The sequence below is a fragment of the Achromobacter sp. NCFB-sbj8-Ac1-l genome, assembly GCF_052695805.1.
This window is the reverse complement of sequence record NZ_CP199812.1, coordinates 1,587,097-1,812,937: the sequence shown is the minus strand read 5'-3', so window position 1 is coordinate 1,812,937 and position 225,841 is coordinate 1,587,097. Positions and strand designations below refer to the sequence as shown.

Genomic DNA, 225,841 nt, shown 5'->3' with positions numbered 1-225,841 from the left:
CCGGCGCTGAGTTTTTCCTGCAGGCTGGGAATGTCGGCCAGGTCAAAACGCGCCAGCAGATCATGCACGGAAGGCGGCAGCGCAGCCATGGCCTGCTGGAAATAGGCGCCGAAATTCAACTGTCCGGACTTGATCCCCTGGTAGAGGTTGGCGCCTTCGTTCACCAGCGATCCGCTGATGACGACCAGCGGCAGGATCACCAGGAACAGCACCAGCAGCAACGTGATCAGGGCGGCCAGGTTGCGACGTCCGCCGATGCGGGCCACCAGGCGGCGTTGCAGCGGCGCGAACAGGATGGCCAGGATAGCGCCCCAGAACACCGCGCCATAGAACGGCCAGAGCAGCCAGCCGAACGCGATGGAAACGACCGCCAGCAAAAGCAGGAAGGTTCTGTAGTGCAAACTGGAAGATTGACTCATGTTCCGTCCAAGGCGCGGCATGCGCCGCGAGACCCGCATTGTACAAAGGCCCGCCCTAGCCAGCCCGCGCGCCACCCGGGTTCACGGACCGTAACCGGCGCTCAGGAATTGCCGCCCGCGGCGCGCTGAATGGTGGCACGCGCCTGCTCCAAGGCGACGGAACGCGCATTCAGGGCCAGCAAGCGCTGGTTCAACGCCTGCTGCAGGGACGGGGTGGCAACCTTGGCCTGGTCGTCGTCGAGCGTGATGTCCGCGGCGTTGGCGGCAACGAAATCGGCAATGCCCAAGGCATCGCGCGCCACGCCATCCATGATGCCGGCGGCCTGCATCAGTTCGGCGGCAGGCGCAGTGACCGCCTCGTCGTAGACTCCGTCATAGACAGGCGCCAGATCCGGTGGCAGGGCCAGGCCGCTGCGGGCCCGGTCCGCCTTGGCGCGGGCCGCTTGCAGGTCGCCGGCACTGTCGGCCAGCGTCTTGCGGGCCGCCTCGAAAGCTTGCCGCCGTTGCAGGATGTCGCCCACCGAGCGGAGGGTCTCTGCCGCCAGCACCTGGCGCAGCGGCGCGGCCGCCTTGGCCATGGAGGCCTGGAAACTGGTAATCACCGCATAGGCGTCGTCGTAGCCGCCCACGGCATCTTTTTCGGTGTCGCTCAGCGCGCCGATGGGCACCAGGGTGCCCGCATCGATACGGCTTTGCAGCAGTTGGATGAAGGCTGCGCGTTGCTCGGGCTCGCGGTTGCCACACGCCGCCAACGCCAGTATCGACGCCGCCGCCATGCCCGCCAGGCACATCCGCAACAATGCCATGCCTATCCTCCTTGCGTAACACATGGGCCGGGGGCGCAAGCCCGGCCCCTCGGGCAGATTATCCCGAAGCGCTCGTCTCGCGCCGCGCTCGGGCGGAATTTGTTGCCATCGAATCGAGTTGACACAGGGGCGGGTTTCCTCGCGTCAATGCGCCGACACGGACAAACGCATCGCGCAGCGCCGTGCCGGATCGAACCCCGCATCGGCCTCATGGCGCAACTGCGCGCGCAATGACGGCCCCTGCTGTTCGACGGGCACCTCGACAAAGCCGGCGCGGCGATAGAACGGGCCATTCCAGGGCAGCTCACGGTCGGTCGTCAGCACTACGCCGTGGAAGGTGCATGCCGCCGCTGCGTGGTCGATCACCGCCTGCAGCAGCGCCCGACCCAGGCCGCGGCCCTGATGGGGCAGCGCGACCGACATTTCAGCCAGGAACAGGTCGGCGTCCAGCGGCCGGGCCAGCGCGAAACCCGCGGGCCGGCCCGTCTCGTCCAGTGCAACCCAGAGCAGGCCGTCGGCCATGGCCTGCGCCAGCACCGCGGGAGGCAACGGGTCGCCCGAACTGGCCCAGGCCATGGGCGTGCCCAGGAACCGGCCGGCGGCGGAACGTTCGATATCGGGCAAGACACCCAGGTCCGAGGATATGGCAAGTCTGATCATGGGGCGACAAGTATGCCTGACGCGGCGGACCTGCATGCCCCATCGCCTAAAATGGCGGCCTGCCGGCCAGCGCCGCTCGGCCGCCCGTCACTTTTTGCCGTTGCACTGACATGACCCAAGACACTTCCCCCACCAGCTGGGGCTTTGCGCATCCCGATTGCCACGGCGCCGCCGCGCTGCTGTTCTTCATGAACGACCTGGCGCGCGTCGCCAATCAGTACCTGGGGCCGGACAAGCTGGGCCAGGAAGCCCTGGCCGACGCACAAAAGGCCGTGGATGCCCTGCTCAATCGCTACGTGCAGATCCAGGCGGCCCCCGATGCCTTTGACGGCGAGCGCGTCGAGCTGGCGCTGGAAACCGAAACCCGCCCCGACGGCTCGACGGCCGCCCAGGTGGCCCTGCGCATGTCGCCGCGCCTGGAAGGCCTGATCATCGAAGCGCAACGCCAGGCGCGCCCTGCCACGCATTGATCCCGGACCGGCCAAGGGGAAAAGAGGGGCTATGGGGATACCGGCAGCCCCCCCTGCCCCTGCCCCCGCAAAAAAGCCTTGCAAAGTCGCAACGTCCGCGCTATAGTCGTTAGTTGAGTCGACCAAAACACCTATAAAACGTTGATTCGACTCGACCAGCCAGGGCAAATAAAAGCAACCCAGCAACCCCTGGCACCCCTTGAGGACGTACCCGAAAACCTGGGGCGCACTCAGAACATTGACTTACCCAGGCTCTGCGACAGATAACCCTAAAAGCGCAGACCTGCAAGTCAATAGACAGCAAGCCAAATACAAACCGCAGCACAGCAAACTGCTGCGACGATATGGCACTCGGCAAGCCTGACCGCATGCCAAATCGCGTTGTAAAGATTGCGCCGCCCAGTCCGGCAAGATTGCACAGCAGTTCGAATCACCCTATTTCGCGGCCGCATCCCAAAGCAGCCGCACGCCAGAACCCGGCCCGCCATCCATTCAGCCCGCCAACGTTCTGGCAGCGAGCCCCAGGCCGATGCCTGGAGCCGCAACCCGCAGCCAACCCGCGCGCACGCAAAACCATGAGAATGCGCAAAGGATCGGCAGCGGTTATGCGTTAGTGTCATGCATGACTCGGCACGCGGACAGTACGCGACGTGTTACAGCACTCTCGTCCGGTCTACGCGGCGTGCGCTGCGCAGCATTTCCCATAACAAGAACTTGAAAGAGAACACACCATGAATACTCGTTTCACTACCTCGGACCTGATCCGACGCCCGGCTCATACCAAGCTGGACCACATGCCGATCCATATCGGCGACATCGTTTACCTGCAACCGGCGAACGGCCCGGCCATCCGCGCCACCGTGATCTTCAACGCGCCGATCGATGGCACGACCACGTACACCACGGAAGTCGTGCCTTGCGGAGCGCCTGCGCAAAAGGCCCCCGGCCAGCGCATTCGCTTTCGCCACGAGCACGTGCATCGCATCGAACCGGTGCGCCGCGCCGCACGTTGATCAGGTTACCGGCTATCGGCAGCGCCCCCCCCTCGGCGCTGACCGAGCCAGCCTGACAGGGGCCCGCCCCGTCGGTCCCTATCAAATCCGCCGCGGCCCAGGCCGCGGCGGCTTCATTTGTGCATGATAAAGTCGCGAGCAACGCAGTCTTGGCGAGAGCTTCATGCAAAACAACCGGTCGGCAATCCGCATCTGGGACCTTCCCACCCGCCTCTTTCACTGGGCACTGGTCGTCTGTATCGTCGGCGCCTTCATCAGCGTCAAGATGGGCGGACTGTACATGGACTGGCATGTGCGCTTTGGCTGTACGGCGCTGGGCCTGATCATCTTTCGCGTGCTGTGGGGCTTCGTGGGCCCGCGCTATGCGCGCTTCATGCAGTTCGTGCGCGGACCACGCGCCGTGGCGCGCTACCTCCAGGGCGCCGCCGCGCCTGCCGGCCATAATCCGCTGGGCGCCCTGTCGGTACTGGCGCTGCTGCTGGTCATCGGGTTCCAGGCCGTCAGCGGCCTGTTCACGACCGACGACATCATGACGCAGGGCCCGCTGTTCGGCCATGTCAGCGAGGCCACCTCCAGCCTGCTGACCTCGTGGCACAAACTCAATGAATGGGTCATCATCGGCCTGGTCGCGCTGCATCTGCTGGCCGTGGCCTGGTACGCCCTGGTGCGCCGCAAGCGCCTGGTGCGTGCCATCGTCACCGGCAATGTCGACCCCAAGGACGTGCCGCCCGGCACGCCGCCCACGCAGGATGGATTGGCCGTATGGCTGCGCGCGTTGATCCTGGGCGCCTGCGTCACCGCGCTGGTGCTGTGGATCCGGTCGCTGGAAATCGCAGCGGACATGTCGTTCTCGTAGCCCCCACGGGAAGCCTGCCGCCGCCAGGTCGCGAGGGCCCCGCCTCCCTCCAGGTATCGCACAAAAAGAAAGCCCCTCAGCATGCCGCCGAGGGGCTGTCGCTTGCCTGCCTCCCGCAGCGCGGGGGGCCAGGCGGCTTTACTTCTTCTTGCGGTACGAATCGTGGCAGGCCTTGCAGCTGGCGCCTACGTCGCCGAAGGCGGCACGCAGCTTGTCCAGGTCGCCGGCATCAGCGGCGGCCGACAGCTTGACGATGTTGTCCTGGAAGGCCTGCTGCTTCTGCTTGAAGCCAGCGGCGTCGCTCCAGATTTCCGGGCGGGCATCGCCGCCTTCCGTGCCGGCGCCAAAGGCGGTCCAGGGCAGCGCCGACAGCGTCTTGAGCACTTCGACGTTGGCCTTGATCTGGGCGGCATCGTAAGGCGCCTGGCCCTTGATCACCGGCGTCATGCGGCCAAAGTGCGAGGCCATCAGGGTCAAGGCCGACTGGCGGTACTTGACGGCATCTTCAGGCTTGGCGAACTGCGCATGGGCGGACGTCGCCAGCAGCGGCCCGACGGTCATACAGGCCAGCGCAGCGAGCGTGGACAACTTCTTCATTGCAATCTCCCGTGAGGACAACAAGAATGCCGCGCGCCCGGGCGCGCGGCAAGGCGACTATACCGCCCGGGCCAGCTCCGCAGCCAGACCGATGTACGAACGCGGGGTCATCGCCAGCAGGCGGGCCTTGGGCTCGTCAGGCAGCGCCAGGCCCTGGATGAATTCTCGCAGGGCCTCTTCGGTAATGCCCTTGCCGCGCGTCAAGGCCTTGAGCTGTTCGTAGGGTTGCGGCAGGCCGTAGCGGCGCATGACCGTCTGCACGGGCTCAGCCAGCACTTCCCAGCAGGCGTCGATATCGGCGTCGATGGCCGCCACGTTCACTTCCAGCTTGCCCAGGCCGCGCATGCAGGCATCCCACGCCACCAGGCAATAACCCAGGCCGACGCCCAGGTTGCGCAGCACGGTGGAATCGGTCAGGTCGCGCTGCCAGCGGGAGATCGGCAGCTTGTCGGACAGGTGACGCAGCACGGCGTTGGCCAGGCCCAGGTTGCCTTCGGAGTTTTCGAAGTCGATCGGGTTGACCTTGTGCGGCATGGTGGACGAGCCCACTTCGCCGTCCTTCAGCCGCTGCTTGAAGTAGCCCAGGGCCACATAGCCCCAGATGTCGCGGTCCAGGTCGAGCACGATGATGTTGGCGCGCACCACGGCGTCGAACAGCGCCGACATCCAGTCGTGCGGTTCGATCTGGATGGTGTGGCGGTTTTGCGTCAGGCCCAGGCCGGCCAGCACGCGCTGGCTGAAGGCGGGCCAGTCGATTTCGGGGTAGGCCGACAGGTGGGCGTTGTAGTTGCCGGTGGCGCCGTTGAGCTTGGCCAGCGGTTCGACCGCTTCGACGGCAGCGATGGCGCGGTTCAGGCGCGCGGCGACGTTGGCGAATTCCTTGCCCAGCGTGGTGGGGCTGGCGGGCTGGCCGTGGGTGCGCGACAGCATGGGCTGGTCGGCCTGGGCCACCGCCATGTCGTTGAGCTTGGCGGCGATTTCACGCAGGCGCGGCAGCACCACTTCGCTGCGGGCGCGCGACAGCATCAGCGCGTGCGAGGTGTTGTTGATGTCTTCGGAGGTGCAGGCGAAATGGATGAATTCGGCCGCGCGCGCCAGTTCGGCGTCGTCGGCAACCTTTTCCTTGAGCCAGTATTCCACCGCCTTGACGTCGTGGTTCGTGACGCGTTCGATGTCCTTGATGCGGGCGGCGTCGGCTTCGGAGAAGTCGCGCACCAGTTGCTGCAGGCGGTCGCGGGCGGCTTGCGAGAAAGCGGGCAGCTCGGGCAGGCCGGCATCGGACAGCGCCACCAGCCAGGCGACCTCGACTTCGACGCGGTGGGCCATGAAACCGGCCTCGGAAAGCAGCCCGCGCAGCGCGTCGCCGCGGGAGGCGTATCGGCCATCCAGTGGCGAAAGGGCATTAAGTTGGCTAAGCTGGTCGGCGATTTGCATGGTCTGGGAAAGAAAAAGCTGCGGATGGGAAAACCCAGCGATTTTATCATTCAGGGCCGCGCAACATTGTGGCAAACTGAACGGGATTCCGTCCTGCGGACGGTTTGACCGTCATGCGGCCTGCTATACTTCGGCCGCTTTCCGACTCCGCTTGTAAATCCATGAAACTGATCGGCTCGCTTACCAGTCCATACGTGCGCAAAGTGCGTATCGTCATGGCCGAGAAAAAGCTGGATTACCGGCTTGAACTCGAAAACGTCTGGTCCGCCGACACGCAGATCCAAACGTACAACCCGCTGGGCAAGGTGCCCTGCCTGGTCATGGAAGATGGCGGCGCCCTGTTCGACTCGCGCGTCATCGTCGAGTACCTGGACACCCTGTCGCCCGTTGCCCGCCTGATTCCACAGCCGGGCCGCGACCGTGCGGCCGTCAAATGCTGGGAAGCCATCGCCGATGGCGTGCTCGACGCCTGCGTCACGATCGTCAAGGAAAAGCAGCGCCCCGAGGCGCAGCGCAGCCCTGAATGGATCGAACGCCAGTACGGCAAGATCAGCGCCAGCCTGGACGCCATGAACAAGAGCCTGGGCGACAACGCCCACTGCATGGGCATCAACTACAGCCTGGCCGATATCGCCGTGGGCTGCGCGCTGGGCTACCTGGACCTGCGCTTTGCCGAACTCGACTGGCGTGCCAGCCAGCCCAACCTGGCGCGCCTGTACGACAAGCTGTCGCAGCGCCAATCGTTCGTGGACACGGTTCCCAAGACAGCCTGACGCGGCCTTGCCGCCACTTGCCTGAACCGCTCCGGCCGCCTCGCGCGGCCGGTTTCACGTCCGGCGCCCGGGGGCGCCGGACATCCAGCAGGGCCTAGCCCGCCGCGTAGGTTTGCCAGGCCTTGGACAGCATGTATGCCGCCAGCGCGAACAGCAGGCACGCGAACACCCGCTTCAGGGTTGCAACCGGCAGCCGGTGCGCCATGCGCGCGCCCAGCGGCGCCGTCAACACGCTGGTGCACACCAGCGCCAACAGCGCCGGCCAATAGATGAAGCCCAGCATGCCCGGCCGGCTGGCGGCCTCGTTCAGCCCCGACACGATGTAGCCGGCGCTGTTGGCGAGCGCAATGGGAAACCCCAGCGCGGCCGACGTGGACACCGCGTTGTGCAGGGCCACGTTGCACCAGACCATGAAGGGCACCGACAGGAAACCCCCGCCTGCTCCCACCAGCCCCGACAGGAAGCCGATGCCGGCGCCCGCCGCGCTGGTGCCGGCGACGCCGGGCATCTGGCGGCTGGGCTTGGGCTTCTTGTTGCGCAGCATGCTCCAGCCGGAATAGCCGACGAACAGCGCAAAGAACAGCGACAGCCAGAAGGTGCTGAGCGCGGCGAACACCGCGCCGCCTGACAGCAGGCCGCCGATGATGATGCCGGGCGCCATCGCCCAGACGATGCCCCACTTGATCGTGCCCTTCTGCTGGTGCGCCCGGACGCTGGAAATGGAGGTAAACAGGATCGAGGTCATCGAGGTGGCAATCGCCGCATGCACCACCAGGTCGGGCGCCATGCCCTTCCAGGCAAACAACATGGTCAGGAACGGCACCAGCACCATGCCCCCGCCGATGCCCAGCAACCCCGCCAGAAAGCCCGTCACGCCACCCAGCACCAACAGGCACACCACCATCGTTACATCCACATCCCTCTCCTCGTTGTCGATTTTTTTGTCGTTCTACCATGTACCAGGCCCCGGGGGCGCGACGCCCGCGGGGCCTGGCTGAAACCTGCCTGTGCCGCATCGGGGCCCGCATGGCCCCAGTGACGTCTACACGATGATGCCACCGCCCAGGCAGACATCGCCATCGTAAAGCACGGCCGATTGCCCGGGCGTGACGGCCCACTGGGGTTCGGTGAAATCCAGGACGAAGGCGTCGCCGTCGGCCTGGCTCAGGCGGCAAGCGGCGTCGGCCTGGCGGTAGCGCGTCTTGGCGCCGTAGCCCCCCGCCGCGGGCGGATGCCCGGCCACCCAGCTGGCATCCTGCGCCCGCAGCGAACCGGACAGCAGCCAGGGATGATCATGCCCCTGCACCACATAGAGGATGTTGCGTTCGAGATCCTTGCGCGCCACGTACCAGGCCTCGGCCGTGCCGTCTTCGCGCTGGCGGCCTTTCACGCCGCCCACGCCCAGCCCCTTGCGCTGGCCCAGCGTGTAGAAAGACAGGCCCTCGTGGCGCCCGACCTTCTGGCCCTCGGGCGTCAGGATCGGCCCGGGCTCGGTAGGCAGATAGCGGTTCAGGAATTCGCGGAAGGGGCGCTCGCCGATGAAGCAGATGCCGGTGGAGTCCTTTTTGGCCGCGTTATGCAGGCCGATCTCGTGCGCGATGCGGCGCACTTCGGTCTTGTGGATCTCACCCAGCGGGAACAGCGTGCGCGACAGTTGCGCCTGGTTCAGCCGGTGCAGGAAATAGCTTTGGTCTTTCGAGCCGTCCAGCGCCTTGAGCAACTGGAACTGCGAGCCGCCGCCGTCAACCGGCACCTCGCGCACGCGGGCGTAGTGACCCGTGGCGATATGCTCGGCGCCCAGCGCCATGGCGTGGTCGAGGAAGGCCTTGAACTTGATCTCGGCGTTGCAGAGCACGTCCGGATTGGGCGTGCGCCCGGCGGAATACTCGCGCAGGAATTCGGCGAACACGCGGTCTTTGTATTCGGCGGCGAAATTGACGTATTCGAATTCCACGCCCACCAGGTCGGCCACGCTGGCCGCGTCCAGCAGGTCTTGCCGGGTGGAACAGTATTCGGAATCGTCGTCGTCTTCCCAGTTCTTCATGAACAGGCCGACGACCTCGTAGCCTTGCTGCTTGAGCAGCCAGGCGGTGACCGAAGAATCGACCCCGCCGGACATGCCGACGACAACGCGGCCTTTCTTGGTGGATGTTTGACTCATGATGGGGCCATTTTACTGTGGGCTGGCGGCTTCCTGCGGCTGCGGCTCGGCCGCCCGCGAAACCTCCATCAGCCAGGTGCGGAACGCCTGCAGGGTCGGCAGGTTGGCCTTCTGGTCGGGATAGCACAGGTAATACCCCATGCGGGCGCGGATCGGCAGCTGGATGGCGACCGCCAGCTTGCCGTCGCGCAGCTCGTCCTCGATCAGGCAGCGCGGGATCAGTGCCACGCCGAAGCCGGCGGCGGCCGCCTGCGACAGCAGCGCATATTGGTCAAAGCGCGCCCCTTCCAGGCTGCGGCGGGTATCGCAGCCGGCCTGCTCGAACCAGTCGCGCCAACCTTCCAGGGCCGACGTATGGTGCAGCAGCGGATAGGCCAGCAGGTCTTCCGGCGCGCTGCAGCCGCCGGGAATCAGGCGCGGGCTGCAGACCGGCAGGATTTCGCGGCCCACAATATAGTCGGCGCCGCTGCCGGGCCAGATGCCTTCGCCAAAGCGCACGGCGGCATCGAGTTCGGGGGTGGAAAAATCGTAGCCCTGGCGGTGCGGCAGGAACTCGACGTGGATGTCGGGACGCAGCCGCATGAACGCCGTGAGGCGCGGGATCAGCCAGCGCGCGCCGAAGGTCGGCATACAGGTCAGGTTGAGCGTGCCGCCCTGCCCCTGGTGCGCGATCAGTTCGACGGTGGCGGCTTCGATCTGCCCCAGCCCCGCCTGCACCTTGGTCAGGTAGCTGCGGCCGGCTTCGGTCAGAACCAGGCCTTGCCTGATCCGCAGGAATAGTTCGACCCCGACGAACTCCTCCAGATGTTTCACTTGCTTACTGACCGCGCCCTGCGTCACGCACAATTCCTGGGCGGCGCGGGTAAAGCTGCTGTGCCTGGCGGCCACTTCGAACGCCTGCAGGTCGGTCAGCGAAGGACAGAACCGTCTCATGTAGCAGAACTCCCATGCCCGGTCCGCCTGGAGCGAAGTTACAAAAAGAAACCCCGCCGCAAAAGAGGCATGAAAAAAAGTCATAGCTTACGGAGAAACTTTCGTTTGCGCAAACCGCCCCCGCACGAAAGAATCTTCCTGTTTGCGTCTGCCTTTGCGCATCCGCGTTTCAATTCATAGGGGAATTCATGCAACGCCGTAATGTAGTCCTGGGCCTGTGTGTCGCTGCCGCGACCCTGGCCACGCCGCTGACCTCGGGCATCGCCCATGCCGAAGATGCCTACCCGAGCAAGCCGATCCGCCTGATCGTGCCGTTCCCGCCCGGAGGCACCACCGACATCGTCGGCCGTCTGTTCGCCGACAAGCTCGGCAAGGAACTGGGCCAGACCGTCGTGGTGGAAAACCGCGGCGGCGCCGGCGGCTCGATCGGCAGCGCCTTCGTGGCCAGCAGCGCCCCCGACGGCTACACCCTGGGCATCGCCACCGTCAGCACGCACGGCATCAATCCGGCCATCTACCCGAACCTGCCGTTCGATGGCGAAAAGGACTTCACGCCGGTCTCGAACCTGGCGGCCGTGCCGAACATCATGACCATCAATCCGAAGGTGCAGGCCAAGAACATGGCCGAGTTCATCAAGCTGGCCAAGAGCCAGCCGGGCAAGCTGACGTACGCCTCGGCCGGCAACGGCTCGGTGTCGCACATGATGGGCGAACTGTTCAAGATGGCCTCGGGCACCGACCTGATGCACGTGCCCTACCGCGGCGTGGGCCCGGCCCTGAACGACGCGCTGGCCGGCCAGGTCGACGTCATGTATGACAACCTGCCGTCCACGCTGCCGCACGTGCAGTCCGGCCGCCTGATTGCCATGGCCGTCGCCGCACCCAAGCGCGTGGCCAGCCTGCCCGACGTGCCCACGTTCGCCGAAGTCGGCCTGCCGGCCGTCAACGACGCGTCCTGGTTTGGCCTGGTCGCCCCGGCCAAGCTGCCCGAACCCATCCTGGCCAAGCTGAACGCCGCCGTCCAGAAGGTCAGCGCAGAAGCCGACGTCAAGGCGCGCCTGGAAGCGCTGGGCGCCGAACCTGCCGCCAACAGCCCGGCTGACTTTGCCAAGCAGATCTCGGCGGAAATCGCCAAGAACAAGCGCATCGCCAAAGAAGCCAACGTGAAGATCGACTAAGCGATCTTCGGTCCCCGCCCCCGCGCCTTCGGCGTTCGGCGGGGACCTCCGATTCACGAACGCAACACCCCTATATGCGAATTTCCCAACCCCTGTCTTACCGGCTCGACCTTCCGCAGCAATATCCGAATTCGGCGCCCTCGGCCCCCCTCGTGCTGGACTCCCCGCACAGCGGCACCGCCTACCCGCCCGACTTCGCGCCCGCGGTGGCTTTTGGCGCACTGCGCACGGCCGAGGACACCTGGGTTGACGACCTGTGGGGCGACGCCGTCGACATGGGCGTGCCCCTGATCGCCGCCGGCTTCCCGCGCGCCTACATCGACGCCAATCGCGCTCCCGACGAAATCGACCAACTGCTGCTGGACCAGCCCTGGCCCGGCCCGGTCAATGCCTCGCCCAAGGTCAAGCTGGGCAAAGGCCTGATCTGGCGCATGCTCGACGACGGCACCCCGCTGTACGACCGCAAGCTCACGGTGGAAGAAGTCACGCACCGCATCGAAGCCTGCTGGAAGCCCTACCACGCCGCCCTGGGCCAGGTGCTGGACAGCGCCCACCAGAAGTTCGGCAAGGTCTGGCACATCAACTGCCACTCGATGCCCAGCATCGCAGGCGCCTACGCCACGGACCGCCCCGGTCTGGTCCATCCCGACTTCGTGCTGGGCGACCGCGACGGCAGCACCAGCGATCCGGCCTTCCGTGAATTCATCGCCGCGTGGCTGCGCGAGCGCGGCTACAACGTCACCGTGAACGATCCCTACAAGGGCGTCGAACTGGTACGCGCGTTCGGCCGCCCCGACGAAGGCCGCCACAGCCTGCAGATCGAGATCAACCGCAATCTGTACATGGACGAAGTCAGCCTGCGTCCGTCGGCCAACTATGGCCGCCTGAAAGCCGACCTGCGCGACCTGACCGCCGCGCTGATCGACTGGACTCGCGCGCAGACGGCCTGACGCCGGACGCCTGCGCGCCAGTGCCGGCCAGCAGCCCATCAGACTGGCCGGTATGACCGGGGCGCAAGCCCCAAAGCCCCATGGTTAACCCCATGGGGCTTTCTTTTGGGCGGCCGGGCCGCCCACAGGCGCGGCAGTGTATAACTACGGCGAACCTTCTTAGGAGAGGCGTCGTATGCACATCGGGATACCCAAAGAAACCCGAGACGGGGAAACCCGTGTCGCAGCAACACCGGAAACCGTCAAGAAGTACGTCGGCGGGAAACACACCGTGGTCGTGGAGCGTGGCGCGGGCAGCGCGGCGCGCTATCTCGATGAGGCCTACGAGGCTGCCGGCGCCACGCTCGGCACCGCCCAGGATGCGCTGGGGGCCGAGCTGATCCTGAAGGTTCGCGCCCCCTCTCCCGCCGAATTGCCGCACATGAAATCGGGCAGCGTCGTCATCGGCATGCTCGATCCGTTCGACGCCGACGGCCTGCAGCAGATGGCCGGCGCCGGCCTGGTCGGCTTCGCGCTGGAAGCCGCGCCCCGCATCACCCGCGCGCAAAGCCTGGACGTGCTGTCGTCGCAGGCCAACCTGGCCGGCTACAAGGCCGTGCTGCTGGCGGCCCACCACTACGGCCGCCTGATCCCCATGATGATGACCGCGGCCGGCACGCTCAAGGCCGCCCGCGCCGTGGTGCTGGGCACCGGCGTGGCCGGCCTGCAGGCCATCGCCACGGCCAAGCGCCTGGGCGCGGTGGTCGAGGCCTCCGACGTGCGCCCCGCCGCGCGCGAACAGGTCGAATCGCTGGGCGCCAAGTTCATCGACGTGCCTTTCGAAACCGACGAAGAGCGCGAGATCGCGCAAGGCGTGGGCGGCTACGCCCGGCCGATGCCGCCGGCCTGGATGGCGCGGCAGGCGGCGCTGGTGTCCGAACGCTGCAAGCAGGCCGACATCGTCATCACGACCGCGCTGATTCCCGGCCGCCCGGCGCCCACGCTGGTGTCCGCGGAGACGGTCGCGGCCATGAAGCCAGGCTCGGTGCTGGTGGACCTGGCGGTCGAGCGCGGCGGCAACTGCCCGCTGTCCGAGAAAGGCAAGGTGGTGGAAAAGCACGGCGTGACCCTCATCGGCCTGACCAACCTGCCGGGCCTGGTGGCCACCGATGCCTCGGCGCTCTACGCCCGCAACATCCTCGACTTCCTGAAACTCATCATCAATGCGGACGGCGCGCTGGCGATCCAGCGCGACGATGAAATCGTGGCGGCCTGCCTGGTATGCGAAGGCGGCAATGTGACGCGGAGGAACTGACAGCATGGAAGCGATCAACCCCACCCTGATGAATCTCATCATCTTCGTGCTGGCCATCTATGTCGGCTACCACGTGGTCTGGAACGTCACCCCGGCGCTGCATACGCCGCTGATGGCCGTCACCAACGCCATCTCGGCCATCATCATCGTGGGCGCCATGCTGGCGGCCGCGCTGACCGAAGGCGGACTGGCCCGCGGCATGGGCGTGTTTGCCGTGGCGCTGGCGGCGGTCAACGTGTTCGGCGGCTTCCTGGTCACGCGGCGCATGCTGGAGATGTTCAAGAAAAAGGACAGGAAGCCCGCCAAGGAGGAAGCGAAATGATCTCGCTCAACCTTGTCACGCTGCTGTACCTGATCGCCTCGGTGTGCTTCATCCAGGCGCTCAAGGGCCTGTCGCATCCCACCACGTCGCGGCTGGGCAACGCCTTCGGCATGGCCGGCATGGCGATCGCCGTGCTGACCACCGGCGCCCTCATCGTCGGCCTGGCACGCTCCGGCACGGTCACCATCGGGCTGGGCTGGGTACTGCTGGGCTTGCTGGTCGGCGGATCGATCGGCACGCTGATGGCCAAGCGCGTCGAAATGACCAAGATGCCCGAACTGGTCGCCTTCATGCACAGCATGATCGGCCTGGCGGCCGTAGCCATCGCGGTAGCCGTGGTGGCCGAGCCCCACGCCTTCGGCATCGTCGCCGCCGGCACGCTGATTCCCACCGGCAACCGCTTCGAGCTGTTCATCGGCACCTTCGTGGGCGCCATCACCTTCTCGGGTTCCGTCATCGCCTTCGGCAAGCTGTCCGGCAAGTACAAGTTCCGGCTGTTCCAGGGGGCGCCGGTCGTGTTCCCGGGCCAGCACATGCTGAACCTGGCGCTGGCCGTGCTGATGCTGGCCATGGGCGTATGGTTCATGCTGACCCAGGCCTGGACGCCCTTCGTCATCATGACGTTGATCGCCTTCGTCCTGGGCGTGCTGATCATCATCCCCATCGGCGGCGCCGACATGCCGGTGGTGGTGTCGATGCTGAACAGCTATTCGGGCTGGGCCGCGGCGGGCATCGGCTTCTCGCTGAACAACCCGATGCTGATCATCGCCGGCTCGCTGGTGGGTTCGTCGGGCGCCATCCTCTCGTACATCATGTGCAAGGCGATGAACCGGTCATTCTTCAACGTGATCCTGGGCGGCTTCGGCGGCCAGGCCGGCGAAGCCGCGGCTGCGGGCAGCACCGCGCAGCGCAGCGTCAAATCGGGCAGCCCCGACGACGCCGCGTTCCTGATGACCAACGCCGAAAGCGTGACCATCGTGCCCGGCTACGGCCTGGCCGTGGCCCGTGCGCAGCACGCGCTCAAGGAACTGGCGGAAAAGCTCACCGAGCGCGGCGTGACGGTCAAGTACGCCATCCACCCGGTCGCCGGCCGCATGCCCGGCCACATGAACGTGCTGCTGGCCGAGGCCGAAGTGCCCTACGACCAGGTCTTCGAAATGGAAGACATCAACAGCGAGTTCGGCCAGACCGACGTAGTACTGGTGCTGGGGGCCAACGACGTGGTCAATCCAGCTGCCAAGAACGACCCCAAGTCGCCGATCGCCGGCATGCCCATCCTGGAAGCCTACAAGGCCCGCACGGTGATCGTGAACAAGCGCTCGATGGCCTCCGGCTACGCCGGCCTGGACAACGAGCTGTTCTACATGGACCGCACCATGATGGTCTTTGGCGACGCCAAGAAGGTGCTCGAAGACATGGTCAAGGCCGTGGAATGACGCGGGCGCCTGCCAGGGCGCTATCCAGCAAGGCGGCGCGATAAGCGCCGCGCCACCCGACCTTGCATCCGGTTCCCCGAGGCGCTCAAGCGCCGCGGGCGACTCTCCCGCCACCGCTAGGCGCGGGCCAGGTGCTCGTCCACCACCTCGATCCAATGCCGCACGGGCGTATCCGTGCCGCTTTGCAGATGGCCGATGCAGCCGATGTTGGCCGACAGGATCACATCCGGCGCCGCCGGCGCGATGGCGCCCAGCTTGCGGTCACGCAGCGTCAGGGCGATTTCCGGATTCAGCACCGAATAGGCGCCTGCCGAGCCGCAGCACAGGTGCTTGTCGGCAAACGGCAGCAACTCGAACCCCAGGTCCGCCAGCAGTTGCTCCGACAACGGCCGCAGGCCTTGCCAGTGCTGCAACGTGCAGGGCGGATGAAACGCTGCCCGCAAGCCCTTGCCCGCCAGCTGCTGCCGCAATTGCGCGGCATGGGGCGCCACGATTTCGGCCACGTCCTTGACCCGCTCGACAATGTCGGCCGCCCGCTGGGCGTAGGCCGGATCGTGACGCAGATGGTGGGCGTATTCCTTGACCATGGCGCCGCAACCCGACGCGTTCATGACAATCGCCTCGACCGCGCCATCCTGTACCAGCGGCCACCAGGCGTCCACGTTGGCGCGCATCTGGTCCAGCGCGGCCGCCTGCGCGTCCAGGTGAAAGCTGGCGGCGCCGCAGCAGCCGGCGCCGGGGGCAATGCGCGCGCCGATGCCCACGGCATCCAGCACCCGGATGGTGGCCGCATCGATGGTGGGCATCATGGCCGGCTGTACGCAACCCGCCAGCATCAACACCTGCCGCGCATGTCCTTCGACCTTCGGCAGCGCGCCGGGGGCGCGGCGTTCGGGCACCTTGCGCTTGAGGGCCTCGGGCAACAGGCCGCGCACGGCCTGGCCCATGCGCATGGCCGGGCCGAACAACGGCGACAGCATGGCCCGCCGCAGCATCTTGCGCTTGGCCTTTTCGGCCCAGGGCCGCGGGACGCGCTCTTCGACGATCTGGCGGCCGATGTCGATCAGATGACCATACTGCACGCCCGACGGGCACGTGGTTTCGCAATTGCGGCAGGTCAGGCAACGGTCCAGATGCTGCTGCGTCGATTGCGTCGGCTCGGCGCCTTCGAGCACCTGCTTGATCAGGTAGATGCGGCCGCGCGGACTGTCCAGTTCGTCGCCCAGCACCTGGTAGGTGGGACAGGTGGCCGTGCAGAAGCCGCAATGCACGCAGCGCCGCAGGATCGCGTCGGCCTCTTTGCCCAACTCGGTATCACGGGCCCAGGCTGCCAGATTGGTTTGCATGATGCGCTATAGCTCCAGGACCAGGCGGCCGGGGTTGAACAAGCCGGCCGGGTCGAGTTCTTGCTTGAGGCGGCGGGTGATCAGCGCGATACCCGGTGACAACGGCTGGAACACACCATCGGCAGGCGGCTTGGTACCTGCCGCCCGGAACAAGGTCGCATGGCCGCCCAGTCGCTGCGCCAGTTCGCGCAATTCGGCGGCATCCTGCGGCCCGGACAGCCAGCGTTGGCCCCCGCCCCACTCGATGAGCGCCGGGCCATGGCCCAGGGCCGCCGCCGTGGGCGGCAATGCCAGCCGCCACAATGGCTGGCCGGGGACGAAGAACGCAGGCGTCTGCTCGCGCAATCCCGTCCACCAGGAATGGGCGGCATCGGGCTCGAGCGCATCGCCGCCGATCACCTGGCGCGCACTGGATATCGCCGGCGGCGCACCGGACAGGCGCACATGCATCTGGCCTTCGCCGTCCGCCGCGCCGGTCCAGCTGGTCGCGGAAATCGGCAGCGGCTTGCCGCGCCACAGCGCAAAGCTCGCCAGCGCCTGGGCTTGCGTGGCCGGCAGCGTCAACGTCACTTCCTGCATCGGCTTGGGCACGACCTTCAGCGACACCTCAAGAATGGCCCCGAAAATGCCGTGAGAGCCAGCCAGCAGGCGCGAGACGTCATAGCCCGCCACGTTCTTCATGACCTCGCCGCCGAACGACAGCACCCGGCCGTCCGAATCCAGCAACCGCGTACCCAGCACGAAATCGCGCAAGGCGCCGGCGCTCATGCGGCGCGGCCCGGACAGTCCGGCGGCGACACAGCCCCCCACCGTCGCCGCAGGCGAGAAATGCGGCGGTTCGAACGCCAGCATCTGGCCGTGCTCGGCCAGCACAGCCTCCAGTTCGGCCAACGGCGTCCCGGCGCGCACCGTCACCACCAGCTCGGACGGGTGATAGCTGACGATGCCGCGATACGGCGTCATGTCCAGCAGGCAATGGCCATCTTGCGGCGTCACGGGGCGGTAGTTGCCATAGAACGCCTTGCTGCCACCACCCATGACGAACAACGGCTTATGACCGGCGCGCGCCGTCATGACCTGGTCGCACAATTCCGACAGGACGAAATCCATAGGGGGAACGTCCTAGAAGCGAGCGAGATCCGGGAAGCGCATCTCGCCCGCATGCACATGCATCTTGCCGTATTCGGCGCAGCGGGCCAGCGTAGGGATGACCTTTTCAGGATTCAGCAGGCACGGCGGGTCGAACGCCCGCTTGACCGCCAGGAACGCGTCGAGTTCTTCGCGAGAGAATTGCACGCACATTTGATTTATTTTCTCCATTCCCACACCGTGCTCTCCAGTCACGGTTCCTCCTACCTGCACGCACAGTTCGAGTATGGCGGCGCCAAACTTCTCGGCGCGCTCCACTTCGTCCGGTTTATTCGAATCGAACAGGATCAACGGGTGCAGGTTGCCATCGCCCGCATGAAAGACGTTGGCGCAGCGCAGGCTGAACTCGTCTTCCATTTGCTCGATGGCGCCCAGCACCCGCGCGAGATGACGGCGCGGAATCGTGCCGTCCATGCAGTAGTAATCGGGCGACACGCGCCCGGCGGCGGGAAACGCATTCTTGCGTCCCGCCCAGAATTTGAGCCGCTCGGCTTCGGATGCGGACACCTGGCAGCGGGTGGCCCCGGCCGCGCGGAAGATGGCTTCCATGCGCGCGATCTCGTGCGCCACTTCCTCGGGCGTACCGTCCGATTCGCACAACAGAATGGCCTGCGCATCCAGGTCGTAGCCGGCGCGCACGAAAGGTTCGACCATGTGCGTGGCGCGTCGGTCCATCATTTCCAGTCCGGCCGGAATGATGCCGTCGGCAATGACCTGCGTGACTGCGTTGCCCGCGGCCTCGACGCTGGCAAAACTGGCCATCACCACCTGCGCGCACGCGGGCTTGGGAATCAGTTTGACGGTCACTTCCGTCACCACGCCCAACATGCCCTCCGAGCCGATGAACACCGACAGCAGGTCCAGGCCCGGCGCATCGGGCGCTTCGGAGCCCAGTTCCACCACGTCGCCGTCGATGGTGACCATGCGCACCCGCAGCACGTTGTGCACCGTCAGGCCGTACTTCAGGCAATGCACGCCACCGGAGTTTTCCGCGACGTTGCCGCCGATCGAACAGGCGATCTGGCTGGAGGGGTCCGGCGCGTAGTACAGCCCGTAGGGCGACGCCGCTTCGGAAATGGCCAGATTGCGCACCCCCGGCTCGACCACCGCAGTCGCGCTGGCCAGGTCGATGTGCTTGATGCGGTTGAACTTGGACAGTCCCAGCAGGACGCCCCGGCTGTGCGGCATGGCGCCGCCAGACAAACCGGTGCCGGCGCCGCGCGCCACCAATGGCGCGTTGAGCCGCTTGCAGATGCGCATGACCGCCTGCACCTGCGCTTCGGTTTCCGGCAGGGCCACCACGGCGGGCAAGGCCCGGTACAGCGACAGCCCGTCGCATTCGTAGGGGCGCGTATCCTCTTCGCGAAACAACACGCAATGCGACGGCAACGCGGCCGACAACGCCTCGACGAGTTGCTGCAACGAATAAGGCGCCTGCACATGTGCCAGGCCGGTTTCGACCAGAGAATTCATGAGCGCAACGATAGCGCGACCGCAGGCTGGACGCAGGCCGGGATTTACCCGCATCCTGCGTACACCGCTGCTCGCGGCCAACAGGCGATACGCACGCCGCAGACGTAACCAGCGGTAAAGGTGACGGCCATCGCCTGGCCGAGACCGGCCACATCGCGTCGGCCACCAGGGCTCGCCCCCCCGCCCGGCACGGATGCCCATCGCTTCGATTCCCATCTATTGAGAACCATGGAAGCCACACGCCGGCCGGCCCCGCCGCCCCTGCCGCCCGGTCTTGGCTCGGCAAGAAAAAAGGCCGGCGGGTTGCCCCGTCGGCCTTGTCGTGCCGTTTGGCGGCGCCTTACCAGGACACGATCTTGCCCGGGTTCAGGATGTTGTTCGGATCAAATGCGTGCTTGAGGCTGCGCATCAGGTCCAGGGCGTTGTCGCCATGCTCTTCGGCCATGAATTGCATTTTGTGCAGGCCAATGCCATGTTCGCCGGTGCAGGTGCCATCGGCCGCGATGGCGCGACGCACCAGGTTGTGGTTGATGGTTTCGGATTCCTGCCATTCGCGCTCGCTGTCGGCATCCAGCAGCATCAGCACGTGGAAATTGCCGTCGCCCACATGGCCCACGATGGTGTAGGGGAAGCTGGCGCGGTCCAGTTCCTCGACCGTGTCGCGCACGCAGTCGGCCAGGCGCGAGATCGGCACGCAGACGTCGGTGGTGCTGGCGCGGCAGCCGGGGCGCAACTGCAGGCCGGCGAAATACGCGTTGTGGCGGGCGGTCCAGAGCCGGCTGCGATCTTCGGGGCGCTCGGCCCATTCGAAGTCCATGCCGCCGTGCTCGGCGGTGATCGCCTGCACGGTTTCGGCCTGTTCCTGCACGCCGGCCGGGCTGCCATGGAATTCGAACACCAGCAGCGGGGTTTCGCGCAGCGTCAGCTTGCTGTGCAGGTTCACGGCGCGCACGCTGGCCGCGTCCATGAATTCGACGCGAGCCACCGGCACGCCCATCTGGATGATTTCGATGACGCTTTGCACGGCGGCATCGAGCGTGGGGAAATTGCAGACTGCGGCCGACACGGCCTCGGGTTGCGGATACAGGCGCACCGTCACTTCGGTGATGATACCCAGCGTGCCCTCGCTGCCCACGAAAATGCGGGTCAGGTCGTAGCCGGCCGAGGATTTGCGGGCACGGCCGGCGGTGCGCACGATGCGGCCGTCGGCGGTGACGACCGTCAGCGACATCACGTTTTCACGCATGGTGCCGTAGCGCACGGCGTTGGTGCCCGAGGCGCGCGTGGCGGCCATGCCGCCCAGGCTGGCATCGGCGCCCGGATCGATCGGGAAGAACAGGCCGGTGCTGCGGATTTCTTCGTTGAGCTGCTTGCGCAGCACGCCGGCCTGCACCGTGGCGGTGAGGTCTTCGGCGTTGACGGCCAGCACCTTGTTCATCTGCGACAGGTCCAGGCTGATGCCGCCCTGGATTGCCAGGATGTGACCTTCAAGCGACGACCCTGCGCCGTAGGGGATCAGCGGCACGCGGTGCTCATTGCACAGCTTGGCGATTTCGGCGACTTCTTCAGTGGTCTGGGCGAAGACGACGGCGTCCGGCAGCATGGCCGGATACGGCGATTCGTCGCGGCCGTGGTGCTCGCGCACGGCGGCGGATTCGGAAAAGCGGTCGCCGAAACGGGCGCGCAAGGCCTCCAGACAGGCGGCCGGGACCGCGCGGCGCAGCGATTCAGCGTGCAAGGGAGCGTTCATGATCAGCGTTTTCTCGGATGGGACGATCCGGATATTCTACGCCGCCCCCGGGCGCCGCAAGCCGCCCGGGTGGGCGGCTTGCGGCAAGCCGAGGTCACTTGCCCGAAGTCAGCGCCACGCGGCGGCGTTCGCGCACCGCATGCGCCAGGCGTTCCAGCACGGCCACCGAGGCGTCCCAGTCGATGCAGCCATCGGTGATGCTCTGGCCATAGACCAGCGGCGTGCCCGGCACCATGTCCTGGCGGCCGCCCAGCAGGTGGCTTTCGACCATGACACCGACCAGGCGCGCATCGCCCGCTTCCATCTGGCGCGCCACGTCCTCGATCACCAGCGTCTGGTTCTCGGGCTTCTTGCTGCTGTTGGCATGGCTGGCGTCGATCATGACGCGCTGCGCCAGACCGGCCTTGGACATATCCTGGCAGGCCGCGTCGACACTGGCCGCATCGTAGTTCGGCGTCTTGCCGCCGCGCAGGATGACGTGACAGTCCTCGTTGCCCGCGGTCGAGACGATGGCCGAATGCCCGCCCTTGGTCACCGACAGGAAATGGTGCGGCTGCGACGCCGCCTTGATCGCGTCGACCGCGATCTTCACATTGCCGTCCGTACCGTTCTTGAAACCCACCGGACACGACAAGCCCGAAGCCAGTTCGCGATGCACCTGGCTTTCAGTCGTGCGCGCCCCGATCGCCCCCCAGGAGACCAGGTCCGCAATGTATTGCGGCGTAATCATGTCCAGGAACTCGCATCCCGCCGGCAGGCCAAGGCTGTTGATGTCCAGCAGCAGTTCGCGGGCCACGCGCACGCCCTTGTTGATGTCGAAGCTGCCATCCAGGTCAGGGTCATTGATCAGCCCTTTCCAGCCCACCGTGGTGCGAGGCTTCTCGAAATACACGCGCATCACGATTTCCAGGTCCGCGCTCAGGCGGTCGCGTACCGGCTTCAAGCGCTTCGCATACTCGATCGCGGCGCGGGTGTCGTGAATCGAGCAGGGGCCGATCACGACGATCATGCGATCGTCCATGCCGTGCAGGATGCGGTGCATCGACTGCCGGGCGGAGAACACGGTATCGGATGCCTCTTTGGTGCATGCGAACTCGCGCATGACGTGCGCGGGCGGGTTCAGTTCCTTGATTTCTCGAATGCGAAGGTCGTCGGTATTGTGTGACACGGTACTGCTCCTGGGTTTCCCGCCACGAAGCGCATGCTCCGGGGTTGTTTCCTCAAGCTGGCGGCACAAAAAAAGCCGCCAGTTCGCTGGCGGCTTTTTTGGGGGGATTCTTTCCAAACTTCAGATTGAGCGCGTCCCTTCCTCCGCCAGCGGCTTCAGAAAACCATAAAAATAAAAGTAAAAGGCGGGGGACGCGAATTTCATAGCGAAAGACTCTAGCACAATTTTCCCAAACTGTCCCGAAAGAATTGCCGTCCGGCCGCCCGGCCGCCCGAAGGCCGGACAGCCCCCCTTGTATGCTTTGACGTGTTGGGTATGAAGTTCGTTTGACCGGCCCTGTACAGCCCGTTCCCCCTTTGAGCCTAGAGCTCGTCCCCGAGCATTGGGGCGTACAGTCCGCCGTGTTTGTCACTAAGCCCGAACAGTTACCCGAAGACAAGTTCGAATGTTGCAAGGATGGGACATGACAGACGCGATGGTTAGCCAAGACAGCACCGAAGTCGTAGATTTTGTAGGCGTGGATATGGCCCAGAAGGATTTCGTCTGGAGCTTGCATGGAGTGAGGGGTACCCATGAGGCGAGCAATGACGAAGCCGGGTTCAGTGCCTTTTGTGAGGCGATCAAGGGCAAGCGCATTGGCCTGATCGTGGTCGAAGCGACTGGGGGGCTGGAGCGAGCATTGGCGTGCTACCTGCTTCAGCATGGTCTACCGGTCGCGGTGGCCAACCCGCGGGCGGCACGCGAGTTTGCGCGTAGCCTGGGCCATTTGGCTAAGACCGATGCGATTGATGCCGTGGCCTTGGCGCACTATGCCCAGACCTTGGCTGGCAAGGCAGACCAGGTCGGTGTGCAGTTTGCTCCACCGGATGAGCAGGTCGAGGTGTTGCAGGCGCTCGTGACGCGTCGCGCACAATTGATGGTCATGCGCACTGCCGAGAAGAACCGCCTAACCGGGGCGGTCCGAGTTCTTAAAGACAGCATCCGAGCAGTCATTAAGACACTCGATGCCCAGATATCCAAGCTGGATAAGGATATCAATGGGCACCTGGACACCCACTTCAAAGATCAGACCAAGCGCTTTGAAGCGATAAAAGGGGTCGGAATTACGACCTGCGCCACCTTGTTGGCATTTATGCCTGAGCTGGGAACGATCAGTGGGGCCCGAGCGGCCAAGCTGGCCGGCCTAGCACCGTTGAACCACGATTCAGGCAAGTCACGGGGCAAACGCCACATATGGGGCGGACGCAGCATAGTGCGTTGCACGCTGCATATGGCCATGCTCAGCGCGGTGAGGTTCAACCCCGTTATTAAGGCGTTCTACGATCGTCTGCTGGCGGCCGGCAAACCCAAGAAGGTCGCTCTGGTCGCTTGCTCGCACAAGCTGCTACGAATCCTGAACGCCATGGCCCGCTCCCAGCAACCATGGAACAGCCAATTGCACCTTCAGGCTGCTTGACTGGAAACACAGTTGCTCGGGGGGGCAGCAAGCGCAAAGCGCGCAGCGTGGGGGGCCACATCCCTCTCGGCCGCCCGAAGGCCGGACAGCCCCCTCAGGGGGCAGCAAGCGCAAAGCGCGCAGCGTGGGGGGCCACATCCCTCTCGGCCGCCCGAAGGCCGGACAGCCCCCTCGGGGAGCAGCAAGCGCGAAGCGCGCAGCGTGGGGGCTTTATCAGGCCGTTCCGCCGACGGTCAGGCCTTCCATGCGGACCGTCGGCATGCCCACGCCCACCGGCACGCTCTGGCCGTCCTTGCCGCAGGTGCCCACGCCCGAATCCAGCTTCAGGTCGTTGCCGATCATGGACACGCGCGTCATGGCGTCGGGGCCATTGCCGATCAGGGTGGCGCCCTTGACCGGGTAGGTGATCTTGCCATCTTCGATCATGTAGGCCTCGGACGCCGAGAACACGAACTTGCCGTTGGTGATGTCGACCTGGCCGCCGCCGAAGTTCGCCGCGTACAGGCCGCGCTTGACCGACGAGATGATTTCCTCGGGCGCCTTGTCGCCGGCCAGCATGTAGGTATTGGTCATGCGCGGCATCGGCAGGTGCGCGAACGACTCGCGCCGGCCGTTGCCGGTGGCGGCGGTCTTCATCAGGCGGGCGTTCAGGGTGTCCTGCATGTAGCCGCGCAGGATGCCGTCTTCGATGAGGACGTTGCGCTGGGTGGCATTGCCCTCGTCGTCGATGTTGAGCGACCCGCGACGATCCGGAATGGTGCCATCGTCGACCACGGTGACGCCCTTGGACGCCACGCGCTCGCCGATGCGGCCGGAAAACACGCTGGAGCCCTTGCGGTTGAAATCGCCTTCCAGGCCGTGGCCCACGGCTTCGTGCAGCAGGATGCCAGGCCAGCCGGAGCCGAGCACCACGGTCATTTCGCCAGCAGGCGCCGGACGCGCTTCCAGGTTGACCATGGCTTCGTGCACGGCACGCTCGACATAGCTCTGCAGCATCTCGTCAGTGAAGTAGGCCAGTCCCAGACGGCCGCCGCCGCCGGCATGGCCCATTTCGCGGCGCCCGTTGCGTTCGGCGATGACGGTCAGCGACAGGCGCACCAGCGGACGCACATCGGCAGCCAGGCGGCCATCGCTGCCGGCGACCAGCACCACGTCGTATTCGGCGCCCAGGCCGGCCATGACCTGGATCACATGCGGATCGCGGGCCCGCGCCATGCGCTCGATACGCTCGAGCAGCGCCACTTTCTCGGGCGCGCTCAGCGTGGCGACGGGATCGATGTCGGCATACAGGCTGCGGCCCATTTCGGCCTCGACCTGGGCCGCCACCTTGACCTTGCCGGCGCCGCGCCGGGCAATGCCGCGCACCGCATGCGCCGACGACAGCAGCGCCTCTGCGGACAGCGAATCGGAATAGGCGAAAGCGGTTTTCTCGCCGCTCACGGCACGCACGCCCACCCCCTGGCTGATCGAGAAACTGCCGGTCTTGACGATGCCCTCTTCCAGGCTCCAGCCTTCGCTGCGGGTGTACTGGAAATACAGGTCGGCGTAGTCGACTTTGTGGGTAAAGATTTCGCCCAGCGCGCGCGCCATGTCGGCCTCGGTCAGCCCCCAGGGGTCGAGCAACAGCGATTTGGCGGTGGCCAGGGAAGCAATAGCGGGATCGATGATTTTCATAGGACTCTGTTCGGGGGCGCCGGCGCGGGGAACGCACCTGCAATGACGCTCAAGCCTCTATCGTAACGCCGACACGGGCCCGCCGTCCTCGGCGCGGGATATTACCTGCCAAGTTAACGAATCAGGGACTGGCTCAAACTCCGTATGGGCCACCGTGAAAAATCAACGCCGGCCCGCCGCGCAAATGTCCGCACAGCGTCGGACAACCCCGCTTGCCCCTGTACGCATACCCACGGGAGCGCCCAGATAAAACTTGTCATACAACCAGATCGAAAAATGCCAACCTGTGAAAACTACCCACGAATAGGCCCTCGCATATCGATCCTGAAGCGGTGCAATGAAAATAGGCATACCGCCGGGAATCACTGAAATATTTGCGGGCCACGCCGTCATCAGACCTCTGCCCGGCGAGCAGAAAAGCGCCTTCTCAGCATCCGAGAAATCCCAAATGCGCCAGAGGCGCGACAGAAAAAAACGCGTTTCCTCTGACATCCGCTCGCTTCATGAAACAAAAAGAGCTTTTTTCAAGCCCGGACCGCGACATTCGTCCGCCGCATGAACCAACGGCCGTTTTGTTTCAATTAGTCCCAAATTTGGGAATATCATTCCCAATACTTGTTCCTGGCGGGAACCCGCAAGTCTAAAGACTCTCCGGCAGTTTTGATACAAAGTAATTAGGCTGAAACTGCGGCAATCGAGCAGCAATTTATGTATTATGCGAAGCACAACAAATAAACATAACTTCGCCGGCGATTAAAGCAGTTCCATAATCAGGAATAAACCATGGCCCGAGAAACCTACGCAGCTCTGCAAGCAAAGATCGAAAAGGAAATCAACAAGCTCCAAAAGAAGGCTGAAGTCCTGCAAACCAAACGCCGCAAGCCCGTGATCGCGTCGATCATCACGTCCATGCGCGAGTACGACATCACCCCCGACGAAATTGCCGCTGCCTTTGGCTCCGGCAAGCCCGCCCGTGCCGCCGCGCCCACCGGCCGCCGCAAGGCCGGCGCCGCCACCCGCCCCGCCAACGCCGCCAAACGCGCCGTTGCGCCCAAGTACCGCCACCCCCAAACCGGGGAAACCTGGAGCGGTCGCGGCAAGGCCCCCCGCTGGCTCGCCGCCGAAGAAGCCAACGGCGCCACGCGCGAGAGTTTTCTTATCAAAGAATAAAACCTATTATTCAGTAAGAAAAGTAAAGGCGCACCAAAATGGTGCGCCTTTTTTATTTTGGCGCCGCGCCTGCGGCACCTGAAAATTCACTGAACCGGGAATTGAATCTCACGTTCTGCGCCATTATTTCCCGGGAAATTGTCAAATATTGCACGGACCAGATAGGGCATCGTACGCATGAAATTGTCCCGCTCACTGAGTATGTAGGCAGTGGACCGGTATACCTCGGCGCCGCCTCGCTGGGTGTCGTGGATCTGCAGGGTCAAGGTATTGCGCTGGACAACTGCGGGCACGTCGACCCATTCCGGCCCCCAGTAACCGTAGTAGCCGCCCCAGGGCCGCGGGCCGTAGAAACCGCCATAGCCGTAACCGCCGTTGAAATACGGGTCATACGGACGCCGCACCATGATCTGGGTCTGCGTCGTGCCATATTTGAACGAGACGTCAAAGCGCGCCTTGGCGCTACCCTGGGCTTGCACCAGCCCGGTGGCGCCGATCCCGGCGCGCACCATATCCTGGTAGGACTGGTATTCCAGATTATTGGACTGCGTGGGGTCGGCGGGCACGAACTGATAGGTCTGGCCTTCGACGCCGGTCGGCCATTGCTGGAAGGAGGTCACGCGGGCCGAGACCGTCGGGGCCGCGCATCCGCTCAATACCAATGCCCCCATGACAGCCAGCACTGCGGCCCACCGGCAGGCATTGAAACGGGAAGAACGGGACATGTGCGACTCCTCATTGCGCGCGACGGCGCCATCATACTGACGTTTGACCGCGCAGGGCGGCAAAAGTTTGCGGCCGACCGCCAGGCGTCCCTGCACCCGCCTGCCCAACCACTACAATAGGGCTCCCCGTTCAAACAGGACTGCAATCCCATGCGCACAGACACGCCCGTTACCGTATACCGCAAGGATTACCAGCCCTACCCGTACGATATTCCCCATGTCGCGCTGGCCTTCGACCTGGCCCCTGACGCCACCGAAGTGCGCTGCGTCATGCAGGTGCAGCGCAAGGCTGACGCCAGCGCCGACGCCGCGCTGGTGCTGGACGGCGAAGACCTGGAACTGGTCTCGGTCGCCGTCGACGGCCAACCGCTGGCCGCCGACCGCTACCATCAGTCCGAACACAGCCTGGCGCTGTATGGCCTGCCCGCCGACGCCTCCGTTGAAATCGTCAGCCGCTGCAAACCGGCCGCCAATTCGACCCTGATGGGCCTGTATGTGTCGGGCGGCAATTTCTTCACCCAATGCGAGGCCGAGGGCTTTCGCCGTATTACCTGGTTTGCCGACCGCCCGGACGTCATGTCACGCTACCGTGTGACCTTGCGCGCCGCGCCGGCCTACCCCGTGCTGCTGTCCAACGGCAATCTGGTCGCATCACGCCAATTGCCCGACGGCCGCAACGAAGTCGAATGGGAAGACCCGTTTCCCAAGCCCTGCTATTTGTTTGCCCTGGTGGCGGGCAACCTGACGCACCGCGAAACCACGGTCAAAACGGCCAGCGGCCGCGACGTGCTGCTGCAGGTCTACAGCGACCCGGGTTCCGAAACCAAGACCGAATGGGCATTGGATTCCCTGGTGCGCGCGCTGCGCTGGGACGAAACCCGTTTTGGCCTGGAACTGGACCTTGACCGCTTCATGGTGGTGGCCGTCCATGATTTCAATATGGGCGCCATGGAAAACAAGGGCTTGAACATTTTCAATGCCGCCTATGTGCTGGCCGACGCCGATACGGCCACGGACGCCAACTACGAAGGCATCGAATCGGTCATCGGCCACGAATACTTCCATAACTGGACCGGCAACCGCGTCACCTGCCGCGACTGGTTCCAGCTCAGCCTGAAAGAAGGCCTGACCGTGTTCCGCGACCAGGAATTCAGCGCCGACATGATGGCGCAGGACATGGACGAGGCGGCCGCCGCCAGCGCCCGCGCCGTGAAACGCATCGACGACGTGGTCACGCTGCGCGCCGCGCAGTTTCCCGAAGACGCGGGCCCCATGGCCCACCCGATCCGTCCCGACAGCTACCAGGAAATCGGCAATTTCTATACGGCCACGGTGTACGAGAAAGGCGCCGAAGTCATCCGCATGCAGCATACGCTGCTGGGCGAAGCCGGTTTCCGCGCCGGCATGGACGAGTACTTTCGCCGCCACGACGGCCAGGCCGTGACCTGCGATGATTTCGTCGCCGCCATGGAATCGGTCTATGTGCGCCAACATCCGGGACGCGACCTTGCCGTGTTCCGCAACTGGTACCGTCAGGCCGGCACGCCGCGCGTGACGGTCAAACTCGAGCACGACCCCGCCGCGCGCCGCGTCACGGTGACGTTGTCGCAGGAATGCCAGCCGGTCGGCGTCGAAAAGAAAGCCCCCGCCGGTTTCGTCAAGGCGCCGTACCACATCCCGTTCGCCATTGGCCTGCTGGACCGCGATGGTCGCGCCCTGCCCCTGCGCCACGAAGGCGCAACCACGGACACCGCGCTGCTCGAGCTGACCACCCAGCGCCAGCAATGGCACTTCGACGGCATGGACGCCTTGCCCGTGCCGTCGCTGCTACGCGATTTCTCGGCCCCCGTGATCGTCGACTACGACTGGACCGACGCCGAACTGGCGCTGCTGTCGGCTCACGACAGCAACCCGTTCGCGCGCTGGGAAGCGGGCCAGGAATTGGCCACGCGCCAGATCCTGAGCCTGGCCGAGGCCCGCCAGGCTGGCCGCACGCTGCACGCAGACCCCGCCTTCATCGACGCCTGGCGCGCGCTCTTGACCGACCCGAGCCTGGACGCCGCCTACCGAGCCCGCGCCCTGGCGCTGCCGTCGGAAAAGACGTTGGCCGAACGCATGCACGCCGTGGACCCACCCGCCCTGGCCGTGGCCCGCGATTTCCTGCGCGCCGAACTGGGCCGTCAATTGGCCAAGGAGTTCCGCCAGGCCTTCGACGACAACCAGACGCCGGGCGAATACAGCCCTGCCCCGGTACCGGCCGGCAAGCGCGCCCTGAAGAACCTGGCGCTCAGCCACCTGATGGCCGCGGGCGAACACGAAGCGCAGCGGCTGGCCGAACAACAGTACGAGCACGCCGGCAACATGACCGACAGCATGGCCGCGCTGTCCGCCCTGATCAACTATGGCCAGGGCGAATTCCCGCAGCAGGCGCTGGCCGCGTTCTACGACAAGTGGCAGGACAACGCACTGGTCGTGGACAAATGGTTCGCCTTGCAGGCGGCGGCGCGCTATACCACCGTGCAGACCGCGCGCGAACTGATGAAACACCCGGCGTTCACGCTGCGCAACCCCAACCGCGCACGGGCGCTGGTGTTCCAGTTCTGCCTGAACAACGCCCGCGGCATGCACCACCCCGACGGCACAGGCTACGCCTTCTGGGCCGAACAGGTGCTGGCGCTGGACGCCCTCAACCCGGAAATCGCCGCCCGCCTGGCGCGCGCGCTGGACAACTGGTCGCGCTTCGTGCCGGCCTTGCGTACCCCCATGCAAGCGGCCCTGCAGCAGGTGCGGGGGCACGAGGGGCTGTCGCGCAACGTCCAGGAAATCGTATCCAAGGCATTAGAATTCGCAGCATAGGGAGAACCTCTTGAAACGTAAAACACTTACCCAATACTTGGTCGAGCAGCAACGCTCGGCCCAGGCCCTGGCCCCCGAAGTACGGCTGCTCATCGAGGTCGTCGCGCGCGCCTGCAAGGCGATCAGCCACGCGGTCAGCAAAGGCGCCCTGGGCGGCGTCCTGGGCAGCCTCGAAAGCGAGAACGTGCAGGGCGAAGTCCAGAAGAAGCTGGACGTGCTGTCCAACGAGATCCTGCTGGAAGCCAACGAATGGGGCGGCCACCTGGCGGCCATGGCCTCGGAAGAGATGGAAACCATCCACCTCATCCCGAACCGCTACCCCAAGGGCGAATACCTGCTGCTGTTCGATCCCCTGGATGGCTCGTCGAACATCGACGTGAACGTCTCGATCGGCACCATCTTCTCGGTGCTGCAGGCGCCGCACAACGTGTCCGGCGCCCCCGTCTGCGAAGCCGACTTCCTGCAGCCGGGCAACAAGCAGGTCGTGGCCGGCTACGCCGTGTATGGCCCGCAGACCATGCTGGTGCTGACCATCGGCAACGGGGTGGTGGGCTTCACGCTGGATCGCGAAATGGGCTCGTGGGTGCTGACCCACGAGAACATCCAGGTGCCGGTAGACACCAAGGAATTCGCGATCAACATGTCGAACATGCGTCACTGGGCCGCCCCGGTCAAACGCTATGTCGACGATTGCCTGGCCGGCACTACCGGCCCCCTGGGCAAGGACTACAACATGCGCTGGATCGCCTCGATGGTGGCGGACGTGCATCGCATCCTGACCCGTGGCGGTATCTTCATGTACCCCTGGGACGCCCGCGAACCCGGCAAGGCCGGCAAGCTGCGCCTGATGTACGAGGCCAACCCCATGAGCTTCCTGGTCGAGCAGGCCGGCGGCGCCGCGATCAACGGCGCACAGCGCATCATGGACATCCAGCCCGACACGCTGCACCAGCGCGTGAGCGTCATCCTGGGTTCGAAGAACGAAGTCGAACGCGTGGGCCGTTATCACGCCGAGGCCGCGGCAGCGGCCAAGTAAGCCTCGCGCTCACGCGGTGCCCATGCAAAAGCCCAGGCCTAGGCCTGGGCTTTTTCTTGCGAAGCAAATCGTGCCGCGGCAGTTTCCGCGCCGCTTGCCGCGCTTACTTCACTTCTTCGATGGACTTCACGTCGTCCTTGTTGATCTGGACCTTCTTGCCGTCCTTGTCGTACTCGTACATACCCGACTTTTTGTCGTAAGTGGGCGCATCCGGGGTGACGGTCGAGCTCCCGTCCCGTTGCTGAATGACCGAGGGCGACGAGCATCCGGCCAGCACCCCAACTCCGGTCACCACCAGGGCCAACGTCATGGTCTTCAGGTTCATGGGCGTGTTCTCCGAGTGTGAATGGTGGATTCACTGTATCGGATGATGGCGCGCAATAAGTGACGGGTTGTGGCCAAAGTGCGTGAGAACGTAAAAAACCCCTCGCGGCTCACACCGGCGAGGGGTTGCAACCCAATACATACGCAAGCAGCCTTTACACCTTGGCGTGGGCCTCGATGTAGCGGCGCACGGCGGCGGCATCGCAGTCCATCACTTCGACGCGTTGCGGCAGGGATTCCAGGTTGGCCAGGTTGCCCGGCGGCGTGGCCGGACGGCCCAGGGCGGCCTCGATGGTTTCCGAGAACTTGGCCGGCAAGGCGGTTTCGAGCACCAGCATCGGCACGCCGGGTTCGACGTGATCGCGGGCGACCTTGACGCCATCGGCAGTGTGCGGATCCACCAGCACGCCGGTCTGGTCGTACAACGAGCGGATCGTCGCCAGGCGGTCTTCGTGCGAGCTGGCGCCGGACACGAAACCGTAGCGTTCCTCGAACTGGGGCTTCAGCGCCGACAGGTCGAAGTGGCCATCGCGCGCCAGGTCGGACCACAGCGCCTTGACGCGGGCGGCATCGCGGCCGACCAGGTCGAAGACAAAGCGTTCGAAGTTCGACGCGCGCGAGATGTCCATCGACGGGCTGGACGTGGCGTAGGTCTGCTCGGCCGGACGCGGACGGTAGATGCCGGTGCGGAAGAATTCTTCCAGCACGTTGTTCTCGTTGGTGGCCAGCACCAGGCGGCGCACGGGCAGGCCCATGCTGCGGGCGATATGACCGGACAGGATGTTGCCGAAGTTGCCCGAGGGCACTGCAAACGAGACCTGCTGGCCCGGCTTGTCGGTGGCACGCAACCAGCCGTGGAAGTAGTACACCACCTGGGCGGCGATGCGTGCCCAGTTGATGGAATTGACGGCGCCCAGGCGGTACCTGGACTTGAACGCCAGATCGCCGGCCAGCGCCTTGACGATGTCCTGGGCTTCGTCGAACACGCCGCGCACGGCGATGTTGTGGATGTTCTCGTCTTGCAGCGAATACATCTGGGCGCGCTGGAACGCGCTCATGCGGCCGTGCGGCGACAGCATGAACACCGCCACACCGCGCTTGCCGCGCAAGGCGTATTCGGCGGCAGAGCCGGTGTCGCCCGAGGTGGCGCCCACGATGTTGAGCGTGGTGCCGCGCCGGGTCAGCACGTATTCGAACACCTGGCCCAGGAACTGCATGGCCATATCCTTGAAGGCCAGGGTCGGCCCTTCGGACAGTCCCAGCAGCGACAGGCCGTTGTCCAGCGGACGCAGCGGGACGATGTCTTCGCTATTGAAGATCTGCGACGTATAGGCGGCGCGCGTCAGGCCGCGCAGGTCGTCGGCCGGGATGTCGGTGGCAAAGCGCGACAGGACCTCGAACGCCAGGTCGGCATACGGCAGGCCGCGCCAGGACTCGAGCGTTTCCGCCGAGATCTGGGGCAGTTGCTCCGGCACGGCCAGGCCGCCATCCGGCGCCAGCCCTTCAAGCAGGATGTCGGAGAACGGCTGGGGGACCATGCCCCCTCTGGTGGAAATGTATTTCATATCATTGACTCCACAAGGCACGCCACCCTTTCCGAGCCTGGCCGCGCGGAGCCGGCTTTGCCGGGCCGCAGTCGGCGCCCCCTTGAGGGGGAAGCGCCGCAGGCGCTTCGGGGGTGGGGATATCTCATGCCAAATGCTCCACGCGCAGGCGGGTGACCTTGGACCGCACGAACGGCAAGGCCTCGATGCGCTCGATGGCTTGATTGACGTTGCCTTCCACTGCCTCGTGCGTCAGGAAAATGATGTCCGCGCCGCCGATGTGCGAGGGCTGCTGGATCATCGACCCGATCGAGATCGAGCGGTCGGCCAGGATGCGGGCGATGTCGGCCAGCACGCCCGGCTGGTCGTCCACGCGCAGGCGCAGGTAGTAAGACGTGCTGACCTGTTCGATCGACAGGATCGGCGTGTCGGACATGGCATCCGGCTGGAAGGCCAGGTGCGGCACGCGGTTGCCCGGATCGGCCGTGTGCAGGCGGGTCACGTCGACCAGGTCGGCCACGACGGCCGAGGCGGTGGGTTCTTCGCCCGCGCCTTGGCCGTAGTACAGCGTGGGGCCGACGGCGTCGCCCTTGACCAGCACGGCGTTCATCGCGCCTTCGACATTGGCCAGCAGGCGCTCGGCCGGCACCAGCGCCGGGTGCACGCGCAGCTCGATGCCATCGGCGCGGCGCTTGGTGATGCCCAGCAGCTTGATGCGGTAGCCCAGGCGTTCGGCGTGCTCGATGTCTTCGGCGGCCAGCTGCGAGATGCCTTCGATGTAGGCACGGTCGAACTGCACCGGCACGCCAAAGGCCAGCGAGGCCAGCAGGGTCAGCTTGTGGGCCGCGTCCACGCCTTCGACGTCGAACGTGGGGTCGGCTTCGGCGTAGCCCAGGCGCTGGGCTTCGGCCAGCACGTCGGCGAACGGCAGTCCCCGCGAGCGCATTTCGGACAGGATGAAGTTGGTGGTGCCGTTGATGATGCCGGCGACCCACTGGATGCGGTTGGCGGTCAGGCCTTCGCGGATGGCCTTGATGATGGGGATGCCGCCGGCCACCGCGGCCTCGAACGCCACCATCACGCCGCGCTCGGACGCCGCGGCGAAGATCTCGTTGCCGTGCTTGGCCAGCAAGGCCTTGTTGGCCGTGACCACGTGCTTGCCGTTGGCGATGGCCTCGAGCACCAGCTCGAGCGCCAGGGTGTCGCCGCCGATCAGTTCGACGACGATGTCGATGTCGGGATCGCGCACCAGCGCGTGCACATCGGTATCGACACGCAGCGCGTCGCCGACGCGGGCGCGCGCCTTCTGCACGTCGCGCACGGCGGCGCGGGTGACTTCGATGCGACGACCCGCGCGGCGCGCGATCTCTTCCGCATTGCGCGACAGCACGGTCCACGTGCCACCGCCGACCACGCCCAGACCGAGCAGGCCCACTTTCATGGGATTCATCGCGGCGCCCTCTGCGGGCGGCCGTTGGGGGGAATTCATTTCATTTCTCCAAACTGCTCACGCAAGAAACAAGTGCGGCCAACAGGCTCGGCCCCGATCGGGATGCCGCGGATCCGGCTCAGCCGGTCCGCCAGCATGCCCCCTGGGGGGAAGCGCGCAGCGCTACGGGGGGAGCCCTATTTGAGCAAACCGTCCTTGCGGAACATATCCTTGATGCCGCGCACCGCCTGGCGGGTGCGCTGCTCGTTTTCGATAAGCGCGAAGCGTACGTATTCGTCGCCATATTCGCCAAAGCCGATCCCGGGGGACACGGCCACTTTCGCATCCGACAGGACGCGTTTGGCAAATTCCAAAGAGCCCATCGCCCTGTAGGGTTCGGGGATCTGCGCCCAGATGTACATGGACGCCTTGGGAATTTCCACATTCCAACCTGCTTCATGCAGACCGCGCGCGAGCACGTCGCGGCGGCTTTGGTACTGCGCCACGATTTCGTTCACGCAATCCTGCGGGCCATCCAGGGCGGCGATGGAAGCCACCTGGATCGGCGTGAACGTACCGTAGTCGTGATAGCTCTTGATGCGCGCCAGCGCGCCGACCAGCTCGCGGTTGCCGACCATGTAGCCGATGCGCCAGCCCGCCATGTTGTAGCTCTTGCTCATGGTGAAGAACTCGACCGCGACATCGCGCGCGCCGGGCACCTGCATGATCGAGGGGGCGACATAGCCGTCGAAGGTGATGTCGGCGTAGGCCAGGTCGTGCACCACCAGGATATCGTGTTCCTTGGCCAGCGCCACCACGCGTTCGAAGAACGACAGGTCCACGCACTGGGCCGTGGGGTTGCTGGGAAAGCCCAGCACCATCATCTTGGGCTTCGGGATCGACTCGCGCACGGCGCGTTCGAGCTCTTCGAAGAAGTCCACGCCCGGCGTCATGCGCACCGAGCGGATGTTGGCGCCGGCAATGACGGCGCCATAGATATGGATGGGGTAGCTGGGGTTGGGCACCAGCACGGTGTCGCCGCGGTCCAGCGTGGCCAGCATCAGGTGGGCCAGGCCTTCCTTGGAGCCGATGGTGACGATGGCTTCGGAATCGGGGTCGAACTCGACGGCGTAGCGGCGCTGGTACCAGTCACAGATGGCCTTGCGCAGGCGCGGGATGCCCTTGGACACCGAGTAGCCATGGGTGGTCGGACGCATGGTGGCTTCGACCATCTTGTCCACGATGTGCTTGGGGGTCGCGCCATCGGGATTGCCCATCGACATGTCGATGATGTCCTCGCCGCGCCGACGGGCCGCCATCTTGAGCTCGCCGGTAATGTTGAAAACGTACGGGGGCAAACGCTCAATGCGAGAGAACTTCCTCATGATGGGAATCCTTAGGGGCGAAGGGGCAAAAAACCAGGGCGCGAAGGCGCGAAGGGGAAAAGGGCTCAAAAGCCGCGCCAGCAAACGATTGCAGCGCAACAAAACCCTGTAATCTAGCGCAAGGACGCCTAGGCGGCAAATGGGGCTGAAAAGGCCCCATTTCCCGAGTGGACACACTGCAACATAACGCCCGGTTCATGCGCTATTATCGGAGGCATAAAGCCGGAGTATTTATTGAAGCTGCATACCGATCCTGCGACGGCCGCTCTGAACACCGTCACCGCCTATGGTGACGGCTATATCGAGGTCAACCAGGTACGTTTTTCCTCCTCGGTCGCTTTTGGCCCCGAAGGCGAAGTTACCCATTGGCCCGTAGAGTCGCCGGCCGACATCACCCCCACCCTCTTGCGTCAGGCGGCCGGATTGTCCGAGCCCGTCCGCGACCCGCTGGCTTTCCTGGACGAACCCGAAGCCACCCCCAGCCGCCCGGCCAATGCGCCCGAAGTGCTGCTGGTGGGCACCGGCGGCCGGCAACAGTTCCTGCGTCCCGAAGTGCTGCGTCCCCTGTTGGCGGCGGGCATCGGCGTGGAAATCATGGACACCCACGCCGCCTCTCGCACCTACAACATCCTGATGGCGGAGGGCCGACGCGTCGTCGTCGCCCTCATCCCCCCCAACGGAGATCCCCAGACATGATGCCGATCATAGGCAAACCCGCCCCGCTGTTCACCGCTGAAAGCACCATTGGCCCGATCAGCCTTGAGCAATGCCAGGGCCGCGCCGTGATTCTGTACTTTTACCCCAAGGACAACACCCCTGGCTGCACCACCGAAAGCCAGGATTTCCGCGACCTGCATGCCGACTTCCTGTCGGCCAGCGCCGTGGTGGTCGGGATCTCGCGCGATTCCCTGAAATCGCACGAGAATTTCAAGGCCAAGTACGAGCTTCCTTTCCCTCTCATCTCCGACGCCGACGAAACCGTGTGCAATCTGTACGGCGTCATCAAGCAGAAGAACATGTACGGCAAGCAGGTGCGCGGCATCGAGCGCAGCACCTTTTTGATCGATGCCTATGGCGTGCTGGTGCAGGAGTGGCGCGGGGTGAAGGTCCCGAACCACGCCAAGGAAGTCCTGCAGGCCGCAAAAAGCATCGGTTAGCCGTGCACAGGAATACCCGTCAGGCGCTATAGCCGGCCCATACTGGAGAGTGACGCATATGCCGCTTCCGAAGTTGCCTACCCGCCCCGCAGCCATCCTGACCTTCCCCTCGGGCGAAACCGCCCGGGCGCAGGCCCGCACCCCCAAGACTGCCGCTGCGCGGTCCAACACCCAGGCCGCCTTGGCCGAGGACGACGAAGACGAGCTGCTGATGCAGCCTGAACTCGACGGCATGACCGCGCCGGCCCGCAAGGCGCAGATTCCCGCGCCCGCCCGCCAGGTGCCCCCGCCGGCGCCCGCCACCCCGGCGCCGCGGGCTGAAACCCGCCCGCCCAAGACTGCCGCAGCGCCGGCCAAGCGTGGCAAGGCCCGAGCCCAGAACGAGCCGCGCAAGCTGTTCGTGCTGGATACCAACGTGCTGCTGCACGACCCCAGTTCGCTGTTCCGCTTCGAAGAGCACGACATCTTCCTGCCGATGATGACGCTCGAAGAACTGGACCACCAGAAAAAGGGCATGTCGGAAGTGGCGCGCAATGCCCGCCAGGTCAGCCGGTCGCTCGACGCCCTGGTGCAGGACACGACCCAGCTGGACGAAGGGCTGGAACTGGCCAAGCTGGGCAACAAGGACGCCACCGGCCGCCTGCTGTTCCAGACCACCGCCATCCACAGCACCCTGCCCTCGGACCTGCCCATGGGCAAGGCCGACAACCAGATCCTGGGCGTGGTGCGGGCCCTGCAGGAAAAATACCCCCAGCGCGAAGTCGTCCTGGTGTCGAAAGACATCAACATGCGCCTGAAGGCCCGTGCGCTGGGCATGGCCGCCGAAGACTACTTCAACGACCATGTCCTGGAAGACTCGGACCTGATGTATTCGGGCGTGATGCAGCTGCCCGAAGACTTCTGGAACAAACACGGCAAGGACGTCGAATCCTGGCAACAGGGCGGCACCACGTTCTACCGCATCCATGGCCCGCTGTGTTCGCAGTTCGTGGTCAACCAGTTCGTCTATTTCGAAGGCCAGATGCCCCTGTATGCCCAGGTGCGCGAGGTCAGCGGCAAGATGGCGGTGCTGGCGACGCTGCGCGATTACACCCACGGCAAGAACAATGTCTGGGGCATCACGGCGCGCAACCGCGAACAGAACTTCGCGATGAACCTGCTGATGAACCCGGAATGCGACTTCGTGTCGCTGCTGGGCCAGGCAGGCACGGGCAAGACGCTGCTGGCGCTGGCCGCGGGCATCACGCAGGTGCTGGAGACCAAGCGCTACACCGAGATCATCATGACCCGCGTCACGGTGCCCGTCGGTGAAGACATCGGCTTCCTGCCCGGCACCGAGGAAGAGAAGATGCTTCCCTGGATGGGCGCCCTGGAAGACAACCTGGACGTCCTGAACATGGGTGAAGGCGAAGGCAACGGGGACTGGGGGCGCGCCGCGACCATGGACCTGATCCGTTCGCGCATCAAGGTCAAGTCCCTGAACTTCATGCGCGGCCGGACCTTCCTGAACAAGTACCTGATCATCGACGAGGCCCAGAACCTGACACCCAAGCAGATGAAGACGCTGGTGACCCGCGCCGGCCCCGGCACCAAGGTGATCTGCCTGGGCAACATCGCCCAGATCGATACGCCCTACCTGACCGAAGGCAGTTCGGGCCTGACGTTCGTGGTCGACCGCTTCAAGGGCTGGCCGCATTCGGGCCACGTCACGTTGCAGCGGGGCGAGCGTTCACGCCTGGCGGACTACGCCGGGGATGTGTTGTAGCCCCCACGCTACGCCCACTGTCGTGGGCTAGATGCCCCAAAAGAAAAACCCCTTGAGCGATCAAGGGGTTTTTTATGCCCGCGGCGGACGATTACTTGTCCGCGGCGTTGGTGATGGCGTTGCCGGCCCGCGACATGTCTTTACCCATGCCCGCGACGGTATTGCAACCGGCGAGCACGAAGCCGAACACGACGAAGGCGGTCAGCACGATCTTGCTGCGCATGCTGGCGCTCCTGAAGTGACGAAACGAATCCGGGCTGTACTTTAAACGATTTGGACGCGCAGTTCGCCCAGGCCTTCCACGCCGCCGGTGATGACATCGCCCTGCACCACGGCGCCCACGCCTTCCGGGGTACCCGTGAAGATGATGTCGCCCGGTTGCAGTTCAAACAGCGTCGACAGGTACGCAATGCTTTCCGGCACGTTCCAGATCATCTGGGAGATGTCGCTGGCCTGCTTGCGCTGGCCGTTCACGTCGAGCCAGATCGCGCCCTTGTCCAGGGTGCCGACCACGCTGCGCGGGTGGATCGGGCCCAGCGGGGCCGACAGGTCGAAGGCCTTGCCCACTTCCCAGGGGCGGCCCTGCTTCTTCATTTCGCCTTGCAGGTCGCGGCGGGTCATGTCCAGGCCCAGGGCGTAGCCCCAGACGCATTCGTTGGCCTCTTCGACCGGGATGTCGCGGCCGCCCTTGCCCAGCACCACGACCAGTTCCATTTCGTAGTGCAGGTTGGAGGTCTTGGGCGGGTACGGCATCTTGCCGGTTTCGCCATCGGCCACGCTCAGTACCGCGTCGGCGGGCTTGCAGAAGAAGAAGGGGTCTTCACGGCCGGTGAAGCCCATTTCCTTGGCGTGCTCGGCGTAGTTGCGGCCGACGCAGTAGACGCGGCGCACGGGAAACAGCGCGGCGCTGCCGGCTACGGGAACCGCGGTTTGCGGCTGGGGGGGCAATACGTAGTCCATGATCGATCAACCTATGACGAGTGAGGCAGCCCGGTGGCCAAAAATCATCCGCGAGTTTATCCCTTTCCGGGGGGACGGGGGTCGGCCAGCCCGGAAAGGCGGCGATTCGGCCTTGGGGCGCGGGTTTCAGGAAATTGTAGGGATTTCGCCGTCAAACACCACCAGCCGCTCGATGAAGCCGGCCATGTAGGCCTTCATTTCCTGGTGGGCGGGCGAGACCTGGTAGCGGTCGTGGGCGGCGGCATCCGCAAACGTCGCCACGACGGCATGGGTCAGGCCATCGGACCGGCTGGCCTGGTTGGGACGGAAGGCATAGCCCGCCACCCCATCGCATTCGGCCAGGATGCGGTCGCAGTAGGCCTGCACGTGGGCGTGGAAGCGCGCATCGGCGGCGCCCGACAATTGAAGCATCACGATATGCAAGAACATCAGGTTTCCTTTTTCGCAGGGAACACGGCCAGCCAGGCCCGGGACACCAGGCCCATGATGCCGTCGCGCAGCAGCAGGACGCACAGCACGAAGATCGCGCCCTGGACGATCAGCACCCAGGACCCCAGCGGTGCCAGGTAATTCTGCAACGATACGAAGGTGAAGGCGCCTGCCAGCGGGCCGAACACGGTGCCGATGCCGCCCAGCAGCGCCATCAACACCACTTCGCCGTTGGCATGCCAGTGCACGTCGGTCAGCGATGCCACGCCGAACACCAGCACCTTCAGCCCCCCCGCCAGCCCCGCCACCGAGGCCGACAACGTGAACGCCAGCAGCTTGTAGCGCGACGTGGAATAGCCCAGCGAGCGGGCGCGCTGCTCGTTGTCGCGCACCGATCGGATGACCTCGCCGAAGGGGGAATTCAGCACCCGCAGCACGAAGGCGTAGCCCAGCGCGAAGACGGCCAGCGTGAAGTAATACATGGGCATCACGCCTTCCAGGTCGATCAGGCCGAACAGCTTGCCGCGCGGCACGCTTTGCAAGCCATCTTCGCCCCCCGTGAAGCCCGCCTGCACCGCGATGAAGTACACCAGTTGCGACAAGGCCAGCGTGATCATCGCGAAGTAGATGCCCTGGCGGCGGATGGCGATGGCGCCGAAGGCCAGCCCCAGCAGGCCGCCAGTCAGCACCCCGGCCAACAGACCCAGTTCGGGCGTGGCGCCCAGCAGCTTCATGACGATGCCGGTCGCATACGCCGCCGCGCCGAAGAAGGCCGCATGGCCGAACGACAGGAGCCCCACATAGCCCACCAGCAGATTGAAGGCGGCGGCGAACAGGGCAAAGCACAGCACCTTCATCAGGAACGTCGGGTAGACGAACCAGGGCGCGGCCAGCGCCACCACCGCCAGCACCGCCATGCACAGGCGCATGGCGCGGCGACTCAGCTGCACGGGCTGGCGGGTGGCCTCGGCGGCCAGCACGTTCTGCACCTGCAAGGGCTTGCCGAACAGGCCCGCGGGCTTGCACAGCAGCACCAGCACCATGATGATGAAAATCGCCAGGTTGGCCGCTTCCGGGTAGAACACCTTGGTCAGCCCTTCGATGATGCCCAGCCCGAAGCCGCTGATGATGGCCCCCATGATGGACCCCATGCCGCCGATCACCACCACCGCGAAGACCACTACCACCAGGTTCGACCCCATCATCGGGCTGACCTGGTAGATGGGGGCGGCGATCACCCCCGCCACCGATGCCAGCGCCACGCCCAACGCGTAGGTCAGGGTGATGAGCAGCGGCACGTTGATGCCGAACGAGCGCACGATGGTCGGGTTCTCGGTAGCCGCGCGCAGCATGGCGCCCACCCGGGTCTTTTCGATCAGCACCCACACCGCCAGGCACAGCACCAGCGACACCACCACCGCCCAGCCGCGATACCAGGGCAGGAACATGAAGCCCAGGTTGACGCCGCCCGACAGCGCCTTCGGGATGGTGTAGGGCAGGCCGGATACCCCGTAGGCCTGCCGCAGGCCGCCTTCGATCAGCAGCGCCAGGCCGAAGGTCAGCAACAGCCCGTACAAGTGGTCCATACGATAGGTGCGGGAAATCAGCACGCGTTCCACCACGATGGCGAACGCCGCCATGATGAGTGGCACCAGCACCAGCGCGGCCCAGTAGTTCACGCCCAGGTAGTTCAGCAGCATCCAGGCCAGGAACGCGCCTGCGGTGTACTGCGCGCCATGGGCGAAGTTGATGATGTTCAACAGGCCGAAAATCACCGCCAGCCCGATCGAGAGCAAGGCGTAGAAAGAGCCGTTGATCAGGCCAAGCAGGAGCTGGCCGAATAGTGCCGTGGACGGCACGCCGAATATTTCGAACACAGGATTCTCCCCCTCAGACACCCAGGCGGCGCGCGATCCGGGCAGGATCGTTGCGCGCCTCTTGCGCCGACAACTGGTCGACCACGCAGCCATGCTCCATCACGTAGTGGCGGTCGGCCACCTTGGTGGCGAAGCGGAAATTCTGCTCGACCAGCACGATGGTGAAACCGCGTTCCTTGAGCGTGCGGATGGCCAGCCCGATCTGCTGCACGATCACCGGGGCCAGGCCCTCGGTGGGTTCATCCAGGAGGATCAGTTGGGCCCCGGTGCGCAGGATGCGGGCGATCGCCAGCATCTGCTGCTCGCCGCCGGACAGGTTGCCGCCGGAACTGGCGCTGCGTTCGCGCAGGTTGGGAAACAGGGTGTAGATTTCATCGAGCGACATGCCGCCGTCGGCCAGGCGCGGCGGCAGCATCAGGTTCTCGGTCACGTTCAGGCTGCGGAACACCGCCCGTTCTTCCGGGCAATACACCACGCCCAGCCGCGGGATGCGATGCGGCGCCATGCCCACCGTTTCCTGGCCGTTCAAACGGATCGAGCCGCGGCGCTTGTCCAGGATGCCCATGACGGCACGCAGCAACGTGGTCTTGCCGGCGCCGTTGCGGCCCAGGATGGTGACGAGTTCGCCGCGCTGCACGTCGATATCCACGCCGTGCAGCACGTGCGATTCGCCATACCAGGCGTTGAGGTCTTTGATCGACAGCATCAGGCCTCCCCCTCGTCCGAGCCCATGTAGGCGGTGATGACGCGCTCGTCGCGCGAGACCGCGGCATAGTCGCCCTGCGCCAGCACCGCGCCGCGCGCGAGCACCGTGATGGTGTCGGACAGATCCGCCACCACCGACAGGTTGTGTTCGACCATCAGGATGCTGCGATTGGCCGACACGCGGCGGATCAGCGCGGCGATGCGGGCCACGTCTTCCTGGCCCAGGCCCGCCATGGGTTCGTCCAGCAGCATCACTTCGGGTTCGAGCGCCAGCGTCATGGCGATTTCCAGCGCCCGCTTGCGTCCGTAGGGCAGCAAGGCGGCGGTGGTGTCCGCCAGGCCGCCCAGGCCCACGGCGTCGAGCAAGGCCAGGCCCTGGTCGTTCAGGCGGTCGACGCTGCGGCGGCTGCGCCAGAAGCGCAGGCCGTCGCCATGCTGGCGCATCAGCGCCACGCGCATGTTCTGCAGCGCGGTCAGCCCCAGGAACACGGCCGAGATCTGGAACGAGCGCACGATGCCCAGGCGCGCAATCTGCTCGGGCGCGAGCGCCGTGATGTCGCGGCCGCGGTAGTGGATCACGCCCTGGTCGGGGGTGAGGAACTTGGTCAGCAGGTTGAAGCAGGTGGTCTTGCCGGCGCCATTGGGGCCGATCAATGCATGAATGGAGCCTTCGCGCAGGGCCAGGGACACGCCGTCGACGGCATTGAAGCCGCCGAACCGCTTGACCAGCCCCTGGGCGGACAGAACCGCTTGGGTGCTCATGGTGCGTCTCCTACATGCGGGCCAACAGGCCGCCGTCGATCGCCAGCACATGGCCATTGACGAAGGACGCGCCCGGCGAGGCCAGATAGACCACGGCCGGCGCGATATCTTCCGGCGCGGCCCAGCGCCCGGTCGGCACGGCGGTCGCCAGGAACGACTGGAATTGGGGGTTGTCCTGCAAGCCTTGCGTGAAGTCGGTGCGCACGAAGCCCGGCGCCAACGCATTGCAGGTGATGCCGCTGGCGCCGTATTCCACGGCCAGCGCGCGGGTGAAGGCGGCAATGGCGCCCTTGGCGGTGGCGTAGGCGGCGATGTTGGGCATGGTGGCCTGCCCGGCGACGGACGACATCAGCACGATGCGGCCGAAGCCGCGGGCAGCCATGGCGGGCAGAACGGCCCGGGCACAGTGAAACGCGCCGTTGACGTGCACGTTCTGCAAGGCCTGCCATTCGGCCGGCGTCATCTCGACCACCGGCTTGCGGTTCTGGTTGCCGGCGTTGCTGACCAGCACGTCGATCTGCACGCCTTCGGCTTCCAGTTGCGCCACGGCCTGGGCCACGGCGGCGCCGTCGGCCACGTCGAACACGGCGCTGCGCGCCGTGATGCCCGCCTGCGCCAGTTGCGCGCAGGCCGCATCGCAGGCGGCCTGCGACAGGTCGTTGATCACCACATGGGCCCCTGCCCGGCCCAAGCCGGCTGCGATCGCGTAGCCCAACCCGCGCGCGGCCCCCGTCACCAGCGCAGTACGCCCGGCCAGCCCGAAGGTCTGGCCCAGATAGTCCTGATTCAAGCTTGTCTCCTTGATTTATATGCACCGGATCTCTGGGTCCGGCCTGTGCCTTGGTCGCGCTGCCTGGTACAAAACGACGTTGACATTAATCTCAATATACGCGACTATTTTTAAACACTCAATAACAAGATTCTTCGTTTATCTTCCATAACGAGTTCTGGCTAGGAGACATCATGGCCCTCGAAACCCCCGGCTGCCCGGCAGCCAATGCGCTGCCGCCCCTGGCCTCGCGCTTTCTGAAAGTCGATGAATTGCCCTGGAAACCCACCCAGGTGGAAGGCATCGACATGAAGGTGCTGATGCAGGACAAGGAATCCGGCTTGCTGACCGCCCTGTTCCGCTGGCAACCCGGCACCGAACTGCCGCTGCACGAACATGTAGAGGTCGAGCAGACGTACGTGCTGGAAGGCTCCATCGTCGATGCCGAAGGCGAAGTGCGCGCCGGCGACTACGTCTGGCGGCCGCGCGGCAACCAGCACGTGGCGCGCGCGCCGCACGGTGCGCTGGTGCTGAGCTTCTTCCTCAAACCCAATCTGTTCATCGACGCCTTCGCCGGCCAGAAGCTGGAATAGGCGCCGCACCGGCCGCACCCGCGCGACCGTCCGGCACAGGGCGGCGCGCGACAAGATATAAGCCCCCAAGGAGACAAACCATGAAGACCCGTTTCAAGCTTTGCCTGGCCGCCTGCGCGCTGGGTGCGGTTTCGCTGTCGGCCCACGCCCAGGTGTCGGACGATGTCGTGAAGATCGGCGTGCTGGGCGACCAGTCCGGCATGATGGCCGACCTGTCCGGCAAGTTCGGCGTCGAGGCCGTGAAGATGGCCGTCGAAGATTTCGGCGGCAGCGTGCTGGGCAAGCCCATCGAAGTCGTGTCCGCCGACCACCAGAACAAGGTGGACATCGGCGTGTCCATCGCGCGCCGCTGGTACGAGAACGACAAGGTCGACCTGATCCTGGACGTGCCCAATTCCGCCATCGCCCTGGCGGTGCAGGACCTGACACGCCAGATGAAGCGCGTCGTGATCTTCACCAGCGCCGGCTCGGCCGACCTGACCGGCAAGGTCTGCTCGCCCAACGGCATCCACTGGACCTACGACACCTACGCCTACGCCACGGGCGTGGCCAACGGTGTCATGGAAGACGGCGGCAAGAGCTGGTTCTTCATCACGTCCGACTACGCTTTCGGCCATTCGCTGGAACGCGACGCCATGGCGGTGGTCAAGGCCAAGGGCGGCCAGGTGGTCGGCAGCGTGCGCCATCCCATCGCCAGCGCCGACTTCTCGTCGTTCCTGCTGCAGGCCCAGGCGTCCAAGGCGCAGGTGATCGGCCTGGCCAACGGCAGCGGCGACACCATCAACAGCATCAAGCAGGCGTTCGAATTCGGCATCATGGGCAGCAAGCAACGCGTGGCTGCCCTGTTCATGAGCATCGTCGACGTGCGCAGCGTCGGACTGGAATACGCCCAGGGCTTGAACCTGGTCGAGCCGTTCTACTGGGACCAGGACGACAAGGCGCGCCAGTGGTCCGAGCGCTATTTCAAGCGCACCGGCCGCATGCCGTCGATGGTGCAGGCCAGCAACTACAGCGCCACGATGCATTACCTGAACGCGATCAAGGCGGCCGGCACCGATGGGTCCGAAGCGGTGCTCAAGAAGATGCACGAGACGCCGATCAACGACTTCATGACCGACAACGGCCGCATCCGCGAAGATGGCCGCGTGATGCGCGACCTGTACCTGTTCCAGGTGAAAAAGCCTGCCGAATCCAAGCGCGACTGGGACTACTACAAGCTGGTGCGCAAGATTCCCGCCGAACAGGCATTCCGCCCGCTCAACCAGGGCGGCTGCTCGCTGGTGAAGTCATGACGCCAGGCGCTTTGCAACTCCTGGCCGGCAAGCGGGCCCTGATCACCGGGGGCGCCAACCCCCGGGGGATCGGGGCGGCCATCGCCGCGCAATTCCTGGCGCAGGGCGCGACGATCGCGGTGCTGGACCACGCCTACCCGGACGAGGCCGAGGCGGCCTTGGCCGGCGGGCGCGTCAATCTGCACTGCGACGTGTCGCGCGCCGCATCCTGCGAGCAGGCCGTGGCGCGGGCCGCGCAGGCGCTGGGCGGCATCGACGTGCTGGTGAACAACGCCGGCATCGTCGCCGCCACCCGCATCTGGGACCTGGCCGAAGACGAGTTCCGCCGCATGATCGACGTGAACCTGACGGGCACCTACAACGTCACCCACGCCGCCCTGCCCCGACTGCTGGAAAGCGACCGCGGGCCCGCCATCGTGAATTTGGGGTCGACCGCCGCGCTGCGCGGCGGCGGGCTGCTGGGCGGCTCGCACTATGCCGCGTCCAAAGGCGGCGTGATCAGTTTCACCAAGGCGCTGGCGCGCGAACTGGGCCCGCGCGGCGTGCGGGCCAATTGCGTGGCGCCGGGCATCATCGAAACGGACATGACGCTGGGCAAATTCGGCGAAAATTGGGAACAAGAACTCAAACAGGGCATTCCGCTGCAACGCTTCGGCTCTCCCGCCGAAGTCGCGCAGGCCATTCTGTTTCTGGCCTCGGACCTGTCCTCCTACTCAACCGGCATCGTGGTCGACGTCAACGGCGGCTTCCACATTCACTAGGCGCGTCCGCAGCAATGAGCACTCCCGATCGCATGTTGTCCATCCTCGATCTTTTCCGCGACGACACCACCGCCGCCTTCCAGGAGGACGTCATGGCGCATCTGGAGTGCTCGCGTGCCACCGCCTACCGCTATCTCAAGTCACTGACCGAAAGCGGCCTGCTCGCGCCCACCGCGGGGGGCGCCTATGTGCTGGGCTCGCGCATCATCGAGCTGGATCGCCACCTGCGCCAGCATGACCCGCTGATGCGCGCGGCGCGCGAGGTCATGCGCGCCACCGGCGACGAACTGCACGCCAACCTGATGCTGTGCAGCTATTACGGTGACAAGGTCATGTGCGTGGACCGCTACTGGACCGACCATTCGATCGAATCCAGCTATGCGCGCGGCCGTCCGTTCCCGATGTTCCGCGGCGCGACCGCCAAGCCCATCCTGGCCAACCTGCCGCCCTACCAGTTGCGCAACCTGATGCTGTGGCACGCTGCCGAAATTCGCGAGGCCGGGCTGGGCGAAGACTGGGATGCGTTTCGCGCCAACCTGAAGCGGCTGCGCGCCGCCGGCGTATGCGTGTCGCACGGCGAGGTCGACCCGGGGTTGATGGGTATCGGTTCGGCCATCTTCAGCCCTGACCAGAAGGTCGTGGGCAGCCTGGTGTTCATTGCGTCGCAGGCCCGTACGCCCCCCGACCGCCTGGCACTGCTGCAAGCGCGCATCCAGACCGCGGCGGCCGAGGTCTCGCAGAATCTGGTGGGCCCGCAAAACAACGGCGCGGCGGCGATCGGCATCATGCCGTCGCGGCCGCGCCGCCTGAAGGCGCCGGCCGGGGCAAGCCCGGCACGGCGCAAAGCCTGAGTATCAGGCCTTGTTGTAGCGTTCTGCGCTCTTGACGATTTCCTCGTGGGCGGCGTCGACGCCCTTCCAGCCCTTGACCTTGACCCACTTGCCCTTTTCCAGGTCTTTGTAGTGCTCGAAGAAGTGCTGGATACGGGCCACGTCTTCGGTCGGCAGGTCTTCGTACGACTTGATGTTGCGGTACGGGGGGTACAGCTTTTCGATCGGCACGGCCAGCAGCTTGGCGTCACCGCCCGACTCGTCGTCCATTTCCAGCACGCCGATGGCGCGGCAGCGCACCACGGCGCCGATCTGGATCGGGAACGGCGTCAGCACCAGCACGTCGGCGGGGTCGCCGTCTTCGGACAGGGTCTGGGGGATGTAGCCGTAGTTGCACGGGTAGTGCATGGCGGTCAGCATGAAGCGGTCAACGAAAATCGCGCCCGTGTCCTTGTCGACCTCGTACTTCACCGGGTCGGCGTTCATGGGGATTTCGATGATGACGTTGAAGTCTTCCGGCAGCTTCTTGCCGGGGGACACGCGATCAAGACTCATGATTAAACCTTGTTGGTCTGAACTGAAAAGGGATCAAAGCGAACCGTCGTCCTTGAACGGCGGCTTGGTGGTCGGCACCGGCGCGGCAGGCGCGGCGGGCTTGGGCACCGCCGGCGCCGCGGGCGGCACTGGCGAGTAGCTGGGTACGGGGCTGTCGAAAGCCGCGGCCGGGATCGGCGCGCTGTCGAAATACTCGTCGAAGTCGGACGTGCCGCCCGCCACCGGCGCATCTTCCGGTGCCAGCGCACGGGCCTGCTGTTCCTTGCTGGCGCGCGCGTCCGGGTCCAGCACGTAGTCCGAGGCGGAGGCGGCCACCGCGGGCGGCAGCGACGGGTAGTCGCCGCCGATGTCGGCGTCGGCATCCGACAGGCCCACCGCGTAACCGCCTTCGGCGTCGACGCGGTAAGGGTCCGAACCGATGTCGGCGGCCGGCAGCGACGCGTCGGCGGCGAGCACCGGCAGCGCCATGCTGGCGGCCGTGGCCAGGCGCCAGTGGCGCACGGCGTCGGCCGGGCGATCCAGGCGGTCGTACAGGCTGCCCAGCAGCGCGTGGGTCTGGGCATCGCTGCGGCGCGACAGGCTGCGCAACAGGTAGCGTTCGGCCTGGCCCCACAGCTGGCCGTTCAGGCACAGCATGCCCAGGGCGGTCAGCAGGTCGGGATCGGTCGGGCGTTGCTGCAGCCAGGTTTCGGCCTTGGCCAGCCGCCGCGAAACCTGTTCGGCATCGCAGCGGGCGTAAGCGGCTACCAGCGCGGGGTTGAACTTCACGGCGATGGCCGCTTCGAGCACCTTGGCGGCCTCGTTGGCCTCGCCCGCCGCCTCGAAAGCCGAGGCGCCGGCCAGCGCGATTTCGGGCAGCAGCCGCTCTTCGGCCTTCAGGTCCTTCCAGATGGCGCGCCAGGCGTCGCTGGCGGCTCCGGCGCGCAGGCGCGCAGCGCCGGCAGCGTCGATCAGGTGGTCGCCTTCGGTACGGGCCAGGGCATTGCGGCGCAAGAGGCCGCGGGCCAGCGTGAAGACCTGTTCATCGTGGCCCAGGGCCGTATGCGCGCGCAGCAGCAGGCGCATCGTATGCAGGTGGCGGGCGCCGCCATCGGCCAGCGGCGACAGCACGGCCAGCGCGCGCTCGGCGCGCCCCTGGTCCAGCAGCATGTCGGCCGACACGGTGGCGGTGGCTTCCACCAGGCCGGGGTCGGTGCCGGCTTGTTCCTGGGCGTTGGCCAGCAGGCGGTCGCGGCGGTCGAATTCGCCCAGGCCATGCGCGGCACGGGCAGCCGACAAGGCGGCCAGCACGCGGCGGGTCTGCACCTTGGTCTGCTCGAGCAGCTTGGTCAGGTCTTTTTCGGCGTGCGAGTAGCGGCCTTCGAGCAGGCCGATCCAGCCGCGCTCGAGCAGTTCGTGGTCGCGTGCCTGGGCGCGCTTGCCGCGCCACGCACGCACGCGGTCGGGAATGGCCAGCAGCCAGGCCAGCAGCCGCAAGCCTACGTAAAGCACCACGAACGCCGCCACGATCAACAGCACGGCCAGCGTGAGCGACATGGAAATGCGCCAGGGCCAGACCAGCAGCAACACGTTGCCGGAATGGGACCGCAGCACCACCGCCAGGGCGACGGCGATGACGGCAAGCAGCAGAGTCCAGAACCAGGTACGCATGGGCTTAGTCCTGGTCGCTGTTCTTGAAGCCGGCGGCGCGCAACGCGGCGATGGCGTTCAGGCTATCCGAGACATCGGGCATGCGTACCGCGATGTCGGTCTGCGCCAGTTCGCGGGCCAGCGTCTGCGCGGCGACCGTGTCGGGGGAGCGATTGTCGAAGTACTTGGCCAGCGTGGTGCCGACGTTGTCGAGCTCGCTCTTCCAGACGGCGGGCTGGCGCATCAGCATGGACAGTTGCACGGTGAGCAGGCGCTGGCGCAACGTGGCGCGCACCTGGTCGGCCTGTTCGGGCGACAGCAGCAGCGCGGCAGGTTCGTCGACACGCTGGATGGTGATGAGGCCACCCAGTTCGTGGGCCAGCGCGGAACCGGCGCGGCCGGGCCACGAGGCCACTTCGGCGCGCCAGCGCTGCCACCAGGGCGCGTCGGCCGGCAGGTCGGCCTGCGGATCGATGGTCGGGGCCGGGGCGGCGGGACGGGCTTCGCTGGCCGGGGCGATGCCGGGGGCGGCAGCGTCCGGCACCAGCAGGGGCGCCTTGCTGACCAGCGCCGACAGGCGCTCGATGCGGGCCGATTGCGCCGGGATGTCGACGGTGGAAACGGCGCGCAGGCGGTCCAGGTCGCCGTTGATGGCCTGCTGCAGGCTGGAGAAACGCGGACGGTCGGCACGCGCCAGGCGCGATTGCGCGGTTTCCAGCGCGACGATGGCATTGGACACATTGCCCGCCAGGCGCAGTTGCTGGCTGCCGATAGTGAGAAGGCGTTCGACGTCGTTGGCCAGCAGCTCGTCGCTGGCGCTGTCGTTGAAGTTCTGCCAGGCCTGTTGCAGGGCGTTGTACTGGCTTTGGGTTTCGCGGACGGTGTCTTCAAGATCGCCCAGGCGGCCGGCCTGGGCTTGGGCCAGCGCCAGCGCTTCGCGGGTGTCCTTGCGGGCCTGCGCGAGATCGGTGGTGAGCGTGTCCAGGCGCGTGGCGACCTCGCGTCCGGCGGCGACGAACTGGGTGCGCTGCTTCCACAGGGCAAAGCCCAGGCCGACGGCCAGGAGGATGACGAGGATGAGCGCGGTGACCAGCGGGCCACTGCCGCGCTTGGCCGGACGGGCCTTGACGGAATCGGCCGGGGCCGATGCGGGCGCGCTGGCACCCGGGGCGGCCGGGTGAACGGCCGGATCGGTAGCGGGAGTCTTGTCTGTCATGACGCGATTGTATTCGGTGTCCGTCCGATGCAACGAATCAAGCAGCAACAAAAGCCTGGAAAATCGACTCGTCGTTGGGCAAGCAGATTTTTACCATTGCCTGCGTAGCCCTGCCAGGCGCGGGCTGCGGCACGCGGCGGGCCAGCGAGGGGTGGGTCAGCACGAAGCCGCAGTCGGCCCACCACGGGGCCAATCCGGCCGCCTGCAGGGCGTCGCGCACGGCATCGGCGCCCTCGCCGCTGGTGATGAGCCAGCAGGGCGTCACACCGTCTGCGGCCCAGCGTTGCAGGGTGGCCAACTGGTTCGCGTCCCAGTGCGCCGGACAGCGCTGGTAGGCCGCATGACGTGTCACGGCAACGCCATGCGCCTGCAACTGATCGCCCAGCCAGTCCCTGCCCTGGGTGCCGCGCACCAGCAGCACGCGCCGCGGCAGCTGCGGCAGGCCGCAAAGTACGTCCCAGAGGGCCTCGGAATCATGGCTGGCGGCCTGCTCGCCGGGATGCAGGACTGTTGTATTCGCGCCAAAACCGGGCAGTTCGAACAGCGCGGCCGCGCTGGCGGGGCCCACCGTCGCTGCGGCGACGTGCGCCGGCCAGGCTACCGCGCCGTCGGCCTGGCGCAACTGGTCCAGGTACTGCCGCGCCGCGTTGCCGCTGACGAACACGACCATGTCGTAGTCGGCCGGCCGGGGCAGGCTGGCGACGGGCGCGGGCAAGGGATGGATTTCCAGCGCGGGCAGAATGAAAGCGGTCCAGCCGGCGGCTTGCAGCCGGCCGGCCAGGGCCTCGTTGCGGCCGGCAGGCCGCGTCAGGACGGCCACGCGCAGCGCTTGAGCGGCGGCGGCCTTGCCCATCAGTCGGGTTCGGCGTCGTGCAGCAGCTCGTCGAGAATGGCCTGTGCGCCGGCATCGAACAGCTCGGCGGCGACCGCCTCGCCAATCGCCTGCGCCTGGGCCAACGGGCCGGTGCGTTCAGCGCGCAGCATGCGCGTGCCATCGGGCGATGCCACCAGGCCGCGCAAGGTCAGGCTGTCGCCCGAGATTTCGGCGTAGGCCGCCAGCGGCACCTGACAGGAACCGCCCAGGCGCCGCGACACGGCGCGTTCGGCCAGCGAGCACAGCGTGGCCTGCTCGTCGTTGAGCGGGGCCAGCCAGGCACGCAGGTCGTCGCGATCATCGCGGATCTCGATGGTCAGCGCGCCCTGCCCGGCTGCGGGCAGGCAATCGGCTGGATCGAGCAGGCAGCGGATGCGGTCGGTGAGGCTCAGCCGGTTCAGGCCGGCCGCGGCCAGCACGATGGCGTCGTATTCGCCGCGGTCGAGCTTGCCCAGGCGCGTGTCGAGGTTGCCCCGCAGCGGCTTGACCACCAGTTGCGGATAGCGCGCACGGATCTGGGATTCGCGGCGCAGGCTGGACGTACCCACCACCGCACCGGCCGGCAGGTCGGCCAGCCGGGCGTAGCGGTTGGAGACGAAGGCATCGCGCGGGTCCGCGCGATCGAGCACGGCGCACAGTTCGAACGGCGCCAGCAGATCGACCGGCATGTCTTTCAGACAGTGCACGGCCAGATCGGCACGGCCGTCGAGCAACGCGTTTTCGAGTTCCTTGACGAACAGACCCTTGCCGCCCACCTTGGACAGGGTGCGGTCGAGGATCTGGTCGCCTCGGGTCGTCAGGGTAAGAAGTTCAACCGCGCACGCCGGGTACAGCGTGCGCAGCCGATCGCGCACATGCTCGGCTTGCCACAGGGCAAGCCGGCTGGCGCGGGTCGCAATGACCAGGCGTTGTGGCAGTGACACGAGGCGTCATCAAACGAAGTTGGAGACGATGACCGTCGCGACTACCCCGAGGATGGCCAGCACGAACAGGCCCTGCAACAGGCTCAGGCCCGATTCGGATTGCTGGGGATCGACGGATCTACGCAGACTCATGTGCTGATTCCTTGGAAGCGGTTTTGCGGCTTGCCAGCCACCGTCCAAGGACAACAACGAGCAAGGCGCCGATAATTTCAGCAGCGATTTTAACCGCAGTGGGCTGAACGCCGAATTGACGTTCGACAACCACGTCGGTAATAAGCATGCCGCCTGCGATCCAGCCCAGCAGCGCCGCGCCAAACGTAACAACCAGCGGATACTTGTCGATCAGCTTCAGGACCAGCGTGCTGCCCCAGATGATGATGGGCACACTGACGACCAGGCCGAAGATCACCAGGCCGATCTGGTGATCGGCGTGGGCGTTCTGGGCGGCGCCGGCGATGGCGATGACGTTGTCCAGGCTCATCACGAAGTCAGCGATGATGATGGTCTTGATGGCGGAAATGATGGATGTCCCGCCCTTGACGTTACCGTGCGCGTCGTCCTCGGGGATCAGCAGCTTGACGCCGATCCACACCAGCAAGAGGCCGCCCACGACTTTCAGGAACGGAATCGACAGCAGGGTCAGTGCGAAGGCGATCAGCACGACGCGCAGGATGATGGCGCCGGCGGTGCCCCACAGGATGCCCTGCATGCGTTGCTTGGGCTCCAGGTTGCGGCAGGCCAGCGCGATGACCACCGCGTTGTCGCCGCCGAGCAGGATGTCGATAAGGATGATCTGGAATACCGCTGCCCAACTCAGCGTCTGGAAAAACTCAAGCAATTTGAACCCCCGAAGGCATTTATCAAAAGAAAAGCCGGCCCCGTGCCGGCCGACCCGCCGCGTTGTGCACGCGACGGGCCAATTCAAAACAACTTATTATTGTAGTTCAGCTTTCAGTCAGCTTTCTGGCGAATCAGCAAAACTTTACCGATCGCCAGGACCAGCACCGCACCCAGCGCGCCAGTCATGAGCGCGAAACTGTGCTGGGTCATGCCCAATGCCGCATCGATGCGCGCCACCGGCTCTTGCAGGGCCGGATCACCCACCAGCAGTTCGCCGGCAATGAAGCCCAACAGCGCCGCGCCCACCCAGACGATGAGCGGGAAGCGTTCGATGACCTTGAGCAACAGCGTGCTGCCGAAAATCACCAGCGGAATACTGATCGCCAGACCCAGCACCAGCAGGGTCGTATCGCCCATTGCGGCGGCGGCCACCGCCACCACGTTGTCCAGGCTCATGACCAGGTCAGCAATCATGATAGTGCGGATTGCGGTCAGCAGGTTGCCGTGGGTCTTGCCATCGCCATCGTCTTCGCCTTCGGGCAGCAGCAGCGTCACGCCGATGTACACCAGCAGCAGCGCGCCGATGAGCTTGAGCCACGGCAGCATCAGCAGCTTGGCGGCGACCAGCGTCAGTACGATACGCATGATGATCGCGGCGGCCGAGCCGATCACGATCGCTTTCTTTTGCTGCGCCGGGGGCAGTGAACGCGCGGCCAGCGCAATGACCACGGCGTTGTCGCCCGACAGCAGAATGTTGACCCAAATGATCTGGAGCAACGCTAACCAGAATGCCGCTGAACTGAGTTCCATACCTCTCTTTCCTAGGACGTGATCCCCCTAGGACAAACCAAATGAATGGGTGAAAAAGACAAAAAACGTACTGACCGTCTTGGTGCGAGCCCGACGGCATTCTTGCTGGGTACGTGCGGAATTTCTTTCATTATAGTTTCGTTCAGCTTTCCGTATGTTTCACCGGCCGCATCATGGACACGGGGTTTCCCTAGGAAAAGATGCCGGACGAACGAAAAAAGGCCCGCCGAAGCGGGCCTTTTGCCATGCATGCGACCTTACAGCACCGACTTGAGCAGCTTGCCCATTTCGGAGGGGTTGCGGGTCGTGCGGATACCGCAAGCTTCCATGACTTCCAGCTTGGCGTCGGCCGTGTCGGCGCCGCCGGAGATCAGGGCGCCAGCGTGGCCCATGCGCTTTCCGGGAGGAGCGGTGACACCGGCGATGAAGCCGACGACCGGCTTCTTCATGTTGTCCTTGGCCCACTCGGCGGCGTTGACTTCGTCCGGACCGCCGATTTCGCCGATCATGATGACGGCGTCGGTGTCGGGATCGTCATTGAACATCTTCAGGACGTCGACGTGCTTCAGGCCGTTGATGGGGTCACCACCGATGCCGACGGCGCTGGATTGACCCAGGCCCAGCTCGGTGACTTGCGCCACGGCTTCGTACGTCAGGGTGCCCGAGCGGCTGACGATGCCGATGCGGCCCTTGCGGTGGATGTGACCGGGCATGATGCCGATCTTGATTTCGTCGGGGGTGATCAGGCCGGGGCAGTTCGGGCCCAGCAGCAGCGTCTTGCTGCCCTTGGCCTTCATGCGGTTCTTGACTTCCAGCATGTCACGGACGGGGATGCCTTCGGTGATGCAGATCACCAGATCCAGTTCGGCCTCGACGGCTTCCCAGATGGCAGCGGCGGCGCCGGCCGGCGGCACGTAGATGACGGACACGGTCGCGCCAGTGTCGGCCTTGGCGTCTTTCACCGAAGCGAAAATCGGCACGCCTTCGAAGTCTTCACCCGCCTTCTTGGGGTTCACGCCGGCCACGAAAGCGGCCTTGCCATTGGCGTACTCACGGCACATACGGGTGTGGAACTGGCCCGTCTTGCCCGTGATGCCCTGGGTGATGACTTTGGTGTCCTTGTTGATCAGAATCGACATTTGTGAATCCTTGGATTTTCTTTGTACCGCCGGGCCGTCCCAAGGTGGAAAGCGCCCCCTGGGGGGGCAGCAAGCCACGAAGTAGCGCGGCGTGGGGGCATATTTACTTGACGGCGGCTACGACGCGGGTGGCGGCTTCGGCCATCGTGTCGGCGCTGATGATCGGCAGACCGGAGTCGGCCAGCATCTTCTTGCCGAGTTCTTCGTTGGTGCCCTTCATGCGCACGACCAGCGGCACGTTCAGGTTGACGGCCTTGCAAGCCGCGATCACGCCTTCGGCGATGACGTCGCAGCGCATGATGCCGCCGAAGATGTTGACCAGGATGGCCTTCACGCTCTTGTTCTTGAGCATGATCTTGAAGGCTTCCGTGACCTTCTCGGCCGTGGCGCCGCCGCCGACGTCCAGGAAGTTGGCCGGCTCGCCGCCGAACAGCTTGATGGTGTCCATCGTGGCCATGGCCAGACCGGCGCCGTTCACCAGGCAGCCGATGTTGCCGTCGAGCTGGATGTAGGCCAGGTCGAACTTGCTGGCTTCGATTTCAGCGGGATCTTCTTCGTCCAGGTCGCGGTAGGCGACGATTTCCGGGTGGCGGAACAGGGCGTTGGAGTCGAAGTTGAACTTGGCGTCCAGGGCGATGATGTTGCCCTTGCTGTCGCGGTTCAGCGGGTTGATTTCAACCAGCGAGGCGTCGGTGTCCATGTAGCACTTGTAGAGCTTCTGGAACACGTCGACGGCCTGGGCGGTCGAGTCGGCGGGCAGGCCGATCGCGTTGGCGATCTTGGTGGCTTGCTCGGCGGACAGGCCGGTCAGCGGGTCGATATATTCGGTGATGATCTTTTCGGGGGTGGAGTGAGCCACTTCCTCGATGTCCATGCCGCCTTCGCTGGAGGCGATGAAGGCGACCTTCTGCGTGGCGCGGTCAGTGACCAGCGACACGTAGTATTCCTTCTGGATGTCGGCGCCGTCTTCGATGTACAGGCGACGGACCTTCTGGCCTTCCGGGCCGGTCTGGTGCGTGATCAGCTGCATGCCCAGGATTTCCGAGGCCAGCTTGCGCACGTCGTCCAGCGAGCGCGCCAGCTTGACGCCGCCGCCCTTGCCGCGGCCGCCCGCGTGAATCTGTGCCTTGACGACCCAAACCGGTCCACCCAGCTTTTCAGCGGCAGCCACGGCCTCGTCGACGGAAAGTGCGGGGATCCCGCGCGGCACGGGGACGCCAAATTGCTTCAGCAGTTCCTTGCCTTGATACTCGTGGATTTTCATGTGTTACCTGTCAGGACGTATGAGAAAGAGAAGGTGAATCGGAGGTCGAATCGGCCGATGCCTCAGCGCTACCCCCGGTGTACCACTTGGGATAGTGCTCAGCCACCACCGGGCCGCCGGTGCTCAGGGCATGGCAGCCGTCCAGTTGGAATGGACGCCGGTTCGGGTTGCTTTCCTGCCGCCGGCGGTTGGCCATGGTCTGGACCGCCGCGGTGGGAAGCACCTGCGACAGCTCGGTCATGTGCGTACAGCCTTCGACATGGCCGAACCGTTCCTTGACCTGGCGGCGGAACCCCTTGAGCAGGTTCATGCCGATCAGGTCTTGGTAGGCAGGTTCGATGGCCATGCAATGCTCGCCATAGGGCGCGGCATCATAGACGGCCTGCGCGGCGACGATGGTGAAATCGCCGTCGATGGTGATGCGCAGGTGCATATGGTGGATGGGTTGCCCCGCCTTGAACATTTCGCCGTCGCGCTTGGGAAAATCGTACGCCTTGACGTCGATGAGCTCGGCTTCCAGGTCCCAGTTGCCGTCATCGCGCGCATACGACTGCACACGTATCGAACGCGTGTGCAGCGGCTGGCGAGGACAATCCGGCGGTGGCAAGGGCATGCTTGGGGCCTGCGGGGCGAAAAGGGCCGGGCAAGGAATGGTGCGCGGCAACAAAACCTTCAAAGTATAGCGCAGCCCGCCCTGCCCCAACCGTCTTGATGCGCGCCGCACGCCCCGGGTACCGGCCCCGCGGCCGCCAGGCGCATCAGCGCCGCGTCCACGGGGTGGCCGGACTGCCCATCCAGGCCTGGCCGGCCGGGATGCTCTCGCCCTTGAGCACCAACGTCAGCGGCCCCAGGCGGGCGCCGTCCTCGACCCGGGTGTCGTACAGGATCGTGGTGCGCGGGCCGACATTGACGCCGTGGCCGATGCGAACCGGCCCGATTTTCATGACCCGGTCTTCGAACAGGTGGGTCTGCGGGCCCGACCAGGCGTGCAGCACGGCATCGTCCCCAATAAATACGCAGTCGTACTCGGTGACGTCGGTGGTGTCCATGAACACCCGCTTGCCGATCTTGGCGCCCATGCAGCGCAGCGCCAGCGGCAGCCAGGGCGTGGCCCGCAGGAAATTGAAGAAATTGGGCACGGCGATGGATTCATACAGGCTGGTGACGGCTTCGCTCTTCCAGACGAACGGCGTCCACATCGGCTCGGCGCGCGGCCGGTAGCGGCCGATCAGCAGCCATTTCAGCAGGACCAGGAACAAGAAGGTGCCCACTCCGTACAGCACGCCGGCCAGCATCAGCTCGTCGAAGGCAGCCAGGAAGCCGTCGCGCACGGCGATGGGGATGACCTTCATGACCGTCAGATAGCCCACGGCGATGACCACCGCCAGCGGCAGGATCATGCGCATGCCCTCGACCGCGCCACGCGCCACCTTGCGGCCCAGGCTGGGACGGAAGGTCAGGTGCTCGGGAAAGCCGGCCGTCTGCTCGCGCGCCGGCAGCGCCAGCGGCGGATTGCCCAGCCAGGTCTGGCCGCTGGCCATGCGGGCGTTGGCGGGGGCGCGGCTCTGCACGCCGATCAGCACGTCGTCCGGCAGCACCGAGCCGTCGGGCACGTAGGCGCCGTTGCCGACGAAGCTGCGGTTGCCGATGACGGTGGGCCGCATGGTCATCCAGCCACGGTCGATTTCCTCGTCGCCCAGCATCACGCCGTCGGCGATGAAGCTGTCGCGGCCCAGGGTCAGCATGTCGGGCACGATGCCCATCGCCGTGGAAATCTCGGTGCCCCGCCCAACCTTGGCGCCCAGCAGCCGGTACCAGGTGCCGGCGTAGAGGGACGCGTACAGGCCGTGCAGCACGCTCAGGCTGGACTCCTGGATCTGGTTGGTCAGCCAGCGCCGCAGGTAGATCTGGCCGTAGACCGGCCAACGCCCGCCCGTCAGGCGCGGCAGCAACGCCCAGCGCAGCATGGCCGAGACCAGCACGGTCAGGAACAGCAGCAAGGCGCTGGCGGGCAAGGCCAGCAGCAGGTAGGCCAGGAACGCGTTGGGCCACCACACACGCGAGCCCATCAGGTCCAGCCAGCGCGCGTCGATCCAGTCGATCAAGACGAAACTGGGGAACACCGGCATGAAGAACAGCGCGGCGATCAGCGTGCCGCCGCCGGCATAGGCCAGCACGTCCAGCCGGGCCCAACGGCCTTCACGCACCGGGCGCGGCGGCAGTTCGGGGGCACGGGCCTGCGGATCGTGGCGGGCCGGCGCGCCGGTCCAGATCTGGCCGGCGGGAATGCACGAACCGGCCGGCAGGGACGACAGGCCTTCCAGGCGGGCGCCCTCTTGCATCGTGACGTTGCCCTGCACCACCGCATACGAGCCGATATAGGCGTTGTCGGCCAGGACGATCGGGGCGACCTCCCAGTGCGCGCCGCGCACTTCGAAGTTCTCCAGGTTGACCGCCGCGCCAATGCTGGCGCCGTCGCCCACGGTCAGCAAGTCTGGCGCACGCACGGAAATGCGGCTGATGGCGGTATCGCGGCCAATGCGCGCGCCCAGCGCCCGCAGGTACCACGCCTGCAGCGGCGAGCCGGCCAGCAGATGCGCGGGCGGGATGTCCAGCACGCGATCGACCAGCCACCAGCGGTAGAAGGTCCAGCCGTACAGCGGATAGCGGCCCGGCTTGAGCCGGCCCAGGATGCCCCACTTGCACACCACCGCCACGACGAAACTGAGCAGGTTGCACGCCAGGTAGCTGGCGATCGACAGCGCCACGGCGCGCCAGACCGAATCGCCTTCGTCGCCGGTGAAGTAGTGGTAGGTAAAGAACGGCGTCAGCCAGATCAGCATGCGCACGCCGATCAACAGCGGCAGCACGGCCAGTTGCGCCAGGCCGCAGATCCAGCGGCGCCATTCAGGCGCGCGCGCCAGCGTGGCGCTGTCGCCGGCCGCGGCGGCATCGGTCGGCACCACCGCCGCTTCGTCCGCCAGCGTGTCCAAGCGGGCCGCCAGCGCCCCCAGCACCGAATGCTGGTAGAGCTCGTGCATGGTCAGCGCGGAAAACTGCGGATGCTTGCGCAGCGACGACACCAGCCGCGCCGCCAGCAGCGAATGGCCGCCCAGGTCGCGGAAGAAGTCGCTGGCCAGACGCAACGGCTGGCCCGGAAACAGCGGTCGCAAGGCCTCGAACAGCGCCTGCTCGCCCGCCGAAACCGGCGTGTCGTCTTCGCCGCTGGGCTCGGCTGCGGTGGCCAGTTCGCGCGCCTTGAGCGCCTTGCGGTCGATCTTGCCCGAGGTCAGCCGCGGCACTTCGGCCACCAGCTCGAAACGGGCGGGAATCATGTAGGCCGGCAGCTCGACGGCCAGCGCCGCCCGCAGCGCATGGGGATCGAGCCGGGCGTCGCCCTCCGGCGTCAGGAAGGCCACCAGCTGATCGATGCCGGCCAGGTCGCGCAGCACGACGGCGGCGGCGCCCACGCCTGCCTGGCGGTACAGCGCGGCCTCGATCTCGCCCAGCTCGACCCGAAAGCCTCGCACCTTGACCTGGTCGTCGCTGCGGCCCAGGCATTGGATCTGGCCGTTCTCGTCGATGCGGGCCAGGTCGCCGCTGCGGTACATGCGGGTGTCGTGCTCGCCCGTGGGGCGCGGATTGGCCAGGAATTTCTCGGCCGTCAGTTCGGGGCGCCCCAGATAGCCGCCGGCCACGCCGGGGCCGGTGATACAGAGTTCGCCGGTCTGCCCTTGCGGCAGCACCGCCCCGTCTTCGCCACGAATCAGCATGCCGTAGTTGGGCAGCGGCGTGCCGATGGTGACCGGCTGGCCGGGCAGCAGCTCGGCCAGGCTGGCCGACACGGTGGTTTCGGTGGGACCGTAGGTATTGAACAGGCGCCGGCCAGGCGTAGCCCAGCGCTGCACCAGGAATTCCGGGCACATCTCGCCGCCCAGGTTGACGATGCGCAGGCCCGGCACGTCGCGGCCGAACAGGGCCAGCAACGTCGGCACCGCGTGCAGCACCGTCACGCCTTCGCGCACCAGGGCCTCGGGCAAGGCCTCGGGGTCGGTGGTCAGCATCTTGGGCGCCACCCAGAGGGTGGCGCCGACCAGGTAGCTGATCCAGATTTCCTCGAACGACATGTCGAAGGCGACCGAAAAGCCCTGGTAGACCTTGTCGCCCAGGCGCACGCCCAGCACCGCGTTTTCGCTGCGCAGGAAGTGGCAGATGCTGGCCTGGGTGATGGGCACGCCCTTGGGCTTGCCGGTGGACCCCGAGGTGTAGATGACGTAGGCCGGATGCTCGGGCAGCAGCCCTTCGCGCCGGCTCAGCGGCACATCGACCGCTACCGACAACTGCCAGGGGGTCCAGGTGATCATGCCGTCCAGGCGCACGTCGCCGCCGGCGACCAGGCCGCGCGATCCTGCGTCCTGCAGGCAGACCAGCATGCGGTCGGCAGGGGTATCGGATTCGAACGGCAGCCAGGCAGCGCCCGCCTTGGCGATGGCCGCCTGCATCACCAGCAGCTCATCGCCGCGCGGCAGGCACAGGCCGACGATGTCGCCGGGCCGTACCCCCGCCTCGATCAGGTGGTGCGCGGCCAGGTCGGCGCGACGCCCCAGCGCCTCGTAAGTCAGTGATTGATCCAGCCATTGGATGGCGATGGCGGCGGGATGCCGCAGGATCGTGGCTTCCAGAATATCGGGCAACGTTTCCGCGGCAAGCAGATCCGGCCGATAAGGGCCTTGAAGAATCATAGGTACGGCAACAATCCGGTGAGTAGGATTTTTGCTTATTGACCCACAAGGCGCGGTTTCGTTCAAGCGGCGGCCAAAAAAAACCCTGGCTTGTGCGAGAAGTGCACAAACCAGGGGGTGCCGGGCTGCCGGGCCCGGTAGTCCGCGCGTGGGCCTTGCCGGCAAGCCCGACCGCCGCCCGACCGATTGCGCGCGTCTCAGGCGGCGCTACGAAGCCGCGTGATCAAGCGGCACTGCGCAGCGTGCGCGCGGCTTGCACCATGCCGATCAGGGCGGCTTCAGTTTCCGGCCAGGCGCGCGTCTTCAGGCCGCAGTCCGGGTTGACCCACAGGCGTTCCCTGGGCAGGCGGGCGGCAGCCTTTTCCATCAGGCCGACCATCCAGTCCACCTCCGGCACGTTGGGCGAATGGATGTCGTAGACCCCGGGGCCGATATCGTTCGGATAGCGGAAGTCTTCGAACGCCTTGAGCAGTTCCATGTTGGAGCGCGACGTTTCGATCGTAATCACGTCGGCGTCCATGGCCGCGATGGACTCGATGATGTCGTTGAACTCCGAATAGCACATGTGGGTGTGGATCTGCGTTTCGTCGCGGACGCCGGCGGTCGACAGGCGGAAGCAATCCACCGCCCAGTCCAGGTACGCCTGCCAGTCGGCGCGGCGCAGCGGCAGGCCTTCGCGGATGGCCGGCTCGTCGATCTGGATGACGCTGATGCCGGCAGCTTCCAGGTCTACCACTTCGTCGCGCAGCGCCAGCGCCAGTTGGCGGCAGGTCTGTTCGCGCGGCTGGTCGTCACGCACGAACGACCACTGCAAGATGGTGACCGGCCCGGTCAGCATGCCCTTGACCGGCTTGTCGGTCAGCGACTGCGCATACGACGACCAGCCCACCGTCATCGGCGCGGGACGGGCGACGTCGCCGAAGATGATCGGCGGCTTGACGCAACGCGAACCGTAGCTCTGCACCCAGCCGTTCTTGGTGAAGGCAAAGCCGGCCAGCAGCTCGCCGAAGTACTCCACCATGTCGTTGCGCTCAGGTTCGCCGTGCACCAGCACATCCAGGCCGACCTTTTCCTGGAAGCGGATCACCTCTTCGATTTCCTTGCGGATGGCGGTCTCGTAGGCCGAATCCGTCAGCGCGCCCGACTTCCAGTCGCGGCGCAGCGCGCGGATTTCGGCGGTTTGCGGGAACGAACCGATGGTCGTGGTCGGGTAGGCGGGCAGGCCCAGTTCTTCCTGCTGGCGGGCAATGCGGCCGGCAAACGGGGCGCGGTCCCGCGACACGCTGGCCGAGGCGGCCATGCGCTGCGCCACCACCGGGTTGTGGATGCGGGCCGACGAACGGCGCGCGGCCAGGGCGGCGCGCTGCTTGGCCAGGCCGTCCTGCACCGACGGTTCCGTGGCGCTGTCCAGGGCGCGGCCCAACAGGCTCAGTTCTTCCAGCTTTTGCGCAGCGAACGACAGCCAGCTCTTGAGCTCGGCGTCCAGCTCGGTTTCGTTGGCCAGGTCCACCGGCACGTGCAGCAGCGAGCACGACGGCGCCAGCCACAGACGCTCGCCCAGCTGTTGCTTGACCGGCGCCAGCGTGGCGATGGCAGCGTCCAGGTCGGTGCGCCAGATGTTGCGGCCATTGATCACCCCGGCGGACAGCACCTTGTCGGCGCCCAGGCCGGCCACCACCTCGGCCAGTTGCTCCGGCGCGCGGACCAGGTCCACGTGCAGACCCGCGACCGGCAGGCCCAGCGTCGTTTCCAGATTGTCCTTCAGGCCGTCGAAGTACGTCGCGAGCAACAGTTTCACCGGGCTGGCCGACAGCGTGGCGTAGACCCGCGTGAAGGCATCGCGCCAGGCTTGCGGCAGATCCAGCGCCAGGATCGGTTCGTCGACCTGTACCCACTCCACGCCCAGCTTGGCAAAGCGGGCCAGCACTTCGACGTATACCGGCACCAGGTTGGTCAGCAGCTGCAACTTGGCGGGGTCGGCGGCCCCCGCGGCGAACGCGTCGCCCTTGCCCTGGAACAGCCAGGTCAGCGGGCCCGGGATCACCGGCTTGACCGCGTAGCCCTGCGCCTGGGCTTCCTGGACCTGCTCGAACAGCGATTCGCGAGCGATGCGGAAGGTCTGGCCGGGCACCAGTTCCGGCACGATGTAGTGGTAGTTGGTGTCGAACCACTTGGTCATTTCGCAGGCGGCGGCGGGCTTGCCCGACGGCGCGCGACCACGGCCCATGCGGAACAAGGTGTCCAGCGACACCGGCTCGTTGTCCTTCTGGCCGAACCGGGCGGGCACGGCGCCCAGCAACGTGGTCCATTCCAGGATCTGGTCGTACCAGGCGAAATCGCCCACGGGCACGAACTTCAGGCCGGCGGCGGCCTGCAGCTTCCAGTGCTGGGCGCGCAGGTCGCGGCCGGTTTGCGCCAGCGCTTCGCCGGTCTGCTTGCCAGCCCAATAGGCTTCGACAGCGTGCTTCAACTCGCGGTGGGCCCCAATGCGGGGGAATCCCAAATTATGAATCGTAGTCATGACTACCCCTATATTCGACAAAATTTGTTCATATGAAGGCTATTCTGCCGCCAAATCAAAATGAATCAAAATCAATGTCTACATTCATAAGATGAGGGAATCTCATACAATATAAGCTCATGCCCGCCCTCTGGGGTTGGGTGCCCCGCCGCCTCGGCTCGCCCTGACCGTCACGCCGCCCGCATGCTGGAAATCCGCCACCTAGAAACGCTGACCGCCATCCGTGAAGGCGGCAGCCTGCAGGAAGCCGCAGAGCGCCTGCACCTGACCCAGTCCGCCCTGTCGCACCAATTGCGCGACCTGGAAACGCGGCTGGGCACGCCGCTGCTGAACCGCCGCACCCGCCCGGCCCGACTGACCACGGCAGGGCTGCGCGTGCTGGCCCTGGCCGACGAGGTGCTGCCGCGCATGCGCGCCACCGAACGCGAATTGCAGCGCCTGGCCGCCGGCCGCACCGGCCGACTGCACCTGGCCATCGACTGCCATTCCTGCTTTCAATGGCTGATGCCGGCGCTGGACGCCTTCCGTGTGCAATGGCCGGATGTGGCGCTGGACCTGTCTGCGGCGTTTTCCTTCGCCCCCCTGCCCGCGTTGGTGCGGGGCGACCTGGATCTGGTCATCACGTCCGACCCCCAGCCGCTGGACGCGGTGCAGTACCTGCCGCTGTTCAAGTACGAGCTGGTGCTGGCCGTGTCCGAATCCAATCCGCTGGCCGGCAGCAAGTTCGTCATGCCCGACCAACTGGCCGACCAGACGCTCATCACCTACCCGGTGGACAAGCAGCGCCTGGATATCTTCACGGCCTTCCTGGACCCGGCCGATGTCGAACCCGCCGCCATCCGCAAGGCCGAACTGACGCCGATCATCGCGCAACTGGTTGCCAGCAACCGAGGCGTGGCCGCCCTGCCCAACTGGGCGTTGACCGAATACATGAACCAGGGCTGGCTGCGCCAGTGCCGGCTGGGGCCGCAGGGCGTCTGGCGCACGCTGTACGCCACGGTGCGCAGCGAAGACACAGACGCGTCTTACATCGATGAATTCCTGACCCTGACTCGCGACGTCTGCTTCAAGACGCTCAGCGGGATCAAGTCGGCGAAGTAAACGGCCGCGGCGCAAAGCGGGCCGTCGCACGGCGAACCCGCGGCCCGCGCTGACGATGCGCCGGCCCGGCAGTCAGAAGATCGGCAATGACGCGATCCAGCGACACCCCGCGTTGCGCTGCCTACTCGTCGTCGCCTGCGCCCAGGATGCGCCGAATGACATCGTGCGCAAAACCACGGCTGGCCAGGAAGCGGGCCTGCCTGGCATACGCAGCGCGGTCTTCGGGCTTGGCGTCGAACTTTCTTTTCCAGACTTCCAGTGCTCGGTCGTATTCCGTGGCCCGCAGTTGCTCGCGCAGTTCGGCCACCTGGCTGTCGTCCACGCCGTGCTGCCGCAGTTCCTGGACGATGCGGGCCGCCCCCTGGCGCGAAGCGCGCCGGTGCACCAGGCTCTGTGCGAAGCGTTCGGTGGACAGCCAGCCTTCTTTTTCCAGCGCGTCGAGCACGGTGTCGACCTCGGCCGGATCGTCGGCGTGCGGGGCGAGCTTGCGAGCCAGTTCTTCGCGGGCATGTTCGCGCCGCGACAGATACCCCACGGCGCGCATCTTCAAGGACGGCCCCTTGGGTGGGGCCTTGGCCTCGCGGGCGCCGCCCGACGGACCGCCGTCCGACGGATCGCCGCCCGACGGATCGCCGTCCGAAACCTTTGCATCCCGGGCAGAACCTGCGCGCGAGCGGTATCGATTGGACGCGCCTTTGCGGCCGCTGGCTCGCATTTCGGAGCTGCGCTGCCATTGATCGGGCGGCGCGTCGTCGCCGCCCCGGCCATCCGCACCCGCCCCGCGCCGCGCGTCCGACGTGCGGCGCAGCCCATCGGGCTTGGCCACGGTTTCGAATTCGTCGTCCAGCTTGGCGCGTAGGCGGTCAGCGGACGCGGCGGAGGGTTTCCAGCTCATGCGCTTCCTGCTTGCTATGTGCCAGCGGCAGGTCTCTCATGCTGGCCCCGCAACGTGGGGGCCTGATGCATGGGAGCCTGCCGCTGGCAACCGGGCGGAAAGGCCCGGCGACGATGCCGGACCCCGGCATCGGGGCCTGGCGACGGATGCCGGACGATTTACTCGGCGTCGTCTTCCGCGGTGGGAACGAATTCAGCCGCGCGGCTGACGATGCCCTGGTTTTCGCGAACGCGGTTTTCGATTTCGATCGCGATTTCCTTGTGCTCTTTCAGGTATTCGCGGACGTTGTCCTTGCCCTGGCCGATGCGGTTGCCGTTGTAGCTGTACCACGCGCCGGACTTGTCCACCACGTTGGCGGCCACGCCCAGATCGATGATTTCGCCTTCGCGAGAGATGCCGGCGCCATACATGATGTCGAATTCGGCCTGCTTGAACGGCGGCGCCACCTTGTTCTTGACGACCTTGACGCGGGTTTCATTACCGACGACCTCGTCGCCCTTCTTGATGGAACCGATGCGGCGGATGTCCAGGCGGACCGAGGCGTAGAACTTGAGCGCGTTGCCGCCGGTGGTGGTTTCGGGGTTGCCGAACATGACGCCGATCTTCATGCGGATCTGGTTGATGAAGATGACCATGCAATTGGTGCGCTTGATGGTGGCGGTCAGCTTGCGCAGCGCCTGGCTCATCAGGCGGGCCTGCAGGCCCGGCAGCGAATCGCCCATTTCGCCTTCGATTTCGGCCTTGGGCACCAGGGCCGCGACCGAGTCGATGACGATCAGGTCGACCGACCCCGAACGCACCAGGGCGTCGGTGATTTCCAGGGCCTGCTCGCCCGTGTCCGGCTGCGAGATCAGCAGGTCGGTCAGGTTGACGCCCAGCTTGTTGGCGTACTGCACGTCCAGCGCGTGTTCGGCGTCGACGAAGGCGCAGGTGCCGCCGATTTTCTGCATTTCGGCAATGACCTGCAGGGTCAGCGTGGTTTTGCCCGAGGATTCCGGACCGTAGATTTCAACCACGCGGCCCCGCGGCAGGCCGCCGACGCCCAGTGCGATATCCAGCCCCAACGACCCCGTGGACACCACCTGGATGTCGTGCGAGACCTCGTTGTCGCCGTAGCGCATGATCGAGCCCTTGCCGAACTGCTTTTCGATCTGCGAAAGCGCGGCGGCAAGCGCCTTGGCTTTTTCCGAAGCGGCGGCCTTGGTGGTTTTGTCGTCCATGTAGAGTCCTGTCTGTAACGTATCGGGGCGCGGTACGGGGTTGTCGAGATACCGGAGTTGTCGAGGGGGTATCGAGCTACCGGATTGTCCTGAGATTTCGGATAGCGCAGATTATGGCATCGGATTGTACTGTACAAAAAACCAGTGTGCCAGAGTTTTCCACGTATTCCCTGAGTGGGCAAGCGCGGTGGCCTATGCCAGAATCGCGGATACCCCCGGCGTTATGTCCCCATTGCCCGCCGGGCCGCCCGCCCTGGGTCACAAGCCCCGCGGCGGCCAGCGCGCGCCCGGTGCGCGTTGCCGGTTTCCCCTCTTTATTCAGCAGCCCATGCGCATCCTGATCGCCGAAGACGACAGCATCCTGGCCGACGGCCTGTCACGCTCGTTGCGCCATAACGGCTACGCGGTGGATGCCGTACGCGACGGGCTGGCCGCCGATTCCGCGCTGGCGGCCCAGGCCTTCGACCTGCTCATCCTCGACCTCGGCTTGCCGCAGTTGGCGGGGCTGGAGGTGCTGCGCCGGCTGCGCGCCCGCAATTCCGCCCTGCCCGTCCTCATCCTGACCGCCGCCGACAGCATCGAACAGCGCGTCAAAGGCCTGGACCTGGGCGCCGACGACTACATGGCCAAGCCTTTCGCGCTGTCCGAGCTCGAAGCGCGCGTGCGCGCCCTGACCCGTCGCGGCGCGGGCGGCGGCGCCACGCTGCTCAAGCACGGCCGGCTGGTGTTCGACCAGACCGGGCGTGTGGCCATGGTCGACGACCAGACGCTGGACCTGTCCGCCCGCGAAGTCAGCCTGCTGGAAATCCTGCTGACCCGCAGCGGCCGCATGGTCAGCAAGACCCAGTTGGTCGACCACCTGTGCGAATGGGGTGAAGAGGTCAGCACCAACGCCATCGAAGTCTATGTGCACCGCCTGCGCAAGAAGCTGGAACCCAGCGGGGTGAAGATCGTGACGGTGCGCGGCCTGGGCTACTGCCTTGAACGGGACCAGGGTGCGGCGTACCTCGCAAGCTGAGCCTGCCACGCCGGAGGCGCTCAACCAGGAAGCGCTGGATGTCATGCGGGCCGGCGCCCGCGGCCCCAGCTTCGCGCCGCCGCAGCGCTCGCTGCTGGGCGAGATCCTGGACTGGATGCTGGCGCCGCTGTTCCTGCTGTGGCCCATGAGCGTGGCCATCACCTATGTGGTGGCGCAGAACATCGCCAACGTGCCCTACGACCGCGCACTGGCCAACAACCTGCACGTACTGACCCGCCAGGTGCACGCCCAGGACGGCCGCGCGGTGCTGCGCATGACCGATCCGGCGCGCGAGGTGCTGCGCGCCGACGAGACCGACAGCGTCTTCTGGCTGGCCCTGGGCAGCCGCGGCGAGTACCTCGGCGGCGACCGCGCCCTGCCGCTGCCCGCCTCGGTGGGCCAGCCCCGCCCCGGCGAAGTGCAGTACGAGGACGACACCCTGCGCGGCTTCGGCATCCGCCTGGCCTACACCTGGGTCGACCTGAACCTGCCCAACACCCAGCCCGCGCTGCTGATCGTCGCCGAGACGGTCGAAAAACGCACCCAGCTTGCCAACGACATCATCAAGGGCGTGATCATTCCGCAATTCGTGGTGCTGCCGATCGCGGTGCTGCTGGTGTGGTTCGGGCTGTCGCGCGGCGTCGCGCCGCTGAACGCACTGCAGCAGCGCTTGCGGGCGCGCCGACCCGACGACCTGTCGCCCATCGATGAACGCGCCGCGCCGTCCGAGATCGCGCCGCTGGTGGCGGCCATGAACGATCTGCTGGATCGCCTGTCGGCCAACGTGCAGGCGCAGCGCCGCTTCGTCGCCGATGCCGCGCACCAGTTGAAGACGCCGCTGGCCGGCCTGCGCACACAGGCCGAATTGGCCCTGCGCGACGCCAGTCCCGAGGAAATGCAGTCCAGCCTGCGCCAGTTGGTGACCGGCTCAGAACGCGCGACCCGGCTGGTCAACCAGTTGCTGCTGCTGGCGCGCGCCGAGAACCCCAGCGCGATCGGCCTGGCTGCCACCGACCTGAACGCCATCGCCTACGAGCAGGCGATGCACTGGGTGCCGCAGGCGCTGTCGCTCAACACCGATCTGGGCTTCGAAGGCTCGGAAACGCCGGTCCTGATCAACGGCAACCCGCTGCTATTGGCCGAGCTGCTGAACAATCTGGTGGACAACGCGCTGCGCTACACGCCGCGCGGCGGCCACATCACGGTGCGGGTACAGGAGCAGGACGGCCAGGGCGTCCTGGAAGTCGAGGATTCCGGCCCCGGCATCGCCCCCGAGGAACGCGAACGCGTGTTCGACCGCTTCTACCGCGTGCTGGGCACGCTGTCCGACGGCAGCGGCCTGGGGCTGGCCATCGTCAGGGAAATCGCCCAGAAACATCAGGCCACCGTGCTGATCAGCGACCACCCCACCCCGCATTCGGATCTGCCCGGCACCCGTATCCGGGTCGTCTTCCCGCTCTATTCCGAACCCGCTGACGACCTCGACGCCTAGCGTCGCCCCGACTCAAGCGTCTAAGGACTATCCCTAGCCTCCCCAGGGATAGTTACTTTTAGTTTCAATTTTAAGATTCAGGTAAGGGTCCCGTCAGAACCTCGTCAGCCTCGCGTCCCAACCTTGCGCATAGCTCGATGTCGGTCTTGCCGGCGGAGGGTGACGCACGGCGGAAAACCGCCGGCCAGAAAAAATCGAGGAGACATCATGAGCACAACTACCATGGCAGGTCGCGGTCCATCCGCGGAACCGCGCCCGATGACCAAGGATGAACGCCGCGTCATCTTTGCCTCGTCGCTGGGCACGGTGTTCGAGTGGTACGACTTTTATCTTTACGGTTCGCTGGCCGCGATCATCGCCCAGCACTTTTTCTCGGGCGTGAACCCCACCGCAGGCTTCATCTTCGCGCTGCTGGCCTTTGCCGCCGGTTTCGCGGTGCGCCCCTTCGGCGCACTGGTGTTCGGCCGCCTGGGCGACCTGGTTGGCCGCAAATACACGTTCCTGGTCACCATCGTGCTGATGGGCCTGTCCACCTTCCTGGTGGGTGTGTTGCCCAGCTACGCCAGCATCGGCCTGGCTGCACCCGCCATCCTGATCGTCCTGCGCCTGTTGCAAGGCCTGGCGCTGGGCGGTGAATACGGCGGCGCCGCGACCTACGTCGCCGAGCACGCCCCGCACGGCCGCCGCGGCTTCTACACCTCGTGGATCCAGACCACTGCGACCCTGGGCCTGTTCCTGTCGCTGCTGGTGATCCTGGGCATCCGCACGTTCATGGGTGAAGACGACTTCAAGGCCTGGGGCTGGCGCATTCCGTTCCTGATCTCGGTCGTGCTGCTGGGCATCTCGGTGTGGATTCGCCTGCAGTTGAACGAATCGCCGACCTTCAAGCGCATGAAGGAAGAAGGCAAGGGTTCGAAGGCGCCGATCCAGGAATCGTTCGGCCAGTGGAAGAACCTGAAGGTCGTGATCCTGGCGCTGCTGGGCCTGACCGCCGGCCAGGCCGTGGTCTGGTACACCGGCCAGTTCTACGCGCTGTTCTTCCTGACGCAGACGCTGAAGGTCGACGCCAACACCGCCAACATCATGATCGCCCTGGCGCTCCTGATCGGCACCCCGTTCTTCGTGATCTTCGGTGCGCTCTCGGACAAGATCGGCCGCAAGCCCATCATCATGGCCGGCTGCCTGATCGCTGCGGCGACCTACTTCCCGATCTTCCAGGGCCTCACGCACTTCGCCAACCCGGCGCTCGAAAAGGCCCAGGCCACCGCGCCGGTCACGGTCATCGCCGACCCGAGCACCTGCTCGTTCCAGTTCAACCCCGTGGGCACCGCCTCGTTCACCAGCTCTTGCGACGTGGTCAAGTCGTTCATGGCCCGCAACTCGGTGAACTACAAGAACGAAGCTGCGCCCGCCGGCGCCATCGCCAAGGTCAAGATCGGCAGCGACGAGTTCGCCTCGTTCGACGGCAAGACCTTGGCGCCTGCCGACTTCAAGGCCAAGGCGGCCGAACTGGACAAGGCCCTGACCACCGCGATCCGCAGCCACGGCTACCCCGCCAAGGCCGACCCGGCGCAAAGCAACAACGTCATGGTCGTCGTGCTGCTGACCATCCTGGTGATCTACGTGACGATGGTGTACGGCCCCATCGCCGCCATGCTGGTGGAAATGTTCCCGACCCGCATCCGCTACACCTCGATGAGCTTGCCGTACCACATCGGCAACGGCTGGTTCGGCGGCTTCCTGCCCCCGGTCGCCTTCGCCGTCGTCGCTGCCACCGGCAATATCTACGACGGCCTGTGGTACCCGATCATCATCGCAGTCATGACCCTGGTCATCGGCACGCTGTTCGTGCGCGAATCCAAGGACAACGACATCAACACCTGAACGACCATCCCCCGCCGGGTGGGACTGCTGCGCCTGCCCGGCCTTTCAAAAGCTCCCCAGGGAGCTTTTTTTTTTCACGAAAAAAAAGCGAGAGAAGGACACTGCCAACGCCACGCCAGGATGCCCGCCCGGCCGCCCGGCCGCCCGAAGGCCGGGCAGCCCCCCCTGGGGGGCAGCAAGCGCGAAGCGCGCAGCGTGGGGGCCCACTTCCCACCCGGCCGCCCGAAGGCCGGGCAGCCCCCCTGGGGGGCAGCAAGCGCGAAGCGCGCAGCGTGGGGGCCAACCATTTTCAGGACGCTGTCAGACCCTCGCCGTTAGACTGGCGCCTCAGATTACGGCCTTGCGCCTGATCGCCTGGCGATTGATCCCCCTGTCAGGCGGTTGCAGGGCTAGTGTTCTGACACCGATACCGCGTTCCCCGCGAGCCTTTTATGACGCGGTATTGTGTGCTCCCGTACCGGCCCGGCCTCTATTGAGCCGGGCCGCTTTTTTTGTGCCCGCCATCGTGCAGACGCAAAAAAGCGGCCGACGAATCGGCCGCCCGGAATGACGCGGACAGGCGCGCCTTAACGGCGCATGCCGACGCCGATGACCAGTACGCCGGCCACGATGGCCGCGATGCCGGCCCACATGGGAATCGGCACGGACTTCTCGGTTTCGGCCGTGGCCTTGACCGACCCCACCTGCAACACGGTTTCTTCGGACTTGTAGCTGAAGCCCTTGTAGGCCAAAGCGGCAATGCCCAGCACGATCAGGATAGCGCCCACGATTTTCATGCTTTCTCTCCTCTTGCACACGGTTGCCGCGGACATTACCGCATGGCCGGGCATGTGTCAGTGACAGAACGTGTCGCCTCGCCCCATCGTATTGCACCGCTGCGGCAAAGCGGCCAGGGTCGTATAGAATCTACCCTTTTGGCCGACGCTCATGTGGTTCAAGAATCTCAAGATTTACCGCCTATCCTCGCCGTGGACCCTGACCGGCGAGCAGCTTGAAGAAACGCTTGCGCGGCATGCCTACCAAGCCGGCAACAACCTCGAAATGCAAAGCCTGGGCTGGGTGCCTCCGCGCGAGAACGGGGGCCTGGCCCACGTCGTGGGCGGGCAGATCCTGCTCAACCTGCGCGCCGAAAAGAAACTGCTGCCCAGTACGGTCGTGAACCAGGTCGCCAAGGCCCGCGCCCAGGAAATCGAAGAGCAGCAAGGTTACAAGCCCGGCCGCAAGCAAATGAAGGAAATCAAGGAACGCGTCACCGACGAGCTCCTGCCGCGCGCCTTCAGCGTCTACCGCGACACCCGCGTCTGGATCGACCCGCAGAACCACTGGCTGGTCATCGACGCCGCCGCCTCGGCCAAGGCCGATGAAGTGATCGGCCTCTTGGCCAAGTGCGTGGACCCGTTCCCGCTCGAAAACCTGTACGTCGCGCAGTCGCCCGCCTCGGCCATGACGGGCTGGCTGGCCGAAGACGAAGCGCCGTCCAATTTCAGCATCGACCAGGACACCGAACTGCGTTCGTCCGGCGAAAGCGGCGCGGCCATCCGCTACGTCAAGCACTCGATCGACGCCGACGACGTGCGCCGCCACATCCAGTCGGGCAAGCAGTGCACGCGCCTGGCCATGACCTGGGCCGACCGCATCTCGTTCGTGCTGACCGAGGGCCTGGACGTCAAGCGCGTCGCCCCCCTGGACGTGCTCAAGGAAGGCAACGACAACATGGCCACCAACGACGACGAAAAGTTCGACTCCGACATGATGCTCATGACGGGCGAGCTGGCCAAGATGCTGGCCGAGCTGGTCGACGCCCTGGGAGGCGAAAAGAAGATCTGAAGCGCCTGGCCGACCCGGCCTTGCCCCATCAGGCCGCCCTTTGCAGGGCGGCCTTTTTCATGGTGCGGCGGCATCCAGGTGCATCATGACGCCAACGCGCCAGGCCGCGCGTTGACACTACGCCGCCACGCTGCGGTCGCGGCCGCCCTGCTTGGCCTGGTACAGCGCCTTGTCGGCACGGTCGATCAGGTAAGCGTAGTCAGGGTGGCCATCAAACGTCGCCACGCCGATGCTGGTCGTGATGCGCAGGGTGCCCGCCTCGGGAATGCTGAACGCATGCCGGCGGATTTCCGCGCCCAGTTTCTCGGCTACGGCCAGCGCGGCATCACGTGCCGTATCCACCAGCACCACCAGGAATTCCTCGCCGCCGTAGCGGAAGACGAAATCGCTGGACCGACACGCCTGGTGCACCACCTCGGCGAACTGGCGCAACACCTGGTCGCCGCCGGAATGCCCGTACTGGTCGTTGATGGCCTTGAAGTGGTCGATATCCAGCAGCAGCACCGAAAACGCCGAGTGCTCGCGCGTGGCGATCAGGATCTCGCGCCCGATCACCGAAGGCAGAAAGCGCCGGTTCAGGACATTGGTCAGCGGATCGCTGCCGCTTTCGATCTCGGCCACCATGTCGAAAAGGCCATTGAGCAGGTGCTTGATGCGTGCCACCAGCTCTTGCAGCTCGCGCACCTGGTCGGGCAACGACGGCTGTCCCGCCTGCCCACCCTGCAACAGGCGCGGCAGCACCACGTCGTCCAGCCGTGCCACGGCCTCGGTAATCTGCCCCAGCGCCGGCGCGCTCTCGAACAGCACGCCGCCCTTGTGCTGCAGCCACAAGCCGAATTCGGAGGCCGCCAATCGCGGCAAGACCTGTTCAGGCGCGCGGTAGTGCAGGCCGATCAGCACGGCCTGGCTCCATTCGAGCAGGGCCGCGCGCTGGCGTTCGCGTTCGGTCGAGATGTTCTGCCCCAGCGCGAACAGCCGGTAGGCCTCATCGTTGCGCGCGCCGCGATTGATGTCGCGCATGAAGGCGCGGCTCATCTGCTCGATTGCCAGGTCAAAGAGATTACAGACGTACTGGGTTGCGATCGATGCCGCGATGCCGTCCAGGTCGCTGGCACGCAGGCGTTGCGCGATCTCGTTCTTCAGGATGCGAGCGCCGGCCATCACCAGGTGGATGGGAATGTGCACGCGCGCATGCACTTCGCCGACCTTTTTCTGGGTGGCCATCAGCGCGGCGATATCGCCTTGATCGCGCACGCACAGCAGGCCCTTGAGCCAGTGCTTCATGCCCTTGTGCAGGCGGCTGGAAACGATCTCGTGAGACAGGCGCGGGCCGGCTTCGGCGTCAGCCAGCAAGGTGGAATAGAACGCGTCGACCAGGGCGTCGGCGCTGTCGGACACCACCGCGGCGACCTGGCCGCGGGTATAGGCATCGACCGACGAATAGACCGCCTGCCAGGCCTGCGCATTGGACGCGCTGAGGTAACAGGCCTGACCGGCAGGGTCAGGAGACGACGGAACCGCGCGACTCATCGAAGACATAAAACCATCCGACCGAAGACTCCATGGCGTGTCTCGGAGCGACACGCGACAGGAAAAACCAGCGCGGATTATGCTTGAAATCGCAGACGCGCCGCCGCAGCGGCGCTGCCTTGTGCGGTTTATTCCAGGCCGTGGAACACCGAATCGTCAGGACCGACGTGCGACGGATGCTGCCACGTCACGTCGCGCAGCGAGTGCTGCACCAGCCCTTCCACGCCCAGCAGCACCGCGAAGATGGCCATGCGGATGGGAATGCCGTTGTCGGTCTGGCGGAAAATCGCCAGGCGCGGATCATGGTTCAGGTCCACGCTCAGGTCGTTGGCGCCCGGTCGGCTGTCGCGCGGCAGCGGGTGCATGACGATGGTTTCCGGGCTGCAGTACGCGTCGATGATGGCGCGGTTGATCTGGAAGTCTGGCGTGTAGCCTTCGTTTTCTTCGTTGGCAAAACGCTCTTTCTGCACGCGCGTCGCGTAGATGACGTCGGCGCCGGCCAGGCCTTCGGCCAGCGTGGTCTTCTGCTCGATGATGTTGCCGTTGCGGCTGGCCTGCTCGATGATGTAGGAGGGCATTTCCAGGCCCTTGGGCGACACCAGCGAGAATTTGACGTTCTTGTACAGGGCCATGAGCTTGATCAGCGAGTGCACGGTACGGCCGTACTTCAGGTCGCCGACCATGGCGATGTGCGCCCCGTCCAGCAGTTTGCCCAGGCGCGAGAACTCGGTCAGGATGGTGTACAGGTCCAGTAGCGCCTGGCTGGGGTGTTCGCCAGGGCCGTCGCCGCCGTTGACCACCGGGATGTTGGTGGCGCGCGCGAATTCCGCGACCGAGCCCTGCTCGGGATGACGGATCACCATGGCGTCCACGTAGCCGCTCATGACGCGGCTGGTGTCGTAGATGGATTCGCCCTTGGCCATGGACGAAAAGGTGAAACCCGTGGTATCGCAGACCGAACCGCCGAGGCGGCAGAAGGCCGAGCCGAAGCTGACGCGGGTGCGGGTGCTGGCTTCGAAGAACAGGTTGCCCAGCACGGCGCCTTCCAGCACGCGCGACACTTTCTGGCGACGCGCGATGGGCTGCATCATGTCGGCCACGCGGAACAGGTCTTCGACCGATTCCCGCGTGAACTGATCCACCGACAGCAGTTGGTGCTTGCCTTCCACAGCAATGCGATCGCGCAACGGGCCATCTTGTACGCTTTGCGTATACTTTTCGAGCAGCACCCCGTTTTGCACGATTTCGCTGACGAAACGCTGCACCACTTCCGGCATGGCGCGGAATTCCTGCGAGCCCTCAGGCAACAGCCAGGTGTCCAGCGCGCGGCGCTTGACGCCGATCCGGGTCGCGAACACGTCGCGCGTCAGGTTCAGGCGGCGCATCGCGTCGCGCAGGAAAGCTTGCTGGGAAATGGTCATGACAGGTCCCGGATAAAGGGTTTATATACGCACTGCGCATATTATTCCCAACGCAAGTGCAAGTCCAACACTTTTGCGCACACGGGTTTACCCGTTGTTTTTATCGGCGAGCGTAGGTGGTCATGTGGGGCGAGGCATCTGCGGCGGCCTGCCCGGCCGCCAGCCAGCAGCCCGCGCAGAACGCCAGGGCGCTGGTCACATAGCACAGCAGGGCCAGTGTCTGCGCCGGCAGGTGACCGCGCGTGACCCGGCCGTTGTAGCCCTGGCGCAACAGGCTGACCTGCGCCAGATAGCCGAACATGGCCCCCAGGCAGGCGGTCAACAGGCCGGCCAGCAGCAGGAAAAGCGGCAATTGCAGATCGGGGGCGGCGATATCGCCGCCCACCATGCCCAGCGAAAACGCCGCCAGGCCCAGCGCCGCGGCGCCGTTCAACCAGCCCAGGAAGCGAAAAGCGCCCGCCAGCAGCGCGAACGGCATGCCGGCGGCACGAATCTGCTGGGCGCGGGGGTCCATGGATCAGTCCTTGCGGCAGACCGGCGTGGCGCTCTGGATCGAGGCGCGGGCGGCGGCAATTTCCGCGGCGTCCCAGCGGCCCTGGCCCAGCACCGTGACGGTGACCTTGGACTTGGCCGGGCCGTCGGATTCGGCGGACACCAGTTCCAGCACCGTGGCGGGCTCGCCCACCTTGTAGACCTGGACCTCGTCAGGGGCGCCCTTTTCGCCGATGGTGTGGCGCCATGCATAGGCCACGTTATAGGGGTGCTGCACGTTGACGTGGCAGGTGCGCACATATTCGCCGGCACGTCGGAAGGCGGCCTGGTAATTGGTGTCCACGCTGAACGTTTCCTTCAGCACGGTATCGGACTCGTAAACGCCCTTGCTGGCACATCCGGCCAGCAATGCCATCAACGTGACGCCCACCCATACAGACTTGCGCATGATTCTTCCTGCCTTCAGATTCGGATTCCCGCGATTATGCCAGCGGCCGTAAAAAGGCCACGCCCGAAATGCCGGAACATTTCTGCGTGGCCGGTGCGGCGCCCACGGCGCGCGGACTGCCAGACACCGCTATTTGGTGGCGGCGCCCTCGATTTTCTCGCCGCCGCGCTGGATGTCCTTGCCGGCGCCTGCAACGGTATTGCACCCCGCCGTCAGGGCGGCAATCGAAAGCATCATGACAAGAATGACTTTGTTCTTCATGGGCATCTCCTATCGAGGCGTGGAAACCGAAGCCAGCATACCGCAAAGACCGCCGTTTGCGCAGGGTGGGCAGCCCGCCCCCGGGGCCGCGACCAGCATGCGACCGGCCGGTCACAGGGCCGGGCGTCCAGCGCCTGTCGCCTATTTGCCGGCAATGGATTAGGATTCGCAAATGACCAAGAAACACCTATCGGAAAACCACGACGGCGGCTCGCCGCAAGCGTGGGGCTGGGAACAGCCGCAGTGCCGCGGACAAGCCGCATTGGCGCTCTTCATCGACGATTTGCATCGCATCCTGCAGAACCATGCCGCGGGCCAGTTGGCCGCCAGCAGCACGCTGGCCGACGCCCAGGAACAGGTGGACGATCTGCTGGCTCGCTACAACGGCATTGCCGCCGCGCCCGAAATCTTCCTGGGCCAATCGGTCCAGCTCAAGGAAGGCGTCGACCGCAATGGCGTCTCGCATACGGTACCCATTTTTTCACCGCGCCTGAAACAATCGCTGGTCGCGATGCTTGGACAAGGACCCGGCTGACCACACTCCCGGCGCGTGCCGCCGGCGGTCAGCCAGAACAGCTCTAACGAGGGAGACCGCACAATGAATACAGACAATGTCGTAGAGTTCCTCCGCCTGCTGTCGCTCGACGTCTCGCTGGGCGCTGCCGCCCAGCACGCCGCGGGTCAGGCGGATGCGCCGCTGGCATTGGCCAGGCTGGCCACCGCGCATGGCTTGCCCTGCAGCGCTTCGGACTGGTCTGTATTTGCCCGCAGCTGCCTGGATGCGTCGCAAGAAGCCGTCGACACCGACATGCCCTCGGGCGAAGCCAAGATCTGGCAACTGGTGCAAGACCCCGGCCAGGATGCCAGCATGCCCGCCAGCGCGATCACCCGCGTCATCGGCATCGTCAACCAGCCCGACGGCACCACCGTGGTGGGGCATGTCGTCAACGATCTGACACCCAACCCCGGCCGCGGGCTGCACCCCTACCCCAACGGCTCTTGAGCCCGCACGCCCGAGACCGCTGACGACAGCAGCGAATCGTCAGACGCTGGCCTCTGCCAGAAAAGCGGCCACGCCCTGCGCCGCCACGCAGCCGCTGGCCATGCATGCGGTCAGCAGGTAACCGCCTGTGGGCGCCTCCCAATCCAGCATTTCTCCCGCGCAGAACACACCGGCCGCTGTTCGCAGCATCAGGCCGGGCGTCAGCGACTGGAAGCTGACGCCGCCTGCCGTGCTGATGGCTTCGTCCATCGGCCGCGCCCGTACCAGGGTCACAGGCAGCGCCTTGATCAGCACGCCCAGGCGCGCCGCATCCCGGAAATCGTCAGCCCCCGCGCACTCGCGCAGCAGCCCCGCCTTCACACCGGTCAGCCCCAGCCGGCTCTGCAGATGGCTGGACATGGATCGTGCGCCGCGCGGATGGGTCGCCGCGGCCATCACTTTATCGGCCGTCCAGTCCGGCGCCAGATCCAGCAGCGCGATGGCATGCCCCGCGGCGTCGATCTGATCGCGCAGCGAGGCCGAGAGGGCATAGACCAGGCTGCCTTCGATCCCGCTTTCGGTAACCACGAATTCGCCCTGGCGAGCCTGGCCGGGGGCCGTGACGCCGGCCGGGCGCATTGCCACGGACTTGACCGGCTGGCCCGCGTAGCGCGCGCGGAAGTGCGCCGACCAGGCCACATCGAAACCGCAATTGGCCGGTCGCAACGGCGCCACGGCGACGCCGTGCGCCGCCAACCCCGGCAGCCAGGTGCCATCGGAACCCAGCTTGGCCCAGCTGCCGCCGCCCAGCGCCAGCACCACGGCATCGGCGGCCTCGCTGCGCTCGCCATCGGGCGTCTCAAAACGCAGGTCCGCCGCGCTCGGCGTGGCCGACACCGGCCAGCCCAGCCAGCGATGGCGCATATGGAAACGCACGCCGCTGCCGCGCAGTCTGGCCAGCCAGGCGCGCAGCAGCGGCGCCGCCTTCATTTCGGCGGGAAACACGCGGCCGGATGAACCCACAAAGGTCTCGATTCCCAGTTGCCGGGCCCACTCGCGCAAGCCGCCGCCATCCAGCACGCGCAACCAGGGTTCCACCTGCGCGGCACGGTCGCCGTAGCGGGCCAGGAACGGCGCAGCGGCCTCGCTGTGGGTCAGGTTCAGGCCCCCACGGCCGGCCATCAGGAACTTGCGGCCGACGGATGGCATGGCGTCGTACACGTCGACTGCCAGGCCCTGCGCGGCCAGACCCTCGGCCGCCATCAAACCGGCCGGGCCACCACCGATGACGGCGACGCGCTTGCGGGAGGTATTCATGGCGTCGGCGCCTGGGCGCTGCCGGAAGACGGATGCGGGTACGGATGCATGGAAAAAGCCGTGACGGAAATGCCAGGGCGGCAGGCGCCGCCAGGGGAGCGATTGTCGCATGCGAGGCGCAGACCACCGCGCCGGCATCCGTGCAGGACAAAAAAATGCCCCGCATGGGGCATTTTTTCATCGCTGGCGGCAAGCCATTGATATTACAAAGATATTGGGACATGCACAGTGCCTATCCCAAGGCTTGTCCACAATCGCTGTGGGTAACTTGCGCCCGCTAGGCGTTGCCCGCGGCCTGCATCGGGCCCGACCAGGGCTCGGCGTCCAGCTGAAAGCGCAGCTCCTGGTATTCGCCGTCGACCGACACGGATCGCAGCAGCCCGGCGCCCAACGCCTGCCCCAGCGCACGGCGGCACAGCGTTTCGGGATCGTCGGGTAGCGACTGGAACACGCCATCGGGAATGCGCAGCCGCAGCAGCGCCTGGGGATCGCCCCGTTCAGCCGGTCGGCCGATATGGATATGGGCCGGATAGCCATGCGGGCACCAGATGCCCACGTGATACTTGCCTTCGGTGCCGGTATCGGCCACGTAGCCGGGATGATCGTATTTTGCTGTGCCCATGGACCCTCCTCGTGTGCGGCGAACTTGCGCGCGTAGCCCATGGTAGCGCAGCGTCCGGCGACTGTGCGGCCACAAGACCCAGGGAAACTCCGGGCTGGAACGATGGCTTGATGCAGGGCAAGGAAGGAGCAAAAAAGGGACGAAAAAAAACCGCGACCTGTGTCGCGGTTTTTTCGGGGCGCCTGAGACGCGCTTGAAACTGGTTGCGGGGGCAGGATTTGAACCTACGACCTTCGGGTTATGAGCCCGACGAGCTGCCAGACTGCTCCACCCCGCGTCTGATGTGTGAATCATACATCATTTTGAAATCTTGTGCAGCGCACCCAGGCCATTTTGCCGATTATTTTTGCGGATCACGCCAAAAATGCTTCGCACGACGGCCCAGAAGCGCTGCCACGGGCCGGGCACGTCCAGGCAGATCGCCTGCGCGCGGCCAAGCGCCGTCAACACCAGCGGACCGCCTTGCGGCAGGGGATAGCTTTCGCCCGCGTTCAAGCGGACGGGCGGCGGCAAATGCCGGCCTGGCGGCACTTCCGCGCGGTACGGGGCCTCGACGATCAGCAGGCTGCCGCTGACACAGACCACCGTTGCACCGCTGCGCAGGTGCACTTGCCGGGTGGCGCCGGACAGGATGTCGAAACGTTGGGCAGGTAATTCGGGGGCGGGAAAAAGGGCCATGGTCATCTCCAATCTGACCCCTGTAGGCTACGAGCCTGCTGCTTTGCGCAACAGCCACACAACATGGCTTTCTGTACCGATGCAGCCTCTCGATTTCGGGGCTGTTCTGGTGTACTTTGCGGGAATCTGTGCCTACCCTCACACCAACCCCGGGGAGCATGATCGGCGCATGGAACCGCAACCGCTTTATCTACGCCTGGCCAACCACTATCGGCGCGCCATCCAGACGGGGGTCCTGGCCCCGGCCCAGCGCATGCCGTCCGTGCGGACCCTGGTACGGACCCATCACGTCAGCCTGTCCACCGCGTTGCAGGCCTGCCGCCTGCTCGAAGACGACGGCCTGATCGAGGCCCGCCCCCGTTCCGGCTATTTCGTCCTGAAGCCGCGCCGCAGCAGCATCCCGCCTGTGGACGAGCCGGACATCCGCCAGGCCCTGGGCGCCGCGCAATACGTCGGCATCCATGACCGCGTTTCCGACTTCGTGGCCAAGTGCGAGGCCCACCCCGTAAGCGCCAACTTCGCGCTGGCCGCCGCGACGCCCGATGCCTACCCGATGGAAGACCTGAAACAGGCCATGATCAGGACCTTGCGGCATTCGCCCCAGGTGTTGGTCAGCCCGGTGCCGCCGCAAGGCCACCCGGACCTGCGCACCGTGTTGGCCCGGCGCGCGCTGGCCAACGGCATCAACGCCACGCCCGACGACGTCATCGTGACGCACGGCTGCATCGAGGCCCTGAACCTGGCGCTGCGCGCCGTGGCCCGCCCGGGCGACACGATCGCGGTCGAGTCGCCCACCTACTTCGGCCTGCTGCAGATTCTGGAAAGCCTGGGCATGCGCGCGCTGGAGATCCCGACCAGCCCCCAGCACGGCCTGTCCATCGAAGCGCTGGACCTGGCCTTCCAGACACACGGCAACATCCGCGCGGTGGTGGTGGTGCCCAACTTCCAGAATCCGCTGGGCTGCGTCATGCCCGACGCCGAGAAGGCCCGGCTGGTGGCGTTGTGCGAGCGCCAGCAAGTGCCGCTGATCGAAGACGACACCTACGGCGCGCTGACCGACGACGATACGCCCCTGGCCGCCGCCAAGTCCTGGGACCCGACGGGCAACGTCATCTATTGCTCGTCACTGCACAAGACGCTGGCGCCGGGCATGCGGCTGGGCTGGCTGCTGGGCGGCCGCTGGAAGGCCCGCATCGCGATGCTGAAATTCGCGCAAAGCCGGCCAAATGAACCGCTGGCGCAGATCGCGGTGGCCGACTACCTGGGCTCGCGCGCCTACGATCGGCACCTGGCGCGGCTGCGCCGGCAACTGAAGACCCAGCGCGACCAGACCGCCGAAATCATCGCGGCGCACTTTCCGCGCGGCACGCGCCTGAGCATGCCCAAGGGCGGCATGCTGCTGTGGGTGGAAATGCCCGAAGGACGCTCGGGGCTGGATGTATTCGAAGCCGCGCTGCGGCAAGGCATCCGCGTGGCGCCGGGCGCGATGTTTTCCAACGGCACCCGCTACAACCACTTCCTGCGCATCAGTTGCGGCCAGCGCCACACGCCAGACATCGCGCAGGCGCTGGGCACCTTGGCGCGCATCGTCGGCGAGCGTCCCGCATGAATCCGCACCTGCACCAGTTCATCGTCGACTACGGCCTGTGGGCAGTGTTTGGCGGCACGCTGCTGGAAGGGGAAAGCGTGGTGGTGCTGGCCGGCTTCCTGTCGCACCAGCGGCTGCTGCACCTGCCGTACGTCATGCTGTGCGCGTTCGCCGGTTCGTTCCTGGCGGACCAGGTGCTGTTCTACGTGGGCCGCCGCTACCGGGACCACCGCTACGTGGCGCGGGTGCGCGCCCAGCCGGCATTCGGCAAGGCGCTGGCAGCCATTGACCGATATCCCCACGGATTCATCCTGGCCTTGCGATTTCTGTATGGCCTGCGCACCGTGGGTCCGGTGGCGCTGGGTGTATCGCGGGTCTCGCCGCTGCGATTTCTGGTGCTCAATGCGATGGCGGCTGCGATCTGGGCGGTGTGCTTCAGCCTGTTGGGCTATCTGTTCGGACAGACCATCGAGTCGATGCTGGGACGCTTGCACGGCGTGGAAACCAAGCTGGCGGTTGCGGCCGCGATCGGCGTGGTGGTGTGGCTGGCGTACTGGCTCTACGCAAGACGGCGGCGCAAGGGCTCACAGCAATGACCGACCGCACCTGGCCGGCCGCACCTTGCCGGCCGCGCCTGACCGCCGCTCTCAGAACACCAGCTTGCCGCTAGCGCGCATGACATGGCGGCGGCGGGCCTTGCGATACATCGGACCGATGAACGGCAACACGGCCAATCGCCGCAGGATGGGGTGGCGCTGGTCAAAGTCGTGCCAGGCCTTGAAGCCATGGCCCAGGCGCTCCCAGCTTTCGCGCGCCTCGGGCGAGAGTTTGCCGGGGTCGAACGCCGCCAGTTTTGCCGCTTCCGAAACGCGCGCCGCGAGGGGCTTGTTCCGGTATTCCAATGGATACTGATTCCGCATGGGGCCGCATATTACCCGGCTTGGCGGGTGTCTGCCGGCCCCGCGAGGGTGCCGGTTACCGCGTTGTCTGGCGCGCACTTTGACCGCCGGTTGCAAACCCTTGTAATCAAAGGAAAAAGACTGTCTATGCCAGCACTATCCCAAGGCTTGTCCACAGAAGTTGTGGGTAACTTTGCCGGATGCGCCGGCCGGCGGCCTGGCGCCGTGGCTTACTTCAGTGCGGCGATGACCTGGTCGCGCACGCTCTCGAAGCCCGCCACGTACTGGGGGTTTTCCGATCGGGCCAGCAGGCTGGAGTAGTTCTGTTCCAGTTGCGCCTCGATGGCTTCGCGCAGGCCGGGTGAGCCCTTGGCCAGATGCAGCATCGTCAGCAACGCCGAATTGAGCGCATCGATGCGGCCGCCCTGGTGCGAAATGGTGTGCACGATGACTGCGATTTGTTCCTGGGTGTCCATGGGTATGCCTCCTGGTAAAGATATCGGCGCAAATCCTAGCATGGGCGCGCGCGGCCGCTGGGCAAGGCCGGCTGCCCGCGCTAGCATGAAGCGTCGCGCCCCGCCGTCGGCGCGGCGCCACCGGAGCCGTGCCCATGAAGACGATCCAGAACTACCTGCCCCCGGATGCCGCGTCCCTGCAGCGCCTGCAGGACCGACTGGGCTACAGCGACGCGCAAATGACCGAACTGGCGGGGCTGGACGACGCCGCGCCCTGGTCCAGCTATGTCGGTGGCCCCCAGCCGCGCACGCTGGGCCGGCAGCGGTTGATCGCCATGGCCGCCCGGCTGGCGCTGGACGATGCGGCCTGGCAGCGCGTGTTGGCCGCCATGCGCGATGCCGGTGCACGATTCGACTACGGCGCGCCCGCCGCCGCCCCGGCGCCCCCAGCCCCCACTCCCGGCCCCGCAGAAGAAAGCAAGTTCGGCATGCGCCTGGTGAGCGACCATGGCGCCTTTCACGAAATGGAGCAGTTGCGCGAGTTCGCGCACTTTGTCCACGAGTTCGGCGTCAGCGAACTGGTGCGTGCCGCCCGCTACGACAGTGGCGCCGACCTGTGCCGCTTCACGCTCGATAACGCGCAGGCACAGGACCCGGCACGGCGGGACCGCGTCTTCGATGCCGCCTTCAAGACCATCACCCGCTTCGAGTTCGACGGCCGCATCTACCAGGGCGGCATCCCGCCCGAATCCGACGGTTGAATCCGGACCTGCCCCGCCGCCGCAGGCAGCCCGCGCGGATGCATTGACTTGCGCCGCATCGCCCTTGTATGGTCGGGCGCATGAACGAACGCCTAGACGCCATCGACCGCCAGTTGCTCAGCCTGTTGCAGGCCAACGCCCGCGAACCCGCCGCCATCCTGGCGCGCAAGCTGGGGCTGGCCCGCACCACGGTCGTGGCGCGCATTGCCCGCCTGGAACGCGAGAGCATCGTGGCCGGCTACGGCGTGCGGCTGGGGCGCCTGCTGGAAGAGGCCGCGGTGCGCGCCTACTGCTTCATCAGCGTGCTGCCCAAGACGCCCGCCGCCGTGATCCGCGAGCTGGAGAAAATGCCCGAGGTCGAAGAGGTGTCGTCGGTCAGCGGACCCTACGACTACCTGATCTTCCTGCGCTGCGAAACGCACGAACAGCTGGACGCGCTGCTGGACCGCATCGGCCTGATCGATGGCGTCAAGCAGACCCAGACGTCCATCGTGCTCAGCCGCAAGGTCGACCGGCGCAGCGCGGTCGGCGCGCCCTGAGCCGCGCGACTGGCGCGACGCAACGCCGTCCACGCCCTACCCGGGGGACAGCGGGGGCGGCATAATGTTGTAATGTGGTTTATCACCAATTTCGGATCCCCCATGCGTGCACGCCTAGCCTTCTCTTCCGCCCTGCTCGTCCTGCTGGCCGCCTGCTCCAGCATGAGCGAAGTGACGTCCACCGGCAAGAACAGCTACAGCGTCACGTACAGTTCCGGCACGCAGCTGCTGACCTGGGTCGAGATCAAGAACCAGGCGCTGCAACGCGCCGACCAATACTGCCAGTCCATCGGCCGCAAGCTGCAAAAGCCCGCCGTCACGTCCAACCACGCGACGGGCCTGGGTTCCAAGCGCGCCACGGTCAACTTCGAATGCGGCGCCATCGATCCGCCCAAGACCGACAAGCAATAAGCCAGGAACCACCGTGAAGACTCCGCCGCCCGTGGGTATCACCATGGGGGATGCCGCCGGCATCGGCCCCGAAATCGTCGTCAAGGCGTGCGCCCAGGGCCTGAATGCGCCCTGTGTGGTGTACGGCGATGCGGGCGCCCTGCGGCGCGCCGCCGCGTTGCTGGGCGCACGGCTGGACATCGTCGAGATCGCCCATGCGGGCCTGGCCACGGGCGACGCCGGCCAGATCGAAGTCATTGCCTGCGGCCCCGCCCTGCCGCCCGACCTGCCTTACGGCCAGGTCAACGCGGCGGCCGGCCGCGCCGCCTACGATTACGTTTGCGCCGCCATCGATGACGCCCAGGCCGGCCGCATCCGCGCCATCGTGACCGCGCCGCTGAACAAGAAGTCCATGCACGAAGGCGGCGTCGACTACCCCGGGCACACCGAGATCCTGGCCGAGCGCTCGGCCACGCAGGATTTCGCGATGATGCTCGCCAACGATGAACTGCGCGTGCTGCTGGTGACCATCCACGTCGCGCTGGCCGATGTCATCGCCCGCATCACGCCGCAGGCGGAACTGACCGCCATGCGCCTGGCCGACCGCGCCTGCCGCCAGATGGGCATCGCGCAGCCGCGCGTGGCAGTGGCTGGCCTGAATCCGCACGCCGGCGAAGGCGGCAAGTTCGGCCGCGAAGACCTGGACATCATCGAACCGGCCATCCGCCAGGCCCGCGATGAAGGCATCGACGCCAGCGGCCCCTGGCCCGGCGACACGGTCTTCATGCGCGCGCGCCGCGGCGAATTCGACATCGTGGTGGCCCAGTACCACGACCAGGGCCTGATCCCGGTGAAATACCTGGGGCTGGACCACGGTGTCAACGTCACGGTGGGGCTGCCGTTCGTGCGCACCAGCGTCGACCACGGCACGGCTTTTGACATCGCCGGCAAGGGCGTCGCGGACCAGGCATCACTGGTAGCGGCCTTTGACCTGGCCTTGGCCATGACGCCCTGAGCCTGCCCGCGCGACCCGGGTCTACAATACGCCCCGATTCCGGCGCCTGCCGCGCGCCGCCGCTTTCCGTTCTATCCCTGCCTCCCATGTCACGCCTTGCTCGTCTCCTGCCCGACCGCTTCACCCTCTACCTGATCTGCACCGTCATCATCGCCAGCATCGTGCCCGCCCACGGCCAGGGCGTGGTGGTGTTCGGCTGGATCACCAACATCGCGGTCGGCCTGCTGTTCTTCCTGCACGGCGCGCGCCTGTCGCGCGAAGCCATCATCGCGGGCCTGACGCACTGGAAGCTGCACCTCACCATCTTCTCGGCCACCTTTTTGATGTTCCCGCTGCTGGGCCTGGCGCTCAAGCCGGTGCTCGAGCCGCTGGTGACCCCCGAACTCTACCTGGGCATCCTGTTCCTGTGCTGCCTGCCCGCCACGGTGCAGTCGGCCATCGCCTTCACCTCGATGGCGCGCGGCAACGTGCCCGCGGCCGTCTGCAGCGCCTCGGCCTCCAGCCTGCTGGGCATTTTCCTGACGCCGCTGCTGGTGGGCACGGTGGTGGCGAACGCCGGCAGCGCGCCGATCTCGTTCGACGCGGTCGGCAAGATCATGCTGCAGTTGCTGCTGCCCTTCGTGCTGGGCCAGTTCGCCCGCCGCTGGATCGGCGCCTGGGTGCACAAGCGCAAGGCGATGCTGAAGTTCGTGGACCAGGGGTCGATCCTGCTGGTGGTCTACACCGCGTTCTCGGAAGCCATCAACGAGGGCCTGTGGAGTTCGACGCCGATCCCCGCCCTCCTGGGCCTGGTGGTCTGCTGCGCCGTGATCCTGGCGCTGGCGCTGGGCCTGTCGGCGCTGGCGGGCAAGGTCCTGGGCTTCAATGTGGCCGACCGCATCACCCTGCTCTTTTGCGGTTCCAAGAAAAGCCTGGCCAGCGGCATCCCCATGGCGCAGGTGCTGTTTGCCGGCCATGCCGTGGGCGCCATCGTGCTGCCCCTGATGCTGTTCCACCAGATCCAGCTGATGGTCTGCGGCGTGCTGGCCGCGCGCTACGGCAAGCGGCCCGAATCGGAAGCGTGAATTTCCGGCTGCCCAATGAAAAACCGCGCCCAGGCGCGGTTTTTTTATTGGCCGGATCGACGGCGATCAGTACATGTCCTTGGGCTGCGCGCCCGAGAAGTTCAGGAAGCGCGTGCTGGAGCCCTGGAAGGTCAGGCGCACCGTGCCGATCGGGCCGTTACGCTGCTTGCCGATGATGATCTCGGCCGTGCCCTTGTCCGGCGAATCGGGGTTGTAGACCTCGTCGCGGTAGATGAACAGGATCACGTCGGCGTCCTGTTCGATAGCGCCGGATTCGCGCAGGTCGCTCATCACGGGACGCTTGTTGGGACGCTGTTCCAGGCTTCGGTTCAGCTGCGACAGCGCGATCAGCGGGCAGTTCAGCTCTTTGGCCAGGCCCTTGAGCGAGCGGCTGATTTCCGACACTTCGGTAGCGCGGTTTTCGCCCGAACCGTTGCCCGACATCAGCTGCAGGTAGTCGATGATGATCAGGCCAAGCTGGCCGCACTGACGTGCCAGGCGGCGGGTGCGCGCGCGCACTTCCATCGGGCTGAGCGCGGGGGTCTCGTCGATATAGACTTGTGCATCCTGCATCAGTTGCACGGCGTGGGTCACGCGCGGCCAGTCTTCGGCGATCAGCTTGCCGGTCCGCATGCGGTGCTGGTCGAGCAGGCCGACCGAACCCAGCATACGCATGGCCAGCTGCACGGCGCCCATTTCCATGGAGAACACCGCCACCGGCAGCCCCTGCTCGATGGCCACGTGTTCGCCGATGTTCATCGAGAACGAGGTCTTGCCCATGGACGGGCGGCCGGCCACGATGATGAGGTCGCCGCCCTGCATGCCCGAGGTCATCTTGTCCAGGTCCGTGAAGCCCGTGGGCACGCCGGTGACGTCGGAGCTGCCCTCGCGATGGTAGAGCTCGTCGATGCGCTCGACCACCTGCGTGAGCAGCGGCTGGATTTCCTGGAAGCCAGCGGCGCCGCGCGCACCTTCCTGGGCGATCTGGAACACCTTGGACTCGGCCTCGTCCAGCAGCTGGCGCGCTTCCTTGCCCTGCGGGTTGAGCGCGGCCGAGGAGATTTCGTCGGCGATGGACACCAGCTTGCGCAGCATGGCGCGCTCGCGCACGATCTCGCCGTAGCGGCGGATGTTGGCGGCCGAGGGCGTGTTGTGGGCCAGCGCGTTCAGGTAGGCCAGCCCGCCGGCGTCTTCGGCCTTGCCAGCGCTGATCAGCGATTCGTTGACCGTGATGACGTCGGCCGGGCGCGCCAGCCCGATCAGGCGGGCGATGTGGTGCCAGATCAGCCGGTGGTCGTGACGGTAGAAGTCTTCTTCGACCAGCACGTCGGCGATGCGGTCCCAGGCCGAATTGTCGAGCAGCAGGCCGCCCAGGACCGACTGTTCCGCCTCGATGGAATGAGGGGGAACGCGCAGGTATTCGAGCTGGGGATCGGCGGGTGTATTCATGGCTTCAATAGTAACGGCTGCAGGATATCCGCGACGCGGAAAAATCCCTGTACATCGCGCGACGGCAGGCGGCCCAGCAGGGGGCGCAGGGGCGTGGCGATGAAAGTAAGCACCCGGGTCAGGCGGCGCAGACGGGCCTTGACCTCGGGGTCGGGGTTGCACTCGAAATAGACGTCGAGCGCCAGTTTACCCAGCGTGCGACCGACATCGTCGGGCAATTTACGCAAAGACACCAGCGAGGCCAGCATCTGGAACAGGTCATAGGCCTGGGCCAGCGGGCGCGACAGCGTCGAGCCGATGTTTTCCTCGAAATCGATGCGCCACAGTTCGCCGTCACGCAGGGTGATGTTGCGGATCTGGGCGCCGCCATGCCACAGCCCGCGGGCGTGGAAGGCGGCCAGGTCGGCCGCGGCCGCGCGGGCCAGCCACAGCTGCGAGGTGGAGTCTTCGTTGCGGATGAGGTCGGCCAGGTCTTCACCCACGAATTCCAGGACGAGCAGGCCTTGTTCCTGCCACCACACTTCGGGCACGCGGCAGCCGGCCTGCAACAGTTGCTGCAGGCGCCGCGCCTCGTGCTCCAGGCCATTGCGCAGCAGCACGCCGGGACGGGGGAATTCACCCAGGAACAGCTTGCAGCCCACGCCCAGGAACAGCGCCCGCACATAGCGCAACGCATAGCTGACACCGCGCGCAAAACTGGGACGGCGGCGTTTGACGATGCAGCGCACGCCATCGATGGTTGCATCCCGCACCGACGGCTCGGTCTCGGCGTTCAGGCTGTCGAGCCAGGCGCGCAATCCGGGAGGCGCATTGTGGTGGACGGGCGGCTGGGTCAAAAGGTCCTCTGTACAAAACAGCTTGCGGCAGGCGTGCAGCCCGAAAGACTACACGCAAATGCCGGCGATCAAAGCCGGAAGAAGCACGGCAAAAAGAAAAAAAGCCGGCGCGCGGGCCGGCTTTTTTTACCGCGAAGTCCGGATTAGGACAGTTCGCCTTCGATCAGCACGGTGATGTCGACAACGACGTCGGCGTGCAGGGCGACCTGGATCGGGAATTCGCCAACGGCCTTGAGCTGGCCATTGGGCAGACGCACTTGCGCCTTCTCGATGCCTTCGAAACCGGCCTTCTTCAGACCTTCGGCGATGTCGGCGTTGGTGACCGAGCCGAACAGGCGACCGTCGACGCCGGCCTTCTGGGCGATCTTCAGCTGGAAGCCGTTGACGCGCTCGCCCAGGGCTTGGGCAGCGGCCAGCTTCTCGGCCTGGACCTTTTCCAGTTCAGCGCGGCGGGCTTCGAATTCCTTCAGGGCGGCGTCGGTTGCGCGACGGGCCTTCTTCTGGGGAATCAGGAAGTTGCGGGCGTAGCCATCACGCACGCGAACGACTTCGCCGAGGTTGCCCAGGTTGACGACTTTTTCGAGCAGAATAACTTGCATTTCAGTGCCCCGGATTAGTTGTGGTTGTCGGTGTAAGGCAACAGGGCCAGGAAGCGCGCGCGCTTGATGGCGGTGTCCAGCTGACGCTGGTAGATTGCCTTGGTGCCGGTCAGGCGAGCCGGGATGATCTTGCCGTTTTCTTGCACGAAGTCGCGCAGGGTGTCCAGATCCTTGTAGTCGATCTCTTCGACGCCGGCTGCGGTGAAGCGGCAGAACTTACGACGCTTGAAGAGCGGGTTCTGCTGCGTGAATTTGCGTTTTTCTTTGCGTTTTCCGAAGAAAGCCATGATATGTGCCTCTATGTTTGAGGGGACCGGATCAACCCTTTTCGGGCCCGATTCCCCATAACCTATCCGTATTCAGAAGGCGCCTTCGCGCCCGTTGCCCTTACCCGTCAAGCCACCAGCGGATCGCGTCCTGCGCTGCCGCTGATCTTGCGTGCCTGCTGCAGATGCAGCTTGAACTTCACGGAGTCTTTGCGGACGGGGGCCAGAAACCCCTGCACCTGCAATTCGGACCCCAACGCCGTTCCTTTCAACAGCAACGCCAGATCGCCCAGTGCCACGGCCGAGATCGTCAGTTCCACACGGCGCGGATGGCCGGCTTCGATGACCTCGGATTCGTGCGCCAGCACCATTTCCAGTGCGGGCAGGCCGGCGGGAGTGTGGCGCAAAGGCTCGCATTCGAGAACGCGGGCGCTGAGTTCCAGCTTGTTCATCCTGCCAGGCACCAAGGGGACTTCATGGGTGGGCTCTGCGTGAGCCCTGCTTACTCGGCCTGAGCCGCGACAGCTTCCGCCGAAGCCTTGCGGGCTTCTTCACGCTCGACCGACTTCATCATGATCGAGGGAGTGGTCTGGGCCTTCTTGGTCTTGATGACCAGGTGGCGCAGGACGGCGTCGTTGTAGCGGAACGAGTGTTCCAGCTCATCCAGCGTGGCTTGGCCGCACTCGATGTTCAGGCAGACGTAGTGAGCCTTGACGAGCTTCTGGATCGGGTAGGCCAGTTGACGGCGACCCCAGTCTTCCAGGCGGTGAACCGAGCCGCCTTGGCCCGTGACCAGCGCTTGGTAACGCTCGACCATGGCGGGCACTTGCTCGCTTTGGTCGGGGTGAACGATAAACACTACTTCGTAGTGACGCATGAGTAAAACTCCTTGAGGATGTCTCGCAGGCCGTTTTCCAGTGCTTTCTCTATCACTGGTCTTTTGCTTCAGACTTGGCTTGCAAGGGGCAGCCCGCTACCCAAAAAGCATGGGTGGTCGAGCAAGAAAGCTCTCGATTATCACCGATCGGGCCTGTCGACGCAAGCCGCGGACGGATCAAGAAATGGGGGACGTGTTATTCGGCGCCCCCTGCCCGGCCGCTTGCGGCGCATCCGCAACGCCAATCGGCTGGGGACGGCTGACGAGGCTGACCATCACGTAGCTGATGATCATGAGCAGGAACCAAGAGCCCAGCTTGGCGATGGACACCATCTGCCAGACGTGGGCCTGGTTGGGATAGCGCCAGGCGTTGGCAAAGGTGCCGATGTTCTCGGCAAACCAGATGAACAGCGCCACCAGCACGAAGCCCAGCAACAGCGGCATGCGCCGGTAATCGCGCCAGATGCGGAAATACACCCAGGTGCGCGCGAACAGCACCGCCGTCATCCCGAACAAGGCCAGGCGAAAATCGGGGATGAAATGGTGCGAGAAGAAATTCACGTAGATCAGCACCGACAGCACGACCGTCGCGGTCAACGGCGGATGCGCCCGGAAGCGGAAGTCGAACAGGCGCCAGACGCGCGCCAGGTAACTGCCGACCGCCGCGTACATGAATCCGGTGAACAGCGGCACCCCGCCGATGCGCAGCACGCTGGCCTCGGGGTAGATCCAGGACCCCGCCGCTGTCTTGAACAGCTCCATGCCGGTGCCGACCACATGGAACATGAGGATGACCTTGGCCTCGCTCCAGGTTTCCATGCGCAGCGCCAGCAGCGCGGCCTGGATGCCCAGCGCGGCGAGCGTCAGGAAATCGTAGCGGGCAAGCCAGGCGTCCTGCGGATACCACCAGTGCGTGGCCAGCAGCAAGGCGCACATCAGCCCGCCGAACAGACAGGCCCAGGCCTGCTTCACGCCGAAGCGGAAGAACTCATAAAGCGCCAGCCCGAAACGGCCGCGGCCGGCCAGGTGTCCGGCCAGCCGCGCTTCCCGATCCGCCAGTCTCGCGATGAGCGGCCAGTCGGTGGCCGCCGGATGACTCACGGAAGGCTCAGCCTTCCACCACGGCGTAAGCCGAGTGGTTGTGGATCGATTCGAAGTTCTCGGCTTCGACGCGGTAGCGCGCGATGCCGGGGTGGGCGTTCAGGCGAGCCGCCACGTCGCGCACCAGGTCTTCGACGAACTTGGGGTTGTCGTAGGCGCGTTCGGTGACGTATTTCTCGTCGGGGCGCTTGAGCAGGCCCCAGAGTTCACACGAGCCTTCGTCTTCGATCAGGCGGATGACGCCGTCCATGCTGATGTCGGATTCCAGGATGGCCGAAACCGTGACGTGCGAACGCTGGTTGTGCGCGCCGTACTCGGAAATGGCCTTGGAACACGGGCACAGGCTGGTCACGGGCACCTGCACCACCAGCTCGAACTCGACCTGGTCGCCCTGAGCGCGGGCGATCCACTGGACTTCGTAGTCCAGCAGGCTTTGCACGCCGGAGATCGGGGCGGACTTGTTGATGAAGTACGGGAAAGCGGCCGTGATGTCGCCGCGTTCGGCGTGCAGCAGCGGCAGCATGTCCGCGGCCATGGCGCGGAACAGCGTCGGCGTCATGGGGGTGCTGCGGTACTTTTCGAGCAGGGCCACGAAGCGGGACATATGCGTCCCTTTTTCTTCGGGGGGCAGCGCCACGGTCAGGGTCCAGTTGGCCACGGTGCCCTGGGGCGACCCGTCGGCGTTCTCGATGAGCATGGGGTGGCGCACGCCACGGATGCCCACGCGCTGGATCGGGATGTGCCGCGTATCCGCCGAGCTCTGGACGTCGGGCATCACGATGGCGGGGTCGATCGGAGAATTCATGTCGGCTTACCTGTCTGGGCGACGAGCGTGGCGTAAGCACGCAGACCCAGGAATCTTTAAGAGGGGGCCATTATCGCCCAAAGTCCAACGAGCGCCAGGGAAAACCCTTTCATTCGTAGGCCGACGGGGCCGGAACACACTGTTTCGCCAGGCGGGCCAAATACGACGCTGGCCCGCCCGCCAGCGGTCAGCCCAACAGCGCGGCGTAGCGTGTGCGGACCGATTGCTCGATGCCGGCGGCATCCAGGCCGATACCGGCCAGGAGCGCCAGTTGGTCGCCGTGGTCGATGAATTCGTCCGGAAAGCCCAGTTGCAGGACGGGAATCAGCACGCCTTCGGCGCTGAGCACTTCCAGCACGGCGCTGCCGGCCCCGCCCATGACGGAGGCGTCTTCGATCGTGACCAGCGCGTCGTGGCGGCTGGCCAGATCCAGGATCAGGGCGCGGTCGATGGGTTTGACAAAGCGCATGTCGGCCACGGTGGCGTCCAGTTTTTCGGCTGCGGCCAGCGCGGGCTGCACCAGGGTGCCGAAGCCCAGGATGGCGATCTTGCGGCCTTCGCGTCGCACCACGCCGCGGCCGATCTCGACCGTATCCAGGCCGGGCGCTTCGACGGCACCACACCCCGCGCCGCGCGGATAACGCACCGACGCCGGGCCCGGATACTGATAACAGGTGGACAGCAGCAGGCGGGTCTCGGCCTCGTCGGACGGGGTCGCGACCACCATGTTGGGCACGCAGCGCAGGAAGGCCGTGTCGTAGTTGCCCGCATGGGTGGCGCCGTCGGCGCCGACGATGCCGGCGCGATCAAGCGCGAAGGTGACGTCCAGGTTCTGCAAGGCCACGTCGTGGATGAACTGATCGTAGCCGCGCTGCATGAACGTGGAATAGATGGCCACCACCGGCTTTTGCGCTTCGCAGGCGATGCCGGCGGCGAAGGTCACGGCGTGCTGCTCGGCGATGCCGACATCGAAGTAGCGCAAGGGAAAGCGCTTTTCGAATTCGACCAGGCCGCTGCCCTCGCGCATGGCGGGGGTGACGGCGACCAGGCGGGAATCCTGCTCGGCCATGTCGCACAGCCAGGTGCCGAACACCTGGGTGAAAGTGCGCTTGCCCGGCGCCTTCGATTGCTGGATGCCCACGGCGGGGTCGAACTTGCCCGGGCCGTGATACAGCACCGGATCGGCTTCGGCCAGCTTGTAGCCCTGCCCTTTCTTGGTGACCACGTGCAGGAACTGCAGGCCTTGCAGCGCCTTCAGGTTCTGCAACGTGGGGACCAGCGCATCCAGGTCGTGGCCGTCGATGGGCCCGACGTAGTTGAAGCCGAATTCCTCGAACAGCGTGGCCGGCGTGACCATGCCCTTGGCGTGCTCTTCGAAGCGTCGCGCCAGCTCCAGCACCGGCGGCACGTGCTGCAGCACGGCGCGGCCGACGTTCTTGGCGGCGGCGTAGAAACGGCCGGACATCAGGCGGGCCAGGTAGCGGTTCAGCGCCCCCACCGGCGGCGAGATCGACATGTCGTTGTCGTTCAGGATCACCAGCAGGTTGATGTTGGGCGTGACGCCGGCGTTGTTCATGGCCTCGAAGGCCATGCCCGCCGACATCGCGCCATCGCCGATGACGGCGATGTGCTGGCGTTGCACGCCCGCGTTGCGCGAGGCCACCGCCATGCCCAGCGCGGCCGAGATCGAGGTGGACGAGTGCGCGGTGCCGAAGGCGTCGTACTCGGATTCGCTGCGCTTGGGAAAGCCCGAAATGCCGCCCTGCTGGCGCAGCTTGGCCATGCCGGCGCGGCGGCCGGTCAGGATCTTGTGCGGGTAGGACTGGTGGCCCACGTCCCAGACGATGCGATCATGCGGCGTATCGAAGACCTGGTGCAGCGCCAGCGTGAGTTCCACGGTGCCCAGGTTCGACGACAGATGGCCGCCGGTCTTGGAGACCGACTCCAGCACGAAGCCGCGCAACTCGTCGGCCAGCCGCTTGAGCTCGCGACGATCCAGGCGCTTGAGGTCTGCCGGGGATTGAATGCGGTCCAGTAAATCTGTCGTCATGCTTGTATGGGGTTCGTTTGCCCGGCCTGCAGTCAGCCCGGACGGGTCACGGTTCAGCGATCTCGAAGGACGATGAAATCTGCCAGCTGGGCCAGGCGCATGCCGGCGTCACCCAGCGGTTCAAGCGCGGCCAACGCGGTTTCGCGCAGTTCGCCGGCGAAAACACGGGCCTCGTCCAGGCCCAGCAGCGACACGTAGGTGGGCTTGTTTTCGGCGGCGTCCTTGCCCGGGGTCTTGCCCAGGCTGGCGGAATCGGCAGTGACGTCGAGAATGTCGTCCACCACCTGGAAGGCCAGGCCCATCGCTTGCGCGTAGACATCCAGCGCCTGACGCGAAGCCGAGCTGGCGCCCGCCACGATGCCGCCCAGCGCCACGCTGCACGCCAGCAAGGCGCCGGTCTTCATGCCGTGCATCATTTGCAGTTCGTCGCGCGACAGCGCCCGGCCGACACTGAACAGGTCGATGGCCTGCCCGCCGGCCATGCCCTGGCTGCCTGCCGCGCGCGCCAGCGACTGGGTCGCCTGCACGATCAGGGCAGGCGCGATCGGCATGGACGCCAGCAGGTCGAAGGCGAGCGGCTGCAGCGCATCGCCGGCCAGCATGGCGGTGGCTTCGTCGAATTGCACATGGGTGGTGGGGCGGCCGCGGCGCAGGACGTCGTCATCCATGCAGGGCAGGTCGTCGTGCACCAGGGAATAGGCGTGGATCAGTTCGACCGCGGCTGCGGCGCGATCCAGCGAGGCCTCGACGGCCAGCACGCTGCCGCTGACCGGGCAGGCCTGGCCTGCGGCGTAGACCAGCGCGGCACGCACCCGCTTGCCGCCACCGAGGACGGCGTAGCGCATGGCTTCATGCAGGCGGGCAGGCGTGGCGTCGACGGGCGGCAGCAGATCGTCGAGCACATCTTCGATGTGCCGCACACGGCCTTGCAACCACTCGGGGAAAGCGAGTTGAGTTTGCTTCATCCGATTCTTATTCGTCATCCAGCGCCGCCGGGTCCAGGGGGCGCAGCAAATCGCCTTCCAGGACCTTTACCTGCTGTTCGGCCTGGGCCAAGCGGTCCTGGCAGACCCGCGTCAGCTCAACGCCGCGCCGATAGGCGGCCAGCGATTGCTCAAGCGGCAACGAGCCGTCTTCCATGGCCGCGACCAGCGATTCCAGTTCGGCCAGCGCCGTTTCGAAATCCTGGGGCAAGGGACGGTCGCCGGTCTGCGGATCAGCTTGTGTGGGTTTGGCCAAACGGGTCTCCGAGGGCGCTAGGGGTGGATCAATCCGTGAATTGTACGAGATACCAGGACCACGCCCCGATGCGCCACTTTGCTCAGTCGGACGAGCCCGCGAGCCCCGCGATGGCGGCCCGCAGTGCCGGCGCCACCTGCGTGCGCAGGCCGGCTTCGGGCAACAGGCCCGCGGGGCCGCCACAGCTCATGACGAATACCCCTTCGCCCGTGACGGACGTGAACGGGACCGCCACCGCATTGATGCCGGACTGCCATTCGCCGATGGCGAAGCAGCAGCCGGTGTCGGCCAGCTCGGCGCGTGCGCGTTCGATCGCCGCCGCCGCGGGCGCAGCCGCGCCCAGACGGTCCAGCACCTCGGCGCAGGCGGCGGGCGGCAGGCTGGCCAGGTAGGCCCGGCCCATGGCGCTGTCCAGGCTGGCGCGGTAGCCCACCGGCAGGCGCAGGTACAGCGCGGACGAGCCGTGGATGGCCTCGACGTAGGTCATGGCGTCGCCGTCGAACGCGCCCAGCGCCACCGCGCCGCCGGTTTCCCGCGCCAGGTCGGTCATCGACGCCTTGGCCAGCTCGCGCACTTCCAGCCCGGCCAAGAGGCCAAAGCCCAGCGCCAGCACGCCATAGCCCGGCGAATACTTGCCGGTGTCCGGGTGGTAGCGCAGGTAGCCCAGCTCGGTGAGGGTGTAGGTGATGCGGCTGATGGTGGGCTTGGGCAGGCCGGTCAGGCGGGCCAGGTCCAGATTGCCCAGCGCGGCCACGCCGGGCCGAAAGCAACGCAGGACTTCCAGCCCGCGCGCCAGCGCGGTGATGAAGTCGGGCGACACCGGCCCCTCGCCCACGGCGCCGGCTCGCTTGCGGCGGGCGGGGGCGCTCAGCTCCAGCTTCTGGTCTGGCTTGGCGGCGGGATGGGGGATGCGCTTGGGGTCAGAAAAAGATTGCATTTCTATTCGCTTCGTTTTTATAGTTTATTTCGAATGCCAAAACTAAATTCCAATATACGGAATATTAAACGTGATTTCAAGGGGAAAACATGATTCGCAAACGCTACAAATTCCTGGCCGCCCTGCTGCTCGGCGTGGCCGCCCTGGGCGGCGCCCAGGCCGACACCTATCCGTCGCGCCCCATCAAGGTGGTGTCGCCCTTCCCGGCCGGCGGCGCCACGGACGTGCTGACCCGCGTGCTGGCCGAACGCATGGCCAAGACGCTGGGCCAGCCGATGATCGTCGAGAACAAGGCCGGCGCGGGCACCTCGATCGGCGCGGCCTTCGTCTCGCGTGAAGCGCCGGATGGCTACACCATCCTGATGGCCACCAATTCCACCCTGGTGACCAACCGCTATCTGTATAAGGAACTGCCCTACGATCCCGACGGCTTTGCGCCGATCGGCATGGTGGGCATCGGCCCGCTGGTGCTGCTGTCCAGCCCCAAGCGGCCGTTCAACAGCACCCAGGACATCGTGGCCTACGCCAGGCAGAACCCGGGCAAGCTGACCTTCGCCACGTTCGGTGCCGGCACCTCGTCGCACCTGGCCGGCGAACTGTTCAAGCAACGCGCGGGTATCGACATCCTGCACGTGCCGTTCAAGGGCGCGACCCAGGCGCTGCCCGCCCTGATCAGCGGCGACGTGGACCTGTTCTTCGACATGGTCGCCACCGGCATGCCGCAGGCCGAGGCCGGCAAGGTCAAGGTGTTCGGCATCACCAGCCCCACCCGCCTGGCCACCGAACCCAATCTGGCAACGCTGGCCGAACAGGGCTACCCCGCGTTCGACATGACCGCCTGGTTCAGTTTCGTGGCGCCCAAGGGCACGCCCGCGCCGGTGCTGGACAAGTTGCAGACGGCGCTGACCGAGACGCTGAAGGACGAGGCGGTGCGCAAGCGCCTGCTGGACATGGGCATCGACCCGCGCTCCGGCACCGCAGCCGAGCTGGACAAGCAGGTCAAGACCGAACAGCCCATCGTGTCGCAATTGATCAAGCACGCCAACATCGTGCTGCAGTGAGTCTTGCGGCACTCCGTCACGCGGCAACAAGACTGCCCGCGCGGTTTCCTGAAAAAACAGGCCCTAACGCCTGGATACAGAACCCGCGCCGCCCCGGCTGCTAAGGTGAAAAACGAAGGCGGGCGCCCCGCCCGCCCCCGTTACACCGACGCCCGGGAGCCCGATGCCACAGACCGATGACCGCTACGCCCGACTGGATGCCGCCCGTTGGCTGGCCGCCGCCGCGGTGGTGCTGCTGCACAGCGCCGCCCTGATCGTCAGCGACCCCTCGGCCTACGGCCACGGCGCCTGGCTGGCCGCCAATCTGTATGACTCGGCGGCCCGCTGGTGCGTGCCGGTGTTCGTGATGGTCAGCGGCGCGCTGCTGCTGGACCCGTCCAAGCCGCAGGATGCGCGCCGGTTCTACACCCGGCGCATGGCGCGGATCTGCGCGCCGCTGGTGTTCTGGACCCTCTTCTACCTGCTGTGGCGCACGGGCCTGGACTGGTGGGACGACGGCCGCGTGGACGTTTCGTTCTGGCCCCGCAAGGTCGCCCAGGGCGAGCCCTACTACCACCTCTGGTACCTCTACATGATCGTGGGCCTGTACCTGTTCGCGCCCCTGGTGCGCGCGCTGTACGTGCGCAGCACGCCGCAATCGCGGTCGTTGTGGGTGGTGGGCATCCTGGGGCTGGCCATCCTGGAAGCGTTGTACCGCCGCGCATTGGGCGCCCAGCCGGGCTTTTTCCTGACCTGGTTCCTGCCCTACCTGGGCTACTTCGTGGCGGGGCGCCAGATCTTCGATGGCGAAATGCGCATCCCGCGCCCCGCATGGGTGCTGGCCGCCAGCGTGGCCGCCACCGCCCTGGGCGTGCACGTGATGTCCAACGGCCATACGCTGGACACCTACTTCTACGACTACTTCAGCCTGACCGTGCCGTTCATGTCGCTGGCCGCGTTTCAATGGATCGTGTCGTCGCCCCGGCTGCCGCGGCTGGCCGCGCTGGCGCCGCTGACCTTCGGCGTGTATCTCATCCACCCGGTGTTCCTGGACCTGGCGCATCGCGCCGGTGCCTTCGGCGGCGGACGCAACGACGCCTGGGCCGTTCCCCTGCTGACCCTGGCCGTCTTCGGATTGTCGGCGGCCAGCAGCTGGCTGATGAGACGCCATCCGGCCACGCGCAGGCTGGTCTGAAAAACCTACGCGGCGAAGGGTTAATCGGCGGGCTGAACGGCGGGTTGATCGGCTTTTGCGCCAGGTCAAATCGGGGTGCCCCGATCTTCACCAAGCTTCACCGATCTTCACGGGCGTGGGGAAAAGGGTTGGGGTACAATTTGCGGCCCCAAGCTCAAGCCGTACTGGCTTTTCATCGCCGGGCCGCCCCGAGAACGACGCCCCCGGTGAGGGGCACTCAGCCCACAGACCTGCGGCGCTTTGGGGGAAATATTCATCCGAGCGGAGGGAATCATGACCGACATCGGTCGGATGGCACATGTTGTGCCAGCTCGCACCCAGCTACCCGTCAGTGCTTATTTTGACGAAGCCCTCTTTGCCCGCGAGCAAGAACTCATTTTCAAGCAATCCTCGCAGTACGTCGGCCACCAGAAGCTGGTGCCGGACGTCGGGGATTGGCGTACGTTGGCGCAGGAAAGCGGAGGGCGCGTGCTGGTTCGCAACCAGCACGGCGTTGAACTCATCTCAAATGTCTGCCGCCACCGCCAGGCATTGATGCTGGGCGGCCAGGCCGGCGACGTGACGGGCACCTGCAATTCGCACGGCAACCTGAAGGCCACGGGCGGCAACATCGTCTGCCCGCTGCACCGCTGGACGTACAACAACCAGGGTGAGTTGCTGGGCGCGCCGCAGTTCGACACGACGCCCTGCATGAACCTGCAGAAGTTCCGCCTGCGCGATTGCCACGGCCTGCTGTTCGAAGGCCCGCGCGATCCGGCCGCCGACATGGCGCCGCTGTTCTCGCGGCCCGAGTTCGATTTCGGCGACTACGTGCTGGACCACGTCGAAGTGCACCAGTGCAACTACAACTGGAAGACCTTCATCGAGGTCTACCTCGAGGACTACCACGTCGGCCCGTTCCATCCGGGCCTGGGCCGCTTCGTCACGTGCGACGACCTGACCTGGGAGTTCAACGACTGGTACAGCCTGCAGAAGGTCGGCGTGCACAACGCGCTGGCCCAGCCGGGTTCCGACGTGTACAAGCAATGGCACGATCGCCTGCTGTCGTTCCGCGAGGGTGACGCCCCGGATTTCGGCGCGGTCTGGGTCACGTATTTCCCGACCCACATGATCGAGCTCTATCCGCACGTGCTGGTGCTGTCGACGCTCTACCCCAAGAGCCCGCAGGAAACCGTGAACGTGGTCGAGTTCTACTACCCCGAGGAAATCGCCGCCTTCGAGCGCGAATTCGTCGAGGCGCAGCGCGCGGCCTACATGGAAACGGCCATCGAAGACGACGAGATCGCCGAACGCATGGACGCCGGCCGCAAGGCCCTGATGCTGCGCGGCGTGAACGAGACCGGTCCCTACCAGTCGCCGATGGAAGACGGCATGCAGCACTTTCACGAGTGGTATCGCCGCATCATGCAGGAACGGCTGTAAAGCCCCCTTCATGACAAAAGGCCTTGCGATCGCAAGGCCTTTTTCTTTTGCTGCGGGCGCCCGCACACGATCAGCCGGCCGCCGCGTCAGCGCCCCAGCACGCCCGCCACGGTACGCTCGCCGATGGCCAGCCCCACCGTCATGCCCACGCCCGAATGCATCACCGCCACCGTCGTGGCCGTATCCACCGGCAGCACCGAGAACGGCGCCGGGCCGTGCGTGCCGTACACGCCCTGCCAACGCTCCAGCACCCGCAGCCGCGCGCCCAGCGCCTGCGACGCCAGGTCCAGCATGGCGTCGTCGATGGCCTCGTCGTTGAACGGCAACGCGTCCTGGCCGTAGCGATGCGAGTCGCCGATGATCAGTTCGCCATGCGGCGTGGGGCTGATCAGCAGATGGATGCCGTTTTCCAGCAGCATGGGGCTGCGCGCCTGGATCACGTCGCGCAGCGCCAGCGCCGACGGCAGGTCGGAAAACGCACCATAGTGCACGCAGGACAGGCCCGTCAGCAGCGGCCGGTCCAACGCCATGGGACGCGTCTCGAACGCGGCGCGCAGCATCTGCAGGCGCGTCACTTCCAGGTTCAGCGGCGCAAAGTGCTCGGGCAACAGCGTCAGGTAGTCGTGCCCCGGGCAGACGAATACGTGCGAGCCCGCGAAGTCACCCGCGGTGGTCGCAACCTGCCCTTGTTCGACGGCGCGCGCCAGCGTGCCAGTGATGAATTGCACGCCCAGCGATTCGGCCAGGTAGCGGGTGATGGCGGGCAGCGCTTCGCGCGAATAGATCTGCAGGTCGTCCTGGCCATACAGCGCGGCGCAGTGATGCGCCAACTGGCCGTCGTACAGCTTGGCCACTTCGCGGGCCGACAGCAGTTCGGCGCGATAGCCTTCCTGGCGCAGCCGGGTCTGGGCGAATTCGTCCAGCACCTCGGCTTCGTCGGCGTTGCGGGCCAACACCAGCGCGCCGTTGGCGCGAACGTGGAACTGCGCCTTGTCGGCCAGTTCCAGCCACAGCTCGCGCGCCTGCTGGGCGTGCGACAGCATCATGCCCGGCGCCTGGCCGGTCACGATGACCTGGCCGAAGTTGCGGATGGTAGCGCCGTGCGCCTGGCGGCTGCGCTCGATCACGGCCACGGACAGGCCGCGCTTGGCGGCCGCCCAGGCATGCGCGATGCCGAGCATGCCCGCGCCGACCACGATTACGTCGAATTTTTTCATCTGAATGGCAATGCGAGAAGACTGGCGGGGGAAGCGCCCGCGGGCGCTTCCCGGCTTGCGGCCCGAAGGCTTACTTCTTCTTGGGCTCGGACTTGCCGTCGTAGCGGCGGGTCCACTCGGCGATGATGCGTTCGCGATTGGTGGCGGCCCAGACGAAGTCGTTCTTGATCATGCGCTTGGTCAGGTCGGCCGGCAGGTTGGGATTGGACGTGGCGATCGAGGGAATCGCGAGCACGGCGAAGTTGGCCTTGTACAGCTCGTTGGCTTCGCGGCTGGCCGAGAAGTCAGCCAGCTTGCGCGCGGCTTCCAGGTTCTTGGTGCCCTTGACGATGGCGGTCGCTTCGACTTCCCAGCCCAGGCCTTCGGACGGGAACACGGCTTCGACCGGCGCGCCATCGGCCTTCAGCTTGGCGGCGCGGTAGTCAAACGACACGCCGATCGGGAATTCGCCGGCGGCTGCCATGTTGCAAGGCTTCGAACCCGAGTGCGTGTACGAACCGATGTTCTTGTGCAGGGCGTCCATGTAGGCCCAGCCCTTCTCTTCACCGAAGATCTGCAGCCACGCGCTGACGTCCAGGAAACCCGTGCCCGACGAGGCCGGGTTCGGCATGACGATCTTGCCGGCGTAGACCGGCTTGGTCAGGTCTTGCCACGAGGTGGGCTTGGGCAGCTTCTGCTTTTCGGCTTCGACGGTGTTAAAGCAGATGGCGGCGGCAAAGCCGTCCATGCCGACCCAGGTGGGCTCGGCCTTGGCATCGCGCATGTTGGCGGCGATCTGGTCCAGGCCCTTGGGGGCGTAGGGCTGCAGCATGCCTTCCTTGTCCATCAGGCCCAGCGAGGTGCCGGCCAGGCCCCAGATGACGTCGGCCTTGGGGTTGTTCTTCTCGGCCAGCAGCTTGGCGGTGATGATGCCGGTGGAATCACGGACCCACTGGATCTTGATGTCGGGATTGGCCTTTTCGAAGGCAGCCTGGTAGACCTTGATCTGGTCCGCTTCCAGCGCCGTGTAGACGGTCAGCGAGGTTTCGGCGGACGCGGCGCCCATCGTGCCCATCAGGGCGGCGGACAGTGCAAGCAGCTTGAAGCGATTCATGAGGAAACTCCGTGGGTGAGCGGAAAAAAGCGTGAGTCGGGGCGCCACGGCGGGCGCATGCCTGCCGCGGTGCAGTGCGAAAAAGGGTTCAACGGTCGTTCGGTGGCGGCCTCAGGGACGCTGCCCCGCCGCCAGGCGGGTCTCGATATCGGCGATGACGCCGGGCAGGTCTGCCACGGTGTCGATCAGGTAATGCGGCGCGGCAGGGGCCAGTTCCTGGCTGGCGCGATCGCGCGCCTGCTGGCGGCCGGCGTCATCCAGGCTCAGGTATTCGTCCAGCGTCAGGCCGGCGGCGTTGCCGGACAGCAGCAGGCCGACCGTCCACATGCCGGCGCGGCGGCCTTCTTCGATGCCGGGGGCGGTGTCGTCGACCTTGATGCAGCCGGCGACGTCGGACAGGCCCAGTTCCACCACGTTCTTGAGCGCCATGGCGGGCGCCGGACGGGCTCGCGGCACGTCGTCGCTGGCGACGATGCAATCGGGTTCCAGGCCTTCGCTGGCGGCGCGTTCCACCACGCGGCGCATCACGCTGCCGGGGTAGCCCGAGCACGAGCCGATTCTCAGGCCGCGCTGGCGCAGCGCGCGCAGCAGCTCGGCGGCGCCGGGGATGGCAGCCGAGTATTGCGCCACCTTGTCCAGTTGCATCGGCAGGAAGCGTTCGTAGATGGCGGTCACGTCGTCATCGGTGGGCAGGCGGCCGAACTGGGCCTGGTACTGCCGGGCGATGGCGGGCTCGTCGCACAGGGCGCGGATGTGGTCCCACTTGCCCACGCCCATCGGGCCGCGGGCCTGTTCCAGCGTCACTTCCATGCTGAACTGCGCGAAGGCATCCACGAACACCTTGGTGGGCGCGAAGGAACCGAAGTCCACCAGCGTGCCGGCCCAGTCGAAAATCACCGCTTCCAGGCGGACGGGCAAGGGCGAAACAGTCATGAGGGTCTTCCTTCAGAAGTATTCAATCAAAGGGCGGCGGGACGGCGCCAGGCCTGGCTGCGCGCCACCAGGGCGCGGCTGGCCAGGTGCAGCGCCAGCGCCGCGACCGCCGAGCTGGCCATGATCACCGTGCACATGGCGGCGGCCGGACCGATGAAGCCGGCGTCATCCATGTTCAGCACCGCAACGGCGGCCAGCACCGTGTTCGGGCTGTACAGGAACACCACGGCCGACACGGTGGTCATGGCCGAGACGAACAGGTAGCGCGCCACATCCAGCGCGGCCGGCAGGCACATCGGCAGCGTCACGCGCACGAAGGTGGTCAGACGCGGCACTTTCAGCGAGGCGGACGCGGCTTCGAATTCCGGGTCCAGCGCGTTCAAGGCGGTCGCGGCCGTGAGGTGGGCGCTGGTGTAGAAGTGCACCACTGTGCACAGCACCAGCAGCGGCATGGTGCCGTACAGCAGGTTCAGCGGATTGGCGGGGCTGTTGAAGAAGAAGATGTAGCCCAGGCCCAGCACCAGGCCCGGCACGGCCATCGGCATCAGCGCCAGCATGCCGACCGTGCCGCGCAGCCCGCGCGCCACCGTGCCGCGGGCCGGCACCTTTTCCATCATCCAGGCGCCCAGGAACACCACCACAGTACCCAGCACGGCCGTGCAGAACGCCAGTTCCAGGCTGTTGCGCCAGGCCAGCCAGCCCCCGCCGTCCATATTGTCGAAATCGTACGAACGCAGCGACATCGACAGGTTGTACGGCCACATCTTCACGAACGAGGCCCACACGGCCACGCCGATGATCAACAGCAGGAAACCCGCCATCACGCCGGCCAGCAGCAGGAAGGCCGCGTCACGACGGCGGTTGACGCCCGCCGCGTAGGGCTGGGCGCGGCCGCTCATCTGGGCGCCCTGGCGGGCACGCAGGCGGCGGTCCAGCACGAAGGTCAGCACGGCGGGCAAGAGCAGCAGGATGCCGATGGCGGCGCCCTTGGGGAAGTTCAACTGGCCGACCACGGCCTTGTAGGCTTCCATCGCCAGCACGTTGTAGTCGCCGCCCACCACCTTGGGCACGCCGAAATCGGTGACGGTCAGCGTGAACACGACGCAGCAGGCCGAGAACACGGCATAGCGGGTGCCAGGCAGCGTCACCGTCATGAAGGTGCGCAGCGAGCCCGCGCCCATGGCGCGCGCCGCGTCGTACAGACGGCCGTCGGCCAGCGCCAGGCCGGTCAACAGGATCATCAGGGCATGCGGAAAGGTGTAGAAGACCTCGCCGGCCACGATGCCCCAGAAGCCATAGATGGTGGCGCCACCGAACAGGCCCTTGAGCAGGCCCTGGTTGCCCAGCAGGTACACCAGCGCAATGCCGGGCAGCAGCGACGGCGCCAGCAGCGGCAACAGCGCAATGGTGCGCAGGAGGCCCTTGCCGGGAATGCGGCTGCGGGTCAGCGCGTAGGCAAAGGCGTAGGCGCACGGCACCACCAGCATCATGGTGACCGCGCCTACGGTCAGGCTGCGCCCGACCATGGCGAGAAAGCCATCGGCGCCGATGATGCCCAGCACCACCGACAGGCCGGCCCAGTCGCCATTGCCGTCGGTCACGGACTTGACCAGGATGGCCGCCAGCGGCAGGGCCAGGAACAGCAGCAGGAACAGCGCCAGGGCGGCCTGCCCCAGCGTCAGGCCCAAGCGGCCGATCCAGCCCGGCAGGGGCCGGCGGCCCAGTGGCGCAGCGACGGGCACGGCGGGGGCGGCGGCGGGCGCGGGCACGGCGGGCGCGCTGGCCGGCACCGCGGAATCAAGCGTAGGCGCGAATCGCATGGCGCGGCAGCTCCACCCAGCAACGGCTGGCAGCGTGAGGGCCCAGCAAGGCGTCTCCGGTTTCGGGGGATACGATCGAATGCACCGTGGCGCCGGGCACGCCTTCCAGGCGCAGCGCCAGGCGGTAGCCGCGGCCCAGGAACACGCCGTCCAGCACGTCGGCCAGCATGGTATTGGGTTCTTCGGGACGCGCCACGCTCACGCGCACGGCTTCGGGGCGCACGAACAGCTTGCCCACGTTGCGCTCCAGCGCCTCGTCCACCGCCAGTTCCTGGCGGCCAACCCGGGCGCGGTGCGCATCGATGCGTTCGAACGGCAACCAGTTGGCTTCGCCGACGAAATCGGCGATGAAGGCCGACCCCGGCTGGCGATACAGTTCGCGCGGCGTGCCGAACTGCTCGATGACGCCGCCATTCATGACCGCGATGCGGTCGGCCATCACCATGGCCTCTTCCTGGTCGTGCGTCACCATCAGGGTGGTGATCGACAGGCGCTTTTGCAGCGCGCGCAATTCAATGCGCAGGTGCTCGCGCACCCGGGCATCCAGCGCCGACATCGGCTCGTCCAGCAACAACAGGGACGGCGACGGCGCCAGCGCGCGGGCCAGGGCCACGCGCTGCTGCTGGCCGCCGGAAATCTGCCCCGGATATTTATGCGAGGCGCCGGCCAGCCCGACCAGCGTCAGCATTTCCTCGACCCGGTCGGCCACGTGCTTGCGATGGGCGCGCTTGCCGCTCAGGCCATAAGCCACGTTCTGGGCGACGGTCAGGTTGGGAAACAGCGCGTACGACTGGAACAGGATGCCGTAGTCGCGCTCCTGCGGCTCGGCGTGGGAAATATCACGGCCGGACAGCAGGATCTTGCCGCTGTCCTGGCGTTCCAGCCCGGCAATGGCGCGCAGCAAAGTGGTCTTGCCGCAGCCGGAGGGCCCCAGCAGGCACACCAGCTCGCCCGCCCGAATATCCAGGGACACATCGGACAGCGCCGTGTGGGCGCCAAACCGCTTGACCAGGTTGCTGACCGACAGGAAGCCCCCGCGCTGCGCTCCGCTCTGGGGCGAAGCGCCCGTCGGAATCGTGTCTGTATCGCGTTGGGGCTGTAGGGGCATGGTGCCTCCGGTCTGGGAACGAAGGCAGTATGGAAGCCGCGTATTGAGTGTTTATGACACTTCGCGCAAATGCAGTAATAAAAACATCAAATTATTTTGGTGTACTGGCGGTCTTGCGCATTGCGTCCATTACCAGGCCCCACAACACCGTGCTCGTCGCCGAACTGAAATCCTTCTATGCCGTGGCTCGCTGCGGCACCGTCACCAAGGCCGCCGCCCAGCTGGGCGTGAGCCAGCCCACGGTGACGGGGCAACTGCGCCAGTTGGAATCGCGCTATGGCGTCGAACTGTTCCACCGCCAGGGCCGCGGCATGCGCCTGTCGGACGCCGGGCACAGCCTGATGCCCATGGTGGAAAAGCTGGTACAGCAGGAAACCGAGATCGATTTCCGGCTGCGCGACGCCAGCGACCTGCGCGAAGGCAACCTGCGAGTCGGCGCCACCGGCCCCTTCTACATCATGGATACGGTGCGGCGCTACAACCAGCGCTACCCGGGCATCGACCTGACGGTGACCATCGGCAATTCGCAAAGCATGCTGCAGGCGCTGCACGACTATCGCATCGAGATTGCCACGTCGTCATTTCTGATGGATGACAAGCATCTGTACCGCCGCCTGATCGCGGCGGACCCGATCCGCGTGGTCACCCACCGTGACCACCCGCTGGCCCGGCGCGGCCAGGTGGCGCTGGCGGACCTGGCCGACCACGCGCTGCTGCTGCGCGAGCCTGGCTCGATGACCCGCCAATTGACGGAAGACGCCCTGCAGGCCGCCGGCGTCAGCGTCAAGCGCACGCTGGAAATCGGCAGCCGCGAATCGATCCGCCAGGCGATCCTGTGCGAACTGGGCATCAGCCTGATCCCGTCGCGTGAAATTCCCTCGCATCCCGATCTGGTCGCGCTGGACATCCAGGGCGCGGACATCGTGATGCATGAATACCTGTACTGCCTGCGCGAGCGCCAACCGGTGCAGCTTATCGCGCGCTTTCTGGAGATGGCGCCGGCAGCCGGCTGATCCACGGATCACTGCCCGCCTCTTCCCCTTGCGGCCACTCAGGAGACAAACATGGCCTTGACCTTGCAGGACATCGAGCAGCTTTTCCTGGAACGCGGGCACCGTTCCTATCATGGCGAATCCGTCAGTCATCTGCGGCATGCGCTGCAGACCGCGGCGCTGGCCGAACGCAACGGCGCCAACGCGCCGTTGATCACGGCCTGTCTGTTGCACGACCTGGGCCACCTGATCGCCGACCACCCCGACACTCCCACCCTGCGCGGCATCGACGACAAGCACCAGTATTTCGTGCTGCCATTCCTGCGCGGGCTGTTCAGTTCGGCGGTGCTCGACCCGATCCGGCTGCACGTGGAGGCCAAACGCTACCTCTGCTACGTGGAGCCGCAGTATGAAGCGTCGCTGTCGCAGGATTCGAAGCGCAGCCTGGCGCTACAAGGGGGCAGCTTCGATGCGGGCCAGGCGGTGGATTTCGCCAGCATGCCGGGCGCGCCGGATGCGATTCGGCTGAGGCGCTGGGACGACATGGCCAAGGTGCCCGGCCTGGCCACGCCGCCGCTGGACCACTTCCTGGAGATCGCCGAAAGCGTCTCGGGCCGGGTCAAGCTGGCGGCGGTCTGGTAAGACGAAAGGCGCTTATTCGCCCTTGGCCACCGGCCGGGACGGATCGCTGCACCATTCGCTCCAGGACCCCGGGTACAGGCGCGAACCGGACAGGCCGGCGATTTCCATCGACAGCAGGTTGTGGCAGGCGGTGATGCCCGAGCCGCACTGGTGCACGATGGCCTTGGGATCGCGGCCGTCCAGCAAGGCCGTGAATTCCTCGCGCAGCACGGCCGCGTCCTTGAAGCGGCCGTCGGCCTGCAGGTTCTGGCCGTTCGGGCGGTTCAAGGCGCCCGGAATGTGGCCGGCCACCGGGTCCATGGGCTCGACCTCGCCGCGGTAGCGGTTGGCCGCACGCGCATCGATCACGGTAAAGGCGGGCTGGGCGATGTTGTCCAGCACAGCTTTCGCGTCGACGCTGCCCACGAGCGGGGCGCCCGGCGCCACCGGCGCGCCCGCCTGCACGGCCGGCGCGGGCTCGGTCGCGGTGGGCAGGCCGGCGGCCACCCAGGCCTGCCAGCCGCCGTCCAGCACCGCGACCTGGTCGTGGCCCAGCCAGCGCAGCATCCACCACAGGTGCGCGGCGTACATGCCGCCGCTGGCGTCGTAGGCCACCACCAGGGTCTGCGGCGTCACGCCGTGCGCGGCCATCAGTGCGCCGAATTGGGCGCGGTCGGGCAGCGGATGACGGCCGTTCTTGCCGGTACGCGCCGCGGCCAGTTCGGTTTCGTGGTCCAGGTAGCGGGCACCGGGAACGTGGCCGGCGGCATAGGCCTCGCGGCCGGCGGCGTGGTTGATCAGGTCGTGGCGCACGTCGAACACGCGCACGTCCGCGGCGCCAAGGCGCGCGGCCAGGTCGGCTGCGGAAATCAGGGTCGTCGTCATCAGGCAGGCTCCTTTCGCTTCATCGGGTTCGCGGCGTCAGGCCGGCTTGGGGTCGCGCATGGTGCGCCAGACCGACAGCAGGCCCGCCGAAATGATCAGGCCCATGCCGGCCCAGGCCAGGCCATCCAGGGTGTCACCCCAGAAGCCCATGCCGATCAAGGCCGCGAAGATAATCGTGCTGTATTGCAGGGCGGCGGTCAGCAGCGCCGACCCCATGCCGAACGCGCGGGTCATGGCCAGTTGGCCGAACAGCCCTGCCACCCCCACGCCCAGCAACGATGCGTAGCCGGTCCAGTCGGCGTGGCCCCAGCCCTCGAAGCCCAGGCCGGCGAAGCTGGACGCGCAGACCGCCACCGAGAAGAACAGGACCGTGCGCCATTCGGGTTCGCCGATGCGTCCCAGTTGGCGGATCTGCATCATGGCGATGGCGGACATGGCGCCTGCGCCCAGGCCCAGCAAGGCGGCCAGCCACTGGTCTTCGTTGATGCTGGGACGCAGCACGGCGATCACGCCCAGGAAGCCCAGCGCCACGGCGGCGATGCGCACCGGGTCGCGCTGCGCCCCACCCCACCCCAGCATCCAGCAGGCAATGAACAGCGGTGCCGTGTAGTTCAGGCTGGTGGCGGTGGCCAGCGGCAGGTGGGCAATGGCGAAAAAGCCCAGCCACATCGAGGTGACGCCGGACAGGTTGCGCCAGATGTGCAGCTTCCAGCTGGTGGGAACGATGGATTGGCGGCCGGCGCGGGCCCAGAGCAGCAGCAGGATCACCGACGGCAGGCCCCGGAACAGCACCACCTGCGGCAGCGACGCGCCATGCTCGGTGCCCAGTTTCACGAACGAGCCCATGACGGCGAACATGGCGGACGCCAGCAACATCCAAAGTGCCTGCATGGGGGGATTGCGCTCAGGTGAAAGTGAGGGGGAATAAGGGAAAGCGATACTATACTCTCCGTCACCGGACGCGGCGCCGCCAGTCGGGGAACTGGCGCGGCGCCGCACAGTCAAAGCCGGGGTATTTCCCGCTCGCAGAGGAACAAAAAAACATGAAACGCATTGTCCTGTTCGTCATCACCAACCTGGCCGTCATGCTCGTGCTGTCGGCCACGCTACGCATCCTGGGTGTAGACCGCTACATCACGGCCAACGGCCTGAACCTGAACGCCCTGTTGATCTTCTCGGTGGTCGTCGGCTTCACCGGCGCGATCATCTCGCTCCTGATCAGCAAGCCCATGGCCAAATGGAGCACCGGCGCCCAGGTGCTGGATCCGAACGCCCCGCGCAACCAGCGCGAAGCCTGGCTGCTCGATACCGTCCACCAACTGGCCGACCGCGCCGGCATCGGCCGTCCCGAAGTCGCCATCTACGACGGCGCGCCCAACGCCTTCGCCACTGGCGCCTTCAAGAACGACTCGCTGGTCGCCGTGTCCACCGGCCTGCTCGAAAGCATGAGCGAAGAAGAAGTCGCCGCCGTGCTGGCCCACGAAGTGGCTCACATCGCCAACGGCGACATGGTCACCCTGACCCTGATCCAGGGCGTGGTCAACACCTTCGTCGTGTTCCTGGCCCGGGTCGTCGGCTACTTCATCGACCGCGTCGTGTTCAAGAACGAACGCGGCATCGGCCCCGGCTACTACGTCACGGTGCTGGTCTGTGAGATCATTTTCGGCATCCTGGCCTCGATCATCGTGGCCTGGTTCTCGCGCCAGCGCGAATACCGTGCCGACGCCGGCTCGGCCCACCTGATGGGCGCCCGCGAACCCATGATCCGCGCCCTGGCCCGCCTGGGCGGCCTGGAACCGGGCGAGCTGCCCAAGTCGTTCGAAGCCTCCGGCATCACCGGCAAGGGCGGCCTGGCGGCCATGTTCGCCTCGCACCCGCCGATCCCGGCCCGCATCGCCGCCCTGCAGAACGCCCGCGTGATCTGATCGCTGCCCCCCCGGGGCCGTGGCAGCCGCCACGACCCCGGGCATGAAAAATGGCCCCTTGAGCGATCAAGGGGCCATTTTGCCTGGCGTGCGTGGCATCAGCACTCGACGATGTTCACCGCCAGGCCGCCGCGCGCCGTTTCCTTGTACTTGGTCTTCATGTCAGCGCCGGTTTCGCGCATGGTCTTGATGACCGAATCCAGCGACACATAGTGCTGGCCGTCGCCGCGCAGCGCCATGCGGGCCGCGTTGACCGCCTTGATGGACGCCATGGCATTGCGCTCGATACAGGGAATCTGCACCAGACCGCCCACCGGGTCGCAGGTCAGGCCCAGGTTGTGCTCCATGCCGATCTCGGCGGCGTTCTCGACCTGCTCGACCGAGCCGCCCAGCGCAGCCGCCAGGCCTCCCGCCGCCATCGAACACGCCACGCCGACTTCGCCCTGGCAGCCGACCTCGGCGCCCGACAGCGACGCGTTGTACTTGTACAGCAGGCCCACGGCCGCCGCGGTCAGCAGGAAATCGCGCACGCCTTCGCGGTTGGAGCCGGGGACAAAGCGGTCGTAGTAGTGCAGCACCGCCGGGATGATGCCCGCCGCGCCGTTGGTGGGCGCCGTGACCACCCGGCCGCCTGCGGCGTTTTCCTCGTTGACCGCCATGGCGTACAGATTGACCCAGTCCATCACCGACAGCGGGTCGGACAGCGTGCGCTCGGCGCGCTGGGTCAGGTTGCGGTACAGCTCGGGGGCGCGGCGGCGCACCCGCAGCGGACCGGGCAATTCGCCGTCCGCCTCGGGGTAATTGATGCCACAGCCGCGCGAGACACAGTCCTGCATGACCTGCCAGATGCGGTCCAGGCCGCCTGAAATCTCGCCGGCGTCGCGCCAGGTGAGTTCGTTCTGCATCATCAGCTGCGCCACCGACAGGCCGCTTTCGCGGCACATGCCCAGCAGCTCGCGGCCGGTGCGAAACGGATACGGCAACTGGTCGTGCGCCGCGATGACCTGGCTGTTGGACGCGCCCGCCGTCACCACGAAGCCCCCGCCCACCGACAGGTAGCGGGCCTCGCGCAGCGATTCGCCGTTGGCGTCGAAGGCGTGGAATTTCATGCCGTTGGGGTGCTCGGCCATGGCTTCGCGGCGGTAGAACATCATGTGTTCCTTTTCCACGAACGGCACCGGGTAATGGCCCAGCAGCGGCAACTGGCGGCTGGCGCGCACCGACGCGATCATGCCGGCGATGGCCGCCGGGTCGACCGTGTCGGGGGCCTCGCCCATCAGGCCGAGCAGCACCCCCTTGTCGGTGCCGTGGCCCTTGCCCGTGGCGCCCAGCGAGCCGTAAAGCTCGGCGCGCACATTGGCCACCTGCGGCAACAGGCCGTCGCGTTCCAGGCCCTGCGCGAACAGCAAGGCGGCCCGCATGGGGCCGACCGTATGGGAACTGGACGGGCCTATGCCTATTTTGAACAGATCGAATACGGAAACGGCCACCAGAACTCCCATGCATCCACGAATGATCCGGCAATGATACGCGTAAGCCCCGGCCGCGCGCAGCAAAGCCCTGCGGGGCGTATGCTGTATTGCAGGAACGGGTTTCCCCACCCGCCCCGGCATGCGATCATTACAGAATTATTTCTTGTCATAAAAAGAATGGAACGACTCCAGGATGTCCGGACTTATCACCCTGCTTGACTTCGCCGGCTACGTCGCCCTGCTGCTTTGGGGCGTGCACATGGTCCAGACAGGCGTGCAGCGCGCCTTCGGCGCCGCCCTGGGCGCCGCATTGGGCCGGGCCCTGGGCACCCGCCTGCGGGCCTTTGCCGCCGGCCTGGGCATCACCGCCGCCCTCCAGAGCAGCACCGCCACCGGCTTGATGATCACCGGCTTCGCCGCTGGCGGCGTCGTCGGCCTGGTCCCCGCCCTGGCCGCCATGCTGGGTGCCAACGTCGGCACCACGCTCATCGTCCAGCTGCTGTCGTTCGACCTGACCTCGCTGGCCCCCATTTTGATCCTGGCCGGCGTATGGATGTTCCGCCGCTACCCGCCGGGACGCACCCGCGACCTGGGCCGCGTCTTCATCGGCCTGGGCCTGCTGCTGCTGTCCCTGCACCAGCTGGTCGAACTGTTCGAACCCTTCCAGACCGCCCCCATGCTGGGCATGGTCCTGGACGCCCTCGCCACCCAGCCCGTCGCCGCCGTGCTGCTGTCGGCCGCCTTCACCTGGGCCGCCCACTCCAGCGTGGCCGTCGTGGTGCTGGTCATGTCGCTGGCCAGCCACCACATGGTCGCCCCCCACGTCGCCTTCGCCCTGGTGCTGGGCGCCAACCTGGGCACCGCCATCAACCCCATGATCGAAGGCGTCACCGGCGACGACCCCGCCGCCCGCCGCCTGCCCCTGGGCAACCTGCTGACCCGCGTGCTGGGCGTCCTGGCCGGCCTGGTGCTGCTGCCCTGGCTGCAACCGCTGATGAGCGACCTGTCCAGCGACCCGGCCCGTGCCGTCGCCAACTTCCACACGCTCTTCAACGCCGTCATCGCCGTGGCGTTCCTGCCGCTTCTGGCCCCCTACGCCGCGCTGCTCACCCGCTGGCTGCCCAAACGCGCCGACCCCAACGACCCGGCCCGCCCCCAATACCTGGACGAATGGGCCCACGACGTCCCCGCCGTCGCCCTCGGCAACGCCGCTCGCGAAGCCCTGCGCATGGCCGACATGCTGCAGACCCTGCTGTTGTACGCCCGCGCCGGCTTCAAACGCGACAACCGCCACCGCATGGTCCAGGCCCGCCAGCTCGACGGCGCCCTCGACAAGCTCGAAAACGCCATCACCACCTACCTGGCCACCCTGGACCAGGAAAACATGACGCGCGACGACCTGCAGCGCATGGATGACATCCTGGCCTTCATCAGCAACATCGGCCACGCGGGCGACATCGCCCACCACGGCCTGCTCAGCCACATCGCCAAGCTGCGCAAGCAGGGCTGGACCTTCTCGCCCGAACAACGCGCCAGCCTGGACGACACGCTGGGCGAACTGATCTCCAACCAACGCCAGGCCGCCGCCCTCTTCGTCAACGACGACCTGCGCCAGGCCCGCGCCCTGGCGGGCGAAAAAGCCCGTTTCCGCACCATCGAAACCCAGGCCGCCGACACCCACCTGCAAAAAATCAAGTCCGGCCAGGTAGACGCCGCCGAAGTCGGCGCGCTCTACCTCGACATCCTGCGCGACATGAAGGGCATCAACTCCCACCTGGTAGGCGCCGCCGCCTACCCCCTGCTCGCCCGCCACGGCGAACTCCTCCCCAGCCGCCTGCGCGAATCGGAGAGTTGACAGCCCCCACGCCGCGCGCTTCGCGCTTGCTGCCCCCCGAGCAACTGTGTTTCCAGTCAAGCAGCCTGAAGGTGCAATTGGCTGTTCCATGGTTGCTGGGAGCGGGCCATGGCGTTCAGGATTCGTAGCAGCTTGTGCGAGCAAGCGACCAGAGCGACCTTCTTGGGTTTGCCGGCCGCCAGCAGACGATCGTAGAACGCCTTAATAACGGGGTTGAACCTCACCGCGCTGAGCATGGCCATATGCAGCGTGCAACGCACTATGCTGCGTCCGCCCCATATGTGGCGTTTGCCCCGTGACTTGCCTGAATCGTGGTTCAACGGTGCTAGGCCGGCCAGCTTGGCCGCTCGGGCCCCACTGATCGTTCCCAGCTCAGGCATAAATGCCAACAAGGTGGCGCAGGTCGTAATTCCGACCCCTTTTATCGCTTCAAAGCGCTTGGTCTGATCTTTGAAGTGGGTGTCCAGGTGCCCATTGATATCCTTATCCAGCTTGGATATCTGGGCATCGAGTGTCTTAATGACTGCTCGGATGCTGTCTTTAAGAACTCGGACCGCCCCGGTTAGGCGGTTCTTCTCGGCAGTGCGCATGACCATCAATTGTGCGCGACGCGTCACGAGCGCCTGCAACACCTCGACCTGCTCATCCGGTGGAGCAAACTGCACACCGACCTGGTCTGCCTTGCCAGCCAAGGTCTGGGCATAGTGCGCCAAGGCCACGGCATCAATCGCATCGGTCTTAGCCAAATGGCCCAGGCTACGCGCAAACTCGCGTGCCGCCCGCGGGTTGGCCACCGCGACCGGTAGACCATGCTGAAGCAGGTAGCACGCCAATGCTCGCTCCAGCCCCCCAGTCGCTTCGACCACGATCAGGCCAATGCGCTTGCCCTTGATCGCCTCACAAAAGGCACTGAACCCGGCTTCGTCATTGCTCGCCTCATGGGTACCCCTCACTCCATGCAAGCTCCAGACGAAATCCTTCTGGGCCATATCCACGCCTACAAAATCTACGACTTCGGTGCTGTCTTGGCTAACCATCGCGTCTGTCATGTCCCATCCTTGCAACATTCGAACTTGTCTTCGGGTAACTGTTCGGGCTTAGTGACAAACACGGCGGACTGTACGCCCCAATGCTCGGGGACGAGCTCTAGGCTCAAAGGGGGAACGGGCTGTACAGGGCCGGTCAAACGAACTTCATACCCAACACGTCAAAGCATACAAGGGGGCTGCCCGGCCTTCGGGCGGCCGGGCGGCCGGGCGGCAATGGAATGTGGACCCCCACGCCGCACACGCTTCGCGTGCTTGCTGCCCCCCGGGGGGGCTGCCCGGCCTTCGGGCGGCCGGGCGGCAATTTTTGCGTGGCGCTGTCGCTGCGCACTACAGGTCAGGCTCGCTCATCGCGTAGCTGGCACCCAAACCAAAAAATATCAGGCGAGCGCAGCGACGCCGCGCAAGCGCGCAGCGTGCATCGTCACGACGTAGCAGGATGTGTATGCCCAGAGCCGGCCGCCCGCGCGGCCGGTCTGGGCGGGCGACGCAAATCTCTCCCCCCTCCCTCGGCCTGGCAGCATCTCATTTCTCGACAACCGTAGCCCGGCGCGGGTGGTGCACACGTGGCGAGCGCCGTCGATGCGCCCGAAGGAATCTGAAGGGAAGGCCGAAGGCCTGGACGAAGATGACGAGGGGGAAGTCCGGAGCGAAGGCTCCGGACCGCAATCGTTGGCGCGCGCCACGTGTGCACCACCCGCGCCGGGCGGCCTACGAAGAAGCCCCCCCCCCACAGCACAAAAAAGGCCGCGCCCCGTCGCGCGCAGCGACCCCCACTCCCTTACAGATACCGCTTGAACCACTCCAGCATCCGCCCCCACCCATCCTTGGCAGCCGCAGCCTGATAATTCGCCCGATAATCCGCCATGAACGCATGATCCGCGTCCGGATACACCACGAACTCCGACCGCTTGGCATTGTCATTGCCGCCGGCAAGCTTGCCCTTCATGATCTCGATATCCGACACCGGAATGCTGGCGTCCTTGGCCCCATACAAGCCCAACACCGGCGCATGCAGTTCATTGACCACGTCAAACGCCACGCGCTTGATCAAGGGTCCGTGCCCCGTGCTCAACTTCCCGTACCACGCCACCCCTACCTTCACATCCGGGTTGTGCGCCGCATACATCCACGTCAGGCGCCCGCCCCAGCAAAAGCCCGTCACGGCCACGCGCTTGGGGTCGCCGCCGTGCTGCGCGGCCCAGGCCACGCTCGCGTCCAGGTCCGCGAACACCTGCTCGTCGGACACCTTGCTCACGATCTCGGCGATCAGCTTCGGAATATCGGTATAGGTGGAGGCGTCGCCCTGGCGCTGGTACAGATTCGCGGCCACGGCCAGATAGCCGGCCTTGGCGACCCGGCGGCAGATATCCTTGATGTGCTCGTGCACCCCGAAGATTTCCTGCACGACCAGCACCACGGGCAGGTTCTGCTTGCCCTCGGGGGCGGCGTAGTAAGCGTCCAGGGCTCCATCAGCCACGGGCAGCTGGAAATCCCCGTGGACCAGCCCCTGCGTATCCGTGTGGATCACGGTGGGGGCAACGTTGCCTGCGGCGGCGGAAAAACTCATGGCGAACTCCTGTATAGGGATCAACGCGGGACCGGCGCCCCGCGCTTCGCCAACGAGGCATGCGCGACACGACCGGCCAGGATCAGGACAAAGCCGGGTATCGCGAACGCCGCGCCTCAGTGCGTGTGGACGTGCTCCGTGCGCGCCGCGCCTTGGCCGGCATCAGGCTCGTGCTCGTGCCCGTGGTGCATCAGCGTCGTCACGCTGTAGATCAGCGCCACGCCCACGCCCACCAGCAGCAGCTGCGGCACCGCATCGGCCAGGGATACCCGTTCGTGCATCTGCGGCATCAGGTCGGCCACCGAAATGTAGAGGAAGCTGCTGGCGGCAACCACCAATACGTATGGCACCCAGCCCTGCGCTTGCTGCAGCACGAAGTAGCCTATTATGCCGCCCACGGCTGAACACAAGCTGGTAAAGAGAATCAGCGCAAACGCCCGGCGCCGCGCCAGGCCCGCGTTCAGCAACACGACGAAATCGCCCAGCTTGTGCGGCACTTCGTGCACGATGATCGAGGCCGCCGTCAGCACGCCCAAGAGCGGATCGGTCAGGAAGGCCGCCGCCACCAAGACCCCGTCGCACAGGTTGTGCAACGAACTGCCGATCAGGATCAGCACCCCGCCGCGGCCCGCCTCGTGGCGGTCGTGACCCGAATGGTGATGGTGCCCGTCACCTTCGTGGTGGTGGCTATGGCGCAGCAGCGCGATCTTTTCCAGCACGAAGAAACCGATCAGCGACGCCAGCATCAGCCCGAACAGCACGTGCGCATCGCCCACCGCGCCCTCGAACGCCTCGGGCAACAGATGCAGCAGCGCCACCGACAGCAGCACGCCCACCGACAGGCTCACCATGTGGTGCAGGTATTGGGCGAACACCTTGTAGGCCAGCCAGCTGGCGACAAGGACGGCAATGAGGCCACCGGTGACGGTAGCGAGCAGGACCCAGAGCAGCAACATTTGGGGGACGGTTTATTGGCGGGGAAGCGCAACATTATATTGTTGCAACCGCAAAAGCGGAAATGGGCCGCCCGTGGGCGGCCCATTCCGTAACGCGGACCGGCGCCGGTCAACGCCCGTCGCGGCCCCTGGACCGGCGCCCGACCGACCGCGCCCCGGCCCATCCAGACCGAAGCCCCTCGCACCGTCCTCAGTGCGCCTGTTCCCAGTTCTTGCCCACGCCCACCTCGGCCACCAGCGGCACGCGCAGCTCGGCCACATTGCACATCAGGCGCGGCAGCGCTTCCTTGACCAGTTCCAGTTCCGCGTCCGGCGCTTCCAGCACCAGTTCATCGTGCACCTGCATGATCATGCGCGTCTGCAGCTTTTCGGCCTCGAGCCAGTCCTGCACGGCCACCATCGCCATCTTGATCAGGTCGGCCGCGGTGCCCTGCATGGGCGCGTTGATCGCGGCCCGCTCGGCGCCCTGGCGGCGCGGCCCCGAAGCGCCACGGATTTCCGGCAGTTGCAGCCGGCGTCCGAACACGGTTTCCACGTAGCCCTGTTCGCGCGCCACGCGACGGGTGTTTTCCATGTACATCGCCACGCCGGGATAGCGCGCGAAGTAGCGGTCGATGTAGGCCTGCGCGGCATCGCGCGTGATGCCCAGGTTGGATGCCAGGCCGAATACGCCCATGCCGTAGATCAGGCCGAAGTTGATGGCCTTGGCCGCGCGGCGCTGCTCGGACGAAACGTCCTGCAGCGCCACCCCGAACACTTCCGAGGCCGTGGCGCGGTGGATGTCTTCGCCGGCGGCAAACGCACGTTGCAGGTTGGCGTCGTCCGACACGTGCGCCATGATGCGCAGCTCGATCTGGGAGTAGTCGGCCGACAGCAGCAGGCCCTGCTCGGCGATGAAGGCCTCGCGCACCCGGCGCCCGGCCTCGGTGCGCACGGGAATGTTCTGCAGGTTGGGATCGGACGAGGCCAGGCGGCCGGTGATCACCGCGGCCTGCGAATAGCGCGTGTGCACGCGGCCCGTATCGGGGTTGATCATTCGCGGCAGCTTGTCCGTGTAGGTGGACTTCAGCTTGGACAGTCCGCGGTATTCCAGCAGCACCTGCGGCAGCGGATAGTCCTGCGCCAGCTTGCTCAGCACTTCCTCGTCGGTGGACGGCGCGCCGCCCGCCGTCTTGCGCACCACCGGCAGCTGCATGCGGCCAAACAGGATCTCGCCCAATTGCTTGGGCGAATTCAGGTTGAACGGCTGCCCGGCCAGCTCGTAGGCCTTTTGCTCGAGCTGCAGCATTTCCTGGCCCAGCTTGTGGCTCTGGCGGCCCAGCTCGGCCGCGTCCACCTTGACGCCATTGCGCTCGATGGTGGTCAGCACGGAGGACACCTGCATTTCCAGCAGGTAGATGCGTTCCAGTCCGGCATCGGCGGCCACCTGCGGGCGCAGCACCTGGTGCAGTTGCAACGTGAAGTCGGCGTCTTCCGCCGCATAGTGGCCGGCCTTGTCCACCGCCACTTCGTCAAAGCCGATCTGCTTGGCGCCCTTGCCGCACAGGTCTTCGTACGACACGCCGCTGCGGCCCAGGTAACGCTGCGCCAGGTCGTTCAGGCCGACGCGGTTATGCGATTCCAGCACGTAGGCTTGCAGCATCGTGTCATCGGTGATGCCGGCCAGTCGGATGCCTTCGTTGGCGAATACGTGCGCGTCGTACTTGGCGTGATGCAGCAGCTTGGCGCGCGAAGCGTCCTGCAGCCAGGGGCGCAGGCGCTCCAGCACCTCGGCCTTGGGCAATTGCGTGGCGTTGTCCGGGCCGCGGTGCGCCACCGGGATGTAGCAGGCGACGCCCGGCGCCACTGCCATCGACAGCCCCACCAGCCTGGCCTGCATCTCGTCCAGCGAGGTGGTTTCGGTATCCAGCGCCACCCGCTCGGCCGTCTGCAGTTTTTCAAGCCAGGCGTCGAACGCGGGCCAGTCCGAAATGATCTGGTAGTCCACTTCGGTGGGAGCAACCGGCACTTCGACCGCCACGCGGGCGTCGCCCGCCGGCACGCGTTCGGCATCGCCGGTCAGGTCGCGCAGCCAGGTGCGGAAACCGTAGCGTTCGTAGAGTTCGGTCAGGGTCGCTTCGTCGCGACCGCGCGGCGTCAGGTCGTCGACGCTGTCGACGTGGCCGGTCAGGTCGCAATCACATTTCACGGTGAGCAGCTGGCGCGTCAGCGGGAAATTCGGAATGGCTTCGCGCAGGTTGTTGCCCGCCACCCCCTTGATGCCCTCGGCGCCTTCGACCAGTTTGTCGATCGAGCCGAATTCCGAGATCCATTTGGCGGCCGTCTTGGGCCCCACCTTGGTCACGCCCGGCACGTTGTCGACCGTGTCGCCGACCAGCATCAGGTAGTCCACGATGCGGTCCGGCGGTACGCCGAACTTGTTGACCACGCCAGCCTCGTCCAGCACTTCGCCGCTCATGGTGTTGACCAGCGTGACGTGGCTGTTGACCAACTGCGCCAGGTCCTTGTCGCCGGTGGACACGATGGTGTGCACGTCGCGCTCGGCGGCGCGGCAGGCCAGCGTGCCGATCACGTCGTCGGCTTCGACGCCTTCGATGGCCAGCACCGGCCAACCCAGTGCGCGCACGGCGCGGTGTATGGGTTCGATCTGGGCCGCCAGGTCTTCGGGCATGGGCGGACGATGCGACTTGTATTCCGGGTACAGATCGTCGCGGAAGGTCTTGCCGCGCGCATCGAAAATACATGCGGCATACTCTGCCTTATAGTCGGCTACCAGCTTGCGCAGCATATTGACCACGCCGTACAGCGCCCCGGTGGGTTCGCCTTGCGCGTTGCGCAAATCAGGCATAGCGTGGAAAGCGCGGTACAGGTAGCTTGAACCGTCGACCAGCAATAGGGTTTTTTTCATGGTTACAAAGGCAGATATGGCAACAACTGCGGCAAATACGGCGGCAACGACGGCGGAAACGCCCGCCAACAAGCAAATTCCGCTGATTATGTCAGAGATACGGACGGCGGCAGACAAGCTCGCCCATATCGGGCCCGCGGTCAGCGTCTTTGGCAGTGCGCGCGTCAGCCGCAACTCGCCCCACTACGAAACCACCGTCGCGATTTCGGCCGCCCTGGCCGAGGCGGGTTTCGCGGTCATCGCGGGCGGCGGCCCGGGCATCATGGAAGCGGCCAACAAAGGCGCTTTCGAAACCGGCGGCACCAGCATCGGGCTGAACATCAGCCTGCCGCACGAAGCGCACAACAACGAATACCAGACTATAAGCCTGTCGTTCGAATATTTCTTTTCGCGCAAGGCCACCTTCTTCATGCACAGCTTCGCCTACGTGGCGATGCCGGGCGGCTTCGGCACCCTGGACGAGCTCTTCGAAGCGTTGACGCTGATCCAGACCGGCAAGGTCCCGCCTGCGCCCATCGTGCTGGTGGGCAGCGAATACTGGTCGGGCCTGGTCGAATGGCTGGGTGGCCAGGTCTTGGCCAATGGCATGATCGGCGCGCACGACCTGGATCTCTTCATCATCGAAGACGATCCCCGCAAGGTCGTGCGCAAGGTGGTCGAATTCCACCAGAAGGTCAACTCCGACGCGCAATACGCGCCGTCGCTGCCGGCCTGACAGAAACGGGGCCAAAGCCCCGGCGGCCCCCTGCGGGGCCGCCGTTCACCCCTGCTTGCGCATGAACGACGGCAACACATCCGCCGGAATCGGGCACACATAGGGTTGGCCGCGCCGCATCTCCAGCAGTTCTTCCTTGGCGCGCGCCAGCGCGTCCGGCCGGGTATACAGGTCGGCGGCAGTCGCGGCGATGATCTTCGCGGCGTGCACCATGCCCTTGTGGGCCAGCGACAGCTTGCCCTGCGCCACCATCTGCCACGAATGGAACGGCGTGCCGTAGGCATAGCAGGCGCCCCAGCATTGCGCCGTGGGCGTGACCCAGCTGACGTCGCCGACGTCGGTCGAGCCGTAGCTGATCTCGGTCTTGCCCGGCTCGTAGGGGGCCACGCCGCTGAACAGCGGCGTCGGGTTGCGCAGCACCGCGCCCAGGTTCTTGCCGGCGTTGTCGATATCGTCCGAAGAAATGGCGTCCCACATCTTGCGCGCGGCCTGCTGCTCGCCTTCGGTGTAGGACGGGCCCTGCAACGCCTGCATGTTGGCGTACATGACCTGGTTCAACACGCCGTTCGGGATGTAGTTCGAGCAGGCCTTGTCGAACACGATCTCCAGCTCGCAGCCGGTCATCAGCGCCGCCCCGCGGGCCACGTTCTTGACGCGCTCGTACAGCTCGGCCGCCTGCGAATTGATGGGGGCGCGCACCAGGTACAGCACCTCGGCGCGGGCCTGTACCACGTTGGGCGAGATGCCGCCGCTGTTGGTCACCGCATAGTGCACCCGCGCATCGGGCACCATGTGCTCGCGCAGGTAGTTCACGCCCACGTTCATCAATTCCACCGCGTCCAGCGCGCTGCGGCCCAGGTGCGGCGAATTGGCCGCATGCGCCGCCACGCCCCGAAAACGGAAGTAGGCCTGGATATTGGCCAGCGACGACTGATGGAAAATGCCGGTGTGCGACGCCGGGTGCCACGTCAGCGCCGCATCCAGGTCATCGAACAGCCCGGCGCGCGCCATGAAGGTCTTGCCCGAGCCGCCCTCTTCGGCCGGACAGCCATAGAAGCGGATGGTGCCGGGCAAGCCGTTGTCCTGCAGGAATTCCTTGACCGCCACCGCGGCGAAATGTGCGGCCGTGCCCAGCAGATGGTGGCCGCAGCCGTGGCCGTTGCCATTGGGCGTTTCCGGCGACGGCTGGCAGGCGAACGCGCCGCTTTCCTGGCTCAGGCCCGACAGCGCATCGTATTCGCCCAGGATGCCGATGACCGGGCCGCCGCTGCCCGCCTCCGCCACGAAGGCCGTGGGGATGCCGGCCGCGTCGCGGGTGACGCGAAAGCCCGCGTCTTGCAGCATGGCGATGTGCAGTTCGGCCGATTTGTGCTCGTCGTAGCGCAGTTCGGCCAGGCTCCAGATGCGGTCGCTCAGTTCCGCATAGCGTTCGCTGCGCGCGTCGATGAACGGCGCAAGTTTGTCGATGGCTCCCATCGCGTCTCCAGTGGCGGGTCTATAGGGTCTACCCCCGCTTTCGCGGGCGGCGTAAAACCGTTTACTCGTCCAGCTTGATGCCGGCAGTTTCAATGATTTTTCGGTTGGCGGCCAGCGTCTGCGCGATGCGTTCGCCAAAGGCCTGCGGCGTACCGGTCAGCGGCTCGGCGCCCAGGGCCGCCAGGCGCTGCACCAGCGCCGGGTCCGCCAGCGCACGCTGCGCCGCGCCATTGACGGCCTGCACCACCGCATCCGGCGTGCCGGCCGGCGCGACCAGGCCAAACCAGGTCTGGCCCAGCGCGTTCAATTGCGGATAACCCAATTCGGCCAGCGTCGGCAATTGCGGCAGGCCGGCCAGCCGTGTGGGCGCCGACACGGCGATCGGGCGCAACTTGCCCGCCTTGATCAGCGACTGCGCCGAGGCGTACTGGTCCTGCTGCACCTGCACCTCGCCGCCCACGGCCGCGGTCAGCGCCGGCCCCATGCCGCGATACGGCACGTGCAGCACCTCAACCTTCAGGTCGGCATTCATGGCGGCCAAGTTCAAATGGCCCAGCGAACCGACGCCGGGCGACCCAAACGAATACTTGCCCGGATGGGCCCGCAGCTCGGCCAGGAACTGCGCGAAATCATTCGCCGGAAACGCCGGGTTCACCATCCACACCACCGGCACGGTCGCCACGGCGCCCACCGGCGTCAGCTGGGTCGCCGGATCCACCCGCCTGGTGCCGTACAGCAGCGGGTTCACGGCCATCGTGCTGACCGTGGCCATACCCAGCGTGTAGCCATCCGGCTCGGCTCGCGCCACGGCCTCGGTGCCGATCAGCCCGCCAGCGCCGGCGCGGTTTTCCACCACCACGCTCTGGCCCAGTTCCTTGCGCAGGCCGTCGGCCACTGCTCGCGCCAACACGTCGGTCGAGCCACCGGGGGCGAATGGCACGATCAGGCGCACCGGCTGGGTGGGATAGGCGCCCGCGGCCAGGGCCCCGGAAGAAACGCCGGCGGCGACGGCACAGACGACAGCATGCAATAGGCGGAACGTCATGGAACAGCCCCTCCTGGGCGTGATCACGTGGAAACGTCATTCTGGGCAGGGCATATCCTTATTTCAAATACATTAATGCGTCTATATATTCGAATTTTGAATAGCTAAAACACCCCTGCCCCTGCCATGGACGTCGCTCCCGCCACCCTGCTGTCCCGCCTCTTGGCCAAGGGCCGCCTGCGCCACCTGCAACTGCTGGCGGGCGTGGCGGACCTGGGCAGCGTGCAGCAGGCCGCGGCCCAGATCGGCATGAGCCAACCGGCCGCCACCCACGCCCTGGCCGATATCGAAGCCCTGCTGGGCGTCAGCCTGTTCGAACGCCACGCCCGCGGCATGCGCACCACTCGCAGCGGTCAGTTGATGGCGGAATGCGCGCGCGGCATGCTCACTACGCTGCGGGCGTCCACCAATTCGGTTGCGGCGCTGCGCGACGGCGCCGCGGGCAGCCTGCGCCTGGGCGCCATTCCCGCCGCCAGCGGCGGCCTGCTGGCCGAGCGCCTGCCGGCCTACATGCTGGCCCACCCCGACCTGCACGTGGAAGTCCAGGAAGGCAGCCGCGAACAACTGCTGCCACTGGCGGCCGCCGGCAACCTGGACATGCTGCTGTGCCGGCGCCCGGAGGCCATGCCCGCCGGCCTGGAATTCGTGCCGTTGCAGCAGGATGCGGCTGTCATCGTCGGCACCAAAGGCCATCCGCTGCTGGCCGGCCCTACCCCGCCCACGCTCGCCCAGGTCGCCTCGCAGTTGTGGATCGAACCACGCCCCGAGCTGGCGATCCACGCCGTCTTCAGCGCCTTTTTCGAGCGCGCCGGCATCGTTCCCCGACTGTGCCGGCTGGCCAGCGCCGCGCCGCCCATGCCCTTGCTGATCGCCGTGATGCAGGCGCAGCAGGCGCTGGCCATGGTGCCGCTGACGCTTGCCGACTGGTACCTGCGCCATGGCCACTTCCAGCGCATACGAATCGATTCGCCCGGCGCCTTCCAGCCCATCGGCGCCGTCGTGCGCGAAGACGGGCCCGGCCGGGAGTTCCTGGACTGGCTGATGGCGGCGCCCCGCCCCTAGCCGATATCAGCGCATCGCCCGCACGATGGCCTCGCGCGCCAGCTCGATGAAACGGTCTTCGCCCGGCCGTGGCGGCAGCAGGCGGAATTCAACCTCGGGCAGCGGCGGCAGACCCGGCCACTGCGCGCGGGTGATGCCTGGCGCCAACGCCGACTCGTTCAGGCAGGCCACGCCCAGCCCCGCCGCAATCGCCAGTTGCAGGCCCGCCACGCCAGACGCCACGTGCGCCACCGCATACGGTACGCTGCGCCGCGACAGCAGGCGCTCGGCATATTGGCGCAGCGCGCACGTTTCCGGCAGCGCCAACAGCGGCAACGCCCCGCGCGTTGCCTGGGTGCCATCTGCCGCCATCCACAAGAGCGACTCGCGCCGCAGCACCGGCCCTTGCGGGCGGCCTTTACCTGCGCCGCGTTCCAGGATGACCATCGAGATACCCACGTCGATCTCGCCGCGCTCATAGGCCGATTCGATCGCGCCGCTTTTCATGATGGTGACGTGCATGCGCACCTGCGGATACTGCTCGTTCAAGCGCCGCAGCATGCCCGCCACATCACCCGGGCGAAAGTAGTCGGTGATGCACAGGCGCAGTTCGCCCTGCAACGCCACGCCGCGCAGGTCGCGGTAAGCCTCTTCGCTCAGCGCCAGAATCGCGCGCGCATGCGCCAGCAGCCGCTCACCGGCCGGCGTGGCGGACACGCCCGACTTGCCGCGGATCAGCAGCGCCTGCCCGGCGCGTTCCTCCAGCTTGCGCATCTGCTCGCTCACCGACGATTGCGACAGGAACACCTTGGGCGCCGCCGCCGTCAGGCTGCCCGCATCCAGCACGGCCACCAGGGTACGCAATTGGTCCAGGTCGAATCCAGACATAGCCCATCCAACGGTTTATTCGATGGCTGAAATCGTAAATTCCCGCTTTTCCGATGTCAATCCGCTTCCTACACTGGCGCCATACCCTCACCCACGGAGCCTTCCATGCCTCACATCGTCATTCACGTTTCCGGCCAGTCCGATGCCCACGTCAACCGCCGCATCGTCGACGCCGTCGCCGGCCTGACCCAGACAGTCCTGGGCAAGAAGCTGCCGGTCATCGCCATCACCCTGCAGCACATCCCGCATGACCTCTGGTTCATCGGCGGCCAACCGCTGTCGGAACTGGGCAAGAACGCCTTTCACCTGGACATCAGCGTCACCGACGAAACCAACACCAAGGCAGAAAAGGCACGCTTCATCCAGGAAATCTACGCGGCATTCAGAGAGATCCTGGGCGAGCTGCACGAGTGCTCGTACGTGCACGTGATCGATGCCCGCGCGGCGGCGTATGGCTACGGCGGCAAGACGCAGGAATATCGCCATCAGCATGCCTGAGCCGAAGGCAAAGTGATCCCGCCGCACCCTGTCGGGTCGTAAAAAAAAGGCCGTACATCCTTGGGGCGTACGGCCTTTTTGCTGCCTTGCCAAGCGGGGCGATGCCCCGCCTGGCGCTTAGACGGCGGATTCGCGTGCGGCGCGCTTGCGCTCGTTTTCGAGCAGGTAGCGCTTGCGCAGACGGATCGACTTGGGCGTGATTTCGACCAGTTCGTCGTCGTCGATGAACTCCACGGCGTATTCCAGCGACATCTGGATCGGCGGAACCAGGCGCACGGCTTCGTCGGTACCCGAAGCGCGCACGTTGGTCAGCTGCTTGCCCTTGATGGGGTTCACGACCAGGTCGTTGTCGCGGCTGTGGATGCCGATGATCATGCCTTCGTACAGCGCATCGCCCGGATTGACGAACATGCGGCCGCGATCCTGCAGCTTCCACAGGGCGTAGGCCACGGCGTCGCCGTGATCCTGGCTGATCAGCACGCCGTTGCGGCGCTCGCCGATCGAGCCTTCCTTGACGGGCGCGTATTCGTGGAAGATGTGGCTCATCAGGCCCGTGCCGCGCGTCAGCGTCAGGAACTCGTTCTGGAAGCCGATCAGCCCACGGGCCGGAATCAGGTATTCCAGGCGGGTGCGGCCACGGCCGTCCGGCTGCATGTCCTGCAGGTCGCCCTTGCGGCGGCCCAGCTCTTCCATCACGCCGCCCTGGTGGGCGTCTTCGACGTCGATGGTCAGCGATTCGAACGGCTCGCACTTCACGCCGTCGATGTCCTTGAACACCACGCGCGGACGCGACACGGCCAGCTCGTAGCCTTCGCGGCGCATCGTTTCCAGCAGGATCGTCAGGTGCAGTTCACCGCGGCCCGACACTTCGAACACCGTGTCGTCGCCCGTGTCGCGCACACGCAGCGCCACGTTGGACTTCAGTTCGCGGTCCAGGCGGTCACGCAGCTGGCGGCTGGTGACGAACTTGCCTTCGCGGCCGGCCAGCGGCGACGTGTTCACCATGAAGTTCATGGTCAGGGTCGGTTCGTCGATGCGCAGCATCGGCAGCGCGTCTTGCGTGGCGGCGTCGGTGACCGTGCAGCCGATGCCCAGTTCTTCGATGCCGTTGATCAGCACGATGTCGCCGGCTTCGGCTTCATCGACCACGATGCGCTCCAGGCCGTGGAACTTCAGGACCTGGTTGATGCGGCCGCGGCCGCCCTGGCCTTCGGGGCCGAACTTGTAGGCCACGTCCATGCCGGGGCGCATACGGCCACGGTTGATGCGGCCCACGCCGATCTTGCCGACGTAGCTGTTGTAGTCCAGCGAGATGATCTGCATCTGCAGCGGACCGTTGGGATCGTCGTCGCGCTGCGGCACGTGTTCGAGAATGGCTTCGAACAGCGGGCGCATGTTGCCCTCGCGCACGTCCGGGGTCAGGCCGGCGTAGCCCGACAGGCCCGAGGCGTACACCACCGGGAAGTCCAGCTGCTCTTCGGTGGCGCCCAGCTTGTCGAACAGGTCGAACGTGGCGTTGATGACGAAGTCGGTACGGGCGCCCGGGCGGTCCACCTTGTTGACCACGACGATCGGCTTCAGGCCCAGGGCCAGCGCCTTGCGGGTCACGAAGATGGTCTGCGGCATCGGGCCTTCAACGGCGTCGACCAGCAGCAGCACGCCGTCAACCATGGACAGCACGCGTTCGACTTCGCCGCCGAAGTCCGCGTGTCCCGGGGTGTCGACGATGTTGATGTGCGTGCCTTCGTATTCAACGGCACAGTTCTTGGCCAGAATCGTGATGCCGCGTTCTTTTTCCAGATCGTTCGAGTCCATGACCCGTTCGGTCAGCGCCTGGTTTTCGCGGAAGGTGCCGGATTGGCGCAGCAGCTGGTCGACCAGGGTGGTTTTACCGTGGTCCACGTGGGCGATGATGGCGACGTTGCGCAAGGCGCGAGTCATAGCGAGTCCTTTAAGGTCAGGGTGGAAGGCAGCAAGCCCTCCGGCAATTCGTTCAGTGCAAGCAATGCCTGCTTGGGGTCTGGCATCGCCTGCAAGGCATCCAGCGCAACGGCGCGTTCCAGAGAAAAAGGCCCGACGTGCGTGCGCCGCAGCGCCGCCAGGTGGGCGTAACAGCCCAGCGCGCGCCCGATGTCCTGGGCCAGCGTCCGGATGTATGTGCCTTTACTGCAAGCCACATCGATCTCTGCCTGCGTCCCGTTCAGGGACAGCAGCTCGATGCGGTAAATCGTAATCTGTCGCGGCGGCCGCTCCAGCTCGATGCCGGCCCGGGCGTATTCGTACAGCGGCTTGCCGTCGCGCTTGAGCGCCGAATACATGGGCGGAATCTGCTCGATCGTGCCCGAGAAACGTGACAGCGCTTCGCGCAGGGCCTGTTCGTCAACCACGAAGCCAGGCTCGGCGGTGGACACCACGTTGCCGGTCAGGTCGCCGGAATCGGTTTCTTCGCCAAATTGAAGCGTAGCGCGATACGCCTTGTCGGCGTTGAGCATCGCGCCGGAAATCTTGGTCGCCCGGCCCATGCAGCACACCAGCAGGCCGGTGGCAAAGGGGTCCAGGGTACCGGTATGGCCGGCTTTCGCCGCATCCATGGCACGTTTTGCGCGCTGCAAGGCGTGGTTGCTCGACAAACCTACGGGTTTGTCGAGCAACAGCACACCGTCGAGCGCAAGCCCGCGTCGTTTAGCCATCGTCGGAATCCGGAAATTAAAGCAGTGACGACAGCCCGATCAGGACTGGTCTTCAGGTTCGTCGGGCACGCCCGAGTGCGGGCCGGGCCGGTTTGCGCGGTCGATGAGGATCGACATCTCGATGCCACGGGCGATCTGCTCGTCGTGGAAGAAGCGCAAAGTGGGGACAGTGTGAATGTGCAGCAGCTTGTACAGCTGGGAGTGCAGCCAGCCGGCCTTCTCGTTCAGCAAGGTGGTCGCGGCTTCAGGCTCGGCGCCCAAAACCGTGAAATACACCTTGGCATGCGCGTAGTCGGTCGACAGTTCCACACCAGAGAGCGTGATCAGTCCCGCGCGAGTCGTATCGATCTCGCGCTGGATGATCCCGGCCAGATCCTTCTGGATCTGGTCGGCCAGCCGCAGATTGCGACCGGGGATGGCTTTGGACTTGTGACGGCTCATTAGCAATAATGCCTCGCGACGCTTTACAGCGTACGCGCGATTTCCTTGATTTCAAAGACTTCCAGCTGGTCGCCCACCTGGATGTCGTTGTTGCCGCGCAGCGTAAGACCGCAATCGAAGCCCGACTTGACTTCCTTGACGTCGTCCTTGAAGCGGCGCAGCGATTCGAGATGCCCCGTCCAGTGAACCACGTTGTTGCGCAGCAGGCGTACCTGGGAATCGCGGCGCACGATGCCATCGAGCACCATACAACCGGCGATGTTGCCGAGACGCGAGATGCTGTAGACCTCGCGGATCTCGACCAGGCCGATGATCTCTTCTTTCTTCTCGGGCGCCAGCATGCCCGACATGGCTGCCTTCACTTCATCCACGGCGTCATAGATGATGTTGTAGTAGCGCACGTCGATGCCGTTGTTCTCGGCCAGCTTCTTGGCGCTGGCTTCGGCACGCACGTTGAAGCCGATGACGACCGCGTTCGAGGCGATGGCCAGGTTGATGTCGGTTTCCGAGATGCCACCCACGGCCGCGTGCACCACTTGCACCCGGACTTCGTCGGTCGACAGCTTGACCAGCGACTGCACCAGCGCTTCCTGCGAACCCTGCACGTCGGTCTTGACGATAAGCGTGAGGGTCTGCGTGCCTTCGCCCAGGTTGTCGAACATGGACTCGAGCTTGGCAGCCTGTTGGCGGGCCAGCTTGACGTCGCGGAACTTGCCTTGGCGGAACAGCGCGATTTCGCGCGCCTTGCGCTCGTCGGACAGCGCCATCAATTCGTCACCCGCGGCCGGCACTTCGGTCAGGCCCTGGATTTCGACGGGGATGGACGGACCGGCCGATTGGATCGGCTTGCCGTTTTCGTCCAGCATGGCGCGCACGCGGCCAAAGCTTGCGCCGGCCAGCACCACGTCGCCGCGCTTGAGCGTGCCGCTCTGCACCAGGATCGTGGCGACCGGGCCGCGGCCCTTGTCCAGGCGGGCTTCGATGACCAGGCCCTTGGCGGGCGCGTCTTCGGGCGCCTTCAGTTCCAGCACTTCGGCTTGCAGCAGCACGTTTTCGAGCAGGGCATCGATGCCCTCGCCGCTCTTGGCGGACACGCCCACGAACGGCACGTCGCCGCCGTATTCTTCCGGCACCACTTGTTCGGCAACCAGTTCCTGCTTGACGCGGTCGGGGTTGGCCGAGGGCTTGTCGATCTTGGTGATTGCCACGACCATGGGCACGCCGGCAGCCTTGGCGTGGTGGATGGCTTCGCGCGTCTGCGGCATCACGCCGTCGTCGGCAGCCACCACCAGGATGACGATGTCGGTGGCCTTGGCGCCGCGGGCCCGCATGGCGGTGAACGCCTCGTGGCCCGGGGTGTCAAGGAAGGTCACCATGCCGCGTTCGGTCTGAACGTGGTAGGCGCCGATGTGCTGCGTAATGCCGCCGGCTTCGCCCGCGGCAACCTTGGCGCGGCGGATGTAGTCCAGCAGCGAGGTCTTGCCGTGGTCGACGTGACCCATGACGGTCACGACCGGCGCGCGCGGCAGCTGTTCGGCTTCGGACACGCTGGCGGTTTCGTCCAGGAAGGCTTCCGGGTCGTCGAGCTTGGCGGCGATAGCCACGTGGCCCAGTTCCTCGACCACGATCATGGCCGTTTCCTGGTCCAGCACCTGGTTGATGGTGACCATCTGGCCCAGCTTCATCAGTTGCTTGATGACTTCGGCGGCCTTGACGGACATCTTGTGGGCCAGGTCGGCCACGCTGATGGTTTCCGGCACGTGGACTTCACGTGCAATGAATTCCTGCGGCGCCGGCTCGTTGCGACGGTCGTTCTGCTGGTTGCGGCCACCGCGGCCGCCACTCTTGCCACCGCCCTTGCCGCCCGCACGCCAGCCGTCACGGCTGGCAGGCGCCGCCGGCTTGTCGGCCGGCTTCTTGCGCGAGGCGTCGTCGGACCAGGTCGAGGCCACTTCGGCCGTCTTGATGGTCTTCTTGCTGCCGGGAGCGGCGGGCTTGGCGTCCTTCTTGGCGCCGGGCGCGGCGCCGGGCTTGCCGGCCGGCTTGTGCAGCGTGCCCGAAATCGGGGCGGCGGGCGCGGCGGCGGGCGCTTCGGGTTCCGGCGCACGCAGCACCTTGCGGGGACGGTTCAGCATCTCGCGCAGCGCGGCAGCTTCGGCCTCGGCGGCACGGCGGGCTTCGTCGCGGCCAGCGCCGGTGGCGGAGGCAGCAAGCGGAGGACCGGCGCGGCGGTTGTCGGCGCGGTTACCCACCCTGGCGGCGGGCGCAGCGGCTTCGACCGGCTTGGCGGCGGATTTGACGGATTCGGACTTCGCGGCAGGCTGAGCCTGGGCGACAGGCGCGGCGGCCTGGGGGGAAGATGGTTCGGACGTATTCGCTAGCACAACGGGTTCCGGCTTGGCTTCTTCAGCCTTGGGCTCGGTGGTTTCAGTCTTGACTTCGGGCTTGGCCACTTCGGCCACGGGCTCGGCAGGAGCGGGCGCCGGCGTCGGTTCCGGTTCAGGCTGGGCCTGGACTTCGGGGGCTTGCGCCTCGACGGGGGCGGGCACTTCGGCCGCGACGGATTCAACAGGCGCGGGCGCTTCAACCGGCGCGGGCGCTTCAACAGCAGCGGGCGTTTCCGCCGCAGCCGGGGCCGCAGCCTCTGCCTGGACGGGCGCGGTATCGCGCGGCTCGACCGGGGCGGGCGCCTCGGTCACGGCCGGCGCGGACACCTGCTGCGATTCTTCGACGGCCGCTTCGTCTTCGGCGCGAGCGCCTGCGGCCTGCTCCAGGGCGATTTCGGAGGGATCACGCTTGACGAACACGCGCTTCTTGCGAACCTCGACCTGGATGGTGCGCGAGCGGCCGGTGGCATCCGCCTGCCGGATCTCGGAGGTCTGGCGACGCGTCAGGGTGATCTTCTTGCCTTCGGTCGCGCCATGAGCGCGACGCAGCGATTCGAGCAATTTCGCCTTGTCGCTGTCGGTGACGGAATCGTCAACCGATTTGAGGTCAACGCCAGCCGAGCGCAGCTGATCCAGCAGCACATTGGCAGGCATTTTCAGCTCGGTAGCGAACTGGGCGACGGTGTTACTCGACATTAGGCTCTCTCTTCCCTATATGCAGCTATTACAAACAACGTGAACTTGCGGCGGACATGACGGCACCCGCCGCAGACCCGTGTCCTTATGGTTATTCTTCGTCGAACCAATGGGCGCGGGCACGCATGATGAGGTCGCTGGCTTCCTGCTCGGTCAGGCCGGCGATTTCCGCCAGCTCGTCCGTTGCCAATTCGGCCAGATCATCACGCGTATGCACTTGACGCTCGGCCAGCTTGGCGGCCAGTTCCTGCGTCATGCCTTCGAGTTCCAGCAAATCCTGTGCCGTTTCAAGACGCTCTTCCTGGGCGATGGCCTCGGTCAGGAGCGCATTGCGGGCACGGGCGCGCAACTCGTTGATGGTGTCTTCGTCAAACGCCTCGATTTCCAGCAGTTCCTGCATGGGCACGTAGGCAATTTCCTCGATACCGGTAAAACCTTCGTCGATCAGGATGTCGGCGACTTCCTCATCGACGTCCAGCTTGTTCATGAACGTGGCGCGCAGGCCCGAACGCTCGACTTCCTGGCGGTTCAGGCTTTCTTCCGGCGTCATGATGTTGATCTGCCAGCCGGTCAGCTCGGAAGCCAGGCGCACGTTCTGGCCCTTGGCGCCGATGGCCTTGGGCAGGTTTTCTTCGTCGACCACGACGTCCATCGCGTGCTTGTCTTCGTCCACCACGATGGATTCGACGTTGGCGGGCGCCAGGGCACCGATGACGAACTGCGCGGGGTCTTCGGACCACAGCACGATATCGACCTGTTCGCCACCCAGCTCGTTGCGCACGGCGGTCACGCGCGAACCGCGCATGCCGACGCAGGTGCCGATCGGGTCGATACGCTTATCGTATGCCACCACGGCGATCTTCGCACGCACGCCGGCGTCACGGGCAGCCGCCTTGATCTCGAGCAGGCCCTGCTCGATCTCGGGCACTTCGTTCTCGAACAGCTGGCGGATGAACTCGGGCGAGGTGCGCGACAGGATCACCTGCTGCCCGCGAGCCGCGTGGTCGACGCGCAACACGAAAGCGCGGACACGGTCGGCGACCCGCAGGTTTTCCTTCGGGATCATTTCGGAACGCGGCAGGCGCGCTTCGATCTTGCCCGTTTCGATGATGGCGTCGCCCTTGTCCATGCGCTTGATCGTGCCGGACACGATGGTTTCGCCACGGTCCAGGAAGTCGTTCAGCACCTGTTCGCGCTCGGCGTCGCGGATCTTCTGCAGGATCGCCTGCTTGGCAGCCTGGGCGCCGATGCGGCCGAATTCGATGGGCTCGAGCGGCTCTTCGATGTATTCGCCTTCCTTGATGCCAGGCACGATCTCGACCGCGTCCGACAGCATTTCCTGCTTGTCGGGTTCTTGCAGGCCGGCCTCGTCCGGCACCACCAGCCAGCGGCGGAAACCTTCGTGGTCACCGGTTTCACGATCGATGGCAACACGAATGTCCGCATCATCCTTGAAGCGCTTTTTCATGGCCGAGGCCAGCGCGCTTTCAAGCGCTCCGAACACGACATCACGCGTGACGTTCTTTTCACGCGCCAAGGCATCGACCAACAGAAGAATTTCGCGACTCATCGCTTTTTGCCCTTGAAATCCAGAACGGGATCCAGTTTTGCACGCTCGATATCATCGACCGTGAAATTCAACACCTGGACTTCGTTCTTTTTTGCCTCAAATTCGAGACCGAACACGGTCTTGTGCATTCCAGCCGCGGCATCCGGGGCTGCGGGCGTGTCTTCGGGCACGGTCAACGTGCCGGAAAAGACCTTGCGCCCGTCCAATGCCTCGCGCAGCTTGATCTCGATGCGTTCGCCTGCGAAACGGCGGAATTCGGTCTCGTTGCGCAACGGGCGGTCAATGCCCGGCGAACCGACTTCCAGCCGCTTGTAGTCGATGTTCTCGACCTCGTACACCCGCGACAATTGGCGGGACACCTGCTCGCAGTCTTCGATGCGCACACCGCCGACCCGATCGATCGTGACGCGCAATAGGCCCAGCGCGGCACGCTCGACGTCGACGAGTTCGACATCCATGCCGGCAAGCGCTTCTTCGGTCAATGCGAATAAATCAGCCATATACTCAAAAAAAATGGGCTGCACGCCCAGCCCACCGTATTGCACAACGCCCAGCCGCCACCCTTACTGCACGTAAGGAGCAATGCTGGGCAGTGCCCTATATTGCGACCTAAATTTCGGCTTGCACCGCCACTGCGGCGCACCAGCCCGCCCCACGCAACCCTTCCGCGGCCTAAAGCCAAGGCGCGAAAGCAAGAACGCGAAGCCATGAAAACCATTGATTTTACCAGATAAACTGGAAAAACGCCTGATTCGTCACGGGCTTACGTTTATGTGGGACACATCCGACAGGCGACGCCACCCCGGCGCCGCCCGGCAGGCGGCTCAGCGCCCTCTTCCGCCCCGGCCGCTCATCACGCCCAGGCGCGATTCGTGGGCCGACGCGCCACGCGGTTGCCAGTCGTCGCCACGCGGCGAGGACGACGCATTGCGCGGGGCCCGCGGCTTGCCGCCGGCACCCGGACCCTTGTTGTTGCCGCCGCCCGCACGCGAGCCCTCGGCCTTGTTGCCACCACGGCCCGCACCCGCAGGCTTGGCGCCCCGGCCGGCATTACCGCCACGCGCGCCCGCCGGCTTGCCGCCGGGCTTGCCCCCCGCCGGCTTGCGACCCGCGCCTGCCGGCGCCTCGGCCACATTGCCCGCGGCCGTATTGGCCACCGGTCCGTTGGCAGCCGCCGCGCGCGGACCGCGCGGCTTGCCACCCGCCTTGCCGCCGCTACGGCCGCCCGGCTTGCCGCCAGCGGCCCCGGCGCCCCGGCCGCCGACGGGCTTGCCGCCCTTGCGATTGCCGTTGCCATTACCATTGCCATTGGCCTCGCCAGCCAGCGGATGGCCATTCGCGTAACCGCCGGCGATCATCAGGCCGGTACCGAAGGGATCCGACGGACACGCCGCCGCCTGGCCGGCACTGCCTACGCGGCCGCCCTGGATCTTGCCACGGCGGCCGATGCGGGCGCCGTTCATGCCGTTGCGGTCCAGCGTGCCAAAGCCCGGGGGCAAGGCGCTGTCATGCGACTGCGGCTGCTTGGACCGGCGACGGTTGCCACCGGCATCGTCGTCTTCACGCAACAATCCCAGCTGCACCATCAGGGCGGTGACCAGTGAGGCGTCCAATTCTTCCCAGCGACCACGGCGCAGCGTGCGCGGCAGCACCACGTCACCAAAACGGGTGCGGATCAGGCGGCTGACAGTGACGCCGACCGCCTCGAACATGCGGCGCACTTCGCGATTGCGGCCTTCCTGCAGGGTCACGCGGTACCAGCGATTGCTGCCGTCGCCGCCCAGGTAGTCCAGCGCGCCGAAAGCGGCCACGCCGTCTTCCAGCTCGATGCCGTCGACCAGCGACTGGCGCTGGGCTTCGTCCATTTCACCCAGCACGCGTACGGCGTACTCGCGTTCGGTGCCATAGCGCGGATGCATGATCCGGTTGGCCATGTCGCCCGAGGTGGTGAAAATCAGGAGGCCCTCGGTGTTCAGATCCAGCCGCCCCACCGACAACCACTTGCCGGTACGCAGCTTGGGCAGACGCGCGAACACGCTGGCACGGCCGCCCGGATCGTCGTGGCTGACGATTTCGCCGGAGGGCTTGTGATACAGGATCACGCGCGGGGGCTTCTTGGTGTTGGTCCGCATGATGGGCTTGCCATTGACGCGGACCTGGTCGTTCGGGGCCACGCGCTGGCCGATATGGGCGGGCTCGCCATTGACCGATACGCGGCCGGCAACGATCAGCTCTTCCATTTCGCGGCGCGAGCCGATGCCGGCGTCGGCCAGCACCTTGTGCAGCTTGGGCATGACAACGTCGCTGTTCAGGTACTTGCCCAGCCGCTGCTCCATGCGGTCGGCGGTATCCAGGTACGACAACGCCTGCTCGGCTTCCTGCTCGCCGCCACGGGTATCGGCCGTATCGGCGACGCTGGCCGCGGGGGCCTGCGCATCGGCAGCGGCGGGCGCCTGCTCGGCGGCAGGGGCATCGCCACGACGGCGGCGAAACGGCGTGCGCAGCTTGCGGCCACGGCCGCGGGCTTCGCCTTCGGCGGCCGGCTCGCGGGTGGCGGAGGCGTCCGGCTGACCGTTGGAAACGGCGTCATCCGGACGGGGATTGTCGTCCTGCATTGCTGTATTCGTTGTCACTGGGACAGCTCCGAATTTCAAACTTGGGTAGGCCTGCCGGTGGCAGGCGCATCATCATCTGGGGACGCCGGTTCGCGCTCAGCCTCGGGCTGATCGGAATCCGGCTCGGCAGGCTCCGCCGTGGCGGAGCCGGTATCAGGCTCGAACGCGTCGGCGCCAGGCGCCAGGGGTTCGGCCTTGTCTATCGGTTCGGTCGGTTTCGCGCTTTCCGCGTGGTCGACAAGCTCATTCTCGGCGCCTGAGTCGGCAGCCGCGTTGGAACTGTCAGTATCAGCAGGATTTTCGGACAACCCGCCATGCGCCTCTTGGGCGGCATCCACGCCCGGCGCCTCGGCTTGATCGAAGCGCCCGGCATCCTCGATGCCCACGGATGGCGCATCGGGCAAGCTTTCGGCTTGCGCCCGGACGGTGGAATCGTCTGCGGGAATCGCGTCTTCTTCTGGGCGCGAAAGCGGGGATTCTACGCTATCGCCCGTGCCTGTGGTTGCATCGTCGTCCGAAACAGACAATTCCGCAACCGGGATACTCCCTTGTGCGTCGGTATCGACCGCGTCGCCCCCTGCCGCCGCTTCGCCTTCCACGGCAGCCATTTCACCCTGCGCCTCGGCCTCGGCGGCTTCAGCCAATTGCTGCACTTCGCCCAGGTCCAGGCCGGCCAGGGCCGCCGCCGCATGGGCGGATTCCAGCGCCGGCAGTTCATCCAGGGCGCGCAGGCCCAGATCATCGAGAAATTGTCGGGTGGTGCCGAACAAAGCCGGCCGGCCCGGCGCGTCGCGATGGCCGATCACTTCGATCCAGCCACGGTCTTCCAGCGCCTTGACGATGTTGGACGACACCGTGACGCCGCGGATGTCTTCGATGTCGCCGCGGGTGACCGGCTGGCGCCAGGCCACGATGGCCAGCGTTTCCATCACCGCGCGTGAATACTTGGGCGGCTTTTCAGGATTCAGCCGTTCCAGGTAGCGCTGCATGTGCGGACGGCTCTGGAACCGCCAGCCCGTGGCCAGCTGCACGAGTTCCAGGCCGCCATCGGCCCAATTGGCCTGCAGGGTTTCCAGCAACGTGCGCAGCGCACTGTTGTCGAATTGTTCATCGTCACCGAACAGCTTGCGCATTTCGGACAGTTGCATCGGCTGCACCGCGCATAGCAGCGCGGTTTCCAGCACGAGTATCGCCTCGCTATCGTTCATCGACATTCAAATTCAATAAAAAGGGGCTAACTTGCGTTAGGGTGAAAATAAGGTTAATATTCTTTTCTCAGACGCGGGGTGGAGCAGTCTGGCAGCTCGTCGGGCTCATAACCCGAAGGTCGTAGGTTCAAATCCTGCCCCCGCAACCAAATTGATCAAGGCCTGGCGATTGCGCCGGGCCTTTTTCATTTGTGCTTGCGCCAAATTCAAATTCGCGACGTCCGATACTCGCAACGTCCAATACGCGGACTCGCGCAGCCGCCCGAACCAACCGATGGGCGGTACGGCAACAGACTGCGCTGGTTTGCGAATTTCTCACGAGAATCCTGTGTTTACTGACAACCGCCGCGGGCTCGGGCCGCAGGGTTCGCACCATGCAAGATGGGCTGCACGCCTACCCCGGCAATCCGCGGGGCAATGTTTTAAGCACAATCCGGAAAAGCTGGCATAGCAAGCCAACAAGCCTGCGAACCGCGCCGTATCTGGCACTATTTCCGAGGCAATCGATATTGCGGCAATCGAGATCAAGGACCTGAATCGTCAGGCACCGGATGTCGGCGCGGCATAATGGCCGCCGCCTGCCGAAGACCCGGGTGCGCCTCCCCTCGTGCATCCGGAGCCCCTGCCCCACGATGCCGCGGCCTGTTAAGCCGGAATTACGATTCTTAGATGTTTTTCTAAGACTACATGCTTGCGGCGATTGGCAAAAGCCCTGCAGTTCAGCGCCCTGCCGACCGGGAAAGCACCCAAATTATACCGTTATATACCCGCCCCTCAACCGGCAGCGCCTGCAAGAACGCCCCACCCAACGCACCCAAGCCCCGGCCCACCCCGCGCGCTACGGCGTATCCCAGGGCGTGGACTCCAGCCGTTCGACCAGGAAATCCAGCATCGAACGCAGGATCAGCGGCATCTGGCGACGCGACACATAAACCCCATAGATCCCCAGCTCCTGCGGCTTGGCGTGGGGCAGAATGACCTTCAGCCGGCCTTCGGCCACATATTCGGTGGCGTAGTACGTGGGCAACATGGCCACCCCCGCCCCCTCCAGCGCCGCCTGCACCAACACGGAAACCTCGTTGGCGCTGATATTGCCGCTGACCGGCACATCCACCGGCACGCCGTCGCGCTCGAAGCGCCACAGGCTTTTGCCGAAGTAGGAGTGGGTCAGGCAGTTGCGCAGGGACAGGTCTTCGATCCGGGCGGGTTCGCCCTCGCGCTGCAGGTATTCGGGCGACGCGCACACCACCGAGCGGCACACCGCCAGCTTGCGGGCAATCAGGTTGGGGTCCAGGTCATTGGTGATGCGCACGGCCAGGTCGACCCGTTCCTCGACCAGATTGACGGCGCGATCGACCAGCATCAGATCGACCGAGGTGCCCGGGTGCAACTTGACGTATTCGGTGATGAGGCGGGCGAGATGGCGGGAGCCGAACGACATGCTGGTGGTCATGCGCAACAGACCGCGCGGCGTGTCTTCGGGCGTGGACACGGCACTGCGCAGATCGCCCACCATGTCGAGCATCTGCCGACAGCGCGGCAGGGTTTCGGCGCCGGCCGGCGTCAGGCTCAGGCGCCGGGTCGTGCGATGCAACAGGCGCACCCCGACCCATTGTTCCATTTCTGCCAGGTAGCGCGACACCATGGCCCGGGACATATCCAGATGAACCGCCGCCGCCGACAAACTCCCCCTGTCGGCGACCTCCACGAACACCTGCATCGCTTTCAAACGGTCCATGATTGTCTCGATTTTTGCACCAGACTTTACGGGTTATACCGTATTTCCGTGCATTTTCAGCATCTGAAATGACACCAAGGGTGGGGGCGAGCCGCCCCGGACCTGAGATCGAAACGTTCGCTAGGCAGGGAACTGGCCCAATGCGGCGCACGCCGCCGCCCGCACGTCGGCCGGATCCGCCCCCCTGACGATATAGACCAATTGCGACAACCGATCATCGTCCGGCCACTGGACCAAGGGACGGATGGGATACAGCTCGCCATGCACGCCATGCACCTCGCAAGGCAGGGCATCGCCCTCGAAACAGACCAGGCCCTTCATCCGCAGCAGCGCGGGCCCGAACCGCTCTTGCACACGAGAGACGCCCGCCAGGAAGGCGGCGCGACCGATCGGGACGACCAGCGTGATGGAAAAACTGGCGACCTGCGCATGCCGCGCCGCCATCGGCTTTGAAAACGCACGCAACCAACCTGCCAGTTCGACGCCGTCGCGCCGCGATTGCGGATCAGGGCCTTCCAGCAGTGCCCCCACCAAGGGCGCGTCGCCCCGCTGCACACAGCGCCGGGCGCCAGGATTGATCTGGGCCACGGCCCGCTCCACCTCGCGCAGTTGCGACGCATCGGCCAGGTCGGATTTGCTGAACACCACCGTGTCGGCCAGCGCCAATTGACGCAGCGCTTCCGGCTGCGACTCCAACTGCTGCGGACCATGTCGCACGTCCACCACCACCAGGGCGCCCTGATACACATAGCGCTCGGCAAGAAAGCGGTCATGCTTGAGCGTGAAAAGCACCGGTGCCGGGTCTGCCAACCCGCTGGTCTCGATCAGCACCCGCCGAAACGGCTTGATGCGCCGGCTGAGCGCCAGCATGAAAAGCTCGCGCAGGGTATCGGCAACCGCCCCGCTTACCACGCAGCACAGGCAGCCGCCTTCGATCAATACGATATTGTCCGGCGCCAGGCGCACCAGATGATGGTCCACGCCGATATCGCCGTACTCGTTGACGATGACGACCGCATCGGCATAGGCCGGCTCGCGCAGCAGGCGGTTGAGCAAGGTGGTCTTGCCACTGCCCAGGAAGCCCGAAATTACCGTTACGCCAATGCGTTTGTCGTCTTGCGCGCCCATCACTTCGCGAGGCCCTGCCCCGCCCTCCCTAATGCGCCGCACCCCAGACGGGGAACGGATCAGGGATCGTAGCCAATTCCGTCGCCGGCCGGGTCATTTCTTCCTGCGTCATCAGGCACGCCGTCAACCGCGCGCGCAAGGCAGGTTCGTCCATGCCGATGCCGATCAGCACCAATTCCTGGCAACGGTCACCATAGACGGGATCCCACTCGGCGACGATGCGCGCGCGCGATTCGGCGTCTTCGGGCCAACGCTCGGCCGGCAGCGCCGCCCACCAATAGCCGGCCGCACCATAACGCGTCGCCGGCCCGGCTTGCGACCACGACGCGGCGATCGCCGGGCGCGTGGCCAGCCAGAAATAGCCCTTGGATCGCACCACGCCCGGCCATTCTTCGTGTATCCAATCCCATAGCCGCTGCGGATGAAACGGCCGGCGGGCGCGAAACACGAAACTGCCGATGCCGTATTCCTCGCTTTCGGACACGTGCTCGCCGCGCAGCGCCTTGAGCCAGGCGGGCGCCTGCGCCGCCGCGTCGAAATCGAAGCGTCCGGTGTCGAGCACGCGCGCCAGGGGCACACGGCCGAATTCGCCGCGCACGATATCGGCGCGCGGGTTCAGTTTGCGCAGGATGGCTTCAAGCCGCGCCAGGTCGGGCGCGCCCACCAGGTCGGTCTTGTTCAGCACCATGACGTCGCAGAATTCCACCTGCTCGATCAGCAGGTCGACCACCGTGCGCCCATCATCCTCACCCAGCGCCTGCCCTCGCGCGGCCAGATCGTCACGACTCGCGTAGTCACGCAGGAAGTTGAACGCATCCACGACCGTCACCATCGTATCCAGCCGGGCGACATCGGACAGGCTGACCCCATCTTCATCGCGAAACGTGAAGGTCTCGGCAACCGGCAGCGGCTCGGAGATACCGGTGGACTCGATCAGCAGATAGTCGAAGCGCCCTTCCGCGGCGAGCCTCCGTATTTCGATCAGCAGGTCTTCCCGCAACGTACAGCAGATGCAGCCATTGCTCATTTCAACCAGCTTCTCGTCGGCCCGTGACAGCGCGGCACCGCCGTCGCGCACCAGCCTGGCGTCAATGTTGACCTCGGACATGTCGTTGACGATGACCGCAACGCGCCGCCCCTCGCGATTGTTCAGGACATGATTGAGCAAGGTGGTCTTGCCGGCGCCCAGGAATCCGGACAACACCGTCACGGGCAAGCGCCCGTCTTGCGGCCGCGCCGCGCTGATCAACTGGCCTGCTGTCTGGCCTTCCGCCTGGCGCTTTGTCTGCATGATGACCCACCCGATGAAAAACAGAATGTTATTACATAACACAAAGCTTTCACCAGGCTGCCAAAATCCGAACCGAAAACCCAAACCAAAAGGGCCATTCACTTGCGTGAATGGCCCTGAATTCTTTGGCTCCCCGAGCTGGGCTCGAACCAGCGACCTGCGGATTAACAGTCCGTCGCTCTACCGACTGAGCTATCGGGGAACTGCTAAGAAACGAGATTATGAACGAAAATTTTGAAGTGTGCAAATCGTGAAGTTTTTGTGGAAACTTTCGCAGCAAGTTTCCCATCGCCAAAAAACTCTGATATGATTTCGGTCTTTCCAGATCAGGCCCCATAAAAAGGCGCTGAATTGGGAAGAAAAAGATGTTTTGCTTGTCTCTTCTGGCTTGTCCGGAAACGAAGCAAATGGTCTTGCCGGCATAGCTCAGTTGGTAGAGCAGCGCATTCGTAATGCGAAGGTCGTAGGTTCGACTCCTATTGCCGGCACCAGCATTCAAAAAGCAGCCCTTTCGGGCTGCTTTTTTCATTTCCGCTCACCGCAGACCCCGCGCATCGACGTCACCGGGGAACTCCCGCCCCGCCCTACGCATCCAACCTGCTGGAACCTCCCTCAGGCTGGAACAACCATGCGCATCCTTCTTGTCGAAGACGACATCATGATCGGTGAAAGCGTGTTGGATTGCCTGCGCGCCGAGCATTACGCCGTCGACTGGGTCAAGGACGGCCACTCCGCCGAACTGGCGCTGCGCACCGACCCCTATGACCTCGTCCTGCTGGACCTCGGCCTGCCCAAGCGCGATGGCCTGGCCCTGCTGCGCGACCTGCGCGGCCGCAAGGACCGCACCCCCGTCCTGATCGCCACCGCGCGCGATGCCGTCAGCGACCGCATCGCGGGCCTGGACGCCGGTGCCGATGACTACATCGTCAAGCCTTACGACGTCGATGAACTGCTGGCCCGCATGCGCGCGCTGATCCGCCGCAGCGCGGGGCGCGCCGAACCGATCTTCGAGCACGATGGCGTCACCATCGACCCGCAATCGCATGCCGCAACGGTCAATGGCATGCCGGTGCCGCTGACCGCGCGCGAATGGGCCGTGCTGGAACCGCTGATCGCCCGCCCCGGCATGATCTTTTCGCGCGCCCAGCTGGAAGAGAAGCTCTACAGCTGGAAGGACAGCGTGAGCAGCAACGCGGTTGAGGTTTATATTCATGGCCTGCGCAAGAAACTGGGTCAGGACCTGATCCAGAACGTCAGGGGCGTCGGCTATGTCATTCCCAAAACATGAGCATTCCGCTTAGCTATTCGCTGCGGGCCCGCTTGCTGTTCTTCCTGCTCGCCGCCATTGCGGTGGGCGCGCTGGTGCAAGGCGCCATCGCCTATCGCAGCACGTTGCAGCAGGCCGACGACATCTTCGATTCGCTGCTGCAGCGCACCGCGCTGTCGCTGGGCACCGGCGACGGGCTGCTGCGGATGGGCCCGGCCCACGCCCAAGGCACCGCCACGCCCATGGCCGATGACCTGATCATCCAGATCTGGACGCCGGACGGCGTGCGCGTCTTCAATTCGCGTTCGCGCCGCCCCCTGCCCGACCAGATCGTCCTGGGCTTTGCCGATGCCCAGGTCGAAGGCACCACCTACCGCGTCTATTCGCTGGCCACGCCTTTCCAGGTCATCCAGGTGGCGCAGGACATGAATGTGCGCAAACGCATGGCCGGCGCCCTGGCCTGGCGCACCATCGCGCCGATTGCGGCGGCCGCGCCGCTGCTGATGCTGATCGTGTGGTGCGTGGTCAGCTGGTCGCTGCGGCCGGTCAAGCGCGCACGCGCCCAGGTCGCCGACCGGCGCCCGGAAGACCTGTCGCCCATCGACGTGCCCGACTTGCCCGACGAGATCCGGCCCTTGATGCAGGAACTGAATCTGCTGCTGGAACGCATGCGCGGGGCGTTCGCGCTGCAAAAGCAGTTTGTCGGCGACGCGGCGCACGAGTTGCGCTCGCCCCTGGCAGCGTTGAACTTGCAACTGCAGTCCCTGCGCCGCGCGAGCGACGAAGACAGCCGGCGCGTGGCCGAACAGCGCCTGGCAGCCGGCATCGAACGCGCCACGCGGCTGGTGGAGCAATTGCTGTCCATGGCGCGCCACGAAGACACGGCCGAGCAGCCGCCCGTCGCCGCGGTGGACCTGGGCGAAGTGCTGCGCCTGGCCTTGTCCGAGACCCTGGCGGCCGCCAATGCCAAACGGATCGAGGTGGACCGGCAAGGCGCCCCCGAAGCCTGGGTCACCGGTCATCGTGACGCGCTGGTCCTGCTGGCGCGCAATCTGCTGGACAACGCCATCAAGTACACGCCCGCCGGCGGCCACATCGACATTCGCCTGGATGCGCAGGATGGCCGCGCCGTGCTGGCGATCGACGACAACGGCCCCGGCCTCGCGCCCGAGGAACGCGAACGCGTGTTCGACCGCTTCTATCGCGTGCAAGGCAATACCCAGCACGGCAGCGGCCTGGGCCTGGCGATTGCGCGCGCCATCGCCGACCGCCACGGCGCCGCCATTACCCTGGAGCAAGCCCCTGGCGGCCAGGGCTTGCGAGCCAAGGTCGATTTTCCGCAGGGCAATCCGCCCGCTTAAGTTTCACCTAAGTGTCAGGCCCGAAGATAGCGCCATGTCCTCAAACATGAACGCAGGAGCCGACATGAAAACCTCGCAATTGAACCCCTCGCGCCTGGTGCTGGCGCTGCTGGCTGCCGGCGCGATTGGCGGCGCGGGCGCCACCGCCGCGTTTGGCGGCATTTCGATGGCCGCCAATGCGCCGTCGCCCGTGGCCGCTGCCGCCCCCGCGATCAGCCCGACCGGCGCCCCCAACTTCGTCCAGATCACACATGATTACGGCCCCGCCGTCGTCAACATCAGCATCAGCGGCACGCGCAAGGTGTCCGATGACGACGACGATCCCTTCGCGCAGTTCTTCGGCCAGATTCCAGGCGCACGCGGCGGCATGCCGTCGCGTGAGGTGCCGATCCGCGGCGAGGGCTCCGGCTTCATCGTCAGCAGCGACGGCATCATCCTGACCAATGCCCACGTCGTGCAAGGCGCCAAGGAAGTGACCGTCAAGCTGACCGACCGCCGCGAGTACCGCGCCAAGGTGCTGGGCGCCGACACGCAGACCGATGTGGCCGTCATCAAGATCGACGCCAAGAACCTGCCGGTGGTGAAGGTGGGCGACGTGAACCAGCTGCAGGTCGGCGAATGGGTGCTGGCCATCGGCTCGCCCTACGGCCTGGAAAACACCGCCACGGCCGGCATCGTCAGCGCCAAGGGCCGTTCGCTGCCGGACGACACCTCGGTGCCGTTCATCCAGACCGACGTGGCCGTGAACCCCGGCAACTCCGGCGGACCGCTGTTCAATGACCGCGGCGAAGTGGTCGGCATCAACTCGCAGATCTACAGCCGCACCGGCGGTTTCCAGGGCCTGTCGTTCTCGATTCCCATCGACGTGGCCTACAAGATCAAGGACCAGATCCTGGAGCATGGCAAGGTGCAGCATGCGCGCCTGGGCGTGACGGTGCAGGAAGTGAACCAGGACCTGGCCAATTCCTTCAAGCTGGACACGCCGTCCGGTGCGCTGGTGTCCAGCGTGGAAAAAGGCAGCGCCGCCGAAAAAGCCGGCCTGCAACCGGGCGACGTGGTGCGCAAGATCAACGGCAAGACCATCGTGTCGTCCGGCGACTTGGCCTCGCTGATCACGCTGGCCACGCCGGGCGAAAAGATCACGCTGGACCTGTGGCGCAACGGCAGCGCCAAGGAAGTGGTGGCCACCCTGGGCGGCATTCCCAAGGACCGCGCGCAGGCGTCCGGCGAAAGCCGCGACGTCCAGAAGGGTCAGCTTGGCCTGGCACTGCGCCCGCTGTCACCGCAAGAGCAGCAAGCGTCGGGCACGCAAGGGCTGTTGATCGAGCAATCCGCCGGGCCCGCCGCCAAGGCAGGCATCCAGCCGGGTGACGTACTGCTGTCGTTGAACGGCGTGCCGGTGCACAACGTCGCCCAGGTCAAGGACGCCCTGTCCAAGGCCGGCAAGACCGTCGCGCTGCTGGTGCAGCGCGGAGAAGACAAGATCTTCGTACCGGTGCAATTGGGCTGAACCGCGGGCTGAACGGCGCGACCACACCGACCGGCCGGGACCTCACAGGAGGGCCCGGCCGGCTCGGCATCATTCTGCGTCGGGCTGCTTGCCCGGCGCGGCCGCATCGAAGGCGGCCAATTCGCGGCAGGCGGCGTCGATGCGCACGACCGTGGGCATGGCGCTCAGGTCGCATTCCAGGCGGCGCGCATTGGCCACCTGCGGCACCAGGCAAAGATCGGCGATGGTGGGCGTGTCGCCATGGCAGAACTTGCCGGTGGCCCTCGAGCCGGTCAATTGCGCCTCCAGGGCTTGCAGGCCCTGGTCGACCCAGTGCCGATACCAGGCATTCTTGGCGGCTTCGTCCACCCCCAGCGTGTGCTTCAGGTACTTCAGCACGCGCAGGTTGTTCAAGGGGTGCGTGTCGCAGGCAATGCCCAGCGCCAGGTCGCGCACCCGGGCGCGGCCGATCGGGTCGGCCGGCAGCAGCGGCACCTGCGGATGGGTTTCTTCCAGGTACTCGATGATGGCGAGCGACTGGCCGATGACGGCATCGCCATCGATCAGCGTGGGCACCAGGCCTGTCGGATTGACCTTGCGGTAATCGGGCGACAGCTGCTGCCCGCCATCTTTCAAGAGATGCACAGCCAGGTATTCGTACGGCAGGCCTTTCAGGTTCAGGGCAATGCGCACCCGGTACGCGGCCGAGCTGCGGAAATAGCTGTACAACTGCATGAAGTCTCCTTGGATGTTGTCGCGCGCACCGCCCGCCGGGCGCTGCGCCTATTGCGGGGCGCCGGAACGCCGCGCGCCTATTCCAGCGATTCGGTCTGTACAGCCTTGCGCGAGAGGCCCTTGGGCAGCGGGAACGCCACGTTCTCTTCCAGACCCGGCATGGTGCGCACCGACACCGCGCCCAATTCCTTGACCCGCGCGATCACCTGCTGCACCAGGATCTCGGGCGCCGAGGCGCCGGCGGTGACGCCGATGCGCTTGCGGCCGACCAGCCAGGCCGGGTCGATGGATTGCGCGCCGTCGATCAGGTACGAGGCCACGCCCATGCGGTCGGCGACTTCGCGCAGACGGTTGGAATTGGAGCTGTTGGGGCTGCCCACCACCAGCACCAGATCGCACTCGGGCGACAGCATCTTGACCGCGTCCTGGCGATTCTGCGTGGCGTAGCAGATGTCGCTTTTCTTGGGTTCGACAATGCTCGGAAAGCGCGCCTTGAGCGCCTTCGACACCGCCGCAGCGTCGTCCACCGACAGCGTCGTCTGGGTCACGTAGGCGAGGTTGTCGGGGTTGGTGACCTCCAGGCCGGCGACGTCCTCGACGGTTTCGACCAGGTACATGCCGCCCTGGGCCTGGCCCAGCGTGCCCTCGACTTCCGGGTGGCCCTTGTGGCCGATCATGATGATCTCGCGGCCGGCGGCGCGCATGCGGGCGACCTCGATGTGGACCTTGGTGACCAGCGGGCAGGTGGCATCGAACACCTGCAGGCCGCGGGCCTCGGCCTCGGCCCGGACCGCCTTGGACACGCCATGGGCCGAAAACACGACGATGGCGCCGGTAGGCGCATCATCGAGTTCGTCGATGAAGATGGCCCCTTTGGCGCGCAGGTCTTCGACCACATAGCGGTTATGGACGATCTCGTGGCGCACGTAGATGGGCGCGCCGTGCAGTTCGAGTGCGCGCTCGACGATGTCGATGGCGCGATCGACGCCGGCACAGAAGCCGCGCGGCTGCGCCAGCAGGACTTCGGCGTCGGCGGCGGTGACAACCTGGCTCATCAGAGAACTCCCAGCAGCGCCACGTCGACCCGCAACCGGACGCCCGCAAGCGGGTGATTGAAATCGAACAGCGCCGATTCCTCGTTGATTTCCTTGAGCACGCCCGAATAGCGTCCGCCATTGGGCGCGGCGAATTCGACCAGGTCGCCCGGTTCGAAGGTGGCGTCGGCGCCCGCATGTTCGGCCAGCATCTTGCGCGTGACGCGCTGGATCAGTTCGGGGTTGCGGTCGCCGTAGGCGTCGGCGGGCTCGATGGTGACGCTGAAGCGGTCGCCCTCGGCCTTGCCCAGCAAGGCGTTTTCCAGGCCGGGGGCCCATTGGCCGCTGCCCATCTGCAACGTGGCCGGACGGCCGTCGAAGGTGTCGGTGAACACCGAATCCTGGCCCGGCCCGGAGGCCAGCGTGATGCGGTAGTGCAGCGTCAGGTAGGAGTCCGGACGGACCAAAACGTTCACTTCATTAGAGGCGATGCTCACGATCTGCCACCGTGTTTAAACAGTAAGTAAACCCTGATTTTAGAGCCTCTTATGAAATTGTCTGTGCGGGTGTCCAAACACGAGCGTCCCCGAGAGCGTCTGCTGCGTCATGGCGCGGCCGCGTTACAAAATGCCGAATTGCTCGCCATCGGCCTGCGCACCGGGGTGCCCGGCCTGAACGTGCTGGACCTGTCCGGCCGGCTGCTGGAACGATTTTCCGGGCTGCGGGGGCTGTTGGGGGCCACCCCGGAGGAGCTGCTGGCGGTGCCGGGCCTGGGCATCGCCAAGGCGTGCCTGCTGGCCGCGATACTGGAACTGGCCAAGCGGGCCGTCGAGGAAGAACTCACCCGCGACAGCACGCTGGACCATCCCGCCCGGGTGAAACAGTATTGCAAGGTCACGCTGGCGCACCGCCGGGTGGAACATTGCATCGCCCTGTACCTGGACAGCCAGTTGCGGCTGATCGCCAGCGGCGAATTGGCACGCGGCACGCTGTCGCAGGCGTCCGTCTACCCCCGCGAGGTCGTGCGCGAGGCGCTGCGGCACCACGCGGCGGCCCTGATCGTGGCACACAACCACCCCTCGGGCCTGGCCGAACCCAGCGCGGCGGACCAGGCCTTCACCCGGCACCTCAAGCAGGCGCTGGCGCTGGTGGACGTTTCGCTGGTGGACCACCTGATCGTCGCGGGCGACGAAGTCGCGTCCATGGCGGAACTGGGCCGCTTGTGATTGCAGCGCCCGGGGCTGCATGAGGGCCGGGATTTCGTTAGACTACGGCCCGATATTGTTTTAGGCTTAACCTAATTTCCGCTTTCGCGACCCTGCGACTTCCATGAAACGCCTGTGGGACATTTCCCCGCCCGTCTCCACGGCTTCGCCCGTGTTTCCGGGCGACACGCCGTACCGCCAGCAATGGAAGTGGTCGCTCGCACCCGGCTGTCCGGTCAACGTCAGTGAAATCACGCTGTCGCCGCACGTGGGCGCGCACGCCGATGCGCCGCTGCACTACCAGAACGGCGCCGCCGCCATCGGCGCGGTGTCGCTTGAGCCTTTCCTGGGCCCCTGCCGCGTCATCCATGCGATCGACTGCGGCCCGCTCATCACGCCCGAGCACCTGCTGCACGCAGCCGCCAACCTGCCCCCGCGCATCCTGGTGCGTACCGCCAAGCACGCCGCCCAGGAATGGTGGACCGACGACTTCTCGGCCTACGCCCCCCAAACCATCGAATGGCTGGCCGAACGCGGCGTCATGCTGATCGGGCTGGACACCCCCAGCATCGACCCCGCGTCCAGCAAGACCCTGGACAGCCATCACACCATCTTGCGCCACGACATGCGGGTTCTGGAGAACCTGGTGCTCGATGACGTGCCGGAAGGCGATTACGAACTGATCGCCCTGCCGCTGGCGCTGGTCCAGGCTGACGCCAGTCCGGTGCGCGCCGTCTTGCGCGAACTGGGCTGAAACCCCGGCCATCGGGCGGGCCGGGTGCAGGAAGCATTGCGGCGCAACCACTGCGCCCATGCCTTGCGCCGGCCGCCCGCTTTGTGAAAGAAGCACGACCATGACACACCTGACCGACCCGCGCATGGCGCTCGCCTGCGCCTGCCTGCCGTTCACCGGCTGGCGCAGCCTGCCCGCGTCCGCCCGCCGCGCCGCCCCGCCCTGCGGAGACCAGGCATGAGCCGCCCCGAACGCCCCGAGGACATCGTCCACGAAGAAAAAGCGCAGCTGGACTTCACGCGCGACATGACCTACGGCGACTACCTGCACCTGGACGCGCTGCTGGGCGCCCAGCATCCGCTGTCGCCCGAGCACAACGAGATGCTGTTCATCGTGCAGCACCAGACCAGCGAGCTCTGGATGAAGCTGATGCTGCACGAGCTGCGCGCCGCCATCGCCAACCTGGCCGCGGACCGCTTGCAGCCCGCCTTCAAGATGCTGGCCCGCGTCAGCAAGATCATGGAACAGCTGGTGCACGCCTGGGACGTGCTGGCGACGATGACCCCGCCCGAGTATTCCGCCCTGCGCCCCTACCTGGCGCGATCCAGCGGTTTCCAGAGTTATCAGTACCGCCAGATCGAATTCCTGCTGGGCAACAAGAATGCCGCCATGCTCAAGCCGCACGCGCATCGCGAAGACCTGCTTGCCCAGGTGCGCCAGGCGTACGAGGCGCCGTCGCTGTATGACGAATCGCTGCGTCTGCTGGCGCGCCACGGCGTCACGGTGCCCGCCGACCACCTGGAGCGCGACTGGACGCAGCCCTACCAGGCGTCGGACGGCGTCGAACAGGCCTGGCTGACGGTCTACCGCGATACGGACCGCTACTGGGACCTGTACCAGCTGGGCGAAAAGCTGACCGACCTGGAAGACGCGTTCCGCCTGTGGCGTTTCCGCCACGTCACCACGGTGGAACGCGTCATCGGTTTCAAGCGGGGCACCGGCGGCACCTCGGGGGTGGATTACCTGCGGCGCATGCTGGAAGTGGTGCTCTTCCCCGAGATCTGGAAACTGCGCACGGAGCTCTGATCGCCGGCGGCCCTGTCCCCATCTAGTGGAACGCGGGCGGCGCTGCGCAGCGCCGCCCGTAACCCCTGGCCGATCCAGCCGATCCCATGCTAGAATTCGCAGTTACTTTTCGGATACGTGGCAAGAACAGCGGCAGTCCATTTTGGCAACCCCAGTGGCAACCCACAGTGGCAACCCGCGCGATCCTGCTGGCGACCCTAACTTTTGAACGGCTCTTGTCTGAGCCCTAGGAAAGCACCATGAAAGAAGGCATTCACCCCGAATACCGCGAAGTCGTCTTCGCCGACCTGCAAACGGGCAACAAGTTCATCACCCGTTCGACGGTCCACACGCGCGAAACCATCGAACTCGATGGCAAGACGTACCCGCTCTTCAAGTGCGACGTGACCTCCGAATCGCACCCGTTCTACACGGGCGCCCAGACGCGTATCGTCGAAACCGGCCGCGTGGAAAAGTTCCGCGCCCGTTTCGCCCGTACGGCCGGCACGGTCAAGTCCGCTTCCTGATCCTGTCGCTCCTGCGGGAGTCACAGCAAAAAGGCAGCCTTCGGGCTGCTTTTTTTTCCCCGGGCCCTGCTCATCATCACATCAGGGGCTGGCGCTTCCCGATCACTCGGTTACATTAACGCCCGTGTCCCCACTTTCCATTTCCACTCCGGCCCGACTCACGTCGGTTGCCACCGCAAAGCTGCCCAGGCTGATTCTGCTTGGGCTGGCGCTGGCCTACATCGTGGCAGGCCTGTTCATGCGCGACCCGTGGAAAACGGATGACGCGGTCGGCCTGGCCACGATGATCACCGCCATCCGCGAAGGCGGCATCACCTGGCTGTTGCCGCAAGTGGGGCACCTGGCCCATGCCGAAGAAGGCCCGCTGATCACCTGGGTGGGCGCGGTGTCGATCTGGCTGTTCGGCCCCTTCATCGGCGACATCACGGCCGGCCGCCTGCCCAACCTGCTGTGGTTCGGCATTACGGCCATGAGCGTCTGGTATGGCACCTATCTGCTGGGCCGTCGCAGCGAAGCCCAGCCGCTGGCCCTGCCCTTCGGCGGCGAGCCGGAACCGCGCGACTACGGCCGCATGCTGGCCGACGCCGCCTTGCTGCTGCTGCTGGCCACCGTCGGCATCCTGCAGCGCACCCACGAAACCACCGTCGTGCCGGCCATCATGGCATGCCAGGCGCTGGCCTTCTATTCGATGGCGCGCACGGTGGATCGTCCCGTCACGGGCGCCACCACGCTGGGCATTGCGGTCGCCGCCAGTTTCCTCACGCGGGGCTGGGTCGGCGCGTTGCCGATCATGGTCGCCGCCCTGCTCGCCTTCTATCCGCGCGGCCCGCTGTGGAAGCACAAGCGTTGGCTGCCCTGGGCCGCGTTGATCGCGGCGGCGCTGATCCTGGCCTGGTGGATACCGGCAAGCCAAAGCAGCGAATACTGGATCCGCAACTGGAAGAGCTGGAACCTGTCGTCGTTTGCAGTGCCCTCGTGGCGTGACGTGGGCCGCACCCTGCGGGACCTGCCGTGGTACCTGTGGCCCACCTGGCCGCTGGCGCTCCTGGCCATCTGGCGCTGGCGCGCCTGGATCTACGCCCCGCACATCTGGCTGCCGCTGATGCTGCTGATCTGCGCGGCGCTGGTGCTGTTCGGGCTGGACGAAGCCAGCGACTCCGAATACGTGCTGATGGCCGTGCCGTGCGCGGTGCTGGGCGCGTTCTCGCTGCCGACCCTGCGGCGCGGCGTGGTCAATACGCTGGACTGGTTCGCGGTGATGTGTTTTTCGCTGACGGCCGCCACCGCCTGGCTGGGCTGGATCGCCCTGCATTTTCAGTGGCCCGCCCAGATTTCGCGCAACATCGGCCGCCAGACGACCGGCTACGAGCCGGTGATTTCCTGGGGCGCCTTCGCCCTGGCGGTCGTCTTCACCCTCAGCTGGATCGCGCTGGTGGTCTGGCGCCTGCGCGTCAAGCCGCAGGCCCTGTGGCGCGGCACGGTGCTGTCGGCCGGCGGCCTGACCGTGACCTGGATCCTGCTGGTGCTGCTGTGGCAGCCCGCGGTCGACTACGCCCGCAGCTACCGCACGGTATCGGGTGAACTTGCCCAGGCCGTGGCGCAGAACACTCGCCCCGGTGAATGCGTGCGCGGACTCAGCCTGGGCAGCGGCCAGCGCGCCTCGTTCCTGATTTTCAATAATCTGACGTTCACCTTCGACTCCAAGTGCACGCTGGTGCTGCAGCAGACCACCAACCAGAGCCTGCGCGACAACACCGCCGCCTATAGCGACAGCGCCGACGTGCTGTGGCAGGGCGGGCGTCGCGCCGACCGCCAGGAGGTGTTCCGCCTGCTGCGCGTCGGCCCCAACCGATGACCCCTCCCCTCGCGGCGCCGATCTCGTTCGGCGCCACCCTGCGCGGCATCGCCAAACAGGCCTGGCCGGTGCTGATCAGCCAATGGGCCGGCATTTCGTTCGGCGTGCTGGACACCGCCATGACCGGCCACGCCAGCGCTACCGACCTGGCGGCGATGGCGCTGTCCGCCTCCATCTACATCACCATCTTCGTAGGCCTGATGGGCGTGGTCCACGCGCTCATCCCCATCCTGGCGCAGCACTTTGGCGCCGGCAACAACCTGGAAGTCGGGCGCAGCTGGGGCCAGGGAGTCTGGCTGGCGCTGGGCCTGTCGGCAGTGGGCGCCATCCTGATGCTGTTCCCGGATCTGTGGCTGTCCATGTCGGGCAATGTCGACCCCGCCGTGCGCGACCGCATCGCATCGTACCTGCGCGCGCTGGTGCTGGCGCTGCCCGCCGCCCTGGTGTTTCGCACCATCTACGCGCTGGGCACGTCGGTGTCGCGCCCCAAGCTGGTCATGGCGATCAACCTGACCGCCATCGGCTTCAAGGCCTTCTTCAATTGGCTGTTCATCTACGGCAACCTGGGCCTGCCCGCCATGGGCGCAACCGGCGCCGGGCTGGCCACGGCGGTCGTCTCCTGGATGAGCCTGGGGCTGGGCCTGTGGGTGGTGACGCATGACCGCTATTACCGCCGCTTCCACCTGCACGTGGGCCGGCCCGACTGGAAGTCGCTGAAGGAACTGCTGCGCCTGGGCATTCCGATGGGCGGCTCGTACCTGGTGGAAGTGTCCGCCTTCACCTTCATGGCGCTGCTGGTGGCGCGCGAGGGCACGTACGTCACCGGCGGCCACCAGATCATGTCGAACCTGGCGGCGCTGTGCTACATGATGCCGATGGCGCTGGGCGTGGCGACTGCCGCGTTGACGGCGCAGGCGATCGGCGCCGGCAACCTGGCGCATGCCCACCGCACCGGCATGGCCGGTCTGGTGCTGGGCCTGATGGGGGCGCTGTTGACCGCGGTGGTGCTGCTGGCTGGGCGGCCGCTGATCCTGGCCGCCTACACGGGTGATCCGCAGGTCGCCGCGGTGGCGACCACGCTGCTGGCGGTGCTGCCGCTGTTCCACCTGTTCGACTCGATGCAATGCATCAACTCGTACCTGCTGCGGGCCTACAAGGTGGCCGTGGTGCCCTTGCTGCTGCAGACGGTGGCGCTGGCCGGGGTCGGCCTCGTCGGCGGCTGGTGGTTTGGCTTCGGCCCGGGACGTGGCGGCCTGGACGGGCTGCGCAACGTCCTGGTGCCCGGCTCCCCCCAAGGCGCCGGCAGCATGTGGCTGATGGCAATGGTGGGGTTGGCGTTGTCGGCCGCGCTGCTGCACTTCTGGTACCGGCACATCGTGCGCGCCGTCGCGAAATAGACGGGACCCATCATGGAAAAAGGCAGCCGACGGCTGCCTTTTTTGCTGCGACTGAGCGCCGTTGCACCGCCTGTGCGCGGCGCCCGCCTCAGCCCTTGGGCCGCTTGTCGATCACACGACGCGCCTTGCCCGTCAAGGTGCGTTCGACGTGGCCCGATTCCGACACCTGGATGCGGGCGCTGACGCCGATGTGCGTCTTGACCGCATGCTGCAATTGCTTGCCCAGGGCGGCGCGTTCCGCGTCCGACAGGCTGGAGAACTCGGCGCGTACTTCGGTCAGGATCTCGAGTTCATCCATATTGCCGGTGCGCGACAGCACCAACTGGTAGTGCGGCGCCAGTTGCGCGATCTTCAGGACCAGTTCCTCGACTTGCGTCGGGAACATGTTCACGCCGCGCACGATCAGCATGTCGTCGCTGCGGCCGGTGATCTTGCCGATGCGGCGCATGCTGCGCGCGGTCGGCGGCAACAGGCGGGTCAGGTCGCGGGTACGGTAGCGGATGATGGGCATCGCTTCCTTGGTGAGCGAGGTGAACACCAGTTCGCCCGGCTCGCCGTCCGCCACGGGCTCGCCCGTGTCCGGATTGATGATCTCGGCGTAGAAATGGTCTTCCCAGACGACCGGGCCGTCCTTGGTCTCGACGCACTCGCTGGCCACGCCGGGGCCCATCACTTCGGACAGGCCGTAGATGTCGACGGCGTCGATGCCCGCTTCGGCTTCGATGTCGGCACGCATCTGGCCGGTCCAGGGTTCGGCGCCGAAGATGCCGATGCGCAGCGAGCTTTGACGCGGATCAATGCCCTGGCGGCGCTGTTCTTCGAGAATATTGCAGAAATAGGAGGGCGTGACCATGATGATGTCCGGACGGAAATCGTTGATCAGCTGCACCTGCTTTTCCGTCTGTCCGCCGGACATCGGGATGACCGTGCACCCCAGGCGCTCGGCCCCGTAATGCGCCCCCAGGCCGCCCGTGAACAGGCCGTAGCCGTAGGCCACGTGCACCGTGTCGCCGGGCTTGCCGCCGGCCGCGCGGATCGAGCGCGCCACCAGGTTGGCCCAGTTGTCCAGGTCGCCCTTGGTGTAGCCGACCACCGTGGGCTTGCCCGTCGTGCCGCTGGACGCGTGGATGCGCGAGATGCGCTCGCGCGGCACCGCGAACATGCCGAACGGATAGTTCTCGCGAAGTTCCTTCTTGGTGGTGAAGGGGAACTTGGCGATGTCGGACAATTGCTTCAGATCGTCCGGGTGCACGCCGGCCTCGTCGAAGGCCTTCTTGTAGTGCGGCACATTGTCGTAGGCATGCTTGACCGACCACTTCAGGCGCTGCAGCTGCAGCGCCCGCAGTTCGTCCTGGCTGGCATGCTCGATGGGGTCCAGCCCCGGCTTGCTCATGGTGTTGGACATGGTTATCTCTCTCCTGGAATTCTCTTTACGCCGGTCCGGGCGACGCGGATTCCGTCCGCGCGCGCCTCGTCCGGCGGCCTTGTATTGGGTGGATGGGCGGGTTCAGCCTTCGGCGGGCGTGCCGACGATCTGCCCCTTGATCCGGTACGAACGGCCGCGGAACAACGCGACGTTGCGGCCATCCTGGTTGGTCACGGTGACGTCGTAGACGCCGGTGCGCCCGGCCAGCGAACGCTCTTGTGCCACCGCCGTCAGCAGATCGCCTTCGAAGCCCGGCGCCAGGTAGTCGATGGTGCAGCCCGAGGCCACGGTGCTGACGTTGCGCGAATTGCAGGAAAAGGCAAAGGCGCTGTCGGCCAGGGCGAAAATGAAACCGCCATGGCAGGTCTTGTGACCGTTGAGCATGTCGGGACGCACCCGCATGGTCAGGCGGGCGTAGCCCGGCGCCATTTCCTCGACCTTCATGTCCAGGCCTTGCGACGCGGCGTCGCCGGCGTACATCACCGTGCCCACGGCCTGCGCCAGTTCCTGGGGATCGGCCGGCACCTCGACAGGCGGAACGTGCGTGCTCATCATTGCCCCTTGAACTGCGGTTCGCGTTTGCCCAGGAAGGCCGCCACGCCTTCGGCGTAGTCGGCGCTGCGGCCCAGTTCGCGCATCATGTCGCGTTCCAGGTCCAGCTGGGTCGCCAGGTCGTTGTCCAGACTGGCCTGCAGGGCCCGCTTGGTGAAGGCCAGACCCTTGGTCGGGGCGCGCGAGAAATGCTGCGCCAGCTGATCAAGCGTGGCATCGAACGCGTCGTCGGCGACGCACTGCCAGATCAGCCCCCAGGCTTCGGCCTGGCGCGCACTGAGCTTGTCGCCCAGCATCGCCAGCCCCATGGCGCGCGCACGGCCCACCAGGCGCGGCAGGACGAACGTGCCGCCCGTGTCGGGGATCAGGCCCAGCTTGCAGAACGACTGGATGAAGTTGGCCGATTCCTTGGCGATGACGATGTCACCGGCGAACGCCAGGTTGGCGCCCGCCCCCGCCGCCACGCCATTGACGCCCACCACCACGGGTAGCGGCAAGGCGTTCAGGCGGCGCACCAGCGGGCCATAGAACTTCTCGACGGTCTCGCCCAGGTCAGGGGGCGTGCCGTCCGGGGCGGGCTTGCGCTCGCTCAGGTCCTGGCCGGCGCAAAAACCCCGGCCGGCGCCGGTCAGCACCAGCACGCGCGCACCTTCCGTTTCGACGCGCGTCAGGGCGTGGGCGACTTCGCCGTGCATGTTGGCGGTGAAGCTGTTGAGCTTGTCCGGGCGGTTCAGCGTCAGGCGCGCAATGCCGTTGGCAAGTTCGAACTGAATGTCTTGATAGTTCATGTCCGGGTCCGCCGCTTAGATGTGACGGCGGGTCTGCACCACGCGGAAGCGGTTCGAGACGAAGGCCGTGTCGGACAGCGCCGCGTTGGCCGCCGGGTTGGCGCCGGTGCCGTGGAAATCGCTGAAGGCGGCCGTCTGGTTGACGAAGACCGCGCCCGTCAGGTTCAACGACAGCGACACGCCGGATTCTTCGGCGGCGTCCTGCACCTGCTCAGCCACCTCGTTGTTGGTGGTGTAGGCCGACAGCGACAAGGCGCCGTGCTGGATCACGCTGTCGCGCGCCAGCTGGATGCTGTGCGCGGTGGAATCGGTGGCCACCACGAAGGCGATCGGGCCGAACCATTCCTGGCTGATGGCGGCGTTGCCGGCTTCGGTGCGCAGCACCAGCGGCGTGCGCACGCGGGCGTTCTCGAACTGGGGATGGACCAGCGCGCGGCTGTCGGCCACCACCGGCATGCCCAGGGCGCGGGCCTTTTCGATGCGTTCCACGATGCCTTCGTTCTGGATCGCGCCCGTCAGTTCCACGGCCTTGGCGGCGTCGGCACCCAGCTTGTCGACCGCGGCGCCCAGGGCGGCGGCGACCTCATCGAAGCTGACCCGGCCTTCGGGCGTCTGGATGCCGTCGCGCGGCACGTAGATATTTTGCGGCGCGGTGCACATCTGGCCCGAATACAGGGCCAGCGAGAACGCCAGGTTGCGCGCCACGCCCTTCAGGTCGGTGGCGGAATCGATGATGACTTGGTTGACGCCGGCCTTCTCGGTGTAGACCAGCGCCTGGCGGGCGTTGTTCTCGAGCCAGTCGCCATTGGCGGTGCTGCCGGTGAAGTCGATGATCTTGACGGCCGGGTCCAGCGCCAGCTGGCGGGCGGTATCTTCGTCGGCAGCATGCGCGGCCAGTTGCACCACGTCCGGATCGAAACCGGCTTCCTGCAGCACTTCGCGCGCCACTTTCACGGTGAGTGCCAGCGGCAGGATCGCGCCCGGGTGCGGCTTGACGATGACGGTGTTGCCGGTGGCCAGGCTGGCGAACAGGCCCGGATAGCCGTTCCAGGTCGGGAAGGTCGAGCAGCCGATCACCAGGGCCACGCCGCGCGGCACCACGGTGAAGTGCTTTTCCATGCGGATCGGCTCGTTCTTGCCTTGCGGCTTTTCCCAGATGGCCACGCCCGGAATGCGCGACATTTCCTGCCAGGCATACGCCACGGCTTCAAAGCCGCGATCCTGCGCGTGCGGGCCGCCGGCCTGGAAGGCCATCATGAAGCCCTGGCCGGTGGTGTGCTGCACCGCGTAGGCCATCTCGAAGCTGAGCTTGTTCAGGCGGGCCAGGATCTCGAGCGACACGCCCACCCAGGCCTGCGGGCCGGCGCGGCGCCAGTCGGCCAGCGCGCGCTTGGCGGCAGCGACCAGCTTGGGGGCCGGCACGTGGGGATAGGTGATGCCCAGGTCGAAACCGTAGGGGGACTTTTCGCCGCCCACGGTGCCGTCGGCATCGTGCTGCGTCAGCGGAAACGGCTTGCCCTGCAACGCTTCGAAGGCGGCGCGGCCGTCATCGTTGGCGGTTTCGCCGTAGTTGCGGGGGCTGGGGGATTCGGCGAACGGGCTCCAGTAGCCGCGCAGCGAGGCGGCGGCCAGGGCCTGTTCCAGCAGGGCTTGATGGCGTTCGAAGAATTTCTGGGACACTGCGTCTCTCCAAATATTGAATATTCTCTGCCCGGCCAGACCGGCCGGAACCGATGACTTGTCTCGCGGCGGTCAGGTTTCCTGGTCGAAATCGATGACCAGGCGGTCGCTAACCGGAAAGCTCTGGCAGCTCAGGATGAAACCCCGGGCCACCTCGTAATCTTCGAGGGCGAAGTTGGCATCCATGTCGACTTCGCCTTCCACCACCTTGCAACGGCAGGTGGAACACACCCCCCCCTTGCACGAATACGGCAGCTCGATGCCTTGCGCCAGCGCCGAATCCAGCACGCTGTCCTTGTTCTTGTCGATGACGAACTTGCGGCTGTGGCCGTCCTGCACCACGGTCACCTCGCACTGCCCCTTGCCGGGGGCCTGGCGGGCTTCCTGCCCGGTGCGCAACGCCCGCGGGCCCTTGGGCGCGCCGAACAGTTCGAACTTGATGTTCGCCTTCGAGATGCCGCGAGCCTGCAGGCGCTCGACCACGCTTTCGGTCATGGTCTGCGGACCGCACACAAAAGCGTAATCGATATCCTCGGGGCTCATCCAGGCCGACATCAGCTGGTCGACCTTGTCGCCATCCAGGCGGCCGTTGAAGAGCTCGATGTCCTGGGTTTCGCGGCTCATCACGTAGACCAGCGAGAACCGTTCCATGTACAGGTTCTTCAGGTCTTCGATTTCTTCGCGAAACAGCACGGCCGACGAGGCGCGGTTGCCGAAGAACAGCGTGAACTTGCTGTGGGGTTCGGTCGACAGCGCGGTCTTGACCAGCGAGAACACCGGCGTGATGCCGCTGCCCACCGCGAATGCCACGTAGTGCCGTGTGTTCTCGGGCGAGAAGTCGACGGTGAAGTTGCCGGCCGGCGCCATCACTTCCAGCGTCTGGCCCGGTTGCAGTTCATGGTTGGCCCAGCTCGAAAACGCGCCTTCGTCGACTTTCTTGATGGCCACGCGCAAGAGCTTGTCGCGCGGCGCCGAACAGATCGAATACGAACGACGCAGTTCTTCACCGTTCAACTGCGTACGCAGCGTCAGGTATTGCCCGGGCAGGAAGGCGAACTCATCGGCCAGCGTGTCGGGCAGGTCAAAGGTGACGACCACCGCATCGCGCGTGTTGCGCGCCACCGAGGCCACCTTCAGGGAATGGAATTGGTTCAGGCTCATGGGAAACCACGCTCAGTGAGTCTTGAAATAATCGAAGGGCTCGCGGCAGGCGACGCAGCGATACAGCGCCTTGCACGACGTCGAGCCGAAATTGCTGACCAGGCGCGTATCGCGCGAACCGCAGCGCGGGCACTCGATGGCCGGGCCGGCGGCGCGCCGGCTGATGCCCGAGATGTCGATGGCCTGCTGCGCGGGCGCGGCGATGCCGTAGCCCTTGAGCGCGGCACGCCCTTTTTCGCTCATCCAGTCGGTAGTCCAGGCGGGCGACAGGCGGGTCTGCACGCGGACCTCGCCGATGCCGTGGCGCGCCAGCACCTGGCGGATGTCTTCGGTAATCTCGCGCATCGCGGGGCAGCCGGAATAGGTGGGCGTGATGACGACCACACAGGCCTGCCCGTCCCAGGACACCTCGCGCACCACGCCCAGGTCGACCACCGACAGCACGGGAATCTCCGGGTCGGGGACCTCCTGCAGCCAGGCGTAGACCTGGTCGATGGACATGGGCGCCAGCGCGTTCACCAGGAGGCTCCCGGATAGGCACGCGGCAGGAACTGCATTTCGGCCAGCAGGTAGCCCAGTTCTTCGGTGTGCTTGCCTTGCCGGCCGCCCCGGTAGGCCAGGTGGTCCGCGGCCGCAGCATCCGGCACCGTCAGGGTGGCCTCTTGCAGCACTTCGCGCACATGCTGTTCCCAGGGGGCGCGCAGGGCCGCCAGTTCACAGCCGATGCCGCGCGCCGCCATGTCCTGGTCGATGGCATCGTCGGCGAACAGTTCACCGGTGAAGCGCCAGGCGTCGTCGATGGCCGCCTGCATGCGGGCATGGCTGACGTCGGTGCCGTCGCCCAGGCGCACCACCATGTCGGACGAACGCCGCACGTGATAGGTGACCTCTTTGAGCGACTTGGCGGCGATGGCGGCCACGCGCTCGTCGGCCGACTCGGCCAGGCGCTGCAGCAGGAAGTAGTGCCACACGTCGAACAGGAACTGGCGCGCCATGGTGTCGGCGTAGTTGCCATTGGGCCGCTCGACCAGTAGCGGATTGTGGAACTGGTGGGCGTCGCGCAGATACGCCAGCGCGTCTTCGTCGCGGCCGGCGCCTTCGACTTCGCCGGCCAGCGTCAGCCACATGCGGGCCTGGCCCAGCAAATCCAGCGCCGTGTTGGTCAGCGCCAGGTCTTCTTCCAGGATGGGGCCGTGCCCGGTCCAGGCGCCCAGCCGCTGCGACAGGATCAGCGAGCTGTCGCCCAGGCGCAGCAGGTATTCAAAGAAAGTCTTGTCCATGTCTCCCCCGCCGCCTTACATGTGCTTGATTTCTTCGGGCATCGGGAAAAACGTGGGATGCCGGTAGACCTTGCTGTTGGCCGGTTCGAACAGGGGGTCCTTGTCGCCGGGGCTGCTGGCCGAGATATCGGCGGCGCGCACGACCCAGATGCTCAGGCCTTCGTTGCGGCGGGTGTAGACGTCGCGGGCGTGGTTGATCGCCATTTCCGCATCGGGGGCGTGCAGGCTGCCCACGTGCTTGTGCGCCAGGCCGTGCTGGCTGCGGATGAACACTTCCCACAGAGGCCAGTCTTTGCTCATGATGGATATCCTCGAATGCCGGGCGCGCGGCGCCCGGGTATGAATGGGTGACGGGGTGGAGACGCCGGGGCGGGCCCGGCCGGGTTCAGGCGGCCTTGCGTTCGGCCTGCTTGTCGGCGTAGGCGACCAGGGCGTCGCGCACCCAGGCACCCTCTTCGTGCGCCTTGACGCGCGCGGCCAGGCGCTCGCGGTTGCAGGGGCCATTACCCTTGAGCACCGCATAGAACTCGGACCAGTCGATTTCGCCGAAGTCGTAGTGGCCGCGTTCGGCGTTCCACTTCAGTTCGGGATCCGGTACGGTCAGGCCCAGGAATTCGGCTTGCGGCACGGTCTGGTCGACCATCTTCTGGCGCAGTTCGTCGTTGGAGAAGAGCTTGATCTTCCAGGCCATCGACTGGGCGCTGTTGGGCGAGTCGGCATCAGAGGGGCCGAACATCATCAGCGCCGGCCACCACCAGCGGTTCAGGGAGTCCTGCACCATCGCTTTCTGTTCGGGCGTGCCGTGCAGGCACATCTGCATCAGCAGGTCGTAGCCCTGGCGCTGGTGGAAGGACTCTTCCTTACAGACGCGCACCATGGCCCGCGCGTACGGGCCATAGGAACAGCGGCACAGCGGAATCTGGTTGATGATGGCCGAGCCATCGACCAGCCAGCCGATCATGCCGATGTCAGCCCAGCTGAGCGTGGGGTAATTGAAGATGCTGGAGTACTTGGCGCGGCCGGCGTGCAGGTCGTCGATCAGGTCGTCGCGCGACACGCCCAGGGTTTCGGCGGCGCTGTACAGGTAGAGCCCGTGGCCGGCTTCGTCCTGCACCTTGGCCAGGAGGATGGCCTTGCGCTTGAGCGATGGCGCGCGGGTGATCCAGTTGCCTTCGGGCAGCATGCCGACGATTTCAGAGTGCGCGTGCTGCGAGATCTGGCGCACCAGCGTCTTGCGGTAGGCCTCGGGCATCCAGTCCTTGGCCTCGATCCGCACGCCATCGTCGATGCGGCGCTGGAACGTCTGTTCCGGGCCTTCGAGCTGGTCCGCGGTCTTGACCTGCTTGACGCCGGTTTCGACGAGTTGAGCGTACATGGTTGTCTCCTTGAGACGGTTTGCGCAAACGCAAAGCAAACGTCGCGCAGTGCCGTCATGTCATAGGTGGATTATTTAATACAAAAAAACCATTGTCAAACTCAAATCTGTATCACATTGGATTTATGTATCATATCGAGGATCCCGATACCGGCCGTCCCTGGCCCCCCTTATGGCAAACCCTCAGTCGCCCCTGGACCGCTACCTGTCACGCTTGATCAAGAACGATCCGCCGCGGGCCAAATCCCTGTGCGTGAGCCTCTTGGGAGACGCCCTGACGCTGCATGGCGGCGCCATCTGGCTGGGCGACCTGATCGAGCTGCTGGCCCCCCTGGGCATCAACGAACGCCTGCTGCGCACCAGCGTTTTCCGGCTGGTGGCGCAGAACTGGCTGCAGTCCGAACGCCACGGCCGGCGAAGCCTCTACCTGATTTCCGAACACGGCGCACGCCATACCGCGCACGCCTCGCAGCGCATCTACGAGGGCGCTCCGCGTGACTGGAACGGGGAATGGACGCTGGTGGCCCTGCCCCGCACCGGCAACGGCCTGGCCGAGCGCGCCGAGCTGCGCCGCGAATTGGTCTGGGAAGGCTTCGGCATGATCGCGCCGGGCCTGTTCGCCCATCCGCATACCGAGGCCCGCGCGGCGCACGAAATCCTGGAAAAGCTGGGTATCCCCGACCGCGCCCTGGTGCTGTCCGCACGCGACCTGGCCGGGGCGGGCGGCCTGCCCATCGCCAGCCTGGCCTCGCAATGCTGGAACCTGGACGACGTGGCCGAGCAATACCGGCAATTCATCAAGAATTTCGGTCCGCTGGAAAAGCTGCTGGAAGACGCCCCGGCGCCCGCCGAGGCATTCATTGCACGCGTGCTGCTGCTGCATAGCTGGCGCCGGATCGTGCTGCATGACCCCCAACTGCCCACGCCCATGCTGCCGGACAACTGGCCGGGCCACGCGGCGCGCGAGTTGTGCGGGCGCATCTATTGGCGGGTCTTCGATGCCTCGGAAGCCCACCTGGACGCCCTGGCGGGCAAGGACAACGCGCGCTACACGCCCCTGAAGGCCGAAGGCGAGTCGCGCTTCGGCGGACGACCGCAAGCCGCCTGACCGGCGCACGCGAGCGGCAACGGTTCAGCCCGTGGTCGCGGGCGGCGGCATTGCCACGCCCAGATCATGCACGTGGCATTCACCCGCCGCATCACGGCCCTCTCCCGGCGCCTCCAACCCGCGCGCCATGGCAATGAAGCACAGCGTCCAGCGGGCGCGCACGGGCCGGCCCAGCGCCCGGCCGGTATCCGCATCGATGCCGCTGGGCACATCCAGCGCCAGCACCGGCGCAGCGCCCGCATTGACGCGGTCGATCAGGACCTGCCAGGAGATTTCCAGGGGACGGTTCAGGCCAATGCCGAACAGACCGTCGATGATGACGGCGTAACGGTTGAGGTCGGGGTCGGGGTCGGGCAAGACGGCGAGCGCCGCGCCGCCGGCATCGCACCACTGTTGCCAGGCGCGGGCGGCATCAGGCGGCAAGGCGCCCGATCCGGCCGGCATGACCACATCCACCGCGAAGCCGAGCGCCTTGAGCCGCGTGGCCGCGGTCAGCGCATCGCCGCCGTTGTTGCCGGGGCCGGCCAGCGCCAGCACCCGATCGGGCGGGGCAAACCGCGAGGCGATGAAGTCGGCCGCGGCGGCGCCCGCAATGGGCATCAGTTCCCGCCCCTGCGCCAAGGCCAGCTGTTCGGCCTGGCGTATCTGGGTAACGGGAAAGGACGCCATGAGGCTTACACCTTGAGGAAATGCTCGCGGTAGTACTTGAGTTCGTCGATGGATTCGTAGATGTCGGCCAGCGCTTCGTGGCGGCTTTTCTTCTCGAACCCCTTGTATACCGCGGGGGCCCAGCGGCGCGCCAATTCCTTCAGCGTGCTGACGTCCAGGTTGCGGTAATGGAAGAACTGTTCCAGGCGCGGCATGTAAGCAAACATGAAACGGCGGTCCTGGCTGATGGTGTTGCCGCACAGGGGCGACTTGCCGGCCGGCACGTGCTGCGCAAGAAACGCCAACAGCGTATCCTCTGCTTGGTATTCGGAAATCGTCGACGCGCGCACCTTGTCGATCAGGCCGCTCTTGCCGTGGGTGGACTTGTTCCAGTTGTCCATGGCGTCGAGCAGGCTGTCGGGCTGGTGCACCACCAGCACGGGGCCTTCGGCGACCACGGTCAGGTCGGCTTCGGTCACCACCACGGCGACCTCGATGATGCGTTCTTTTTCAGGGTCCAGGCCCGTCATTTCCATGTCGAGCCAGACCAGGCGGTTTTCGTTCACAGCCATATAATTTGCCTATAAAACACGCGATTTTCGCACATACCTACTTGAGCCTGCCGCATTGCCCATGTTCACACTGCTGTTCGTTGCCTTCCTGCTGACCGATATCGCCGTGCGCATGTGGCTGGCCACCCGGCAGATCCGCCACGTGGCGCGCAACCGCGACCAGGTGCCGCCTGAATTCTCGCACCGAATCGGCCTGGCCAGCCACCAGCGGGCGGCGGACTACACGGTGGCCCGGGTCAAGCTGGGCATGCTCGAACGCACCTACGACGCCATCCTGCTGGTGGGCCTGACGCTGATGGGCGGGCTGCAGGCGATTGATCTCCTGGTCGGCCAGCTTACCAGCAATGACTTCCTGCGCCAGATGCTGTTGCTGGTCGCCGTGGCGCTGCTGCTCGGCCTGCTGGGCCTGCCCTTCACGCTGTGGCGCCAGTTCAAGCTCGAAGCCCGCTTCGGCTTCAACCGCATGACGCCCGAACTGTTCCTGTCCGACGCCTTCAAGGGCTTGCTCGTCGCCGCCGTGCTGGGCCTGCCGCTGGCCGCCGCGGTGCTCTGGCTGATGGGCAGCGCCGGGCAGTACTGGTGGGTATGGGCCTGGGCCCTCTGGACCGCCTTCAACCTGGCACTGCTCATCATCTACCCGATGTTCATCGCGCCGCTGTTCAACAAATTCACGCCGCTGTCCGACCCCGAACTGGCCGGCCGCATCCAGCGCCTGGCGCAGCGCTGCGGCTTTGCGCTCAATGGCCTGTTCGTCATGGACGGCTCACGCCGCTCGGCGCATGGCAACGCCTATTTCACAGGTTTTGGCCGCTCGCGCCGCATCGTGTTCTTCGACACCTTGCTGGCCCGCCTGAACGCCGACGAAATCGAAGCCGTGCTGGCCCACGAACTGGGCCATTTCGCCAAGCGCCACATCATCAAGCGCATCCTGTTCAGCTTTGCCGCCGCCCTGGGCTTTTTCGCCATCCTGGGCTGGGTGTCGCAACAGCCCTGGTTCTATGAAGGGCTGGGCGTGCTGCCGCAATTGGGCGGGCGCAACGATGCCATGGCGCTGCTGCTGTTCTTTTTGGCCATTCCCGTTTTCACCTTCATCTTCACCCCGCTGGCCAGTTGGTATTCGCGCCGCGACGAATTCGAAGCCGACCGCTATGCGGCCGAGCAAAGCTCGCCCGACCGCCTGGTATCCGCCCTGGTCAAGCTCTACGACGACAACGCCGCCACCCTGACACCCGATCCCGTGCACTCCGCCTTCTACGATAGCCATCCCCCCGCCGCCGTGCGCATCCGCCACCTGACGGCGCACGCGGCATGAGCCTGTCCGACCGCTCCAAAGCCACCTTCGCCAGCGCGCCGCAAGACAGCGCACCGGCCAACACGGCCAACGAAGGCCGCATCATTGCCGCCCACGGCCGCCACTACACCGTCGAACTCGCCGACGGCAGCCTGCGCAAGTGCTTCCCGCGGGGCAAGAAGGCCGGCGCCGCCGTCGGCGACCGGGTCCGCATCACGCCCCAGGGCCAGGACGAAGGCGCCATCGACGCCATCCTGCCGCGGCGCAACCTGCTGTACCGGTCAGACGAAATGCGCTCCAAGCAATTTGCGTCCAACGTCGACCAGTTGCTGATCGTCGTCGCGGTACAACCCACGTTTTCCGACGACCTGACCGGCCGCGCGCTGGCCGGCGCCTGGAGCGCCGGCATCGCCCCGCTGATCATCCTGAACAAGACCGACCTCGTCGACGCCCTGCCCGCCGCCCGCGCGCGCCTTGCGCCCATCGCCGCGCTGGGCGTGGACATCGTCGAGCTGAGCGCGCTCGAACCCGAAAAAGTGCATACCGTGCTGGCCCCGCGCCTGGCGGGCCGCACCAACCTGCTGCTGGGGCAAAGCGGCATGGGCAAATCCACGCTGCTGAACGCGCTGATCCCCGACGCCCTGGCCGCCACGCGCGAACACTCCACGGCGCTGGACATGGGCAAGCACACCACCACCAGCACGCGCCTGTATCATCTGCCGGCCCCCGGTGGCGACCTGATCGATTCGCCCGGGTTCCAGGCCTTCGGCCTGCAGCACCTGACGCGCGAAGACATCATCCGGGGCTTTCCGGAATTCACCCTACCGATCGAATCCTGCCGCTTCTACAACTGCACCCACCGCCACGAGCCAGGCTGCGGCGTGGTCGCGGCGCTGCAAGCGGGCAAGATCGACCCGGCCCGCTATGCGCTGTACCAGCGCATCCTGGAAGAAAACCTGGCGGGTCAGCAGCGCTACTAAGCCGTCGGCGGCGGCTGCCGGGGCGCATCGACGCCTTGGCACGTCGATCCCGGCTGAGTTCTGCCTGCCACGCTGGCGGCAGGCCGCACAGTCCTTCAGCGCGGCTGAAAGCCGTTGCGCAGCAGGTGGTAAAGGTTGCGCAACATGCCGGCCGTGGCCCCCCAGATGAAGTGCCGGCCATAGGGCATGCCGTAGTAATGGCGTACCCGGCCATCGTCCAGCCGCGCCTCGTACAGGCGGTGGTTGGCCGGGTCCATCAGAAATGCCAGCGGCACTTCGAACACCTCGGCCACCTCGAACGCATCAGGCGCCAACTGGAAACCGGGTGTCACGAGCGACACCACCGGAATGATCGAAAACCCCGTCGCCGTCAGATAGGGCGGCATGCTGCCGAGCACTTCGACGTGATTGGCGGGCAAACCGGTTTCTTCCTGCGCCTCGCGCAGCGCCGCGGCAATCGGGGTGGCGTCGCTGGTTTCGATGCGTCCGCCCGGAAAGCTGACCTGCCCCGCATGGTCATGCAGGTGCGCGGCGCGCTGGGTCAGCATGATGTGCACACCGTTGGTACGCGTGACCAGCGGGATCAGCACGGCAGCCGGCACGGGCACGCCTTCGCGGCCGGGATAGCGCAGATCGTTGTCGCGTGACAGCTCCAGGGTCCAGGTGGACGGCTGGCTGAGCGTGCCGCGCAGCAGATCAGGGGTCAGCAGGTTGGCGGGCACCGCCGGCAGGGAATCGTTGGCGACGACCCATGGCTGCGACGCAGGATCGAATCCGGGACGCGCCAGCGGCCGCCTGGGCCGAGCAGAAGACGAGGAATCAGACATTCGGCTTTTCAATAAGAAAAAGGCACCCTCGCAGGTGCCTTTTTAACCCGGAAACCCGTGCCGAACGAAAACGCTGGATGGCGTGTGCGTCCGACACTGGTAGGGCCGTGTGCCGATAAGCGATCAAGCCGCCGAGGCTTGCTTGCTGACCAGCTTTTCCTTGATACGCGCCGACTTGCCCGAGCGGTTGCGCAGGTAGTACAGCTTGGCGCGGCGCACGTCGCCGCGGCGCTTGACTTCGATGCCGGCGATTTGCGGCGAGTACAGCTGGAACGTACGTTCCACGGCTTCACCCGACGAAATCTTGCGCACGGTGAACGCGGAGTTCAGGCCGCGGTTGCGCTTGGCGATCACGACGCCTTCGAAGGCCTGCACGCGCTTGCGGGTGCCTTCAACGACGTTCACGCTCACGATGACGGTGTCACCGGGAGCAAATTCAGGCTTGGCTTGGCCGCCGGTCAGGCGGGCAATCTCTTCCTGTTCCAGGATAGCGATAAGGTTCATGAGAACTCCTAGATCATCGTGCCTTTGCGGACTAAAACGCTTTGCCGTTCGATGTTGGTTAGGCCGTTAAAACCCATTGGCCTTGTACCGCAAGCAGAGGATGAGATTTGGCAAACCAATGATTCTACACCAAAATTTGCCCGGGGCGTCAGGTAACATGGCGGCCTGCCTATCGCTTTGCGGTACCCTAGCGGTTCCTGTAACAAACACGTCACAAGACGCTGTCTTTCCCCATGTCGTATTCGTCCCTGATATTGGTCGTCCTGGCGGCGATGGCCCACGCAACGTGGAATCTACTCGCCAAGCGCGCGGCCATGGTGGGCGCCCCCTTCGTGTTTGCCTACGGGCTATGCGCCTCGGTGCTGTACGCACCCTGGGTGGTGTGGGTGCTGCTGCACGACGGCATGACATGGACCTGGCCTGTGGTGGGGGCCATTTTGACGTCCAGCCTGTTGCATCTGGGCTACAGCCTGTGCCTGCAGCGCGGCTACCAGGTGGCGGACCTGTCGGTGGTGTACCCGATCGCCCGGGGCACCGGCCCGTTGCTCTCGACCACCGGCGCCTTTTTGCTGCTGCGCGAACCCGCCACGGGCACCGGCATCGCGGGCATGCTGTGCGTGGTGATCGGCGTGCTGTTGATCGCCACGCAAGGTCGGCTGTCGATTTTCCGCAACCCCCAGGCCTGGGTGGGCGTGCGCTGGGGCATGGTGATCGGACTGTTCATTGCCGCCTACACCGTCGTGGACGCCTATGGCGTGAAGGTGCTGTTGATCAGCCCGGTGCTGTTCGACTGGTTTACCTGCGTGACCCGCACCACCATGATGACTCCCCACATGCTGCGCCGACGCGCCCAGGCCTGGGAATCCATGCGCGGCCACTGGCACCTGGCGCTGGCCGTGGGCCTGCTGTCGCCGCTAGGCTACATCCTGGTGCTGTATGCCCTGCGCAATGGCGCGCCACTGAGCCTGGTGGCCCCCGCGCGGGAAATGTCGATGATGCTGGGCACCCTGGCCGGCATGTTCCTGCTGCGCGAGAAAGTGGGGCCGGGCCGGCTGGCCGGCTGCCTGTCGATCCTGGCCGGGGTGGTGCTGCTGGGTTCGACCTGAACCCGACGAAGTCAGAATCCGCCGGCCGCGCCCAGCCACATCAACGCCGGGATCATTGCGCCCCATGCCAGCACCAGCACCACATCCACGACCATGCTCTTGACGCTGACCTGATCGGAGACCGGTTCGACCGTGGCGTTGCCCAGGCTGCGTTCACGCGGGCCCCGTACGACGTTGCCCGCAGCAGGCGCCGCGACGTCGGCGGATGCCGGCGGAAAAGGCCACTTGCCCGGCATCGTGCCGCTGCGGCTGCCGTTGCCGGCCTGAGTCCCCGCCGTCCCGGCAGGCACGGCGCCGGCCGCCCTCCGCGTCTGATCCCTCACCCGGCCATCCGCCCCGGGCGCGGCCGTCCAGGGCATGGCCAGTTCGCTGAAACGGGCGCCAAACGTCCGGACGCGTTGCACGGCGCGGCGCAGCGGGGTCAGCGATACGGCGGCAAGATCGTCCGGCAGGACGGAAAGTTGAGCGGTGTTCATAGGAACTCCTTGGTAGCGCGGTAAAAACGACAGTCAGGATCGACGGGTAATAACAGCGGCCCAGCCAGACGGACGACAGCGGCCGTCCGACACCCAGGCGTCAGTCAAATAAGGACAGCTGCCCGGCAGCCACGGCGCGCCATTGGCGCTCGCCGCGCACCAAGGCGCCGCCCGCAGGCGGGACGCTGGAAAAAGGGACCCCTGAAGACGCTTTCGCGCCAACCGGGGATAGGAAAACGGGGGAATCGGGCACACCGGCGGCCGCCGAAAACAAGGAGTCGGCGCCACCCGCCGCCAAGGGCGGCTGGAAACGGTCGGTATCCAGCGCCAGGCGATGGCGGTTCAGGCCCAGCTTGCGGGTGGCCACGGCAAACCGCTGGCGCAGCAGGTCGGCCCAGATGCCGGTGCCGCGCATGCGCGAGCCGAAGTTGGGATCGTTGCGGCGGCCATTGCGCAGGTCTTCGATGCGGTGCAGCACGCGCTGGGCGCGATCCGGGTAGTGTGCGTTGAGCCAGTCTTCGAACAGGGTTTTGACTTCCCAGGGCAGCCGGATGACGGTGTAGCTGGCGTAATGCGCGCCGGCCGCCTTGGATTCCTGCAGGATGTGTTCCATGGCGTCGTCGTTGATGAACGGGATAACGGGCGCCACCAGCACCCCGACCGGCACGCCGGCGTCCGTGAGGTTGCGCACGGCTTCCAGGCGGCGCCAGGGCGCGGCGGCGCGCGGTTCCAGCGTGCGGGCCATGCCGGCGTCCAGCGTGGTGATGCTCATGTAGACCACCACCAGCTTCTGTTCGGCCAGCGCAGCCAGGAGGTCCAGGTCACGGGCGACCAGCGCGTTCTTGGTGACGATGGTGACCGGGTGCCGGGTTTCCAGCATCAGTTCGAGCATGCCGCGCGTCAGGCGCCAATCGCGCTCGATGGGCTGGTAGGCGTCGGTAGCCGACCCGATATTGATGGGCGACGGCTTGTACCCCGGCCGGCTGATTTCGGCCCGCAGCGCCTGGACCGCATTGGCCTTGGCCACGAGGCGGGTTTCGAAGTCCAGCCCGGGGGAATAGCCCAGGTAGGAATGGGTGGGCCGGGCATAGCAGTAGACGCAGCCGTGTTCGCACCCGCGGTACGGGTTGACTGCCACGTCGAAGGGAATGTCGGGCGAATCATTGCGCGACAGGATCTTGCGGGCTTCTTCGGCAGTGACGGTCGTCTTGGGGGCCGCGGGCGCCAGTCGGGCGTCGGGCAGGATGGGAATGACTTTGGGGGAAATATCGGGGACAGCATCGACGAAATCAGCCGGGAGACCCGAAGCGGACCAGCCGTCGTCGACCTGCACGCGGTCATCGCGCTGAAAGCGATGCCGAACATTAGTAACCGCACCCCGACCGCGCAAGGCGGCGGGGGCGGCAGCCGGGGACCCAGAACCGGCGGGAAAAGAATGATCGGTGCGTGCCATGAAAACTACTGTACAAAAACACAGTGGTTTTGACAAGCACCAAAAGCCTTTTCGTAAGACAGCCCCACTTTACCGCAAGACGAAGACGCCGTCCGGAGAATTCGATTTCATCTTGCGATATCGCCCGGAAACCCGCACCAGCATTAGGTTTGGAATAAAAACAACACCCCATTTCACGACCCTTGGGGCGTTGTTTTCCGGCCCTCCTGCGGTTTACCGAAGCATGCCCGCCGCCGCCGTCTGATGCGTGGCCTCGTCGATCAAAATGAAGGCGCCGGTCGCTGCCACATCGTCGTATCGATCGACCGCCAACGCTTCACGCGTAGTGAACGTGACGCGACCGATGTCGTTCATGCGCAGCGTGCCTTCCGTGTTCTGCACTTCCTGCAGTTCGTGGATATCGCGATGAGACAGCACCGCGCGAATCTTCGCCGATGTCAGTCGCGTGCCATGCTTGAGCAAATACTTGCGCGCAGGATTCAGCGGCTGCGTGTCGAGCCAGCACAGCTCGGCTTCGAACTCGCGCGCGACTTGCGCTTGCGCCTGCGCGTGCACGATCACGTCGCCGCGCGACACGTCGACATCACGGTCCAGCACCAAGGTGACCGAATCGCCGGCCACCGCTTCATCGAGCACGCGGTCGAACACGCGCACCTCGCGCACGCGCGCCGTCACACCCGACGGCTGCACGGCGATCTCGTCGCCCGGACGCAGTACGCCGCTGGCGATGCGGCCCGCATAGCCGCGGAAGTCGTCCTTGCGATCGCCATCGTGGCGCGCCACCCATTGCACCGGAAAACGCAGCGGGCCGCTGCGGCCATCGCCGGACAGGTCCAGCGATTCCAGCAGCGTCAGCAGCGGCTGCCCCGTGTACCAGGGCGTCTTGTCCGACAGCGTCACCACGTTGTCGCCATTCAGCGCTGACAGCGGCAGCGCATCGAAGTGCGCGATGCCGAGTTTGCCCGCCAGGTCGGCATAGGCGTCGCGGATGCGCTCGAACACCGCGCGGTCCCAGTCCACCAGATCCATCTTGTTGACCGCCACCACGATGTGGCGGATGCCCAGCAGGCGAGCGATGGTGCTGTGGCGCTTGGTCTGCGGCAAGAGCTTGCCATCGGCTGCGCGGGTGGCGTCGATCAGGATCACCGCCACGTCCGCCGTGGACGCGCCCGTCACCATGTTGCGGGTGTACTGCTCGTGGCCCGGCGCGTCGGCGATGATGAACTTGCGGGCGGGCGTCGAGAAGTAGCGGTAGGCCACGTCGATCGTGATGCCCTGCTCGCGCTCGGCCTCCAGGCCATCGGTCAGCAGCGAGAAGTCGATGCCGCCTTCGGCCACGCGCTTGTACTTGGCGCGCGAGATCGCATCCAGCTGGTCGGCGAACACGCCCTTGCTGTCATACAGCAGGCGGCCGATCAGCGTGGATTTGCCGTCGTCGACCGAACCGGCCGTGATCAGGCGCAGCACGCCCGTGCCGGCGCCCGAAAGAAAAGAATCGTTTACTGCATTCATGTGCGTCCCCTGTGGCCGGCGCTGCGCCGGCCGCTCGTGCAATCAGAAATAGCCTTCTTTCTTGCGGCGCTCCATCGAGGCCTCGGAAGTCTGGTCGTCCATGCGCGTGGCGCCGCGCTCGGTGATATCGGTCACGGCCGTCTCGGCGATGATGGCGGCGGTGTCGGCGGCGTCGGACGCCACCGGGCAGGTGCAGGAGATATCGCCCACCGTGCGGAACCGCACCGGCAGGCGCTCGACCGTCTCGCCGTCCTGCGGCGGCGTCAGGCGCGTCACGGGCACGAGCAAGCCCTTGCGCCGGATCACCTCGCGCTCATGGCTGAAATAGATGGGCGGCAGGGCCAGCTGCTCGCGCTGGATGTATTGCCAGACGTCCAGTTCGGTCCAGTTCGAGATCGGGAACACCCGCATGTTCTCGCCGCGATGCACCCGCGTGTTGAACAGGCTCCACAGTTCCGGGCGCTGGGCCTTCGGGTCCCATTGGCCGAACTCGTCACGAAACGAGAAGATGCGCTCCTTGGCACGCGCCTTTTCCTCGTCGCGGCGGGCGCCGCCGATGCAGGCGTCAAAGCCGAATTCCTCGATCGCCTCCAGCAGCGTCACGGCCTGGGCCGCGTTGCGCGAATCGGTCTCGCGGCGCAGCACCACGCTGCCACGCTTGATCGAGTCTTCCACGCTGCGCACGATCAGCGTCTCGCCCAGCTCGGCGGCGCGGGCATCGCGAAAGGCGATGACCTCGTCGAAGTTGTGGCCGGTGTCGATGTGCATCAACGGAAACGGGAAGCGCCCGGGGCGAAAGGCCTTCTCGGCCAGGCGCAGCAGCACCACCGAGTCCTTGCCGCCCGAAAACAGCAGCACGGGCTTTTCGCTCTCGGCGGCCACCTCGCGCATGATGAATATGGCTTCCGATTCCAGCCAGTCCAGGTGGCTGCGTTGGATCACTGCGGACATAGGTATTCCCCTAAAACAGATTTCTGATGGGTGGCGAGCGTCACGCGCGTTCCGGCACGACGCTGATGACCCGGTTGCCTGCGTGCAGGCCGCATTCCTTGGAGTCCGACGACTCCCACCACCACCGCCCCGCCCTCAGGTCTTCGCCCGGACGGATCGCGCGGGTACAGGGTTCGCAGCCGATGGACGGATAGCCCTGGTCGTGCAACGGGTTGTAGGGAATGCCCAGGGCGCGGATGACGCCCCAGACATCCGCTTCGCTCCAGTCGGCCAGCGGGTTGAACTTGTAGAGACCGAAGGTCTTGTCGTCTTCTTCCAGGTGCAGTTCGCCGCGCGTGGTCGACTGCGCCCGCCGCTGGCCCGTGATCCAGGCGCCCCGGCCGGCCAGCGCACGCTTGAGCGGCTCGACCTTGCGAATCTGGCAACAGGCTTTGCGCAGGTCCACGCTTTCGTAGAAGGCAAAGGCGCCGTGCTCGGCCACGTGCTGCTCGACGGCGGCCGCCACCGGCCGATACACGGTGACGTCGCGCCCATAGCGCTGGCGCACGGCATCCAGCACCCCCAGCGTTTCGGCGTGCAGGCGGCCGGTGTCCAGCGTGAAGACCTCCAGGTCCAGCCCCGATTCATAGATGGCGTGCGTCAGCACCATGTCCTCGGCCGCCAGGGACGAGGCCAGCGCAGCGTCGGGATAGCGCTGTGGGATAGCCGCAAGGCGGGACGTCAGTTCAGCCCAGCGCGCCGCCAGCACCGGATCGGCATCCAGCCCGGCCTGCGAAGACAGTTCGGTCGTGGTCATGATTGCACCGCAAAAATGCGTGCCCGCCGCGGACGGGCCAACAAGGTTTCGCCATCTTTCAGGCCCAATTCCCGGTACAGGTGCTCGGGCACCTCGGCCTCGATGATGGCGTCGGAGTCCTGGCGCGTCAGTTCCAGATAGGCGCTGGGACCGGCCAGATAGGCATGGGCCAGGCGTACCGGGATGCCGGCACCGCCGGCCTGATAGCGTTCGATATCCAGTTCATGCGGCCGCACATAGGCGGTGGCACGCTGGTTTTCGGCCTGCGCCAGCTCGGGCGCCGGCAGCGACAGGCCCGCGCCTTCCCACACGCCCCGGCTGGCCACGCCTTGAAGCTGATTGACGTCGCCCAGAAAGCCGTAGACGAACGGCGTGGCCGGCTCTTCCCAGACTTCGCGCGGCGTGCCCACCTGTTCGATCTTGCCCGCATTCATCAGCACCACCCGGTCGGCCACCTCCAGCGCCTCTTCCTGGTCGTGCGTGACGAACACGCTGGCCACATTCAGTTCGTCGTGCAGCCGGCGCAACCAGCGACGCAGCTCCTTGCGCACCTTGGCGTCGAGCGCGCCGAACGGCTCGTCCAGCAGCAGCACGCGGGGTTCCACCGCCAAGGCGCGCGCCAGGGCGATGCGTTGGCGCTGGCCGCCCGACAGCTGGGCCGGGTAGCGGTCCGCCAGCCAATCCAGTTGCACCAGCCCCAGCAGGTCATGCACCTTGCGCCGGATCTGGTCTTCCGCGGGCCGTTGCGAACGATGCTTGACCCGCAGTCCAAAGGCCACGTTCTCGAACACGGTCATGTGCTTGAACAACGCGTAGTGCTGGAATACGAATCCCACCTGGCGCTGGCGCACGTCCACGGACGTCGCGTCCTCGCCGGCAAACAGCACGCTGCCGCTGTCGGCCGATTCCAGCCCCGCAATGATGCGCAGCAGCGTGGTCTTGCCGCAGCCCGAAGGCCCCAGCAGCGCCACCAGCTCGCCCGTCTCGATGTGCAGGGATACGTCGTTCAGCGCCCGGAACTGGCCGAAACGCTTGGATAGGTTGCGAACTTCGATGCTCATGCTTGTCTCCGTCTGGCCGGCCGCGTCAGGCGGCGGCCGGCTTGATGGCCGTCGCGGGCCCGGGATACTCGACCGGCAGTTCGGCGGCCCGCAGGTAGCGCGCATTGCGCCACTCGACCACGTTCTTGGCCACCAGCGTCACCAGCGCCAGCAGCGCCAGCAGCGAGGCCACGGCAAATGCCGCCGAGTACTGGTATTCGTTGTAGAGAATCTCCACGTGCAGGGTCATGGTGTTGGTCAGGCCGCGGATCTGGCCGGACACGACCGACACCGCGCCGAACTCGCCCATGGCGCGCGCATTGCAGAGAATCGCGCCATACAACAGGCCCCACTTGATGTTGGGCAGGGTCACCCGCCAGAAGATCTGCCAGCCGCTGGCGCCCAACGTCAACGCGGCCTGCTCCTCTTCGCTGCCCTGCGCCTGCATCAGCGGAATCAGCTCACGCGCCACGAACGGAAAGGTTACGAACAGCGTGGCCAGGATGATGCCCGGCACGGCATAGACGATCTTGATGTCGTTGTCCTGCAACCAGCTGCCGAACCAGCCCTGCGTGCCGAACAGCAGCACGAACACCAGCCCCGCCACCACGGGCGACACCGAGAATGGCAGGTCGATCAGGGTGATCAGGAACTGCTTGCCGCGGAACTGGAATTTGGTGATGGCCCAGGCGGCGGCCACGCCGAACACCAGGTTCACCGGCAGCGCGATGGCGGCCACCAGCAACGTCAGCCGGATGGCCGACCAGGCGTCGGGCTCGACGATGGCATCGAGATACAGTTGCCAGCCCTTGCGGAAGGCTTCGACGAACACGGCGGCCAGCGGCACCAGCAGGAACAGCGTCAGGAAACCCAGCGCCAGGAACAGCAGGATGCCGCGCACCCAGCGCGGCTCGGTCAGGTGGGCGGGACGGTCCGCAACGCTCATGCCTGTCTCCCTTGGCCGCGGCGGGCCTGCCAGCCCTGCAGCAGATTGATGACAAAGAGCAGCACGAAGGACAACACCAGCATCACGGTCGCGATCGCCGCGGCACCCGCGTAGTCGAACTGCTCCAACTTCGCGATGATCAGCAGCGGCGTGATCTCGGACACCATCGGCATATTGCCGGCGATGAACACCACCGATCCGTATTCCCCCACCGCGCGGGCAAACGCCAGCGCGAACCCGGTCATCAGCGCCGGCAGGATGGTCGGCAGCAGCACGCGCCGGATGGTCTGCCAGCGGTCGGCGCCCAGGCTGGCCGCCGCCTCTTCGATCTCGCGTTCGACGTCTTCCAGCACCGGCTGCACCGTGCGCACCACGAACGGCACGCCGATGAAGATCAGCGCAATGACGATGCCCAGCGGCGTGAACGCCACCTTCAGGCCGAACCACTCGGCCAGCGGCGCGCCCAGCCAGCCTTTCTCGGAATACAGCGCCGTCAGCGCGATGCCGGCTACCGCCGTGGGCAGCGCGAACGGCAAGTCGACCAGTGCGTCCAGGATCTTCTTGCCCGGAAAGCGGTAGCGCACCAGCACCCAGGCCACGATCGTGCCGAACACCAGGTTCACCAACGCGGCCAGCAGCGACGCGCCGAAGGTCAGCTGATAAGACGCCACCACGCGTGGCGCCGTCACGGCGTCCCAAAAGCCCTGCCAGCCGAGCGAGGCGCTCTTGATCGGCAATGCTGCCAGGGGAATCAGCACGAGCACGCTCAGATAGAGCACCGCGTAGCCCATGGAAATGCCGAAACCGGGCAGCACGCCCGGGCTGTTGCGCCGAACGGCAAAAGGCGCCTGCGCGCCCTTTGCCGTCGGAATCGAGGCTGAAGTCATGGCCGTCGTCCGCTGGTGGTCCGCTTACTTGTTCTGCGGCTGGTAGATCTGGTCAAACGTGCCGCCGTCGCTGAAGTGGTCCTTCTGCGCCTTGCGCCAGCCGCCGAAGATCTTGTCGTCGATGGTCACGAGCTTGACCTTCGGGAACTTGCTCTCGTACTTGGCGGCCACGGTCTTGTCGATCGGGCGGTAGTAGTTCTTGGCGATGATTTCCTGCGCGGCAGGGGTGTACAGGAATTCAAGATAGGCCTGGGCCGCGGCGCGCGTGCCCTTCTTGTCGACGATCTTGTCGACGATGGCCACGGGCGGTTCGGCCAGGATGGACAGCGACGGCACCACGATGTCGAACTTGTCCGGCCCCAGTTCCTCGAGCGCCAGGAAGGCCTCGTTTTCCCAGGCCAGCAGCACGTCGCCCACGCCACGCTCGACGAAGGTGGTGGTGGCGCCCCGGGCGCCGGTATCCAGCACCGGCACGTGCTTGAGCAGGTCGCCGACATAGGCGCGCGCCTTCTCTTCGCTGCCACCGTTCTTTTCCAGCGCGTAGGCCCACGCCGCCAGGTAGTTCCAGCGCGCGCCACCCGAAGTCTTCGGATTGGGCGTGATCACCTGCACGCCGTCCTTGACCAGGTCGTCCCAGTCCTTGATCTGCTTGGGGTTGCCCTTGCGCACCAGGAACACGATGGTCGAGGTGTACGGCGAGCTGTTCTGCGGCAGGCGCGCCTGCCAGTTCTCGGGCACCAGGCCGCGGTCGGCGATGGCATCGATGTCGTAGGCCAGCGCCAGCGTCACCACATCGGCTTCCAGCCCGTCGATGACCGAGCGCGCCTGGCGGCCCGAACCGCCGTGCGACTGGCGGATCGTCAGGTCGACGTTGGCTTTTTCCTTGTATTGCTTGATGAAGGCGTCATCGATGGCGCGGTACAGTTCGCGCGTCGGATCGTAGGACACGTTCAACAGGGTCTGCTTCTGCTGTGCCTGGGCCGGCGCGATCGCGGCAAAGGACACCGTCACTGCGGCCAAGGCGGCCAACCAACCCGCTTTCCTGAAAGACATTCCTTGCTCCCTTCCCATGTTTGGCAATGTGGAAGCAAGTTTGCCGGGCGCCTGATCTGAACGGAACGAATCATTCTTTGATTGCTCATCGCTCCCAGGCATATAGCGCGGCGGTCGGCGGCGCCCCCCGGAACGCAAAAAAGCCGCGCCTTCCCAGGGGAAAACGCGGCTGTACGGGCACTGCCCGCCGAAATCGGGCAAGGCGGCACGCGCCGCCTTGCGCACGATTTCCTTATTTACTTATTCGGTTGCGGCGTAATCCGCAGGTACGGACGCACGGCCTTGTAACCCTTCGGGAACTTCTGCTTGATCACCGCTTCGTCCTGCAGGGACGGCACGATGATCACGTCGTCGCCGTCTTCCCAGTTGACCGGCGTGGCCACGCTGTGGCTGTCGGTCAGCTGCAGCGAGTCGATGACGCGCAGGATCTCATTGAAGTTGCGCCCCGTGCTGGCGGGGTACGTGATGGTCAGGCGGACCTTCTTGTTCGGATCAATGATGAACACCGAGCGCACCGTCAGCGTGGCGTTGGCGTTCGGGTGGATCATGTCGTACAACTCGGACACCTTGCGGTCCTTGTCGGCCAGGATCGGGAAATTGACCTTGGTGGACTGCGTGTCGTTGATGTCTTCGATCCACTTGCTGTGCGAATCGGCGCCGTCCACGGACAGGGCCAGCACCTTCACGTTGCGCTTGGCGAATTCATCGGCCAGCTTGGCGGTGTAGCCCAGCTCGGTCGTGCAGACCGGCGTGAAGTCGGCCGGATGCGAAAAAAGGACACCCCAGCTATTGCCCAGATACTCATGGAAGCGGATCGGGCCGGCCGAGGATTCCTGTTCGAAATCGGGGGCGGTATCGCCCAGGCGTAGATGACTCATGGTGTCTCCTCTCGTGCGCATTCAGGTTTACGGAACCGGCTGGCCTCCAGGCCCGGTGACCAGCCGGGTAATCGTTCCGGCGGCGGCAGGAGCCGCCCGTGAAAACGATTCTTCCATCAAACCTGTTGCAGGGGAAATACGCAAGGCATATAACCTTATGCAATATTCGCAGCGGCCCCGCAGGCATCGGCCACTACCCCGGCACGCACCGCGGCCGACAGGGCCAGGGCACGCGGCAGGATGTGCGCCGCGTAGAACAATCCGGTGGCGAGCTTCTCGCGGTGGAGCGGATCGGTCGACCCCGCGGCCAGGCGCCGGCGGCACACCAGCACGGCGCGCGCCATCTGCCAGCCGCCATGCACCACGCCAGCCAGCATCAGATAAGGCACGCTGCTGGAATAGACGGCCCGGATGTTCGCGGCCGATTGCTCCAGGATGAACTCCACGCCGGCCTCGTAGGCCTGGATGGCGCTGTCCAGGTTGTCACGCAGCAGGCGCAGCCCGTCACGCTCGGGCGCCGAGGCGCGCGAGGATTCGGCCTCGACGGCCCGCAACGTCTCGCGCATGGCAGAGATGGCGGCGAAGGCAGTGGCGCCCGCATCGCGTTGCGTCTTGCGGCTGACCAGGTCGTTGGCCTGGATCGCGGTCGTGCCTTCATAGATGGGCAGGATGCGGGCATCGCGGTAATACTGCGCCGCGCCGGTCTCTTCGATGTAGCCCATGCCGCCGTGCACCTGGATACCCAGCGACGCCACTTCGACGGCGGATTCGGTCGAAAAGCCCTTCACGATGGGCACCATGTATTCATAGAACGCCCGGTTGCGGGCGCGCTGCTCGGGATCGGGATGATGCGTGCCCTTGTCGTGCGCCGCCGCTGTCACGTAGGACACGGCCCGCGCGGCCTCGGTCAGCGCCTTCATGGTCAGCAGCATGCGCTGCACGTCCGGATGGCGCGCGATGGCGACCGGTGCGGCCGAGCCTTCCACCGCCCGCCCCTGCACCCGCTCGCGCGCATAGGCCAGCGCGTGCTGGTAGGCACGCTCGGACACGCCGATGCCCTGCTGCCCCACCGAATACCGGGCGGCGTTCATCATGATGAACATGTATTCCAGCCCGCGGTTCAGCTCGCCTACCAGGTAACCGACCGCGCCCTCGCCCGCCTCGCCCTTGCCCGAGCCATACAGCAGCACCGCGGTGGGGCTGCCGTGTATGCCCAGCTTGTGCTCCAGCGACGCACACCAGACATCGTTGCGCGCCCCCAGGCTGCCGTCGGCCCCCACCAGGAACTTGGGCACGATGAACAACGAAATGCCCTTCACCCCCGGCGGGGCGTCCGGCGTGCGTGCCAGCACCAGGTGGATGATGTTTTCAGCCAGGTCGTGCTCGCCATAGGTAATGAAGATCTTCTGGCCGGACAGCCGGTACGTACCGTCTTCCTGGCGCACGGCGCGGGTGGCCACCTGGGCCAGGTCCGAACCGGCCTGCGGCTCGGTCAGGTTCATGGTGCCCGTCCACTTGCCGCCGATCAAATTGGGGACAAACTTTTTGCGCTGCTCCTCGGAGCCCACGGTCAGGATGGCCTCGATCACACCATCGGTCAGCATGGGGCACAACGAGAACGCCAGGCTGGCCGCCTGGATGTTTTCGCCGGGTGCGGCGGCGACCAGCTTGGGCAGCCCCTGTCCGCCCCAGGCCTGCGGATGCTGCAGGCCCTGCCAGCCCCCGGCGGCATAGTCCTTGAATCCTTGCGCATAGCCGGGCGTTGCCGTCACGTGGCCGTCGTTCCAGACGGGCGGCCGGGTGTCGCCCGGCACGTTCAGCGGGGCAATCGCCTGCTCGACGAAGCGGCCGTTTTCTTCCAGGATGGCATCCACCAGATCGGGCGTCACCTCTTCGAAGCCGGGCAGCTTCAGGACGTCGTCCAGGCCGGCCAGTTCTTTCAGCGCAAAGCGGAAGTCCTGCAGCGGGGTAAGGTAGGGCATCGTGTCTCCATGAGCCTCTCGTCCGTGACGGCGGGCGGGGCGGTGTGCGGGGGGGCGCCGCCTTCGGTGACACGCATGGCGCGGGTCGATGGGCGGTCTTGGTGGTTTCCCTAACCGATCTTAAACCCTCAGCCGCGCTTTGCGGGCGTGCAGCCCGCAAAGTCGCCGGCGCCTCAACGCAGGTGATGGGCCAGCGACACGATGATCGGCCCCAGCACCGGCAGCATCACGTTGGCGATGGCGTAGGTGACGGTATAGCCCAGCAGCGGCACGGCGCTGCCGCTCGCCCCCAGGATCGCACTGATGGCCGGCGTGCTGACGTGCTGGCCGGCAATGGCCCCCACCAGCAACGGCCCTTCAATCTTGAGCAGCTTGTGGCCGACCCATAGTGACAGGCAGGCCGGCCCCAGCGAGACCAGCAGCCCGATCAGGGGCAGCACGGCACCGTGGTCGCGGATCAGCGACACCGCCTCGGGCCCCGCCGACAAGCCGACGCAGGCCACGAAAATCGCCAACCCCAGGTCCTTGAGCAACTGGACGGCATGATCGGGCATATGCCCCACCGCGGGCCGTTTGGCGTTGATCCAGCCGCACACCAGGCCGCTGACCAGGGCGCCACCGCCACTGCCCAGCGACACCGGAATGTCCCAGAGCCGGGCGCTCAGGCTCCCCACCAGCAGCCCCGCCAGGATGCCGAATGCCAGGAACACCAGATCGGTCACGCCGCTGCGGCGCAGCTCGTTGCCCAGCGCCGCCCCCGCCACGGACAGTTCCGGTTCGGCGCCCACCAGCGTCACCAGGTCGCCGTACTGAAGCACCGTGGCGGGCGTGACGGGCAACAGGTGGCCGGACCGCTGGATCGATTGCAGGAACACGCCACGAGCCTGTTTGGCTCCCGGCCGCTGCGCCAGTTCACCCAAGGTGTGGCCGTTGACGGACTTCTTGCTGACGATCACCACCCGTTCGCTCAACTGCAGATCGTCGGCATGCGCCTCGGGCAGCTGGATTTCCGGGCCGATCACCGAGCCGGCGCGCAACGCGAATCGCCTCAGTCCCAGCACCACCACGATGTCGCCGGTTGCCAGCGCGTCATCGGGCACAGGTTCGACCGCTTCGCCATTGCGCAGGATGCGGCTGATGGCCGTGCGCCCGCCCAGGGCCGCCTCGACCTCGGCCACCGTCTTGCCGTCAGCGTCCTTGACCACGTGCGAACGCCCCACCAGACGCGGCAACGTCGGGAGATTGCTGTCTTCGCTTTCGCCCGAAGCCACGCCCAGTTTTTCCTCCAGCGCCTTGGATGCCTCGCGCAGGTTGATGCGCAGCAGGGCCGGCGCCACCTGGCTGGTAAAGAAAACGATGCTGATCAGCCCCACCAGATACGTCAGCGTGTAGGCCGTGGCGATATTGGCTTCCATGCGCTGCACGTCGGCATCGGGCAGGCCCAGGTGCTTGAGCGCCTCGGCGGCGGTGCCCACCACCGCCGATTCGGTCGCCGCCCCCGCCGCCAGGCCGGCCGCGGTGCCCGCGTCCAGCCCGAACAGCGGCACGGCCGCCAGCACGATGGTCAGCACCAGCAAGGCTTCGATCACCGGCAGCAGGATGTAGCGCAGGCTGGAGCGGTTCAGGTTGGCAAAGAACTGCGGCCCGCCCGAGTAGCCCATGGCGAAGATGAACAGGGCAAACGCGACCTCTTTCAGGTCGCCGCGCATCTGGCAGCCGGTCTGGCCGATCAACAGGGCGACGATCAGCGTGCCGCACACGCCGCCCAGTTGAATCGGCCCGACCTTGAGCTTGCCGATCAGGTATCCCAACCCCACCGTCAGGAACAGCACCGCGATGGGAACGCTATTGAAAAACCCGACTGAGCACGTCATAAGGTCATGTCGCCCTGGTGGTTGCCGCTGCCTGCTACTTGCCTGCCGTGGCCTTCTTGGCGGAACGTTCCGCCTTGGCGGCCTGCTTCACCGCCTTTTTCACGGCCTTCTTGGCGGCGTTCTTGCCACCGGCCTTGCGCTTGGCGGCCGATGCCTTGACCGTCTGGCCCTTGCCCGCGGTGGGACCCGAACGCACCAGTTGACCGGCCTTCCAGGCCTCGACGTATTCCGTGGCGGCCTCGACCATATGTTTGCCGATCTTGGAATAATCGCCGTCGTCCAGGTTGGCCAGCGAGATGCGGATGGACCACGGCGGGCCGCCAAAGCCGCCGCCATCCATCAGCACCACGCCCGACTTCTCGGCCAGGCGGAACAGGAAGTCCACCGGTTCGTAGTTCGTCGTCATGTACTTGCAGAAGGCGTCGCCATAGGTGTTCTTGGCCCACACCATGAAGTCCAGCTCGACGTAGTACCAGCCGCGCATCGGGTCTTCCGGCGGCAGCGGCGCGCCCAGGCCGCGCCACAGCGCGTCGCGGCGAGCCCGCACGATCTGCATCGTCAGGTGCTTGTACGCATCCTTCAGGTCCAGCAGGTGCGACAACGCGAAAAAGCCCATCTGCACCTGCTGCGGCAGCGACAGGCCGGCGGTGTGGTTCAGCGCCACGTTGCGGCTGTCGGCCACCATCCGGTCGATGAACTTGAGCTTTTCGGGTTCCATCGTCATGGCGCCATAGCGCTTGTTCAGACGCTGCTTCCATGACGCGGGCAGCTCGGCGATGCGGCGGTCCATCGTGTTCTTCTCGTGGGTGGCGATCACGCCCAGGCGCCAGCCCGTGCAACCGAAATTCTTCGAGAACGAATAGACGCAGATGGTGTTGTGCGGCACCTCGGCCATCAGCGAACGGAAGTTCGGCACGAACGTGCCATACACGTCATCGGTCACCAGCACCAGGTCCGGATTCTTGCGGATCAGGCCGACGATCTGCTTCATCTCGACCGGGCTGAAGGCGACGGAAGGCGGATTGCTGGGGTTCACCGTCACCGCCAGCTTGATCTTGGGGTTCTCCAGCTTGGCGATCTCCGACGCCGGATAGTGCCAATCATGCGTGCCGTCAGCGCGCACGCTGCTGGCATTGATGGCCACGATCTTGAACTGGAAGCGCTCCAGGTGCGCGATCTCGATGTAAGGCGTGAAGGTGGGCAGGAACAGCGCAATGGTGTCGCCCTGCTTGAGCAGGCCGTTCTGCATCAGCGAGTCGAAGATGTAGCACATGGCCGCCGTGCCGCCTTCGACCGGGAACAGATCGAACTTGCCCTTGGGCGGGCGGCCGTCGCACATTTCCTTGATCAGGTAGTCGTGCACCACCTGCTCCAGGTGCACCAGCGAGCGCGGCGGCACGGGGTAGTTGTCGCCGATGATGCTGTCGGTCAGTTCATGGATCCATTCATCCGGCACGAAGTTCTTGATCTTGACGCCGTATTCCAGCACCCCGGCCAGGAAATCCGCGCCGGCGGCGCCCTTGTTCTTGGACAGGAACTTGCGCAACCGGTCGGCGCAACCCTTCTTGGGCGGCATGCCCGCCAGAATTCCGTCGTCGCGCACCCGGCGCGCTTCCTTCATGGCGAACTGGCCCAGCAGGAAGAACGCGTCGCGCGGTTCGGTGGCGATCCAGTTGGGGTTGCCGCGACCGGCATTCAACATGGTCAGCGCGGCGGTCTGCTGACTGTCCTTGGCCAGGGTGATCAGGTAATCCTTCAGTTCGAACGGCGACAGTTGCTCCAGGTCACGCTGGCGGGAACGGGTGGTTTTCAGGGCCGAGGCCAGGCTGACGGTGAGAGGCGCGGTGGAAGCCATTATTCAGTACTCCTGGTTTGCGATTTGACAGGCGCTTGCCGGGGATTTTCCCCGTATCCGCTTGATGCCCCGCCCGCGCTGCGCGGGCGGGACGTTCCCGCTAGGTCATCAACATGACGATGACGATGCCCCAGATGATGAGCAAGGTATTGCCGATGGCATAAGGCACGGTGTAGCCCAACGCGGGCACCTGGCTCTTGGCGGTCTCGGTGATCTGCCCGATAGCCGCCGTGGTGGTGCGGGCGCCGGCGCAGACACCCAGCACGATGGCGGGGTGGAACTTGAAGATGTAGCGGGCGATGAACACCCCCAGAATCATCGGCACGCTGGTCGCGATGATGCCGGCGACGAACAGCTTGGCCCCCAATTGCTGGAAGCCCAGCACGAAGCCCGGCCCCGAACTGATGCCGACCACCGCCACGAAGGCCGTCAGGCCGACCGATGTCAGGAACCAATGCACGGGCTCCGGCACCCGCCCGAAAGTCGGATGCACCGACCGCAGGTAACCGAAGATGAGGCCGGCGATCAGCGAACCGCCGGAGGTCGACAAGGTGATGGGGATACCGCTCACGGTCAGCACCAGCGAGCCGAACAGGCCGCCCAGCAGGATGCCGAAGCCGACGAACACCATGTCGGTCTGCTCGGTGGGACGGTCGACGTAGCCCACCTTGTCGACCACCCGCTCCACGTCGCGCTTGGCGCCCAGGATGAACAGGTGATCGCCGCGGTCCAGCTTCAAGCCCCAGTTGATCGGCATCTCGTGCCCGCCGCGCACCACTTTGCGCAGGAACACGCCGCGGCCCAGCTGGCGCACGGCTTCGAGTTCCGAGATTTCCTTGACGGTCTTGCCCGCGAGGTTCTTGTTGGTGAGCACCACCTCGATGACTTCGGCTGGCAGGCTCAGCAGGTCGCGATCCTCGACTTCGGTGCCGATGATGCCCGCCGCCTGCAACACCAGTGCGTCGTGCCGGCCCGTCACGCCCAGCACGTCGCCCGCCTGCAGCACGGTGGTGGAATCGTTGTCGATGATCTGGTCGCCGCGGCGTATGCGCTCGACGAATACGCGCGCCTCCACAAATCGCGACTCCAGATCACCGACGGTCTTGCCGACGAACTCCATGTGCTCGAGCTTGTAGGCCCGCGCAATGAACTTGCGGTAGCCGGACAGTTCCATCGAATCAGACCCGCCGGACATCTTGGCCTCGTACTCCTTGCACTCCTTGACGATGTCCACCCGCATCAGCTTGGGGCCCAGCGATGCCAGCAGCCAGGCGCTGCCGACCGTGCCGAAGATGTAGCAGACGGCATAGGCCACCGGAATGCTGTCGATCCATTTCTTCTTGGTCGCCGCGTCGATACCCAGGCCGTTGATCGTGTCGGTAGCCACGCCCATCACGGCCGAAATCGTTTGCGCGCCAGCCAGCAGGCCCGCGCCCGTGCCGGCATCGAAGCCGAAACCCACGGCGGTCGCCCAGGTGACCAACAAGCAGATGACGCAGATGACGACGGCGAAGATGACCTGGGGCAGGCCATCGCTTTTCATGCCGCGAAAGAACTGTGGTCCGACGCCATAACCCAGGCCGAACAGGAACAACAGGAAAAAGACTTGCTTGACGATGGGGGCGATGGTGATGTCGAGCTGGCCAACCAGCACACCGACCAGCAAGGTGCCGGTCACCGCCCCCAGGTTGAATCCGAATATTTTCTTGGCCCCTATCCAATACCCCAGACCCAGGGTAAGGAAGATTGCAAGCTCCGGATACTTTCGCAGAGTGTCAAAGAACCAATCCATCCCGAATCTCCTTCGTTATGTACAGGCCAAGCACTTGCGCGAATCCAGCTGCGCGCGGAACACATTATCAGAATCTTTCCAAAGATCAAAAGTTTTAGTAGGTAAATATCAAATAGTTGCGATTGTCAGCCGGGCATGAAAAAACCCGCGGACATAATGCCCGCGGGTTTCGGTACCCCTGGATTATCGAGGCTTACAGCGCGCCCGTCAGTTCGGGCACGACCTGGAACAAGTCACCGACCAGGCCATAATCGGCCACGCCGAAAATCGGCGCTTCGGGGTCTTTGTTGATGGCGACGATGACCTTCGAATCCTTCATGCCGGCCAAGTGCTGGATGGCGCCCGAGATGCCCACCGCCACATACAGCTGCGGCGCAACAATCTTGCCGGTCTGGCCGACCTGCCAGTCGTTGGGGGCGTAGCCGGCGTCGACGGCAGCGCGCGAGGCGCCCAGTGCGGCGCCCAGCTTGTCAGCCAGCGGATCCAGGATCTTGAAGTTCTCGGCGCTGCCCAGGCCACGGCCGCCGGACACGACGACGCGGGCGCCGGCCAGTTCCGGACGGTCGCTCTTGGCGACTTCGCGGCCGACGAAGCTCGACAGGCCCGAATCGGCCACGGCGGCGACGTCTTCCACGGTGGCCGAGCCACCCTGCGCAGCCACGGCGTCAAAGCCGGTGGTACGCACGGTGATGACCTTGACCGCGTCGGCCGATTGCACGGTGGCAATGGCGTTGCCGGCGTAGATCGGGCGCTGGAAGGTATCGGCGGATTCCACGCCGATGATGTCCGAGATCTGGGCGACGTCGAGCTTGGCGGCCACGCGCGGCGCCACGTTCTTGCCCGAGGCGGTGGCCGGGAACAGGATGTGGCTGTAGTTCGAGGCCACGGCCAGCACCTGGGCCGCGACGTTTTCGGCCAGGCCGTCGGCCAGTTGCGGGGCATCGGCCAGCAGCACCTTGGCCACGCCGGCCGCTTGCGCGGCCTGGTCGGCCACGGCACGGGCGTTGGCGCCGGCGACCAGCACATGGACGTCGCCTCCGATCTTGGCGGCGGCGGCGACGGCGTTCAGGGTTGCGCCCTTGAGCTGGGCGTTATCGTGTTCGGCAATAACCAGCGTCGTCATCTCAGACCACCTTCGCTTCGTTCTTGAGTTTGTCCACCAGGACCGCGACATCGGCCACCTTGATGCCGGCCTTGCGGGCGGGCGGCTCGCTGACCTTGAGGGTCTTCAGGCGCGGCGCGGGGTCCACGCCCAGGTCTTGCGGCGTGACGGTGTCCAGTTGCTTCTTCTTGGCCTTCATGATGTTGGGCAGCGTGACGTAACGCGGCTCGTTCAGGCGCAAGTCGGTGGTGATGATGGCGGGCAGCTTGAGCGTCAGGGTTTCCAGGCCGCCGTCGACTTCACGGGTGACCGTGACCTTGCCGTCGGCCAGCTCGACCTTGCTGGCGAACGTGGCTTGCGGCCAGTCCAGCAGCGCGGCCAGCATCTGGCCGGTCTGGTTGGCGTCGTCGTCGATGGCTTGCTTGCCCAGGATCACCAGTTGCGGTTGTTCCTTGTCGACCAGGGCCTTGAGCAGCTTGGCCACGGCCAGCGGCTGCAGTTCGGCGTCGGTCTGCACCAGCAGGCCGCGGTCGGCACCGATTGCCATGGCGGTGCGCAGGGTTTCCTGGCATTGCGCAACGCCGCAAGAAACCGCCACGACTTCGGCCACGGCGCCCTTTTCCTTCAGGCGGGTGGCTTCTTCGACGGCGATTTCGTCAAAGGGGTTCATGGACATCTTCACATTGGCGATATCCACGCCAGTCTGATCAGACTTGACGCGCACCTTGACGTTGTAGTCAACGACGCGCTTGACAGGTACCAACACCTTCATCCCGCTGCCTCCAAATGGAAATTAATTACCCGACGATGCGCCGGGATCGCATTGCACAATTTTTTCCTGATTCTACAGCTTCGCCAGCGCCCGTATATGCGCCACGACGCTGCGGCCCAGGGCGGACAGGTTGTAACCGCCCTCGAGCGTGCTGACGATCCGGCCCTGGCAGTGGCGTTCGGCCACATCCACGAGCTGCTCGGTGATCCAGGCATAGTCGGCCTCCACCAGCCCCATCTGCCCCATATCGTCCTCGCGATGGGCATCGAAGCCGGCTGATATCAAGATGAGTTCCGGGCGGTGCGCTTCCAGGCGCGGCAGCCAGGTATCGGTGACGATGGGGCGCACGGCCGCGCCCGTCGTATAGGCGGCGACCGGCACGTTCAGCATGTTGGCGGCCGGGTCGGCGGTGCCGCTGTTGGGAAAGAACGGGTGCTGGAAAAAGCTGCACATCAGCACGCGGTCGTCGCCTGCGAAGACATCTTCGGTGCCATTGCCGTGGTGCACGTCGAAATCGACGATGGCCACCCGCGACAGGCCGTGGAAATCCAGCGCATGGCGGGCCGCGATGGCCACGTTGTTCAGGAAGCAGAAGCCCATGGCCTGCGAGCGGCAGGCGTGGTGCCCCGGCGGACGCACCGCACAAAAGGCCGTGCGGGCCTCGCCGCCCATCACCGCGTCGACCGCCGCCACCCCCGCGCCGGCGGCGTGCAGCGCGGCTTCGTAGGTATGCGGGTTCATGAGGGTGTCGGGATCTATCGGGTAATACCCGTGGTCCGGCGTATGTTCGCGCAAACTGTCCAGATACTGGACAGTGTGCACGCGCAGCAGGTCGTGGCGGGACGCCTGGGGCGCCTGCCGGTCGTCCAGATAAGGCATCAAGCCGCTGGCGAGCAATTGGTCGGAAATGGCATCCAGCCTCTGTGGGCTCTCCGGATGCCAACTGCCCATTTCATGCAAGCGGCATGCCGGGTGGGTAAGATACATGGTCTCCATAAGGAAGATTATGTTCATCTGTCGGCGAATACTGCAACTCGGAACCCTGACGGCCCTCCTGGCCGGGTGTTCCACCACCGCTCCCACCGCCCCGAATTCGACCGCCGCCCTGGCGCCGGCGGCCACTGGCACTACCCCCATCCGCATCGGACCCACTGCGCCGACACCCGGCTCCGATGTGGCGGATGACGGCCCGGCCACCCTGACGCCCTCGGGCGCCCTGCGCCCCGAGGTGCGCGCTTTCGTCGAGTCGCTGGCGGCCGAACGCAACCTGCCGCTCAAGCCGATGGTGTCGGCGCTGGAAGGCGCGCGCTACAACGCCACGGTGGCACGCCTGATCGCGCCGTCGCCCCCGGGCAAGAAAATCTGGCGCAGCTGGCTGACCTACCGTTCGCGCTTCGTGGAACCCAAGCGCATCGGCTGGGGCGTGGAGTTCTACAACGAGCATCGCGACCAGCTCAACCAGGCGGCGCAGCGCTTCGGCGTGCCGGCCCCGATCATCGCGTCGATCATCGGCGTTGAAACGCTGTATGGCCGCAACATGGGCAACTTCCGGGTGCTCGACGCGCTGGCCACGCTGGCCTTCGACTACCCGGACCCGGCCAAGCCCGAACGCGCCACCATGTTCCGCGGCCAGCTGGCCGACTTCCTGACGCTGGTCATGAACGGCAAGCTGGATCTCGAAACCCGCGGCTCGTACGCGGGCGCCATCGGCATGCCGCAGTTCATGCCCACCAGCATCAAGCACTACGCGGTGGATGGCGACGACAGCGGCCATATCGACCTGACCAACAACACCCGCGACGCGATCATGTCGGTGGGCAGCTTCCTGGCGCAGCATGGCTGGCAGCGCGGCCTGCCGGTGTTCGCACCGGTAACCCTGCCCGCGGACCCCACGGCGCTGGTCGATGGCGGCCTGGAACCCAAGCAAAGCTGGACCAGCCTGACCACCGCGGGCGCGCGCCTGCAGCCCGGGGCCTCGAGCACCGGCTGGGGCAGCCAGCCGCTGGGCGTCGTGGACCTGGTCGAAGAAGCCCGCGGCACCGCGCAATACCGCGTCGGCACGCCCAACTTCTTCGCGCTGACCAAGTACAACCGCAGCTACTTCTACGCCACCTCGGTGGCCGACCTGGCCAGCGAAATCGAGGCCCGGGTCGGACGCTGATGGCAACACGCCAGGACAGGCGCGGCGCCGGCGACATTCCGGTACCGCGCAGGTCGGCATGACGACCTGAACGGCGGCGGGCGGGCATTATCGCTGTGCTGCCCGCCCGCCGACCCTCACACCGTGGCCACGGGCGTGGCGGGCGAGCCCACCGCGCCGGGCAGGTTCAACGGCGGCGCGGTCAACAGGAACCGGCTGCGGCCGTTGGCGGCCAGCCAGCGGGCAAGCGCGCCCAGGTACCACATCTCGCCGATGGGCATGCCCAACTTGAAGATGCAATGATGATGCAGGGGCAGCGCTGCGCAGCAGGCGTTCGGCTTTTGCGTGGGGTAGATCTCCAGCGCATGATTGTCCGACGCCATGGCGGCCACTTTCGAATCGGTGATCCACTGCAGGAGCTTGTCGTCGCTGCCGTCCAGGCCGGCGCAGATCTCGTGCAGGGTGTGGGGGTCTGGCTGGCGGTTCTTTTCCAGCAGCGCATCGCCGAACTCGGTATGGAACAGCACGATGTCGCCCTGCTCGATCTCGATCCGATCGGCCTCAAGAATGCGCATCAGGTCGTCGTAGCCCACCGCCTTCTGTTCGCGGCCGTAGTGCCGGGCCAGGTCGACCATCACGCCCCGGCTTTGCAGGCACGATTCGGCCAGGTGGGTGATGTCCAGCTTCTTGGCGTTCGACGCGCCGCCGTGACCCAGGTCGGTCTTGGCAAAGCCGTTGTCCACGTCGTAGTCCACGGGACCCACCACGTGCTCATTGGGCCGGTAGCCGTTGTAGTAGACGCGTTCGGGCAGGCCGTCGCCATTGGCGTCGAACAGCGCGCCCACGTGCGCCAGCGAATCCCATTGGGTCGAGTACTGCAGGCTCATCTCGACGATGTCGTCGCTCAGCACGTCGACACAGCCCGGGCGCAGCCGTCCCAGCGGGAAGTTCAGGTACTGGTCGCCATCCCTTTCGGTGGGGCGCAGCTTGGGCGGATGGCGCCGGACATTGACGCCGTTGCCCCCCGGGTAGTCCAGCGGCAACGACAGGCAGAAGCTCAACCCCTCGCGGACTTCCTGGATCCCCTTCATCACGTTGGCGGTAGTGATGTAATTCAGGCAACCTCTTTGGTCATCAGGGCCGAAGTCCCCCCAGTTCGATCCCTCGGGACGGTTCTTCCATCTCATGCGTCGCAACTCCTAGGCGATTAACTGCGAATTGACATAAATTTATCACGTATAGGATAATATCATCATGGATGTGAAAACAGCCGCTCGGGTCCTCGATGTCCTGAACCTCTTTGCCGAGGCGCAGAAGCCGTTGCTGTACAGCGAAATCGCCGCGCAAATGGAGATCCCGCTGTCCAGCTGCCATGGCTTGCTCAAGACCATGGTCGCGCGCGGCTACCTCTATGAAATCGGCAAGAAGCACGGCTATTACCCCACCCAGAAGCTGATCCACGTCGCCACGCTGATCTGTCGCAGCGACCCCCTGAACGCGGTGATCGAGCCGGTGCTGGCGCGGGTGCGCGACATCACGGGCGAAACCGCGCTGCTGGCCAAGCTGGCCGACGACAAGGTGGTGTACCTGATCGTGGCCGAATCCAAGCAGACCATCCGCTTTTCACATCAGCCTGGCGGCTTCAAGGCGGCGCACGCCACCAGCTCGGGCAAGGCCCTGCTGTCGGTGCTGACCGAAGACGAACGCCAGAAATGGTTCAAGACCTATACGGGATTCACCCGCTATACCGAAACCACGCTCACCAGCCAGGCCGACTTCGAACGCGACCTGCAGGCGGGTATCCAGCGCGGCTGGCAACGGTCCATCGGCGAAAACGTCGAGGACGTGATGTCCATCTCGCTGGGCTTTCGCGCCTATGAGCAACCCTTCGCCATCGTGGTGGCCGGCCCCTTGGGGCGCATGCAGAAAAACGAAGCCGCCACTGGAAAACAACTGGAAGAGGTCAAGGGGTTGCTGCTCGCGGCCCTGCCCTCGGCCAATCTAACCTTTGTAGGAGAAGACAGCAGATGAACAAGCGCACTTTGCTCGCCGCGGTGGGTTCGGCGATCGCCATCGCGGCCCTGCCGCTGGCCAGCGCGCAGGCGCAGGACGCCTATCCCGATAAGCCGATCCGCGTGATCATGCCGTGGGCGGCGGGCGGTCCGACCGACGTCGTGGGCCGCGTGATCGCGGTGCGCATGGGAGAAATCCTGGGCCATCCGCTGGTGATCGAAAGCCGGCCCGGCGCCAGCGGCACCATCGGCGCCGCCCAGGTGGCGCGCGCTCCGGCCGACGGCTACACGGTGCTGATGAACCCGTCCGTGCAGGGCATCTACCCCGCACAATTCAAGAGCCTGACCTTCGATCCCATCAAGGATTTCCGCATGGTCGGCGTGCTGGGCACGGTGCCCATGGTCGCCGTAGTGCCGCCGGATTCCAAGTTCAAGACCTTCGGCGAGCTGATCGCCCAGGCCAAGGCTCAACCCGGCACGCTCAGCTTCGCGTCCCCCGGCGTGGCGACCCTGCCGCACCTGGCTGGCGAACTGATCAACACCACGACCAAGGCGTCGATCTCCCACGTGGGCTACCGCGGCAGCAGCCCTGCCCTGACGGACGTGGCCGGCGGCCATGTCGACCTGATGTACGCGCCGCTGGCCCCCGCCCTGCCCCTGATCCAGAGCGGCAAGGTGCGCCCGCTGGCCGTCACCACCAAGGCCCGCCTGGCCGAGCTGCCCGACGTGCCCACCATCGCCGAAAACGGCTTGCCGGGCTTTGACATCGTCACCTGGTACGGCATGTGGGTGCCCAAGGACACGCCCGAACCCATCATTGCCAAGCTGAACAAGGCCATGGTCGAAGCCTCGCAGTCGCCCAAGGTGATCGAAGCCCTGAAGTCGCAAGGCACCCTGCCCAGCACGATGAGCTACCAGGAAGCCGAGGCCTTCAACCTGGCCGAAAGCGCGCGCTGGATCAAGGTCATGAAAGACGCCAACATCCAGCCGGAATAAGCCTCAGGGCGCCCATTGACGCCCTGAAAGCAAAAGCCCTGCGCACCGGAGACGTTCCGGGACGCAGGGCTTTTTTTGGGCCGAGACAAGATGGCCCGGGGGAGAATCAGTTGAAGACGCCGGTAGACAGGTAACGGTCGCCGCGGTCGCAGACGATGAACACGATGGTCGCGTCATTGACGCGCTCGGCCACGCGCAGGGCCGCCACCAGGGCGCCCGCCGACGAAATGCCGCCGAAGATGCCTTCTTCGGAAGCCAGGCGGCGCGCCATGACCTCGGCATCGGCCTGTTCGATGGATTCGTAGGCGTCGACACGGCTGCGATCGAAGATCTTGGGCAGATAGGCCTCGGGCCACTTGCGGATGCCGGGGATGGACGACCCTTCGGCCGGCTGTGCACCCACCACCTGCACCGCGGGGTTGCGCGATTTCAGGTAGGTGGACACCCCCATGATCGTGCCCGTGGTGCCCATGGCGCTGACGAAGTGCGTCACGCGGCCGTCCGTCTGGTTCCAGATTTCAGGGCCGGTGGTTTCGACATGGGCTCGGGGGTTGTCGGGGTTGGCGAACTGGTCCAGCACCACGCCCCGGCCATCGGCCTGCATTTCGGTGGCCAGGTCGCGGGCATATTCCATGCCACCCTTGTCGGCCGGCGTCAGGATCAGCTCGGCGCCATAAGCCGTCATGGCGGCGCGGCGTTCCACCGACAGGTTGTCGGGCATGATCAGGATCATGCGATACCCGCGCATGGCAGCCGCCATGGCCAGGGCGATGCCGGTATTGCCGCTGGTCGCTTCGATCAGCGTGTCGCCCGGCTTGATGTCGCCACGCGCTTCGGCGTGCTTGATCATGGACAGCGCCGGGCGGTCCTTGACCGAACCTGCGGGATTGTTGCCTTCCAGCTTGGCCAGGATGACGTTGCCCCGCGCGGCGCCCGCGGCTCCGGGGATGCGCTGCAGACGCACCAACGGCGTATTGCCGACGGTCTGCTCGATGGTGGGATAGGTGGTAGTCATGACGCCGATCATAACCCTCCCCGGCGCGGGCGGCGGCGAAAAGCCTCGCTCGCGCCAGGGGTTCATGACAGGGTCAGGGGCGTGTCCGCGCCGCGGCGGCAGGCTTGGTCGATGGGCCCGAAGCCCCCGCCTTGGTGCTGCCGGGGCTGGGTGCCGCAGCGCCGGGCGTGGCGGGCTTGGCGCCAGGTCGGGGCGGGCTTGCCGCAGGGTCGACTGCCGCCGGGGGCTTGGCAGCCGTGGCGCCACCGACGGTCAGGCCGGCCGCCTCCAACGCCTGGGCTTTCTTGGCGCTGATGCCGCGCACGCGTTCGGCCAGGTCCTGCAGCGATTCGAACTTGCCGCCGCGATCGCGTTCGCGCACGATGGTTTCCGCCGTACGCGGACCGATGCCGCGAATACCCTCGAGCTGCTGCGCAGTCGCGCCATTGACGTCGACCGCGCAGGCGGGGGCGCTGGCCAGGCCCGCCGCCAGCAAGGCCGTGCCCAGCGCCCGCCGCCACACGCGGCGCCCCGTGGCCGCCGCCGGCCACGGCCGGCGCCAAGGCGCTGCAGAACGGGTCGCCACGTGGGTCGCCACGGTGGAATTCAAAAAGGGATTCATGAACAGGTCTCCGGATAAGGGCGGCGCAACGGCTGTTGCACCACGACCTGATCATGGCCCGGCCACCCCCGGCGATGCTCGCGCAGTGAATGGTTGCATCCACCCCGGCAACTACGCCGGACGAAAAAAACCACCGCATGGACGGTGGTTTTCTCGGGACGGCAGATCTGCGCCAAGGCCCCGCATCGCACAGGCCCGGCGACAGTCGGCGCGGCAACGTTACTTGCGGGCGCGCCAGTAGCGCACGTACTCCGCCACGCCCGTCTGCACATCGCGCATGGGCGCAGTGAAGCCCGCCGCGCGCAGTTGGCTCACGTCGGCCTGGGTGTAGCTCTGGTAGCGGCCCTTCAGGTCGTCAGGGAACGGGATGTAGCGAATGAGGTCCAGCTCGACCAACTGGGCCAGCGTCAGTTGCGCTTCGCCACGCTCGGCGCGCAAGGTGTTCACCACCGCCGCGGCGACATCGTTGAACGGCTGCGCGCGGCCGGTGCCGCAGTTGAAGATGCCGGACGTTTCGGGGTGATCCAGGAAATGCAGGTTCACGGCCACCACGTCTTCCACCGAGATGAAGTCGCGGCTCTGGCCGCCGTCGACATACCCGTCCCAACCCGCGAACAGGCGCACATGGCCATGTTCCAGGAACTGGTTCATGTTGTGGAACGCCACCGACGCCATGCGGCCCTTGTGCTGCTCGTGTGGCCCGTAGACGTTGAAATAACGCAGCCCCACGACCTGCGCCGTCAGGCTGTCCATGCGGGTGCGCAGCACCTGGTCGAACAGCAGCTTGGAATAGCCGTAGACGTTCAGCGGCCCTTCGTTGGCCGGGTCTTCGACGTAGACGGACGAACCGCCGTAGACGGCGGCCGACGAGGCATACAGGAACGGAATGCGGCGCGCCTGGCAGAATTCGAACAACTCCAGCGTGACGCGGTAGTTGTTGTCGAGCATGTAGCGGCCGTTGCGCTCGGTGGTGTCCGAGCAGGCGCCCTGGTGCAGCACCGCGCGGATTTTCGGCAAGCTGCCGTCCGCGACGCGGCGACGGAAGTCGTCCTTGTCCATGTAGTCGGCGATCTTGCAGTCGACCAGGTTGACGAACTTGTCGCCTTCGGTCAGGTCGTCGACCGCGATGATGTCCTGAATGCCGCGGCGGTTCAGGCCCCGCACCAGATTGCTGCCAATGAAGCCCGCGGCTCCGGTTACGACGATCATGAGAGTTCTCCTGCCAATTCGGCGGCGGTGACGACGGACGTGCCAAGCTTGCCCACGGCGATGCCGCCGGCCCGGTTGGCCCAGCCCATGGCATCCACCCACGGCAACCCGATGGCGCGCGAGACCGCCAGCGTGGCCAGCACGGTATCGCCCGCGCCGGACACGTCGAAGACCTCGTGCGCCTGCGCGTCGATGTGTTCGCGGCCCGTGTCGGTAAACAAAGTCATGCCTTGCTCGGAACGGGTCACGAGCAGGGCTTCCAGGTCCAGATCGGCGCGCAGGCGCTGCGCCCGATCGGTCAGTTCGGATTCGGTGTTCCAGCGGCCCACGGCCTGCTGCATTTCAGAGCGGTTGGGCGTCACCAGCGTCGCGCCGCGATAGCGCGAGTAGTCGTCGCCCTTGGGATCGACCAGCACCGGAATGCCGGCACTGCGGGCCAGGGCGATCAGCGACTCGACCCGTGCCAATACGCCCTTGGCGTAGTCGGACAGCACGACGACGTCGTGGTTGGCCAGATGGCGAGCCAGGGCGGCGTCGATGCTGTCCAGCGCTTCCTGCGCCGGATGCTGTTCGAAGTCGACCCGCAGCAGTTGCTGCTGACGGCCCAACACACGCATCTTCAGCGTCGTGTGCAGGCTGCGATCGGTGATCAGGTCAGCCTGGATGCCGGCTTCGGAAGACAGGCGGCGCACGCTGTCGCCGGCCTCGTCTTCGCCCAGCACCCCGACCAGGGTGACATGGCCGCCCAAGGCCGCCACGTTGCGGGCCACGTTGGCCGCGCCGCCCAGACGGTCTTCACGGCGCGCCACGCGCACCACGGGTACCGGCGCCTCGGGGGAAATGCGTTCGACTTCACCGAACCAGTAACGGTCCAGCATGACATCGCCCACCACGAGCACGCGGCTATGCGAAATGGATTCGGCGGGAAAGGGCTTCATTCAAGTTCTTCCAGACGACGCGGCGCGTAGGTCTCCCAGGCATTGCAGCCCGGGCATTGCCAGTAGAAGCGGCGCGCTTGAAAACCGCAGCTCCGGCACGCGTAGCGGTCCAGACGTTGCGTATGCTTGTGGATCAGGCTGCGCAGCAGCGTGAGGTCGGCACCGGGAACCGGGCCTTGTTCGGTGGCGCCTTCGCCATTGGCGAGTTCGGCTTCGAGCAGGCGGTCCAGCCCCAGCAGCGAAGGATGGCTGCGCAAGGCACTGCGCGCGAACGCCCAGGCAGGCGCAGACCCTTGCTGCACGCGCAATTCGCGGAACACGACATTGAACAGGTCCAGGGACGCATGGCGTGCGTACTGGCGCTGCAGCAGGTCCAGGCCGGCCGCGGCCTGGTCCGCCGCACGGTAGTTGGCCAGCAGCTGTTCGGCCACCAGCCCGGCGTACTCGGGCGCGTCGGTCATGACCGATTCCAGGTACAGGCGTTCGCGCTTGGGATCTTGCTCGAGCAAGGCCAGGCGCGCGCGCAACATGGCGGTGCGCACCATGGAGCCCTTGCTCGACATGCCCGCATCGGCCGTAGACAGCGCGTGGTCGGCAGCATCAAGCGCCGTATGCGCGGCATCGACATTGGGCGGCTTGGCCGCCAGCGCGGTGGCCGCCTGCTCGCAGTAGTAATGCACGATCTGCGGCACCGGTTCGTCGACCAGGCCGTGCAGCGTCTTGACCGCCTCGATGGCGCGCGGCCAATCGTGCTCGGACTCATAGATGCGGATCAGCGAACGCAGCGCCGGCAAGGCGTAGCGGGTGTCCTTGAGCTGCTCGAACCCGCTCTCGGCGCGGTCCAGCATGCCCGCCTTGAGGAAATCCTGCGCCAGTTCGTGCTGCGCGTGCTCGCGCTCAGCCGCAGGCAGGTCGGATCGGTTCAGCAGGCTTTGGTGCACGCGGATGGCGCGTTCCATTTCGCCGCGACGGCGGAACAGGCTACCCAGCGCGAAGTGCAGTTCAGTGGTTTCGGGGTCGAGCTTGGCGACCTCGACGAACGCGTCGATGGCGCGGTCGGGCTGCTCATTGAGCAGGAAGTTCAGGCCCCGAAAATAGGAATCGGGCAGGCTGCGGGTTTCCCGGAGCATCTGCCGGATGTCGAAGCGCGCGGCCAACCAGCCAAGCGCGAACAACACCGGCACGAATATCAACCACCAAGGTTCAAAATCCACTATGCGGGCTCTTGCGGTAATTCAGTACGGGAATAAGGGCGTGCGGAGTCTGCAGCGCCATCACAGCGGCGACATCGGCGCGACGGCTTCCGGCGGCACGACGGGCGTGGTGCCATTGACGGCAGCCTGCACACGGTCGAGTTCGCGGCGCAGGCGAATGGCCTCGCGGCGACGGCGCATGGCGGCGGGCACGGTCAAGAGCAGGCCGAACAGAGCGCCCACCACGAAAACCACCAACATGACGACGATCAGCGGTACGTCCTGCACGACGTAATCGGCGTAGAACTTCACGGCGACGGGATCGGTGTTCTTGAGTGCGAACATCAATACCGCCACGAACACGAGCAATCGCAGGGCCCAGACAAGGTAGCGCATGACGCATGCTCCTAAGTATTCAAGAGGGTCAATTGTAAGCGACCTCCACCCCTCCAGGGAGGCCCCAAAAAACAAAGCCCCTTGATTGCTCAAGGGGCGTTGCTCGCGGTCCGATCTGCCCGAAGGCAGCCTTGCTGGCCGTGTCGTCAATGCATGGCGTGAAGACCTGCCATGGACGGCATCGGTTCACTCGATCCAGAGGATTGAGCGTCCTCGTCATTGCCGCCGACCAAGTCCACCCGCTCGCGCAATTCCTTGCCGGCCTTGAAGTGCGGCACCTGTTTGCCAGGTACCAGCACTTGTTCGCCGGACTTCGGATTGCGACCGATGCGGGGAGACCGCTGCGACAACGAGAAGCTGCCAAAACCGCGGATCTCGATGCGCTGACCCGAGGCCAGGGCCTGGGTCATTGCGTCGAGCACGGTCTTGACCGCGTAATCGGTGTCGCGGGCGGCCAGCTGAGGATAGCGGGCCGCCAAGGCGGCGATCAGCTCCGACTTGGTCACGAATTAACCGTCGTTGCGCTGTTGGTCCAGCTTGGCCTTCAGCAGCGCGCCGAGGTTGGTGGTGCCGGACGAGGCGCTGGCATCGGACATGCGCTGGATCGTTTCGGCGGTTTCGGCGTTGTCGCGGGCCTTGATCGACAGTTGGATCGAACGCGTCTTGCGGTCGATGTTGACGATCATGGCTTCGATGTTCTCGCCGGCGGTCAGGACGGTGGTGGCATCTTCGACGCGGCCCGAGGAGATCTCGGAAGCGCGCAGGTAGCCTTCGACGTCCACGGACAGCGTCACGACGGCGCCCTTGGCTTCGACCGACTTGATGGTGCCCGGAACCACGGCGCCCTTGTCGAACGTGGCAACGAAGTTGTTGAAGGGGTCGCCTTCCAGCTGCTTGATGCCCAGCGAGATGCGTTCCTTGTCGGTATCGATGCCCAGAACCACGGCTTCGATCTCGTCGCCCTTCTTGAAGTTGCGCACGGCTTCTTCGCCGGTTTCCGTCCACGACAGGTCGGACAGGTGAACCAGGCCATCGATGCCGCCGGGCAGGCCGACGAACACGCCGAAGTCGGTGATCGACTTGATGGCGCCGCGGACCTTGTCACCACGCTTGAAGTTGGTGGCGAACTCTTCCCACGGGTTCTGGCGGCACTGCTTCATGCCCAGCGAGATACGACGACGGTCTTCGTCGATTTCCAGGACCATGACTTCGACTTCTTCGCCCAGGGTCACGACCTTGCGCGGATCGACGTTCTTGTTGGTCCAGTCCATTTCGGAGACGTGCACCAGGCCTTCGATGCCGGCTTCGACTTCAACGAACGCGCCGTAGTCGGTGAGGTTCGTGACCTTGCCGAACAGACGGGTGCCTTGCGGGTAGCGACGAGCCAGACCCACCCACGGATCTTCGCCCAGTTGCTTGACGCCCAGCGAGACGCGGCTCTTTTCCTGGTCGAACTTGAGGACCTTGGCTTCGACTTCCTGACCCACTTGCAGGACTTCGGAGGGGTGACGCACACGGCGCCAGGCCATGTCGGTGATGTGCAGCAGGCCGTCGATGCCGCCCAGGTCCACGAACGCGCCGTAGTCGGTGATGTTCTTGACCACGCCCTTGACCACCGCACCTTCGTGCAGGGTTTCGAGCAGCTTCTGACGCTCTTCGCCCATGCTGGCTTCCAGCACCTGGCGACGCGACAGCACGACGTTGTTGCGCTTGCGGTCGAGCTTGATGACCTTGAATTCGAGGGTCTTGCCTTCGTACGGGGTGGTGTCCTTGACCGGACGCAGATCCACCAGCGAACCCGGCAGGAACGCGCGGATGCCGTTGGTCATGACGGTCAGGCCGCCCTTCACCTTGCCGGTGATGGTGCCGGTAACCAGTTCGCCGTTTTCCAGGGCCTTTTCCAGTTGCAGCCAGGCCGACAGGCGCTTGGCGCGGTCACGCGACAGGATCGTGTCGCCGTAGCCGTTTTCCAGGGAATCGATGGCCACCGAGACGAAATCGCCGGGTTGCACTTCGAGCTCGCCCTGGTCATTCAGGAACTCTTCCAGGGGGATCAGCGCTTCGGACTTCAGGCCGGCGTTGACGACGACGAAATTGTGGTCGACGCGCACGACTTCGGCGCTGATGACCTCGCCGGACTTCATGTCCTGGCTCTTGAGGCTTTGTGCGAAAAGGTCGGCGAAGCTTTCGCCGCCGGCGGCGGTAGTGGAAACGGAAGACATGGGGTTGAAATCCATTGGGCCGAAATGGCCGTTAAGAACACACCGCAGCGGATTGCCCGCCACAGTGGAGTCAAAATACCTGCCTGCCGGTTTGCCCTTGCGGGGTGTCCCGTGGGGGTGTCGCCTGGCTAGCGCAGGGCCTATAAGAAAAAAGTGGTACTACGGACTGAGCTCTACGACTGCGCTGCGGACTGCCAGAAATCCAGGATGGCCTGCACGGTTTCTGCAATCGTCAAATCAGACGAATCCAGTACCTTTGCATCTGCCGCGGGGGCCAAAGGCGCCGTGGCACGCTGGGTGTCGCGGGCGTCCCGCTCGCGCATATCTCGTAGGAGGTCATCTAGATTAGCAGAAATTCCCTTTTCGATCAACTGCTTACGCCGCCTCTCGGCCCGAGCGACCACATCGGCCACCAGGAACACTTTCAGGGACGCATCCGGGAACACCACGGTGCCCATGTCGCGCCCGTCGGCCACCAGGCCGGGAGGCAGGCGGAAGGCCCGCTGGCGCTCGAGCAGGGCCTGCCGCACCCCCGGAAACGCAGCCACGCGCGACGCGAAATTGCCGACCGCTTCGCGCCGGATCTCGTGGCCGACGTCGGCGCCTTCGAGGTAGACGTGAGGACCATCGAATCGCACATCCAGCGTTTCGGCCACCCGCGCCACGGCGGGCTCGTCGGCAGCGTCCACGCCCTGGTTGATGGCGGCCAGGGCGGTCAGCCGGTACAGCGCGCCGCTATCGAGCACCGCCCAGCCGAGCGCCTTGGCCACGCGATGGGCGACGGTGCCCTTGCCCGACGCGGTAGGGCCGTCGATGGTGATGACGGGAGCGGTGCAAGTCACGCTTGAATCTGTGGAAGTCATGGGAAAGGAAGGGGCCGCGGCCCGTGAGCGCTACGCCGACACCAGGCCGGCATAGACATCAAAGTAACCCGGGAACGTCTTGCTGACACAGCCCGGGTCAAGGATGCGCACCGCCGCCGGGCCGAACGCGGCCAGCGAAAAGCACATCGCCATGCGGTGGTCGTCCCAGGTGCCGATGTGCGCGTCGCGCCAGGCGCCTTCGGCGGGCGGAGTGACGCGCAGCCAATCCGGCCCCGATTCTACCTGCGCACCCAGCTTTTCCAGCTCGGTCTGCATGGCGTGGATGCGGTCGGTTTCCTTGACGCGCCAGCTGCCGATGTTGCGCAGGCGGCACGGACCGTCGGCATACAGGGCCAGCGCAGCGGCCGTCATGGCGGCATCGGGAATCAGGTTGAAGTCGGTATCGAAGGCCTTCAGCCGACCGCCTTCGGCCACGTGCACGCCCGTCACCTCGATCCAGTCGTCGCCGTAGGTGACGTTGGCGCCCATGGCGGCCAGCGTATCGGCGAACTTCACGTCGCCCTGGATGCTGTCGGCGCCCACGCCGGTCACCCGCAGCGGGCCGCCACCGATGGCGCCCAAGGCCAGGAAATACGAGGCCGTGGACGCATCGCCCTCGACTGCGATGCGGCCGGGGCTGCGGTAGCGGGCGCCGCCTTCGATGGTGAAGCGGCTCCAGCCATCGCGCCACACGGTCACGCCAAAGCGTGCCATCAGGTTCAGGGTGATCTCGATGTAGGGCTTGGAGATCAGCTCGCCGACGACCTCGATGACGACGGGCTGGCCGCTCTGCCCCGCCTGCAGCGGCGCGGCCAGCAGCAAGGCGGTCAGGAACTGGCTCGACACCGATCCCTGCACCCGGGTGATGGCCGGCGCGGCGATCTGGCCACGGCCGATGTGCAGGGGCGGATAGCCCGGCTGGCCCAGGTAATCGATGCGCGCACCCAGGGCGGTCAACGCGTCGACCAGGTCGCCGATGGGGCGTTCGTGCATGCGCGGCACGCCCGACAGGCGGTAGTCGCCGCCCATCAGGGCCAGCGCCGCCGTCAGCGGCCGGATGGCGGTACCGGCATTGCCCATGAAGAGGTCGGCGGCATCCGCCGGAAAGCGGCGTACGCCCTGCACGGTGACCTGACCATTTTCAAGGTCGGACACCGCCACGCCCAATTGGCGCAGCGCGGCCAGCATCACGCGCGTGTCATCGGAATCGAGCAGCCCGGTGATCGTGGTGGCGCCGTCGGCAATGGCCGCCAGCAGCAGCACGCGGTTGGAAATGCTCTTGGAGCCCGGCAAGGCCATCACGCCCTGCGCGCGCCGCACGCGCGGCAGATCCAGGAAAGGCAAAGCGCCCATGTCAGCTACTCCTTGCGCCAATGGCGACGCGCCCGCGCCGCCGTGTCCAGCAGCGCCAGCAAGGCCGCGCCATCACCGCCGTCGATCGCGCGCTCGGCACGATCCAGCACGGCGCGCACGGCCGCGATTTCGGTCAGCATGGCGCCGCGGTTGGACAGAAAAATATCGCGCCACATCTCGGGCGAACCGGCGGCGATGCGGGTGAAATCGCGAAAGCCGCTGCCGGCCAGCGCCAGGCGGGTCGCGGCGTCATCGGCGGTGGCGACCTGCTCCATGTAGACGGCCGACAGCAAATGGGGCAAATGACTGACCGAAGCCAGCACGCGATCGTGCGCCTCGGCGTCCATGTCGATCACATTGGCGCCGCAGGCTTGCCAGGCGTCGCGCACGAGCGCGATGGATGCCGCGCTGTTTTCGAGCTGCGGGGTCAGGATGACGCAACGGCCGCGGTACAGCGACGGGTCGGCCGCTTCAGGGCCCGTGCGTTCGGCGCCCGCGATCGGGTGGCCCGGCACGAATTGGCCGATGCGCCCACCCAACGCCGCGCGGGCGGCATCAACGACCTCGGCCTTGGTGCTGCCGCCATCGGTCAGCACCACGTGGTCGGCCAGGTGCGGCAGCATGCGCGCGAGCACGTCCCGCAGGCCGCCCACGGGCGTGGCCAGGAAAACCAGGTCGGCGCGGGCAGCGGCGTCTTCGGCGCTGACGGCCTCGTCGATCAGGCCCAGTTCGACCGCGCGCGCCAGGGACTGCGCATTGCGCCCTACCCCCAGCACCCGACCCACCTGCCCGGCCTGGCGCAAGGCCGCGGCAAAGGAACCGCCGATCAGGCCCACGCCCACCACCGCCAGCACAGGAATCAGGGGGCCAGCGGCCCCCTGATCTGGCATAGAGGAAGCGCCGTTCATTCGGACAGGATGGCGGTCAGCGCGTCGATGAAGCGGGCGTTCTCTTGCGGCAGGCCGATAGACACGCGCAGCCACTCGGGCAGGCCGTCGCCGGCCACCGGACGCACGATGACGCCGCGCTTGAGCAGCGCCAGGTTGATGCGCGGGGCGTCGCCGACGTGCACCAGGACGAAGTTGCCGTAGCTGGGCACGTAGCGCAGCTTGAGCTGGTCGAACGCCGCGCAAAGCTGCGCCTTGCCCGCCTTGTTCGAGGCGTAGGCCTGTTCCAGATACGCGGCATCGCCCAGCGCGGCCACGGCGGCGGCCTGCGCCAGGGTGTTGACGTTGAACGGCTGGCGCACGCGGTTGAGCAAGTCGGTCAGGGCCGGCTGCGCCACCGCGAAGCCCACCCGCAAGCCCGCCAGGCCGTAAGCCTTGGAGAACGTGCGCGAGACGATCAGGTTGGGATAGCGGCGCACCAGCGCGGTGCTGTCGAAACGGTGTTCCGGATCGAGGTACTCGTTGTAGGCCTCGTCCAGCACCACCGTGACGCGATCGCCATGCGCGGCATGCACGCGTTCCAGGAAATCAGCCACCTTGTCGCCCGGCACGAAGGTGCCGGTGGGATTGTTCGGATTGGCGATGAACAGCAGGCGCGTGTCGTCGGCGATGGCCTCGAACATGGCGTCCAGGTCATGGCCGTAGTCTTGCGCCGGCACCACGATGTGGCGCGCACCGCGCGCCTGCGTGGCCAGGCGGTAGACCGCGAACGAATGCTGCGCGTAGACCGCCGAGGCGCCCGGTTCCAGCAGCGCCAGCGCCGCGATTTCCAGGATGTCGTTGGAGCCGTTGCCCAGCGTGATCCAGTTCATCGGTACGTCGTAGCGCGCAGCCAGCGCGGCCTTCAGGTCAAAGCCATTGGGGTCCGGATAGCGCGCCAGCGATTCGGCGGCGGCCAGCATGGCGGCGCGCGCCGACTGGGGCATGCCCAGCGGGTTTTCGTTGGACGCCAGTTTGACGATGCCGGCCGGATCCAGCCCGAACTCGCGGGCCAGTTCTTCGATGGGCTTGCCCGCCTGATAGGGCGCGATGGCGCTGACGTGGGCGGGAGCGGCGAGAGGCTTGGGGGTGTTGGTCATGGAAGACTCACGGCGCCGGGTAGGAACCCAGCACTTTCAGGTAGGCAACCTGCGCCCGCAGGGTATCAAGGGCGAGCGCGACGTTCGGATCATTGCGATGTCCCAGGACATCGACGTAGAAATAGTATTCCCACTCGCCGGTGCGGGCCGGGCGCGACTCGAAGCGCGTCATGGAAACGCCATTGGCCGCCAGCGGCGCCAGCATTTCATAGACCGCACCCGCACGGTTGGGAACAGCCAGGATCAGGCTGGTCTTGTCCTTGCCGCTGACCAGGGGCTCGATGTTGCCGATGGCCAGGAACCGCGTGCGATTGTGGGGGTCGTCCTGGATGCCTGCGCTGACGACCTGCAGATTCCAGGCCGGCGCCGCGACTTCACCGGCGATGGCGGCGATGGTCGGGTCGGACGCCGCCAGGCGGGCGGCTTCGGAATTGCTGGCCGCGGCCACGCGTTCCAGGTCGGGGTAGTTGCGCGTCAGCCAGCCCTGGCACTGCGCCAGGGCCTGCGGGTGCGCGGAAATCGTCTTGATGCCGTCCATGTTGCCCGACTGCGACATCAGGCAGTGACGGATCACCAGCGACCGTTCGCCCAGGATGCGCAGCGGCGTATTGAGCAGCAGGTCCAGGCTGCGGTTGACCGCGCCTTCGGTGGAATTCTCGACCGGCACCATGCCCACGTCGGCCTGCCCGGCCTCGACGGCACGGAAGACTTCGTCGAACGACACGCACGGCAGTTTCTGCACGGCATGGCCGAAGTGCTCAAGCGCGGCCTGCTCGGAAAACGAGCCCTGCGGCCCCAGGTAGGCGACCGTCATGCCGCGCTCGAGGCCTCGGCAGGCCGAAATGATTTCCGTCCAGACGGACGCCACGCCTGCGGCCGGAAACGGACCGGGGTTCAATTGCTGCAGGCGCCGGATGACTTCGGCTTCGCGCTCGGGGCGCAGCACCGGGCCGTCGGCATGCGCCGCATGCTTGGCTTCGCCCACTTCCTGCGCGGCGCGGGCGCGCTGCGACAGCAGGTCCAGGATCTGGGCGTCGAGCGCGTCGATGCGGTCGCGCAAGGGGCGCAGCTTGCGCTGCAGATCGTCATCCATAGCGACGCTCGAATTCCTTCAGGTACTCGACCAGCGCGGCCACGCCGGCCAGCGGCACCGCGTTGTAGATCGACGCCCGCATGCCGCCGACGCTCTTGTGGCCCTTGAGCTGGGTCAGGCCGGCCGCGTCGGCGCCTTGCAGGAAAGCGTCGTTGAGGGACTCGTCGCGCAGCACGAACGGCACGTTCATGCGCGAACGCACGGGAGCGTGGATGGGATTGCGGTAGAAATTGGTGCTGTCCAGGTAGCCGTACAGCAGGTCGGCCTTGGCCCGGTTGGCGGCTTCCATGCCGGCAACGCCGCCATTGGCCTTGACCCACTTGAACACCAGGCCGGCGATGTAGATGGCGAAGGTGGGCGGCGTGTTGTAGCGCGAGTGGTCGGCGGCCACGTTGGCGTAGTCGAACGCCGACGGACAGATCGGCAGCGCATGGCCGATCAGGTCGCGGCGGGCGATGACCATGGTCACGCCGGCGGGGCCCGCGTTCTTCTGGGCACCTGCGTACATCATGCCGCAGCGGCTGACGTCCATGGGGCGCGACAGGAAATGCGACGAGGCATCGACGACCAACGGCACGTCGGGTGCGCCCAGGGCAGCCGTGTCCGGCCAATCCATGAACTCGACGCCGCCGATGGTTTCGTTGCTGCACAGGTGCAGGTAGGCCGATTCAGGACGCACCTTCCAGGTGTCGGTCGGCGGCACCCACGTGAACGGCGCCTGTTCGCGTCCGTCCAGCTGGGTGGCCAGGGCGCTGGTGGCGGCGACGTGGGTGTCGCCATAGCGCCCGGCTTCCTTGAAGGAACGCGATGACCAGTGCCCCGTCACGACGAAGTCCGCCGCCGGCGCGCCGCGCCGGCCCATGAGGTTCATGGGGACGATGGCGTTTTCGCCGGAACCGCCGCCCTGCATGAACATCACGGCATAGTCGGGCGACAGGCCGAGCAGCTCGCGCAGGTCGTTCTCGGCTTCATCGCAGATCTGCACGAAGTGCTTGCCGCGATGGCTCATTTCCATCACGGACATGCCGCTGCCGTGCCAGTCCAGCATTTCCGCAGCGGCTTGCTGCAGTACCACCTCGGGCAAGGCCGAGGGGCCAGCCGAGAAGTTCCAGGGGCGGGCCATTATTGCTCCGTAGGTTCCGTCGTATCCGATGCGCTGGCGTCGTCGCCGTTATCGCCACCCGCGTCCTGACCGTCTTCCAGCTCGTCGCCGTCGTCGTCCGCATCGCTTTCGACGACACGGCGCACGCCGGACAGCGTGCTGCCGTCGTCGACGTTGATCAGGGTGACGCCCTGCGTGGCACGGCCCATTTCGCGGATTTCCGCGACACGGGTACGCACCAGCACGCCGCCGGTGGTGATCAGCATGATTTCATCCGAAGGCATGACCAGCACGGCGCCGACGACCTTGCCGTTGCGCGAGCTGGTCTGGATGGCAATCATGCCCTTGGTGCCACGGCCGTGGCGCGTGTATTCGCCGATCGGGGTGCGCTTGCCATAGCCATTTTCGGTGGCGGTCAGCACGGTCTGGGTTTCATCGCCGGCGACCAGCAGCGCAATCACGGTCTGCGTGTCTTCGAGCATCATGCCACGCACGCCGCGGGCATTGCGGCCCATCGGACGCACGTCGTTCTCGTCGAAGCGCACGGCCTTGCCGGCGTCCGAGAACAGCATGACGTCGTGCTTGCCGTCGGTGAGGTCGGCGCCGATCAGGTAGTCGCCGTCGTCGAGGTCGACCGCGATGATGCCGGCCTTGCGCGGGTTGGAGAAGTCGGACAGCGGGGTCTTCTTGACCGTGCCGCGCGAGGTCGCCATGAAGACGTAATGATCTTCGCTGAATTCCTTGACCGGCAGCACCACCGTGATCTTCTCGCCGTCAGCCAGCGGGAACATGTTGACGATGGGCTTGCCACGCGAGTTGCGCGTGCCTTGCGGCACTTCCCAGACCTTGAGCCAGTACACGCGGCCGCGGTTCGAGAAGCACAGCAGGAAGTCGTGCGTATTGGCGATGAACAGCTGGTCGATCCAGTCGTTTTCCTTCATCGCGGTGGCCTGCTTGCCACGGCCGCCGCGCTTTTGCGAACGGTATTCGGACAGCGGCTGGCTCTTGATGTAGCCGCCATGCGACAGCGTCACGACCATGTCGGTGGGCGTGATCAGGTCTTCGGTGTCCAGCTCGGTCGCGTTCAGCTCGATGTCCGAGCGGCGCGAGTCCTTGGCGCCGGTGGAGAATTCGGCCTTGATGGCCTGCAGCTCTTCGCCGATGATCGTCGTGATGCGCTCGGGGCGGGCCAGGATGTCCAGCAGGTCGGCGATGGTGGACATGACGTCCTTGTATTCGCCGACGATCTTGTCCTGCTCCAGGCCGGTCAGGCGCTGCAGGCGCATGTTCAGGATTTCCTGCGCCTGCGTGTCGCTCAGGCGATACATGCCGTCGCCTTGCAGGCCGAACTCCACGCCCAGGTCATCGGGGCGGAAGGCCGCGCGGCCGCCCGGCGTATCGCCGTCGGCGCGCGAGAGCATTTCGCGCACCAGCGACGAATCCCACGACTTGGCCATCAGTTCCTGGCGCGCGACGGGAGGCGTCGGCGCCGCCTTGATGATGGCGATGAAATCGTCGATGTTCGCCAGCGCCACCGCCAGGCCTTCCAGCACGTGGCCGCGTTCGCGGGCCTTGCGCAGCTGGAACACCGTGCGGCGCGTGACCACTTCGCGGCGGTGCTGCAGGAAGTAGTCGATCATTTGCTTCAGGTTGAGCAGGCGGGGCTGGCCGTCGACCAGCGCCACCAGGTTCATCCCGAAGGTGTCCTGCAACTGCGTGTTCTTGTAGAGGTTGTTCAGGACAACCTCGGGCACCTCGCCGCGCTTGAGCTCGATGACCAGGCGCATGCCGTCCTTGTCCGATTCGTCACGGATGTCGGAAATGCCTTCGATCTTCTTGTCGTTGACCAGCTCGGCGATGCGCTCCTGCAGCGTCTTCTTGTTGACCTGGTAGGGAATCGCGTCGACCACGATGGCCTGGCGGTTGCCCTTTTCCATGTCTTCGAAGTGGGTCTTGGCGCGCATGATGACGCGGCCACGGCCCGTGCGGTAGCCTTCGCGCACCCCGGACATGCCGTAGATGACGCCGCCCGTGGGGAAATCGGGTGCCGGGATGATCTCCATGAGTTCATCGACCGTGCAAGCCGGATTGCGCAGGCAGTACAGGCAGCCGTCGACCACTTCCTGGAGGTTGTGCGGCGGAATGTTGGTGGCCATGCCCACGGCGATGCCCGAGCTGCCGTTGACCAGCAGGTTCGGCAGGCGCGAGGGCAACAGCAGCGGCTCTTGCTCGCTGCCATCGTAGTTGGGACCGAAATCCACCGTTTCCTGGTCGATGTCGGCCAACAGCTCGTGGGCGATCTTGGCCAGGCGGATTTCGGTGTAACGCATCGCCGCGGCGTTGTCGCCGTCGATGGAACCGAAGTTGCCCTGGCCGTCGACCAGCATGTAGCGCATGGAGAAATCCTGCGCCATGCGGACGATGGTGTCATAGACGGACTGGTCGCCGTGGGGGTGGTACTTACCGATGACGTCCCCGACGATACGCGCCGACTTCTTGTAGGCGCGGTTCCAGTCGTTGTTCAGCTCGTGCATCGCGTAGAGCACGCGCCGGTGGACAGGCTTGAGCCCGTCCCGCACATCCGGTAGCGCCCGCCCGACGATCACGCTCATCGCGTAATCGAGGTAACTGCGGCGCATCTCTTCTTCCAGCGAAACCGGAAGCGTCTCCTTGGCAAAGGAATCCATATATATAACGACAGAATCGTGTAAGGAGGAACCCGGGCCGGGTAAACAGGAAATTCTATCATTCGATTCGGATCGTGGTCCCAAGGGCGTCGCCCGCGGTCCCGCGCGGCTGCCGGCCCCAATGCTGGCGACGGGCGGCACCGACGCGTCTGCCAACGCCCCGACGCCCTGTTGTCAAAAACCAACAGGCCAAACGGATGGAGCGCCGAAAACGCCATATCCAGCGTCAATGCGCCTGTCCAGGGAAGCCAAAGCCCCCCAAATGCCTTAAGATTGTTTCCAGCACGCAGGAAACCCAGTAGCTATTCCTTTGAACCAGCTCTTGGCGTTGCTATACTGGCCCCGTTTTCCTGATATGCGGCGGGGGTTCGCTGCGAGTCACTTATCCAGCTTCAAGCTCAACGAGGAGAAACATGAACAAACCCTCCAAATTCGCTCTGGCGCTCGCCTTCGCTGCCGTCACGGCCTCGGGTGTAGCCTCGGCCCAGTCCTATCCGCAGACGGTGGACAACTGGCGCAATCCGTTCGGTAACGTTTGGAAAAACGGTACGAACGAACTGTGCTGGCGCGATGCGTTCTGGACCCCGGCCACCGGTATCCCCGGCTGCGACGGCGTTCCGGTTGCACAAGCGAAGGCGAAGCCGGCCCCGATGGCGGCCAAGGTCGTCTTCAATGCCGACACGTTCTTCGACTTCGACAAGTCGACGCTGAAGCCCGAAGGCCGTCAGCTGCTGGACCAAGTCGCCCAGCAAGCCCGTGGCATCGACCTCGAAACCATCATTGCTGTGGGCCACACCGACTCGATCGGTACGGACGCCTACAACCAGAAGCTGTCCGAGCGCCGCGCCGCTTCGGTCAAGGCTTACCTGGTCAGCAAGGGCATCGATCCCAACCGTATCTATACGGAAGGCAAGGGTAAGAAGAACCCGATCGCTTCCAACAAGACGAAGGAAGGCCGCGCCCAGAACCGTCGCGTTGAAATCGAAATCGTGGGTAGCCGCAAGTAATTGCCGGACTAGCTACAATAAGGGGCCTCGCATAGCGAGGCCCTTTTTTTCGCCCGGCTTGCACCAAAATCGTGCAAACACCCCGGCACTCGCGACGCCACCCTGCGTCACGCCCCCCTCTATATATAGAGAGCCGCCTTATGCTGGACCGCCCATGACCACCCAGACCCCCGACACCGCCCAAGCCACCATCAACGCCGACCAGGCCGAACTGGACAAGTTCGGCGCCCTGGCCAGCCGCTGGTGGGATCCCGAAAGCGAGTTCAAACCCCTGCACGCGATCAACCCGCTGCGCCTGGAATGGATCCAGGAATCGGTGGGCAGCCTGGGCGGCAAGAAGGTACTGGACGTCGGCTGCGGCGGTGGCATTCTGTCGGAGGCCATGGCCCGCGCGGGCGCAGACGTCACCGGCATCGATCTGGCCGACAAGTCGCTGAAGGTCGCGCGCCTGCATGGCCTGGAGTCGGGCGTGAAGGTCGACTATCGCAAAGTGCCGGTCGAGCAGCTGGCCGCGGAACAAGCCGGCCAGTTCGACGTGGTGACCTGCATGGAAATGCTGGAACACGTGCCGGATCCCGCCTCCATCGTGCGCGCCTGCTCGGCGCTGACCAAGCCGGGCGGCTGGGTGTTCTTTTCGACGCTCAACCGCAATGCCAAGGCTTTCCTGTTCGCGATCGTGGGCGCCGAGTACGTGCTGCGCCTGCTGCCGCGCGGCACCCACACCTATGACATGTTCATCAAGCCCAGCGAGCTGGCCGCGGCCGCCCGGGGCGCGGGCCTGGAACCGGTCGGCATGCGCGGCATGGAATACAACCCGATCACCCAGATCTACTCGCTGACGTCCGACACCTCGGTCAACTACCTGATGGCTACCCGCAAATGAGCGCCCTGATCCTGTTTGACTTCGACGGCACGCTGGCCGATACCGCCCCCGACCTGGCCGCCGCGGCCAACCAGCAGCGCACGCGCCGCGGGCTGGATCCCCTGCCCTACGAAACCCTGCGGCCGGTGGCCTCCCAGGGTGCGCGCGGCCTGCTCCGCGTGGCGCTCGGCCTGAAAGCCGGGGACCCCGATTACGAGCCGACCCGCCTGCAGTTCCTGGAAGACTACGCCGCCAGCTCCACCGTCCACAGCAAGCTGTTCCCGGGAATCCAGGCGCTGCTGGACGACATCCGCCAGCGCGGCCTGTCCTGGGGCATCGTGACCAACAAGGTCACCTACCTGACGCTGCCGATCGTTGAATTCCTCGACCTGACCCGAGACAGCGCCGTACTCGTCTGCGGCGATACCACCGCCCACGCCAAGCCCCACCCGCTGCCGCTGCAGCACGCGGCGCGCGAAGCCGGCTTTTCGGTGGATCGCTGCGTCTATGTCGGTGACGACCTGCGCGACATCCAGGCTGCCCATGCGGCCGGCATGCCGGCCGTCGCCGCCGCCTATGGTTATGTCGGAGAAGACGACAACCTGCACGCCTGGGAAGCCGATGGCTGCGCCAATACCCCGGACGAACTGTGGCAGGCCATCTTGCCGCTGCTGCCGCGCGACCTGCGCTGAGCGCGCCTGCCGCCCAGGACATGGCTGTCGTTCGGTCAAATTAGTTGAGCTGACCGAACAATTTATCCGGCCGAGATCGCTTTATCCGGGGCGGCAGTTGAATTAAAGTACCTCCATAGAGAGCAATACGGGTGCTTCCCGATTGCCTTTCCCGGCAAGCGCCGGCGCCGCACGGCACTGCCCGCGCAGCGATTTCACCGCATCGACGGCACGCAGCCCTCGTGCATCCGCGCACCGACCTGTTACCGGTGCGCAGTCCTGACCTTTTTTATACGCCCATCCGCACTATCCGCGCGTTGCCGACGGCATCGCGCGCACCAGGAATTGCCTATGCTTTTGCCCATCCTGCTACTTTCGGCCGCCGGCTTCACCATCCTGACCACGGAATTCCTGATCGTCGGCCTCTTGCCCAGCCTGGCTCGCGACCTGGGGGTCACCGTGTCCCAGGCCGGCCTGCTGGTATCGCTGTTCGCCTTCACCGTCGCGGCCACCGGCCCGCTGCTGACCGCGCTGATGGCCAACATCGAGCGCAAACGCCTGTTCATCGGCGTCCTGATCCTGTTCGGCCTGTCCAACGCCCTGGCGGCAATGGCCCCCAATATCTGGGTCATGGCGATCGCCCGCTTCGTGCCGGCGTTGGCCCTGCCGGTGTTCTGGTCGCTGGCCAGCGCCACGGCCGTGGAACTGGTGGGGCCGGCCCGCGCCGGACGCGCCATTTCGATGGTGGCGTTCGGCATCGTCGCCGCCACGGTGTTCGGCATTCCCATCGGCGTGCTGATTTCCGACGCCTTCGGCTGGCGCGCCGCGTTCTGGGTACTGTCGGTCGTGGCGTTTGCCAAGGCGCTGCTGCTCTTGCTGGCCTTTCCCAGCACTCGCATCCGCGCGGAAAGCGTCAAGCTGGTCACCCAGTTGCGCATCCTGCGCAATCCGATCGTGGTGGGCCACGTGGTGCTGTCGCTCCTGGTCTTTACTGGCATGTTCACCGCGTACACCTACTTGGCTGACATGCTGGAGCGCCTGGCAGGCTTCAATGGCCAGATCGTAGGCTGGACCATGATGGCGTTCGGTGCGGTGGGCCTGATTGGCAATACGCTGGGCGGCCGCCTCGTCGACCGCAGCCCGCTCGGCGCGACCGCGCTGTTTTCGGCGCTGATGGCCGCAGGCCTGGTCTTTGTCGGTCCGGTGATGCAATCGCATGGCCTGCTGGCCGTGGCGCTGACGATCTGGGGCATTGCCCAGGCGGCGTTGTTCATCGTCTGCCATGTGCGCCTGATGAAGTCGGCCCCCGAGGCGCCCGCCTTTGCCGCATCGCTCAATATCTCGGGCGCGAACATCGGCATCGGCCTGGGTGCCGTGGTGGGCGGCCGCGTGATCGATCAGTATGGCCTGGCCTCGCTGGGCTGGGCGGCCGCCGCCATCGTGGCGCTGTCGGTGGCCCTGGCTTTCCTGCTGATGGCGGCCTCGCGTCCGCGTGCGGCCGACAAGGCGGCTTGCGCCAACGCGGCTTGAGGCGGCTTGCGGCACAGGCGTGCGTCCCCCCCGGACGGGCGGGGCGCACAAAGGCAGCAGGCTATTGCGTTTACCAGTACAATAGACTTCTTGGGGCCGATCCGGATTCGACGTGGGTCGCGAAACAACTCAGGGCATGCCGAGCACCAGTTCGCTCGTTAAACCACTGGAAACACTACAAACGCCAACGACGAGCGTTTCGCTCTCGCCGCTTAAGCGGTGAGCCGCTGCACTGATCTGTCCTTGGGTCAGGTGGAGGAAGGCAACTTCCTAGGGGGGTAACCCTCGAACCACAGCAGCGACATTCACAAGGAATCGGTCTGCGCTGGGGTCACACGGCTCAGATTTAAATTACGTGAATCGCTTTGGTCCGGCCTGTCGGTTGGCTAAGTCCAAGGTTAAAACTAAATAAATCGACTACGCATGTAGAACTGATTGCAGAGGGCTTGCGGACGGGGGTTCAATTCCCCCCGGCTCCACCAAATACTGCGATGTCGCCAAAATGGCCAACCTTACCGGTTGGCCATTTTTTTTGCCCGACCGCGGCTGCGCCCCCGCCTTGAAGATCGATGCGAGTGATCTGCACGGGCATCAATGCATCGCGAATATTCACTTCCCGCAATATTCGCAATATTTCCCACCGACCTATTAGTAACTAAAAGAAACCTCACCGGATACGCCGGGATACCCCATTGAAAGTAAATTGAAAGTTGATGCGACCCCATTTTACGTCTCTATGGGAAAGGTCGCTTTCGTTTACCCCAAGGCAATTTCGCAAATTGTTGCCAGCTATTCGGAAGCTCGGGAAATACTCCGTCACATATTACGAATACTTTCAAGACATAATAAACGCAAGAAAATGCCACCGGCATGGGCCACTCGCCAGCGATGAAGATCCTTTCCCTATTCGGAACGCGTCCTGAAGCCATCAAGATGGCGCCCCTGGTGACGGCGCTGCAGAACGAATCCCAGATCGAAAGCATCGTCTGTGTGACCGGCCAGCATCGCCAGATGCTTGACCAGGTGCTGGCGCTGTTCGACCTGCACGCGCAGCACGACCTGGACATCATGGTGCCCAACCAGACCCTGAACGGGCTGTATGCCCGCCTGATCAGCCGCGTCGACGAGGTGCTGGAAAAAGAGCAGCCGGACTACGTGCTGGTGCATGGCGACACCAGCACGGCATCGGCCTGTGCGCTGGCGGCGTTTCACCGCCGCATCCGCATTGGCCACGTGGAAGCAGGCCTGCGTACCGGCAACCTGGCCATGCCCTTCCCTGAAGAAATGAACCGCCGCGTGGTGGACGCCATCGGTGACCTGCTGTTCGCGCCGACCGCGCAATCGCGCGGCAATCTGCTGCGCGAGAACCTGGCAGGCCGCATTACGGTGACGGGCAATACGGTCATTGATGCGCTCGCCATGACGTGCGCCAAGCTGGCGCCCGAAGGCGAACTGGCGCGCGGCCTGCAAGCTCGCTATGACTGGCTCGACCCGAAGCGCCGTCTGATGCTGGTCACCGGCCACCGTCGCGAGAGCTTCGGCGGCGGCTTCAAGAACATCTGCGCCGCCCTCGCCGAACTGGCCCGCCGCGAGGATCTGCAGATCGTCTACCCCGTGCACCTGAACCCGCAGGTCCGCAATGTCGTCATGACGGATCTGGCCGGCCTGGACCGCGTCCACCTGATCGATCCGCTGGATTACCTGGACTTTGTCTGGTTCATGCAACGCGCCCATCTCATCCTGACCGATTCCGGCGGGGTGCAGGAGGAAGCGCCCTATCTGGGCAAACCGGTGCTGGTGATGCGCGAAGTCACCGAGCGCCCGGAAGCCGTGCAGGCCGGCACCGTTGCCCTGGTCGGCACCGACACGCAACGCATCATCGCCGAGGTCAACCGGCTGCTGGACGATCCCGCCCTGCACGCCTCATTTTCGCGCCGCATCAACCCCTACGGCGACGGCCACGCCAGCCAGCGCATCGTCGACGCGCTGTGCGGCCGCCCCGTCGCCGAATTCGATCCCTACGGATCCCACGCCGGCACGCCGGCCTGACGCCTTCTGCCCCGCATTCCCCGCCCGGAGCCCCCATGTCAAAGCCCACTCCCTTTCCCGCCGCCCTGACGCTTTGCCGCGCGCTGATGGCCGCCGGCCTGCTGCTGCCGCTGGGCGCGATGGCCAGCCCTGCCGGAGACGCCCTGCGTCAACTGCAAGGCGATGACTGGGTGACGCGCAACACCACGCTGGCCGATCTGGGGATCGGCGAGCCGGTGGTGCTGAGCAACAGCGACGCGCGCCAGGAGTTCTACCTGCCGGTGCCGCGCGGCGTGCCGATTGCCGATGCCACGCTGAACTTCGACGCCAAATACACCAAGGGCGAACCGGGCCGCACCAGCCTGGTGCTGTGGGCCGATGGCGTGCCGCTGAACGCGCAGCGCATCGCCGACGGCGACGGGACGGTGGCGCGCGGCTTCGCCGTGGATCCGCGCAGCCGCGAAAGCGGCTTTCTGCGGGTGGGCGTGGACTGGCAATCGGAAATCGCGCTGCGCCACTGTGAAAGCAATCGCGCTACCGCCAATGCGCTGACGATTTCACCGCAGACGCGCCTGACCTACCGCTACGACGCCTCGGCCATCGGCAACCTGGATGACGCCTGGGGCACCCTGCCCGGCAAGCCGACCCTGATCGTGGCGGGCGCCAAGCTGGACCAGCAGGCCTTTGACAGCGCCTGGCGCATCGGCGTGGCGCTGGAGCGGGCCGGCAAGCGCGTCGCGGTGCGGGCCTTTCCTGCCGTGGGCGACGAGATCGACACGCGTGGCCTGCAGGCCCCGGAGGGCCTGTCGCACGTGCCCGCGTTCGCCGCACTGGCAGGCAATGACAAGCACAAGCTGGCCAATCCCGCCGAGATCGGCGCACTGCTGGTCATGGGCGCGCCGGCCGTGGCGGGCGACGTCGTGATCGCCGATGCCGGGCTGCGCGCCAAGCTGAACGAGGCGCTGGATGCGCTGCAATCGCAGTTTGCCTCCGACGCGGATGCCGCCGAAGCCTTCAAGACCTGGCGCGCGCGCCGCGCGCCGCTGGCGGCGGCCGACCTGCAATCGAAGGAAATCCGTCTGGCCGCCATGGGCCGCCAGGCCGTGATCGCGGTGGCCGCCGATGCCGGCGCGCAGGGCGCGGGGGCGTTCGACACCGCCTGGCGCCGCATCCTGGTGACGCGCCAGGTGCAGGTCAAGACTGCAATGCCGCCCGAAACCTTCAAGGACGGCGGCCTGCGCCTGACGGCGCTGGGCGGCTCGCCCAACAGCTTCAACGTGGTGGCCAGCGGCGACTGGAACACGACCTTCCCGCTGGCTGCGGTGTCGTCCGATGGCCGCATGCCCGGCGAGCTGGTCATGGACGTATCGGCCGCGCCCGGGGCGTCGTCGACCCGGCCAGTGGCATCGGTGTTCTGGAACGGTATCCTGCTGGCCGCCAAGCAGCTGGATGCGGATGGCAAGCCCGAACGCCTGACGGCGCGCGTGCCCGGCTACGCGCTGGGCGTCACCAACGCCGTGCGCGTGACCTTCCAGCGCCAGCCGGTGTCGGTCGATTGCAACGAGATTCCGCAGGGCTACCCGGTGAACGTGCTGCCGACCAGCTACGTGAAGCCTGACCGGGCCGAGCCGGACGGCACCTTCGTGGGGCTCTTGCCCTTGCTTGCCGGCAGCCCGCAGGTGATCGTGCCCGACAGCTATCTGGCCGACGCCCCCGACAACCTCAAGCGCCTGATCGGCATTGCCTCGGCCAGCGGCGTCTCGACCTCCCGCGCCGAACTCACCGTGGCGGCAGGCGGCCAGGCGGTCAAGCCCGCCCGCCCGTTCCTGGCGATGGAAGTGGCCGTGGACGGCGCCAAGCCGATGGTCACGGTCACCGACCGCAAGCAGTTGCGCGTGGACGGCAAGAACGCGGCCTGGCTGGATATCTCCGGACTGGATCACCTGAGCACGGCCGAAGTCATCAACGCCAGCGGCCAGGACGGCGTGCTGTGGCACACCCTGGGTCAGCGCGCCGGGATGCTGGACGCCCCGTTCGTGCTGAACCGCGGCAATGTGGCGATCATCGGCGCCGCGGGCCCGGTGGCCTGGATCGACAGCGCCAACCCCGACGCGAGCCATCCGCCCGGCGCCGGTGAAAGCGCATTCTTCGAATGGCGCCGCTATATCTCGTGGAGCGTGCCGGCGGTCAGCATCAGCCTGCTGGTGTTGCTGCTGATCCTGATCTTCGCGATGCGTGCCAGCCGCAGAAAGAACAAGGACAGCAAGTAATCCAGGACGCGCCAGCCCATGTCTTCGCTTTACTGGCCCTATCTCATCGCCGATTACTACCGCGGCCTGGAGATCGTGACCGCCATCGTTGGCGTGATCATCCTGCTTTCGAGCCTGGATGATCTGTTCATCGATGCCTGGTACTGGGTGCGCGAGGCCTGGCGCTCGCTGACCATCAAGCGGCGCTATGCACCGTTGACGGCCTCGCAACTGCGCGCCAAAGAAGAACAGCCGCTGGCGATCATGGTGCCGGCCTGGCTGGAGTACGACGTGATCGCGTCGATGCTCGAGACCATGGTATCGACGCTGGAATACAAGAACTACATGATCTTTGCCGGCACTTACCAGAACGACGAGCGCACGATCAAGGAGGTCGAGCGGATGCGTCGACGCTACCGCCAGCTGATCCGGGTGGAAGTGCCGCACGATGGCCCCACCTGCAAGGCGGACTGCCTGAACTGGATCGTGCAGGCGATCTTCGCGCAGGATGCCAAGCAGCCGGTGCCGTTTGCCGGCGTGATCCTGCACGACAGCGAAGACGTGCTGCACCCGCTGGAGCTCAAGTACTACAACTACCTGCTGCCACGCATCGACTTCATCCAGCTGCCGGTGACCTCGCTGGAACGCCACTGGCATGAACTGGTGGCGGGCACCTACATGGACGAATTCGCCGAATGGCACACCAAGGACCTGGTGGTGCGCGAAAGCCTGTCCAAGATGGTGCCGTCGGCCGGCGTGGGCACCTGCTTTTCGCGCCGCGCCCTGGTCGAACTGGCGAACGAGACCAATAACCAGCCCTTCAATACCGACACGCTGACCGAAGACTACGACATCGGTGCGCGGCTGGCGCAACGCGGCATGCGCCAGATCTTCGGCAAGTTCGGCGTGGAATACGTGACCCGCCGCCACGCCTGGTTCGGCCTGGGCAAAGAGAAGATCTCCAGCGTGCACATGCCGCTGGGTGTGCGCGAGTACTTCCCAAACACCTTCCGCACCGCCTACCGGCAGAAAGCGCGCTGGACGCTGGGCATCGGGCTTCAGGGCTGGCAACAGGTGGGCTGGACGGGGTCATGGGCGACCAAGTACCTGCTGTTCCGCGATCGCAAGGGGCTGGTGACGTCATTCATTGCGATCCTGGCGTATCTGTTGCTGGCGAACTTCTTCGTGTTCTACCTGGCGGACCTGTTCGGCTGGTGGAAGGTGTATTACCCGTCGTATTTCAAACCGGGCGGCTGGCTGGTGACGCTGATGTGGATCAACGCGGTGGCGCTGCTGCTGCGGGTGGTGCAGCGAGCCTATTTCGTGGGGCGCATGTATGGCTGGGAACACGCACTGCTGTCGATTCCGCGGATGATCGTAGGCAATTTCATCAATGCCATGGCTGCGGCGCGTGCCTGGAAGCTGTTCATCGGCCACCTGATCACGGGCAAGCGGCTGGCGTGGGACAAGACCATGCACGACTTCCCGTCCACCGACCAACTGGCCCAGCAGCGCCAGCGCCTGGGTGAACTGCTGCTGTCGTGGCAGGCGATCGACGAAGATAAACTGGCGCGCGCGCTGGAAATCCAGGCGCGCGACAAAAGACCGCTGGGCGAGATCCTGATGGAGCAAGGCTGGCTGGACGAAGGCACCCTGAAAGAAGCCATTCACTTCCAGCAGGGCGGCCAGGCCGGCACCACGGCGGCCATTGCCGCGCCGGCGCATACCGACGAAAAACCCGCGACCCCATGAAGCCACTGACCCGATCGTTGTTGCTGTCCGCCGCGCTGGCTTGCGCCGGGAACGCCGGGCCGGCCCAGGCCCAATCCGCGCCGCGCGCCGCGGAGGCTCCGCTGGAAGGCGCCGCCTACCAGTTCGCCGACGAAGGCTACAAGAGCTACGATGCCGGCAACTACGCGCTGGCGCAGCAGCAGGCTGAATCCGCCATTGCGCTGCGTCCGGACGTCGAACGCTTGCGCCTTCTGTTGATCTATTCGCTGCAAAAGCAGGGCAAGTTGCAAGAAGCCGACAAGGCGGCAGCCGACGCGATCAAGAGCGGGCTGGACACACCGGGCCTGCGCCAGGCACGCGCCAACCTGCGGCCCCGTGCCGCCCAACCGGCGGGGGCGGCGGCCGGCGGCGCACCAGGCACCACGGCGGCCTACCGCCGCGGCTTTCCGATCGCCACGCGCGCCTATGCCGACTACAACCGCGGCGACTTTCCTGCCGCGCAGCGCGGCGCCGAGCAGGCCTTCCGCATCGACCCCAAGCAGGGGGCGTGGGCCATGCTGTGGCTGGACGCGCTGGAGGCCCAGGGCAAGTACGCCGAGGCCGAAGCCGCCGCGGACAAGGCCATCGCGCTGGGCGCCCCCAACAAGAACGACCTGACCGCGCGCCGCACCACCATGAAGCGGCGCCTGGCGATCAAGCCCGCCGAGCAAGGCTACCAGGCGCTGATCGCCAATCGCCCCGGCGACGCGGTGCCGCTGGCGCGCGAAGCGGTGGCGCTGGCCCCGGATACCGCCAGCCACCGCCTCTTGCTGATGACGGCACTGATGCTGGACAACCAATTGGCCGCCGCCGAAGACGCCGCCACCGATGCCTTGAAGCAGGACGACGAGAACACCGTCGCCCTGCTGATGCGCGGCTACCTGCGCCAGCGCCAGGGCAAGACGGATCTGGCCAATGCCGATTTCGATGCAGCGCTCAAGCAGGACTGGCTGGATGAAGACCAGCGCCGCAATGTGCGCCTGATTGCCGCAGATGCCTCGCTCGCCGGCGGCGACTCCGCCCGCGCGCTGGCGTTGGTGCAGCCCCTGGGCGCCAAGGACGAAGCCGCGACGGCCCGCATCAAGCGCGCCCGCTCGGCGCCGACAGTGCCGGCTACGCTCACGCTGGCCAACTACCCCGCCCCGGTGCAGGATTGCCGCGATACGCCCTACGGCACGTCCTGCGAGCTGCTGCCGTCCGACGCCGCGGGCAGCGGCGGCCCGGCGTCGCTGGCGTACGCGGCCTACGCGCGCGAGGACTACCAGGAAGCCATCGCCCAGGCGCGCAAGGCGGCCGCGCAAGACCCTGCCAACAAGGAATTGCAGCGCCTCTTGACCACGACACTGGCCGCGGGCAACGCGGCGCAGCTCGCCGAGGCCGACAAGCGCATGAGCGACGCGCTGGCTGCGCAGCCCGATGACCCCGCCCTGCTGATGCAACGCGGCTACCTGCACCAGCGCATGGGCCAGCCCAAGCTGGCGCTGCAGGACTTCCAGGCGGCGCGCGCCACCGGCAAGGCCCCGCCCACGGTCATTCTGGATGAGGGCTACGCGCTGTCCGGCGTGGGCGACAAGCGCGGTGCGGTCGACAAGCTGAAGCAAGCCATCGACGAGGCCGACGCCGGCCGGCTGGAGCTCACGCCGCAACAGCGCTTTGACACCCGCAGCGGCATCGCCGGGTTGTCGCGTGAATGGGGCGGCTATGTGTCCGCCGGCTATCGTGGCGCGCGGCCCGCCTCGTCGGGACTGGGCGGCGCGGCCATCACCGTGCCCGGCGACGCCATCTTCAGCACCACGGAAATCTTCTGGCGGCCGTCGGACTTCCTGAACTCGTCGACGCAGACCTTCGAGCTGTACGGGCGCTTGTCGAACACGCTGTACAACAAGGGTGGCAAGACCGCCAGCCAGACGGTGTCCGACCCTTGCACCGGCAATTCCATCAATGTGGATGAGACCCGCAACCAGGGCATTTCGGGCATTCCCACCACGGTGGGATCGCTGGGCATGCGCTTCACGCCCTCCACCGAGGTGGGGCTGACGTTCGGCCTGGAGCGCCAGTTCAACCTGGGTACCGCCACGCGCCAAGGCACGTTCAGCCCGAAGCCTGACAATCTGCGCTGCAGCCTGAACAACAGCAACCAGACGGCCCACTACAAGACGGACGCCGGCAGCGGCGGCTGGCTGGCCTATGTCACTTACGGCATGTACGAAGGCACCACACTGCGCATCGATCGCCCCGACTGGTTCACCATGGAAGGCTACGTGCAGGCGGGCTATTCCTGGCAGGATATGTCGGCCCGTCTCTGGAAGCGCAACAACACCACGGGCGCCGACACCGACAAGACCACCGGCAAACTCAAGCGCGACCAGGCCTTCGGCGCCGGCGAATTGCGCGTCGGCCGCAGCTATCGGGTCGATCCGATCAGCGAACGCCTGGTGTTCTTCCCCTATGCCGTGGTGGGCATCGACTGGCTCTGGAACAAGAACCGGCTGAGCGGCCTGGACATCGACGGCACCGATTCGTACAACCAGTTGGGCGACGGCTCATCGTGGTCGATGGGCGCCGGCCCGGGTTTCAACATCCGCTACTGGTTCCGCGAAGACCACTACAACGCGCCGCGTTCGTACCTGGACCTGACCACCCAATACCGCTTCAATATCGGCGGCGGCCAAGCCGACCGGGCCAAGGGCCTGTTCATCAACCTGACCCTGTCCTACTGAGCCGCCCCCCCTTTTTTCAGGAGTCCGCCTGGCATGACTACCGTTACCCTTCACCCGCCCCGGCCCGCGCGCCGGCTGGC

Annotated in this window: 208 protein-coding genes, 4 tRNA genes and 1 other RNA gene (2 of these 213 running past the window's edge); 72 read left to right on the top strand and 141 right to left on the bottom strand. The window is 65.9% G+C overall.

Annotated features, from left to right (window positions below; translation table 11 throughout):
- The 3 genes from ACUDP5_RS08335 to ACUDP5_RS08325 all read right to left on the bottom strand — a co-directional run.
- On the bottom strand, positions 1-419 hold the 5' portion of the coding sequence (locus tag ACUDP5_RS08335) for an AI-2E family transporter (protein WP_263914929.1). The gene continues 700 nt to the left of window position 1, outside the view; the window shows 419 of its 1,119 coding nt (coding positions 1-419); the start codon lies at positions 417-419; its stop codon lies off the left edge, out of view.
- 101 nt (positions 420-520) lie between these two features.
- The gene (locus tag ACUDP5_RS08330) at positions 521-1,225 is read right to left on the bottom strand and encodes a DUF3053 domain-containing protein (protein ID WP_263914928.1); all 705 of its coding nucleotides are present in this window, start codon (positions 1,223-1,225) and stop codon (positions 521-523) included.
- Between the two features lie 144 nt (positions 1,226-1,369).
- Complete coding sequence (locus tag ACUDP5_RS08325; protein ID WP_445658524.1) at positions 1,370-1,885, bottom strand: GNAT family N-acetyltransferase; 516 nt, start codon at positions 1,883-1,885, stop codon at positions 1,370-1,372.
- A gap of 110 nt (positions 1,886-1,995) precedes the next feature.
- On the opposite strand from ACUDP5_RS08325, the gene ACUDP5_RS08320 reads away from it, so the two are divergent.
- The 3 genes from ACUDP5_RS08320 (at position 1,996) to ACUDP5_RS08310 (ending at position 4,224) form a co-directional block, all read left to right on the top strand.
- Positions 1,996-2,355 carry a hypothetical protein gene (locus ACUDP5_RS08320; protein ID WP_263914926.1) on the top strand — a complete coding sequence of 120 codons (360 nt, stop codon included), beginning with the start codon at positions 1,996-1,998 and terminating at the stop codon, positions 2,353-2,355.
- A 731-nt stretch (positions 2,356-3,086) separates the two neighbouring features.
- Positions 3,087-3,368, top strand: a complete 282-nt coding sequence (locus tag ACUDP5_RS08315) for a hypothetical protein (RefSeq protein WP_263914925.1) — start codon at positions 3,087-3,089, stop codon at positions 3,366-3,368.
- Positions 3,369-3,531: 163 nt separating this feature from the next.
- The gene (locus ACUDP5_RS08310) at positions 3,532-4,224 is read left to right on the top strand and encodes a cytochrome b/b6 domain-containing protein (RefSeq protein ID WP_263914924.1); all 693 of its coding nucleotides are present in this window, start codon (positions 3,532-3,534) and stop codon (positions 4,222-4,224) included.
- 138 nt (positions 4,225-4,362) lie between these two features.
- Here the strand turns inward: ACUDP5_RS08310 and ACUDP5_RS08305 are convergent, their stop codons facing one another.
- Complete coding sequence (locus ACUDP5_RS08305; RefSeq protein ID WP_263914923.1) at positions 4,363-4,821, bottom strand: c-type cytochrome; 459 nt, start codon at positions 4,819-4,821, stop codon at positions 4,363-4,365.
- Positions 4,822-4,878: 57 nt separating this feature from the next.
- Positions 4,879-6,255, bottom strand: a complete 1,377-nt coding sequence (gene purB, locus ACUDP5_RS08300) for an adenylosuccinate lyase (protein ID WP_175193969.1) — start codon at positions 6,253-6,255, stop codon at positions 4,879-4,881.
- 161 nt (positions 6,256-6,416) lie between these two features.
- Here purB and ACUDP5_RS08295 point away from each other — a divergent pair, with 161 nt between their 5' ends.
- Positions 6,417-7,028: a glutathione S-transferase gene (locus tag ACUDP5_RS08295; protein WP_263914921.1), complete on the top strand. Its 612-nt coding sequence runs from the start codon at positions 6,417-6,419 to the stop codon at positions 7,026-7,028.
- Positions 7,029-7,122: 94 nt separating this feature from the next.
- Here the strand turns inward: ACUDP5_RS08295 and ACUDP5_RS08290 are convergent, their stop codons facing one another.
- The 3 genes from ACUDP5_RS08290 to gcvA form a co-directional block, all read right to left on the bottom strand.
- Positions 7,123-7,944, bottom strand: a complete 822-nt coding sequence (locus ACUDP5_RS08290) for a sulfite exporter TauE/SafE family protein (RefSeq protein ID WP_263914920.1) — start codon at positions 7,942-7,944, stop codon at positions 7,123-7,125.
- A 126-nt stretch (positions 7,945-8,070) separates the two neighbouring features.
- A complete protein-coding gene (gene mnmA / locus ACUDP5_RS08285; protein ID WP_445658523.1) occupies positions 8,071-9,189 on the bottom strand; it encodes a tRNA 2-thiouridine(34) synthase MnmA in 1,119 nt (372 codons plus the stop codon).
- Between the two features lie 12 nt (positions 9,190-9,201).
- Positions 9,202-10,122 carry a transcriptional regulator GcvA gene (gene gcvA / locus ACUDP5_RS08280; RefSeq protein ID WP_263914918.1) on the bottom strand — a complete coding sequence of 307 codons (921 nt, stop codon included), beginning with the start codon at positions 10,120-10,122 and terminating at the stop codon, positions 9,202-9,204.
- A 188-nt stretch (positions 10,123-10,310) separates the two neighbouring features.
- Between gcvA and ACUDP5_RS08275 the strand changes: the two genes are divergently transcribed.
- The 5 genes from ACUDP5_RS08275 (at position 10,311) to ACUDP5_RS08255 (ending at position 15,302) form a co-directional block, all read left to right on the top strand.
- Positions 10,311-11,300: a Bug family tripartite tricarboxylate transporter substrate binding protein gene (locus tag ACUDP5_RS08275; protein ID WP_263914917.1), complete on the top strand. Its 990-nt coding sequence runs from the start codon at positions 10,311-10,313 to the stop codon at positions 11,298-11,300.
- Positions 11,301-11,374: 74 nt separating this feature from the next.
- Positions 11,375-12,250: an N-formylglutamate amidohydrolase gene (locus ACUDP5_RS08270; protein ID WP_263914916.1), complete on the top strand. Its 876-nt coding sequence runs from the start codon at positions 11,375-11,377 to the stop codon at positions 12,248-12,250.
- 175 nt (positions 12,251-12,425) lie between these two features.
- Complete coding sequence (locus tag ACUDP5_RS08265) at positions 12,426-13,544, top strand: Re/Si-specific NAD(P)(+) transhydrogenase subunit alpha (RefSeq protein ID WP_445658522.1); 1,119 nt, start codon at positions 12,426-12,428, stop codon at positions 13,542-13,544.
- 4 nt (positions 13,545-13,548) lie between these two features.
- Complete coding sequence (locus tag ACUDP5_RS08260; protein WP_006388447.1) at positions 13,549-13,866, top strand: NAD(P) transhydrogenase subunit alpha; 318 nt, start codon at positions 13,549-13,551, stop codon at positions 13,864-13,866.
- On the top strand, positions 13,863-15,302 hold the full coding sequence (locus tag ACUDP5_RS08255; protein WP_445658521.1) for an NAD(P)(+) transhydrogenase (Re/Si-specific) subunit beta: 1,440 nt from the start codon (positions 13,863-13,865) through the stop codon (positions 15,300-15,302). The genes ACUDP5_RS08260 and ACUDP5_RS08255 overlap by 4 nt, the downstream gene beginning before the upstream one ends.
- Before the next feature lie 116 nt (positions 15,303-15,418).
- Here the strand turns inward: ACUDP5_RS08255 and glcF are convergent, their stop codons facing one another.
- From glcF to aroG, 5 genes are all read right to left on the bottom strand, one after another.
- On the bottom strand, positions 15,419-16,648 hold the full coding sequence (gene glcF / locus ACUDP5_RS08250) for a glycolate oxidase subunit GlcF (protein WP_445658520.1): 1,230 nt from the start codon (positions 16,646-16,648) through the stop codon (positions 15,419-15,421).
- A gap of 6 nt (positions 16,649-16,654) precedes the next feature.
- Positions 16,655-17,758, bottom strand: coding sequence for a glycolate oxidase subunit GlcE (gene glcE / locus ACUDP5_RS08245; RefSeq protein WP_445658519.1), 1,104 nt, complete (start codon positions 17,756-17,758; stop codon positions 16,655-16,657).
- 12 nt (positions 17,759-17,770) lie between these two features.
- Positions 17,771-19,270 (bottom strand): FAD-linked oxidase C-terminal domain-containing protein, encoded by a 1,500-nt coding sequence (locus tag ACUDP5_RS08240; protein ID WP_263914911.1) that lies wholly within the window; start codon positions 19,268-19,270, stop codon positions 17,771-17,773.
- A 340-nt stretch (positions 19,271-19,610) separates the two neighbouring features.
- A complete protein-coding gene (locus ACUDP5_RS08235) occupies positions 19,611-21,020 on the bottom strand; it encodes an FAD-binding oxidoreductase (RefSeq protein WP_445658518.1) in 1,410 nt (469 codons plus the stop codon).
- Between the two features lie 94 nt (positions 21,021-21,114).
- The gene (gene aroG / locus ACUDP5_RS08230) at positions 21,115-22,188 is read right to left on the bottom strand and encodes a 3-deoxy-7-phosphoheptulonate synthase AroG (protein ID WP_263914909.1); all 1,074 of its coding nucleotides are present in this window, start codon (positions 22,186-22,188) and stop codon (positions 21,115-21,117) included.
- 463 nt (positions 22,189-22,651) lie between these two features.
- Here aroG and ACUDP5_RS08225 point away from each other — a divergent pair, with 463 nt between their 5' ends.
- Positions 22,652-23,644 carry an IS110 family transposase gene (locus ACUDP5_RS08225; RefSeq protein WP_263915840.1) on the top strand — a complete coding sequence of 331 codons (993 nt, stop codon included), beginning with the start codon at positions 22,652-22,654 and terminating at the stop codon, positions 23,642-23,644.
- A 213-nt stretch (positions 23,645-23,857) separates the two neighbouring features.
- Here the strand turns inward: ACUDP5_RS08225 and tldD are convergent, their stop codons facing one another.
- Entirely contained in the window at positions 23,858-25,318 is a 1,461-nt protein-coding gene (gene tldD / locus ACUDP5_RS08220) for a metalloprotease TldD (protein WP_445658517.1), read from the bottom strand.
- Between the two features lie 783 nt (positions 25,319-26,101).
- Here tldD and ACUDP5_RS08215 point away from each other — a divergent pair.
- Complete coding sequence (locus ACUDP5_RS08215) at positions 26,102-26,488, top strand: H-NS histone family protein (RefSeq protein WP_445658516.1); 387 nt, start codon at positions 26,102-26,104, stop codon at positions 26,486-26,488.
- A gap of 86 nt (positions 26,489-26,574) precedes the next feature.
- Here the strand turns inward: ACUDP5_RS08215 and ACUDP5_RS08210 are convergent, their stop codons facing one another.
- On the bottom strand, positions 26,575-27,213 hold the full coding sequence (locus ACUDP5_RS08210; protein WP_263915052.1) for a DUF4136 domain-containing protein: 639 nt from the start codon (positions 27,211-27,213) through the stop codon (positions 26,575-26,577).
- Between the two features lie 150 nt (positions 27,214-27,363).
- On the opposite strand from ACUDP5_RS08210, the gene pepN reads away from it, so the two are divergent.
- Both pepN and ACUDP5_RS08200 read left to right on the top strand, forming a co-directional pair.
- A complete protein-coding gene (gene pepN, locus ACUDP5_RS08205; RefSeq protein WP_445658515.1) occupies positions 27,364-30,069 on the top strand; it encodes an aminopeptidase N in 2,706 nt (901 codons plus the stop codon).
- Positions 30,070-30,079: 10 nt separating this feature from the next.
- Entirely contained in the window at positions 30,080-31,105 is a 1,026-nt protein-coding gene (locus tag ACUDP5_RS08200; RefSeq protein ID WP_445658514.1) for a class 1 fructose-bisphosphatase, read from the top strand.
- Between the two features lie 103 nt (positions 31,106-31,208).
- Here the strand turns inward: ACUDP5_RS08200 and ACUDP5_RS08195 are convergent, their stop codons facing one another.
- The 4 genes from ACUDP5_RS08195 to alaC form a co-directional block, all read right to left on the bottom strand.
- A complete protein-coding gene (locus tag ACUDP5_RS08195) occupies positions 31,209-31,430 on the bottom strand; it encodes a YgdI/YgdR family lipoprotein (protein ID WP_263915049.1) in 222 nt (73 codons plus the stop codon).
- Positions 31,431-31,584: 154 nt separating this feature from the next.
- On the bottom strand, positions 31,585-32,994 hold the full coding sequence (gene thrC / locus ACUDP5_RS08190; RefSeq protein WP_263915048.1) for a threonine synthase: 1,410 nt from the start codon (positions 32,992-32,994) through the stop codon (positions 31,585-31,587).
- A 124-nt stretch (positions 32,995-33,118) separates the two neighbouring features.
- A complete protein-coding gene (locus ACUDP5_RS08185) occupies positions 33,119-34,423 on the bottom strand; it encodes a homoserine dehydrogenase (RefSeq protein ID WP_263915057.1) in 1,305 nt (434 codons plus the stop codon).
- A 176-nt stretch (positions 34,424-34,599) separates the two neighbouring features.
- On the bottom strand, positions 34,600-35,787 hold the full coding sequence (alaC, locus tag ACUDP5_RS08180; RefSeq protein ID WP_025140316.1) for an alanine transaminase: 1,188 nt from the start codon (positions 35,785-35,787) through the stop codon (positions 34,600-34,602).
- A gap of 234 nt (positions 35,788-36,021) precedes the next feature.
- Here alaC and ACUDP5_RS08175 point away from each other — a divergent pair, with 234 nt between their 5' ends.
- Genes ACUDP5_RS08175 through ACUDP5_RS08165 form a run of 3 tightly spaced genes read left to right on the top strand, consistent with a single transcriptional unit; the run spans position 36,022 to position 38,709 of the window.
- Positions 36,022-36,483 carry an Mth938-like domain-containing protein gene (locus ACUDP5_RS08175; protein ID WP_263915047.1) on the top strand — a complete coding sequence of 154 codons (462 nt, stop codon included), beginning with the start codon at positions 36,022-36,024 and terminating at the stop codon, positions 36,481-36,483.
- Entirely contained in the window at positions 36,480-36,944 is a 465-nt protein-coding gene (locus ACUDP5_RS08170) for a peroxiredoxin (protein ID WP_025140314.1), read from the top strand. The genes ACUDP5_RS08175 and ACUDP5_RS08170 overlap by 4 nt, the downstream gene beginning before the upstream one ends.
- A 58-nt stretch (positions 36,945-37,002) precedes the next feature.
- Positions 37,003-38,709 carry a PhoH family protein gene (locus ACUDP5_RS08165; RefSeq protein ID WP_445658513.1) on the top strand — a complete coding sequence of 569 codons (1,707 nt, stop codon included), beginning with the start codon at positions 37,003-37,005 and terminating at the stop codon, positions 38,707-38,709.
- 91 nt (positions 38,710-38,800) lie between these two features.
- On the opposite strand, the gene ACUDP5_RS08160 is transcribed toward ACUDP5_RS08165, so the two are convergent.
- From ACUDP5_RS08160 to ACUDP5_RS08130, 7 genes are all read right to left on the bottom strand, one after another.
- Positions 38,801-38,932 carry an entericidin A/B family lipoprotein gene (locus tag ACUDP5_RS08160; RefSeq protein ID WP_006388428.1) on the bottom strand — a complete coding sequence of 44 codons (132 nt, stop codon included), beginning with the start codon at positions 38,930-38,932 and terminating at the stop codon, positions 38,801-38,803.
- Between the two features lie 41 nt (positions 38,933-38,973).
- Positions 38,974-39,669 carry a fumarylacetoacetate hydrolase family protein gene (locus tag ACUDP5_RS08155; protein WP_175193956.1) on the bottom strand — a complete coding sequence of 232 codons (696 nt, stop codon included), beginning with the start codon at positions 39,667-39,669 and terminating at the stop codon, positions 38,974-38,976.
- Positions 39,670-39,795: 126 nt separating this feature from the next.
- The gene (locus ACUDP5_RS08150) at positions 39,796-40,098 is read right to left on the bottom strand and encodes a Dabb family protein (RefSeq protein ID WP_263915045.1); all 303 of its coding nucleotides are present in this window, start codon (positions 40,096-40,098) and stop codon (positions 39,796-39,798) included.
- The gene (locus ACUDP5_RS08145) at positions 40,098-41,975 is read right to left on the bottom strand and encodes an ABC transporter permease (protein WP_263915044.1); all 1,878 of its coding nucleotides are present in this window, start codon (positions 41,973-41,975) and stop codon (positions 40,098-40,100) included. The genes ACUDP5_RS08150 and ACUDP5_RS08145 overlap by 1 nt, the downstream gene beginning before the upstream one ends.
- 13 nt (positions 41,976-41,988) lie before the next feature.
- A complete protein-coding gene (locus ACUDP5_RS08140) occupies positions 41,989-42,681 on the bottom strand; it encodes an ABC transporter ATP-binding protein (protein ID WP_263915043.1) in 693 nt (230 codons plus the stop codon).
- On the bottom strand, positions 42,681-43,442 hold the full coding sequence (locus ACUDP5_RS08135; RefSeq protein ID WP_263915042.1) for an ABC transporter ATP-binding protein: 762 nt from the start codon (positions 43,440-43,442) through the stop codon (positions 42,681-42,683). Before ACUDP5_RS08135 ends, ACUDP5_RS08140 begins: the two co-directional genes overlap by 1 nt.
- Positions 43,443-43,452: 10 nt before the next feature.
- Positions 43,453-44,232 carry an SDR family oxidoreductase gene (locus ACUDP5_RS08130; RefSeq protein WP_263915041.1) on the bottom strand — a complete coding sequence of 260 codons (780 nt, stop codon included), beginning with the start codon at positions 44,230-44,232 and terminating at the stop codon, positions 43,453-43,455.
- Between the two features lie 173 nt (positions 44,233-44,405).
- On the opposite strand from ACUDP5_RS08130, the gene ACUDP5_RS08125 reads away from it, so the two are divergent.
- The 4 genes from ACUDP5_RS08125 (at position 44,406) to ACUDP5_RS08110 (ending at position 47,708) form a co-directional block, all read left to right on the top strand.
- Positions 44,406-44,804, top strand: coding sequence for a cupin domain-containing protein (locus tag ACUDP5_RS08125; RefSeq protein WP_175193951.1), 399 nt, complete (start codon positions 44,406-44,408; stop codon positions 44,802-44,804).
- Positions 44,805-44,884: 80 nt separating this feature from the next.
- On the top strand, positions 44,885-46,096 hold the full coding sequence (locus ACUDP5_RS08120; RefSeq protein WP_445658512.1) for an ABC transporter substrate-binding protein: 1,212 nt from the start codon (positions 44,885-44,887) through the stop codon (positions 46,094-46,096).
- Positions 46,093-46,857 carry an SDR family NAD(P)-dependent oxidoreductase gene (locus tag ACUDP5_RS08115; RefSeq protein WP_263915039.1) on the top strand — a complete coding sequence of 255 codons (765 nt, stop codon included), beginning with the start codon at positions 46,093-46,095 and terminating at the stop codon, positions 46,855-46,857. The genes ACUDP5_RS08120 and ACUDP5_RS08115 overlap by 4 nt, the downstream gene beginning before the upstream one ends.
- Positions 46,858-46,871: 14 nt before the next feature.
- Entirely contained in the window at positions 46,872-47,708 is an 837-nt protein-coding gene (locus ACUDP5_RS08110; protein WP_445658511.1) for an IclR family transcriptional regulator, read from the top strand.
- Between the two features lie 3 nt (positions 47,709-47,711).
- On the opposite strand, the gene ppa is transcribed toward ACUDP5_RS08110, so the two are convergent.
- The 13 genes from ppa to metE form a co-directional block, all read right to left on the bottom strand.
- Positions 47,712-48,242, bottom strand: a complete 531-nt coding sequence (gene ppa / locus ACUDP5_RS08105) for an inorganic diphosphatase (protein WP_025140302.1) — start codon at positions 48,240-48,242, stop codon at positions 47,712-47,714.
- A gap of 33 nt (positions 48,243-48,275) precedes the next feature.
- The gene (locus ACUDP5_RS08100) at positions 48,276-49,892 is read right to left on the bottom strand and encodes a heme biosynthesis HemY N-terminal domain-containing protein (RefSeq protein ID WP_263915037.1); all 1,617 of its coding nucleotides are present in this window, start codon (positions 49,890-49,892) and stop codon (positions 48,276-48,278) included.
- Between the two features lie 4 nt (positions 49,893-49,896).
- On the bottom strand, positions 49,897-51,087 hold the full coding sequence (locus tag ACUDP5_RS08095) for a uroporphyrinogen-III C-methyltransferase (protein ID WP_263915036.1): 1,191 nt from the start codon (positions 51,085-51,087) through the stop codon (positions 49,897-49,899).
- A 37-nt stretch (positions 51,088-51,124) separates the two neighbouring features.
- Positions 51,125-51,940 (bottom strand): uroporphyrinogen-III synthase, encoded by an 816-nt coding sequence (locus ACUDP5_RS08090; protein WP_445658510.1) that lies wholly within the window; start codon positions 51,938-51,940, stop codon positions 51,125-51,127.
- Positions 51,940-52,884, bottom strand: a complete 945-nt coding sequence (hemC, locus tag ACUDP5_RS08085) for a hydroxymethylbilane synthase (RefSeq protein WP_445658509.1) — start codon at positions 52,882-52,884, stop codon at positions 51,940-51,942. The genes ACUDP5_RS08090 and hemC overlap by 1 nt, the downstream gene beginning before the upstream one ends.
- 9 nt (positions 52,885-52,893) lie before the next feature.
- Complete coding sequence (locus ACUDP5_RS08080) at positions 52,894-53,016, bottom strand: hypothetical protein (protein WP_006218348.1); 123 nt, start codon at positions 53,014-53,016, stop codon at positions 52,894-52,896.
- Positions 53,003-53,722 (bottom strand): TerC family protein, encoded by a 720-nt coding sequence (locus ACUDP5_RS08075; protein WP_263915056.1) that lies wholly within the window; start codon positions 53,720-53,722, stop codon positions 53,003-53,005. The genes ACUDP5_RS08080 and ACUDP5_RS08075 overlap by 14 nt, the downstream gene beginning before the upstream one ends.
- 113 nt (positions 53,723-53,835) lie before the next feature.
- The gene (locus ACUDP5_RS08070) at positions 53,836-54,534 is read right to left on the bottom strand and encodes a TerC family protein (protein ID WP_263915033.1); all 699 of its coding nucleotides are present in this window, start codon (positions 54,532-54,534) and stop codon (positions 53,836-53,838) included.
- Positions 54,535-54,791: 257 nt separating this feature from the next.
- Positions 54,792-55,673 carry a succinate--CoA ligase subunit alpha gene (sucD, locus tag ACUDP5_RS08065; RefSeq protein ID WP_013392545.1) on the bottom strand — a complete coding sequence of 294 codons (882 nt, stop codon included), beginning with the start codon at positions 55,671-55,673 and terminating at the stop codon, positions 54,792-54,794.
- A 103-nt stretch (positions 55,674-55,776) separates the two neighbouring features.
- Positions 55,777-56,937 carry an ADP-forming succinate--CoA ligase subunit beta gene (gene sucC, locus ACUDP5_RS08060; protein WP_263915032.1) on the bottom strand — a complete coding sequence of 387 codons (1,161 nt, stop codon included), beginning with the start codon at positions 56,935-56,937 and terminating at the stop codon, positions 55,777-55,779.
- 10 nt (positions 56,938-56,947) lie between these two features.
- Positions 56,948-57,550 (bottom strand): DUF2889 domain-containing protein, encoded by a 603-nt coding sequence (locus tag ACUDP5_RS08055; protein WP_263915031.1) that lies wholly within the window; start codon positions 57,548-57,550, stop codon positions 56,948-56,950.
- 145 nt (positions 57,551-57,695) lie between these two features.
- Positions 57,696-61,679 (bottom strand): Pls/PosA family non-ribosomal peptide synthetase, encoded by a 3,984-nt coding sequence (locus tag ACUDP5_RS08050; protein ID WP_445658508.1) that lies wholly within the window; start codon positions 61,677-61,679, stop codon positions 57,696-57,698.
- Between the two features lie 223 nt (positions 61,680-61,902).
- The gene (metE, locus tag ACUDP5_RS08045; RefSeq protein ID WP_445658507.1) at positions 61,903-64,200 is read right to left on the bottom strand and encodes a 5-methyltetrahydropteroyltriglutamate--homocysteine S-methyltransferase; all 2,298 of its coding nucleotides are present in this window, start codon (positions 64,198-64,200) and stop codon (positions 61,903-61,905) included.
- A gap of 183 nt (positions 64,201-64,383) precedes the next feature.
- Between metE and ACUDP5_RS08040 the strand changes: the two genes are divergently transcribed.
- Entirely contained in the window at positions 64,384-65,301 is a 918-nt protein-coding gene (locus tag ACUDP5_RS08040) for a LysR family transcriptional regulator (protein ID WP_263915028.1), read from the top strand.
- A 121-nt stretch (positions 65,302-65,422) separates the two neighbouring features.
- On the opposite strand, the gene recX is transcribed toward ACUDP5_RS08040, so the two are convergent.
- Both recX and recA read right to left on the bottom strand, forming a co-directional pair.
- Positions 65,423-66,196 carry a recombination regulator RecX gene (gene recX / locus ACUDP5_RS08035; RefSeq protein ID WP_445658506.1) on the bottom strand — a complete coding sequence of 258 codons (774 nt, stop codon included), beginning with the start codon at positions 66,194-66,196 and terminating at the stop codon, positions 65,423-65,425.
- A 158-nt stretch (positions 66,197-66,354) separates the two neighbouring features.
- A complete protein-coding gene (recA, locus tag ACUDP5_RS08030) occupies positions 66,355-67,416 on the bottom strand; it encodes a recombinase RecA (RefSeq protein ID WP_025140288.1) in 1,062 nt (353 codons plus the stop codon).
- Positions 67,417-67,744: 328 nt separating this feature from the next.
- Between recA and ACUDP5_RS08025 the strand changes: the two genes are divergently transcribed.
- The 3 genes from ACUDP5_RS08025 to ACUDP5_RS08015 all read left to right on the top strand — a co-directional run bounded on the left by ACUDP5_RS08025 (position 67,745) and on the right by ACUDP5_RS08015 (position 71,810).
- Positions 67,745-68,434, top strand: a complete 690-nt coding sequence (locus ACUDP5_RS08025) for a response regulator transcription factor (protein ID WP_006393745.1) — start codon at positions 67,745-67,747, stop codon at positions 68,432-68,434.
- 115 nt (positions 68,435-68,549) lie between these two features.
- Positions 68,550-69,926 carry a sensor histidine kinase N-terminal domain-containing protein gene (locus ACUDP5_RS08020; protein ID WP_445659139.1) on the top strand — a complete coding sequence of 459 codons (1,377 nt, stop codon included), beginning with the start codon at positions 68,550-68,552 and terminating at the stop codon, positions 69,924-69,926.
- A gap of 222 nt (positions 69,927-70,148) precedes the next feature.
- Entirely contained in the window at positions 70,149-71,810 is a 1,662-nt protein-coding gene (locus ACUDP5_RS08015) for an MFS transporter (RefSeq protein WP_445659138.1), read from the top strand.
- 566 nt (positions 71,811-72,376) lie between these two features.
- Here ACUDP5_RS08015 and ACUDP5_RS08010 read toward each other — a convergent pair.
- A complete protein-coding gene (locus tag ACUDP5_RS08010; RefSeq protein WP_006388393.1) occupies positions 72,377-72,586 on the bottom strand; it encodes a hypothetical protein in 210 nt (69 codons plus the stop codon).
- A 151-nt stretch (positions 72,587-72,737) separates the two neighbouring features.
- Here ACUDP5_RS08010 and ACUDP5_RS08005 point away from each other — a divergent pair, with 151 nt between their 5' ends.
- A complete protein-coding gene (locus ACUDP5_RS08005) occupies positions 72,738-73,637 on the top strand; it encodes a recombination-associated protein RdgC (protein WP_183004000.1) in 900 nt (299 codons plus the stop codon).
- A gap of 117 nt (positions 73,638-73,754) precedes the next feature.
- On the opposite strand, the gene ACUDP5_RS08000 is transcribed toward ACUDP5_RS08005, so the two are convergent.
- The 5 genes from ACUDP5_RS08000 to ACUDP5_RS07980 form a co-directional block, all read right to left on the bottom strand.
- Positions 73,755-75,176 carry a diguanylate cyclase gene (locus ACUDP5_RS08000; protein WP_263915024.1) on the bottom strand — a complete coding sequence of 474 codons (1,422 nt, stop codon included), beginning with the start codon at positions 75,174-75,176 and terminating at the stop codon, positions 73,755-73,757.
- Positions 75,177-75,295: 119 nt separating this feature from the next.
- Entirely contained in the window at positions 75,296-76,588 is a 1,293-nt protein-coding gene (locus ACUDP5_RS07995; protein WP_445658505.1) for an aspartate carbamoyltransferase, read from the bottom strand.
- A 100-nt stretch (positions 76,589-76,688) separates the two neighbouring features.
- Positions 76,689-77,102, bottom strand: coding sequence for a hypothetical protein (locus ACUDP5_RS07990; protein WP_263915022.1), 414 nt, complete (start codon positions 77,100-77,102; stop codon positions 76,689-76,691).
- A 3-nt stretch (positions 77,103-77,105) separates the two neighbouring features.
- The gene (locus tag ACUDP5_RS07985; protein ID WP_263915021.1) at positions 77,106-77,528 is read right to left on the bottom strand and encodes a BPTD_2524 family lipoprotein; all 423 of its coding nucleotides are present in this window, start codon (positions 77,526-77,528) and stop codon (positions 77,106-77,108) included.
- A 129-nt stretch (positions 77,529-77,657) separates the two neighbouring features.
- The gene (locus ACUDP5_RS07980; protein WP_263915020.1) at positions 77,658-77,789 is read right to left on the bottom strand and encodes an entericidin A/B family lipoprotein; all 132 of its coding nucleotides are present in this window, start codon (positions 77,787-77,789) and stop codon (positions 77,658-77,660) included.
- A 172-nt stretch (positions 77,790-77,961) separates the two neighbouring features.
- On the opposite strand from ACUDP5_RS07980, the gene ACUDP5_RS07975 reads away from it, so the two are divergent.
- The gene (locus tag ACUDP5_RS07975; protein ID WP_263915019.1) at positions 77,962-78,324 is read left to right on the top strand and encodes a hypothetical protein; all 363 of its coding nucleotides are present in this window, start codon (positions 77,962-77,964) and stop codon (positions 78,322-78,324) included.
- Between the two features lie 63 nt (positions 78,325-78,387).
- On the top strand, positions 78,388-78,792 hold the full coding sequence (locus ACUDP5_RS07970) for a hypothetical protein (RefSeq protein WP_263915018.1): 405 nt from the start codon (positions 78,388-78,390) through the stop codon (positions 78,790-78,792).
- A gap of 39 nt (positions 78,793-78,831) precedes the next feature.
- On the opposite strand, the gene ACUDP5_RS07965 is transcribed toward ACUDP5_RS07970, so the two are convergent.
- The 4 genes from ACUDP5_RS07965 to ACUDP5_RS07950 all read right to left on the bottom strand — a co-directional run bounded on the left by ACUDP5_RS07965 (position 78,832) and on the right by ACUDP5_RS07950 (position 81,388).
- Positions 78,832-80,088 carry a TIGR03862 family flavoprotein gene (locus ACUDP5_RS07965; RefSeq protein WP_445658504.1) on the bottom strand — a complete coding sequence of 419 codons (1,257 nt, stop codon included), beginning with the start codon at positions 80,086-80,088 and terminating at the stop codon, positions 78,832-78,834.
- Positions 80,089-80,365: 277 nt separating this feature from the next.
- Positions 80,366-80,710: a hypothetical protein gene (locus ACUDP5_RS07960; RefSeq protein WP_025140275.1), complete on the bottom strand. Its 345-nt coding sequence runs from the start codon at positions 80,708-80,710 to the stop codon at positions 80,366-80,368.
- Positions 80,711-80,910: 200 nt separating this feature from the next.
- Positions 80,911-80,987, bottom strand: a tRNA-Met gene (locus tag ACUDP5_RS07955).
- Positions 80,988-81,007: 20 nt separating this feature from the next.
- A complete protein-coding gene (locus ACUDP5_RS07950) occupies positions 81,008-81,388 on the bottom strand; it encodes a hypothetical protein (RefSeq protein ID WP_263915016.1) in 381 nt (126 codons plus the stop codon).
- Between the two features lie 169 nt (positions 81,389-81,557).
- Here ACUDP5_RS07950 and ACUDP5_RS07945 point away from each other — a divergent pair, with 169 nt between their 5' ends.
- Both ACUDP5_RS07945 and ACUDP5_RS07940 read left to right on the top strand, forming a co-directional pair.
- A complete protein-coding gene (locus ACUDP5_RS07945; RefSeq protein WP_263915015.1) occupies positions 81,558-82,997 on the top strand; it encodes an aminotransferase-like domain-containing protein in 1,440 nt (479 codons plus the stop codon).
- On the top strand, positions 82,994-83,572 hold the full coding sequence (locus tag ACUDP5_RS07940) for a DedA family protein (RefSeq protein WP_445658503.1): 579 nt from the start codon (positions 82,994-82,996) through the stop codon (positions 83,570-83,572). The genes ACUDP5_RS07945 and ACUDP5_RS07940 overlap by 4 nt, the downstream gene beginning before the upstream one ends.
- Before the next feature lie 51 nt (positions 83,573-83,623).
- Here the strand turns inward: ACUDP5_RS07940 and ACUDP5_RS07935 are convergent, their stop codons facing one another.
- Together ACUDP5_RS07935 and ACUDP5_RS07930 are read right to left on the bottom strand one after the other, a co-directional pair.
- On the bottom strand, positions 83,624-83,878 hold the full coding sequence (locus ACUDP5_RS07935) for a hypothetical protein (protein WP_263915013.1): 255 nt from the start codon (positions 83,876-83,878) through the stop codon (positions 83,624-83,626).
- Between the two features lie 227 nt (positions 83,879-84,105).
- Positions 84,106-84,351, bottom strand: coding sequence for a hypothetical protein (locus ACUDP5_RS07930; protein ID WP_025140270.1), 246 nt, complete (start codon positions 84,349-84,351; stop codon positions 84,106-84,108).
- 134 nt (positions 84,352-84,485) lie between these two features.
- Here ACUDP5_RS07930 and ACUDP5_RS07925 point away from each other — a divergent pair, with 134 nt between their 5' ends.
- From ACUDP5_RS07925 to ACUDP5_RS07905, 5 genes are all read left to right on the top strand, one after another.
- Positions 84,486-85,091, top strand: coding sequence for a hypothetical protein (locus ACUDP5_RS07925; protein WP_263915012.1), 606 nt, complete (start codon positions 84,486-84,488; stop codon positions 85,089-85,091).
- A gap of 80 nt (positions 85,092-85,171) precedes the next feature.
- The gene (locus tag ACUDP5_RS07920; protein ID WP_025140268.1) at positions 85,172-85,630 is read left to right on the top strand and encodes an Lrp/AsnC family transcriptional regulator; all 459 of its coding nucleotides are present in this window, start codon (positions 85,172-85,174) and stop codon (positions 85,628-85,630) included.
- 102 nt (positions 85,631-85,732) lie between these two features.
- Positions 85,733-86,041 (top strand): hypothetical protein, encoded by a 309-nt coding sequence (locus ACUDP5_RS07915; protein WP_263915011.1) that lies wholly within the window; start codon positions 85,733-85,735, stop codon positions 86,039-86,041.
- 13 nt (positions 86,042-86,054) lie between these two features.
- A complete protein-coding gene (pdxA, locus tag ACUDP5_RS07910; protein ID WP_263915010.1) occupies positions 86,055-87,035 on the top strand; it encodes a 4-hydroxythreonine-4-phosphate dehydrogenase PdxA in 981 nt (326 codons plus the stop codon).
- Positions 87,036-87,121: 86 nt separating this feature from the next.
- A complete protein-coding gene (locus tag ACUDP5_RS07905; protein ID WP_263915009.1) occupies positions 87,122-88,099 on the top strand; it encodes a bile acid:sodium symporter family protein in 978 nt (325 codons plus the stop codon).
- A gap of 66 nt (positions 88,100-88,165) precedes the next feature.
- Here ACUDP5_RS07905 and ACUDP5_RS07900 read toward each other — a convergent pair whose 3' ends face one another.
- The 12 genes from ACUDP5_RS07900 to ACUDP5_RS07845 form a co-directional block, all read right to left on the bottom strand.
- Positions 88,166-89,548: a replicative DNA helicase gene (locus ACUDP5_RS07900; protein ID WP_175193926.1), complete on the bottom strand. Its 1,383-nt coding sequence runs from the start codon at positions 89,546-89,548 to the stop codon at positions 88,166-88,168.
- A complete protein-coding gene (locus ACUDP5_RS07895; protein WP_263915008.1) occupies positions 89,545-90,384 on the bottom strand; it encodes an RIO1 family regulatory kinase/ATPase domain-containing protein in 840 nt (279 codons plus the stop codon). The genes ACUDP5_RS07900 and ACUDP5_RS07895 overlap by 4 nt, the downstream gene beginning before the upstream one ends.
- A gap of 143 nt (positions 90,385-90,527) precedes the next feature.
- Positions 90,528-90,983: a 50S ribosomal protein L9 gene (gene rplI / locus ACUDP5_RS07890; RefSeq protein WP_175193925.1), complete on the bottom strand. Its 456-nt coding sequence runs from the start codon at positions 90,981-90,983 to the stop codon at positions 90,528-90,530.
- Positions 90,984-90,997: 14 nt separating this feature from the next.
- Positions 90,998-91,270 carry a 30S ribosomal protein S18 gene (gene rpsR / locus ACUDP5_RS07885; protein WP_006218308.1) on the bottom strand — a complete coding sequence of 91 codons (273 nt, stop codon included), beginning with the start codon at positions 91,268-91,270 and terminating at the stop codon, positions 90,998-91,000.
- Between the two features lie 107 nt (positions 91,271-91,377).
- Positions 91,378-91,701, bottom strand: coding sequence for a primosomal replication protein N (priB, locus tag ACUDP5_RS07880; protein WP_025140261.1), 324 nt, complete (start codon positions 91,699-91,701; stop codon positions 91,378-91,380).
- Positions 91,702-91,751: 50 nt separating this feature from the next.
- Positions 91,752-92,126, bottom strand: a complete 375-nt coding sequence (gene rpsF, locus ACUDP5_RS07875; RefSeq protein WP_006393715.1) for a 30S ribosomal protein S6 — start codon at positions 92,124-92,126, stop codon at positions 91,752-91,754.
- Positions 92,127-92,303: 177 nt separating this feature from the next.
- Positions 92,304-93,227: a DUF817 domain-containing protein gene (locus ACUDP5_RS07870; protein ID WP_445658502.1), complete on the bottom strand. Its 924-nt coding sequence runs from the start codon at positions 93,225-93,227 to the stop codon at positions 92,304-92,306.
- 7 nt (positions 93,228-93,234) lie between these two features.
- Positions 93,235-94,032 (bottom strand): GTP cyclohydrolase FolE2, encoded by a 798-nt coding sequence (folE2, locus tag ACUDP5_RS07865; protein ID WP_006393713.1) that lies wholly within the window; start codon positions 94,030-94,032, stop codon positions 93,235-93,237.
- 187 nt (positions 94,033-94,219) lie between these two features.
- A complete protein-coding gene (gene dxs / locus ACUDP5_RS07860) occupies positions 94,220-96,082 on the bottom strand; it encodes a 1-deoxy-D-xylulose-5-phosphate synthase (protein ID WP_263915006.1) in 1,863 nt (620 codons plus the stop codon).
- Positions 96,083-96,135: 53 nt separating this feature from the next.
- On the bottom strand, positions 96,136-97,047 hold the full coding sequence (locus ACUDP5_RS07855) for a polyprenyl synthetase family protein (RefSeq protein ID WP_445658501.1): 912 nt from the start codon (positions 97,045-97,047) through the stop codon (positions 96,136-96,138).
- Between the two features lie 7 nt (positions 97,048-97,054).
- Complete coding sequence (locus ACUDP5_RS07850) at positions 97,055-97,321, bottom strand: exodeoxyribonuclease VII small subunit (protein WP_183003973.1); 267 nt, start codon at positions 97,319-97,321, stop codon at positions 97,055-97,057.
- Positions 97,322-97,403: 82 nt separating this feature from the next.
- Positions 97,404-98,258 (bottom strand): IclR family transcriptional regulator, encoded by an 855-nt coding sequence (locus ACUDP5_RS07845; protein WP_263915004.1) that lies wholly within the window; start codon positions 98,256-98,258, stop codon positions 97,404-97,406.
- Positions 98,259-98,347: 89 nt separating this feature from the next.
- On the opposite strand from ACUDP5_RS07845, the gene ACUDP5_RS07840 reads away from it, so the two are divergent.
- The 3 genes from ACUDP5_RS07840 to ACUDP5_RS07830 all read left to right on the top strand — a co-directional run bounded on the left by ACUDP5_RS07840 (position 98,348) and on the right by ACUDP5_RS07830 (position 101,915).
- Positions 98,348-99,319 carry a Bug family tripartite tricarboxylate transporter substrate binding protein gene (locus tag ACUDP5_RS07840; protein ID WP_263915003.1) on the top strand — a complete coding sequence of 324 codons (972 nt, stop codon included), beginning with the start codon at positions 98,348-98,350 and terminating at the stop codon, positions 99,317-99,319.
- 163 nt (positions 99,320-99,482) lie between these two features.
- The gene (locus ACUDP5_RS07835; protein ID WP_445658500.1) at positions 99,483-100,493 is read left to right on the top strand and encodes an acyltransferase; all 1,011 of its coding nucleotides are present in this window, start codon (positions 99,483-99,485) and stop codon (positions 100,491-100,493) included.
- 273 nt (positions 100,494-100,766) lie between these two features.
- Positions 100,767-101,915: an aromatic ring-hydroxylating oxygenase subunit alpha gene (locus ACUDP5_RS07830; protein ID WP_445658499.1), complete on the top strand. Its 1,149-nt coding sequence runs from the start codon at positions 100,767-100,769 to the stop codon at positions 101,913-101,915.
- 86 nt (positions 101,916-102,001) lie between these two features.
- On the opposite strand, the gene ACUDP5_RS07825 is transcribed toward ACUDP5_RS07830, so the two are convergent.
- The 5 genes from ACUDP5_RS07825 to ACUDP5_RS07805 form a co-directional block, all read right to left on the bottom strand.
- Positions 102,002-103,132 carry a TIGR03364 family FAD-dependent oxidoreductase gene (locus tag ACUDP5_RS07825; protein WP_445658498.1) on the bottom strand — a complete coding sequence of 377 codons (1,131 nt, stop codon included), beginning with the start codon at positions 103,130-103,132 and terminating at the stop codon, positions 102,002-102,004.
- A 70-nt stretch (positions 103,133-103,202) separates the two neighbouring features.
- Positions 103,203-104,225: a putative 2-aminoethylphosphonate ABC transporter substrate-binding protein gene (locus ACUDP5_RS07820; protein ID WP_445658497.1), complete on the bottom strand. Its 1,023-nt coding sequence runs from the start codon at positions 104,223-104,225 to the stop codon at positions 103,203-103,205.
- 111 nt (positions 104,226-104,336) lie between these two features.
- Positions 104,337-105,158: a phosphonoacetaldehyde hydrolase gene (gene phnX / locus ACUDP5_RS07815; RefSeq protein ID WP_445658496.1), complete on the bottom strand. Its 822-nt coding sequence runs from the start codon at positions 105,156-105,158 to the stop codon at positions 104,337-104,339.
- Between the two features lie 26 nt (positions 105,159-105,184).
- On the bottom strand, positions 105,185-106,978 hold the full coding sequence (locus tag ACUDP5_RS07810; protein ID WP_445658495.1) for a putative 2-aminoethylphosphonate ABC transporter permease subunit: 1,794 nt from the start codon (positions 106,976-106,978) through the stop codon (positions 105,185-105,187).
- Positions 106,956-108,086, bottom strand: coding sequence for a putative 2-aminoethylphosphonate ABC transporter ATP-binding protein (locus ACUDP5_RS07805; RefSeq protein WP_263914996.1), 1,131 nt, complete (start codon positions 108,084-108,086; stop codon positions 106,956-106,958). Before ACUDP5_RS07805 ends, ACUDP5_RS07810 begins: the two co-directional genes overlap by 23 nt.
- 149 nt (positions 108,087-108,235) lie before the next feature.
- Between ACUDP5_RS07805 and ACUDP5_RS07800 the strand changes: the two genes are divergently transcribed.
- Positions 108,236-109,099 (top strand): LysR family transcriptional regulator, encoded by an 864-nt coding sequence (locus tag ACUDP5_RS07800; protein ID WP_025140246.1) that lies wholly within the window; start codon positions 108,236-108,238, stop codon positions 109,097-109,099.
- Positions 109,100-109,150: 51 nt separating this feature from the next.
- Positions 109,151-109,720 carry a phosphonate degradation HD-domain oxygenase gene (locus ACUDP5_RS07795; RefSeq protein ID WP_199168544.1) on the top strand — a complete coding sequence of 190 codons (570 nt, stop codon included), beginning with the start codon at positions 109,151-109,153 and terminating at the stop codon, positions 109,718-109,720.
- Between the two features lie 12 nt (positions 109,721-109,732).
- Here ACUDP5_RS07795 and ACUDP5_RS07790 read toward each other — a convergent pair whose 3' ends face one another.
- Both ACUDP5_RS07790 and ACUDP5_RS07785 read right to left on the bottom strand, forming a co-directional pair.
- Positions 109,733-110,584 carry a sulfurtransferase gene (locus ACUDP5_RS07790; RefSeq protein ID WP_445658494.1) on the bottom strand — a complete coding sequence of 284 codons (852 nt, stop codon included), beginning with the start codon at positions 110,582-110,584 and terminating at the stop codon, positions 109,733-109,735.
- Between the two features lie 36 nt (positions 110,585-110,620).
- Positions 110,621-111,475 (bottom strand): DMT family transporter, encoded by an 855-nt coding sequence (locus ACUDP5_RS07785; RefSeq protein ID WP_263914994.1) that lies wholly within the window; start codon positions 111,473-111,475, stop codon positions 110,621-110,623.
- A 152-nt stretch (positions 111,476-111,627) separates the two neighbouring features.
- On the opposite strand from ACUDP5_RS07785, the gene htpX reads away from it, so the two are divergent.
- Positions 111,628-112,509, top strand: coding sequence for a protease HtpX (htpX, locus tag ACUDP5_RS07780; protein WP_263914993.1), 882 nt, complete (start codon positions 111,628-111,630; stop codon positions 112,507-112,509).
- 98 nt (positions 112,510-112,607) lie between these two features.
- Here htpX and ACUDP5_RS07775 read toward each other — a convergent pair whose 3' ends face one another.
- Positions 112,608-113,999 (bottom strand): L-serine ammonia-lyase, encoded by a 1,392-nt coding sequence (locus ACUDP5_RS07775; protein WP_263914992.1) that lies wholly within the window; start codon positions 113,997-113,999, stop codon positions 112,608-112,610.
- A gap of 175 nt (positions 114,000-114,174) precedes the next feature.
- Here ACUDP5_RS07775 and ACUDP5_RS07770 point away from each other — a divergent pair, with 175 nt between their 5' ends.
- Positions 114,175-115,836, top strand: coding sequence for a Na/Pi cotransporter family protein (locus ACUDP5_RS07770; RefSeq protein WP_445658493.1), 1,662 nt, complete (start codon positions 114,175-114,177; stop codon positions 115,834-115,836).
- A 56-nt stretch (positions 115,837-115,892) separates the two neighbouring features.
- Here the strand turns inward: ACUDP5_RS07770 and ACUDP5_RS07765 are convergent, their stop codons facing one another.
- From ACUDP5_RS07765 to polA, 4 genes are all read right to left on the bottom strand, one after another.
- Entirely contained in the window at positions 115,893-116,885 is a 993-nt protein-coding gene (locus ACUDP5_RS07765; protein ID WP_263915840.1) for an IS110 family transposase, read from the bottom strand.
- Between the two features lie 778 nt (positions 116,886-117,663).
- Positions 117,664-118,452, bottom strand: coding sequence for a dienelactone hydrolase family protein (locus ACUDP5_RS07760; protein WP_263910774.1), 789 nt, complete (start codon positions 118,450-118,452; stop codon positions 117,664-117,666).
- A gap of 116 nt (positions 118,453-118,568) precedes the next feature.
- Positions 118,569-119,408, bottom strand: coding sequence for a ZIP family metal transporter (locus ACUDP5_RS07755; RefSeq protein ID WP_263910773.1), 840 nt, complete (start codon positions 119,406-119,408; stop codon positions 118,569-118,571).
- A gap of 190 nt (positions 119,409-119,598) precedes the next feature.
- On the bottom strand, positions 119,599-122,316 hold the full coding sequence (gene polA / locus ACUDP5_RS07750) for a DNA polymerase I (RefSeq protein WP_445658492.1): 2,718 nt from the start codon (positions 122,314-122,316) through the stop codon (positions 119,599-119,601).
- Here polA and ACUDP5_RS07745 point away from each other — a divergent pair.
- Positions 122,315-123,031: an LOG family protein gene (locus ACUDP5_RS07745; RefSeq protein WP_445658491.1), complete on the top strand. Its 717-nt coding sequence runs from the start codon at positions 122,315-122,317 to the stop codon at positions 123,029-123,031. The genes polA and ACUDP5_RS07745 overlap by 2 nt on opposite strands.
- Before the next feature lie 45 nt (positions 123,032-123,076).
- Here ACUDP5_RS07745 and ACUDP5_RS07740 read toward each other — a convergent pair whose 3' ends face one another.
- Both ACUDP5_RS07740 and ACUDP5_RS07735 read right to left on the bottom strand, forming a co-directional pair.
- On the bottom strand, positions 123,077-124,507 hold the full coding sequence (locus ACUDP5_RS07740; protein WP_445658490.1) for a M20 family metallopeptidase: 1,431 nt from the start codon (positions 124,505-124,507) through the stop codon (positions 123,077-123,079).
- A gap of 61 nt (positions 124,508-124,568) precedes the next feature.
- Positions 124,569-125,552, bottom strand: a complete 984-nt coding sequence (locus ACUDP5_RS07735; protein ID WP_445658489.1) for a Bug family tripartite tricarboxylate transporter substrate binding protein — start codon at positions 125,550-125,552, stop codon at positions 124,569-124,571.
- Positions 125,553-125,678: 126 nt separating this feature from the next.
- Between ACUDP5_RS07735 and ACUDP5_RS07730 the strand changes: the two genes are divergently transcribed.
- A complete protein-coding gene (locus ACUDP5_RS07730; protein WP_263910769.1) occupies positions 125,679-126,614 on the top strand; it encodes a LysR substrate-binding domain-containing protein in 936 nt (311 codons plus the stop codon).
- Positions 126,615-126,620: 6 nt separating this feature from the next.
- Here the strand turns inward: ACUDP5_RS07730 and ACUDP5_RS07725 are convergent, their stop codons facing one another.
- On the bottom strand, positions 126,621-127,481 hold the full coding sequence (locus tag ACUDP5_RS07725; RefSeq protein ID WP_445658488.1) for a LysR family transcriptional regulator: 861 nt from the start codon (positions 127,479-127,481) through the stop codon (positions 126,621-126,623).
- Positions 127,482-127,586: 105 nt separating this feature from the next.
- Between ACUDP5_RS07725 and ACUDP5_RS07720 the strand changes: the two genes are divergently transcribed.
- Positions 127,587-127,979: a tautomerase family protein gene (locus ACUDP5_RS07720; protein WP_445658487.1), complete on the top strand. Its 393-nt coding sequence runs from the start codon at positions 127,587-127,589 to the stop codon at positions 127,977-127,979.
- A 117-nt stretch (positions 127,980-128,096) separates the two neighbouring features.
- On the opposite strand, the gene typA is transcribed toward ACUDP5_RS07720, so the two are convergent.
- From typA to scpB, 8 genes are all read right to left on the bottom strand, one after another.
- Positions 128,097-129,920 (bottom strand): translational GTPase TypA, encoded by a 1,824-nt coding sequence (gene typA, locus ACUDP5_RS07715; protein WP_175193904.1) that lies wholly within the window; start codon positions 129,918-129,920, stop codon positions 128,097-128,099.
- Entirely contained in the window at positions 129,917-130,669 is a 753-nt protein-coding gene (gene truB / locus ACUDP5_RS07710) for a tRNA pseudouridine(55) synthase TruB (protein ID WP_263910766.1), read from the bottom strand. The genes typA and truB overlap by 4 nt, the downstream gene beginning before the upstream one ends.
- A gap of 39 nt (positions 130,670-130,708) precedes the next feature.
- On the bottom strand, positions 130,709-131,110 hold the full coding sequence (rbfA, locus tag ACUDP5_RS07705) for a 30S ribosome-binding factor RbfA (protein ID WP_025140228.1): 402 nt from the start codon (positions 131,108-131,110) through the stop codon (positions 130,709-130,711).
- Positions 131,111-131,133: 23 nt separating this feature from the next.
- Complete coding sequence (gene infB, locus ACUDP5_RS07700) at positions 131,134-134,193, bottom strand: translation initiation factor IF-2 (RefSeq protein ID WP_263910764.1); 3,060 nt, start codon at positions 134,191-134,193, stop codon at positions 131,134-131,136.
- 91 nt (positions 134,194-134,284) lie between these two features.
- Positions 134,285-135,763 carry a transcription termination factor NusA gene (gene nusA, locus ACUDP5_RS07695; RefSeq protein WP_175193902.1) on the bottom strand — a complete coding sequence of 493 codons (1,479 nt, stop codon included), beginning with the start codon at positions 135,761-135,763 and terminating at the stop codon, positions 134,285-134,287.
- Positions 135,760-136,263 carry a ribosome maturation factor RimP gene (rimP, locus tag ACUDP5_RS07690; protein ID WP_263910786.1) on the bottom strand — a complete coding sequence of 168 codons (504 nt, stop codon included), beginning with the start codon at positions 136,261-136,263 and terminating at the stop codon, positions 135,760-135,762. The genes nusA and rimP overlap by 4 nt, the downstream gene beginning before the upstream one ends.
- Positions 136,264-136,587: 324 nt before the next feature.
- On the bottom strand, positions 136,588-138,378 hold the full coding sequence (gene rluB / locus ACUDP5_RS07685; RefSeq protein ID WP_263910761.1) for a 23S rRNA pseudouridine(2605) synthase RluB: 1,791 nt from the start codon (positions 138,376-138,378) through the stop codon (positions 136,588-136,590).
- A 35-nt stretch (positions 138,379-138,413) separates the two neighbouring features.
- Entirely contained in the window at positions 138,414-139,592 is a 1,179-nt protein-coding gene (gene scpB / locus ACUDP5_RS07680) for an SMC-Scp complex subunit ScpB (RefSeq protein ID WP_263910759.1), read from the bottom strand.
- A 66-nt stretch (positions 139,593-139,658) separates the two neighbouring features.
- Between scpB and ACUDP5_RS07675 the strand changes: the two genes are divergently transcribed.
- Positions 139,659-139,735, top strand: a tRNA-Met gene (locus ACUDP5_RS07675).
- Positions 139,736-140,424: 689 nt separating this feature from the next.
- On the opposite strand, the gene ACUDP5_RS07670 is transcribed toward ACUDP5_RS07675, so the two are convergent.
- The 4 genes from ACUDP5_RS07670 to ACUDP5_RS07655 all read right to left on the bottom strand — a co-directional run bounded on the left by ACUDP5_RS07670 (position 140,425) and on the right by ACUDP5_RS07655 (position 143,945).
- Positions 140,425-141,324, bottom strand: coding sequence for a LysR family transcriptional regulator (locus ACUDP5_RS07670; protein WP_263910758.1), 900 nt, complete (start codon positions 141,322-141,324; stop codon positions 140,425-140,427).
- Positions 141,325-141,444: 120 nt separating this feature from the next.
- Positions 141,445-142,452, bottom strand: coding sequence for a CobW family GTP-binding protein (locus tag ACUDP5_RS07665; protein WP_445658486.1), 1,008 nt, complete (start codon positions 142,450-142,452; stop codon positions 141,445-141,447).
- Positions 142,453-142,480: 28 nt separating this feature from the next.
- Complete coding sequence (zigA, locus tag ACUDP5_RS07660) at positions 142,481-143,743, bottom strand: zinc metallochaperone GTPase ZigA (RefSeq protein ID WP_445658485.1); 1,263 nt, start codon at positions 143,741-143,743, stop codon at positions 142,481-142,483.
- A gap of 126 nt (positions 143,744-143,869) precedes the next feature.
- Positions 143,870-143,945, bottom strand: a tRNA-Asn gene (locus ACUDP5_RS07655).
- A 213-nt stretch (positions 143,946-144,158) separates the two neighbouring features.
- On the opposite strand from ACUDP5_RS07655, the gene ACUDP5_RS07650 reads away from it, so the two are divergent.
- The 4 genes from ACUDP5_RS07650 (at position 144,159) to ACUDP5_RS07635 (ending at position 147,881) form a co-directional block, all read left to right on the top strand.
- A tRNA-Thr gene (locus tag ACUDP5_RS07650) sits at positions 144,159-144,234 on the top strand.
- A gap of 137 nt (positions 144,235-144,371) precedes the next feature.
- Positions 144,372-145,031 carry a response regulator gene (locus tag ACUDP5_RS07645; RefSeq protein ID WP_263910755.1) on the top strand — a complete coding sequence of 220 codons (660 nt, stop codon included), beginning with the start codon at positions 144,372-144,374 and terminating at the stop codon, positions 145,029-145,031.
- Entirely contained in the window at positions 145,028-146,371 is a 1,344-nt protein-coding gene (locus ACUDP5_RS07640; protein ID WP_263910754.1) for an ATP-binding protein, read from the top strand. The genes ACUDP5_RS07645 and ACUDP5_RS07640 overlap by 4 nt, the downstream gene beginning before the upstream one ends.
- Positions 146,372-146,435: 64 nt before the next feature.
- Entirely contained in the window at positions 146,436-147,881 is a 1,446-nt protein-coding gene (locus ACUDP5_RS07635; protein WP_263910753.1) for a DegQ family serine endoprotease, read from the top strand.
- A 69-nt stretch (positions 147,882-147,950) separates the two neighbouring features.
- Here ACUDP5_RS07635 and maiA read toward each other — a convergent pair whose 3' ends face one another.
- From maiA to ACUDP5_RS07620, 3 genes are all read right to left on the bottom strand, one after another.
- Complete coding sequence (gene maiA, locus ACUDP5_RS07630) at positions 147,951-148,595, bottom strand: maleylacetoacetate isomerase (protein ID WP_263910752.1); 645 nt, start codon at positions 148,593-148,595, stop codon at positions 147,951-147,953.
- Between the two features lie 77 nt (positions 148,596-148,672).
- Positions 148,673-149,650 (bottom strand): 4-hydroxy-3-methylbut-2-enyl diphosphate reductase, encoded by a 978-nt coding sequence (gene ispH, locus ACUDP5_RS07625; protein WP_445658484.1) that lies wholly within the window; start codon positions 149,648-149,650, stop codon positions 148,673-148,675.
- Positions 149,650-150,126 carry a peptidylprolyl isomerase gene (locus tag ACUDP5_RS07620; RefSeq protein WP_263910748.1) on the bottom strand — a complete coding sequence of 159 codons (477 nt, stop codon included), beginning with the start codon at positions 150,124-150,126 and terminating at the stop codon, positions 149,650-149,652. Before ACUDP5_RS07620 ends, ispH begins: the two co-directional genes overlap by 1 nt.
- Positions 150,127-150,177: 51 nt before the next feature.
- On the opposite strand from ACUDP5_RS07620, the gene radC reads away from it, so the two are divergent.
- The 6 genes from radC (at position 150,178) to ACUDP5_RS07590 (ending at position 156,411) form a co-directional block, all read left to right on the top strand.
- Positions 150,178-150,855, top strand: coding sequence for a RadC family protein (radC, locus tag ACUDP5_RS07615; RefSeq protein WP_263910747.1), 678 nt, complete (start codon positions 150,178-150,180; stop codon positions 150,853-150,855).
- A gap of 103 nt (positions 150,856-150,958) precedes the next feature.
- Positions 150,959-151,588, top strand: coding sequence for an arylformamidase (gene kynB / locus ACUDP5_RS07610; protein WP_445658483.1), 630 nt, complete (start codon positions 150,959-150,961; stop codon positions 151,586-151,588).
- Positions 151,589-151,804: 216 nt separating this feature from the next.
- Complete coding sequence (kynA, locus tag ACUDP5_RS07605) at positions 151,805-152,653, top strand: tryptophan 2,3-dioxygenase (RefSeq protein WP_263910745.1); 849 nt, start codon at positions 151,805-151,807, stop codon at positions 152,651-152,653.
- Positions 152,654-152,892: 239 nt separating this feature from the next.
- Complete coding sequence (locus tag ACUDP5_RS07600; RefSeq protein WP_263910744.1) at positions 152,893-153,159, top strand: type B 50S ribosomal protein L31; 267 nt, start codon at positions 152,893-152,895, stop codon at positions 153,157-153,159.
- Between the two features lie 124 nt (positions 153,160-153,283).
- Positions 153,284-155,014: an ArnT family glycosyltransferase gene (locus tag ACUDP5_RS07595; RefSeq protein WP_263910743.1), complete on the top strand. Its 1,731-nt coding sequence runs from the start codon at positions 153,284-153,286 to the stop codon at positions 155,012-155,014.
- Entirely contained in the window at positions 155,011-156,411 is a 1,401-nt protein-coding gene (locus tag ACUDP5_RS07590) for an MATE family efflux transporter (RefSeq protein ID WP_263910742.1), read from the top strand. Before ACUDP5_RS07595 ends, ACUDP5_RS07590 begins: the two co-directional genes overlap by 4 nt.
- Before the next feature lie 88 nt (positions 156,412-156,499).
- On the opposite strand, the gene paaK is transcribed toward ACUDP5_RS07590, so the two are convergent.
- The 9 genes from paaK to paaA form a co-directional block, all read right to left on the bottom strand.
- Complete coding sequence (paaK, locus tag ACUDP5_RS07585) at positions 156,500-157,816, bottom strand: phenylacetate--CoA ligase PaaK (RefSeq protein ID WP_263910741.1); 1,317 nt, start codon at positions 157,814-157,816, stop codon at positions 156,500-156,502.
- Between the two features lie 102 nt (positions 157,817-157,918).
- Positions 157,919-158,389, bottom strand: coding sequence for a hydroxyphenylacetyl-CoA thioesterase PaaI (gene paaI, locus ACUDP5_RS07580; protein WP_263910740.1), 471 nt, complete (start codon positions 158,387-158,389; stop codon positions 157,919-157,921).
- On the bottom strand, positions 158,389-159,177 hold the full coding sequence (paaG, locus tag ACUDP5_RS07575) for a 2-(1,2-epoxy-1,2-dihydrophenyl)acetyl-CoA isomerase PaaG (protein ID WP_263910738.1): 789 nt from the start codon (positions 159,175-159,177) through the stop codon (positions 158,389-158,391). Before paaG ends, paaI begins: the two co-directional genes overlap by 1 nt.
- A 15-nt stretch (positions 159,178-159,192) precedes the next feature.
- Positions 159,193-160,857, bottom strand: a complete 1,665-nt coding sequence (paaN, locus tag ACUDP5_RS07570; protein WP_445658482.1) for a phenylacetic acid degradation protein PaaN — start codon at positions 160,855-160,857, stop codon at positions 159,193-159,195.
- Positions 160,858-160,929: 72 nt separating this feature from the next.
- Positions 160,930-162,018 (bottom strand): 1,2-phenylacetyl-CoA epoxidase subunit PaaE, encoded by a 1,089-nt coding sequence (paaE, locus tag ACUDP5_RS07565; RefSeq protein ID WP_445658481.1) that lies wholly within the window; start codon positions 162,016-162,018, stop codon positions 160,930-160,932.
- A gap of 12 nt (positions 162,019-162,030) precedes the next feature.
- Complete coding sequence (paaD, locus tag ACUDP5_RS07560; RefSeq protein WP_263910785.1) at positions 162,031-162,519, bottom strand: 1,2-phenylacetyl-CoA epoxidase subunit PaaD; 489 nt, start codon at positions 162,517-162,519, stop codon at positions 162,031-162,033.
- Between the two features lie 14 nt (positions 162,520-162,533).
- Positions 162,534-163,298, bottom strand: coding sequence for a 1,2-phenylacetyl-CoA epoxidase subunit PaaC (gene paaC / locus ACUDP5_RS07555; RefSeq protein WP_263910734.1), 765 nt, complete (start codon positions 163,296-163,298; stop codon positions 162,534-162,536).
- A gap of 15 nt (positions 163,299-163,313) precedes the next feature.
- Complete coding sequence (paaB, locus tag ACUDP5_RS07550; protein WP_175195307.1) at positions 163,314-163,598, bottom strand: 1,2-phenylacetyl-CoA epoxidase subunit PaaB; 285 nt, start codon at positions 163,596-163,598, stop codon at positions 163,314-163,316.
- A gap of 85 nt (positions 163,599-163,683) precedes the next feature.
- Complete coding sequence (gene paaA, locus ACUDP5_RS07545) at positions 163,684-164,673, bottom strand: 1,2-phenylacetyl-CoA epoxidase subunit PaaA (RefSeq protein WP_263910732.1); 990 nt, start codon at positions 164,671-164,673, stop codon at positions 163,684-163,686.
- A 172-nt stretch (positions 164,674-164,845) separates the two neighbouring features.
- Here paaA and paaX point away from each other — a divergent pair, with 172 nt between their 5' ends.
- Positions 164,846-165,781 (top strand): phenylacetic acid degradation operon negative regulatory protein PaaX, encoded by a 936-nt coding sequence (gene paaX / locus ACUDP5_RS07540; RefSeq protein ID WP_263910731.1) that lies wholly within the window; start codon positions 164,846-164,848, stop codon positions 165,779-165,781.
- Between the two features lie 24 nt (positions 165,782-165,805).
- On the opposite strand, the gene ACUDP5_RS07535 is transcribed toward paaX, so the two are convergent.
- Both ACUDP5_RS07535 and orn read right to left on the bottom strand, forming a co-directional pair.
- Positions 165,806-166,450: an NAD(P)H-hydrate epimerase gene (locus ACUDP5_RS07535; RefSeq protein ID WP_445658480.1), complete on the bottom strand. Its 645-nt coding sequence runs from the start codon at positions 166,448-166,450 to the stop codon at positions 165,806-165,808.
- Between the two features lie 5 nt (positions 166,451-166,455).
- On the bottom strand, positions 166,456-167,001 hold the full coding sequence (orn, locus tag ACUDP5_RS07530) for an oligoribonuclease (RefSeq protein WP_263910728.1): 546 nt from the start codon (positions 166,999-167,001) through the stop codon (positions 166,456-166,458).
- Between the two features lie 61 nt (positions 167,002-167,062).
- Here orn and ACUDP5_RS07525 point away from each other — a divergent pair, with 61 nt between their 5' ends.
- Positions 167,063-168,313, top strand: coding sequence for a M48 family metallopeptidase (locus ACUDP5_RS07525; RefSeq protein WP_263910727.1), 1,251 nt, complete (start codon positions 167,063-167,065; stop codon positions 168,311-168,313).
- Positions 168,310-169,272 carry a ribosome small subunit-dependent GTPase A gene (gene rsgA / locus ACUDP5_RS07520; RefSeq protein ID WP_445658479.1) on the top strand — a complete coding sequence of 321 codons (963 nt, stop codon included), beginning with the start codon at positions 168,310-168,312 and terminating at the stop codon, positions 169,270-169,272. The genes ACUDP5_RS07525 and rsgA overlap by 4 nt, the downstream gene beginning before the upstream one ends.
- Before the next feature lie 95 nt (positions 169,273-169,367).
- On the opposite strand, the gene ACUDP5_RS07515 is transcribed toward rsgA, so the two are convergent.
- Together ACUDP5_RS07515 and rplS are read right to left on the bottom strand one after the other, a co-directional pair.
- The gene (locus tag ACUDP5_RS07515) at positions 169,368-170,099 is read right to left on the bottom strand and encodes a CoA pyrophosphatase (RefSeq protein WP_445658478.1); all 732 of its coding nucleotides are present in this window, start codon (positions 170,097-170,099) and stop codon (positions 169,368-169,370) included.
- A gap of 123 nt (positions 170,100-170,222) precedes the next feature.
- Positions 170,223-170,603, bottom strand: a complete 381-nt coding sequence (rplS, locus tag ACUDP5_RS07510) for a 50S ribosomal protein L19 (protein WP_006218237.1) — start codon at positions 170,601-170,603, stop codon at positions 170,223-170,225.
- 233 nt (positions 170,604-170,836) lie between these two features.
- Here rplS and ACUDP5_RS07505 point away from each other — a divergent pair, with 233 nt between their 5' ends.
- Positions 170,837-171,709 (top strand): EamA family transporter, encoded by an 873-nt coding sequence (locus ACUDP5_RS07505; RefSeq protein WP_445658477.1) that lies wholly within the window; start codon positions 170,837-170,839, stop codon positions 171,707-171,709.
- A gap of 11 nt (positions 171,710-171,720) precedes the next feature.
- Here ACUDP5_RS07505 and ACUDP5_RS07500 read toward each other — a convergent pair whose 3' ends face one another.
- The 17 genes from ACUDP5_RS07500 to ACUDP5_RS07420 form a co-directional block, all read right to left on the bottom strand.
- Complete coding sequence (locus ACUDP5_RS07500) at positions 171,721-172,185, bottom strand: hypothetical protein (protein ID WP_445658476.1); 465 nt, start codon at positions 172,183-172,185, stop codon at positions 171,721-171,723.
- A 100-nt stretch (positions 172,186-172,285) separates the two neighbouring features.
- Positions 172,286-173,638: a PA0069 family radical SAM protein gene (locus tag ACUDP5_RS07495; protein WP_445658475.1), complete on the bottom strand. Its 1,353-nt coding sequence runs from the start codon at positions 173,636-173,638 to the stop codon at positions 172,286-172,288.
- 213 nt (positions 173,639-173,851) lie between these two features.
- Positions 173,852-175,150, bottom strand: a complete 1,299-nt coding sequence (locus ACUDP5_RS07490) for a GTP-binding protein (RefSeq protein ID WP_263910718.1) — start codon at positions 175,148-175,150, stop codon at positions 173,852-173,854.
- Between the two features lie 42 nt (positions 175,151-175,192).
- The gene (gene cysD / locus ACUDP5_RS07485) at positions 175,193-176,101 is read right to left on the bottom strand and encodes a sulfate adenylyltransferase subunit CysD (protein WP_263910716.1); all 909 of its coding nucleotides are present in this window, start codon (positions 176,099-176,101) and stop codon (positions 175,193-175,195) included.
- 40 nt (positions 176,102-176,141) lie between these two features.
- The gene (locus tag ACUDP5_RS07480; protein WP_263910714.1) at positions 176,142-176,897 is read right to left on the bottom strand and encodes a phosphoadenylyl-sulfate reductase; all 756 of its coding nucleotides are present in this window, start codon (positions 176,895-176,897) and stop codon (positions 176,142-176,144) included.
- A complete protein-coding gene (locus tag ACUDP5_RS07475; RefSeq protein WP_263910712.1) occupies positions 176,894-177,958 on the bottom strand; it encodes a sulfate ABC transporter ATP-binding protein in 1,065 nt (354 codons plus the stop codon). Before ACUDP5_RS07475 ends, ACUDP5_RS07480 begins: the two co-directional genes overlap by 4 nt.
- 25 nt (positions 177,959-177,983) lie before the next feature.
- Positions 177,984-178,883, bottom strand: coding sequence for a sulfate ABC transporter permease subunit CysW (gene cysW / locus ACUDP5_RS07470; RefSeq protein WP_263910711.1), 900 nt, complete (start codon positions 178,881-178,883; stop codon positions 177,984-177,986).
- On the bottom strand, positions 178,880-179,770 hold the full coding sequence (gene cysT, locus ACUDP5_RS07465; protein ID WP_263910710.1) for a sulfate ABC transporter permease subunit CysT: 891 nt from the start codon (positions 179,768-179,770) through the stop codon (positions 178,880-178,882). Before cysT ends, cysW begins: the two co-directional genes overlap by 4 nt.
- A 24-nt stretch (positions 179,771-179,794) precedes the next feature.
- Positions 179,795-180,823 carry a sulfate ABC transporter substrate-binding protein gene (locus ACUDP5_RS07460; protein ID WP_445658474.1) on the bottom strand — a complete coding sequence of 343 codons (1,029 nt, stop codon included), beginning with the start codon at positions 180,821-180,823 and terminating at the stop codon, positions 179,795-179,797.
- A 236-nt stretch (positions 180,824-181,059) separates the two neighbouring features.
- Entirely contained in the window at positions 181,060-181,701 is a 642-nt protein-coding gene (locus ACUDP5_RS07455) for a peroxiredoxin (protein WP_025140182.1), read from the bottom strand.
- Positions 181,702-181,856: 155 nt separating this feature from the next.
- Positions 181,857-183,683, bottom strand: coding sequence for an acyl-CoA dehydrogenase (locus tag ACUDP5_RS07450; protein WP_445658473.1), 1,827 nt, complete (start codon positions 183,681-183,683; stop codon positions 181,857-181,859).
- Between the two features lie 173 nt (positions 183,684-183,856).
- Complete coding sequence (gene aspT, locus ACUDP5_RS07445; protein WP_445658472.1) at positions 183,857-185,557, bottom strand: aspartate-alanine antiporter; 1,701 nt, start codon at positions 185,555-185,557, stop codon at positions 183,857-183,859.
- 34 nt (positions 185,558-185,591) lie between these two features.
- Complete coding sequence (locus tag ACUDP5_RS07440) at positions 185,592-187,412, bottom strand: bifunctional aspartate transaminase/aspartate 4-decarboxylase (RefSeq protein WP_263910704.1); 1,821 nt, start codon at positions 187,410-187,412, stop codon at positions 185,592-185,594.
- A 100-nt stretch (positions 187,413-187,512) separates the two neighbouring features.
- Positions 187,513-189,204, bottom strand: a complete 1,692-nt coding sequence (gene aspT / locus ACUDP5_RS07435) for an aspartate-alanine antiporter (protein ID WP_263910703.1) — start codon at positions 189,202-189,204, stop codon at positions 187,513-187,515.
- Positions 189,205-189,397: 193 nt separating this feature from the next.
- Entirely contained in the window at positions 189,398-190,327 is a 930-nt protein-coding gene (locus tag ACUDP5_RS07430; protein ID WP_445658471.1) for an electron transfer flavoprotein subunit alpha/FixB family protein, read from the bottom strand.
- A 1-nt stretch (position 190,328) separates the two neighbouring features.
- Positions 190,329-191,078 carry an electron transfer flavoprotein subunit beta/FixA family protein gene (locus ACUDP5_RS07425; RefSeq protein WP_445658470.1) on the bottom strand — a complete coding sequence of 250 codons (750 nt, stop codon included), beginning with the start codon at positions 191,076-191,078 and terminating at the stop codon, positions 190,329-190,331.
- Between the two features lie 72 nt (positions 191,079-191,150).
- A complete protein-coding gene (locus ACUDP5_RS07420; RefSeq protein ID WP_175195352.1) occupies positions 191,151-192,074 on the bottom strand; it encodes a histone deacetylase family protein in 924 nt (307 codons plus the stop codon).
- 10 nt (positions 192,075-192,084) lie between these two features.
- Here ACUDP5_RS07420 and mltB point away from each other — a divergent pair, with 10 nt between their 5' ends.
- The gene (gene mltB / locus ACUDP5_RS07415) at positions 192,085-193,239 is read left to right on the top strand and encodes a lytic murein transglycosylase B (protein ID WP_445658469.1); all 1,155 of its coding nucleotides are present in this window, start codon (positions 192,085-192,087) and stop codon (positions 193,237-193,239) included.
- Between the two features lie 116 nt (positions 193,240-193,355).
- Here the strand turns inward: mltB and ACUDP5_RS07410 are convergent, their stop codons facing one another.
- A complete protein-coding gene (locus tag ACUDP5_RS07410) occupies positions 193,356-194,405 on the bottom strand; it encodes a cyclase family protein (protein WP_445658468.1) in 1,050 nt (349 codons plus the stop codon).
- A gap of 67 nt (positions 194,406-194,472) precedes the next feature.
- Between ACUDP5_RS07410 and ACUDP5_RS07405 the strand changes: the two genes are divergently transcribed.
- Together ACUDP5_RS07405 and ACUDP5_RS07400 are read left to right on the top strand one after the other, a co-directional pair.
- The gene (locus tag ACUDP5_RS07405; protein WP_263910696.1) at positions 194,473-195,249 is read left to right on the top strand and encodes an IclR family transcriptional regulator; all 777 of its coding nucleotides are present in this window, start codon (positions 194,473-194,475) and stop codon (positions 195,247-195,249) included.
- Positions 195,246-196,226 (top strand): Bug family tripartite tricarboxylate transporter substrate binding protein, encoded by a 981-nt coding sequence (locus ACUDP5_RS07400; protein WP_263910694.1) that lies wholly within the window; start codon positions 195,246-195,248, stop codon positions 196,224-196,226. Before ACUDP5_RS07405 ends, ACUDP5_RS07400 begins: the two co-directional genes overlap by 4 nt.
- Positions 196,227-196,332: 106 nt before the next feature.
- Here ACUDP5_RS07400 and cysM read toward each other — a convergent pair whose 3' ends face one another.
- The 15 genes from cysM to gyrA all read right to left on the bottom strand — a co-directional run bounded on the left by cysM (position 196,333) and on the right by gyrA (position 212,924).
- The gene (gene cysM, locus ACUDP5_RS07395; RefSeq protein WP_263910692.1) at positions 196,333-197,241 is read right to left on the bottom strand and encodes a cysteine synthase CysM; all 909 of its coding nucleotides are present in this window, start codon (positions 197,239-197,241) and stop codon (positions 196,333-196,335) included.
- A 73-nt stretch (positions 197,242-197,314) separates the two neighbouring features.
- Positions 197,315-197,842 carry a DUF655 domain-containing protein gene (locus ACUDP5_RS07390; protein WP_445658467.1) on the bottom strand — a complete coding sequence of 176 codons (528 nt, stop codon included), beginning with the start codon at positions 197,840-197,842 and terminating at the stop codon, positions 197,315-197,317.
- 219 nt (positions 197,843-198,061) lie between these two features.
- Positions 198,062-199,051, bottom strand: a complete 990-nt coding sequence (gene rfaD, locus ACUDP5_RS07385) for an ADP-glyceromanno-heptose 6-epimerase (protein ID WP_263910689.1) — start codon at positions 199,049-199,051, stop codon at positions 198,062-198,064.
- Positions 199,048-199,989, bottom strand: coding sequence for a D-glycero-beta-D-manno-heptose-7-phosphate kinase (rfaE1, locus tag ACUDP5_RS07380; protein ID WP_263910688.1), 942 nt, complete (start codon positions 199,987-199,989; stop codon positions 199,048-199,050). The genes rfaD and rfaE1 overlap by 4 nt, the downstream gene beginning before the upstream one ends.
- Positions 199,986-201,203 (bottom strand): lipopolysaccharide assembly protein LapB, encoded by a 1,218-nt coding sequence (lapB, locus tag ACUDP5_RS07375; protein WP_263910685.1) that lies wholly within the window; start codon positions 201,201-201,203, stop codon positions 199,986-199,988. Before lapB ends, rfaE1 begins: the two co-directional genes overlap by 4 nt.
- A gap of 60 nt (positions 201,204-201,263) precedes the next feature.
- Positions 201,264-201,578 (bottom strand): lipopolysaccharide assembly protein LapA domain-containing protein, encoded by a 315-nt coding sequence (locus ACUDP5_RS07370; protein WP_025140167.1) that lies wholly within the window; start codon positions 201,576-201,578, stop codon positions 201,264-201,266.
- Positions 201,579-201,724: 146 nt separating this feature from the next.
- Positions 201,725-202,084 carry an integration host factor subunit beta gene (locus ACUDP5_RS07365; RefSeq protein ID WP_006388263.1) on the bottom strand — a complete coding sequence of 120 codons (360 nt, stop codon included), beginning with the start codon at positions 202,082-202,084 and terminating at the stop codon, positions 201,725-201,727.
- A 3-nt stretch (positions 202,085-202,087) separates the two neighbouring features.
- Positions 202,088-203,800, bottom strand: a complete 1,713-nt coding sequence (gene rpsA, locus ACUDP5_RS07360; RefSeq protein WP_263910684.1) for a 30S ribosomal protein S1 — start codon at positions 203,798-203,800, stop codon at positions 202,088-202,090.
- Positions 203,801-203,973: 173 nt separating this feature from the next.
- Positions 203,974-204,642, bottom strand: a complete 669-nt coding sequence (cmk, locus tag ACUDP5_RS07355) for a (d)CMP kinase (protein WP_445658466.1) — start codon at positions 204,640-204,642, stop codon at positions 203,974-203,976.
- A gap of 51 nt (positions 204,643-204,693) precedes the next feature.
- Positions 204,694-206,016: a 3-phosphoshikimate 1-carboxyvinyltransferase gene (aroA, locus tag ACUDP5_RS07350; RefSeq protein ID WP_445658465.1), complete on the bottom strand. Its 1,323-nt coding sequence runs from the start codon at positions 206,014-206,016 to the stop codon at positions 204,694-204,696.
- A gap of 5 nt (positions 206,017-206,021) precedes the next feature.
- A complete protein-coding gene (locus ACUDP5_RS07345) occupies positions 206,022-206,906 on the bottom strand; it encodes a prephenate dehydrogenase/arogenate dehydrogenase family protein (protein WP_263910680.1) in 885 nt (294 codons plus the stop codon).
- Positions 206,907-206,920: 14 nt separating this feature from the next.
- The gene (gene hisC, locus ACUDP5_RS07340) at positions 206,921-208,042 is read right to left on the bottom strand and encodes a histidinol-phosphate transaminase (RefSeq protein ID WP_263910679.1); all 1,122 of its coding nucleotides are present in this window, start codon (positions 208,040-208,042) and stop codon (positions 206,921-206,923) included.
- Positions 208,043-208,049: 7 nt separating this feature from the next.
- Complete coding sequence (pheA, locus tag ACUDP5_RS07335) at positions 208,050-209,135, bottom strand: prephenate dehydratase (RefSeq protein ID WP_263910678.1); 1,086 nt, start codon at positions 209,133-209,135, stop codon at positions 208,050-208,052.
- Positions 209,128-210,258, bottom strand: a complete 1,131-nt coding sequence (gene serC, locus ACUDP5_RS07330; protein ID WP_263910677.1) for a 3-phosphoserine/phosphohydroxythreonine transaminase — start codon at positions 210,256-210,258, stop codon at positions 209,128-209,130. The genes pheA and serC overlap by 8 nt, the downstream gene beginning before the upstream one ends.
- Positions 210,258-212,924 carry a DNA gyrase subunit A gene (gyrA, locus tag ACUDP5_RS07325; protein WP_445658464.1) on the bottom strand — a complete coding sequence of 889 codons (2,667 nt, stop codon included), beginning with the start codon at positions 212,922-212,924 and terminating at the stop codon, positions 210,258-210,260. Before gyrA ends, serC begins: the two co-directional genes overlap by 1 nt.
- Before the next feature lie 413 nt (positions 212,925-213,337).
- Between gyrA and ompA the strand changes: the two genes are divergently transcribed.
- From ompA to ACUDP5_RS07275, 10 genes are all read left to right on the top strand, one after another.
- Positions 213,338-213,931 (top strand): outer membrane protein OmpA, encoded by a 594-nt coding sequence (gene ompA, locus ACUDP5_RS07320; protein ID WP_183003882.1) that lies wholly within the window; start codon positions 213,338-213,340, stop codon positions 213,929-213,931.
- A gap of 154 nt (positions 213,932-214,085) precedes the next feature.
- On the top strand, positions 214,086-214,814 hold the full coding sequence (gene ubiG, locus ACUDP5_RS07315) for a bifunctional 2-polyprenyl-6-hydroxyphenol methylase/3-demethylubiquinol 3-O-methyltransferase UbiG (protein WP_263910675.1): 729 nt from the start codon (positions 214,086-214,088) through the stop codon (positions 214,812-214,814).
- The gene (locus tag ACUDP5_RS07310; RefSeq protein ID WP_263910674.1) at positions 214,811-215,485 is read left to right on the top strand and encodes an HAD-IA family hydrolase; all 675 of its coding nucleotides are present in this window, start codon (positions 214,811-214,813) and stop codon (positions 215,483-215,485) included. Before ubiG ends, ACUDP5_RS07310 begins: the two co-directional genes overlap by 4 nt.
- Before the next feature lie 330 nt (positions 215,486-215,815).
- Positions 215,816-216,994 (top strand): MFS transporter, encoded by a 1,179-nt coding sequence (locus tag ACUDP5_RS07305; RefSeq protein WP_263910673.1) that lies wholly within the window; start codon positions 215,816-215,818, stop codon positions 216,992-216,994.
- A 92-nt stretch (positions 216,995-217,086) separates the two neighbouring features.
- Positions 217,087-217,476: a transfer-messenger RNA gene (gene ssrA, locus ACUDP5_RS07300) on the top strand.
- A 406-nt stretch (positions 217,477-217,882) separates the two neighbouring features.
- Complete coding sequence (gene wecB, locus ACUDP5_RS07295) at positions 217,883-219,043, top strand: non-hydrolyzing UDP-N-acetylglucosamine 2-epimerase (protein ID WP_445658463.1); 1,161 nt, start codon at positions 217,883-217,885, stop codon at positions 219,041-219,043.
- Positions 219,044-219,078: 35 nt separating this feature from the next.
- On the top strand, positions 219,079-221,292 hold the full coding sequence (locus tag ACUDP5_RS07290; protein WP_445658462.1) for a hypothetical protein: 2,214 nt from the start codon (positions 219,079-219,081) through the stop codon (positions 221,290-221,292).
- 18 nt (positions 221,293-221,310) lie between these two features.
- On the top strand, positions 221,311-223,023 hold the full coding sequence (locus ACUDP5_RS07285) for a glycosyl transferase family protein (RefSeq protein ID WP_263910668.1): 1,713 nt from the start codon (positions 221,311-221,313) through the stop codon (positions 223,021-223,023).
- Positions 223,020-225,761 (top strand): NfrA family protein, encoded by a 2,742-nt coding sequence (locus ACUDP5_RS07280; RefSeq protein ID WP_263910667.1) that lies wholly within the window; start codon positions 223,020-223,022, stop codon positions 225,759-225,761. The genes ACUDP5_RS07285 and ACUDP5_RS07280 overlap by 4 nt, the downstream gene beginning before the upstream one ends.
- Positions 225,762-225,794: 33 nt before the next feature.
- Positions 225,795-225,841 carry the 5' portion of an alginate O-acetyltransferase AlgX-related protein gene (locus ACUDP5_RS07275; RefSeq protein ID WP_263910665.1) on the top strand. The gene runs 955 nt beyond the window's last position, so 47 of the gene's 1,002 nt are visible here — the first part of the coding sequence; the start codon lies at positions 225,795-225,797; its stop codon lies beyond the right edge, outside the window.

What these genes read in the sequence shown, in the direction of transcription:
- ACUDP5_RS08330 (WP_263914928.1), bottom strand. Translation starts at nt 1,225, where the DNA reads ATGGCATTGTTGCGGATGTGCCTGGCGGGCATGGCGGCGGCGTCGATA.
- ACUDP5_RS08325 (WP_445658524.1), bottom strand. Translation starts at nt 1,885, where the DNA reads ATGATCAGACTTGCCATATCCTCGGACCTGGGTGTCTTGCCCGATATC.
- ACUDP5_RS08320 (WP_263914926.1), top strand. Translation starts at nt 1,996, where the DNA reads ATGACCCAAGACACTTCCCCCACCAGCTGGGGCTTTGCGCATCCCGAT.
- ACUDP5_RS08315 (WP_263914925.1), top strand. Translation starts at nt 3,087, where the DNA reads ATGAATACTCGTTTCACTACCTCGGACCTGATCCGACGCCCGGCTCAT.
- ACUDP5_RS08310 (WP_263914924.1), top strand. Translation starts at nt 3,532, where the DNA reads ATGCAAAACAACCGGTCGGCAATCCGCATCTGGGACCTTCCCACCCGC.
- ACUDP5_RS08305 (WP_263914923.1), bottom strand. Translation starts at nt 4,821, where the DNA reads ATGAAGAAGTTGTCCACGCTCGCTGCGCTGGCCTGTATGACCGTCGGG.
- purB (WP_175193969.1), bottom strand. Translation starts at nt 6,255, where the DNA reads ATGCAAATCGCCGACCAGCTTAGCCAACTTAATGCCCTTTCGCCACTG.
- ACUDP5_RS08295 (WP_263914921.1), top strand. Translation starts at nt 6,417, where the DNA reads ATGAAACTGATCGGCTCGCTTACCAGTCCATACGTGCGCAAAGTGCGT.
- mnmA (WP_445658523.1), bottom strand. Translation starts at nt 9,189, where the DNA reads ATGAGTCAAACATCCACCAAGAAAGGCCGCGTTGTCGTCGGCATGTCC.
- gcvA (WP_263914918.1), bottom strand. Translation starts at nt 10,122, where the DNA reads ATGAGACGGTTCTGTCCTTCGCTGACCGACCTGCAGGCGTTCGAAGTG.
- ACUDP5_RS08275 (WP_263914917.1), top strand. Translation starts at nt 10,311, where the DNA reads ATGCAACGCCGTAATGTAGTCCTGGGCCTGTGTGTCGCTGCCGCGACC.
- ACUDP5_RS08270 (WP_263914916.1), top strand. Translation starts at nt 11,375, where the DNA reads ATGCGAATTTCCCAACCCCTGTCTTACCGGCTCGACCTTCCGCAGCAA.
- ACUDP5_RS08265 (WP_445658522.1), top strand. Translation starts at nt 12,426, where the DNA reads ATGCACATCGGGATACCCAAAGAAACCCGAGACGGGGAAACCCGTGTC.
- ACUDP5_RS08260 (WP_006388447.1), top strand. Translation starts at nt 13,549, where the DNA reads ATGGAAGCGATCAACCCCACCCTGATGAATCTCATCATCTTCGTGCTG.
- ACUDP5_RS08255 (WP_445658521.1), top strand. Translation starts at nt 13,863, where the DNA reads ATGATCTCGCTCAACCTTGTCACGCTGCTGTACCTGATCGCCTCGGTG.
- glcF (WP_445658520.1), bottom strand. Translation starts at nt 16,648, where the DNA reads ATGCAAACCAATCTGGCAGCCTGGGCCCGTGATACCGAGTTGGGCAAA.
- glcE (WP_445658519.1), bottom strand. Translation starts at nt 17,758, where the DNA reads ATGGATTTCGTCCTGTCGGAATTGTGCGACCAGGTCATGACGGCGCGC.
- ACUDP5_RS08240 (WP_263914911.1), bottom strand. Translation starts at nt 19,270, where the DNA reads ATGAATTCTCTGGTCGAAACCGGCCTGGCACATGTGCAGGCGCCTTAT.
- ACUDP5_RS08235 (WP_445658518.1), bottom strand. Translation starts at nt 21,020, where the DNA reads ATGAACGCTCCCTTGCACGCTGAATCGCTGCGCCGCGCGGTCCCGGCC.
- ACUDP5_RS08225 (WP_263915840.1), top strand. Translation starts at nt 22,652, where the DNA reads ATGACAGACGCGATGGTTAGCCAAGACAGCACCGAAGTCGTAGATTTT.
- tldD (WP_445658517.1), bottom strand. Translation starts at nt 25,318, where the DNA reads ATGAAAATCATCGATCCCGCTATTGCTTCCCTGGCCACCGCCAAATCG.
- ACUDP5_RS08215 (WP_445658516.1), top strand. Translation starts at nt 26,102, where the DNA reads ATGGCCCGAGAAACCTACGCAGCTCTGCAAGCAAAGATCGAAAAGGAA.
- ACUDP5_RS08210 (WP_263915052.1), bottom strand. Translation starts at nt 27,213, where the DNA reads ATGTCCCGTTCTTCCCGTTTCAATGCCTGCCGGTGGGCCGCAGTGCTG.
- pepN (WP_445658515.1), top strand. Translation starts at nt 27,364, where the DNA reads ATGCGCACAGACACGCCCGTTACCGTATACCGCAAGGATTACCAGCCC.
- ACUDP5_RS08195 (WP_263915049.1), bottom strand. Translation starts at nt 31,430, where the DNA reads ATGAACCTGAAGACCATGACGTTGGCCCTGGTGGTGACCGGAGTTGGG.
- thrC (WP_263915048.1), bottom strand. Translation starts at nt 32,994, where the DNA reads ATGAAATACATTTCCACCAGAGGGGGCATGGTCCCCCAGCCGTTCTCC.
- ACUDP5_RS08185 (WP_263915057.1), bottom strand. Translation starts at nt 34,423, where the DNA reads ATGAATCCCATGAAAGTGGGCCTGCTCGGTCTGGGCGTGGTCGGCGGT.
- alaC (WP_025140316.1), bottom strand. Translation starts at nt 35,787, where the DNA reads ATGAGGAAGTTCTCTCGCATTGAGCGTTTGCCCCCGTACGTTTTCAAC.
- ACUDP5_RS08170 (WP_025140314.1), top strand. Translation starts at nt 36,480, where the DNA reads ATGATGCCGATCATAGGCAAACCCGCCCCGCTGTTCACCGCTGAAAGC.
- ACUDP5_RS08165 (WP_445658513.1), top strand. Translation starts at nt 37,003, where the DNA reads ATGCCGCTTCCGAAGTTGCCTACCCGCCCCGCAGCCATCCTGACCTTC.
- ACUDP5_RS08160 (WP_006388428.1), bottom strand. Translation starts at nt 38,932, where the DNA reads ATGCGCAGCAAGATCGTGCTGACCGCCTTCGTCGTGTTCGGCTTCGTG.
- ACUDP5_RS08155 (WP_175193956.1), bottom strand. Translation starts at nt 39,669, where the DNA reads ATGGACTACGTATTGCCCCCCCAGCCGCAAACCGCGGTTCCCGTAGCC.
- ACUDP5_RS08150 (WP_263915045.1), bottom strand. Translation starts at nt 40,098, where the DNA reads ATGTTCTTGCATATCGTGATGCTTCAATTGTCGGGCGCCGCCGATGCG.
- ACUDP5_RS08140 (WP_263915043.1), bottom strand. Translation starts at nt 42,681, where the DNA reads ATGCTGTCGATCAAAGACCTCAACGCCTGGTATGGCGAATCGCACGTG.
- ACUDP5_RS08135 (WP_263915042.1), bottom strand. Translation starts at nt 43,442, where the DNA reads ATGAGCACCCAAGCGGTTCTGTCCGCCCAGGGGCTGGTCAAGCGGTTC.
- ACUDP5_RS08125 (WP_175193951.1), top strand. Translation starts at nt 44,406, where the DNA reads ATGGCCCTCGAAACCCCCGGCTGCCCGGCAGCCAATGCGCTGCCGCCC.
- ACUDP5_RS08120 (WP_445658512.1), top strand. Translation starts at nt 44,885, where the DNA reads ATGAAGACCCGTTTCAAGCTTTGCCTGGCCGCCTGCGCGCTGGGTGCG.
- ACUDP5_RS08115 (WP_263915039.1), top strand. Translation starts at nt 46,093, where the DNA reads ATGACGCCAGGCGCTTTGCAACTCCTGGCCGGCAAGCGGGCCCTGATC.
- ACUDP5_RS08110 (WP_445658511.1), top strand. Translation starts at nt 46,872, where the DNA reads ATGAGCACTCCCGATCGCATGTTGTCCATCCTCGATCTTTTCCGCGAC.
- ppa (WP_025140302.1), bottom strand. Translation starts at nt 48,242, where the DNA reads ATGAGTCTTGATCGCGTGTCCCCCGGCAAGAAGCTGCCGGAAGACTTC.
- ACUDP5_RS08100 (WP_263915037.1), bottom strand. Translation starts at nt 49,892, where the DNA reads ATGCGTACCTGGTTCTGGACTCTGCTGCTTGCCGTCATCGCCGTCGCC.
- ACUDP5_RS08095 (WP_263915036.1), bottom strand. Translation starts at nt 51,087, where the DNA reads ATGACAGACAAGACTCCCGCTACCGATCCGGCCGTTCACCCGGCCGCC.
- ACUDP5_RS08090 (WP_445658510.1), bottom strand. Translation starts at nt 51,940, where the DNA reads ATGGGCAAGGCCGCCGCCGCTCAAGCGCTGCGCGTGGCCGTCCTGACG.
- ACUDP5_RS08080 (WP_006218348.1), bottom strand. Translation starts at nt 53,016, where the DNA reads ATGAGTCTGCGTAGATCCGTCGATCCCCAGCAATCCGAATCGGGCCTG.
- ACUDP5_RS08070 (WP_263915033.1), bottom strand. Translation starts at nt 54,534, where the DNA reads ATGGAACTCAGTTCAGCGGCATTCTGGTTAGCGTTGCTCCAGATCATT.
- sucD (WP_013392545.1), bottom strand. Translation starts at nt 55,673, where the DNA reads ATGTCGATTCTGATCAACAAGGACACCAAAGTCATCACCCAGGGCATC.
- sucC (WP_263915032.1), bottom strand. Translation starts at nt 56,937, where the DNA reads ATGAAAATCCACGAGTATCAAGGCAAGGAACTGCTGAAGCAATTTGGC.
- ACUDP5_RS08055 (WP_263915031.1), bottom strand. Translation starts at nt 57,550, where the DNA reads ATGCCCTTGCCACCGCCGGATTGTCCTCGCCAGCCGCTGCACACGCGT.
- ACUDP5_RS08050 (WP_445658508.1), bottom strand. Translation starts at nt 61,679, where the DNA reads ATGATTCTTCAAGGCCCTTATCGGCCGGATCTGCTTGCCGCGGAAACG.
- metE (WP_445658507.1), bottom strand. Translation starts at nt 64,200, where the DNA reads ATGACTACGATTCATAATTTGGGATTCCCCCGCATTGGGGCCCACCGC.
- ACUDP5_RS08040 (WP_263915028.1), top strand. Translation starts at nt 64,384, where the DNA reads ATGCTGGAAATCCGCCACCTAGAAACGCTGACCGCCATCCGTGAAGGC.
- recX (WP_445658506.1), bottom strand. Translation starts at nt 66,196, where the DNA reads ATGAGCTGGAAACCCTCCGCCGCGTCCGCTGACCGCCTACGCGCCAAG.
- recA (WP_025140288.1), bottom strand. Translation starts at nt 67,416, where the DNA reads ATGGACGACAAAACCACCAAGGCCGCCGCTTCGGAAAAAGCCAAGGCG.
- ACUDP5_RS08025 (WP_006393745.1), top strand. Translation starts at nt 67,745, where the DNA reads ATGCGCATCCTGATCGCCGAAGACGACAGCATCCTGGCCGACGGCCTG.
- ACUDP5_RS08020 (WP_445659139.1), top strand. Translation starts at nt 68,550, where the DNA reads ATGCTGGCGCCGCTGTTCCTGCTGTGGCCCATGAGCGTGGCCATCACC.
- ACUDP5_RS08015 (WP_445659138.1), top strand. Translation starts at nt 70,149, where the DNA reads ATGGCAGGTCGCGGTCCATCCGCGGAACCGCGCCCGATGACCAAGGAT.
- ACUDP5_RS08010 (WP_006388393.1), bottom strand. Translation starts at nt 72,586, where the DNA reads ATGAAAATCGTGGGCGCTATCCTGATCGTGCTGGGCATTGCCGCTTTG.
- ACUDP5_RS08005 (WP_183004000.1), top strand. Translation starts at nt 72,738, where the DNA reads ATGTGGTTCAAGAATCTCAAGATTTACCGCCTATCCTCGCCGTGGACC.
- ACUDP5_RS08000 (WP_263915024.1), bottom strand. Translation starts at nt 75,176, where the DNA reads ATGTCTTCGATGAGTCGCGCGGTTCCGTCGTCTCCTGACCCTGCCGGT.
- ACUDP5_RS07995 (WP_445658505.1), bottom strand. Translation starts at nt 76,588, where the DNA reads ATGACCATTTCCCAGCAAGCTTTCCTGCGCGACGCGATGCGCCGCCTG.
- ACUDP5_RS07990 (WP_263915022.1), bottom strand. Translation starts at nt 77,102, where the DNA reads ATGGACCCCCGCGCCCAGCAGATTCGTGCCGCCGGCATGCCGTTCGCG.
- ACUDP5_RS07985 (WP_263915021.1), bottom strand. Translation starts at nt 77,528, where the DNA reads ATGCGCAAGTCTGTATGGGTGGGCGTCACGTTGATGGCATTGCTGGCC.
- ACUDP5_RS07980 (WP_263915020.1), bottom strand. Translation starts at nt 77,789, where the DNA reads ATGAAGAACAAAGTCATTCTTGTCATGATGCTTTCGATTGCCGCCCTG.
- ACUDP5_RS07975 (WP_263915019.1), top strand. Translation starts at nt 77,962, where the DNA reads ATGACCAAGAAACACCTATCGGAAAACCACGACGGCGGCTCGCCGCAA.
- ACUDP5_RS07970 (WP_263915018.1), top strand. Translation starts at nt 78,388, where the DNA reads ATGAATACAGACAATGTCGTAGAGTTCCTCCGCCTGCTGTCGCTCGAC.
- ACUDP5_RS07965 (WP_445658504.1), bottom strand. Translation starts at nt 80,088, where the DNA reads ATGAATACCTCCCGCAAGCGCGTCGCCGTCATCGGTGGTGGCCCGGCC.
- ACUDP5_RS07960 (WP_025140275.1), bottom strand. Translation starts at nt 80,710, where the DNA reads ATGGGCACAGCAAAATACGATCATCCCGGCTACGTGGCCGATACCGGC.
- ACUDP5_RS07950 (WP_263915016.1), bottom strand. Translation starts at nt 81,388, where the DNA reads ATGGCCCTTTTTCCCGCCCCCGAATTACCTGCCCAACGTTTCGACATC.
- ACUDP5_RS07945 (WP_263915015.1), top strand. Translation starts at nt 81,558, where the DNA reads ATGGAACCGCAACCGCTTTATCTACGCCTGGCCAACCACTATCGGCGC.
- ACUDP5_RS07940 (WP_445658503.1), top strand. Translation starts at nt 82,994, where the DNA reads ATGAATCCGCACCTGCACCAGTTCATCGTCGACTACGGCCTGTGGGCA.
- ACUDP5_RS07930 (WP_025140270.1), bottom strand. Translation starts at nt 84,351, where the DNA reads ATGGACACCCAGGAACAAATCGCAGTCATCGTGCACACCATTTCGCAC.
- ACUDP5_RS07925 (WP_263915012.1), top strand. Translation starts at nt 84,486, where the DNA reads ATGAAGACGATCCAGAACTACCTGCCCCCGGATGCCGCGTCCCTGCAG.
- ACUDP5_RS07920 (WP_025140268.1), top strand. Translation starts at nt 85,172, where the DNA reads ATGAACGAACGCCTAGACGCCATCGACCGCCAGTTGCTCAGCCTGTTG.
- ACUDP5_RS07915 (WP_263915011.1), top strand. Translation starts at nt 85,733, where the DNA reads ATGCGTGCACGCCTAGCCTTCTCTTCCGCCCTGCTCGTCCTGCTGGCC.
- ACUDP5_RS07905 (WP_263915009.1), top strand. Translation starts at nt 87,122, where the DNA reads ATGTCACGCCTTGCTCGTCTCCTGCCCGACCGCTTCACCCTCTACCTG.
- ACUDP5_RS07900 (WP_175193926.1), bottom strand. Translation starts at nt 89,548, where the DNA reads ATGAATACACCCGCCGATCCCCAGCTCGAATACCTGCGCGTTCCCCCT.
- rplI (WP_175193925.1), bottom strand. Translation starts at nt 90,983, where the DNA reads ATGCAAGTTATTCTGCTCGAAAAAGTCGTCAACCTGGGCAACCTCGGC.
- rpsR (WP_006218308.1), bottom strand. Translation starts at nt 91,270, where the DNA reads ATGGCTTTCTTCGGAAAACGCAAAGAAAAACGCAAATTCACGCAGCAG.
- priB (WP_025140261.1), bottom strand. Translation starts at nt 91,701, where the DNA reads ATGAACAAGCTGGAACTCAGCGCCCGCGTTCTCGAATGCGAGCCTTTG.
- rpsF (WP_006393715.1), bottom strand. Translation starts at nt 92,126, where the DNA reads ATGCGTCACTACGAAGTAGTGTTTATCGTTCACCCCGACCAAAGCGAG.
- folE2 (WP_006393713.1), bottom strand. Translation starts at nt 94,032, where the DNA reads ATGAATTCTCCGATCGACCCCGCCATCGTGATGCCCGACGTCCAGAGC.
- dxs (WP_263915006.1), bottom strand. Translation starts at nt 96,082, where the DNA reads ATGACGACAGATTTACTGGACCGCATTCAATCCCCGGCAGACCTCAAG.
- ACUDP5_RS07855 (WP_445658501.1), bottom strand. Translation starts at nt 97,047, where the DNA reads ATGAAGCAAACTCAACTCGCTTTCCCCGAGTGGTTGCAAGGCCGTGTG.
- ACUDP5_RS07845 (WP_263915004.1), bottom strand. Translation starts at nt 98,258, where the DNA reads ATGCAATCTTTTTCTGACCCCAAGCGCATCCCCCATCCCGCCGCCAAG.
- ACUDP5_RS07840 (WP_263915003.1), top strand. Translation starts at nt 98,348, where the DNA reads ATGATTCGCAAACGCTACAAATTCCTGGCCGCCCTGCTGCTCGGCGTG.
- ACUDP5_RS07835 (WP_445658500.1), top strand. Translation starts at nt 99,483, where the DNA reads ATGCCACAGACCGATGACCGCTACGCCCGACTGGATGCCGCCCGTTGG.
- ACUDP5_RS07830 (WP_445658499.1), top strand. Translation starts at nt 100,767, where the DNA reads ATGACCGACATCGGTCGGATGGCACATGTTGTGCCAGCTCGCACCCAG.
- ACUDP5_RS07825 (WP_445658498.1), bottom strand. Translation starts at nt 103,132, where the DNA reads ATGAAAAAATTCGACGTAATCGTGGTCGGCGCGGGCATGCTCGGCATC.
- ACUDP5_RS07820 (WP_445658497.1), bottom strand. Translation starts at nt 104,225, where the DNA reads ATGAATCGCTTCAAGCTGCTTGCACTGTCCGCCGCCCTGATGGGCACG.
- phnX (WP_445658496.1), bottom strand. Translation starts at nt 105,158, where the DNA reads ATGACTGTTTCGCCCTTGCCCGTCCGCCTGGAAGCGGTGATTTTCGAC.
- ACUDP5_RS07810 (WP_445658495.1), bottom strand. Translation starts at nt 106,978, where the DNA reads ATGCGATTCGCGCCTACGCTTGATTCCGCGGTGCCGGCCAGCGCGCCC.
- ACUDP5_RS07805 (WP_263914996.1), bottom strand. Translation starts at nt 108,086, where the DNA reads ATGCCCCTACAGCCCCAACGCGATACAGACACGATTCCGACGGGCGCT.
- ACUDP5_RS07795 (WP_199168544.1), top strand. Translation starts at nt 109,151, where the DNA reads ATGGCCTTGACCTTGCAGGACATCGAGCAGCTTTTCCTGGAACGCGGG.
- ACUDP5_RS07790 (WP_445658494.1), bottom strand. Translation starts at nt 110,584, where the DNA reads ATGACGACGACCCTGATTTCCGCAGCCGACCTGGCCGCGCGCCTTGGC.
- ACUDP5_RS07785 (WP_263914994.1), bottom strand. Translation starts at nt 111,475, where the DNA reads ATGCAGGCACTTTGGATGTTGCTGGCGTCCGCCATGTTCGCCGTCATG.
- htpX (WP_263914993.1), top strand. Translation starts at nt 111,628, where the DNA reads ATGAAACGCATTGTCCTGTTCGTCATCACCAACCTGGCCGTCATGCTC.
- ACUDP5_RS07770 (WP_445658493.1), top strand. Translation starts at nt 114,175, where the DNA reads ATGTCCGGACTTATCACCCTGCTTGACTTCGCCGGCTACGTCGCCCTG.
- ACUDP5_RS07765 (WP_263915840.1), bottom strand. Translation starts at nt 116,885, where the DNA reads ATGACAGACGCGATGGTTAGCCAAGACAGCACCGAAGTCGTAGATTTT.
- ACUDP5_RS07760 (WP_263910774.1), bottom strand. Translation starts at nt 118,452, where the DNA reads ATGAGTTTTTCCGCCGCCGCAGGCAACGTTGCCCCCACCGTGATCCAC.
- ACUDP5_RS07755 (WP_263910773.1), bottom strand. Translation starts at nt 119,408, where the DNA reads ATGTTGCTGCTCTGGGTCCTGCTCGCTACCGTCACCGGTGGCCTCATT.
- ACUDP5_RS07745 (WP_445658491.1), top strand. Translation starts at nt 122,315, where the DNA reads ATGGTTACAAAGGCAGATATGGCAACAACTGCGGCAAATACGGCGGCA.
- polA (WP_445658492.1), bottom strand. Translation starts at nt 122,316, where the DNA reads ATGAAAAAAACCCTATTGCTGGTCGACGGTTCAAGCTACCTGTACCGC.
- ACUDP5_RS07740 (WP_445658490.1), bottom strand. Translation starts at nt 124,507, where the DNA reads ATGGGAGCCATCGACAAACTTGCGCCGTTCATCGACGCGCGCAGCGAA.
- ACUDP5_RS07735 (WP_445658489.1), bottom strand. Translation starts at nt 125,552, where the DNA reads ATGACGTTCCGCCTATTGCATGCTGTCGTCTGTGCCGTCGCCGCCGGC.
- ACUDP5_RS07730 (WP_263910769.1), top strand. Translation starts at nt 125,679, where the DNA reads ATGGACGTCGCTCCCGCCACCCTGCTGTCCCGCCTCTTGGCCAAGGGC.
- ACUDP5_RS07725 (WP_445658488.1), bottom strand. Translation starts at nt 127,481, where the DNA reads ATGTCTGGATTCGACCTGGACCAATTGCGTACCCTGGTGGCCGTGCTG.
- ACUDP5_RS07720 (WP_445658487.1), top strand. Translation starts at nt 127,587, where the DNA reads ATGCCTCACATCGTCATTCACGTTTCCGGCCAGTCCGATGCCCACGTC.
- typA (WP_175193904.1), bottom strand. Translation starts at nt 129,920, where the DNA reads ATGACTCGCGCCTTGCGCAACGTCGCCATCATCGCCCACGTGGACCAC.
- truB (WP_263910766.1), bottom strand. Translation starts at nt 130,669, where the DNA reads ATGGCTAAACGACGCGGGCTTGCGCTCGACGGTGTGCTGTTGCTCGAC.
- rbfA (WP_025140228.1), bottom strand. Translation starts at nt 131,110, where the DNA reads ATGAGCCGTCACAAGTCCAAAGCCATCCCCGGTCGCAATCTGCGGCTG.
- infB (WP_263910764.1), bottom strand. Translation starts at nt 134,193, where the DNA reads ATGTCGAGTAACACCGTCGCCCAGTTCGCTACCGAGCTGAAAATGCCT.
- nusA (WP_175193902.1), bottom strand. Translation starts at nt 135,763, where the DNA reads ATGAGTCGCGAAATTCTTCTGTTGGTCGATGCCTTGGCGCGTGAAAAG.
- rimP (WP_263910786.1), bottom strand. Translation starts at nt 136,263, where the DNA reads ATGGCTGATTTATTCGCATTGACCGAAGAAGCGCTTGCCGGCATGGAT.
- rluB (WP_263910761.1), bottom strand. Translation starts at nt 138,378, where the DNA reads ATGCAGGACGACAATCCCCGTCCGGATGACGCCGTTTCCAACGGTCAG.
- scpB (WP_263910759.1), bottom strand. Translation starts at nt 139,592, where the DNA reads ATGTCGATGAACGATAGCGAGGCGATACTCGTGCTGGAAACCGCGCTG.
- ACUDP5_RS07670 (WP_263910758.1), bottom strand. Translation starts at nt 141,324, where the DNA reads ATGGACCGTTTGAAAGCGATGCAGGTGTTCGTGGAGGTCGCCGACAGG.
- ACUDP5_RS07665 (WP_445658486.1), bottom strand. Translation starts at nt 142,452, where the DNA reads ATGGGCGCGCAAGACGACAAACGCATTGGCGTAACGGTAATTTCGGGC.
- zigA (WP_445658485.1), bottom strand. Translation starts at nt 143,743, where the DNA reads ATGCAGACAAAGCGCCAGGCGGAAGGCCAGACAGCAGGCCAGTTGATC.
- ACUDP5_RS07645 (WP_263910755.1), top strand. Translation starts at nt 144,372, where the DNA reads ATGCGCATCCTTCTTGTCGAAGACGACATCATGATCGGTGAAAGCGTG.
- ACUDP5_RS07640 (WP_263910754.1), top strand. Translation starts at nt 145,028, where the DNA reads ATGAGCATTCCGCTTAGCTATTCGCTGCGGGCCCGCTTGCTGTTCTTC.
- ACUDP5_RS07635 (WP_263910753.1), top strand. Translation starts at nt 146,436, where the DNA reads ATGAAAACCTCGCAATTGAACCCCTCGCGCCTGGTGCTGGCGCTGCTG.
- maiA (WP_263910752.1), bottom strand. Translation starts at nt 148,595, where the DNA reads ATGCAGTTGTACAGCTATTTCCGCAGCTCGGCCGCGTACCGGGTGCGC.
- ispH (WP_445658484.1), bottom strand. Translation starts at nt 149,650, where the DNA reads ATGAGCCAGGTTGTCACCGCCGCCGACGCCGAAGTCCTGCTGGCGCAG.
- radC (WP_263910747.1), top strand. Translation starts at nt 150,178, where the DNA reads ATGAAATTGTCTGTGCGGGTGTCCAAACACGAGCGTCCCCGAGAGCGT.
- kynB (WP_445658483.1), top strand. Translation starts at nt 150,959, where the DNA reads ATGAAACGCCTGTGGGACATTTCCCCGCCCGTCTCCACGGCTTCGCCC.
- kynA (WP_263910745.1), top strand. Translation starts at nt 151,805, where the DNA reads ATGAGCCGCCCCGAACGCCCCGAGGACATCGTCCACGAAGAAAAAGCG.
- ACUDP5_RS07600 (WP_263910744.1), top strand. Translation starts at nt 152,893, where the DNA reads ATGAAAGAAGGCATTCACCCCGAATACCGCGAAGTCGTCTTCGCCGAC.
- ACUDP5_RS07590 (WP_263910742.1), top strand. Translation starts at nt 155,011, where the DNA reads ATGACCCCTCCCCTCGCGGCGCCGATCTCGTTCGGCGCCACCCTGCGC.
- paaK (WP_263910741.1), bottom strand. Translation starts at nt 157,816, where the DNA reads ATGTCCAACACCATGAGCAAGCCGGGGCTGGACCCCATCGAGCATGCC.
- paaI (WP_263910740.1), bottom strand. Translation starts at nt 158,389, where the DNA reads ATGAGCACGCACGTTCCGCCTGTCGAGGTGCCGGCCGATCCCCAGGAA.
- paaG (WP_263910738.1), bottom strand. Translation starts at nt 159,177, where the DNA reads ATGAACTATCAAGACATTCAGTTCGAACTTGCCAACGGCATTGCGCGC.
- paaE (WP_445658481.1), bottom strand. Translation starts at nt 162,018, where the DNA reads ATGAGCCTGAACCAATTCCATTCCCTGAAGGTGGCCTCGGTGGCGCGC.
- paaD (WP_263910785.1), bottom strand. Translation starts at nt 162,519, where the DNA reads ATGTCCATCGACCAGGTCTACGCCTGGCTGCAGGAGGTCCCCGACCCG.
- paaC (WP_263910734.1), bottom strand. Translation starts at nt 163,298, where the DNA reads ATGGACAAGACTTTCTTTGAATACCTGCTGCGCCTGGGCGACAGCTCG.
- paaB (WP_175195307.1), bottom strand. Translation starts at nt 163,598, where the DNA reads ATGAGCAAAGACTGGCCTCTGTGGGAAGTGTTCATCCGCAGCCAGCAC.
- paaA (WP_263910732.1), bottom strand. Translation starts at nt 164,673, where the DNA reads ATGTACGCTCAACTCGTCGAAACCGGCGTCAAGCAGGTCAAGACCGCG.
- paaX (WP_263910731.1), top strand. Translation starts at nt 164,846, where the DNA reads ATGGCAAACCCTCAGTCGCCCCTGGACCGCTACCTGTCACGCTTGATC.
- ACUDP5_RS07535 (WP_445658480.1), bottom strand. Translation starts at nt 166,450, where the DNA reads ATGGCGTCCTTTCCCGTTACCCAGATACGCCAGGCCGAACAGCTGGCC.
- orn (WP_263910728.1), bottom strand. Translation starts at nt 167,001, where the DNA reads ATGGCTGTGAACGAAAACCGCCTGGTCTGGCTCGACATGGAAATGACG.
- ACUDP5_RS07525 (WP_263910727.1), top strand. Translation starts at nt 167,063, where the DNA reads ATGTTCACACTGCTGTTCGTTGCCTTCCTGCTGACCGATATCGCCGTG.
- rsgA (WP_445658479.1), top strand. Translation starts at nt 168,310, where the DNA reads ATGAGCCTGTCCGACCGCTCCAAAGCCACCTTCGCCAGCGCGCCGCAA.
- ACUDP5_RS07515 (WP_445658478.1), bottom strand. Translation starts at nt 170,099, where the DNA reads ATGTCTGATTCCTCGTCTTCTGCTCGGCCCAGGCGGCCGCTGGCGCGT.
- rplS (WP_006218237.1), bottom strand. Translation starts at nt 170,603, where the DNA reads ATGAACCTTATCGCTATCCTGGAACAGGAAGAGATTGCCCGCCTGACC.
- ACUDP5_RS07505 (WP_445658477.1), top strand. Translation starts at nt 170,837, where the DNA reads ATGTCGTATTCGTCCCTGATATTGGTCGTCCTGGCGGCGATGGCCCAC.
- ACUDP5_RS07500 (WP_445658476.1), bottom strand. Translation starts at nt 172,185, where the DNA reads ATGAACACCGCTCAACTTTCCGTCCTGCCGGACGATCTTGCCGCCGTA.
- ACUDP5_RS07495 (WP_445658475.1), bottom strand. Translation starts at nt 173,638, where the DNA reads ATGGCACGCACCGATCATTCTTTTCCCGCCGGTTCTGGGTCCCCGGCT.
- ACUDP5_RS07490 (WP_263910718.1), bottom strand. Translation starts at nt 175,150, where the DNA reads ATGAATGCAGTAAACGATTCTTTTCTTTCGGGCGCCGGCACGGGCGTG.
- cysD (WP_263910716.1), bottom strand. Translation starts at nt 176,101, where the DNA reads ATGTCCGCAGTGATCCAACGCAGCCACCTGGACTGGCTGGAATCGGAA.
- ACUDP5_RS07480 (WP_263910714.1), bottom strand. Translation starts at nt 176,897, where the DNA reads ATGACCACGACCGAACTGTCTTCGCAGGCCGGGCTGGATGCCGATCCG.
- ACUDP5_RS07475 (WP_263910712.1), bottom strand. Translation starts at nt 177,958, where the DNA reads ATGAGCATCGAAGTTCGCAACCTATCCAAGCGTTTCGGCCAGTTCCGG.
- cysW (WP_263910711.1), bottom strand. Translation starts at nt 178,883, where the DNA reads ATGAGCGTTGCGGACCGTCCCGCCCACCTGACCGAGCCGCGCTGGGTG.
- cysT (WP_263910710.1), bottom strand. Translation starts at nt 179,770, where the DNA reads ATGACTTCAGCCTCGATTCCGACGGCAAAGGGCGCGCAGGCGCCTTTT.
- ACUDP5_RS07460 (WP_445658474.1), bottom strand. Translation starts at nt 180,823, where the DNA reads ATGTCTTTCAGGAAAGCGGGTTGGTTGGCCGCCTTGGCCGCAGTGACG.
- ACUDP5_RS07455 (WP_025140182.1), bottom strand. Translation starts at nt 181,701, where the DNA reads ATGAGTCATCTACGCCTGGGCGATACCGCCCCCGATTTCGAACAGGAA.
- ACUDP5_RS07450 (WP_445658473.1), bottom strand. Translation starts at nt 183,683, where the DNA reads ATGCCCTACCTTACCCCGCTGCAGGACTTCCGCTTTGCGCTGAAAGAA.
- aspT (WP_445658472.1), bottom strand. Translation starts at nt 185,557, where the DNA reads ATGACGTGCTCAGTCGGGTTTTTCAATAGCGTTCCCATCGCGGTGCTG.
- ACUDP5_RS07440 (WP_263910704.1), bottom strand. Translation starts at nt 187,412, where the DNA reads ATGGCTTCCACCGCGCCTCTCACCGTCAGCCTGGCCTCGGCCCTGAAA.
- aspT (WP_263910703.1), bottom strand. Translation starts at nt 189,204, where the DNA reads ATGGATTGGTTCTTTGACACTCTGCGAAAGTATCCGGAGCTTGCAATC.
- ACUDP5_RS07430 (WP_445658471.1), bottom strand. Translation starts at nt 190,327, where the DNA reads ATGACGACGCTGGTTATTGCCGAACACGATAACGCCCAGCTCAAGGGC.
- ACUDP5_RS07425 (WP_445658470.1), bottom strand. Translation starts at nt 191,078, where the DNA reads ATGAAGGTGTTGGTACCTGTCAAGCGCGTCGTTGACTACAACGTCAAG.
- ACUDP5_RS07420 (WP_175195352.1), bottom strand. Translation starts at nt 192,074, where the DNA reads ATGGAGACCATGTATCTTACCCACCCGGCATGCCGCTTGCATGAAATG.
- mltB (WP_445658469.1), top strand. Translation starts at nt 192,085, where the DNA reads ATGTTCATCTGTCGGCGAATACTGCAACTCGGAACCCTGACGGCCCTC.
- ACUDP5_RS07410 (WP_445658468.1), bottom strand. Translation starts at nt 194,405, where the DNA reads ATGAGATGGAAGAACCGTCCCGAGGGATCGAACTGGGGGGACTTCGGC.
- ACUDP5_RS07405 (WP_263910696.1), top strand. Translation starts at nt 194,473, where the DNA reads ATGGATGTGAAAACAGCCGCTCGGGTCCTCGATGTCCTGAACCTCTTT.
- ACUDP5_RS07400 (WP_263910694.1), top strand. Translation starts at nt 195,246, where the DNA reads ATGAACAAGCGCACTTTGCTCGCCGCGGTGGGTTCGGCGATCGCCATC.
- cysM (WP_263910692.1), bottom strand. Translation starts at nt 197,241, where the DNA reads ATGACTACCACCTATCCCACCATCGAGCAGACCGTCGGCAATACGCCG.
- ACUDP5_RS07390 (WP_445658467.1), bottom strand. Translation starts at nt 197,842, where the DNA reads ATGAATCCCTTTTTGAATTCCACCGTGGCGACCCACGTGGCGACCCGT.
- rfaD (WP_263910689.1), bottom strand. Translation starts at nt 199,051, where the DNA reads ATGATCGTCGTAACCGGAGCCGCGGGCTTCATTGGCAGCAATCTGGTG.
- rfaE1 (WP_263910688.1), bottom strand. Translation starts at nt 199,989, where the DNA reads ATGAAGCCCTTTCCCGCCGAATCCATTTCGCATAGCCGCGTGCTCGTG.
- ACUDP5_RS07370 (WP_025140167.1), bottom strand. Translation starts at nt 201,578, where the DNA reads ATGCGCTACCTTGTCTGGGCCCTGCGATTGCTCGTGTTCGTGGCGGTA.
- rpsA (WP_263910684.1), bottom strand. Translation starts at nt 203,800, where the DNA reads ATGTCTTCCGTTTCCACTACCGCCGCCGGCGGCGAAAGCTTCGCCGAC.
- aroA (WP_445658465.1), bottom strand. Translation starts at nt 206,016, where the DNA reads ATGGGCGCTTTGCCTTTCCTGGATCTGCCGCGCGTGCGGCGCGCGCAG.
- ACUDP5_RS07345 (WP_263910680.1), bottom strand. Translation starts at nt 206,906, where the DNA reads ATGCCAGATCAGGGGGCCGCTGGCCCCCTGATTCCTGTGCTGGCGGTG.
- hisC (WP_263910679.1), bottom strand. Translation starts at nt 208,042, where the DNA reads ATGACCAACACCCCCAAGCCTCTCGCCGCTCCCGCCCACGTCAGCGCC.
- pheA (WP_263910678.1), bottom strand. Translation starts at nt 209,135, where the DNA reads ATGGATGACGATCTGCAGCGCAAGCTGCGCCCCTTGCGCGACCGCATC.
- serC (WP_263910677.1), bottom strand. Translation starts at nt 210,258, where the DNA reads ATGGCCCGCCCCTGGAACTTCTCGGCTGGCCCCTCGGCCTTGCCCGAG.
- gyrA (WP_445658464.1), bottom strand. Translation starts at nt 212,924, where the DNA reads ATGGATTCCTTTGCCAAGGAGACGCTTCCGGTTTCGCTGGAAGAAGAG.
- ompA (WP_183003882.1), top strand. Translation starts at nt 213,338, where the DNA reads ATGAACAAACCCTCCAAATTCGCTCTGGCGCTCGCCTTCGCTGCCGTC.
- ubiG (WP_263910675.1), top strand. Translation starts at nt 214,086, where the DNA reads ATGACCACCCAGACCCCCGACACCGCCCAAGCCACCATCAACGCCGAC.
- ACUDP5_RS07310 (WP_263910674.1), top strand. Translation starts at nt 214,811, where the DNA reads ATGAGCGCCCTGATCCTGTTTGACTTCGACGGCACGCTGGCCGATACC.
- ACUDP5_RS07305 (WP_263910673.1), top strand. Translation starts at nt 215,816, where the DNA reads ATGCTTTTGCCCATCCTGCTACTTTCGGCCGCCGGCTTCACCATCCTG.
- wecB (WP_445658463.1), top strand. Translation starts at nt 217,883, where the DNA reads ATGAAGATCCTTTCCCTATTCGGAACGCGTCCTGAAGCCATCAAGATG.
- ACUDP5_RS07290 (WP_445658462.1), top strand. Translation starts at nt 219,079, where the DNA reads ATGTCAAAGCCCACTCCCTTTCCCGCCGCCCTGACGCTTTGCCGCGCG.
- ACUDP5_RS07285 (WP_263910668.1), top strand. Translation starts at nt 221,311, where the DNA reads ATGTCTTCGCTTTACTGGCCCTATCTCATCGCCGATTACTACCGCGGC.
- ACUDP5_RS07280 (WP_263910667.1), top strand. Translation starts at nt 223,020, where the DNA reads ATGAAGCCACTGACCCGATCGTTGTTGCTGTCCGCCGCGCTGGCTTGC.